The following is a 230,686-nucleotide window of genomic DNA, read 5'->3' as shown; positions in this document are numbered from 1 at the left end:
TGCGTCGGGGAGTGAAACGATATGCGTGTGATCATGGATGTCGCGGCGCTCCGCTCCGTGCACACCGGCCAGCGGAAAGTGGTAAGGACTGGCGAGCGTATCCAGCTCGGCCATTGAGCGCCCTGATATCAATGCCAGTGCTCCCTCGTTCATGAGCGAGAGCTGATGCAAATCCTGTAACACCGCATCCGGAATAGACACCTGGTCAGGGTGCGGTTTTATCCCGGCGAGCGTGCCGTCGAGATCGAAAAAGAAAGCATAGTGTCCGGGCAGTACAGGCGGTGCGGTTAACATGTCAGCCACCCTTTTCCTCCTTACGGTTTACGAGAGGTAAACGCCTTTACCTCTTTCATAGCCATGTAAGTATAGACAGTGTGACGTCGCTCGCCATTTGACAACCGCCCCGCCAGTTTTACTGGCGGGGCGGTTAAGGGGTCAACTATGGTTATAAGTTGAGCAATAAAAGTCGGGAAAACGGGTTACAGGGTACGCTTCGCTTTTTGCTTGTAACGGTCGAAAATCACGGCTGCCAGCAGGATCAGACCACGCACGACGTACTGCGAGAACGGCGAAATATTCAGCAGGTTCATGGCGTTCTCCACCGTGCCTAAAATCAGGATACCGGCCACCACATATGAGATTTTTCCGATGCCGCCCTTGAGGGAAACGCCCCCTAAAACGCAGGCAGAAATGACGATCAGCTCGTAACCAATAGAGGTCATCGGCTGGCCGCTGGTCATACGCGAAGCCAGGATAATCCCCGCGGCGGCAGAAACCAGCCCTGAGAGCACGAAGATAATAATCTTGGTTCGAACCACCGGCACCCCGGCCAGACGGGCGGCCTCTTCGTTACCGCCAATCGCCAGCGTATTGCGGCCAAAGGTGGTCCGGTTGAGCAGGAAGCCGAACAGGATCAGGCAGGCCACGGTCAGCCAGATTGGCGCAGGCAGCCCCAGCCAGTTGGCGTAACCCAGGGTAAAGAAGCGCTCGTCTTCAATCCCCACCGCTTTACCGTCGGAGATGATATAGGCCAGCCCGCGGACAATTTGCATCGTCGCAAGCGTGGTGATCAGAGCGTTAATCTTCAGGCGTGCGATAACAAAACCGTTCACCAGACCGCTGATGACGCCGAGTAGCAGACCGGCGAGAACGCCAATCCACAGGCTCTCCGTCATGTTGATTACCACTGCCGTCGTGACGCCCGCACAGGCAATCACCGACGCCACCGACAGGTCAAAATCGCCGGAGGCCAGGCAGAACAGCATCCCGCAGGCCACCATCCCGGACATGGAAATGGCCAGCCCCAGCCCCTTCATATTAATGAAGGTGGCAAAATTAGGAACAAAGATCGCGCAGGCGAGGAACAGTGCGGCAAAGACCACCAGCATGCCGTACTGATCCCAGATACGTCCAAAACTCAGCGCCGACTTCGACTTCGGCGCTCCGGATGTAGTAACAGAGGACATCATTAACTCCTTACTCAGGCGACAGCCTGGCTGACTTTAGGCATGGCGAGGTTCAACGCCTGTTGTTCATTCGCCTGTTCATGAAGCAATTCACCGGCAATTTCGCCTTCACGCATCACCACAATGCGGTCGGCCACGCCAAGCACCTCCGGCAGATCGCTGGAGGCGAAGAGCACCGCCACGCCGCGTTTTGCCAGCTCATAGATCACGTTATAAATCTCGTGTTTTGCCCCCACATCGATACCGCGCGTCGGCTCATCCAGCAAAATGACCTTCATATCTTCCGACAGCCAGCGGCCTAAAATCGCCTTCTGCTGGTTTCCGCCTGACAGATTCATGATCAGCTGTTCCGGACCCGGCGTTTTAATATTCAGCGAGCGAATATGGTGGTCGGCGTTGCTCGACTCCCAGCCATCGTTTATCAGGCAGCCTGCGCGAATAAACTTGCGGCGAGCGGAAATATTGATGTTGTCGCGTACCGAATGCACCGGAATAATCCCCTCGGCTTTACGGTCTTCCGGGCAGAGCATCATGCCCGCCCTGATCGCGTGGGCCGGTTTCTGGATATCGACCCGTTCGCCATCAATAGAAACCTGCCCATCGGTAATTCGGGTCCCCCCGAACAGGCCTTTCATTAATTCACTGCGCCCCGCCCCCACCAGACCAAACAGGCCGACAATTTCGCCGCTGCGAACGGATAACGAAATCGGCGTGCGCACGCCCGGCGCTTTGACGCTGTCCAGACGCAGACGTTCAGGGCCGTACTGACGCGGCTGCCAGTGATAAATATCACCCAGCTCGCGTCCAACCATCGCCTGAACAAGCTGGTCATGGTTAACCTGCTGCATGTCGGTAAAGGTGCGCACATAGCGCCCGTCTTTAAAGACGGTGATGGCGTCGCTCAGGGCAAATATCTCTTCCATGCGGTGCGAGACATACAAAATCGTACGGCCTTCCTGACGCAATTCGCGGATCACGCGGAACAGATTTTCAATTTCACGCGCAGAGAGCGAACTGGTGGGCTCATCGAAGGCGATAATTCTGGCGTTACGCGCCAGCGCCTTGGCAATTTCAACCATCTGCCACTGGCCGATGGAGAGATATTTCAGCGGCGTCTGGGGATCGACGTCCAGACCCAGGTGTTTAAGCTGCAGCCCCGCTTCATAATTAAGTAGCGAACGATTTACCACACCGCCTTTGTGCGGGAGCTGTCCTAAATAGATGTTTTCCGCCACGGTCATCTCGGGAATGAGGTGCAGCTCCTGATAGATGATCGCCACCCCGGCATTGAGCGCCGCCGTGGTATCGGCAAACGCCACCTCTTCGCCGCGAATGGCCAGCGTGCCGGTCGTAGGCGCGTAGTTGCCGCTGAGGATCTTCAACAGCGTGGATTTCCCCGCGCCGTTTTCCCCCATCAGGGCGTGAACCTGGCCGGCATAGCAGTCGAAGCTGATATCGGTCAGCGCGTTAACACCGGGGAAAGTTTTCCCGATGCCGCGAAAAGAGAGATACGGATCAGACTGTCGCATAACGTCTCCGTGATTCCTGTAGTGTGTACGTCTGGCCCCTCACGATGCATGAGGGGCACAATCACAGCGTATTACTTACCGCCCAGCCCTTTTTTCGCCAGCTCCTCTTTGAAGTTGTCGCGGGTAATCAGCACCACGTCGGTCACTTCAGTAAATTTCGGCGGTTCGGCCCCTTTGGTTACCCAGTTGTAGAGCATCTCACTGGATTTGTAGCCGTGAACGTCCGGGCTCGGCAGAAGAGAACCGTAGAAGCCGGTAGCCTGCGCTTTGGACAGCTCGCTGACGGCGTCAACGCCGTTGATGCCAATCCCGATCACGTCAGGCGCTTTGAAGCCCTGGCCTTCCGTCGCGCGCACCCCGCCCAGCACGGTGTTGTCGTTCATGCCGACCACCAGCCAGTGTTTGACCTCCGGATGCTGGACAAGCATAGAGTTCGCGGCGTCGAAAGCGCCCGGGATATCGTTGGATTTGGTTGGGACTTTATAGATCTGTTTTTCCGGGAAGCCAGCCGCTTTCAGCGCATCCATTGAACCGGTAGTACGACGACGGGCGGTGTCCAGCTCGTCAGCCGTGATAGCCATCACCGCGGTCTCTTTGACATCCCAGCCGCGCTTTTGCATCTCTTTATAGAGTTCCTGGCCCTGGCGTTCGCCGATTTTGGTCGCCGCCATCATGACCAGCGGGACGGTGTCCATCGGCTTGCCTTTGGCATTAACGAACTGATCGTCAACCGCGATGACCTTCATATCGTAACCGCGCGCTTTCGCCGCGATTGCCGACCCCAGCTTTGGATCCGGAGTACAGATAACGAAACCTTTTGCACCGCTGGCCGCCAGGCTGTCGATGGCGTTCAGGGTTTTTTCGCCGTCAGGCACGGCGATTTTAATGACTTCAAAACCTAAATCTTTCCCGGCTTTATCTGCGAATTTCCACTCAGTCTGGAACCAGGGCTCTTCGGGCTGTTTTACCAAAAAACCGAGTTTTAAATTCTCAGCGATAGCGGATTGTGACATAACGGCAGCCAGACCGATGGCCGCCAGCGCTTTAGTAAATTTGTGCATGGTAAACTCCAGCTTTAGCAATCTTTTCTGTAGGGAATAAGTGCGTGCTTCTTATTTAATCGGACTTAAAACAAGGCATTAGCGCTTACCTCGTCATAAGCGTTATTGCTGGTGATAGTTTTAGCGGGAAATTAATCATCCATAAGAGAGCCCCATCACACCGCAGAATTACAGTAATTGCGTACATAAATTCAGCGAAAAATGACATAAAAAAGGCAGGATTTGTCAGACAAATGGAAGGGGGTTAAGCAGAATTATCCATAAGATTAGCCAAGATATCCCTGATGCCTTTCAGCGGGCAAAACGGCACCTGGCGTTAAGGGGTTCAACATGTTTTTCATCACGAATGTACAACGCACCTGAAAAAACGTTATTCCGCAGAATTTGATTTAGCGCAATTTTATTGACACATCATATATTAGAAATGATTAATCCGTATTTTTCCTTTTCCCGGAGTAATATTCCAACTTAATATTTTCGAAAGAGTAACAGTGTGTCATCACGATAAAAATCGTTAATTATTAGTCCATTAAGTCACATTCAATTCATGGCGAGCTAATTGTATTTCTGTACTATATTAAACTTTGTAATGTATGGTAAATATAGTCTGATTAAGAGTTTTCTTAGACCCAATACAAGGGTATGCTTATTTATATCGAACACAGGAAGTGAATTTCGGTCGACTTCGGTCACGGCAGAATGTCTATTTCTGCTCTTCTCTTCGTATTTGCCTGGCGCTCAGGTTACGCAACGGACATCACGTCCCACAGTCAATAAGGATATGAGTATGGCTACCCAAACGATGATGCAAAAACTTAACGCGCAGATGAACCTTGAGTTCTACGCCTCTAACCTGCACCTTCACTTAAGCGCGTGGTGTGCCGAGAATAGTCTTACGGGGTCTGCCACATTCTTTCGCTCTCAGGCGCAAAGTAACGTCACCCATATGATGCGTGTCTTTAACTTTCTGAAAGCCGCAGGGGCAAATCCTGTCGTTAAAGCCCTTGATGGGATCAACGAAAACTACTCTTGCCTGGAAGAACTGTTTCAGAAAACGCTTGAAGAGTACGAGCAACGCTGCAGCACGCTCAGCAAACTTGCCGATGAAGCCAAAGCGCAGCAGGATATTACAACCCTCAAATTCTTACGTGATATGGACAAAGAGCAGCAGCAGGATGGAATGCTGCTGAAGACGCTGGCGGATGAGATCCATAATGCGCAACAGGCGGGTTTATGTCCTGAGCAAACCGACCGTCATCTGCTCGACATTGTGGCGGTGCAGCACCACTGAGTTTTTGGCCTGCTTCCGTCCCAGGGAGCAGGCCCCCATCCTATCTCCAACCTTCTGCTTTTGCTGAAATTTAACAAATCAGATCTGGCTCCCAATGATTAACCACACAACGTGTGATGATTTATTTAGTTACATAATCATTGACGAGGGAGCATCATGATCACCATTGAGTTTGTTGTCATTCTCCTCTGCCTGCTGACGGGTACGCGTTTCGGCGGTATGGGGCTTGGGTTAATCAGCGGTATTGGTCTTTTTATTTTATGTTTTGTCTTTGGTCTGCAACCGGGTAAACCGCCGGTTGACGTTATGCTGACCATCCTTGCGGTGATTGGCTGTGCGGCTACGCTGCAGACTGCGGGCGGCCTCAACGTCATGATGCAGTTTGCCGAACGTCTGCTGCGCAAACACCCGCAGCACATCACCCTGCTCGCCCCTTTCACCACCTGGATGCTGACCTTTCTGTGCGGCACTGGGCATGTGGTCTACACCATGTTCCCCATCATTGCGGATATCGCCCTGAAAAAAGGGATCCGCCCCGAGCGCCCCATGGCCGTGGCATCGGTCGCGTCACAGATGGCGATCACGGCTTCCCCCGTTTCCGTTGCCGTTGTGTCGCTGGTGTCTATCCTGGCGGCCCAGCATGGGATCGGCCACGCGTGGGGGATCCTGGAAATTCTCGCCGTGTCGGTTCCCGCTTCGCTCTTCGGCGTAGCCATCGCGGCCCTGTGGAGTTTACGCCGTGGGAAAGATTTGGTTGACGACATAGAGTTTCAGGAAAAGCTGAAAGATCCTAAGCAGCGCGAGTTTATCTACGGCGGAACGGAGACGTTAATGAATCAGCGTTTCCCTAAACAGGCCTACTGGTCCACGTGGATTTTCTTTGCCGGTATTGCCGTGGTCGTTTTGCTGGGGGCATTCCCTGACCTGCGCCCCTCCTTTGAGGTGAAAGGCAAAATGACGGCGCTGTCGATGAACCTTGTCATTCAGATGATGATGTTAATTGCGGGCGCCGTGATGCTGATGGCCTGTAAGGTTAATGCGTCGGCCATTTCCAACGGCGCGGTGTTTAAGGCCGGTATGGTCGCGATCTTCTCGGTGTTCGGCGTGGCGTGGATGAGCGATACCTTTTTTCAGGCGCATCTCGACGAGTTAAAGCTTGCGCTGGAAGGCGTGGTGAAGAGCCACCCGTGGACGTATGCCATTGTGCTGTTTCTGGTATCAAAACTGGTGAACAGCCAGGCGGCTGCGCTGACGGCCGTTGCGCCTATGGGCCTCATGCTGGGCATCGACCCGAAAATGCTGATCGCCTTTTTCCCGGCGTCCTACGGCTATTTTGTCCTGCCGACCTATCCAAGTGATTTGGCCTGCATCGGCTTTGACCGTTCAGGCACCACCCGCATCGGCAAATTTATCATCAACCACAGCTTTATTCTGCCGGGGCTGATTGGGGTAAGCTGCGCGTGCGCGGCGAGCTACCTGCTGGTCCAGACGTTCTTTTAACCGCTTCAAAGGGCGACACGTGCCGTCGCCCCTACCCCTGCTTTAGTGGGACTCACCCTGCGGCGTGAATCGCAGCTCAATCAGCGCGATAGCTTTCTGGATCGCACGAAGCGTAACCGGGTCAGCGGCAGCAGGATGGCTAGCGAAATCGATCTTTTTCAGCTGCGTAGACATCTTCTCGCGCACTTCAACCGGCGCAATCACGTCCAGAACATCAAGGATTTGTTTGATAACCAGCTGACAGGCGACAACGTCAGAGACCAGTTCCTGATCGGCGCTCAGGTTTTGTGACATGGGCTTTCTCCTTATTTAAAGGCCGCCATAGTAGCAAAACACGCCCCCTGACATCTTCCCTTCATCACCTGCAGGTACAAAAAAACCCGCCGAAGCAGGTTTTTTTATCAGAACATGGCGCCTGGCGGCACGTCTTTGAACGTGCGGCAGTAATTGGCCCACATGCTTTTCAGGATTTTGCGCAGTTTCACGATGATGCTCCATTAACTTGTTATACAACTTTATTGTCAACGTGCTTATAATATGACCATTATCACAAAAATCAATCATTTTGTGATTCTCATCACATTTTTATAAGAGGTTGTCCTGATAGCACTCCCCTCTGACCCGTTGCGAAGAGTGAGGGCAGATTGTCCGGCTATTCCAGGCATTGCAGCGGGCATCTGCGGGTACGATAAGGTATTTCCATCCACTCAGAGCGAACCATGAAAAGAGTCATTGTAGCCGGCACAATCCTGCTGCTCGCGGGGTGTAGTATCAACCGCCAGGCTGAAGTCAGCAGCCTCGACGCGCCGAACGGCATCGTCCGCCTCGATTACGGCCAGGCAGCGCTGCAAAATGCGTATTCCGATGAGTATGTGAATAACGGCACGGCGGCAAAAGCGTGTCAGAGCATGGGGTATGCCACCGCCTCAGCCTATGGTCAGCCCATCAAAACCTGCACCCTGACGAGCGGCTCTTTGTGCCTGAACGAGAGCGTGACTATCCAGTATAAATGTATGGGTTACGCCGTTAACCCTAAGTCAAATAACCCCTGGTATTAATCAACCCTGCCAGCGTTTGCTGGCAGTATATTTCATTACGAACAAAAACAATTCTCATTAATAAATTATAAAAATCGCCAATGCGTTTTATTCCCATTCGTATTTTAAATAAATAAAATAAAAATTTTACGTTTTGCAAATAATTAAATAACAAATTATAGTGTCGCTCATTGTGAACCAGAAATAATAATCCGGAGCGTCACCATGCTGAAAACTGAAATGATCGACAAGCTCAACGCACAAATGAACCTTGAGCTTTTTTCATCCCTGCTCTACCAGCAGATGAGCGCCTGGTGCAGCTACCACAGCTTCGAAGGTGCAGCCGCGTTTCTGCGTCGTCACGCTCAGGAAGAGATGACCCACATGCAGCGTCTGTTTGATTATCTTACGGATACGGGCAGCCTGCCGCGCATTGAAACCGTGACGTCCCCCTTTGCCGAGTATAATTCTCTCGATGAACTTTTCCGCGCCACCTACGAGCACGAGCAGCTGATCACGCAGAAAATTAACGAACTGGTTCATGCCGCAATGACCAGCCAGGATTACCCAACCTTTAATTTCCTGCAGTGGTACGTCGCTGAGCAACACGAAGAAGAGAAGCTGTTTAAATCCGTACTGGATAAATTATCTCTGGTGGGGAAATCCGGCGAAGGTCTTTACTTTATTGATAAAGAACTTTCCACTCTCGATACGCAGAATTAATTTCAGCGCGGTGCCGGTTTCCGGCACCGCGTTAATTTACATACACCCGGCGCAGCTGGTGCAGCGCCAGTCATGGGGATTCACCGCCTTGTAAAAATAGCGGTAGCTGGACGTCTCCAGCGGAATCCCCACCTCGAAGAACATATCCGTTAACCAGTCGACATTCTCAACGATCCACTCATCTTCCTGTAAGCCTTGCGCAAAGGTTTCGTCTTCAGGATCGATAACCGAGTAGATTGCCCAGGTGCCCATATCCTTTTCGCGGCGGGACTCGGGAAGTATCAGGGGCTGGTTCTGCCAGCTAATTATCCAGTGGCCATGGCACAACAGGTTGCCTCCCCGGCTCCATGCCGCGGTGAAGGGATTCTCCTCAGCCATAAAACCCTCACTTAATTTGATAATTTATATTTATTGTTTACGTTACGCCGGAATGTCGCCTGGCAACATTGCCCTTATGAAGTAGGCCTGCGCCTAAAAAGGGTCAGAGCTCCAGTACTTCGTAAATAATTCATTACACTACTTGTAACGGTGATTTGACGAATTACGGCTTTTCCCTTACTCTGCGCCGCAGATTTTGTCGCGGTTAAGCATCTTTGTAGAGGAAAGCGTGAGAAACAGAACCCTGGGAAGTATTTTTATCGTCGCCGGAACGACGATTGGCGCAGGAATGCTGGCAATGCCCCTGGCAGCCGCGGGCGTGGGATTTGGCATGACCCTGCTGCTGCTGGGTACGCTCTGGGCGCTGATGTGCTACACCGCCCTGCTGCTGCTTGAGGTTTACCAGCACGTGCCCGCCGACACCGGTCTGGGTTCGCTTGCGGCGCGCTATCTGGGACGCTACGGCCAGTGGATAACCGGCTTTAGCATGATGTTCCTGATGTACGCCCTGACCGCCGCCTATATCAGCGGCGCCGGGGAACTCATCGCCTCCAGCGTCAACGACTGGTTTGGCTCTGACATTACTCCGGCGACGGGGGCTATCTTCTTTGCGCTCATCGGCGGCGGCGTGGTCTGCGTGGGGACATCGCTGGTCGATCTGTTTAACCGCTTTCTGTTCAGCGCCAAAATTCTCTTCCTGATCGTCATGCTGGTGCTGCTGGCGCCGCACGTGCACAAGGTCAACCTGCTGACGCTGCCGCTGGAAAAAGGGCTGGCGCTCTCCGCGATCCCGGTCATTTTCACCTCGTTTGGCTTCCACGGCAGCGTGCCGAGCATCGTCAGCTATATGAACGGCGATATCCGCAAGCTGCGTCGCGTCTTTGTAATCGGCAGCGCGATCCCGCTGATCGCCTATATTTTCTGGCAGCTGGTGACGCTGGGCAGCATTGACTCTTCGACCTTTATTGGGCTGATGGCGCAACACGCTGGCCTGAACGGTTTTCTGCTGGCACTGCGCGAGGTTGTTACCTCCCCGCACGTGGAGCTGGCGGTACACCTGTTTGCCGACCTGGCGCTGGCAACCTCGTTCCTGGGCGTGGCGCTCGGCCTGTTTGATTATCTGGCCGACCTGTTCCAGCGTCGCAATACCGCGGCTGGACGGTTGCAGACGGGTGCCATCACCTTCCTGCCGCCGCTCGCTTTTGCGCTGTTTTACCCACGCGGGTTTGTGATGGCGCTGGGCTACGCAGGGGTGGCGCTCTCAATCCTGGCCCTGCTGCTCCCTTCCCTGCTGGCGTGGAAGAGCCGCCAGCAGCATCCTCAGCAGGGATATCGCGTGGCGGGAGGAAAACCGCTGCTGTGCGTTGTGTTTGGCTGTGGGGTGGTGATTATTCTGGTGCAGGTATTGATTGCAGCCGGGATACTGCCGGAAGTGGGTTAAATAAAAAAGGGGCTATCATCAGCCCCTTTTTTTATCAGTGCAAACAGCAGCTCTTAAACTTCTTCCCGCTGCCGCAAGGACACGGATCGTTACGCCCGACCTTCGTGCCGTTCACCGTCGGCTTCTTCACTTCCGGCTGCTGCGGGTTGTTAACCCAGTACTGATATAAACGCAGTGCCGCAGGCTGGATGCTTTCGATGCTGGCGATATACTCCTCTTCGGACAGTTCATCCAGCTTTTCGCTGTTCTCTTCCGTCCCGTGCAGGGCAATCACGTCAAGATCGGCCTTCAGGGCTTCCGGCAGGGCTGACCAGTCCGTCAGCGCCACGCCGCGCATATAGCCATAGCACCACTCTTCCACCACGGTATAGCTCTCACCATCCACGTCGTTATAACCAAACATCGGTTCAAACTGATCCGGGTACTCGCTCAGGCGCTCGGCAATATCGTTCATATGCTTAAAGCAGAGATCGATAAAACGGTTCATCTCACGATCGTTTTTCCAGCGCGGAATGTACTTCTCGCCACCCCACACCGCCACCAGCCAGGCATCTGGCTCAACGACAACAGGACCGGAAAGCACTGCGGTAAGCATGCCGTCCAGTTCGGACACGTCAATCACGGACGCGTCATCATGACCGTAAGACATTAACGTCTCTTCAAGCCACGCCATTTCGCTTTCATTCAATGGGCCTTCAGTCATCGCTGACACTCCTGCAAAAGGAAACGATCCTAACACATAACTCACGCCTCTCCGGGCTGAAGTTTAGGTCTTTATTGCTGCAAAAACGTGCAAATCGTGACCTTTGCACAACTTATGGGCTTTATTGTTAACGATATGTGATCTCCGCTGTAATTTCTTCTCCTCCCGCAAGGCGGCATAATGCGGCGCTCTATACTCAAACATGTCGCATGCCCGTCAATGGGTTAACCATTCTGGCAACGTTTTTGCTTAACGTTCTTCGCGCGCCTCTGCGCAGGGAAATCTCGCCGTAATATGCAGGATGCCGTCTGTATCTTGTTCGTTTAGTGCATTTTGTTCTTGCTCGTGTTTCGGATTGGCTGCGCCGTCGGGCGTTCGGGTTTACGCCGTGGTGCAAAAACCTCTTTGCTAAGGAACATAATAATGTCGCTGAAATTAATCAGAAGTCCTCTTTCTCTTGTGTTGGCCGGTTGCCTGGTGACGGCGTTTTCCGCCCGGGCAGATATTGTGATTGGCGTGGCCGGGCCGTTCACGGGTCCGAATGCCACCTATGGCGATCAGTACTGGCACGGCGCAACGCAGGCCGCTGAAGACATTAATGCCGCAGGCGGCATTAACGGCGAGAAGATCAAACTGGTTCAGGGGGATGATGCCTGCGAGCCCAAGCAGGCCGTGGCCGTCGCCAACCGTTTAGTTGACCAGGATAAAGTCAACGCCGTGGTCGGCCATTTCTGCTCCTCTTCCACAATGCCCGCCTCCGAGGTGTATAGCGATGCGGGCATTATTGCGATTACCCCCGGCTCAACTAACCCGTTGATCACCGAACGCGGCATGAGCGACATGTTCCGCATGTGCGGACGCGACGATCAGCAGGGTCAGGTTGCCAGCGACTTCATCATCGACAAGCTGAAAGCCAAGCGCGTGGTGATTATTCACGATAAAGACACCTATGGTCAGGGTCTGGCTGACGCCACCAAAGCGGCGCTGGCGAAACGCGGGGTTCAGGATGTGATGTATGAGGGGTTATCCCGCGGTGAAAAAGACTTTAACGCGCTGGTGACCAAGATCGGCGCGCAAAAACCGGACGTCGTGTTCTTCGGTGGCTGTCACCCGGAAGCCGGTCCGCTGGTTCGCCAGATGCGTGAACAGGGCGTGCAGGCGAAATTCTTCTCCGGCGACTGCATTGTCAACGAAGAGATGGTGACCGCCGCGGGGGGCCCGCAATACACGAACGGCATTTACATGACCTTCGGTAAAGATCCGCGCCTGATCCCGGACGGTAAAGCGGTTATTGAGAAATTCCGCGCCGGTAAATTCGAGCCGGAAGGTTACACCCTTTACTCCTATGCCTCCGTACAGGCCATTGCCGCAGCCTTCAAGGCCACCGGCGGCAAGGACTCCGCCAAAGCCAGCGAGTGGCTGAAAGCCAATTCCGTCGACACGGTGATGGGCAAAAAAGCCTGGGACAGCAAAGGCGATCTGAAAGTGTCTGACTATGTGGTGTACCAGTGGGACGACAAAGGCAAATATAAGGAAGTGCAGTAACGGGACGGAGTCACGCTCAACGTCGGCGGGCCTGCCCGTCGGCGCGTAATAAACATCAGGCTGCGCGCATCGCGCAGCCTATAAAACGAGCGCGCTAAGATGAGTACATTCTTCCTGCAACAGTTAATCAATGGCTTAACGCTGGGCTCCGTCTACGGTTTAATCGCCATCGGCTACACCATGGTGTACGGCATTATCGGGATGATCAATTTCGCCCACGGCGAAGTGTATATGATTTCCGCCTATCTCTGCGCCATTGGTCTGGCGCTGCTCTCGTTCTTCGGTCTGCAGTCGTTCCCGCTGCTGATTCTGGGTACGCTGGTGTTCACCATTGTGGTTACCGGGGTGTACGGCTGGACCATCGAGCGTATCGCCTACAAGCCGCTGCGCAACTCCACGCGCCTGGCGCCGCTGATCTCCGCCATCGGGATGTCGCTTATCCTGCAAAACTACGCGCAGCTGAGCCAGGGTCCGCGTCAGCAAGGGGTGCCGACCATGCTGGACGGCGTGATTCGCCTGCATCTGGGCGACGGCTTCGTGCAGATAACCTACACCAAAGTGTTTATTTTGGTTGCATCGTTTGCCGGCATGCTGGTGCTCACCTGGATTATCAACCATACCCGGCTGGGCCGGATGTGCCGCGCGGTACAGCAGGATCGTAAGATGGCCTCCATTCTGGGCATTAACACCGACCGGATTATTTCGCTGGTCTTTGTCATCGGCGCGGCGATGGCCGGTCTGGCGGGGGTGTTGATCACCATGAATTACGGCACCTTTGATTTCTACGTCGGGTTCGTGATCGGCATTAAAGCCTTTACCGCGGCGGTACTCGGCGGCATCGGCTCCCTCCCCGGCGCCATGCTCGGTGGCCTTATCCTGGGCGTGGCGGAAGCCCAGTTCTCGGGCATGGTGAACTCGGACTATAAAGATGTCTTTTCGTTCGGCCTGCTGGTCATGATCCTGATTTTCCGTCCCCAGGGCCTTCTTGGGCGCCCGTTTGTGGCCAAAGTGTGAGGGAGAGAATGATGACATCACACGGTTTTTCACTTAAACGCTGCATTCTGGACGCGATTTTTTCCGGGCTGATTGCGCTGATTATTTTCGGCCCCATTGCGGGCGTGGTGCTGGACGGTTACAGCTTTAACTTCGCCGGGCAGCGGCTGGCCTGGATGGTCGGCATCGTCATGCTCGGGCGTTTTCTGCTGAGCGCCTTTTTAGGTACCGCCGCGGGCGCCCGTTTCCAGGCACGCTTCGAAGCCGATAGCGCGGGCGTATATGTCCGGCCACCGGAATACAAAAGCCGCATGCGCTGGATTATTCCTCTGGTAATTGCTCTTGCGATTTGCTTTCCGTTTGTCGCCACGAAATATGTGCTGACCGTCGCCATTCTCGGGCTGATCTACGTGCTTCTCGGTCTGGGGCTGAACATCGTCGTGGGTCTGGCCGGCCTGCTGGATCTGGGATATGTCGCGTTCTACGCAATTGGGGCGTACGGTCTGGCGCTGGGATACCAGTATCTCGGCTTAGGTTTCTGGAGCATGCTGCCGCTGGCGGCAATCATGGCCGCCGCCGCAGGCGCCCTGCTCGGTTTCCCGGTACTGCGCATGCACGGTGACTATCTGGCCATCGTCACACTCGGGTTCGGGGAGATCATTCGTCTGATACTGAACAACTGGCTGACCTTCACCGGCGGACCAAACGGCGTGTCGGCCCCTCCCCCCACCTTTTTCGGTCTGGAATTTGGGCGACGCGCGAAAGAAGGCGGCGTGCCCTTCCACGAATTTTTCCACCTGACCTACAACCCGAACATGAAGTTTATTTTTATCTACGCGGTGCTGTTCCTGGTGGTGATGCTGGTGCTCTATATCAAGCACCGCCTGACGCGGATGCCGATTGGTCGGGCGTGGGAAGCCCTGCGTGAAGACGAAATTGCCTGCCGCTCGATGGGGTTAAATCATGTTCTGGTTAAGCTGTCGGCCTTTACGCTGGGCGCATCGACCGCAGGGATTGCCGGGGTGTTCTTCGCCACCTATCAGGGGTTCGTGAACCCGACCTCCTTCACGTTCTTTGAATCGGCGCTGATCCTCGCCATCGTGGTCCTGGGCGGTATGGGCTCGACGCTTGGCGTAGTGCTGGCCGCTTTTGTGCTCACCGTAACGCCGGAACTGCTGCGCAGTTTTGCCGAGTACCGCGTCCTGCTGTTTGGCATGCTCATGGTGGTGATGATGATCTGGCGTCCGCGCGGTTTGATCCGCATTAACCGCAGCGGGTTCGCCGTGCGTAAGGGTGTCGCACCATGAACGGAACGATATTACGCGTTGAACATCTGATGATGCACTTCGGCGGAATTAAGGCGCTAAACGACGTCAACCTGGACGTACAGCGTGGCTCAATTACCGCCCTTATTGGGCCAAACGGGGCGGGAAAAACAACCGTGTTTAACTGCCTGACGGGCTTCTACAGGGCCTCCGGCGGCAACATTTTATTTAATACCCGCCATAGAACGACCAACGTTATTCAGGTGCTTGGACAAAAATTCCAGCCGGGTGACTGGATTAACCCCGCGCAGTTCGGGCAGCGTCTGTTCTACAAAATGTTTGGCGGAACGCATCTGGTCAACCGCGCAGGGCTGGCCCGCACGTTTCAAAATATCCGTCTTTTTCGCGAGATGTCTGTCGTGGAAAACCTGCTGGTTGCGCAGCATATGCGCGTTAACCGCAATCTGCTCGCCGGGATCTTAAATACGCCGGCATACCGGCGGGCGGAAAACGACGCCCTGGACAGGGCCTTCTACTGGCTGGAAGTGGTGGATCTGGTGGAGTGCGCCAATCGCCTGGCGGGAGAGATGTCGTACGGCCAGCAGCGGCGTCTGGAAATTGCGCGAGCAATGTGCACCGGGCCGGAAATGATCTGTCTGGATGAACCCGCCGCCGGGCTTAACCCGGTTGAAACGCATAAGCTCAGCAGCATTATTCGTTTTCTGCGGGATCATCATGACATCACGGTATTACTGATTGAGCATGATATGGGGATGGTGATGGAGATTTCGGACGACATTATCGTGCTCGACCACGGGGATGTTATTGCCAGGGGAAAACCCGAGCAGATCCAGCATGATGAAAAGGTCATTGCCGCCTACCTGGGTACGGATGAAAGCGAGGTCAACCTATGAGCGAACCGCTGCTGGCATTTCGCGAGGTGGATGTGTTTTATGGCGCCATTCAGGCGCTTAAACAGGTTTCCCTCGAAGTCAATAAAGGTGAAACCGTGGCGCTGATTGGCGCAAACGGCGCGGGTAAATCGACATTGCTGATGTCCATCTTTGGCCAGCCCCGCATTCGCAGCGGACAGATCCTTTTCGGCGGTGAAGATATCAGCCATAAATCCACCCACTACGTCGCGTCCGGCGGCATCGCGCAGGCGCCGGAAGGCAGACGAATTTTCCCGGATATGACCGTTGAAGAGAACCTGCTGATGGGGACCATCCCCATCGGCAGCCAGTTTGCCGCTGAGGATATGCAAACCATGTTCGACCTCTTCCCTCGCCTCAAGGAGCGACGCAAGCAGCGCGCGATGACCATGTCCGGCGGAGAGCAGCAGATGCTGGCGATCGCCCGGGCGCTGATGAGCCGTCCGAAGCTGCTGCTGCTGGATGAACCGAGCCTCGGTCTGGCGCCGATTGTGGTGAAACAGATCTTCCAGACGCTGCGCGAGCTGGCCCGCAACGGCATGACCATCTTTCTGGTGGAGCAGAATGCGCATCACGCGCTGAAGCTTTCCGACCGCGGGTATGTGATGGTTAACGGGCAGATCCGGCTGAGCGGCAGCGGCGAGGAGCTGCTGGGAAATCAGGAGGTGAGGAAGGCGTATTTGGGCGGGGTTTGACTACACGATGTTCATGCGCCATCGAATCACCTTTATACTGTTTAACATCGGCGATTCAGCTGCCTTTCATGACGTGTGTCGCTGCGCTTCTTCTCCTCTAAGCCAAAACTATATCAATAAATCGCACTATTTATTGTAGGCCCGAGCAAGCGTAGCTCCAGCGGGAGGAACGCAAAAAGATACTTTGTCAGCAGTCTTAAGCTCCCCTTTTTGGGATATCACAACAATGCTTTCCTTGAAAAAGGATAAAATAATTTACTCGCGTAAATCCTTTTTATAGGCAATAAGCATCCTTATGCGATAAAGTAATAAGGTGAAAACCTCACATTACTTACACAGCAAAACTATTAGCTAACAGGTGATTACATGAAGAAATTTATTAAATGGATTTTCTATATTTTTATTGCTTTGATGGTTCTGGGATATATCGTCGGTAAAAACGACAAATCTGAAGCAGGCGCGACTTCGTCTTCTGCATCAGTTGCGGATACGCAAGAGTCAGTACCGCAAAAAGAAGTGTTTACAACCTCCGCAAGGCAGCTTTTTAAAGCTTATGAAGAAAATGAAGTTGCAACCGATGAAAACATGAAAGGTAAGCTCATCGCAGTCAAGGGAGTTGTTCAGTCGATTGATAAAGATTTTACAGACTCAATTATCATCGGCTTACAAACAGACAACCAGTTCATGCCTGCACGAATGGAGATGGAAAACTCAGAAAAGGCTACTGCTGCAGCAATGAAAAAAGGACAGCAGGTCACTGTTATTTGTAAAAAAATGATCCGAGTAATGGGTGCTCCTTCTGGACGAGATTGTTTATTCGCAAAATAACGAATCGGGAGGGTTGCCCTCCCATTCCATTCTCCCGATCCATCCTGTCGCCAACATCATGCCACTTATCCATACCTGATATGCTTATATAATACCCTTATTCCACACGCCAATCGCGTTGCAGTATCGGGGTAACATAAAGATATGTAGACGCGATGATGTAATCGCCTGGCTGTACTTGCGAAAAGCTGGAATAATAATCGGAGAGCGAAATCAGAAAATAAAAAAACCACCTTTCGGTGGTTTATACGACACTGCTTATTGCTTTGATTATTCTTTGTTTCCCATGGTAGCCGGAGTGGGACTTGAACCCACACAGCGCGAACGCCGAGGGATTTTAAATCCCTTGTGTCTACCGATTCCACCATCCGGCCAGGGAAGAAAGTGGAGGCGCGTTCCGGAGTCGAACCGGACTAGACGGATTTGCAATCCGCTACATAACCGCTTTGCTAACGCGCCGTAAAACTTTTCAAACTGACACCCGCTACTGCGCATGTCTTTAATCTGGAGCGGGAAACGAGACTCGAACTCGCGACCCCGACCTTGGCAAGGTCGTGCTCTACCAACTGAGCTATTCCCGCATGTCATCAAGTAAACTTCTAACCACTTGATTTCATTATCGTCCGGCTTGCTGTGCCGCCGTTCGATGCGTTGCATTCTACTGATATGACGTTATGAGTCAACGTTATTTTTTGCATCCCTGGATCGTTTGCTGAAAATTACGGCGAAACGATCACTGATCAAGCAAATCCCCGCGCGCAGCGTTCAAATATTGCAGCATGGACCACAGCGTCAGCACTACCGCCACCCACAGCAGACCAATTCCCGCCCACTCAACCCAGGCGTTCGGACGCCAGAGCATCCAGACCAGCGCCGCCATCTGCGCCGTCGTTTTGACTTTACCAATCCACGAGACCGCCACGCTGCTGCGTTTGCCCAGTTCCGCCATCCATTCGCGCAGCGCAGAGATAATGATCTCGCGGCCGATCATGGTTGCCGCGGGCAGCGTCACCCACCAGGTATGATAGTGCTCGGCTACCAGCACCATGGCGATAGCGACCATCACTTTGTCTGCCACCGGATCGAGGAAGGCACCGAAACGGGTGCTTTGATTCCAGCGGCGCGCCAGATAGCCATCAAACCAGTCGGTGACCGCTGCGATCAGGAAGATCAATGCGCAGGCGAAAGGTGCCCAGACGACCGGCAGGTAAAACGCCAGTACAAAGAAAGGGATGAGTACAACACGAAAGAGAGTGAGCAACGTAGGGATATTAAATTGCATAATGACGGTAACTGTTTGTTGTCAGTAAAATTTAGCTCTATGTTGCTACAGAGCCCTCAATGTTTCAACGAGTAGTAGATCTTTTCTGCCAGCCCTTGCGAAATACCCGGCACTTTTGCAATTTCCTCCATGCTGGCGTTGAGTAATCCTTGCAATCCGCCCATATATTTCAGCAGCATCTGGCGACGTTTTGGCCCCACGCCTTCGATCGTTTCCAGGCTACTGGTATTTTTCACCTTCGCCCGTTTTTTGCGGTGACCGCTGATGGCATGATCGTGTGATTCATCGCGAATATGCTGGATGACGTGCAGCGCCGGGGAGTCCGGCGGCAGGCTGAAGCCCTCGCCTTCCGGCTCGAAGAACAATGTCTCCAGACCGGCCTTACGATCGGCCCCTTTTGCAACACCCAGCAGCAGCGGATGGTTTTTATCCCAGCTGACATCAAGCGATTCAAATACCGCTTTCGCCTGGCCGAGCTGCCCTTTCCCGCCGTCAATCAGGATCACATCCGGAATTTTGCTCTCTTCTATGGCTTTACCATAACGACGACGCAGCACCTGATTCATGGCCGCATAGTCATCGCCCGGCGTGATCCCGGTGATGTTGTAGCGGCGATACTCGGCGCGCAGTGGGCCATTCGCATCAAACACCACGCAGGAGGCCACCGTCTGTTCTCCCATCGTGTGACTGATGTCGAAACACTCCATCCGTTTCACTTCCGGAAGCTTCAGCAGCGTCGCCAGGGCCGTTAAACGCTGGTTGACCGTCGACTGCTGCGACAGCTTAGTGGTGAGTGCCGTCGCCGCGTTGGTTCGCGCCAGCTTAAGATAACGTGCACGATCGCCGCGCGGTTTGGTTTGTACATTCACCCGGCGGCCCGCCAGTTCAGAGAGCGAATCGGCCAGCAGGGTTTTATCGTCAAGATTAAAATCGAGCAGGATCTCAGAAGGCAGCGTGCGCATCTGGCTCCCCTGCAGATAGAACTGGCCGACAAAGGTTTCCACCACTTCACCCAGTTCAGTACCGCCGGGCACTTTCGGGAAATAGCTGCGGCTGCCGAGCACTTTGCCCTGGCGAATAAACAGCACGTGCACGCAGGCCATCCCGGCGTCAAAGGCTACGCCGATGACGTCGAGATCGTCACCGGTATTCGAGACAAACTGTTTCTCAGTGACTCTGCGCACCGCCTGGATTTGGTCGCGGATACGCGCGGCCTCTTCGAACTCGAGTGCGGCGCTGGCTTTTTCCATCCGCGCGATCAGCTGCGTTAAGACCTGATCGTCTTTTCCGGCTAAGAACAGGCGCACGTAATCCACCTGCTGGGCATACTCTTCTTCACTTACCAGCCCTTCCACGCAGGGCCCCAGGCAGCGTCCAATCTGGTACTGCAGGCACGGGCGAGAGCGGTTACGGTAAACGCTGTTTTCACACTGGCGGATAGGGAAGATTTTTTGCAGCAGCGCCAGCGTTTCACGCACGGCATAGCCGTTAGGGAACGGCCCGAAGTATTCTCCCTTAGCGTGTTTTGCACCGCGGTGCATCGCGAGGCGCGGGTGGGTGTCGCCGCTCAGAAAAATAAACGGGTAGGACTTATCATCACGCAGCAGGACGTTATAGCGTGGCTGGTAGAGCTTAATATAGTTGTGCTCAAGCAGCAGCGCTTCTGTCTCGGTGTGCGTGACGGTGACATCAATATTCTGAATGAGTGAGACCAGCGCTTCGGTCTTTCGGGAGGCCAGGTTACTGCGAAAATAGCTGGAGAGGCGTTTTTTAAGATCTTTTGCCTTCCCCACGTAGATAACCGTACCGCCAGCGTCATACATGCGATAGACGCCAGGCTGGCTGGTTACGGTTTTCAGAAATGCTTTTGAATCGAACACATCACTCACTGACTTAACAACGTCTCCGCATTACACAAACCGTGCCGGATGGCCAGGTGCGTCAGTTCAACGTCACCATGAATGTTCAGTTTACTGAACATCCGGTAACGATAGCTGTTCACCGTTTTCGGGCTGAGATTCAGCTGCTCCGAGATCTCATTCACCTTCTGACCTTTGGTGATCATCAGCATAATCTGCAATTCACGCTCGGACAAACTGGCAAACGGTGATTCGGTTTTTTCGGGCTCAATCTGACTCAGCGCCATCTGCTGGGCAATGTCGGACGCTATGTAGCGCTGTCCGGCAAACACGGAACGGATTGCATTGACGACTTCCTGCGGCGCAGCACCTTTACTCAGGTAGCCCGCTGCGCCCGCCTGCATCACTTTCGCGGGCAGTGGGTTTTCGGTATGCACGGTCAGCATGATGACTTTGGTATCAACAAAGGTACGCGCGATTTTGCGTGTTGCTTCAAGGCCACCGATACCGGGCATGTTCATATCCATCAGTACCACATCGGCCGAGTTTGTGCGGCACCATTTTACCGCATCTTCGCCGCAGCACGCTTCACCGGCAACTTTAATACCTTTAATATCTTCAAGAATGCGTCGTATCCCTGCGCGCACCAGTTCGTGGTCATCAACAAGAAGGACGTTGATCAAAGGAAATGTCTCCAGAATAGGGATAACGCTACTGAGTGATAATTTGGTTTATATTAACGGTTTTCCTCGCAAGATTAAAACGTTAAAAAACCGGCTATTCGATTTTGCTCTCGTTTTTGGAAATTAGGCTGTACAGTACGTGGAAAGAGAGACCATGCATTCAGGGCTTTTGCAGCTTTTTTTAAGCATCTGTATTCAAAAAGTTACAAAAAACTTTCAGGCTTTTCCTGCAAAAAAACAGATCTCAAATTTTTGTAACAATAATTAACGGCAAGCGAACCGGGCATAAACAATTAATAGCCTTTCACGGCGGTTTAGTTTACCGGTGCGTTCTGTTTACGCAATTAAACATCCACGTAAAAGTACGAAAAACAACCGCTGCATTTTTTGCTTCAGCTTGTGGTATACTCCGCCGCCTTGACTTTCGTCGTCGCGCTTTAGCGCCGTTAAATAATGAGGAAAATAAATGAGCACACCTGAATTTGCCACTGCGGAGAATAACCAGGAACTGGCACAGGAAGTAAACTGCCTGAAAGCACTGCTGACGCTGATGCTGCAGGCGATGGGCCAGGCGGATGCCGGTCGTGTGATCATTAAAATGGAAAAACAAATCGCGGAGATGGAAGACCAGGCTGAATCTGCGGTATTTGCTAACACCGTTAAGCAAATCAAACAAGCCTACCGCCAGTAACAAAAAACGGCTGGATGCAGTGCATTCAGCCGTTTGCTCGTCTGTCACGCAGAACGTATTATCCCGTCAGATCAGTCCCGTTGCCGCCGCGTAGCACGCAATCTGGGTTTTGTTAGGCGCGTTGAATTTCTTCTGCATATTTTTCTGATGGAAGTTAACGGTATTCTCTGAGATAGAGAGAATGATCGCTATTTCCGCTGATGTCTTCCCTTCCGCAGTCCATTTCAGAATTTCGCGCTCGCGTTTGCTGAATTTCATTTCAGGTGGCATGACCATCTCATCTTCAAAACGCACCAGAGAAGTTAAGGCCATTTGCACCAGCATTTGCAACCGCAGTTCTATTTCCTCACGGGCAAACGGCCCTTCCAGTACACTAGTACGGGAAACAGACAGGAAGCCGAGCGCATGATTAGGCAACATCAGACACTGCGTTATTCCCTCGCGTAAACCGTGGTCCTGCGCGCTGTGCCATAATTCCTGCGCGTCAGCGAATAATGCGTCTGTCCAGGGTAAATGACCCTGAATGAAATTCTCCGGCTTTAAGACGGGATCAATAGCGAAATAGTTCGCGGATTGATATTGCGCCATCCACTGCTTTGGGTAAGTGGTATGCACAGAGATCTTAGGCCGGGTAAACGGCACGGGATGGCGCACGCAGAGCGAGTAACAATCGAATTCAAGCGTCTGAGTTTGTCGCTGTAATTCCTGATATACCTCGTCGACACAGGTCAATTCCTGAAACCGGAGGGAGCAATCCCGTCGCCAGGTGAAAAAGTCTGAATCCTTCATACTTACTAAATGAAGCCTCTGAAAAGATAATCATTATTATGGTGAATATAACCTAACACATAAAACTTTTTTCTAACTACAAAATATCGGCATTAGCACAATTAACTTTACTATTGATAAGGTTTATCCGGGCCGGATGGAATAAAAAAACAAACGACTGCCCCCGAAGGGAGAATAATTTGCTCCAGCCTAAATTTCTGGAGCAAATTAGTGCAAAAATGCTACTGCATCAGGAATTTTTCAAGGAACTGACGGGTTCGCGGCTGCTGAGGATTAGCGAACAGGCTTTTCGCTGGCCCTTGCTCCACAATCCGCCCCTGATCCATGAAGATGGCTCTGTCAGCCACATCGCGTGCAAAGCTCATTTCATGCGTCACGATCACCATCGTCCGTTTTTCCTGCGCCAGCTGGCGAATGGTGTTAAGCACCTCACCCACCAGTTCCGGATCGAGCGCAGAGGTCGGTTCATCAAAAAGGATCACGTCAGGGCGCATAGCCAGCGCGCGCGCTATCGCCACGCGCTGCTGTTGCCCGCCCGACAGACGGCGCGGATAGCTGGTCTCTTTCCCCGCCAGCCCGACTTTAGCGAGCAGTTCGCGCGCGCGCGCCGTCGCGTCCTCTTTCGATTCACCTTTTACAATGACCGGTCCTTCAATAATGTTCTCCAGCACCGTACGGTGCGGGAAGAGATTAAAGCTCTGGAAAACGAAGCCGACATGCTGGCGCAGGCGGCGAATTAACCCTTTCTGCTGGCTAATGGATTTCCCGGTATCAATCGTTATCTCCCCTACCCGAATAGTGCCGCCTTCCGGCTGTTCAAGCAGGTTAATACTGCGCAGCAGCGTCGTTTTTCCCGAACCGCTTGGTCCGATAATCGCCACCACTTCACCCTGCCCGACTTCAAGATCGATTCCGTGGAGCACCGTTTGACCGTGGAATTTTTTCACCAGGTTTTTGACGTCGATAGCACTCATTTTGGATCACGCTCCTGGCGGTTAAGCTGGTTTTCGAAGTAGTTTTGCAGAGCAGACAGCACCGTCGCCATCACCCAGTAAATCAGCGAGGCGGCCAGATACATGGTAAAGACTTCAAGCGTGCGCGAAGTAATGAGCTGCGCCTGACGGAACAGTTCCGGTACCTGAATCGTTGCCGCCAGGGACGTATCTTTCACCAGGCTAATGAAGCTGTTGCTGAGCGGTGGAAGCGCCACGCGCGCAGCCTGCGGCAGAATGGCCCGACGCAGCGTCTGCCATGGCGTCATCCCGATACTGGCCGCCGCCTCCCACTGCCCTTTGTCAATGGAGGAGATCGCCGCTCGCAGGGTTTCAGAGGTGTACGCCGCGGTATTGAGCGACAGACCAATCATCGCTGCGGGGATCGGGTCCAGCTCGATACCAAACTGCGGCAAGCCGTAGTAAATCATAAAGAGCTGGGCGATAAGCGGCGTGCCGCGAAATACGGAGATATAAAAGCGCGCCAGCCAGCGTACCGGCAGGATGGGTGACATGCGCATTAATGCCAGCACAAATCCCAGCACCAGCCCGAAGAACATCCCGCCGATACTGAGCTGTAACGTAAATACCGCACCTTTCAGCAGATACGGCAGAGAATCAATAACCAGTTGAATACTTTCTTGCATTATTATTTTTCGACCTGATTTTTAGACATGAGGATGGTAGGCAAACAGCGCAGGCGCCCCGCCGGTATGGACAAATAAAATCGGCCCTTCATCCTTAAAGCGTTTCTGCGCAATGCCGTCAATCAGTCCGGCCATCGCTTTGCCGGTATAGACCGGATCGAGCAGTATCCCCTCGAGGCGCGCCAGCAGCTTCACCGCCTCCATGCCCTCTTCGTTAGGCGTGCCGTAACCCGGCGCAAAATAGTCGTCCCAGAGCAGAATATCGGCCTTTGCCTTCAGCTCCAGCTGCGCGGCTACCGCCTGTTGTAAAGTGACCACTTTCGGCTTCTGATCCGCGACGCTGCGGGACACCGTCACACCAATCAGTTCGACGTCCGGCAGCAATTGTTCCAGCCCCACCGCCAGCCCGGCATGCGTGCCCGCACTGCCGGACGCAACAACCACGGAGGAGAGGCTTACCGCGCCCTCGCACTGCTGCGCGATTTCCAGCGCACTCTCCACATACCCCAGCGCGCCCAGCGCGTTCGAACCGCCGACGGGGACAACGTAGGGGCGGAACCCCTGCGCTTCCAGACGCGTCGCCAGCTCGTCGAGCTGGGCGGTCGGGTCGGTCAACGCATCCACCATTTCGACCTGCACGTTAAACAGATCCAGCAGCAGGCGGTTACCGTTGGTAAGATAGTTTTCTGCCCGCGTGCCAATCGGGTTTTCCAGCAATGCCACGCAGTGGAGCCCGAGCTTTGCCGCCACTGCCGCCGTCTGACGAACGTGGTTGGACTGGATAGCACCGGCAGTAATGAGCGTATCCGCGCCTTCGCGCAGTGCATCAGCCGCCAGAAACTCCAGCTTGCGCAGCTTATTGCCCCCCATCGCCATCGGCGTCACGTCGTCACGCTTAATAAAAATATCGCGCCCTAAATAATCAGAAAATCGCGGCAGGTACTCCAGCGGCGTCGGCGCGCCGATGAACTCCAGGCGGGGAAAGCGCGTTAAATTCTGTAGTGACATGGGTTCTCCGGTAACTCTGACAAAATGCGATATTTTTCATTATGCACGCAGACGCGAAAGAAATAAAAAAGGCGCTTTTAAAAGCGCCTTTTTTTACGTCAAAGACTTATTTGGTGACGTCTGCACCGAACCACTTCTCGGAGAGCGCCTTCAGGCTGCCGTCTTTTTGCATGTCAGCAATCGCGGAATCAATCGCTTTGACCAGGTCTTCGTTACCTTTACGAACGGCAACGCCTGATTCCTGACGAGAGAACGCATCACCCGCTACCGCCAGGGTATTGTTGGTTTTCTTCACCAGATCCAGCGCTGCCAGGCGGTCAACCAGAATGGCGTCGATACGGCCCACGCGCAAATCCTGGTATTTCGTCGGGTCATCATCATAGGTGCGGATATCCACGCCCTGCACGTTCTGGCGCAGCCACTCTTCGTAGTTGGTACCCAGACCGACACCGACTTTCTTCCCTTTCAGGTCCGCGGCAGTTTTAATTCCGCCTTCGTTGCCTTTCTTCACCAGCGCCTGAATACCGGACACGGTGTACGGCGTAGAGAAGTCATATTTCTTCTTACGCTCGTCAGAAATGGTCACCTGATTAATCACCACATCAATACGTTTGGAATCCAGCGAGGCCAGCATACCGTCCCATTTGGTCGGTTTCAGTGACGCTTTAACGCCGAGGTGCTTCGCCAGCTCTTCAGCAAACTCCACTTCAAAACCGGTCAGCTTACCGTCATCGCCCTGGAAGCTGAACGGAGGATAGGTTCCTTCCAGCCCGACCAGCAGCGTACCGCGCTCTTTTACTTTATTCAGCAGGTTTTCAGCGGCGAACGTTTTCACGCTCATGCCCGCAACCAGCGCAACGGCCATAACACCCATCAGCGCCTGACGACCCAGAAGTGCAAATTTCATAAATACCCCGATATAGTGGAATTTTTACGTAGTGTAGAGAAATCGCCTGTAACGTCAAAGGCGACTGCGCTACATCTTATTCTTTTTTAATATATATCAGAAGTTGTTCCGGCGTGGGCTTTCTGCTTTATGGCACCGGGCATTTGTACCTTGTATTGCGCATACTTGCGCAGCGCAATTCGGTAGTTGTTGGTGCTGGTCGCAGGCAGCCACGGCTCCAGATTTTCATCCAGATAACCGGTTTTCAGCAGATCGCGAGAGATATTGTTTACGGTCAGATGTTGCCCAAGGCGGCGCAGGCGAACCACATATTCGCGAACGGTGCCGTGGCTCATCTCCGTTTGTTCAAACAGGAACTGCTTGAAGCCGATAATGTCGAAGAAGTCGCTTTGCTCTTTGCAGTGGAGATCCCCACAGAAACGGCAAAGCGCCACCCACTCTTTTTGCTCTTCGAGCCATGCTGCTTCGTCCATCAACGTGTCGAGACGCGAAATCGCAATCTTATTGACGATTTCGCCCCGGCGAACCAGCGTGATACGATCGAGTAACTTGTTACAGTGGGCGCAATGCGTCTGGCTGTGTTTAAAGTCTTTCAGGTAGCGGCTTAAAGGCCGTCTTTTAGATTGCTGCACCGTCATGATAACTCCTGGTTGTCAATACGTTGTGCGGCATTTTTCAGGTGAATCAATCACCTATAACTTACCCAGCTTGGTTCGTAAGCGTTTAATGGCCTGGCTGTGCAGCTGGCTCACCCGCGACTCTCCCACCTCCAGAACAGCGCCAATCTCTTTGAGGTTAAGCTCTTCCTGGTAATAAAGGGTCAATACCAGCTGTTCGCGTTCAGGCAGAGCTTCAATAGCCTCCATGACGCGCTGGCGTAAATTCCCTTCCATTAAATGGTGTAACGGGTTTTCATGCTGGTGCTCGTCCGTCACCAGCTCGATGCTATCGCCATGCTCTTCGCGCCACTCGTCATAAGAGAAGAGTTGGCTATTATTGGTATCGAGCAACATCTGACGATACTCTTCAACAGCAATGCCAAGACGCTCCGCCACTTCGGTTTCCGTTGCGTTACGTCCCAGTTCCTGTTCCAGCTGCCCCATCGCATGCGCCACTTCGCGCGCGTTGCGGCGAACACTGCGCGGCACCCAGTCGCGGCTGCGCAGCTCGTCCAGCATCGCACCACGAATACGCTGAACTGCGTAAGTCGTAAATGCCGTTCCTTGCAGAGCGTCGTATCGGTCAACTGCATTCAATAACCCGATACCGCCCGCCTGTAGCAGATCGTCGAGTTCCACGCTCGCCGGCAAGCGCACCTGGAGGCGCAATGCTTCGTGACGCACCAGCGGGACATAACGCTGCCACAGCGAGTGTTTATCCATTACACCTTCAGCGGTATAGAGTGAATTCACGATAAACAGCCCTGCGTTAGTTGAGTTATCGGCATGATTATCCGATTCTGCAGGGCGTTCAATTGGATGAAAAAGGGGGATAAAGTGAGGTTATTCTGAGGTTGCCCACAACAGGGGCAACTTTTCTGGCTAAATTAACAGTTGTAACAATGAAAGATCGTCGCCCAGTTTGACGCTATCTATATGTTGATGAAAGAGCTTTCCCGCTTCCTGATTATGCTGGCTAAGGGAGTGGAAGCTGTAAATAACATCAATAATATTATCTTGTTCAATTTTCCCCGCCACGATCGCCTGACCGGCAAGTAACGTTTTAAGGAAATAGAACTCCGCAACGATTAAATAAAGGTTATTCAACATGCTGCGGCCATTGTTCTGCGGGAAGCCCTGCTCCCAGAGTTTGTATTTAAAAAAGTTCTTGAATAAATGGTCATGGGTCGCCAGGTAACTGCCCGCCACATCGCGCCAGACGGACTCGATGTTCTCCATGACCTTCTCTGCCGGCACGGTGTCACCCGCAGTCTCAAATTGTTGATAAAGCTGAGTAAAATAACGGTTTAATACCGCACCACCGCGGGCTGTCACTTTCTTCGTGAAGTAGCTCTGGATGAGCGAAATTAACGCGAATTTCAGGCTGTAGTTCTGATTAAATCCGCCTAATTCCGTTTTGATTTTACCGCTCACCAGTTCGTTAACCAGCGAGAAATAGACCGTTTCGAGCGTGCTAATATTCTCTTCGAGATTATCGAGTTTTTCCGCCACCATGAGGAATTTCACCACGGCGTAAACCTGTTCTTCAACGCTGACGCCCTCAACGCTGAAAATATTCTGGCAGAAGAGATTGATGACCTTTGCCTTTAAATCAATCATCGGCGCATTATTGACGTCCTGCTGAACAATGACAGATTCCATCAACGACATAGACTCCCGATCGTTCAACAGAAGTCGGGTCACTTCCGGACACGAGAGGTTCAGCGATTTTTCGATTTCATTTTTATAGACCCGGTTTGTCCGCGGAAACGACGTACAGGTTGGGCTTAAGGCCTGGATGCCCATGGCGCTATGAACAGAACAGAGTTTTTCCGTATCCATAAACGGGCAGTTTTTACTTTCCGTATGGAAAATCACTTCACCCCAGTGGTCATAGTTTTTTTTGGTGACTTTTATCGCCGTTTTCGCCGTCTGACGAATAGCGGCATTTTTACTGTTCAGATAGCGATTAACGGAGGATTTATCAAACGCGATGGTCCAGCCCTGACAACAATGTTCACGGCATTCCCCACCGACACATGAAAAATCTGCGACCAGCTTTGGTTGAGTGACACTGATTTGTTTCACAGGCGGATTCTCAAATAGCAGAGATAAAAAAACCCCGCCGAAGCGGGGTTTCACGCGTAAAATTAACGCAGCAGAGACAGAACGGTCTGTGGAACCTGGTTTGCCTGAGACAGAACAGAAGTACCAGCCTGCTGCAGGATCTGCGCGCGGGACATATTGGAAACTTCAGTTGCGTAGTCAGCGTCCTGGATACGGGACTGAGCAGCAGACAGGTTAGTTGAGGTGTTGTTCAGGTTGTTGATTGCAGAAGTGAAACGGTTCTGCACAGCACCCAGACCAGAACGTGCTTTATCAACTTTAGCGATAGCTGCGTCGATGGTGCCCAGGTCGGTAGCGGTCATAGTTTTCAGGTCGATAGCAGCAACACCCAGAGTCGTGGTGTCAGCTTTTGCACCGCTCAGGTCCAGATCGATGGTGTCGCCGTCGTTCACGCCAACCTGAATTTTAACCACACCAGCAGTACCTGCAGTGCCGTCCAGCAGTTTGATGCCGTTGAAATCAGTTTTGCCTGCAACGCGGTTGATTTCATTCAGACGCGCGGTAACTTCATCCTGCAGAGAGGCCAGGTCAGAGGTGCTGTTGGTGCCGTTGCTTGCCTGAACAGCCAGTTCACGAACGCGCTGCAAGTTGTTGTTGATTTCGTTCAGAGAACCTTCAGCAGTCTGCGCCATGGAGATACCGTCGTTGGCGTTACGCGCAGCCTGGTTCATGCCTTTAATCTGAGCGGTCATGCGGTTTGCAATCGCCTGGCCAGCAGCATCGTCTTTCGCGCTGTTAATACGCAGACCGGAGGACAGACGCTCGATAGCAGTGCCCAGAGAAGACTGAGATTTGTTCAGGTTGTTCTGAGTGGTCAGGGACAACAGGTTAGTATTGATAACTGCCATAATTTTGTTTCCTTCAAAAATTGGGTTTTAGGTCCGGTGCCTAACACTCACAGCGTCTCTCACCGTCAACAAGGTTATCGACGGGTCCCCAAAAGACTTTAGAATCAATTTTGAAAAAATTACAACACGCTGATTTTTAATCATTTTATTTTTAAAAAATCAATTAAGGTCCATCAGAGCGTTATTATTTATGCTTTTTTAACGCGCAAAGAGATGACAAAAAAGGCACACACTTATTCGTGTTTTCAATGCACGGATAATGACCCTAAAGTGCAATCCTTTCATTTACCCCGCCAGGACGTGCCTATTCTTTGGATTATTTTTTTCTCACCATCGTAAACTTTTACGTTGAGAGGCCGATAAGAGTCCTGAACTACTTTCGTATTTTAAGGAAAATATGCATGGCTACTATCAGTAACCTCGGGATAGGTTCTGCAGGACTCGGGGATTTATATAATCAGTTGGATGCAGCAGAAAGAACCAAGCTGACGACGATTACTTCCCAGCAATCAACGTATAACGCACAGTTAAGCGCTTACGGCAAACTGCAGAGCGCCATGACATCGCTGCAGACTGCGACCGCTGCGCTGGGTAAAGCAACCACCTGGAACTCAACGTCCGTTAGCAGCACCAACACGGCCTTTACCGCCACGACAACGGCAGACGCGTCCGTGGGTTCCTTTGTTGTCAACGTCAACCAGGTTGCAAAGGCGCAGGCACTGACTACCGGCTCCTATGCAAACAACACGGATTTGCTGGGCGATACGACAGGTACGACGCGTAAAATCACCATCACCCAGCCGGGCACGAAAACGCCTTTAGAGGTCACCCTGGCGGATGGCGATACGTCTCTGGCCGGGATTGCGAGCGCCATTAATAAAGCGAACGGCAACGTCACCGCCAGCGTCATTAAAGCGAAAGACGGTGATTACCGCCTGATGCTGTCATCTAAAACCACCGGTACGGATGGTGAAATGACGATCAGCGTCACTGGCGACGATAAGCTGCAAAACGCAATTGGTTACAACTCCACCACAAAAACGGGCGCACTGACGGTTAACACCGGAGCTCAAAACGCAATTGTGGTAGTGAACAGCATTTCGATTGAGCGCCAGACGAATACCATTACCGATGCCCTGCCTGGCGTGACTTTCTCGCTGAAAGCAGAAAGCAAGGCAGATGAAACATTAGAGGTGACTCGCGCAACGGATGCTAACCAGAAGGCGATCACCGACTGGGTCACGGCGTATAACTCGCTGCAGTCCACCATTAACAGCCTGACGAAGTATGTTCCGGTTGATGCAGGCGCCGGCAGCCAGTCAGCCAGCAACGGGGCACTTGTTGGTGATGCAAACGTGCGCGGGATCCAGTCTCAGCTGCGCGGCCTGCTGACCGAAGTGCAGAGCGGCTCGGTACAGATCATGGCCCAACTGGGAATTACCCAGGACCCGGTAAAAGGTTCTGACGGTACCGTCGGTAACCTGAAAGTCGATACCGATAAGCTGAAAAAAGCGCTGACCGAGAACCCGAACGCCGTACAGCAGTATTTTGTCGGTGACGGCAAGAAAACCGGTATGGCCACTCAGATGAACAACACGCTGACCACCATGCTCAGCACCAGTACCGGCAGCGCCGGGGTGATCCAGAACGCGAAAGACGGGATCAACAAAACGCTAAAAACTCTGGGTGAGCGTTACGATGCTATGGAAGCCACTATTGATGCCACCATGGCGCGTTACAAAACCCAGTTCACCAGTCTGGACGTATTAGTCACCAAAATGACCAATACAGCCAACTACCTGACCCAACAGTTCTCACAAAAATAGTCGTAGCCTTCAGGAGTGGATATGTATAAGACCTCTGGTGTTCAATCCTATCAGCAGATAGGAGTCGAAAGCGCAGTCATGAATGCCAGTCCACACCAGCTGATTGTCATGTTATTCGACGGGGCGCATAGCGCCCTTGTTCGCGCGCGTTTGTTCATGGAAGCCGGACAAATTCGTGAGAAAGGCGAAGCGTTAACGAAAGCCATCAATATCATCGACAACGGTTTAAAAGCAGGACTGAACATGGAGGTTGAGAGCGAGTTGTCCGGTAATCTTGCCTCCTTGTACGAATATATGGTTCGACGTTTGTTGCTGGCGAATGTCAGTAACGACGTAGACGCAATTGTTGAAGTCGAGGGTTTATTAAACAACATTGCGGATGCGTGGAAGCAAATCGGCCCCAATGCGTCCTCTATTTCAGGATAATTTTGATGAATAATCCCAGCGCAGCGCTTAGCCACTGGCAGGCGTTACATGCTCAGAGCATTGCTATGCTAAATCTCGCACATTCTGGTCAATGGGATGCGCTTATCGAGCAGGAAATGCATTATGTTCAACTGGTGGAAAAGATATCTCAAACGCCCATCATGTCATGCCCTCCGGCTCAGGTTGAGCAAGCGCGTGCGCTGCTGGAAATGATCCTTGAAAACGAGAATGCGCTAAAGGCACTGCTGAAGGTCCGCATGGACGAACTGCGTAATCTGATTGATCAAACCGGCAAACAGCAATCCATCACGTCTACCTATGGAAAGCTGTCAGGGAATATTCTTTATCCAGAAAGTTTGACCCGCGACACACAACTATGATTTCTTCATCCATACTCCAGAAGTCTGCCAATGGCTTCTGGAGCAAGGATGATGAAAAACCCCACCCTGTTACAATGTTTTCACTGGTACTACCCTGCTGGCGGTGAATTGTGGCGAGAGGTCACGGCGTTAGCTCCCAATCTTAACGAAATCGGCATCAACATGATCTGGCTGCCGCCCGCCTGTAAAGGGGCATCCGGCGGGTATTCTGTCGGCTATGACACCTATGACCTGTTCGATCTTGGCGAGTTTGACCAGAAAGGCAGTATCGCCACGAAATACGGCGACAAGGCGCAGCTGCTGGAGGCTATTGATGCCCTTAAAAGCAACGACATTGCCGTGCTGCTGGACGTGGTGGTCAACCACAAAATGGGCGCCGATGAAAAAGAGCCCGTGCGCGTTCAGCGCGTGAACGAACAGGACCGCACGCAAATCGATGACGAGGTCATTGAATGCGAAGCCTGGACTCGCTACACCTTCCCAGCCCGGGCCGGGCAGTACTCTCAGTTTATCTGGGACTACAAATGCTTCAGCGGCGTCGACCATATTGAAAACCCCGATGAAGATGGCATCTTTAAAATCGTCAACGACTACACCGGCGAAGGCTGGAACGATCAGGTTGATGATGAGATGGGCAACTTCGACTACCTGATGGGCGAAAATATCGACTTTCGCAATCACGCCGTGACCGAGGAGATCAAATACTGGGCCCGCTGGGTCATGGAACAGACGCGCTGCGACGGTTTTCGTCTGGACGCCGTCAAGCATATTCCCGCCTGGTTTTACAAAGAGTGGATTGAGCACGTCCAGGAAGTCGCCGACCAGCCGCTGTTTATCGTGGCGGAATACTGGTCCCATGAGGTGGATAAACTTCAGGCCTATATTGACCAGGTCGAAGGCAAAACCATGCTCTTTGATGCCCCTCTGCAGATGAAATTCCACGAGGCGTCACGTCAGGGCCGGGATTACGACATGAGCCAAATCTTCACCGGTACCCTGGTGGAAGCCGATCCGTTTCATGCGGTCACCCTCGTCGCGAACCACGACACCCAGCCTTTGCAGGCGCTGGAAGCACCGGTCGAAGCCTGGTTTAAACCGCTGGCGTACGCGCTGATCCTGCTGCGGGAAAATGGCGTGCCGAGCGTCTTTTATCCGGATCTCTTCGGCGCCAGCTATGACGACGCGGGAGGCGACGGTGAAACGTACCATATTGATATGCCGGTCATTGTGCAGCTTCACGAGCTGATCCTCGCGCGCCAGCGTTTTGCCCATGGCGTGCAAACGCTGTTTTTCGACCATCCTAACTGCATCGCTTTCAGCCGCAGCGGCACCGATGACGATCCCGGCTGCGTGGTGGTGATGTCGAACGGGGATGATGGTGAAAAAGTGATTTGTCTTGGGGAAAACTACGGCAACAAAACGTGGCGGGATTTTCTCGGCAATCGCGAAGAAACCATCACCACGGCGGCGGATGGCGAAGGGACGTTTACCTGTAATGGGGGAAGCGTCAGCGTTTGGGTGATAGAGGATGCGCTGTAGAACGGGAAACGTGCGGCCTGATGCCCTCACCCCGTCCCTCTCCCACAGGGAGAGGGCGCAAACACCAAAAACGGCAACGAGGTTGCCGTTTTGCGTTTACCCTTAGGGTAGTTTACTCTCGAGCGGATTCTTGCTCAGGTAATCAGCACACTCAGCCGTTGGACGGTCGACTTTCTGCAGCTCCAGCCCGTCATACTTCAGCGTCGAGCCATCGCGCTCCAGCGGATAGATATCCAGCTTACGCGTCACGTTGTAATAACTGTCTGAATGCAGCATGATTTTACCCGGCACGGCAATCACGCGCTGCCACTGACGGCAGTCCAGCGTATCGCCCTCTTCCGTCACCACCAGCGTGGCAATCGCCTTCGGGCTGACCATGTTGCTCTGCGGCCCTTTCGACTGCCAGTATCCCGCCAGATGCGCCGGGACAGGATGCTTGATCACGTCGTTATAGTTATCGACCTGAACGCACCCGGTCAGTGCCAGCAGCGCGCCAGCAATTGCTATTTTTTTCATCATCTTTCCTGCATTCGAAGAAAAAAATATTGTGGCATTAAAGCGCTGCGGCTGCCAGCGAAGATCGACAGGTATTAAACCTGCATCCCCATGACTTCCTGATACGCAGACACCAGCTTGTTACGCACCTGGATCCCCATCTGCAGGGAAACCGAGGCTTTTTGCAAATCGGTCATCACATCATTCAGCGCCACGCCCGGCTCACCGAGGGTGAACTTTTCTGCCTGAGTGCGTGCTGCGGTCTGGGTATCACTGATACGGTCAAGAGCGGCATGCAGTTGCCCCGCGAAGCTGATGCTCGGCTGCTGATCTGCCACATTCTGATTACGGGCCGTCATCGCCGTTGCCTGCAACTGACTGATTACCCCTTCAATGCCCTGTATAGCCATGACTCTCCCCTGGATGGTTTTTTACGCGGTCAAGACTAACAGCTTGTCAATAAGATAATGGCGGTAAATAGCATGAAAAAACCAGGTTATTTGACGCATAGAAAATCACGAATCATCAAATAATGGCAGGGCCATCAATATGGAACTTTTGTCGTGTTTGCCGACCCGGGAGTCAGTTTTGTTTCTCTACACGAATAACGTAAACCACCAGGATTTAAGAGGTGCGCAATGAGTGCAACAGCATCGACAGCGCCGCAGAATAAATCACTCGAGTGGATGAACCGCCTTCGCGCGAATCCTAAAATCCCGTTGATCGTGGCAGGCGCTGCCGCAATTGCGATCCTTGTAGCGATGGTCCTGTGGGCGAAAAGCCCTGATTACCGGACGCTCTACAGCAACCTTTCCGATCAGGATGGCGGCGCCATCGTCACCCAGCTTACCCAGATGAACATCCCTTATCGCTTTGCCGATAATGGCGGTGCGCTGGAGGTCCCGGCTGATAAGGTGCACGAGCTGCGTCTGCGTCTGGCTCAGCAGGGGCTGCCGAAAGGCGGTGCCGTTGGCTTTGAGCTGCTGGATCAGGAAAAATTCGGTATCAGCCAGTTCAGCGAGCAGGTGAACTACCAGCGTGCGCTGGAAGGTGAACTGGCCCGCACCATTGAAACATTAGGCCCGGTGAAAAGTGCCCGCGTGCACCTGGCGATGCCTAAACCTTCTTTATTTGTCCGCGAACAGAAATCACCTTCAGCTTCCGTTACCGTGAACCTTGAACCCGGCCGCGCGCTGGACGAAGGGCAAATCAGCGCGGTGACGCACCTCGTTTCCAGCGCCGTTGCCGGTCTGCCGCCGGGTAACGTGACGCTGGTTGACCAAAGCGGTCACCTGCTGACGCAGTCCAATACCGCCGGTCGCGATCTGAATGATGCGCAGCTGAAGTATGCCGCCGATGTCGAAAGCCGACTCCAGCGCCGTATTGAAGCCATCCTCGGCCCGGTCGTGGGTAACAGCAACGTGCACGCGCAGGTAACCGCACAGATCGACTTCGCGAACAAAGAACAAACTGAAGAGCAGTACAGCCCGAACGGCGATGCGGCTCAGGCGGTGATGCGTTCACGCCAGATCAATTCGAACGAGCAGGTCGGCGGTGCCTACCCGGGCGGCGTGCCGGGCGCGCTGTCTAACCAGCCTGCCCCGGCTAACGCGGCACCGATTTCTACGCCGCCGGCCAATCAGCAGAACGGTCAGCAAAATAATCAGCAGACCACCTCAACGACCAATAACGCCGGTCCGCGCACCAGCAGCCGTAACGAAACCACGAACTACGAAGTGGATCGGACGATTCGCCACACTAAACTGAACGTGGGCGATATTCAGCGTCTTTCCGTTGCGGTAGTGGTGAACTACAAAACGCTGGCGGACGGCAAACCGCTGCCGTTGACTGCCGAGCAGATGAAGCAGATTGAAAACCTGACCCGTGAAGCGATGGGTTACTCCGAGAAGCGCGGCGATACCCTCAACGTGGTGAACTCACCGTTCAACTCGGTTGATGAGACCGGCGGTGAACTGCCGTTCTGGCAACAGCAGGCGTTTATCGACCAGCTGATGTCCGCAGGACGCTGGCTGCTGGTGCTGATTGTCGCGTGGCTGCTGTGGCGTAAGGGCGTTCGTCCGCAGCTCCAGCGCCGTGCTGAAGCCGAAAAAGCGGCTCGCGAGCAGATGAACACGCGTCAGGAAACGGAAGAAGCGGTTGAAGTGCGCCTCAGCAAAGATGAACAGATACAGCAGCGTCGTGCTAACCAGCGCATGGGCGCTGAGGTCATGAGCCAGCGCATTCGCGAAATGTCAGATAACGATCCGCGCGTCGTGGCGCTGGTCATCCGCCAGTGGATGGGTAACGAACATGAGTAATACGCTTACGGGCACCGATAAAAGCGTCATCCTGCTGATGACCATTGGCGAAGATCGTGCGGCAGAGGTGTTTAAACACCTCTCCCAGCGAGAAGTGCAAATTCTCAGTGCGGCCATGGCCAACGTGCGTCAGATCTCCAACAAGCAGCTGACCGAAGTGCTGGCAGAGTTTGAACAGGAAGCGGAACAGTTTGCCGCGCTTAACATCAACGCCAACGACTACCTGCGCTCCGTGCTGGTCAAGGCGCTGGGCGAAGAGCGTGCCTCCAGCCTGCTGGAAGACATTCTGGAAACGCGCGATACCGCCAGCGGTATCGAAACGCTCAACTTTATGGAGCCGCAGAGTGCCGCCGACCTTATTCGCGACGAGCACCCGCAGATTATCGCCACCATCCTTGTCCACCTCAAACGTGGTCAGGCTGCCGATATTCTGGCGCTGTTCGAAGAGCGCCTGCGTCACGATGTGATGCTGCGTATCGCGACCTTCGGCGGCGTCCAGCCGGCCGCGCTGGCGGAGCTGACCGAAGTGCTGAACAACCTGCTCGACGGTCAGAACCTCAAGCGCAGCAAAATGGGCGGCGTGAGAACGGCGGCGGAAATCATCAACCTGATGAAAACGCAGCAGGAAGAGGCCGTCATTACGGCGGTTCGCGAATTCGACGGCGAGCTGGCACAGAAAATCATCGACGAGATGTTCCTGTTCGAAAACCTCGTGGAAGTGGACGACCGCAGCATCCAGCGCCTGCTCCAGGAAGTGGATTCCGAGTCGCTGCTTATCGCCCTCAAAGGCGCCGAGCAGCCGCTGCGCGAGAAGTTCCTGCGCAACATGTCTCAGCGTGCGGCCGATATCCTGCGCGACGACCTTGCCAACCGCGGCCCGGTTCGTCTGTCTCAGGTGGAAAACGAACAGAAAGCCATTCTGCTTATTGTTCGTCGTCTGGCGGAAACCGGCGAGATGGTGATTGGCAGCGGAGACGACACCTATGTCTAATGAGCTGCCCTGGAAGCGCTGGACGCCGGACGATCTGGCGCCTCCCCTCTCCGAGTTCACGCCGGCCGTCATCGCAACCGAAGAGCTTGACCCGGACGTCGAGCAGCCCGAGCTGACCGAAGAGGAGCAGCAGGCCCAGATGCTGGCGCAGCTGCAAATGCAGGCGCACGAGCAGGGCTATAACGCCGGTCTGAACGAAGGCCGCCAGAAAGGCCACGAGCAGGGGTATCAGGAAGGTCTGGCGAAAGGGTTAGAGCACGGTATCGATCAGGCGCGCCAGCAGCAGGCGCCGATCCATGCCCGCATGCAGCAGCTGGTCAGCGAGTTCCAGCACACCCTGGACGCGCTGGACAGCGTGATTGCCTCGCGACTGATGCAGATGGCGCTGGAAGCCGCGCGTCAGGTCATCGGCCAGACGCCCGTGGTGGATAACACCGCGCTGATCAAACAAATTCAGGGTCTGCTTCAGCAGGAGCCGCTGTTCAGCGGGAAACCTCAGCTGCGCGTCCATCCGGACGACCTGCAGCGCGTTGAAGAGAGCCTGGGCGCGACGCTTAACCTGCACGGCTGGCGTCTGCGCGGCGACCCGTCGCTACATCACGGCGGCTGCAAAGTCTCTGCCGATGAAGGCGATCTGGATGCCAGCGTCGCCACCCGCTGGCAGGAACTGTGCCGCCTGGCGGCACCGGGAGTCGTCTGATGACCGCGCGCCTCACCCGCTGGCTCACCACGCTCGACAACTTTGAGACGAAGATGGCGCAACTGCCATCTGTTCGTCGTTATGGGCGACTGACGCGCGCCACCGGCCTGGTTCTCGAAGCCACCGGCCTGCAGCTTCCGCTGGGCGCGACCTGCGTCATTGAGCGTCAGGATGGTCTGGAAACGCGTGAAGTTGAAAGCGAAGTGGTCGGATTTAACGGCCAGCGCCTGTTCCTGATGCCGCTTGAAGAGGTGGAAGGCATTCTGCCCGGCGCGCGCGTGTATGCCAAAAATATTTCTGGCGATGGGCTGCAAAGCGGGAAACAGCTGCCGCTCGGTCCTGCCCTGCTGGGCCGCGTGCTGGACGGCAGCGGGAAACCGCTCGACGGACTGCCCTCCCCGGACACAACCGAAACCGGCGCGCTGATCACCCAACCGTTCAACCCCCTGCAGCGTACCCCTATCGAGCATGTGCTGGATACCGGCGTGCGCCCGATTAACGCCCTGCTGACCGTGGGACGTGGACAACGTATGGGCCTGTTCGCCGGCTCAGGCGTAGGTAAATCCGTCCTGCTCGGCATGATGGCGCGCTATACCCAGGCCGACGTGATCGTCGTGGGGCTGATCGGCGAACGTGGTCGTGAAGTAAAAGACTTTATTGAAAACATTCTGGGTGCGGAAGGCCGCGCCCGCTCGGTGGTGATCGCCGCACCGGCAGACGTGTCGCCGCTGCTGCGCATGCAGGGTGCCGCATATGCCACCCGTATCGCCGAAGATTTTCGTGACCGCGGCAAGCACGTGCTGCTGATCATGGATTCCCTGACCCGTTACGCGATGGCGCAGCGTGAAATCGCCTTGGCCATCGGTGAGCCACCGGCGACCAAAGGCTACCCGCCTTCGGTATTCGCCAAACTCCCTGCGCTGGTGGAACGCGCGGGGAACGGCATCAGCGGCGGCGGCTCCATCACCGCGTTCTATACGGTACTGACGGAAGGCGATGACCAGCAGGACCCGATTGCCGACTCCGCGCGCGCGATCCTTGACGGTCATATTGTGCTGTCGCGCCGTCTGGCCGAAGCCGGGCACTACCCGGCCATCGATATTGAAGCCTCTATCAGCCGCGCAATGACGGCGCTGATAACCGAGAAGCACTACGCCCGCGTGCGTAACTTCAAACAACTGCTTTCCAGCTTCCAGCGCAACCGCGATCTGGTCAGCGTGGGGGCGTATGCCAAAGGCAGCGACCCGATGCTCGACAAGGCGATTAGCCTGTGGCCGCAGCTGGAGGCATTTTTGCAACAAGGCATTTTTGAACGCGCCGACTGGGAAGATTCAATTCAGGCACTGGAGCTGATTTTCCCGCAGGTGTAACACAGGTGGAGGGCGAAGGTCATGGCGCAAAACAGCGCGTTATCAACGCTGAAAGATCTGGCTGAAAAAGAAGTTGATGATGCCGCATTGCAGCTAGGCGCAATGCGACGCGGGTGCCAGCAGGCTGAAGAACAGTTGAAGATGTTGATCGACTATCAGCATGAATATCGCACCAACCTCAATACCGATATGACACAGGGCATTGGCAGCCAGCGCTGGATTAACTATCAGCAGTTTATCCAGACGCTGGAGAAGGCGATAGATCAGCATCGCCAGCAGCTTAACCAGTGGACCCAGAAAGTCGATACCGCGCTGAATTTCTGGCGCGAGAAGAAGCAGCGACTGCAGGCCTGGCAGACTTTACAGGACAGACAGATCGCGGCAACGACCCTGGCGGAAAACCGTCTGGATCAGAAGAAAATGGATGAGTTTGCCCAGCGCGCATCAATGAGGAAACCGGAATGATCACACTGCAACAACTGCTGATGAGCGACAGCGACCTGTCAGGCGGCACGCAAACGGGGAAAGGCACCGACGGTGCACAGGACTTTCTCTCTCTGCTGGCGGGCGCCCTCTCGGACGCAACGGGCAAGGGCAAAGATGCGCCGCTGACCCTGGCTGACCTGAAAGCCGCCGGCAGTAAGCTGTCAAAAGTGGCTCAGGACGCCAAAGGGGATACCACCCTGCAGGCCAAAATCGCCGACCTGCTCTCGCGCCAGACCGCGCTGAACGGCGATGAAACGTTGCCCGTCACGTCGCTTGATACGCTGGTTTCCGGGCTGGTGCCGCTGTCCAAGGGCGACGCGCTGAAGACGCTCAATGCGGCGAACAGCAAAGATGACGGTAAAAGCGAGCTGAGCGAAGAAGAGCTGGCCGGATTAAGCGCCCTGATGGCGATGCTGCCGCACCAGCAGCAAACTACCGCCTCTCGCGCGGCAGGCAGTGAGGGCGTTTCCGCCACCTCAACGCTGAATTCCGCGATGCTTTCAAACGGCGCGGGCCAACCGTCCCTGAACGCGTCTGCGGGAAGCCACGATAAAGCGCAGAGTGCTACGCCTTATCAGAACCAGGTGAAAAATCACGAGCCGGCCCTGCAGGGCAACGCGCCTGCTACACCGGCCGTAGCCGCGGCGGCAGAGAAGCAGGAGCTCGCCAGTTCGTCTTCATCATCATCACCAACAGCTACTCTGGCACCGATTATGTCCAGCCATGCGACCAGTCAGACGGCCGCCACCGTCGCCAGCGCGCCGGTATTAAGCCAGCCTCTGGGGACCCACGAATGGCAGCAGTCCCTGAGCCAGCACATCACCCTGTTCACTAAGCAGGGCCAGCAGACGGCAGAGCTGCGCCTGCACCCGGAAGATCTGGGTCAGGTGCAAATTTCGCTTAAGCTGGATGATAACCAGGCCCAGCTGCAGATGGTCTCTGCGCACAGCCATGTTCGTGCGGCACTGGAAGCCGCGCTGCCGGTACTGCGGACCTCACTGGCGGAAAACGGCATTCAGCTTGCGCAGAGCAGCGTCAGCAGCGAGAGCTTCGCCGGGCAGCAGCAGTCCTCGTCCCAGCAGCAGCACCAGGCTTCGCGTTCCGGCAACACCGGCGGTTTTAATGAAGAGACCGATGAGTTACTGCCTGTTCCTGCCGCCCTGCAGTCCGCAGCGCGCGGTAATAGTGCCGTAGACATCTTCGCCTAAACGCCAGAGGTAGCGTGATTATCCCCGTCTTTTCCACGCTTTGACGACAGCAGGACACGGGATAATCACCTTATTAAGCTGTACCGAAACAGGAAGCTCGTATCAGATGACTGACTCCGCTATCACCAAAAAAAGTAAGCGTTCCATCTGGATCCCGCTGCTGGTGTTGATCACGCTCGCCGCCTGCGCTACCGCGGGCTATAGTTACTGGCGTATGCAGCAGGAACCGACCACCGCTGCAGCCAAAGCTGAAGCACCGCCTCCGCCGGCTCCAGTGTTCTTCCCGCTGGATACCTTCACCGTCAATCTGGGTGATGCGGATCGCGTGCTTTATGTTGGCATTACGCTGCGCCTGAAAGATGAAGCCACCCGTTCACGTCTGAACGATTACCTTCCTGAAGTGCGTAGCCGCCTTCTGCTGCTGTTCTCTCGTCAGGACGCTTCGGCGCTGGCTACCGATGTGGGTAAGCAAAAGCTGGTCGACGCCATTAAACAAACGCTGGCGACCCCGCTGGTAAACGGCCAACCTAAGCAGGAAGTCACTGACGTTCTGTATACAGCATTCATTCTGCGGTAACGACATGGGCGACAGTATTCTTTCTCAGGCAGAAATCGATGCGCTGCTCAACGGCGACAGCGATAACAATGATGATCCTAAACCGGGTATTGGCGGCGATAGCGATATTCGTCCCTATGACCCGAATACCCAGCGTCGCGTGGTACGTGAACGTCTGCAGGCGCTGGAGATCATTAACGAACGTTTTGCACGTCAGTTCCGTATGGGGCTGTTTAACCTGCTGCGTCGTAGCCCGGATATTACGGTCGGTGCGATCCGCATTCAGCCTTATCATGAGTTTGCCCGCAACCTGCCGGTGCCAACCAACCTTAACCTGATTCATCTGAAGCCGCTGCGCGGCACCGGTCTGGTGGTGTTTTCGCCAAGCCTGGTGTTCATCGCGGTGGATAACCTGTTCGGCGGCGACGGGCGTTTCCCGACCAAAGTAGAAGGTCGTGAATTCACCCACACCGAACAGCGCGTCATTAACCGCATGCTGAAGCTGGCGCTGGAATCTTACAGCGACGCGTGGAAAGCGATTAACCCGCTGGAAGTGGAGTACGTCCGTTCTGAGATGCAGGTGAAATTTACCAATATCACCACCTCCCCGAACGATATCGTCGTTAACACGCCGTTCCACGTGGAGATCGGTAACCTGACCGGCGAGTTCAACATCTGCCTGCCGTTCAGCATGATCGAACCGCTGCGCGAGCTGCTGGTGAACCCGCCGCTGGAGAACTCCCGCAACGAAGATCAGAACTGGCGTGAAAACCTGGTCCGCCAGGTCCAGCATTCGCAGCTTGAGCTGGTGGCGAGCTTCGCCGATATCCCGCTGCGGTTATCTCAGATCCTGAAATTACAACCCGGCGATGTTTTGCCGATAGAAAAACCCGACCGCATTATTGCCCATGTGGATGGTGTCCCCGTGCTGACAAGCCAGTACGGCACGATTAACGGTCAGTATGCGTTACGCGTTGAGCACTTGATCAACCCGATTTTGAATTCGCTGAATGAGGAACAGCCCAAATGAGTGACATGAACAATCCGTCCGATGAGAACAGCGGAGCACTGGACGATCTGTGGGCTGACGCGTTAAACGAGCAAAAAGCACCCCCGGCCAAAAGTGCAGCGGATGCCGTATTCCAGCAGCTCGGCGGCGGTGACGTCAGCGGCACGCTGCAGGACATCGACCTGATTATGGATATCCCGGTTAAGCTGACCGTTGAGCTGGGACGCACCCGCATGACCATTAAAGAGCTGCTGCGCCTGACGCAGGGTTCCGTGGTGGCCCTTGACGGTCTGGCCGGCGAGCCGCTGGATATTCTGATCAACGGTTATCTGATTGCCCAGGGTGAAGTGGTGGTGGTTGCCGATAAATACGGCGTACGCATCACCGACATCATTACCCCGTCTGAACGTATGCGTCGTCTGAGCCGTTAAGCATGAAAACCCAGGCAACAATATCACAGCCTTCTGCCGTTCCCGGCTCGCCTCTGCTCCAGGTGAGCGGGGCATTGTTCGGTATTATTGCCTTTATTCTTATCGCCGCCTGGCTGGCGAAACGCTTTGGCCTGGCGGGTAAAACCGCCGGTGCCCGCGGCCTGAAGGTCAGCGCCAGCACCACGCTGGGTCCACGCGAGCGCGTGGTCATCGTCGAGGTAGACGATGCGCGTCTGGTCCTGGGCGTCACGGCCTCAAACATCAGCGTATTACATAAGCTGCCGCCCGCCCCTGTTGTGGTGGACGAGCGCGCAGACGCCCCTGCGGATTTTCAGTCCGTCATGAAGAGTTTGCTTAAGCGTTCCGGGAGATCCTGATGCGCCGTTTGTTATCCCTGACGCTTGCGGGCGTTGGCCTGTTTGCTCCCGCGGTCTATGCACAGCTGCCCGGTCTGGTCTCCACCCCTCTCGCGGGCGGCGGACAAAGCTGGTCGCTTCCGGTGCAGACGCTGGTCTTCATCACCTCGCTGACGTTTATTCCGGCCATCCTGCTGATGATGACCAGCTTTACCCGCATCATCATCGTCTTTGGTCTGCTGCGAAACGCGCTGGGAACCCCTTCCGCGCCGCCAAACCAGGTTCTGCTGGGGCTGGCGCTGTTTTTGACCTTTTTCATTATGTCGCCGGTGATCGATAAGATTTATACCGACGCCTATCAGCCGTTCAGCGAAGACAAAATCTCCATGCAGGAGGCGCTGGATAAAGGCGCGCAGCCGCTGCGGGAATTTATGCTGCGCCAGACGCGCGAAGCCGACCTGGCCCTCTTTGCCCGCCTGTCCAACACCGGCGAGATGCAGGGACCGGAAGCGGTGCCAATGCGTATTCTTCTGCCTGCCTATGTCACCAGCGAGCTGAAAACCGCGTTCCAGATTGGCTTTACCATCTTTATTCCGTTCCTGATTATCGACCTGGTGATCGCCAGCGTCCTGATGGCGCTCGGGATGATGATGGTGCCGCCCGCGACCATTGCCCTGCCCTTTAAGATCATGCTCTTTGTACTGGTCGACGGCTGGCAGCTGCTGGTCAGTTCGCTGGCGCAGAGTTTCTACAGTTAAGGAACGGCAATGACACCCGAATCGGTCATGATGATGGGCACGGAAGCGATGAAAATCGCGATTGCCGTTGCCGCGCCGCTGCTGCTTGTCGCGCTGGTTACCGGTCTGATTATCAGTATCCTGCAGGCCGCCACGCAGATTAACGAAATGACGCTGTCGTTCATCCCGAAAATCATCGCCGTGTTCGTGGCGATTATCGTGGCCGGGCCGTGGATGCTGAACCTGTTGCTGGACTATATGCGCAACCTGTTTACCAATCTGCCGTACATCATCGGCTGACCTGACGATGCTGCACTTCACCAGCGACCAGTGGGTTCAGTGGCTCGGCGTCTATTTTTGGCCGATGCTGCGCATCATGGCGCTGATATCCACCGCCCCGATTCTCAGTGAGAAATCGATACCCAAGCGCGTCAAGGTGGGGCTGGGTATTATCATCTCCATTATCGTCGCGCCCTCTCTTCCCCCCGTGGATATTCCGATCTTCTCGGCGAACGCGGTGTGGGTGGCCCTGCAGCAGGTGATGATTGGCGTCGCCGTCGGCTTTACCATGCAGCTCGCCTTTGCCGCGGTGCGTACCGCAGGGGAACTGATCGGCCTGCAGATGGGGCTATCGTTCGCCACGTTTGTTGACCCTGGCAGTCATCTCAACATGCCCGTGCTGGCGCGTATTATCGATCTGCTCGCCATGCTGCTGTTCCTGTCGTTCAACGGCCATCTCTGGCTTATCTCCATGCTGGTGGATACGTTCCATACGCTGCCGATTGGCGAAAATCCGGTGAACAGCAACGCTTTCCTCGCGCTTACCCGCGCTGCGGGGCTGATTTTCCTCAACGGGCTGATGCTGGCGCTGCCGATCATCACCCTGCTGCTGACCGTCAACCTGGCGTTAGGTTTACTCAACCGAATGGCGCCGCAGCTTTCGGTGTTTGTCATTGGTTTTCCGCTGACGCTGACGGTTGGGATTTTATTAATGTCATTACTGATGCCACTTATCGCTCCCTTCTGTGAACATTTATTCGGCGAGATATTCAACCTGTTAGCGGATATTGTCAGCGAGCTGCCACGTAAATAATAGCCCTCACTGTTGCTATTGTCTTTCTGAGGATATTCCTAAAATAAAACGCGTAAAACATCTTCCAGGATATATCTGACGCGGTTTAATTGTTTCTAACCATCTCACAATACTTAATATTTACTTTACTTTAAGAAGATTCCTGGCAAATTATACGTAACTTTACGGGATAGTGAGTCCGCCTGAAAGTCTTTGTCATGCTCACAGGTTTATTATTTTTTTCCATCCCGTATGGCTGTTTTGAGCTCTCAGGCAGATGGTGAATTATCGTTACGCATTGAGTGAGGGTATGCCATGTCAACGATCATTATGGATTTATGCAGCTACACCCGGCTAGGGTTAACCGGGTACCTGGCAAGCAGAGGGGTAAGAAAGAGAGACATCAACGATGCACACACCGTTGACGAACTCGCAGCCGCTTGTGACGAACTAAAACCAGGCGTGGTGTTTATTAATGAGGACTGTTTCATTCACGATCCAGCCAACAGTCAGCACATTAAGCAAATCATTAATCAGCATCCAAAAACCCTGTTTATTGTTTTTATGGCGATCGCGAATATCCATTTCGATGAGTATTTGTTGGTCCGTAAAAATTTATTGATCAGTTCTAAATCGATTAAACCCGAGTCGCTGGATGACATTCTGGGTGATTATTTGAATAAAGAAGTTAAAAATGTAGGAGCGGTTAACTTACCCACCCTATCATTAAGCAGGACTGAATCAAGTATGCTGCGAATGTGGATGGCGGGACAAGGAACTATTCAGATCTCTGACCAGATGAATATTAAAGCGAAAACCGTTTCGTCACACAAAGGAAATATTAAAAGGAAAATTAAAACGCATAATAAGCAAGTGATCTACCACGTGGTACGCCTGACCGATAATGTGACGAACGGGATTTTCGTCAACATGCGTTAGTCGCTTAAGACCTGTGCACCCTACCTTTGATCTCTGGCCTGGCCAGAGATTTTTGCTTCTGGAAAGGTTGTCGGGCACGCGATGTGCTACCCGACGCCGTGCTACTCCGCCTTCTCGACAAAAATACCGTCCGGATGTCCCAGTTCGTTAAAAAACCAGATGCCGAGCGGGTAGTCTTCAAGCGATACCAGGTACATTGTGCCTTCGCTAAACTCTTCAATTGCCAACACCACACCCGGGCGGCGCGGCCCACCGTCCGTTTTAACGGTTACCCGATCGTTGACCTTCATACATTCCTCCTCTGGTTTTGAGCCAGTGTAGAACAAAACGCAAAAACGCACATCGCCGCCCGGCGTGATTGGCGTTTTTATACACAGTCTATACTTACCGTTGGACACGGCTGAAAGAGGAACCCCGTAATGAAGACCGATAAAGAGTACAGCGACACCATCAAGCGCGAAGTCGAGGTGGATGTCGATGCCCTGCTGGCCGCCATCAATGAGATCAGTGAGTCAGAAGTCCGCCGGTCGGACGACAATTCGGACCGCGTCATTGTCAACGGAAGGGATTATCACACCTATCGCGAGCTGGCGGAGGCCTTCGAGCTTGATATTCACGACTTTAGCGTGTCTGAAGCCAATCGGTAGGGCGAAAAAAATCCCGGCCATGGGGATGACCGGGATCAAAACTTGCTTATGCAAGAAGCACTTGAAAATTCGTTACACCAGGAAATCTGATGTACATGCCACACTATCCCCAACGAATTTGGCTGACAAGCATATATTCTTACGATGAATATAATATTTTTAACATAATGCTTTTTGTTATGAGCAATAACACACGCCGAATGCGGGTTTGCCAGGAGCATTCCTCTTTTCTCCGGTTTTCGCCTTCATTATTTTTTAGGAATTTTCTTAGAGCGAGACGCATCTGTTACCAGGAGTCGCTATGCCTTCACTGCGGGATACATTGCTGATTTTCTCTGACCTGGATGGTTCACTGCTGGATATTCACACCTATGAGTGGCAACCCGCCATGCCCTGGCTGGACAGGCTGCTGGATAATCAGGTTCCGGTTATTCTTTGCAGCAGCAAGACCGCGGCAGAGATGCTCGATCTCCAGCTGGATCTGGGGCTGGAAGGCTTGCCTTTTATTGCCGAGAACGGCGCGGTGATTCAGCCTGACGTGCGCTGGGATAAGGTTCAGCGCCAGATAAGGGGGATGACGCACCGGGATATTCGCCCGCGAATCGAACAAATTCGCCTGCAGACGGGCTATAAATTCACTACCTTTGACGACGTGGATGAGCACGTTATCAGCGAGTGGACCGGCCTGACGCGCTACCGTTCGGCGCTTGCCCGCAAGCATGAAGCGTCCGTCACGCTCATCTGGCGCGATACCGACGAGAAACTGGTCCAGTTTGAAGAGGAGCTGGCGAATGTCGGCCTGAAATGCCTGCAGGGCGCACGCTTCTGGCATGTTCTGGACGCCCGCTGCGGCAAAGACGTTGCGGTGAACTGGCTGATTGAGCAATACCGCGAGCTGGAAGAGATTGAACCCACCACGCTGGGGCTCGGCGACGGTCCCAATGATGCGCCGCTGCTCGACAGCGTTGACTTCGCGGTGGTGATTAAGGGCATTAACCGCCAGGGCATCACGCTACGGGACGATAACCCTGCCCGGGTTTATCACACCCGGCAGCCCGGCCCGGCGGGCTGGCAGGAGGGGCTGGATCACTTCCTCTCCTAATCCCGCCAGACGACCCGGTTACGCCCGCTCTGTTTGGCCTGATACAGCCGGACGTCCGCCACGGACTGCAGCTGTTCAAACTCGTAGTTACCCGCTTCATCCGCGCTGCTGACCCCCAGCGACGCGCTGACGCGCAGGGTCGTGCTCTTCTTCACCAGGATCTCCTTACTGTTGATCCGGCAACGTATACGGTCCGCGACGCTTCTCGCCTCCTCCAGACCGATCCCCGGCAGGACGACGCAAAACTCTTCCCCGCCTACGCGCCCTGCCACATCATTCTTGCGTAACGCGCTGGCAATCAGCCCTGCCGTGTGGGAGAGCACTTTATCTCCGGCCTGATGGCCGAAGCGGTCGTTGATATTTTTAAAATGGTCGAGATCGATCTGAATCACCGAGAACGGCAGCGACTGCTGGCGACAGGTTTCCGCCAGCAATTTTGCGCGGTCGAACAGCGCGCCGCGATTATTCAGCCGGGTAAGCGGATCATGCCAGGCCTGCCACTGGAGCGAGTGCTGAAGCGTGTACATGTTACTCACCATGCGGCGGATCACCAGCCACGAGATCAACAGCATGGCGGTAAAGAGCGCCCACATCAGCGCCAGCACGATACTGATGCTGCCGAAGTCGTCCTGTACCCCTTCGTGCAGGGTGTGGATCCGCAGGACAACGCCGTCGAAGTGATCGAGTCGTTCCCAGCTCACAAAACGGCTTCCGAGGCGGATCCCGCCGCCGGTGGCGTGCTCAATCGCCTGCGCAATCTGCGCCGTTTCGCGTTCGTCAAAATGGTTAACCGCGTTTTCCGTATGGGCAGAGGTGGCGATCATATTGAGCCGGGTATCGTACAGCTGATACTCCCCTTCCGTTCGGTCTTCCGTCGCATCGGCCAGCAGGCGCTGCATGGTGCCCAACGTAAAATCCATCGCCACGACGCCATACCAGTAATGATCGAAATAGATGGGGACGCTGGCGGTGATCATTCGTTCATCATTGGTCCAGGATGAGGGGGTGGAGATGAACCAGCGCACCGCGCGAGCGCGATTGTTCCGCTCTGACTGCTGGGTAAACCAGGACTGCGTGACAAGATGGTAATAGCGGGAGGTAATGTCGCCCGCCTGGTCCGGCGTATCGGTGGAAATGAAAAACCCGGCGCGGGAGACGTAGATCACGCGCGCTTCCGTTTGTGCTCTGGACGACGCCAGCCTGAGCAGATACCCCACTTCGAGCGTGGCAGAAATCTCGTGGCTGAGGCGTTCGGCGTCACGATTCAGAAACGTGGTTTTCTCGACGAAGGCATCCGAGACACCGTTAATGGGAAGGGTGCGTTTTTTATCAACGGCAAGCTGCCAGGTGGGGAGCATGCGGACTGAGCTAAAGCGTGACACCGCATTCTGGAGTACATCAAATGCCAGCGGCGTCTGGATCGCATCATGCATGCCCTGACGGAACAACAGCATCCTGTCGACGCTGTTCTGCAGCTGCCTGTCCAGCGAACTGGCCACCGTATCCAGATGGTTACGCTGGCTGGAGATGTACGCTTCTTCCAGTACCACCACTTCACGCCAGGTCAGTAGAGTCGAAAATACCAGAACAACCAGGAAACAGAGATTAACAATCAACCCCGGATTGCTACGCTTATGCAGCCATTGCAAAAAAGATTGTCTTACAACAAAGGTATCGCGCTGCACACACACTCCCTGATCGCTGCCTTACACCCGGTACTGGAGATAAAAACGCCCGGCAAAGCCGGGCGTTATGTGATTAAGCCTTGTCCCGCTGGTGCTGCCCGTCCCCCGGCTGAAGCTCATCTTCACGAAATGCTTCCCGCTTGATGCCATAGCCATCGTGCCACCGACATTCCACCATTCCGCTGGAATACCCGGTGACAATCATACGTGGGCCGCCCTTCTTAGGCTTAACTTCATCACTGACCAAAAAGACCATACCTGCCTCCTGTATCAGGGTGAAACTGTTTCAATTTAGACGAGGAATGGTCTTTTTGCACCCCATAACGGGTAACAATTAGTGCGACGTGCCGCGAATTTTTTCAACCAGCTTCACCGCCGCGACCACGATAGCGCCAATGATGAAGCCCAGCACCAGATTCAGCAGCGTGGGCAGAATCGCCGCGACAACGGCCCCCTGCGCCGAGGAAAAATGTTCGATAGCATGGTGCAGCGGCGCGATACCGTGCACCACGATCCCGCCGCCCACGAGGAACATCGCCAGCGTGCCCACCACCGACAAACTCTTCATCAGCCACGGAGCCAGCACCAGCAGGCTTTTGCCGATGCCTCTTGCCACCGCGCTCGATTTCTCCTCCAGCCAGTAGCCGATATCATCCAGCTTGACGATCAGACCCACCAGGCCGTAGACGCCGACCGTGACCAGAATGGCGATGCCGGAGAGGATCAGAACCTGATTCAGGAGCGGCGCGTCAGACACGATACCCAGCGTAATGGCGACAATCTCTGCGGACAGGATAAAGTCGGTCCGAATAGCGCCTTTGACCTTATCGCGCTCGAAGGTTTTCGGATCCTGAGCGGCCAGCGCTTCAAGACGCTGCTGGCGCATCTCCGGCGTATCGCTCTGCTTGCGCGCGCTAAAGGAGTGCAGGACCTTCTCTACGCCCTCGAAGCAGAGAAACGCCCCGCCAATCATCAGCAGCGGCGTGATGGCCCAGGGAATAAACGCGCTGATCAGCAGCGCCAGCGGGACCAGAATCACCTTATTCAGGAAGGAGCCTTTTGCAACGCCCCACACCACCGGCAGTTCACGGTTAGCCCTTACCCCACTCACCTGTTGGGCGTTAAGCGATAAATCATCTCCCAGCACGCCTGCGGTTTTTTTCGCCGCCAGTTTCCCCATCACTGAAATGTCATCCAGTAAGGTCGCAATATCATCCAGCAATGTTAATAAGCTACTTCCTGCCAAAATCTTAATCCTTCATTTTTTGGTAATTAGGTGAATAGTATGGAGCAAAAGCGCAAACCCGGAAACACCCACCTCACGTCAACAAAAAATTCACATCTGCCATACAATTAAAGGGCTCGCCAGCGAGATAGTTTTCGCGTTTACTATCAGCGACCTTTTTATTTCGTCGTGAGGGATTATGCGTTTCCGGCAATTGCTACCGCTCATTGGGGCACTCTTTTCGCTGTATATCATCTGGGGCTCAACCTACTTTGTCATTCGCATCGGCGTGGAAAGCTGGCCGCCACTGATGATGGCGGGCGTCCGCTTTCTCTCGGCTGGCGTGCTGCTGCTGGCCTTCCTGCTGCTGCGCGGGCATAAGCTTCCCCCGCTGCGCCCGATGCTGAATGCCGCCCTGATCGGCCTGCTGCTGCTGGCGGTGGGGAATGGGTTTGTAACGATTGCCGAGCACCAGAACGTACCGTCCGGGATCGCCGCCGTGGTCGTTGCCACCGTACCGCTGTTTACACTCTGCTTTAGCCGTCTTTTTGGTATCCGCACCCGCAAGCTGGAATGGCTGGGGATTGGTATTGGCCTTGCCGGCATCATTCTGCTGAACAGCGGCGGTAACCTGAGCGGGAATCCGTGGGGCGCAATCATCATTCTGATTGGCTCGATGAGCTGGGCGTTTGGTTCCGTCTACGGTTCGCGTATCGAACTGCCGACCGGCATGATGGCGGGCGCGATTGAGATGCTCGCCGCCGGGATTGTACTGCTGCTCGCCTCCACGCTGACGGGAGAAAAGTTGACGACCCTGCCGCCGCTGTCGGGCTTTCTGGCGGTAGGCTACCTGGCGCTGTTTGGTTCCATCATCGCCATTAACGCCTATATGTTCCTGATCCGCAATGTCTCCCCGGCAGTCGCCACCAGCTATGCCTACGTCAACCCGGTCGTGGCCGTGCTGCTCGGGACGGGATTGGGGGGAGAAACGCTCTCTTCCGTTGAATGGCTGGCATTAGGAGTGATTGTTTTTGCCGTCGTGCTGGTCACCCTGGGCAAATATTTACTGCCCGCAAAACCGGTGCTCACGCCTTGCGAGGTGGAGAAACCGTAAGCAGGTGAATACCCTGCGTGTCGATCTGCGCGGTCTGGCCGCCGCCGCAGATCCACTCCTCCAGCCGCTCGGTCAGATCGGTATCGTTCAGTTTTAATCTGCCTCTCAGCGCACACTCCCAGACGATCAGCACCCGCCAGCCCTGCGCAATCAGCGCGGTGAGATCCCGTCTGTCGCGCTCGACGTTCTTGCCAATTTTATCCAGCCAGAAATCGGTGCGCGTCGCGGGGACTTTAAACAGATAGCAGTCGTGGTGATGCCAGAAACAGCCGTGGGTAAAGATGATGCACTGCCAGGCGTCGATGACGAAATCCGGGCGACCCGCAAGCGCGGGATCCTGCAAGCGGAAATCAAACCCCGCCTGCGTCAGCAGCCCGGCCAGGCGCTTTTCGATGGCGGTGTCACGGGTGCCGATGGCACGCATATTTTTGCTGCGCGTGGCCTTATCGTGAACATCCGTCATTGACGGCCTCACCCTGACGGAGTGCCACCGCCTGTCTGATGCGCGAGGCCAGCAGTTTTGCCACGGCGGCGAACGCGGGAACCACCACCGAGTTACCAAACTGGCGGTACGCCTGGGTATCCGAAACCGGAATGCGGAAGCGGTAACCCTGCGGGGTCTCAAATCCCATCAACCGGGCGCATTCCCGCGGCGTTAAGCGTCGCGGCCGGTGACGCTGGTTGTGCGGATCGTCGAAATCTTTTTCACCCAGCGCCTTGTCCCAGCCTCTGTCGATCAGGATCTCTGCCCCATCCTTATAGTAGCGAGCGGACAACGTACGGGTCACGCTGTGCGGATCGTTGGGGTTTACCATCCCAAAACCGAAGCCGTTGCCCTTCGCCTGATGTTTCTTGGCATAGCGGTAGAGGTATTTCCACAGCACCGGGGTAAGGATAAATTTCGCGTCAACGACAGGTTCCAGCAGATCGGCAACGGTAGGACGACGCTCGGGATACAAAGACGGAATATCACGAAGGGTGAAATTCCCCTTGAGATTGAGGTCGCGGCGGAAACCCACCAGCACGATACGTTCGCGATGCTGGGGCAGAAAATGTTTCCCATCAATGATTTTAGGATCGTCCGCGCCCATGTCCTGCGAGTCGGCCACGTCATAACCCAGCTCATCCAGGGTCTGCATAATAATGCGGAAGGTTTTTCCGCCGTCGTGGCTCTTTAGATTTTTGACGTTTTCCAGCACAAAGATGGCCGGGCGACGGGCGTCAATAATGCGCGCCACATCAAAAAACAGCGTTCCCTGGGTATCGCAGGCAAAGCCGTGGGCACGTCCAAAGGCATTCTTTTTGGAGACACCGGCCAGCGAGAAGGGCTGACACGGGAAGCCGGCCAGCAGCACGTCATGCGCCGGGATCGTCTGGCGGATGTGCTCGGCGGCCTGTTCATCGCTCACGCCGCTTTTATGGCTCAGGGTGACATCGCGGATATCCGCGTTGAACTGGTGCTCGTGCGGATCGCAGTACCAGTTGGCCTTGTAGGTCCGGACGGCATGCTTGTTCCACTCGCTGGTAAACACGCACTGTCCGCCGATAGCTTCAAAACCGTGTCGGATACCGCCGATACCGGCAAACAGATCGATAAAGCGGAAGGCATAGTTCGGATGCGCGGCAGGAGGACGCGGAAGCAGGTTTTGCAGATAACGAAACTCGCCTTCACTCAGGCGACGCCCTGCGCGTTCGCTGGTCAGCAGACGCTTAAGGATCGCCGGGCTCCAGTGGCTCTCGCCGTGCGCCACCAGCATATTGGCCAGCGTTTTAGCATCATAGATATCCAACAGCTGGTGCAGCAACGCCTGCACCGTTGCCGTTGATTTCTCAGCCAGCTCGGGCGCGGGCTCTGTCACTGATAGATTTTCCTGCATTCTTTTAACCGGAGAGTAAAGACTGGGAACAGATTACCACAGTTCAGTTGCGCAAACTGCGACGGAAGCGGCTCAACACCTGGCTATCCAGCCCGATGCAGTCGCCGTGTAATTCGGCACTGAGTTTCGCCATAAACTGGATCAGGAAATCGGCATTGTGGCGTGCCAGCTCGCGGCCCATTTCCGTTTGCATTGTATCAGGCAATCGCAGCAGCTTGGTCTGAAAATGGTCGAGGGCAAACGCACGGTCATCAAGGATACGCGCATCGGCAAAGGGATCGTCTGCATCAAAAAGCGGCACGCCCAGCGCGCCCGAGACGGCAAAGACGCGCGCCAGGCCGATCGCGCCTAACGCTTCCAGCCGGTCTGCGTCCTGCACAATTTTAGCTTCCATGCTCTGTGGCGCAATCCCGGCGCTGAAGCTGTGCGCCTCAATCGCGTGCGCAACGGCGGCTGCGTGCTCTGGCGGAAACTCAGGGAAGTCGCGGCGCAGAATGTCACACGTCCTGCGCGCTGCCATCTGGGATGACCGGCCGCGTTCGGGATGGTTTTTCGGCAGGCTGACAATATCGTGGAAATAGCATGCGGTCAGGATCACCAGCGGCTCCACCGCCTGATCAGCCATGATTTTTTGCGCCGTCATCCAGACCCGACGAAAATGCGAAATATCATGTGCGGTATCGTCGGTGCTGTGGTTTTCCTCAAGCCAGCGCTCAAATCGCTGCTGCCACCGGGCAAGTTCCATCGTCATATCCTGTTGTTTAAAAGTGCATGAATTATAACATAGACGAATTAAATCAATTTAAAAATAGAGCCACGAAATACTTAATAATAATTACACCGTATAAATTCAATGAATTAATTCAGCAGAAAAATAAAGAGATTAATAGAAATGTTTGGCAATATTTCATAGGATTTAATTACATTTATTTTTGAAACTAAATAACACTTCCTGGAATAGTATCAAGCCTGTAATTGCGGAGGGTGATTACATATATTCATATAAATTATGTTTGAAGGGAATATATAATGAAAAGAAAAGTTCTGGCAATTGTGGTACCCGCGTTATTAATGGCAGGCGCAGCCAATGCGGCTGAAATGTACAACAAAAACGGCAACAAAGTTGATTTCTACGGCAAGATGGTAGGTGAACGTATCTGGTCGGACACTGACACAAGCAACAGTGAAAATGAAGATACTTCATATGCCCGTTTTGGTGTGAAAGGCGAAACACAGATCAATAACGAACTGACCGGTTACGGCCAGTTTGAATATAACATTGACGCCAGCACACCTGAAGGTGAGCAGGACGAAAGTACACGTCTGGCCTTCGCGGGTCTGAAATTCGCAGACTACGGCTCATTCGATTATGGCCGCAATTACGGCGTGGCTTATGACGGCGCGGCGTATACCGATATGCTGGTTGAATGGGGCGGAGACTCATGGGCTGCCACTGATAACTTTATGACACAGCGTACCAACGGCGTTGCGACTTACCGTAACACCGATTTCTTCGGCATGGTTGAAGGTCTTAACTTTGCTGTACAGTACCAGGGTAAAAACGATAACCGCAATGAATTCAAAGCGAATGGTGATGGTTACAGCATGTCTTTGAATTATAACATTGATGGCTTTGGTTTCGTTGGCGTGTACGGTAAATCCGACCGTACCGATGAGCAGACTGCTGACGGTTATGGCGATACAGCGGAAGTTTGGTCTCTGTCTGCAAAATATGATGCAAACAACGTTTATGCTGCGGTGATGTACGGTGAAACCCGTAATATGACTAAAGTTGGATACAATGCCTTCGCCAATAAAACCCAAAACGTGGAAGCCGTTGTTCAGTATCAATTCGACTTTGGTCTGCGTCCATCCCTGGGCTACGTATACTCACAGGGTAAAGACCTGTATGCCCGCAATGGTTATAAAGGCGTTGACGCTGACCGCGTAAATTATATTGAAATGGGTACTTGGTACTACTTCAATAAAAATATGAACGTTTATACTGCCTATAAATTTAACCTGCTGGACGAAGAAGACGGTGCCATCACTGGCAACGCAACTGACGATCAGTTTGCTATGGGTATTGTTTACCAGTTCTAATCCCCAAAATACCAAAGGCCGCAATTGCGGCCTTTTTTATTTCTTCACTATCTCTATTACGGCGCTTCCTGCAGCGCCACGCGGATAAACCCGTTATTCTGCGCCAGCAGCTCATGGGCTTTCCATGCATCCAGCCCCGTCAGCACCATCAGTACCGCCGTTTTACAGTTATGGTTACAGCTCTCCAGCGCGGCTTTTGCCTCGGCCCGTGTGCATCCCCCCGCTTCCATCACAATGGCGATTTGCCGTTCAGCCCATTTGGTCGTGCTTGCCTCAAGATCCACGCGCAGGTTGCTGTAAACCCGTCCGGTTCGGACGGCCAGCCCGGTGGCAATCATCGAGAGGATCATTTTTTGCGCGATCCCCGCTTTGGTGTTGATATAGCCTGCGACGACGTCGGCCCCCAGCTCCGGAGCGATAACCATGCTCGCCAGCTGCGCGGCTTCGCTTTGCGCATCACCGGTAACAATAGCGACCGCTGAACCCAGCGACCACGCATGTCGCATTGCCCCCCAGACCCACGGCGTTTTTCCGCTGCCGGTCACGGCCAGCATCATATCGTGTTCACCAAACTTGATGGCCTGCAGATCGGCAACGCCGCGCTCGTAGCTCCCTTCCCCTTCTTGTGCCGTAACGGCCATTACAGGGGTTTTGCCCGGCGCATATTCATCGGCAATCTGTTGCGCTACGCGCCCTGACGGCCCCGCGCCAACGACGATCAGGCGACCGCCGTGGCTGAGCGTCGCGGCGGCGTTGTCCACCACGCGGGCAATAATATTTAAACAGGGGGTAATCGCAGCAGAAATGAGTGCATCATCCTGGTGAATGACTTTCAGCATGTCCAGCGTGGACAATCTATCAATATTCATCGTGCTGGCGTGCCGTCTTTCCTTGACCGAACCGGTAAGCATAACGCTCATAAACAGCCTCCTTATTATGAGTACCCACACACTATAAAGTGTTTTATATAGATGACCTGCGAGGAGGGTCACGAAAAGAGGACCAAATCCACGCCTTTACATGGCTTTAAGAAAAGCGCGTCATCGGCGATAATTACCCCTTTCTTAATCATCGCGGAGTGTTGATGAGCGATTTGCAGCCTTTCCTTCCGACGCGCAAGCGCCCCATGAAGCTGAACACCCTGGTCACGCTGATGGTGTGCGCGATTATTGCCTCTGTGCTGCTGGTGGTTTTTGCGCTCTACTCCGTGCAAATCACCCGGGCGACCCGCGATGATGTAAAAGATACGGCTCTGGGTATTGCCAGAACGCTGGCAAACAGCCCGGAGATCCAGCGCGGCCTGATGCAGGCACCGCAGGAGAATATTATTCAGCCCATCGCCCAGGCGGTGACGAAACGAAACGATCTGCTGTTCACCGTGGTAACCGATATGCGCGGGATCCGCTACTCTCACCCGAACGAGGCGCTGCTGGGGCTGCATTTTATCGGTGACGATTTAACTCCCGCGCTTGAAGGCAAAGAGAACGTATCGGTAAACCGGGGTGCGCTCGCCGAAGCGCTTCGCGTCTTCACCCCAGTCTACGACGGCCAGCACGAGCAGATCGGCGTGGTGGCGGTAGGTATCTCCCTGAAAAAGGTTGAAGAGCAGATCGCTCGCGGGCGGCTAAACGCCGTCTGGACCATTTTATTCAGTATTTTTATGAGCTCCATGGCGATTTGGGGTCTGGTGCGGGTACTGAAACGCATCCTGTTCGGGCTCGAACCTTACGAAATTTCCGCCTTGTTCGAACAGCGTCAGGCGATGCTGCAGTCGCTTCGCGAGGGGGTGCTGGCCGTCGATATTCACGGGCGCGTGACGATGATCAACCAGACCGCCAGAGAAATATTGCTTCTCCCTTCCGGCAAGCAGACCGAAAATGCCAGCGCCCCCCTGCTGGCCAGCCTGCGCGAAGTCTCAAAGACGGGCGTCGCGCGCCAGGATCAGGAGATCAGCTGTAACGGGCGTCTATTGCTGTGCAACATGGTGCCCGTTAAAAGTCAGGATCGGGTGATCGGCGCCATCACCACCTTCCGTGATAAAACGGAAATCAGCCAGCTGATGCAGCGTATTGATGGCATGGTCAACTACGTCGACGCCCTGCGCAGCCACACGCACGAGTTTATGAATAAACTGCACGTGATCCTGGGCCTGCTGCACATGAAGCGCTACGACAAGCTGGAAGAGTACATCATTCAGACGGCACATAATTACCAGACGGATATCGGTACGATACAGAGCAAGGTAAAATCCCCGGTGATTGCCGGGTTCCTGCTGGGTAAAATCAATCGGGCGAAAGAAGCGGGCGTCACCCTGACGCTGGCGGATGAATGCCAGATACCGGATACCGCGAGCGAAGAGCAGGTCGCGGTGCTGATCACCGTGCTGGGTAACCTCATTGAAAACGCGCTCGACGCGATGGAAGGACAGCAGGAAGGTGAGATCGGCCTGCTGCTGCATTATCAGAATGGCTGGCTCAGCTGCGAAGTCAGCGACGATGGCCCCGGCATTGAACCCGCTCAGCTGGAGGCTATTTTTACAAAGGGCTTCTCAACAAAAGGTGAAAACCGCGGCGTTGGGCTGTTCCTTGCTCGCCAGCAAATCCAGAACCTCGGCGGCGATATCAGCGTCGAGTCTGAGCCAGGCGTATTTACCCAATTTTTTGTTCACATCCCCTGGGATAGCGAGAGGAATATCGCGTGATAAATGTATTAATTGTCGATGATGACGCCATGGTAGCCGACCTCAACCGTCTGTATGTCAACCGTGTTGAAGGTTTTAGCTGCTGCGGCATCGCCTCCACGCTAAACCAGGCCGAGGCCATCATTAATAACCCCGGGCAGCCTGTCGACCTGGTGCTGCTGGATGTCTATATGCAGCAGGATAACGGGCTGGATCTGCTGCCCGTTATTCGCGCATCCGGTCGCCCAATCGATGTGATTATGATCTCGTCGGCTGCAGATGCCGCCACGATCCAGACCTCCATCCACTACGGCGTGGTGGATTATCTGATCAAGCCGTTCCAGTTCCCACGCTTTGAAGAGGCGCTGAACGGCTGGAAGGCAAAGCATAGCCTGATGGGTTCGCACCAGTATTATGAGCAGGCCGACGTCGACCGGCTGATCCACGGCGGGGCGCCGGAACTGGCGGACAGTAAAAAGCTGCCAAAGGGGTTAACGCCGCAAACGCTGCGCACGATTTGCCAGTGGATTGACGCTCACCCGGAGACGGAATTTTCTACCGATGACCTTGCAAGCGCGGTCAATATCTCGCGCGTGTCCTGCCGCAAGTACCTGATTTGGCTCGCGCAAATCAACATTCTGTTCACCAGCATTCACTACGGTGCCACCGGCCGTCCGGTGTATCGCTACCGTCTCCAGCCGGAGCAGACCGGCCTGCTCAAGCAATACTGTCAGTAACGCGGTAGTCGTTATCCAGCAGAGTAAAGCGGAAGTGGTGTGCTGAAGAGAACACCACTTCTTTTGTTTTGGTCACAAAGATAGCTTCAATATCGGGGCGCGCGCGCAGGGCGGCACAGCCCTTCTCTACGCCCATGCCGTACATCAGCGTGGTCCAGATATCGCCGTCGATGGAGTCCTTCGAAACAATCGTTACGCTGTCCAGCTCGTTGTCCAGCGGATACCCGGTGCGCGGATCGAGAATATGGTGATAGCGCTTGCCGTTTTGCTCAAAGTAGCGCTCGTACGTTCCCGACGTCACGACGGAGAGGTTCTCTACGGTCATCGTGCCGATCAGCGCATCACCGGCGAACGGTTTTTTCAGCCCCACGCTCCAGCCCCCTTCCGGCGAGCCTAACGTCTGAATGTTTCCGCCGAGGTTGATCAGCCCCAGCTCAGCGCCCTCTTTATGCAGGTAATCACGCACCCTGTCGGCGATATAGCCTTTGGCAATGGCCCCCAGATCGATCTCCATCCCCGCTCTGGTCAAGAACACGCTGCTGCTGGCCTCATCAAGAATGACATCTTCAGGACGGGTTATCGCCAGCAGCGACGCGATTTCATCGGCAGGCGGAACGCTGTCCCCCTGAAAGCCAATTTTCCAGCGCTTCACCAGCGGACCTATCGCCAGGTTAAAGGCGCTGTCCCCGAACAGGCTTGCCGCTTTTGCACAGCGGATCAGCTCAAATACCGGCCGGCTGACGGTAACCGGATGCTGGCCAGCCGCATGGTTGATGTCCATCACCTGCGAGTGCGCGCGGTTAACGGTGAGCAGATCTTCGTACTGTTTGATCAGGCGAAACACGCGGGACGCGAGGGCTTCGTCGTGGGAGAAGAGTTTCAGGAGAATGGGTGAGCCCATCAGGACGGCGGAGTAGCTGTAAACGCGATGGCTATCAGGCATGGCTGGAGTCCTCAGATGTAGCCCCGGCCAGCACCGCGCCGCCGGGGAAAATGCCGGATAGCGCTGGGCGTATCCGGCCTGGGAAACAGGTGCCTTACCTCTTTTTCGAACGCATAGCCGCCTGATGTCCTGCAAGCGTACCAAAAATAATGATATCTGCCACTGCGTTACCGCCGATACGGTTACCGCCGTGGATCCCGCCGACCACTTCACCGGCCGCAAACGCCCCTGGCAGCACGTTGTGGTTGCTGTCCAGCACGCAGGTTTCGGTGTTGATGGTCACGCCGCCCATGGTGTGGTGCACGCCCGGTGCAATCTGAATGGCGTAGAACGGCCCTTCGTTGATAGGCGCACGCAGCGCGGTAGTACGGCCAAAATCGTCATCGTGCTGTTTTTCAACGAAGCCGTTGTAACGTTCCAGCGTCGCGAGGAAAGCGTGGTGATCCATCCCCAGCGCTTCAGCCAGGGCTTTTGGCGAGCTGGCGCTGGTCACGAAACCTTTCGCGATGTACTCATCCGCGGCTTTGTTTTTGGCACGCACGTGCTCATCAAAGACGATGTATGCGTATTTCTCCGGCAGCGCGATGATTGACGCCGAGACCTTATCGCGGGTCGACATTTCGTTGTAGAAGCGCTCCCCTTTCTGATTAACCAGAATCGCCCCGCCGCCGCGAATAGATTCGGAAATCAGGTACGAGGTTTTCTGCTCAACGGTTGGGTGAATTTGGATTTCGCCCATATCCACGGTGCCAGCACCGATGCGCTCCAGCAGCGCGATGCCGCCGCCGGTTGCCCCTTTGTGGTTGGTGGTAACGAACCCTTCCAGATCAGGACGGTATTTCACCACCATCTGGCTGTTAGCGCTGAAGCCGCCGGTGGCGACAATCACGCTTTTGGTTGCCACGGTGACGGTTTCGTTCTCTTCGGTAGTCAGGCGTACGCCGGTCACTTCACCGTTCTCAAAGATAATGTCGCTGACGGAGGTATCCAGCATCACCTCGATGTTGCGTTTGTTGACGTTACGCACCAGGCCGCTGATCAGGTAGCCGCCTACTGCTGAACCGTCTTTTGGACGGTGAGTACGGTCGATGCTCATCCCGCCGGTAGTGGTGATGTCGTTCAGCATGATGCCGCGCGTGGCCAGCCACTCAATTGCCTGCGGCGCGTTTTCGACGAAGCGACGCAGCAGTTCCGGGTTGTTCTTGTTGCCGCCGCCTTTCAGGCTTTCCTGATAGAACAGCTCTTTGCTGTCCTGAATGCCCTTCACGCGCTGGAAGCGGGTTTCGGCGGCGTTCATACCGGCAGAGGCTTTAATGGTGTTCCCGCCGATGGTCGGCATTTTCTCGACAATCAGCACGCTCGCGCCTTCGTCGTGAGCCTGGATCGCCGCCGCCAGACCGGCGCCACCGCTGCCGACAACGACCACGTCCACGCTGCGGGTTTCGTTCGGGTCAACGCCCTCTTCCGCGGCCAGCGCTTTGCTGGATTTCAGCATCGCTTTAGAGACCGCTTTCTTCACCGCTTCACTCTGGCTGGTTGCGCCGGTGATGGCATCCACGTGCGGGGTATTGGCGTCCAGAATGCGGGTACGGATCTCTTCAAAGCTGGTCACAAACTCAACGTCTTCGCTCGGGCCGGAGGCCAGCTCGATGTCCGCAATGCGGTCAGTTTCCAGACTGACGTTAATCACCAGTTCGTTAGCGTCATCCTGCACCTTCTCAGCAAAGGTACCCGGTTTGAATTTGGATTCGCCCATGCTCATGTCGCGGATCATCGCTTCCACCAGCGAGAAGCGCCACAGCGGTTCAGGAATACTCAACGCCTCGCGCTGGGTACTGTCCATAAACAGCTCCAGGCTTTCCCCGGCCGCAATGCGGTCTGTCCAGTCCGGATAAGCGATGGTGGCGCGGCCAACGGCAATCAGGTCGTAACCGTGGTCCAGCGCTTCATTCACATCAGAAGCATTCACCACGCCGCCCACGCCCATGACCGGAACCTGCGCCAGCGTTTCAGAACGCATCGCGCAGTATTTTTCGATAAGCGGGGTGGGATCCTGGGTGTCGACGATGGAAGGACGCAGGGTCGCGCCGACGGAGAAGTGCAGATAGTCCACGCCGCGCGCCGCCAGTTTTTCCAGCAGATACATGGTGTCGTCAAAGCGGATGCCCGGAACTTCCATCTCTTCAGGGGAGAAGCGGTAGCCGATAATAAACGCGTCGTCCGCGTACTGGCGCACCATTTTGTGGGTAATGTCCAGCACCGCCAGCGGGAACTTCGCGCGGTTATCGCGGCTGCCGCCCCACTCGTCGTCGCGCTGGTTTGAATTCGGGGAGTAGAACTGCTGAATCAGATAGGTGTTCGCCCCGTGGATTTCCACACCGTCGAAACCGGCCTGGATGGCGCGGCGCACCGCCTCACCAAACTTGCCGATCATGCCTTCCACTTCTTCAGCGGTCAGAGCAACCGGCGTTGCGGCACCTTCACGCGGCGCGGCTACGGCGCTCGGGCCAACCGGGGTACGGCCACCAATCAGTTTTGGATCGACCATGCGGCCGCCGTGGTAGATCTGCAGCAGCGCCTTAGATCCTTTGGATTTGATGGCCTCCGCGATTTTCGCCAGCCCGGCAATTTTCTCGTCATTATCAATACCGATGGCACCCGGGAAGGCGAGACCGAGATCGTCGACGAAGCAACACTCCACAATGATGGTGCCAATGCTGCCGGAACGGGCCCGATAGTACTCCACCAGCTCTCTGGTGACGGTGCCGTCAAAATAGCCGGTACAGGTTGTCATAGGGGCCATTAACAAACGGTTTTTCAGTTCAGTGCCATTCGGTAATGTGAAGGGGCTAAGAATGCGTTCGTTAGTGCTCATAATAGAAACTCCAAACTTTTAAAAATTAAGAATTCGTTATCGGATTGATTTTTTATTTCGTCGTTATTTGCCGATGTCATGATATTAATATAATGATTTTTTTAGTTTCTAAAGTTATTACGTTAGTTAAAAAACTATTTAATCCCTGCGATAACACAAATAACACATTGGTGTTAGCGATTGTAATTCAGCCATTCACAATAATTTAAAATTCGTTAAATGATTAATGGTAAAACCAATTCACCTTAACACATACAAAATCAATAAAAACAATATATTACAATGACACCAAAATCTATATTGTTAAAGAAATGATAAAAAACACGCAAAAAACAGGCAATAACCACATACGCCAGAGTGGTTATTAATAAAAGCATAAAAATAACGCTGCAATTCTATTTTTTTGATCGCGATCAATAGTTATGGCATTCAAAAGCGCAATATAAAAACATCATCATTTTTTAATTTAACGCACACGAAAACGCGTTAAATCGCTATTACTGAAAATACAGGAAAGCACCTTTAATAACTAAAAAAAGCAAAGAAACTTAAGAAAGTGCTTTTTCAGTGCGACCGAATTTTTGACAACTTAAGACGTGAAACTATGAATACAAAAACTGCTGTAACGCCCCCTGTGGCGAACCAGGCATCAAATGGAAACGCAAAACGATTGCTGATGATGGCGCTACCCGTCATCGTCGCCGTACTGCTGCTGTTTGTTCCCGTTCCTGAAGGCTTGCCGCCTTACGCATGGCACTACTTCGCCATCTTTGTCGGCGTGATCGTCGGTCTGATCTTCGAACCGCTGCCGGGTGCGGTGATCGGCCTGACCGGCGTGGTTGCCATCGCCCTGTGCAGCCAGTGGGTGCTGTTCAGCCCCGATCAGCTGGCTGACCCGAAATTCAAGCTGGCGGGCGCCTCCTTTAAGTGGGCGGTGAGCGGGTTTGGTAACTCTACCGTCTGGCTGATTTTCGGTGCCTTTATGTTCGCCGCTGGCTATGACAAAACCCGCTTCGGCCGCCGTCTGGCGCTGATTCTGGTGAAGTATCTCGGCCGTCGCAGCCTGACGCTCGGTTACGCCATCACGTTTGCTGACCTGCTGCTGGCACCGTTCACCCCGTCCAACACCGCGCGCAGCGGCGGGACCATCTACCCGATTATCGCTAACCTGCCGCCGCTGTACGGTTCAAAACCTAATGACCCAAGCGCGCGTAAGATTGGTTCATACCTGATGTGGGTGGCGATCACCGCAGCCTGTATCACTAGCTCAATGTTCCTCTCCGCCCTCGCGCCAAACCTGCTGGCCCTGGCGCTGGTGAAAAGTACGGTTGGGATTGATATCTCCTGGGGCACCTGGTTCCTCGCCTTCCTGCCGCTGGGTATCCTGCTGATTCTGGCCATGCCGCTGCTGGCCTACTGGTTCTACCCACCTGAAGTCAAAGTGAATAACGAAGTGCCGCTGTGGGCGACCCGTGAGCTGGAAAAACTCGGCAAACTGTCCCGCAATGAAATTCTGCTGCTGGTGTTCGTGTGCTGTGCGCTGCTGATGTGGATCTTCGCCGCCGCGTGGATTGAGCCTGCCATGGCAGCCCTGCTCATCGTCGGTCTGATGCTGTGGACCGGCGTGCTGGAATGGAACGATATCACCGGTAACAAGGCCGCATGGAACACCTTCGTCTGGTTCGCCACCCTGGTGGCACTGGCGGATGGCCTCTCCTCTACCGGCTTTATCAGCTGGTTAGGTAAAGAAGGCGGTCTGTTGATGAGCGGTATCTCTCCGGGCGTGGCGACCGTCGTCCTGCTGCTGGCGTTCTACCTGCTGCACTACCTGTTTGCCAGCACCACCGCGCACACCACGGCGCTGCTGCCAGCGATGCTGACCATCGCCTCCACCATCCCGGGCATGAATATGGAAGTGTTCGTTCTGCTGATGGTGACCTCGCTGGGCGTCATGGGGATCATCACCCCGTACGGTACTGGCCCAAGCCCGATTTACTATGGTAGCGGCTACCTGCCAACCAAAGACTACTGGCGCCTCGGCACCATCTTCGGTGCCATCTTCCTGGCGGCCCTGCTGCTGATTGGTTATCCGTGGATGTCCATGATGTTCTGATTCCTGACCGCCGGACTTCTCCTCCGGCGGTTTTATTTTTGTGGAGCAATACGCTATGTCAAACAAACCGTTTATCTACCAGAACCCCTTCCCTCTTTCCCATGACGACACCGAATACTACCTGCTGACCAAAGAGCACGTTTCCGTTGCCGAATTCGACGGTCAGGAAGTGCTGAAAGTGGAGCCGGAAGCCCTGACCCTGCTGGCGCAGCAGGCCTTCCACGATGCCGCGTTTATGCTGCGTCCTTCCCACCAGAAGCAGGTTGCCGCCATTCTCAACGATCCGGAAGCCAGCCAGAACGACAAATACGTTGCCCTGCAGTTCCTGCGTAACTCTGAAATTGCCGCAAAAGGCGTGCTGCCAACCTGCCAGGATACCGGCACCGCGATCATCATGGGTAAAAAAGGCCAGCGCGTCTGGACCGGCGGCGGTGACGAAGCGGCGCTGAGCCAGGGCGTGTACAACACCTACATTGAAGATAACCTGCGCTACTCGCAGAATGCGGCGCTGGACATGTATAAAGAGGTGAATACCGGCACCAACCTGCCCGCGCAGATCGATCTCTACAGCGTGGACGGGGACGAATACAAATTCCTGTGCATGGCAAAAGGCGGCGGTTCTGCCAACAAAACCTACCTCTATCAGGAAACCAAAGCGCTGATCACCCCGGCGAAGCTGAAAAACTACCTGGTTGAGAAGATGCGCACCCTGGGCACTGCGGCCTGCCCGCCTTACCATATCGCGTTTGTGATTGGCGGAACGTCAGCGGAAGCCACGCTGAAAACCGTGAAGCTCGCTTCCACGCGCTACTACGACGCGCTGCCGACGGAAGGTAACGAACACGGCCAGGCGTTCCGCGACGTTCAGCTCGAACAGGAACTGCTCCAGGAAGCGCAGAACCTCGGCCTCGGCGCGCAGTTCGGCGGTAAATACTTCGCCCACGATATCCGCGTGATCCGCCTGCCGCGCCACGGCGCCTCCTGCCCAATCGGCATGGGTGTCTCCTGCTCCGCAGACCGCAACATTAAAGCGAAGATCAACCGCGACGGGATCTGGATTGAGAAGCTGGAACACAATCCGGGTCAGTATATTCCTGAATCACTGCGTCAGCAGGGTGAAGGCGACGTGGTGAGCATCAATCTGAACAAGCCGATGAATGAGATCCTGGCGCAGCTTTCCGCGCACCCGGTCTCTACCCGCCTGTCGCTGAACGGTACCATCATCGTGGCGCGCGATATTGCCCACGCGAAGCTGAAAGAGCTGCTCGACAACGGTGAAGAACTGCCGCAGTACGTTAAAGACCATCCGATCTACTACGCAGGCCCGGCCAAAACGCCGGAAGGCTACGCCTCTGGCTCACTCGGCCCGACCACGGCTGGCCGTATGGACTCGTATGTGGACTTACTGCAATCCCACGGCGCGAGCATGATCATGCTGGCGAAAGGCAACCGCAGCCAGCAGGTAACCGACGCCTGCCATAAACACGGCGGCTTCTACCTGGGGAGCATTGGCGGCCCGGCAGCGGTGCTGGCGCAAAACAGCATTAAGAGCCTGGAATGCGTCGCGTATCCGGAGCTGGGAATGGAAGCCATCTGGAAAATTGAAGTCGAGAACTTCCCGGCGTTTATCCTGGTGGATGACAAAGGCAACGATTTCTTCCAGCAGATCCAGAACAAACAGTGCGCGGGTTGTTCACAGCGCTAGGTTGAGACAGGCCGGGTGGCGCAACGCTGCCCGGCAGTCGCAGACAGACATGCGCCTGCGTCATGTCACAAAACCGTGATATCAGCCACTTAGCAAAAAGTGGTGAATAAAAAATCAATTAATTGTTAAGTTATTGTTGTCATTAATTGTATTGATCCCGCGAAGGCTATTCATGCAAAACGTGCATCAGCCGATGCGGCATTTGCGCTTATCTATTTCCTCATCCTGATCCAGTTTTCAAAAACAGACGCGTAAAACGTCAACAATAAACTGGAGATAACCATGTTTTCCTCAACCTCACCTGCAACCGTACGCTCGAAAGCGGGCGCCATACTCCGCGTGACGTCCGGCAACTTTCTTGAGCAGTTTGATTTCTTTCTGTTCGGCTTCTATGCCACCTACATCGCCCACACGTTCTTCCCGGCGAGCAGTGAATTTGCGTCGCTGATGATGACCTTCGCCGTCTTCGGCGCGGGCTTTTTGATGCGCCCCATCGGTGCCATTGTGCTTGGCGCATATATCGACAAGGTAGGTCGCAGAAAGGGGCTAATCGTCACGCTTTCCATCATGGCGGCGGGGACGTTCCTGATCGTGCTTATCCCCTCTTATCAAAGCATCGGTCTGTGGGCGCCGATGCTGGTGCTGACGGGCCGTCTGCTGCAGGGCTTTTCCGCCGGTGCGGAACTTGGAGGCGTCTCGGTTTATCTGGCTGAAATCGCCACGCCGGGCCGCAAAGGGTTTTACACCAGCTGGCAGTCCGGCAGCCAGCAGGTCGCCATTATGGTCGCCGCGGCGATGGGCTTTGCCCTGAATGCCCTGATGGAGGAGAGCGCCATTCGCGAATGGGGCTGGCGCATCCCCTTCCTGTTCGGCTGCTTAATCGTGCCGTTTATCTTTTTCCTGCGCCGCAAGCTGGAGGAGACGGAAGAGTTCAGCGCGCGCCGCCAGCATCTGGAGATGCGTCAGGTCTTTAAAACGCTCCTTGGCAACTGGCAGGTTGTGGTCGCAGGCATGCTGATGGTGGCGATGACCACCACCGCGTTCTACCTGATCACCGTCTACGCCCCCACCTTTGGCAAAAAGGTGCTGATGCTCAGCGCCTCGGACAGCCTGCTGGTCACGCTCCTGGTGGCGATTTCTAACTTCATCTGGCTGCCGGTGGGCGGCGCGCTGTCGGATCGCTTCGGGCGCAAGCCGGTGCTGATTGCCATGGCACTGCTGGCGCTGGCGACCAGCTACCCTGCCCTGACGCTGCTGGCGAGCGCGCCCAGCTTCTCCATGATGCTGAGCGTGCTGCTGTGGCTCTCCTTCCTTTACGGCCTGTACAACGGCGCGATGATCCCGGCCCTGACGGAGATTATGCCTGCTGAAGTGCGCGTGGCGGGGTTCTCTCTGGCTTACAGCCTGGCAACGGCGGTCTTTGGCGGCTTTACCCCGGTCATGTCCACCGCGCTGATTGAATACACCGGTGACAAAGCCTCGCCTGGCTACTGGATGAGTTTCGCTGCCGTGTGCGCCCTGCTGGCCACGCTCTACCTCTACCGCCGCCGCGCGGTATCGCTGCAAAATACCGTCAAGTCACAGGGGGCAGTATGAAACGCACTTATCGCTATACCGCCAGCGCGCTGGTGCTGACGCTCCTGAGCGTTAATGCCTGTGCCCAGGACGTAAAGGTCATGATTTCAGGCGGCTTCAAGGCTGCCCTGGAAAAGCTGGCCCCGGACTATGAACGCCGGACCGGGGATAAAATCGTGATTATCCCCGGCCCCTCAATGGGCGCTACGCCGCAGGCGATCCCAAACCGACTGGCGCGCGGCGAGAAAGCCGACGTGGTGATTATGGTGGGCGATGCGCTGGAGAAGCTCGAAAAAGCCGGCCAGACCCAGCCGGGTTCGCGAACCGAACTTGCGGACTCCCCCGTTGGCATGGTGGTAAAAAAAGGGGCGGATGTCCCTGATATCAGCAGCGAGGCGGCTCTGCGCAAAACGCTGCTGCAGGCCAGCTCCATCGCCTACTCTGACAGCGCCAGCGGCAGGTACGTCAGCCAGACGTTGTTCAAAAAAATGGGGATCGAAAAAGAAGTGGCGGGTAAAGCGACAATGGTCGAGCGTATCCCGGTCGCCTCAGAAGTGGCGAAAGGAAAATACGCCGTCGGTTTCCAGCAGGTCAGCGAGCTGCTGCCGGTTCAGGGCGTCACCTTTATCGGGAAAATCCCGGATAATCTGCAGTACATCACGCGCTTCGCGGGTGCGGTCACCCGTCACGCAGAACATCCCGCGGAGGGGAAAGCGCTGCTGACCTATCTCGCCTCACCGCCCTCCAGGGCCGTCATCCAGAAGACCGGGATGATCCCCGTTACGTCCGGCGATACTGCTCGGTGATCTGCTTTTCCAGTTCAGCCGCAATGTAGGACTGGATGCGCCCCCGGCGCCGGATAAGCCCCACGGTGCGTTTCACTTCCGGCGCCACCAGCGGCAGATGCGTCAACAGCGTGTGCTCTGACGTCGGCATCGACATGGCGGGAACGGCAGCAATGCCGATCCCCGCCTCTACCATACCGAGCATCGTGGTAACGTGGCGCGTTTCGCAGACGCTGGGGCGTTCGGGAACGATATCCCCCAGCATCCGATCGAGCAGGTTACGGTTGCCTGACGTTTTATCGAGGGAGATATAATCCTGCTGGTAAAAGGCCTGCCACGTCAGATGACTCTTCTGCGCCAGGGGGTGATCCTTTCGGCACGCCGCGACATAGACATCCTCCACCAGCGGGAAAAATTCGATGTCAGACGGCAGGTTTCCTGCGAAGCAGATACCAAAATCCGCCTGGCTTCGGGCCACGGCGTCAATCACATTCCCCGCGCTGCTGTCGATGAGCTTAATGCGAACCCGCGGATAGCGAGACTGAAAACGACGGATCACATCGGGCATAAAGTAACAGGCGGCGGACGGCACCGTGGCAACCGTGATCAGCCCCGTCCGCTCTTCACTGACCTTATCGACATCCGCCAGCATTGACTCAACGTTGTCGAGCAGCTGCGCGGAGCGTTCAGCAAAGTTTTGCCCGTATAACGTTAAGGACACGCGGCGGGTGGTACGGTCAAACAGCCGGTTTCCCAGCGCGGCTTCCAGCTTTTCAATCTTGCGGCTCAGCGCCGACTGGGATAAGCAGATAGATTCAGCAGCGACACGGAAGTTACCGTATTCCACTAACGCTCTGAAAGCATAAAGATCGTTAAGGTCAAAATTCACGGGCATAGCGTCTGGATGTCCTGTCAGGGAATACGCAACAAAGTCAAAAATAATAGCGTCTTATTAACCCGCCGCAACCGGCGCGGTGGTGAAATACGTCAGAGCTCGTTGAGATGCAGGCGAATATACCCGGCGCGATCGGCAATGGCCTGCCGCTCCTCTTCCTTCATGTCCGCAAGCTGTTTAAAGACAATGCCCAGGCGGGGATTGTTACCCAGACGCGCCTGGTTGCGCGCAAAGAAATCCCAGTAAAGGGCATTGAAGGGGCACGCCAGCTCTCCGGTACGCTGGCTGTGTTGATACCGGCACCCCTGACAGTAATTACTCATCTTATGAATATACGACGCGCTCGAGACGTAGGGTTTACTGGCCAGCAACCCGCCATCGCCAAACTGGCTCATGCCAAGGGTATTGGGCAGCTCCACCCATTCAAAGGCATCAATATAGACCCCCAGATACCATTCATGAACCGCCTGCGGCGACAGGCCGCTGAGCAGGCTAAAGTTCCCGATGACCATCAGGCGCTGGATATGGTGGGCGTAAGCCTCGGTGAGCGACTGTCCAACGGCATGCGCCAGGCAGCGCATCTGCGTCCTGCCGGTCCAGAACCAGTCCGGCAGCGGGGCGTGCTGGTCTAAGGCATTCAGCTTCCGATAGCCCGGCATCTGCGACCAGTAGATCCCACGCACGTACTCCCGCCAGCCGAGAATTTGTCGGATAAACCCTTCGACGGCAGGCAGCGGCGCATGGCCCGAACGCCATGCCTGCTGGGCGGCAGCCACCACATCCCGGGGATTAAGCATTTTGGTGTTCAGCGCGAATGAAATTAACGAGTGGAACAGAAAAGGCTCCTCAGCGTGCATCGCGTCCTGCCAGGCGCCGAACTGCGGGAGCACGCGAGCGATAAATTCATCCAGCCTGGCTTTAGCTTCCGAACGGTTGAGCGGCCAGCGAAAATTCCCGGCCTGCGGTTCGCCGAAGGTGTTTACGCCGCAGAACTGGATCTCCGCCCATAAGGCTGAATAATCGTGGCGCGGACGCGAATCCTCCGGCGCGGGCGGCTCGCCGGACCAGCGCTTGCGATTTTCAGCATCATAATTCCATTTTCCCCCTTCCGGCTCGCCTTCTGAGGTTAACAGTACGCCGTGCTGACGACGAATTTCCCGGTAAAAGTACTCCATTCGCCAGCTTTTGCGCGTCGCAAAGAACGCGCTCACCTGTTCACGGGTGGTGAAGAAATGCTCGCTGCTGACGCAGGCCGTTTCGACGGACGCCGCTTTCGCCCACGCCTGCAGCTGCGTGTCCAGGCGCCATTCGTCGGGCTCCTGCCATATCACCCTGTCGGCGCCGTAATGCGCGACAAGCGCGTTGAGATTGTCTTCCAGCGCGCCGCGGTTTGAGTCGTCAGAGAGCCGGACATACCTCACCCGATGCCCCTTCTCTTTTAACGCAGAGGCAAACGCGCGCATGGCCGCAAAAATGGCGATCACTTTCTGAGCGTGGTGAAGCACGTACGCGGTTTCGGCCCGCAGCTCCAGCATCACGTAAATGATATTTGGATTACAGGCATCAAACCAGCTGTGGTGCGGATTAAGCTGATCGCCCAGGATCAGACGCAGTTCGGTCAACGGTGGCTCCTGCGACAACGTTCAGAACAGTATTTGACCTCATCCCAGCATTTCGCCCATTTCTTGCGCCACGTCATGGGCCGCTGGCAGTGCGCGCACGCCCGGCTGGGCAGGTCCTGCTTGTTACCTTTGAAATCGCTCATCTTTTCAATACCGTACTGATTTCTTCACCAGACCGGTGGATGCAGGCTACGACAGACTTCACAAAATGAAGGTGATGCCCGTAAACCGCTACCCACCGCTACGTACGAATGATAGTTTATTCAGGCTGGAATTGTCGCAATGAGCGATTTTCTGGCATCTTAACCAAACCTGACTTTCCCATTTTTGTTCAAGTGACGAGTTTGCGAGCAAAGCGATGATAAAGTGGCCCTGGAAAACGAATGAAGCTGGCCGGGATATGGCGCTGCCATGGGATGACGCGCTGACGATCCCTGTTCTGGCTAATCTTAAGCCGGATGAACAAGCGAAACTGGTTCAGCTGGCGGATCGTTTTTTACAGCAAAAACGCCTGGTTCCACTGCAGGGTTTCGAACTCGATCCCCTGAAAAACGCGCGCATCGCCCTGCTTTTCTGTCTGCCGGTGCTGGAATTGGGTATCGAGTGGCTGGACGGTTTCCACGAAGTGCTGATCTATCCGGCCCCCTTTATCGTCGATGACGAGTGGGAAGATGACATTGGGCTGGTGCACAACCAGCGCGTGGTGCAGTCCGGACAAAGCTGGCAGCAGGGGCCGATTATCCTCAACTGGCTCGACATTCAGGACTCGTTCGATGCGTCCGGTTTTAATCTGGTTATCCATGAAGTGGCGCATAAGCTCGATACCCGCAACGGCGATCGCGCCAGCGGAGTTCCGCTGATCCCGCTTCGCGAAGTGGCGGGCTGGGAGCACGATCTGCACGCGGCGATGGATAACATCCAGGATGAAATAGACCTGGTGGGCGAAAGCGCGGCCAGCATTGACGCCTATGCGGCAACCGACCCGGCCGAGTGCTTTGCGGTGCTCTCGGAATATTTCTTCAGCGCGCCCGAGCTCTTCGCGCCCCGCTTCCCGGCGCTGTGGCAGCGTTTCTGCCAGTTTTATCAGCAGGATCCGCTCCAGCGTCTGCGGCAAAATGAGGAGTCTGGCGGCCATTCCTCCCGCCAGATCCATTAAGGCTTTTCAGAAGGGGTCCGCTCGGTTGACCGTACCCCTATGCTCAACGCTAAAAACAACACTGCCATTCCCCATGCGGCCACCGTCAAAGACTGCTCGCCGTAAAAGCGCGTCACCACAGGCACCAGCAGCGCGCTGACGCCGTAGCCTAACGTGTGGCTGGTGGCGATGACGCCCGCCCCTTTCCCGGTGGTCAGCCTGTCGTTCAGCAGAAGCTGGTAGCCCGGCGTGGCCATCGCCGCCCCGAGTGAAGTGATAACAATCCCCACGTAGAACAGCGTTAAACCGGCGACGGTCATCAGCCCAAGCCCTGCAACCATTAACACCGCCGCGATGCAGAGCAACGTCACCGGAGTGAAATGCTGCGGGCGGACCACCAGAAACTGCGCCGCGAGCGTGGCCAGCGCGGCCAGGCTCAGCAGAAGCGCAACATGATGGCTGATTTCCCGGGCGTTGCCCTCCAGCAGAGGGCTAAGATGCGGTGACAGGCCAAGCTGCATCAGGCTGACCAGCGCCGCCAGCAGCAGCGCCAGCAGCAGGAACGGCAGCATCGAGGCCTGCAGGCGGGTCGCCTGGTGCGCCACCGGCGGCAGCGGCGGGTCTGCGGCTTCGCGAAGCACCAGCAGCAGCGCGATTAACGGCGCGATCGCCATCAGCCAGAGCGGCGCGACCGGGCTGACGCTAAGCATTAGCGCCGCCAGCGGCGGGCCGAGCAGACGTCCGCAGCTGAGGCCGGAGCTTATCGTCGCCAGCGCCGCCATTCTTTTCTCCAGCCCCGCACGCTGAATAGCCCACGTCTGGGCCGCAGGCACCAGCCCCGAGACCGTTAGTCCGTAAAGCAGACGTGAAAGAATCAGTCCCGCCAGTCCCCAGACGGTATCCAGCCTTCCGGCCGCCATCGCCCAGACCACCAGCGCCATGACGGCGAAACTGGCCAGATAGCCGCTCAGCGAGGCCACCATCACGGCCTTACATCCCCGCCGCTCGCTCTGGCGTCCCCACCAGGGCGAGGCCGGTAAAAAGAGCATGGATCCGAACATCAGCAGACCGGCCCAGACCGAAAGCGACAGCCCGGTCAGGGTCACCAGCTGCGGGAGCATCACCAGCAGGCCGTTTTGCCCGATACCTAATAAACCCGCACATAGCGCCAGGGGCCAGTTGGCTTTTGAGGTGACCTTTTCGGTCAATGTTTCTGAGTCAGCGCGCATGAGAATGTGAACATAGTGTCAATAAATGTGTGGAAATCATGAAGTTTATGAAAACAAATATTGCAAAAATGGTTGCGACTGTAAACAGAATGAATATCATAACGAGAATTATTATCAATCATGGAATGAGGTACATATATGCGTGCTCTGCCCCGCTCTGCCGGTACAGACGTTGCAGCCCAGTGTTTTTTGAACGCCCTGTTGCGCGAAACGAAGGACTGGCGCTATCTCCCCGCTACCGCTGCGGATGCGTTACCGAACATTCATATCCCGCTGTCCCAAACCCAGGCGCTTCGGGTTCCGGTACGCTATTTCTCTCCCACCCAGCATCATCAGTACCGTTTCCCGGCCACGCTTCTTCAGAGCAACAGTGATGACGGTGACGCCGTCACATTTGATCAACTGGTTGATTTAATTCTTGAAAAACCGTCAGTAAAAGGCTCGCTGGATGCCGATACGCTGGCGCGTTTTAAGCAGCGCGTTCTCGAAAGCCATGCCCACACCTGGCAGGCGATCGATCTCCGCCACGGCTGGGTAAACCTGCGCGATAAGCCACTGACGTTTGCTGAAGCGGAACAGGCGCTGCTGGTCGGCCACGCGTTTCACCCGGCGCCGAAGTCGCACGAGCCGTTCAACGAAACAGAGGCGCGTCGCTATCTTCCTGATTTCGCCTCCCGCTTCCCGCTGCGCTGGTTTGCCGTTGAGAGCGCGCTCGTTGCCGGCGACAGCCTGAACGTCTCCCTGCGTGAGCGCCTGCTGCGCTTCGCGGCCCAGAGCGCGCCTGAGCTGCTCGGCCACTTCACCGACACCCGCTGGCTGCTGCCGATGCATCCGTGGCAGGCCGACTTTCTGCTGGAGCAGGACTGGTGCCAGCGTCTGGCGGAAAACGGTGCATTGCAGGATCTGGGCGAAGCGGGCGCGCAGTGGCTGCCCACCAGCTCGTCCCGCTCGCTGTACAGCGAAACCAACAGCGACATGATTAAGTTCTCCCTCAGCGTGCGCCTGACCAACTCCGTGCGCACGCTGTCGGTCAAAGAAGTTAAGCGCGGAATGCGCCTGGCGCGCCTGGCGAAAACGGAACGCTGGCAAGAATTACAGGCCCGCTACCCGACCATGCGCGTGATGCAGGAGGACGGCTGGGCGGGGCTGCGTGACGAAAGCGGCGTTATTCAGGATGAGAGCCTGATGGCCCTGCGCGTCAATCTGCTGTTCGATACGCCAGACACCCAGACCAACGTGCTGGTGAGCCTGACCCAGGCCGCGCCGGACGGCGGCGACAGCCTGCTGGCCTCCGCGGTGCGCCGTCTGAGCCAGCGTCTGGATTTACCCCTCGCCAAGGCCGCCCGCTGCTGGCTGGACGCCTATTGCGACCGCGTGTTGCTCCCGCTGTTCAGCGCCGAGGCGGACTACGGCCTGGTCCTGCTGGCGCACCAGCAAAATATCCTCGTTGAGATGCAGCAGGATTTCCCCGTCGGGCTGATCTACCGCGACTGCCAGGGCAGCGCGTGGACCGAAGGGGCCGACGCGTGGCTGAATTCAGCGGGCGAAACCGAGGTGGAAAACCGCTTCGGTGAGAGCCAGCTGCTGCGCTACTTCCCTTATTACCTGCTGCTGAACTCTACCCTTGCCGTCACCGCCGCCCTCGCCGCCGCCGGTTTCGACAGCGAGGAGAACCTGATGTCCCGCGTGCGCCACGCGCTGGCCGAACTGCGCCGCACGGCGAAGCAGACCCGCTGCCTCGACTACGTGCTCGACAGCCCGACCTGGAACTGCAAAGGCAACTTCTTCTGCTACCTGCACGATCGCAATGAAAACACCATCGTCGATCCGGCGGTGATCTATTTCGACTTTAGCAACCCGTTTTACAAGGAGAAGGCGTAATGGCAATCGCGAATATCGTCCATTCCGGCTACGGCTTTCGCTGCACCGCAACGGATCGCGCGCTGCCGCTGACGTTGGGTCTCGACGGCAGCGCGGTGCTCGAGCGTCTGAATGGGATCCCGGACGGCTGGCTGGTCGAAGCACTCGATCAGCTGTTTGTTGCCGCGCCCGCGCTGACCGGCGTTACCCTGACCTGGGCAACCTGGCAGGATGAACCCCAGGCGCAGGCGCTGTTTAGCCTGGCCCACGGGGACTATCTGGCACGCGAAACCTTCTGGCAGCTGCCGCTGTGGCTGAAAGGCGAACGGCCGCAGGCCAGCGGCGGGATGCAGTTTGATGAGAGCCGTCAGCTGTACTTCCCGCTGCGTCCTCACCGCCCGCAGGGCGAAGTATACCGTCGCTACGATCCGCAAATTAAGCGCACCCTCAGCTTCCGCGTGGTCGACGTGGCGCTGGACGGCGAGCGCTTTACGCGCTGGATGAACAACCCGCGCGTGAACGCCTTCTGGGAGATGGCGGGCCCGCAGGCCGAGCAGGAAAGCTACCTGCGCCGTCAGCTTGACTCGACCTACTGCTACCCGGTTATCGGCTGCTTCGACGACCAGCCGTTCGGCTATTTTGAGCTCTACTGGGCGCCAGAAGACCGCATTGGCCGCCACTACCGCTGGCAGCCATTTGACCGCGGGCTGCACATGCTGGTGGGCGAAGAGAACTGGCGCGGCGCGCAGTACATCCGCAGCTGGCTGCGCGGCCTGAGCCATTATCTTTATCTCGATGAACCGCGCACCGCGCGTATCGTCGCCGAGCCGCGCTTCGACAACCAGCGCCTGTTCCGCCATCTGGCCTCCGCCGGTTTCGACACGGTGAAAGAGTTCGACTTCCCGCACAAGCGCTCGCGCCTCATCATGAGCCAGCGCCACCGCTTCTTCAGCGAGGTGGAACTGTGAACGCGCTCTGGCAGAAAGTGAACCGCGAGATGGTGGCGAAGATCCTCGCCGAGCTTGAGTACGAACGCACCCTGCGCGCTGAGCCGGTTTCGTCGGACGGCTGGCGCATCGCCATGGGCAGCGAAACATGGCAGTTTTGCGCCATGCGCGGGATCTGGGGCTGGCTGCATATCGACCCGGACAGCCTGATCGCCGCCAGCGGCGATGCCGTGGAAGCGGAACGCGCGCTGCTGCAGCTGGCGAAAGTGCTGGAGATGAGCGACGCGCAAACGGCAGAGCATATGGAAGATCTCTACGCCACGCTGCGCGGCGACATGCAGCTGCTGCAGGCCCGTGAAGCGCTGGACGCGGACGCGCTGATCCACCTCGACCCGGACGAATTACAGTGTCTGATGAGCGGTCACCCGAAGTTTATTTTCAACAAAGGTCGCCGCGGCTGGGGCCTGGACGCGCTGCGTCAGTACGCGCCTGAGTATCGCGGACGTTTTCGCCTGCACTGGGTCGCCGTTCAGCGGGAGCATCTGGTCTGGAGCAGCGACGCCGATTGCGATATCAGCGCCCTGCTGGCCAGCGCCATGGACAACGCCGAGCGCGCCCGCTTTGACGCCCGCTGGCACGCGCTGGGTCTCAACGACGGCTGGCTGCCGGTGCCGCTGCACCCGTGGCAGTGGCAGCAGAAGATCGCCGTTCATTTCCTGGCGCAGCTGGCGCGCGGTGAGATGGTTGAGCTGGGCGAATTTGGCGACGAGTATCAGGCGCAGCAGTCCCTGCGCACGCTCACTAACGCCAGCCGTCGCGCGCCGTATGACATCAAGCTTCCGCTGACCATCTACAACACCTCCTGCTATCGCGGCATCCCGGGCAAGTACATTGCCGCCGGGCCGCTGGCTTCGCGCTGGCTGCAGCAGCAGTTCGCTACCGACGCCACGCTGATCCGCTCCGGTGCTCAGGTGCTTGGCGAACCCGCCGCCGGTTATCTGTCGCATCAGGGCTATGCCGCATTGCCGAAAGCGCCCTACCGCTATCAGGAGATGCTGGGGGTGATCTGGCGCGAGAATCCGTCCTGTTATGTAGAAGACGGTGAACAGGCGGTGCTGATGGCGGCGCTGATGGAAACCGACAATGCCGGGCGCCCGCTGATCGACGCGTGGATTAAACGCTCGGGGCTAAGCGCCGACGCGTGGCTTGAAAAGCTGTTTGAGGCAACGGTGATCCCGTTCTATCACCTGCTCTGCCGCTACGGCGTGGCGCTGATCGCCCACGGCCAGAACGTGACGCTGGTGATGAAGGATTACGTCCCGCAGCGCATTCTGCTGAAAGATTTCCAGGGCGATATGCGCCTGGTGGATGAGGATTTCCCGCAGGCCCGGAGCCTGCCGGAGCAGGTGAAGGCCGTCACGGCGCGCCTGAGCGCGGATTACATTATTCACGACCTGCAAACCGGTAATTTTGTGACGGTGCTGCGCTTTATCTCGCGCCTCACGCTGCAATGCGGCGTGAGCGAAACGCGTTTCTACCAGATTCTGGCCGGGGTCTTACGGGGTTATATGGCGGCGCACCCGGATCTGGCAGAACGCTTCGCCAAATTCGATCTCTTCAAGCCGCAGATTATTCGCGTGATCCTCAACCCGGTCAAACTGACCTTCTCCGAACACGACGGCGGCAGCCGCATGCTGCCGAACTATGTCACCGACCTTGATAACCCTCTTTTTCTCGCCTCCCGGGAGTCAGCGCAATGAAAACCTATGATTTCATCGGCATTGGTATTGGCCCGTTTAACCTCAGCATCGCCGCTCTGGCCGAAGGGCTGGACGGCTTTAGCTCGCTGTTCCTTGAGCGTAAACCGCACTTCTCCTGGCACCCGGGAATGATGGTGCCGGACTGCCACATGCAGACCAGCTTCCTGAAGGATCTGGTCAGCGCCGTGGAGCCAACCAACCGCCACAGCTTCCTGAACTACCTGGTGCAGCGCAAAAAGTTCTACCGCTTCCTGACTACCGAGCAGCGCACCGTCTCCCGCGAAGAGTTTGCGGACTACCTGTGCTGGGCGGCGGAAAACCTTACCAACCTCGCCTTCAGCCAGCAGGTACAGCAGGTGAGCTTTGATGAGAAAAGCGGCCTGTTTGAGGTGGTGACCCAGCGCGACCGTTTCCTGGCGCGCCACGTCTGCGTGGGGATTGGCAAACAGATCAACCTGCCTGACTGCGTTACCGCGCAGGACGATACCTGCTTCCACGCCAGCGAGATGATGCTGCGCACGCCGGATCTCGCGGGCAAGCGCGTCACCGTCGTCGGCGGCGGCCAGAGCGGCGCCGACCTGTTTTTGAATATCTTCCGCGGCGAATGGGGCCAGCCGCTGAGCCTGAACTGGGTATCACGCCGCAATAACTATAATGCGCTGGATGAAGCCGCCTTTGCCAACGAGTATTTCACGCCGGAGTACGTGGACAGCTTCTCCACGCTGGGTGAAGAGGCCCGTCGGCAGATGCTGCACGAGCAGAAGATGACGTCCGACGGGATCACCACCGAGTCCCTGCTGGCGATTTACCGCGCCATGTACCACCGCTTCGAAGTGCTGCGTGAAAAACCCTGGGCGCATCTCCTGCCGTCCCGCTCGGTGACGGCGCTGACGCGCCAGGAAAACGGCCATCGCCTGAGCATTCAGCATCACCTCGACGGCGGCCGCGAGCAGCTGGAGAGCGACGTGGTGATTTTCGCCACCGGCTACCGCGCCGTGCAGCCCGCGTTCCTCGCGCCGCTGTCTCACCGCCTGCATCTGGATACGGACGAAGCCTTCTGCATTAACAACGATTTCACCCTCGAATGGGACGGCCCGCAGAGCAACCGCCTGTTCGCCGTGAATGCCGGGATGCACCGTCTCGGCATTGCCGAACCCCAGCTCAGCCTGATGGCCTGGCGCGCGGCGCGAATTCTTAATCGCGCGCACGCCGACGAGCCGTTTGAGCTGGCTACCACACCCGGCGTTATCCACTGGCGCAGCACCACCAGCCCGGAGAACAGCCCGGTTTTTAAATCGTTAGCAAAAACCACCGAGTACTGACACACACAATCAGGATCAACATAACAATGAAACGTTCTCATCTTTGGGTTTTAAATCCTTGCTTGCTTGCAATGCTTTCTACCTCTGCGTGGGCGGAAGAACAAAAGGAAGAAAATATCGTGGTCTCCGCCAGCCGCGCGCACCGCAGCGTGGCGGAGATGGCGCAGACCACCTGGGTCATTGAACGGGCTGAAATTGAGCAGCAGGTTCAGGGCGGGAAAGAGATTAAAGAAGTGCTGGCACAGCTGATCCCAGGTATGGACGTCAGCAGCCAGGGCCGTACCAACTACGGCATGAACCTGCGCGGCCGCTCCATGATGGTGATGGTGGACGGCGTTCGCCTGAACTCGTCCCGCAGCGACAGCCGCCAGCTGGACTCTATCGATCCGTTCAACATTGACCGTATCGAAGTGATCTCCGGCGCCACCTCGCTCTACGGCGGCGGCAGCACCGGCGGCCTGGTGAACATCGTCACCAAAAAGGGCCAGCCGGAGACCGAAGTGGAGTTCCAGACCGGGGCAAAGAGCGGGTTTAACAGCCACAACGATCGCGATGAGAACGTGTCGGCAGCCGTAAGCGGCGGTAACGACAACGCCTCCGGTCGTCTGTCGGTGTCGTATCAGCGCTACGGCGGCTGGTATGACGGCAAAGGCAACGAGGTGATTATCGATAACACCCAGACCGGCCTCCAGTATTCCGACCGTATAGATGTGATGGGCACAGGCACCATCAACATTGACGATCGTCAGCAGCTGCAGCTGACGACCCAGTACTACAAGAGCGAGTCCGACGGCAAGCATGGGCTGTATCTCGGGAAAAACTTCTCGGCGGTAACAGGCGATGCGACCGCGTACAACAAAGATAATCTTGATTCTGACCGCGTACCGGGCACCGAGCGCCATCTGATTAACCTGCAGTACTCCAATACCGATTTCTGGGGCCAGGATCTGGTCGCACAGATTTACTATCGCGACGAGAGCCTGACCTATTATCCGTTCCCGACCCTGACCAAAGGCGTGGTGAGCAGCATCGGCGCGTCCCAGCAGAAAACCGATTTTTACGGCGGCAAGCTGACGCTGAACAGCAAGCCGGTGGACGATTTAACGCTGACCTGGGGTGTGGATGCCGACCACGAAACCTTCGATGCCAACCAGCAGTTCTTTAACCTGAGCAAGGCCGCGGCGAGCGGCGGCATGGAGCTGGATAACGCCTACAACGTGGGCCGTTACCCGGGCTACAGCATCACCAACCTCGCCCCGTTCCTGCAGGCCAGCTACGACATTGACGCCATCACCCTGAGCGGCGGCGTGCGTTATCAGTACACCGAAAACAAGGTGGACGACTTTGTCGGTTATACCCAGCAGCAGGCCATCGCCACCGGGAAAGCCACCTCCGCCGACGCGGTGCCGGGCGGGAAAACCGATTACAACAACTTCCTGTTTAACGCCGGGATCCTCGGTCGCCTGACCGAACAGCAGCAGCTGTGGTTTAACTTCTCCCAGGGCTTCGAAATTCCGGACCTGGCGAAGTACTACGGCTCCGGCACCTATCAGCTCAGCAACGGTCACTATCGCCTGCTGAACAGCGTCAACGTGAACGACTCGACGCTGGACGGTATCAAGGTCAACGCTTATGAGCTGGGCTGGCGCTATACCGGCGATAACCTGCGCACGCAGGTCGCGGCGTATTACTCGCTCTCGAATAAAACCATCACCATCAACAAGACGGATATGACCATCAACCTGGAAGACGACAAGCGTCGTATCTACGGGGTGGAAGGTCAGGTGGACTATTTCTTCACCGACAGCGACTGGAGCACCGGTGCGAACTTTAACGCCATCAAGTCTGAAACGCGCGAAAACGGGAAATGGGAGAAGCTGACGGTTGACAGCGCCAGCCCGTCGAAAGCCAGCGCATGGGTCAACTGGGCGCCGGGCGACTGGACCCTGCGCGTACAGAGCACGCAGACCTTTGACGTGTCAGACTCCGACGGCAAGAAGATCGATGGCTATAACACGGTCGACTTCCTGGGCAGCTACGCCCTGCCGGTGGGCAAGGTCAGCTTCAGCGTGGAAAACCTGCTGGACAAAGACTACACCACCGCCTGGGGCCAGCGCGCACCGGGGCTGTATAGCCCAACCTACGGCGCACCGGGGCTGTATACCTATAAAGGCCGCGGACGTACGTTTGGTCTGAACTACTCCGTACTGTTCTGATCCTGCGCGCCGCCTGCGGGCGGCGCATTTTGCTGTGTAATTTCAACGCGAATTTGCTATAAAATCAGCGATTTGCTGAAATTGTCGGCAAACGAACGAAAAGTTTAATTTCCCCCTTTGACAAGGTGAACGCAGGTCGATAATATTCGCCCCGTTCACACGATTCCTCTGTAGTTCAGTCGGTAGAACGGCGGACTGTTAATCCGTATGTCACTGGTTCGAGTCCAGTCAGAGGAGCCAAATTTGAAAAGCCTGCTTTTGAAGCAGGCTTTTTGCTTTTCTGCGTCACTGATGTTAATTCAGAATCGCATCCAGCCTGGCAAGCACTTCATTTACAACGGCGTCAGGTATGCGTTCCAGCCGCATGCCGTTCCGGGCAGCCATATCAATGGTTCTGGGCTGGTCGCAGCGAATAACGCCCGTTGTTGTTGTTCCCGCCCCTTCCAGTGAAACGGTGAAACCTGCCGTACGTGCAAAGTTTCCGCCGCTGGTGACGGGAACCACTACCGGTAACCGGGTCAGCTTGTTAAACGATGCCTTCGATACGATAAGAACCGGACGTTTTCCACTTTGCTCGTGGCCAGCAATCGGATCCAGTGAAACAAGCCAGATTTCCCCTCTGTCCATTTACAGGATCTCCCTGCCCACCGCAGGCGCATCGATCCATTCCCGCTCCTCTTCGCTCATTTCAGCGTGCGGATCGCACTGCGCCAGCAGTTCCTCAAGCGAATAGTGAGGCCGCTTCTGGGGTTCAATAATCAGGCAGCCATTATTAATGGTCATGCCGACTTCGCTGTCCGTCGACAGTTCCAGCGTTTTCAGCACGGCGGGAGGAACCGCCAGCATGATGGATCCGCCGACCTTTTTCAGACGAGTTGTATACATAGCGCACCTCCGGATATTATATTTTAATATAACATTCATGGCGGGAAGTGCACAATTATTCATCAGATTCATGGTGATTTCCTTTTCGTATTTAGGTGTCCATAAAGCCGTTATCCATCGAAGGGCAGTGCAGGCGGGAACGAAGCGCGGAACTAAGAAGGCTGATAATAGAAAACTGTTTTTGCGGTTCAAAGGATTATGGCGAATCGGATAAACGAAATGCGAGGCGGCTTCCGGATCGGAGCTGCGCCCGCTGTATTGTCTTTTGACCGTCGGAAAGACCCGTAACGCTCAGGGCAGCCTGGCAATCACCTTAATCTCAAACTGGAATCCGTACAGCCACGTCACGCCGATCCCGGTCAACGTAGGGTAAGGCGCTTCCCCCCAATATTCTGGCAGGATACTCCAGATAGCGTCGAGGTTTGACTCGGGATCGACGACAAAGAGGGTAACGTCAACCACGTCATCGAACGTGCAGCCCGCAGCCGCAAGAACAGCATTAAGGTTATCGAATGCCAGCCGGATCTGCGCGTTGAGATCCTCTTCAGGCGAACCATCCTCCCGGCTACCAACCTGTCCCGAAACAAACAGGAAGCCGTTAGATTTGATGGCGGGTGAATACCGGTTGCGCTCGTAGAGCGCCTGCCGACCGAAGGGAAAAACGGCTTCGCGTGTTGTCATGTTTGTGCCTCTGTAATGGGGCGAAATCTGCCCGGTGAACATAAAGACACTTTACAGGTGTCGGATCGGGCGGATAAACAAGCGACTTTGTCCATCATTGTTTGTAATATCCAAACAATCGGTGAAAAGAGAGGACTTGGGATGGATCGTTTCGATGCGATGCGCGCCTTTGCTCGCGTGGTGGAGGCAGGCAGTTTCACCAAGGCTGCCCAAACGCTTCATATGAGTAAAACCACGGTGACGCAGCTTATTCAGCAGCTGGAAGCGCGCCTGCGCGTCAAGCTGCTCCACCGCACCACCCGCAGGCTCGGTGTGACTCCTGATGGCGCGGTCTACTACGAGCGCGTCATCCGCCTGCTGGCGGACATGGAAGATGCTGAAAACAGCCTGTCCAGTGCAACGATGATGCCCCGGGGGCGACTACGGGTGGACGTGCCCACTCCTCTCGCCCGCCTGGTGCTGGTGCCCGCGCTACCGGCTTTTCACGCGCGCTACCCTGATATCCAGTTCGACATGGGCGTGAGTGACCGGGTGGTGGATCTGATCGGCGACAACGTGGATTGCGTCGTGCGCGGCGGTGAAATCAACGACCAGTCCCTGATCGCACGCCATGTCGGCGATTTGCAAATCGGTGTTTACGTCGCACCGAGCTATGTGGAACGCCTCGGCGCACCTGCGCATCCGCGAGAGCTGGAAAACACGGACCATCGCATAGTGGGATTCTTGTCCTCACGCACCGGCAAGGTTGATCCTCTGGTACTGCACGGTGAGAGCGAACATATTGAAATCACGGGCAGCTACGTGCTTGCAGTGGATGATGGTAATGCCTACCTCGAAGCCGGGCTCGCGGGATTAGGCGTGATTGCACTACCCGTTTATATGGCGGCAGCACATCAGGCTTGTGGCTCCTTGATTCCGCTATTTGAAGACTGGCGTATTAACCCAATGCCTCTGTACCTGGCCTTTCCGCCGAACCGCCACGTTAACGCCAAACTGCGCGTTTTTATTGATTGGATCGTTGAATTGATGCAGCAGCATGTCCCCACTTCTACAAATAAGTAACTGCATCTATTCGCTCATCACCGCCGAGTGACGGTCATGCTGGCGGTTTTGAAGCAGGCTTTATGCTTTTCTGCCCTACAGCACAAACTCATAGTGCGAGCCGTCCGGCAGCTCCACATCAAGCCGCAGCTTTCCGCCCGCCGCCTCAACGTAGCGCTTGAGAGAAGAGAGTTTCAAATCGCGCCCGGGCTTTTCCATTACCGCAACGGTAGGTTGCCTGATACCCAACGCCTGCGCCATTTCTACCTGCGTTTTTTGTACTTTCTCGCGTAACTCAGCAAGATGAATGTTGAGCAAAATATCCGTTGCTATCGCCTGAGCGCTGGCGACAACCTCCTGCTTTTCATCCGCTATAAGCTGCTCAAGGGTTCTTCCCATCGCGCTATTCCCTCTCTTTTAATCTATTCAGCCAGTGAGTGAATTCCCGGTCAGCAACGAGAAGCATCTCATCGTAGAATAGCCTTTCATTGCCGACCTTATTGCCCGCACAAAGCACGATACCCGTGCGGTTTGGATCAAAGGCGAAAAATGCCCGCAAGGGATCGCCCTTACTCTGAATACGTAGCTCTTTCATGTTGCTGTGACGAGAGCCTTTAAGCGTATCAGCGTAGGGTCTCGATAAACCCGGCCCCTTCTCTCGCAAAACAAGCAGTGCTGCAAGTACGCTGGCGCGTTCGGTATCGTCAAGCGAAGTGAACCAGCGATCAAACCTGTCCGTCGTGTTAATTGCCCACACAAGACCTCCCATCCAATATAGATCAAAAGCTATATACATGCAAAGCTATAGCGATGATTATGCTGAGATGGAAAAGCAGAATCTTGTGGGGTTACGGAAATACTGAATGCGTGCCGGAGTAATTCTATGTATCCCTTGTTGGATATTCATTTTGTTACGAGCAGAATCGGAAAAAGTTCAGCAGCCCAGCAACTGCCGCCAGGCCGCCACTTCCTCATCCAGCCACGCGACAAAAAGAGCCACCTCGGGCTTCGTCTCCGTTGACTGCGCTTTCACCAGCCAGTAAGGCCAGGGATACGGCGCGGTAATTGAGGTTAGCTGGACCAGCTCGCCCCGGGTGATGGCATCCTGAACCAGAGAGCGGCGCTCCAGCGCGATGCCTTTCCCGAGCCGAACGGCTTCGATAATTAAATTCGAGTCGTTAATGCATAAACCGCCAGGCACGATCTCTTTCTCCAGCCCCGCATTTACGCACCACGTTTTCCACGACTCCATGGAAAAAATAATATGACTTTTTGCAATCTCAGCCGGCGTAGCGGGCAGCACACCGTCGTTATAGCCGGGTGCGGCCACCACAATAAGCTCATCGGAAAAAAGGTACTGGCTTTCACTCCCTTCCCAGTTTCCCTTCCCCATCCGTATCGCGATGTCTGTTCCTTCCTGCTGCAGGCTGGTGACCGTCAGGCTGGCCTGGATCCGAAGAGTGATAAGTGGATATTTCGCCCGAAAGCGTTCCAGACGCGGCAACAGCCAGTGGCATCCAAAAGACGGCACCATCGCCAGCGTCAGCTCCTGCTTTCTCGGCTTCACCTGTACAAGCCGGGTGGCATCTGCGATATGGTTCAACGCCTCGCGTACCTGTAAGGCATAGAGCCGCCCTTCTTCGTTAATCTGCACCCCGCGTCCCTGACGGATAAAGAGCTTTACGCCCACCATCTCCTCCAGCACTTTGATCTGCTGGCTGATTGCGGAATGGGTAACGTGGAGCTCTTTCGCCGCCAGCGTCACGCTGCCAAGACGGGCGACGGCTTCAAAGCTTCGCAAACTGGCAATGGGTGGAAAATCCGACATGAAAGCACTTCCTTATCCGCGCTGGATGTATAACGGCAACTTGCCCACATGTCAGTAATACTAACCTTTACGGTAAGATACTGAAGATATTCGCCAGGAAGTTTGTATTGTACTGTTTGTTCATCCTCTTCAATGACGCGTTATTTCACAGAGACAGGAAAACGGCAACGATGATTAAGCTTGTTGGCATTATGGATTCACCTTATGTACGGCGCGTGGCGATTTCCCTTGAACTTTATGGCGTTGAGTTTGAAAGTCAGCCGCTGTCGGTATTCAGCACCTTCGACGCGTTCTCCCGAATCAACCCCGCGGTAAAAGCGCCCACGCTGATTCTGGATAACGGAATACGTTTGATGGACTCGTCGCTGATACTGAATTATTTCGAGGCTCAGGCCACACCCGAGCGGAGACTTCTGCCCGTCGCGCCGGATGCGCTGGCAAACGATATTCAGACGCTGGGTTTTATCCTCGCCGCCGCGGAGAAAGCCGTGCAAAATGTGTATGAGCACAACCAGCGCCCGGTGGAAAAGCAGCACGCTTTATGGGTCGATCGCATTACCACCCAGCTGCTGGCGGCCTGCAGGGAATGGAATGCCTTGCTGGAGACGCGTCCGGCCTCCGCCGTTCCCGATCAGGTTGCCGTCACGAGCACGGTTGTCTGGACGTTTATTCAGTCGATGATCCCGCACGTCGTTAACGCAGCGGATTTTAGAGAGATTCAGGCGGTTACCGAATCATTCGAATCACAGGCGGTCTTTAAAAAATATCCGTTCAGCTAAGCGATGAGCCCGGTCAGCGCAGCGCTACCGGACAAACCAGCACCTAAATCTGATAATCAATCGCCACTTCTTCCGGCTCCATCACCTGGCGTTTAATCTCATCCACCGACAGCCCGGCGTTACAGAGTTCGATAAAGCGCCACACGTAGTTGCGCTGCAGCTGCCCGCGCTTCAGGCCAAGCCATACGGTGTTTGCGTCGAACAGATGACGCGTATCAAGACGCACCAGGTTCCCGTCCTCGCGTTCTCCGCTGGACTGTTCCGCCACCAGACCAATGCCCAGACCCAGCTCGACGTAGGTTTTGATCACGTCAGAATCCTGCGCGCTCAGCACCACGTCCGGCGTTAGCCCTTTGCGGTTGAAGGCCTCGTCTATGCGCGAGCGTCCGGTGATCCCCTGGCGGTAGGTGATCAGCGGCCATTTCGCAACGTCTTCCAGCGTCAGAGGGGAAACCTGATTCAGCGGATGATCGACCGGGAGTAACAGGCTGTGGTACCAGCGGAACCAGGGAAAGGCCACCAGCAGCGGGTCGTTGCTCAGGCGTTCGCTGGCAATGCCGATATCCGCCCCACCGTTTTGCAGCAGCACTTCAATTTCCTGCGGCGTGCCCTGGATGAGCTCCAGACGGACGTCGGGGAAAAGTTCGCGGAACGCTTTAATCACCGGCGGCAGGCTGTAGCGCGCCTGGGTGTGGGTGGTGGCGATGGTGAGTACGCCCGAGGCGTCATTGGTAAAGAGATCCGCCAGACGACGCACGTTGCTTGCCTCGTTGAGGATCCGCTCAGCGATGGTGAGCAAAGCCTTACCCGGCTCCGTCATGCCGAGCAGCCGCTTGCCGCGACGGATAAAGATCTCTATGCCCAGCTCCTCTTCCAGCTCGCGGATGTGGCGGCTGACGCCGGACTGAGAGGTATAAAGCATATTGGCGACCTCGGTCAGGTTGTAGTCCCGCCTGGCCGCCTCACGGATAATTTTAAGTTGCTGGAAATTCACGATTCACTCCGGCGCATCTGACATAGCTCTATTGTTAGAGTCAGCCGCGCTGCAGAACAAATAATAAAAACCAGCATCTTATGCTTTTATGGAATATCAGCTCACGAGCTGGAGTTCACGGTTCTCAAGCGACGGCTTGCTGACCAGCGACATCAAAATCTCTTTTACCGCCTGCGCCTGCGGCGACAGCGAACCGCGTGCAGACATGTTCAGCGACAGCGGCAGGCTCATCGAAGGCGTGGTGATCCGCGCCATCCAGCCGTTCGCCGCGCTGCACAGCGAGCGTGCTGCGGATTCCGGCAGAACCGTCACCCCCATTCCGCTGGCAATGGCCGCGGTGAGCGTGGAGATTGAGTCAATTTCGCCGATGATTTTGGCCGTCAGGCGGCGCAGGGAGAACGCTTCGTCCACGCGCACGCGCACGGCGCTGTAGTCGCGCGGCAGATAAAGGTTCATCTCTGCCACGGCGGTAAGGTCTACGCTCTGGCCCGGACAGTCGCGGGTGCCCACGAGATAGAGATCTTCTTTCAGCAGCGGCTGGCTGGTGATGCCGGCGACCGGGGAGCGATCGTAAAGGACCGCCATATCCAGCTGGCCGTTGAGCAGTTTGTCATTCAGCACGGAACCGCTGTTTTCGTGCAGGTACACCAGCACTTCAGGCAGCTCGGCGCGAACGGCCTGCAGCAGCGGCATGGTAATAGAGGACGCGGCCGTTCCCGGCGCCAGGCCGATAGACACGTGCCCGCTCAGGGTCTGGCCCACGTTATTTACCGCCAGCTGCGCCTGTTCACACTGGCGAAGGATGGTGCGCGCATGGGTATACAGGATCTTGCCTGCTTCCGTTGGCGTGACGCCGCGTTTGGTGCGGATCAACAGCTGCTGATCCATCTCGCCTTCCAGAGTAGCCACCTGCTGGCTCAGCGCGGGCTGCGCGATATGCAGCACTTCTGCCGCTTGAGTCAGGCTGCCGATATCGACGATTTTTACGAAGTATTTCAGTCGTCTTAAGTTCATTTTGCCCCCTGTTCGAAATGCTGTGCCGGAACCGGCTGTCGTTGTTGAACAGGTTTTGCAATATGAATGCCACTTTTACCAGGCGGTCTAAATTGTTCGCTAAGCGCCTGAAAATAAGGAAACCTAATCATGGAGGGGGGTTTTATTACCGAAACAGCAGTTTATGATCTGCCCCATTAGGGGTATACCCGCACCATGACGGTGCATTCCGCTGCCAAAAACATCACTTTGCCGATTTTGTCAGCAAACGATCAAAAGGCGTTGATCCACCCTTTGACAAGGCGAACGCAGGTCGATAATATGCGCCCCGTTCACACGATTCCTCTGTAGTTCAGTCGGTAGAACGGCGGACTGTTAATCCGTATGTCACTGGTTCGAGTCCAGTCAGAGGAGCCAAATTTGAAAAGCCTGCTTTTAAAGCAGGCTTTTTGCTTTTCTGCGCAAGGTAAATGCAAAACGGCAACCGGGTTGCCGTTTTTAGTGTTTGCACCCTCTCCCGCGGGAGAGGGCTGGGGTGAGGGCACCAGCCCGCGCTATCCCTTCACATGCCAATCTTAACCGGCATTCCCGACCGCCGTTCCAGTTCAGCGCCCGCGCCCTCGTTTATCAACTGCGTTCGCTGCGCGGCTGAAATAGGCAGCGGCACTTTCCGGGTTGACTCAAATTCCGCACGGTTACGTGATAATGGCTCGTGAACTTCCACCCAGCGGCTGCCGTCCGGCTCCGTGGTCATCTTTACGGGCCGATCGATAAGCTGCACGCGGGTGCCTACGGGAACATTATCGAAAAGATACTTGATGTCGTTATTACGCAGACGGATACAGCCCTGGCTCACCCGCAGCCCGATGCCGAAATTCGAGTTTGTGCCGTGAATGGCATACAGCCTGCCGATATAAATCGCATACAGCCCCATCGGGTTATCCGGCCCGGCGGGCACGAATGCCGGCAGCGTTTTCCCTTCTGCCGCATAGGCACGGCGCGTATTCGGCGTTGGAGACCAGGTTGGCCCCTCCTGCTTACGCTCAACGGCCGTCACCCAGTTACGCGGGGTTTCACGCCCGGCCTGACCGATGCCGATGGGCAGCACTTCAACGGTGTTACCGCCTGGCGGGTAATAGTAAAGGCGCATTTCTGCCGCATTGACGATAATGCCCTCGCGGACGGTGTCAGGCAAAATCAGCTGCTGGGGTATCACCAGCCGGGTGCCGGGTTTGGGCAAAAAAGGATCCACGCCCGGGTTTGCTTCCAGCAGGTTGCTCAGCCCCTGCCCGTGCTGCGCGGCAAAGGCTTCCAGAGGCAGCGTGTTGCCTTCGGGAACGGTGATGATAATCGGGGTACCCACCAGACGACTGCCTTCCGGCGGAAGCGTATAGGTTACGGCAAACGCACCGGGTACAGCGGCACACAGCGTAAGGACGAACCAGGTAAGTCGAATCATAGTTTTCTGCGCTCAAAAAAGAGAAAGCCCGGACTCAGGCAGGCTTTCTCAGTTTACGCTATCACGCCTCGGTTTTGCGCCACCTGCGCGTCAGCACTTTCTCCGCCTCGACAATAAGGAACATCACAAAACCAATCAGGAAGGTGATGACCCAGTAGCGGAACGGCAGCGCTTCGGTGCCAAACAGCATCTGCATGAACGGTGCGTAAATGATAAGAAGCTGTAGCGCCAGCAGTACGCCGCTCACGATCCAAATCCCTTTGTTCGCCAGCAGGCCTTTGCTCAGCGAGAAGCCGTCATTAACGCGGCAGTTGAGCATGTAGAACCACTGCGCAGTGACCAGGGTTTGCAGCAGCACGGTGCGGATAAATTCTGCCGAATAGCCGCGCGGCTGTAGCCAGGCTTCCAGCACGAAGGCGCTGATGGCAATCATCAGACCGACAAACACCACGCGCCAGATGGCATAGCCGTCCATCACATGGAGATTCGCCTTGCGCGGTGGCCGGTTCATGATGTCCTTCTCACCCGCTTCAAACGCCAGGCCAAACGACAGCGTTGCCGACGTCGCCATGTTCATCCACAGGATCAGGACCGGCGTCAGCGGGATCAGGTTCCCCGCCAGCAGCGCGATGATAATCAGCAGGGCCTGCGCGATGTTGCTGGGGATAACGAACAGAATGGTCTTTTTCAGGTTATCGTAAACCCGGCGTCCCTCGTGCACCGCGCTGGCAATGGTGGCAAAGTTGTCATCCGTTAACACCATGTCGGCGGCTTCCTTGGTCACTTCAGTCCCCTTAATCCCCATGGCGATACCCACATCCGCCCGCTTGAGCGCGGGGGCATCATTTACGCCATCCCCGGTCATGCCCACGACTTCCTGTTTACTTTGCAGAGCCTGCACAAGGCGGAATTTATCCTCCGGGCTGGTTCGGGCGAAAATATCGTACTGCTGTGCGGCGTCGCTCAGCTGACGATCGTCCATCGCCTCCAGCTCACGTCCGGTGATAGCGCTTGCGGCGTTACCAATCCCCAACATTTGCCCAATGCTCATGGCCGTTTGCGGGTGGTCACCGGTGATCATTTTCACGCGGATCCCGGCCTGCAGACAGTCGGCAATGGCGGTAATGGCCTCCGGACGCGGCGGATCCATCATTCCTGCGATACCCAGCAGGATCACGCCGTCATGCAGGTCCGGGTGATCCAGCTCGCGTTGCCCCTCGCGGGCAGGTTTCCAGGCCGCGGCCACCATGCGCAGACCTTCCCGGGCATACTCTTCAATCTTCCCTTCCCAGTAAGGCTGATCGAACGGCTGCAGTCCGTCATTCGTCTGCTGGTACTGGCAGAGGCGGAACAGGACGTCCGGCGCGCCGGTGATTAAAATCACCTCTTCATCGCCCAGCCGGTACAGCGTGGACATGTATTTATACTGCGAATCAAACGGGATTTTACTGCGCATTTCGGTGTCGACCGGTGGGAGCGGGATTTTCGCCGCCAGCACCTTCAGCGCGCCCTCGGTTGGCCCCCCGGTGATTTTCCACAGCCCCTGCTCGTCTTTGATCAGCTGGCTGTCATTACAGAGGTCAATGGTGCGCAGGTAGCGTTCCAGCAGGGAACCCTGCGTCACGCTGACGGGCGTCGGGTCATCTACGGGGTGAATATTCCCCACCGGTTCGTAGCTGTCGCCCTCTACGCGATAGGTCGTGTCAGCGGTAATCACCGCTTTGACCGTCATTTCATTCATCGTCAGGGTGCCGGTTTTATCCGAGCAGATGACCGTCATCGCCCCCAGCGTTTCCACCGTAGGCAGCTTGCGAATGATAGCCTTGCGACGCGCCATGGCCTGTACGCCAAGCGAAAGGATGATGGAAATGATGGCCGGCAGGCCTTCCGGCACGGCGGCAACGGCGAGGCTAATAAGCGACAGCACCAGTTCTGAAACTGGCATATCCCGGAACAGGAGGCTAAAGACAAACAGCGCCACCATCATCACCAGGATAGTGATGAAGATGGTCTTACCGAGCTTATCCATCTGCACCATCAGCGGCGTGCGGTGTTTTTCAATGTCGGACATCATCTGATTGATGTGGCCCAGCTCGGTCTCGCCCCCGGTTGCCACCACCACGCCTTTACCGCCGCCGGAGCTAACGGTAGTGCCTGAGTAGAGCAGATTATACCGGTCACCTAAGGGCAGTTCCCCGCTTAACGCATCGCTGTTTTTCTCAACAACGGTGGATTCGCCGGTCAGGATGGCCTCCTCCACGCGAAGGTTATGCGCTTCAATCACGCGCAGGTCCGCAGGGATACGATCCCCGGCGCGGATCACCACGATATCTCCCGGGACCAGCGCCGTGGTGGGGATCGTTTCATGATTCCCCTGTCGTACCACCACGGCTTCGCTGGAGAGCATATTGCGAATGCTCTGCAGCGATTTTTCAGCATTGCTCTCCTGGATATGGCCAATCAGCGCGTTAATGATGGCAACCCCAAGGATCACAAACATGTCTACCCAGTGGCCCATGAAGAGCTTAAGCAACGCGGCCACCAGCAGAACGTAAATCAATACGTCGTTAAAATGCGCCAGGAAGCGCAGCCAGGCAGGTTTGCCCTTTTTTTGCGGTAACGCATTCTCACCGTGCTGCTGAAGTCGGGCTGATGCCTCTGTGCCGCTAAGGCCTTCCAGTGTGGAGTGAATATTCGACAGGGTTTCATCAACGGTTTGTTGATAATACGGACGTTCAGGTTTTCCTGTTTTCATCGTTCCTTCCTCAGGTTCTATTCAGAAATCACCTTGCTTCTCTGTAATTAACGAATAACGAAAACAGGAACATGTGCGTAACGAACAATACTTGCCGCCTCCGATCCTAACAAATGGGTTTGAATATTTGGATTTCGCGAGCCGACAATAATCGCGCCGACGGTAAGTTCATCCGCCAGCTTAATAACCTCATCACGAACATTCCCGCTACGGACGTGGAGATGAACACGCTCTTCTGGCAAATTTACTTTTTTGACCAGGTCAGACAGCTTTTCTTTCGAATTATTAATCATATATTCATCCATTTTGCGCGCATCTGAAATAAAACCACGCGTCAGTTCGGCTGAAAATTTGGGCATGACGTGCAGCAAATGAATGTCACCCGATGCGCTTTGCGCCAGAAACTGTGCATGCTGCAACGCTTTATCCGCCAGGCTTGTCTCGTAGACATCCACCGGAACGAGAATGTTTTTATACATATCGAGCATCCTTTTTATAACCAACACGAGAGTGAATGAAGCAAAAAAACGCATTAAATGCAGGGGGTTGCCCTTAATGCCAGTTACGGAAAAAAAAGATGATTAACATTAAACGTAGCACAGGAATATCAGGTTTAGCGCTTCCCCACTGATAATGGTTATTTAACATTTATCTTTTCGCCGACTATGCTCATAGTCAGCTACCGCTTCCGGCTCATGGAGGAATGTATGTATGGTTTAAGCCTGATCCGTCTGGGTATGTTTATTGCGCTTGCCATTATCGCCAGCACGGCGATTGGTTTATTTACCTATATGGTCGTCACTGTTCTGGCAGAATAGTGTCACCCCTGTCCAGGTTATGGAATAAATAAAACAGTTATTTATTAGGGGAATACAGTGAACCGCTACCTCTCTCTTTTACCGTTCGTTTTGTTAACGCTCACGGCGTGCGACCCGAAACCGAAGCAAGACTCTCCCCTTCCCAGGATGGTAAAAGTGGCGGAGGTGACGGTTCCCGGTCACGCCCAGCAGCGCGTTTTCCCCGCCCGCATTGAATCGGGCGATGCCACAGACCTTTCCTTCAAGCGCGCAGGTCAAATTGAAGCGCTGGATGTGCGTCAGGGCGCAGCCATCAAGCAGGGGCAACAGCTTGCCAGACTGAACGCCCGTGAAGCCCAGCAGCGGGTTAACGACAGACAAACGGCGGCGACGCTGGCCCAGAGGCAGTTCGATCGCTTCCAGACGCTGGCGGGCCGGCAGGCGATTTCGAAAGCGGAAATGGACGTGCAGCGTGCGAACCGAGATTCGGCGAATGCGGCGCTGCAGATTGCCCGGGAAGAGCTGAATCAGATGACGCTCGTCGCCCCCTTCAGCGGGACGGCGGCCAGCGTACATGTCCGAAACCATCAGGTGGTGTCCCCCGGACAGCCCATTGCCACGTTAACCCGCACCGACCTGCTTGACGTGGTGTTCAGTATCCCCGAAAACCTGTTTAAGACCTTTGATATCCGCAACGCGCAGTATCGCCCCGTGGTGCGAATTAACGCCATTCCGGATCGTGAATTTACCGCCGTCTACAAAGAGCACTCGGGCAGCAGCGACAGCAATACCCTGACCTGGCAGGTGATACTCACCATGCCGCGGCCAGATGATTTTCCCGCCGTCGGTGGCGTAAGCGGTACGGTGACCATCAATTTAACCAACCTCCCGGCGGGCGCGGGCGCTCAGGCGCTGGTCGTACCGGTTGAGGCAGTCTTTAACCCGGACAACAGCCCGCGCAATGAGCCGCACGTCTGGGTCGTAACGGGCGAAGGCGACGCGCTCCATCTTGAAGACCGCAAGGTCAGCGTGGGACAAGTGAGTACTGAAGGCGTGGTGATCACCAGCGGGCTTAAGGCGGGCGAACGCGTGGTGGCCGCAGGCGTTGGGGAGCTGCATGCTAATCAGCCGGTGCGTATCTGGACGCGTGAACGGGGACTGTAATGGATATCTCTCGTCAATTTATCAATAACCCCGTTCGCGTCTGGCTAACGATCCTGCTGCTGGGCATCGGGGGGATTTTCGCCCTGTTGAATATCGGCAGGCTGGAAGATCCCGCCTTTACCATCAAAACCGCAGTGGTGGTCACCCACTACCCCGGCGCATCCGCTCAGCAGGTGGAAGAAGAGGTGACGCTTCCGCTGGAGAATGCCCTTCAGCAGCTGCCTTATCTGGATAACGTCAGCTCTATCTCGTCAAACGGTCTGTCGCAAATCACCGTTAACATCGCGTCACGCTATCACTCGAACGAGCTGCCGCAGATTTGGGATGAACTGCGCCGCCGCGTGGGTGATGCCTCGCGTCAGTTCCCGCCCGGCGTCGTCACGCCCTTTGTGAATGACGATTTCGGCGACGTGTTCGGCTTCTTCTTCGCCATTTCCGGGGATGAATTCAGTAACCCTGAACTGGTGAGATACGCGGAGCAGCTTCGCCGCGAGTTAATTCTGGTCCCCGGGGTTGCGAAGGTCGCCATCGGTGGGGCGATTAGCCAGCAGGTCAACATTGATATCTCCCTGAGCAAAATGGCCGCGCGCGGCATTACGCTGAACCAGCTTTCCGCCCTGCTCAGCAGACTTAACGTTGTTTCCAGCGCAGGAGAAATCACCTCCGGCACCGAATCCATTCGCCTGCACCCGACCGGCGAGTTCGGGAATCTTGATGAACTGGCGGATCTCATCATCACGCCTTCCGGCACCGGGGCGGCGACGCGTCTGCGGGATATCGCCACGCTGTCGCGCGGGCTGAACGAATCGCCAGCCAGTATCTACCATGCCAACGGCAAAAAAGCCGTCACGATGGGCGTCTCGTTTATTCCCGGGGTAAACGTGATCGACGTGGGCCACGCGCTGGAGGCGAAGCTAAACCAGATGTCGGCGGAAAAACCGGCCGGCATACGGATAGACCTGTTTTACGATCAGGCAGCCGAAGTGGGCCACTCTGTTAACGGTTTTATTATTAACTTCCTGATGGCGCTGGCGATTGTCATCGGCGTGCTGCTGATTTTTATGGGCGTACGCAGCGGGATCATCATTGCGGTTTCTCTCGCCCTTAACGTGCTGGGCACGCTGCTGATTATGTATCTGTGTGGCATTGAGCTACAGCGCATCTCGCTTGGGGCGCTGATTATCGCCCTCAGCATGCTGGTGGATAACGCCATCGTGATTGTCGAAGGGGTATTGATTGCCCGACAGCAGGGCTCCCCGCTGTTAACCGCCGTAAACTACATCATCCGCCGCTCCGCCCTGCCGCTGCTGGGGGCGACGGTGATTGCCATCCTGGCGTTTGCCCCTATCGGGCTGTCGCAGGATTCCACCGGGGAATACTGTAAATCCCTGTTCCAGGTGCTGCTGATTTCCCTGATGCTGAGCTGGTTTTCGGCGCTCACCCTCACCCCGGTGCTGATTAAGTGGTGGTTGTTTAAAAACGACAGCGCGCCCGATAAAACCGACGAATCAGACCCTTACGATAAACGACTCTACCGCGCCTACCAGCGCCTGCTTAACACGCTGTTGCATCATAAGGCACCGACGCTCATTGTGATGGCTGCGCTGCTGGCAGCGTCTGTCTGGGGCTTCGGCGCCGTACGGCAAAACTTTTTCCCGTCGTCTAATACGCCCATTTTCTTTGTCGACCTGTGGTTACCCTACGGTACCGATATCAAGTGGACTGAGAAAATGACCGGCGATATCGAAAAAACCATTAACGGCCAGCCTGGCGTGGAGACCACCGTCTCAACCATTGGTCAGGGAAGTATGCGCTTTATTCTGACCTACAGCGGACAGCGCCAGTACAGCAACTATGCGCAGATCATGGTGCGCATGGACGACCAGCGCAACATCTCCGCCCTGACGCGCCACGTGGACGAGTACATCGCGCGAAACTATCCGCAGGTCAACGCCAGCACCAAACGCGTGATGTTTGGCCCCTCCGGCGATAGCGCCATTGAGGTGCGCATTAAAGGCCCCGACCCTGACCGGCTGCGCCTGATTGCCAGCCAGGTGGACGATATCCTCACGCGCGACCCGGCCACGGGCAGCGTCAGGAACGACTGGCAAAACCGCAGCAAGGTGATCCGCCCACAGTACGTTGCCGCCCTGGGCCGCGAGCTTGGCGTAGATAAGCAGGACGTTGACAACGCGCTGGAGATGAACTTTTCCGGCAGCCGGGCGGGGCTGTATCGGGAAGGCAGCGACCTGCTCCCGGTCGTGGTGCGCCCGCCTGAGAGCGAACGGCTGGACGCCAGTCACCTGAACAACGTGCTGGTCTGGAGCCAGACGCGGCAGCAGTATATCCCGCTGAGTAACGTCGTCAGCCGCTTCTCGCTGGAGTGGGAAGATCCGCTCATCCTTCGACGCGACCGCTCGCGGGTGCTGACGGTGCAGACGGACCCGGACCCGCTGAGCCAGCAAACCTCCGGGGACATTCTCGCCCGGGTGAAGCCGCAAGTAGATGCCCTTCCCCTGCCACACGGCTACAGCATCGAGTGGGGGGGCGACGCGGAAAACTCCAGCGAAGCGCAGCAGGGGCTATTCACTACGCTACCTCTCGGGTATCTGGTGATGTTTGTCATTACGGTGCTGATGTTCAGCTCGGTAAAAAATGCGGTCGCTATCTGGCTGACCGTACCGCTGGCGCTGATTGGCGTGACGCCGGGATTTTTACTTACCGGCATTCCCTTTGGCTTTATGGCGCTGATTGGTCTGCTGAGCCTGAGCGGAATGCTCATCCGCAACGGCATCGTGCTGGTGGAAGAGATCGAACAGCAGAAAACGCAACAGGATCAGCACAGCGCGATCGTGTACGCCGCGACCTCACGTCTGCGCCCCATCCTGCTCACCGCGTTCACGACCGTACTTGGCCTGGCTCCGCTGCTGCTGGACGTTTTCTTCCAGAGCATGGCCGTTGTGATTATGTTTGGACTGGGGTTTGCTACAATCCTGACGCTGCTGGTACTCCCCGTGATCTATGCGTGTTTCCATCGTAAGGACGAAGCCAAACAACAATGAATGCGACAGGGCTGAACATTATCAAGACGCTGGGCTGTATGACGGCGGTGACCTTCTTTACCATCTACAACACCTGGGATCATTATGATTATGACTATCACTGGATCCTGGGATTTTTAACCTTTATTTCGACGATCGCCACACCGCTGTTTTTTGTCGTTGCGGGCTATCTCGACGGACAATCACGGCACGGCACCCGCTGGCAGCTGGGTAAAATTAAAAGTCTGGTGATTGTTTTTCTGTTCTGGATAACGATCTACTACCTGTGGGAGCCCTATCAGCGCGGGTATTTAATCCAGCCCTGGTTCGTGTTCGCCTTTGTGGTGATTTACACCTTCCACCCGGTGGTGGAGTGGCTTAGCCAGCGGCGAGCGCTGTTCTGCGGCGCGATTGCCGCCCTGCTGCTCTTTTCCTACGGATACGATCTGCTGTCGGCGCTCTATCCTGGAACGCACGTCCTTTCTCTTTCACCGCAGTATCGGCTGTGGACGTGGCTGCTGTTTTATCTGACGGGGCAACTCTTTTGCGACCCGAAAATTGCCGAGTGGATTAGCCGTAAAAATGTCGTCAGGGCGGCGGTCGTCGCCATCCCGTTTATCTACCTCTTCACCTGGTTTTACGAGCGCCATTTCTTCTTCGCGCTGTTCAAGGCGGACAGAAACGCCTTTATTCTCACCGGCTCGCAGATTTACATTTTAATCATCGCGCTGGTGATTGCGGCGAACGGCGTGCGATTTCGCCGCAATGCTGAATTTAAGGAGTCCATTCTGGCCGCCATCAGCAAAACGATGACCGGCGTGTATATTGTGCACTACTCGGTGTTTCATCTGCTGACGGCGCTGATACCGGTGACCTCTCTCGGTATGAAGCTGGCGCTGATTGTGCTCACCTTCGTCACCTCAGTTCTGTTCTCCATGCTGGTATTGTCTAACGCCGTGGCAAAAAAGGTGATCACCCTTTAAAAGCCCAAGCGCAGCCAGGCAAAGAGCACGTTGCCGTTGTTATAGGTTCCTGGAATATAGGTGAACTGGACGGTAACGCGCTTATACCCGGCCGAAAACAGCGGGAAGATGAACGGTAGCGGGACATAGTTTGCAAAATCATCTCGCGCCGTGATGCCCGCCGCGGCACCGAGCCCAAGACGGAAATCTTTGGCATCATCCAGATACCAGCCCTTCTCCCAGCCATAGCCCATCGCGGGCTGCCATTCGTTATGCGAGTCCTTGAACATCATCGCGAACAGCGCGCTCCAGTTGCCCTCTTCGTTATAGCGGGAAACGCCCAGCCCGCCGCCCCACGGCATTTCATTGTAATTGTCGGTTTTTTCTTTGTCGTACATAAAGCGAGCGTGCCAGCTCAGAAACGGCAGGTACAGGTCGTAACGTTGGGGCTCTTCCCAGGTTTGCGAAATATCATCCGTCAGCGCATTCCACCAGCCGCTGATACGCTGTTCACCATAGACGTTGGGCTCCGCATGAAGCGGTGCGACGAATAAAAACAGGACCATCCAGAATGCCGAAAAGGTGCGTTGCATCGTTATTCCCTCAGCTTAACTTACGCAGCGGTCACTATTACTGTAAACCATTCAGCCTTTAACGGAGCCAGAAGACACAATTATCTCGCTGCAGGCGGGGATGAAATTTATTTATTCAGCACCATCCGGAAAGATAAAAACGTTTTCTCAGGCGTTCTGTCGCGTTAGTCTCATAGGTTCCGTTTATATGACGGGCGCAACGTGAGTGACCTTTTCTTATACCAATAATTAAAAAATCAGTACGGACAGGACAACTATGGACTCCACCCTCATCTCCGATCGTCCCAACGAGGAGACACCTTCGCTCAATCGTGCCCGCCGCGCAGCCTTAGGCAGCTTCGCGGGTGCCGTCGTCGACTGGTATGATTTTCTGCTTTACGGCATCACTGCCGCCCTGGTGTTTAACCGCGAGTTTTTTCCCCAGGTCAGCCCTGCGATGGGCACGCTTGCCGCGTTTGCCACTTTCGGCGTCGGCTTTCTGTTTCGCCCGCTGGGCGGTGTGATCTTCGGCCACTTCGGCGACCGCCTGGGCCGCAAGCGCATGCTGATGCTCACCGTCTGGATGATGGGGATCGCCACCGCGCTGATTGGTATTCTCCCTTCGTTTTCCATCATTGGCTGGTGGGCACCGGTACTGCTGGTCACCCTGCGCGCCATCCAGGGCTTCGCCGTAGGCGGCGAATGGGGCGGTGCGGCGCTGCTGTCCGTAGAGAGCGCGCCGAAAAATAAGAAATCGTTTTACAGCAGCGGCGTACAGGTCGGGTACGGCGTGGGCCTTCTGCTTTCCACCGGGCTGGTATCGCTAATCAGCCAGCTCACCACCGACGAGCAGTTCCTGAGCTGGGGCTGGCGCATTCCGTTCATCTTCAGCATCGTGCTGGTCATCGCCGCGCTGTGGATCCGCAACGGGATGGAGGAGTCGGCTGAGTTTGAAAAACAACAGCTGGAAAAACCGCTCGCCAAAAAGCGTCTGCCTGTGATGGAAGCGCTGGTTCAGCACCCTGGCGCTTTTCTGAAAATTATCGCCCTGCGCCTGTGCGAGCTGCTGACGATGTATATCGTCACCGCGTTTGCCCTGAACTACTCGACGCAGAACCTCGGTCTGCCGCGCGAGCTGTTCCTGAATATTGGCCTGCTGGTCGGCGGGATCAGCTGTCTGACTATCCCCTGCTTCGCCTGGCTGGCGGACAGGTTTGGCCGCCGTCGCGTCTACATCACCGGGGCGCTGATTGGTACCCTCAGCGCCTGGCCGTTCTTTATGGCGCTCGAGGCGCAGTCGATCTTCTGGATTGTCTTCTTCGCCATCATGCTCGCCAACATCGCTCACGATATGGTGGTCTGCGTGCAGCAGCCGATGTTCACCGAACTGTTTGGCGCAAGCTACCGCTACAGCGGCGCGGGCGTGGGCTACCAGGTGGCAAGCGTGGTCGGTGGCGGATTTACGCCGTTTATTGCCGCCGCGCTGGTGACCTTCTCCGGCGGCAACTGGCACAGCGTGGCGATTTATCTGCTGGCCGGCTGCCTGCTGTCGGCGGCGACGGCGCTGCTGATGAAAGAGACAAGCCACGGCTGATCTCCCTTTTGTTTCACGGGCGTGTGACATACTATCGGGTAGAGTCGCACACCTGTGGAACAAGGAGACAGAGATGAATAATAAGGGCTCCAGCCTGACCCCGGCTCAGGCGCTGGAAAAACTCGACGCGCTGTATGAACAGTCCGTCAACGCGCTGCGCGGCGCCATCAGCGAATATATCGAAACAGGGAAACTTCCCGACCAAAAGGCCAGAACCGAGGGCCTTTTTGTTTATCCATCGCTCTCTGTGACCTGGGACGGCAGCGCCAGCAGTAATCCCAAAACCCGCGCCTACGCGCGCTTTACCCACTCCGGCTGCTACAGCACCACCGTCACCCGCCCTGCGCTGTTCCGCCCGTATCTGGAAGAACAGCTTACGCTGCTGTACCAGGATTACGGCGCGCACATTGCCGTTGAGCCCTCGCAGCATGAGATCCCGTATCCGTACGTGATTGACGGTTCGGCGTTAACCCTTGACCGCTCCATGAGCGCGGGGCTGACCCGCCACTTCCCGACGACGGAACTTTCCCAGATTGGCGATGAGACGGCCGACGGGATTTATCACCCGGCAGAATTTTCTCCCCTGTCGCACTTTGATGCCCGACGGGTCGATTTCTCTCTGGCGCGCCTGCGCCACTACACCGGTACGCCAGTCGAACATTTCCAGCCGTTCGTGCTCTTTACCAACTATACCCGCTACGTCGACGAGTTTGTCCGCTGGGGCTGCAGCCAGATCCTCGACCCGGAGAGCCCGTATATCGCGCTGTCCTGCGCGGGCGGGATCTGGATCACCGCTGAAACCGAAGCGCCCGAGCAGGCGATCTCCGACCTGGCGTGGAAAAAGCACCAGATGCCCGCCTGGCACCTGATCACCGCCGACGGCCAGGGCATCACGCTGATTAACATCGGCGTTGGCCCGTCAAATGCCAAGACCATCTGCGACCATCTGGCGGTACTGCGCCCGGACGTGTGGCTGATGATTGGCCACTGCGGCGGCCTGCGCGAAAGCCAGCTGATTGGCGACTACGTGCTGGCCCACGCCTATCTGCGCGATGACCACGTGCTTGATGCGGTCCTGCCGCCGGATATCCCAATCCCGAGCATCGCCGAAGTACAGCGCGCGCTTTATGACGCCACCAAAGAGGTCAGCGGTATGCCGGGGGAAGAGGTTAAACAGCGCCTGCGCACCGGCACGGTCGTCACAACGGATGACCGCAACTGGGAGCTGCGCTACTCCGCCTCCGCGCTGCGGTTCAACCTGAGTCGCGCGGTGGCGATCGATATGGAGAGCGCCACCATTGCCGCGCAGGGGTATCGCTTCCGCGTTCCTTACGGCACGCTGCTGTGCGTCTCCGATAAGCCGCTGCACGGTGAAATTAAGCTGCCGGGCCAGGCCAACCGTTTCTACGAAGGGGCAATCTCCGAGCATCTGCAGATTGGTATTCGCGCCATTGATTTGCTGCGGGCTGAAGGTGACAGGCTCCATTCCCGCAAGCTGCGCACCTTCAACGAGCCGCCGTTCCGCTAATCACGATAAGGAAAAACAATGTCCAGCACATCACCGCTCTCTGCCCTGCGCCACTGGCTTGAGGCCAGCCATCTCGACGGGATGATCGTCCCGCGCGCGGATGCCTGGCAGAGCGAATACTGCGCGCCTTACGACGAAAAGCTGGCCTGGCTGACGGGCTTTGACGGTTCGGCCGGCGTGGCGCTGGTGCTGAAAAACAAAGCGCTGCTGTTCGTCGACGGGCGCTATCAGGTTCAGGCGCGCGTTCAGGTCAATACGGATGAGGTTGAGATCCACCACCTGCACAACGAGCCGCTGGCAGAATGGCTGGCAGAAAACGTTGAGGCAGGAACGCGCATCGGTTTTGACGCGCTGCTGATGACCAACGCGGAGTTTGAGCAACTGTCTGCCACGCCGTGCGAGCTGGTGCCGCTGAAGGCCTCGCCGTTTGACACGCTATGGACCGATCGCCCTGCCGCACCGGCGGGGCTTATCCGTGAGATGCCGGTTGAACACAGCGGCGAACGCAGCGCGGACAAACGTCAGCGCGTCGCCGCCGTGCTGGCCACAAACAATGCCGATTATCTCGCCGTCACCCTGCCGGATAACATCGCCTGGCTGTTAAACGTCCGCGGTGCGGATATCCCTTACAGCCCTGTACCGCTCTCCTTTGCCCTTCTCGGTCGTGACGGTCACGTTGAGTGGTTTGTTAACGACAATAAGCCCAGCGCCCTGCCTGACGATGTGCGCAATGCGTTCACCATTGCGCCGCAGGATACCTTTATTGAACGCTGCCAGCAGATTGCCGTAGGCAAACGGGTGATGATTGATGCCGATTCCGCGCCGGTTGCCCTGCGCTTCGCCATTGAGCCACGGGGAGAAATTGTCTGGCGGACCGATCCCATCACCCTGATGAAAGCGACTAAAAACCCGGTCGAGCTGGCAGGCTATCGCGAGTGCCATCACCGGGACGGGGCCGCGTGGGTCAACTTCCTCGCCTGGCTGAGCCGCGAAGTGCCGCTGCGCGAGGCGGCAGGACAACCGCTCACCGAGCTGGACGCGCAGGCGCAGCAGCTTGCGTTCCGTCAGCAGCAGCCCGGGTTCATCGAGCAGAGTTTTGCAACCATCTCCGCCTCTTCGAGCAATGCGGCGATGTGCCACTACCATTCGAGCGAGGCCAGCAATAAGCCCATCGGTCATGACCATTTTTACCTGAACGATTCCGGCGGCCAGTATGCTAACGGCACCACCGATGCCACGCGCACGCTGGCGTGGGGTAACGTCGATCCGCAGCAGCGCCTGCACTACACTGCCGTGCTGAGAGGCTTCCTGTCGCTCATTACCCTGCAGTTCCCTTCTGGGACTCAGGGGCATCAGTTGGATGCGTTTGCGCGTCGCCCGCTGTGGGAGATGGGGCTGGATTACGATCACGGCACGGGACACGGCGTGGGGCACCAGCTGCTGATCCACGAGAACCCGCATCGCATCGCCAAAAAGGTTAACCCGTGGCCGCTGGTGGCGGGCAATATCATGACTATCGAGCCAGGCTACTATCTGGGCGATAGCCACGGTATTCGTATTGAAAACCAGGTGGAGATTGTGGAGAGCCGTCCGGGTTTCTGCAAATTTGCCTCGCTGACGCTGATCCCGATCGACTTAAGTCAGGTTGAGCTGCATCTGCTGAGCGAGCAGGAAAAGCAGTGGCTGGATGCGTATCACCGGCAGGTACGCGAGGCGCTCTCACCTCTGGTGAATAGCGAAGCGCGTGAGTGGCTGGTTGAGGCGACGGCGCCGATTGGTTTGGATCGATAGTGCATTGTGCGGGCTGGTGCCCTCACCCCAACCCTCTCCCACGGGAGAGGGTGCACACACTAAAAACGGCAACAAGGTTGCCGTTTTGCATTTACCTTGCGCAGAAAAGCAAAAAGCCTGCTTTAAAAGCAGGCTTTTCAAATTTGGCTCCTCTGACTGGACTCGAACCAGTGACATACGGATTAACAGTCCGCCGTTCTACCGACTGAACTACAGAGGAATCGTGTGAACGGGGCGCATATTATCGATGCTCCCCCGGGATGTCAAAGGCAGAATGCACATTTCCGATCGTTTGCCGAATTATTCTCCACTTCGCGCAATTGTCAGGCATTTTTTCGCGGATATTTCCACAGCCAGCGTCCGCTGACCATCCGCCAGTAGAACAGCGCACCCCGCACGGCCCAGTCGAGGAACATCCCCAGCCAGACGCCGACCACACCCCATCCAAGCATCACCCCGAGCGTATACCCCGCGACAACGCGACATCCCCACATGCCGAGCATCGATACCCACATCGCAAAGCGGGCATCGCGCGCCCCTTTCAGCCCGGCGGGTAATACCCATGAGGCCGCCCAGATGGGCATAAAGGCCGCGTTGAGCCAGATGAGGATCTTAACGACCTCTTTAACGTCATCTTCGTGGGTATAGAACGAGGCCATCAGCCCGGCAAACGGCGCGGTTCCCCAGGCGATCAGCGTCAACCCAATGGTCGACAGCCAGAACACGTGCCGCAGCTGCCTCTCCGCCTGGCCTATCTGCCCTTTCCCGAGCCGTTTACCCGTAATAATGGTCGATGCTGAACCCAGCGCGTTACCCGGCAGGTTAATCAGCGAGGCAATAGAGAAGGCGATAAAGTTACCGGCGATAACGTCGGTGCCCATCCCGGCGACAAACATCTGCGTGAGCAGCTTCCCGCCGTTGAACAAGACCGATTCAATGCTCGCGGGAATGCCGATGCCCATCACTTCCCAGATAATGGCGAAATTAAAGGGGCGGAAATAGCTTTTTAGCGTCAGACGCAGCGAGGGAGTAATCCCCGCCATCAGCACCCCGATGATGGCTGCCGCACCGATATAACGTGAAATGGTTAACCCCAGTCCGGCACCGACGAACCCCAGCCCCTCCCACGAGAACACGCCGTAGATCAGCACGCTGCTGATAATGATATTCAGGATATTCATCCCGCCGTTGATCAGCAGCGGAATTTTGGTGTTGCCCGCCCCGCGCAGCGCACCGCTGCCAATCAGCGCAATGGCCGCCGCCGGATAGCTTAAGACGGTCATTTCCAGATAGGTCAGCGCCAGGTCTTTAACCTCGTTCGTCGCCTCCCCGGCGACAAAATCGATAATCTCTTTACCGAAATAGTGGATCACCGCCGCCAGAACGATCGAAAAAATGGTCATGATCATCAGCGACTGGCGGGCCGCCTCGCGTGCACGTTTGGGATCAAGCTTGCCGAGGCTAAAGGCCACCACCACCGTCGTCCCGAGGTCTATGGCGGCAAAGAACGAGATCACCACCATGTTAAAACTGTCCGCCAGCCCAACCCCAGCCATCGCCTCTTTACCCAGCCAGCTCACCAGGAAGGTGCTCAAAACCCCCATCAGCAGAACGCAGGTATTTTCCAGGAAGATAGGCACGGCAAGGGGGGTGATTTCACGCCAGAACAGGACACGATAGCTTTTACGTTTTGCATACCATGGCGTGCGCATTATCGCCTGGCGTAAGGAGGCAGTGACGTTCAAAATGGACCTTAGCGAGAAAAGTTGAAACTCCATTTCAAATGATGGGGGACAAATGCTAATCCTGCAAAGTATTTTCCAGAAAAAGATGTGTGGATTTACAACAAACTGACGACAGAATCAGCAATCAGTCGATTTTCCCTAAGATCAGGTTTGACAAAAGTTTTTTCGCCGCTAAGATAAGCCTCCACAACGATTCCTCTGTAGTTCAGTCGGTAGAACGGCGGACTGTTAATCCGTATGTCACTGGTTCGAGTCCAGTCAGAGGAGCCAAATTTAAAAAGCCTGCTTTTAAAGCAGGCTTTTTGCTTTGCGGATGAGGGAAAATGAACGCTCTGTTTGTCTACGGCACGCTGCGCCCGGGCCACTCTAATGCGCATATTCTTGAAGACATCGGCGGCGAATGGCTGGCCGGTTCCGTATCCGGCACGTTTTACGAACGCGGCTGGGGCGCCGCGGCGGACTTCCCGGGAATTGTGCTCCACCCTGACGGCCCCCGCGTCGAAGGCTATCTGTTTATCTCGGATAACCTTGCCGCACACTGGCAAATGCTGGACGAATTTGAAGACGGCTACGATCGGGTTGAGGTCACGGTGACCACCCTTGAAGGCAAGCAGGTTCAGGCCTGGATTTATCAGCTACAGCCGCGTTCTGAGTCATAAAAAAAGGCTCTCTGTCACCAGGGAGCCTTTTTCACTATTCGCTGCGATTACTCGCTTTTTGCTTCGCCGTTTTTGATTTCGCCCATCACTTTCAGCTTTTTAGAGATGTCGCGACGCTCTTTGGACAGCTCAGCGTTTTTGATGATGTAGTCATCAACGCGGTCTTCATAGTCGCTCTTCATGCTGGCGATGATGCCCTGAATAGCTTCAACGCTCATACCTGGCTTGATGTAGTCGCTCAGGTTGTCGAGCAGCAGAACACGTTTCTGGTTGTCACGGATCTTCTTCTCAACGTCCTGGATTTCACGCTGCAGCTTGTTTTTGCGGCGGAACAGGCGGACGAATTCCAGAACATCCTGGAACGAAGGCTTGGTAGTTTCCATTTTTACACCCCTGATAATGTGAGATTCGGATTCGTTAAGGCAACCGTTGTAACAATAACCTTACTGACAGCGGCTGCGAATGACAATGAGTATATCGTTTAAAGCTATCATAACCCCAATTGCTGCTGAATCGAAGCAGCAGCCGTCACATACGCCTTTTATTTGCGCAGCGCCCGGCAAATAAGGTGCGATAACAGCTCAAGCTGCCGCGCCAGTTCCATGCTCAGCCAGACGTAGCCATGAATAGGCGTTTCCGCAACGTTATCGCTCTGGCGTTCATTGATTAACTGCTTCAGCTCCGCGACGATCTCATTCAGCCGCTCGCTGTTGGCCAGTATCGGCTGCGGGTTCCCTTCATAGAGCGCATGGGCGATGGTCAACAGCGTTTGCTGCGTCATCTGCTGGGTCTCTTTGAGAGTCTGCGCGTTAAGCATCAACAGATGGCTGGGACGCGAGGCCCAGTGGGCGTTGATTTGCAGTTCAAGCATGCAGACCAGATTGCGGCTTACCGTCTGGATGGCTTCGAAAATCGATTTCTGAATACGGGTTTCTTTGCTGGCGGGCGTGATCAGGCCGCGCATTTTGACCACGTCGCTGAGGATCGTTTGCAGATGCTTTTCCAGCCGGGGACGCTCGACCAGATTCGGAGAAAAACCGGCCTGATAGACGCGGTTAAAGGCGGTGACGTAGTTCGCCATCTGAATACGCCAGTGCAGAAAAGCGCGCTGCGGCCAGATACCGGTGAAGAGCATGGCCAGCAGTGACCCCAGGATGACATCCCCGCTTCGCCACAGCGCGGTGGTCATATCCCCGGCGGGCGCACCGACAACCACCGCGAGAGTAATCCCAATCAGCAAGGCCTGATACGGTCTTTTGCCCAACGCCAGCCAGCCGCACAGGAACATGGCGGCCCCGCACCATGCCAGCATCACGGGAAATGAGATGAGCTCCAGCTTCAGGGCAATAAGCCCAAGGGCCGAGCCTAAAACCGTCCCGCCAATTCGCTCAAAGGCGCGCGGAACAACGTTCCCCCAAAACGAGATGGGCCCCATCACCACCACCAGGGTGATCAGCGGCCACGTCCCTTCCGGAACATCAAGCAAACGGACCAGTACAAACGTCAATACGAACGCCAGCGCGATGCGACACCCGTGCACCACGCGGTAATGTTTGTACAACCGAATTTCAAAAGGGGTTAATGATTTGTCGGGACGCACACCCGCTCTCCAGCTACACGGCAAATCACAATTGTACTGTGTTTTCAGCCGGTCGGATCGCCCCCGGCTGAAAAACCCTTCATTTAGCAGGCTTAAGCCGTTTTATGCTCTACCGCGATATACATTTCGATATCCCAGTAGCCGTCTGCATTGCCGTCATTGAGATAGCGTTCGAAGCAGGGTTTAAGCGCCATCTGGTACTTATTGTCCTGCAGCAGAGAGTTGAAGAACTGATACCACGGCGTGGCGAAGTCGTAGTTTTCCACGCGCGCCGTCGCCACGGCATAATCCCCGGCCGCGATTTCCGTCATCATGACGCCTTCGCTGTTTTCCGGGATAACGAAATCGTCCGGCACCGTAACGGCCGTATCGCAGCGCAGTTTTTCTGCCGGGACCTCATCGGGGTTATCGTAGTAGACCGCAACCCACTCCAGCGGCTCAATGTGGCGCCCGTCCACCCACATCACCAGCTGTTCAAAGCCCTGTTTAACCGTTTGTTCCCACGGTCCGACCAAATGAAAACCGGCAATCTTACGTTTCTGTTGCTGCTTGATGCTGTAGTCCATGCTGCCTCCATTTATTACTGTATATTTATACACTATAAAGCTGGATTACTATTATCGGCAAACGAGGAGTGTTTATTATGTGAGCAGACTCGCAACCCTGCCAGTCTGCCCATCAGCGGTTAAAGCGTGTGGTGGAGATAATCGCTCACGCGAGAGAACAGTCCGCCCTTATCAACGGCTTCCAGCGTCACCAGCGGCCAGTGCGCCACCACCTTGTCACGGTCATAGAGCTGGATCTCCCCGACCCGCTGATGCGCAGCAATCGGCGCTTCCAGCTCTTTTTTATCCAGCACGTATTTGGCTTTGATGTTCGGCACTTCCGCTTTCGGCAAGGCCAGCCAGAAGTCCTGGTCGGTGCCCAGTTTCACCTGCTCCTTATCGCCGTACCAGATACGCTCTGTCCCCACTTTTTTACCGCTATGCAGGATTTGCACCGTATCGAAGTTCTGCTGCCCCCAGTGCAACAGTTTTCGGGCCTGGTCCTCACGGCCTTTCGGGCTGTCCGCCCCCATCACCACCGCGATTAAACGGCGCTGGCCGTCAACGGCGGACGCAATCAGGTTAAAGCCCGCCCCCGAGGTGTGCCCCGTTTTAAGCCCGTCCACGTTCATGGTTTTATCCCACAGCAGGCCGTTACGGTTTTGCTGGGTGATCCCGTTCCAGGTCAGGCTCTTTTCGCTGTACATATGATAAAACTCAGGCTCGCCGTGAATGATGGCCCGGGAGAGTACGGCCAGGTCATAGGCCGAGCTGTGCTGGCCCGGCGCGTCCAGCCCGTGGACGGTTTCAAAGTGCGTATCGCGCAGGTTCAGCTTCTGCACGTAGTCGTTCATCATCTTCACAAACTGCGGCTGACCGCCCGCCACGTGATCGGCCAGCGCCACGCAGGCGTCGTTGCCGGAATCGACAATCAGACCGCGGCTTAAATCACGCACGGAGACGCGATCGCCCTCTTTCAGGAACATCAGCGATGAGCCGTCAAAAACCGGGTTGCCTTTTGCCCACGCGTCACGCCCGACGGTAACAATGTCGTCCGGCGTAATGCGATGGCTATCAATGGCCCGATCAACCACATACCCCGTCATCAGCTTGGTCAGGCTCGCCGGATTACGTTGTTGATGTTCGTTGCCCGCCGTTAAGATCTGACCAGTCGTGTAGTCCATCAGCACCCAGGAGCCAGCCTGAATGGCCGGAGGCTGCGGCGAAAAATCCAGTGGTTCGGCCGCAAAAGCAGATGAGACACTCGAAGCGAGTAAAGAAACAGCAATAAACAGACGGCGTTTCAACGGTATATCCTCAGGTCATTAAAAATCGATGACCTTTTTACGGGAGTTCTGATGTCGTTACCTGGCTTAATTGCAAAAAAATGTGACAGAGCACAGGTTTTTCTCTGAAGCTGGCGCGCAAATTTGCGTCACGGCGGTGCTTTTTATTCGGTCTGAACCGCACGATCGTTTACCATAGTGACGTCATTTTTTAACAGGATGGTATTACTGGTGTCTGACTCTGCCGCTCGCCCGACTTTTTTATTCCATGACTACGAAACCTTTGGCACACACCCGGCGCTGGACCGACCGGCGCAGTTTGCCGCCATCCGTACCGACGACGAATTCAACATTATTGGCGAGCCTGAGGTCTTTTACTGCAAGCCGGCTGATGACTACCTGCCGCAGCCCGGGGCGGTCATGGTCACCGGGATCACGCCTCAGGAAGCGCGCGAGAAAGGCGTTAACGAGGCAGAATTCGCCCGACGCATCCACGATCTGTTTACCGTCCCCAATACCTGCGTGGTCGGTTACAACAACATCCGCTTCGATGACGAAGTAACGCGCAACATCTTCTATCGCAACTTCTACGATCCCTATGCCTGGAGCTGGCAGAACCGCAATTCACGCTGGGATTTGCTCGACATCATGCGCGCCTGTTATGCCCTGCGTCCTGAGGGCATTAACTGGCCGGAAAATGAGGAAGGGCTGACCAGCTTCCGGCTGGAACACCTGACGCGCGCCAACGGCATCGAGCACAGCAATGCCCACGACGCGATGGCGGACGTCTATGCCACCATTGCCATGGCGAAGCTGGTGAAAAACGCGCAGCCCCGGCTGTTTGAGTATCTGCTGAGCCACCGCAGCAAGCAGAAGCTGATGACCCTTATCGACGTGCCGCAGATGAAACCCCTGGTGCATATTTCCGGCATGTTTGGTGCCTGGCGCGGTAATACCAGCTGGGTCGCCCCGCTGGCCTGGCATCCGGACAACCGTAATGCGGTCATCATGGTGGATTTAGCCGGCGATATTTCGCCGCTGCTGGAGCTCGACAGCGATAGCCTGCGCGAACGGCTTTATACTCCGAAAAATGAACTCGGCGATCTGCCCGCGGTGCCGGTCAAACTGGTGCATATCAATAAATGTCCGGTACTCGCGCAGGCGAATACGCTGCGCCCGGAAGATGCGGACAGACTGGGCATTAACCGTCAGCGCTGCCTAGATAACCTGAAAGTGCTGCGCGATAACCCGCAGGTGCGCGAGAAAGTGGTCGCCATCTTTGCCGAGGCGGAGCCGTTCGTGCCGTCTGAAAACGTGGATGCCCAGCTCTACAACGGCTTCTTCAGCGATGCCGACCGCGCGGCGATGAATATCGTTCTGCAAACCGAGCCGCGTAACTTACCGGCGCTGGATATTACTTTCGCCGATAAACGCATCGAAAAGCTGATGTTTAACTACCGCGCGCGTAATTTCCCCGGCACGCTGGACGAGGCAGAGCAGGATCGCTGGCTGCAGCATCGTCGCAATGTCTTTACCCCTGAGTTCCTTAATAGCTATGCCCAGGAGCTGGAAATGCTTTATGGCCAGTATGAGGGGAATGCTGAGAAACAGGCGCTGTTGAAATCCCTGTTCCAGTACGCTCAAGAGATTGTCTGAGCGAGGGGTATAAAAAAAGCCGGAGGCGATGTCTCCGGCTTTTTTTGCCCGCTGGCACAGGCCAACGGGTGTGTCGTTTTGTAGGCCGGGCAAGCGCTAGCGCCACCCGGCGAGTCATTACGCGACGTCTTCGTACTGAGGAACCGGGTTACGGAAGCTCTTCGTGACGCAGGCCAGGTAAATCAGGCCGATACCCGCCCAAATCAGGCCAAGCACCATAGAGCTCTCTTCCAGGTTAACCCACAGCGCGCCCACGGTCAGGGCACCGCACATCGGCAGGAACAGATACTGGAAGTGATCTTTCAGCGTCTTGTTGCGCTTTTCACGGATCCAGAACTGAGAGATAACCGACAGGTTAACAAAGGTGAACGCCACCAGCGCACCGAAGTTAATCAGCGCCGTTGCCATCACCAGGTCAAAGTTAATCGCCAGAAGCGCAATGGCACCGACCAGGATGATGTTCATCGCCGGGGTACGCCAGGTTGGATGAACGTAGCCGAAGAAGCTTTTCGGGAATACGCCATCGCGGCCCATCACGTACATCAGACGCGCAACGCCTGCATGCGCGGCCATACCGGACGCCAGTACGGTAATGGTGGAGAAGATCAGCGCGCCAACCTGGAACGCTTTACCCGCCACATAGAGCATGATTTCCGGCTGAGACGCATCCGGATCCTTGAAGCGGGAGATATCCGGGAAGTACAGCTGCAGGAAATAGGTCGAGAAAATAAAGATCAGACCGCCAATCAGCGCCGTCAGGAAGATGGCGCGAGGGATCACGCGCTCTGCGTCTTTCGTTTCTTCAGACAGGTTGCTGATGCCGTCAAAACCGGTAAAGGAGAAGCACAGAATGGTTGCCCCGGTAATCATCGGGATCACATGGGCATCACCAGACCAGAACGGCTTGCTGCTCGCCAGAGTGCCGGCGCCTTCGCCGTGGAACACACCGTAAATCACCATGCCAAGAATAACGGCAATCAGGACAACCTGAAGCACAACGATAACGGAGTTAAAGTTGGCAACGGACTTAATGCTGCGCAGGTTAAAGGCGGTCATAAAGGCCACCAGCGCCACGACGAACATCCAGGATGGAATCGACGGCACCAGCGCTTCAAAATAAATTTTTGCCAGCAGAATGTTGATCATCGGCGCGAACAGGTAGTCGAGCAGCGAAGACCAGCCCACCATAAAGCCAACAGTCGGGCTGATGGATTTCTGGGCATAGGTGTAGGCGGAACCAGCAGACGGATAGCGACGCACCAGTTTACCGTAGCTCAGCGCGGTAAAGAGGATCGCAATCAGCGCGAAGCCATAAGCCGTCGGCACATGACCGTCTGTGAGGCCTGATACGATACCGAATGTATCGAACAGCGTCATCGGTTGCATATAGGCAAGGCCCATCATAACAACCGGAATCAACGTAAGCGTTTTACGTAATTCCACGCGAGAGGTGTTTGGAGTTGCGTTATGCGACATAGTTATTCTCCTTTACGGTGATAACCGCCACGTAAGCGAAAAATTGCCCCATTTCTTTCTTCCTCAGCGACAACAACTGTCGGATTTTAGTAAATATCTATCCGGTACGAAGCCCGGCCTCTTGGTTTTTAGTTTCGTTTCGTACATGCAAAAAAAAATAACCGACGCCTTTTATATCGTCGATTATTCATTTGGTTGCAGCGGCGGCATTTTGCCCCACATCGGATACAAAAGGCAATACTTTGCAAAGCATGGGACAATTTTCTTTTTACTAACTGGCTGATTTCTGGACGCTGGGCTGAGAGTAAACGGCGGCGATAGCACTATTTGCTAAAATCTCGTCTCGCCACCAGGCGCTTGCAAGCCCGGCAGTTTGTTCATTCCAGCCTACCCACACCGATTCATTACTGCTTTGAGCAAGTACCTGTTTTTCAACAAGCGCGCCGCTGTCAATAAACCGCTGCGCCAGATAGCGCGGTAAATAGCCGCAGCCCAGGCCGCTTATTTGCAGTTCCAGCTTGGTTTTAAAGTCGAAAACGGTAATGGCCTCCTGCTCATCAAGCAGCTGCGAGGAGACCGAGCATTCCGGACGAGAGCTGTCCCCGACCACGATGGCGCGATAGCCTTTAATCACGCGACGGTTAAGCGGCTCGGGTTCCTGAGCCAGCGGGTGATGGGGCGCCACGGCAAATACCTGCTCCAGCACGCCCAGCCGGACAAAACCAAAATCACTCAGCTGGGGAGGCTCATGGAGTGCACCGACAAAGATATCCGCCCTGCCCTGCGTTAAGGCATCCCAGGAGCCACCCAGCACGCCGTTGATAAAGATAAGCCGGGTCACGCTGTGGTGTTGATAGAAGGCTTCAATCAGCGGCGTCAGGAGAGAAAACGGAAAGGTATCATCCACGCCAATAACCAGCTCGTTTTCCCAACCCTGATGAAGTTTTACGGCCTGTTTTTCGAGTTCACGAACGGTATGGAGGACTTCACGACCTTTTTCCAGCAGCATCTGTCCTGTTCGGGTAAAACGTGCGCGGTGCCCGGAGCGATCGAGGATCTGGATATTGAGATCGCTTTCCAGTTTTTGAACGGTATAGCTCAACGCAGATGGGGTTTTGTAGAGCTTTGCTGACGCAGCGGCAAAGCTCCCCTCTTTTTCCAGAGCATCCAGAATAATAAGAACATCCAGCAGCGGTTTCATGCTCGCCCCCTTCTGGTGCGCGATCGTCTCCGCTGCGGGTCTTATTCCATGGGCATCACCAGCGGATCGGGATACTGATACTCAAACCCCAGCTCATGACAAATGCGATTGCCATCAACAATTTTGCCTTTGCTGTCATCCTTTGCCTCACCAAAAACCGGCGGAGCCAGACCCAGCTGACGTGCCATCAGCGGGTAAAACGTGCTGCGTGCCGGATGAGAAGGTGCACATATATTATAGATGTGTCCACCTTTCGGAGCCTGTAAGAGTAGCTCAATCGCAGCAACAACATCGTCAAGATGCACAAGATTGACGACATGCTGGCCGTCTGGCGCAGACTTACCGGCAAAAAAGCGTCCCGGATGGCGGCCAGGGCCCACCAGCCCCGCCAGACGTACGATATCGACCTGCGTGCCGGGAAGATTATGCAGCCAGTCTTCCAGCTCTTTCAGAACCTGACCGCTCGCCGTCACGGGACGGCGCTCGGAACTCTCTTTCACCACGCCCTCAACTTCGCCATACACCGACGTCGAGCTGGTAAAAATGATGCGCGGAACATGGTGCGCCAGCGCGCTGTCGACGATCTCCTGCATCGCCTGCAGATAAAACGACTCGCCCGGGCCACTGCGCCGCGCGGGGAGCGTGATCACCAGCGCATCGACGTTCATCAGCGTGTCCAGATCGTCAGCATCACACACCAGCTCCGGTTCAAGGCGCAGCTCAACGCCATCAATACCGCACATGCGCGCTGCCTCTACCCCATCCGCCGTGGTTTTGCTCCCGGTCACCTGCCAGCCTTTCGCGGCTAATGACATCGCCAGCGGCATTCCCAGCCACCCTAAACCGACAATCGCGACCTTTTTCATGCGAATTCTCCTGACTCTCACTCGTCTTTTATAAGGCTACGCCAGCCCGGCAGAACACACAATTCATAGCATCAATATGAAATGAATTAATGATCAAAAAAAGCCCTTGCAATATGTCGTACAACTGGTTTAGGTTAAAAGACATCAAATGAATAAGCATTCATCGAGAATTTATATGACACGCGTTCAATTTAAACACCACCATCATCACCATCATCCTGACTAGTCTTTCAGGCGATGTGTGCTGGAAGACGTTTGGATCTTCCAGTGGTGCATGAACGCATGAAAAAGCCCCCGGAAGATCTTCTTCCGGGGGCTTTTTTTTGGACCAAATTCAGGCAGGTTAAAACAGGTTAACGAGGAATAAAGAATGTTAGATAACTCACGCTTACGCATAGCTATTCAAAAATCAGGCCGTTTGAGCGATGACTCACGCGAACTGCTGGCCCGCTGCGGGATTAAAATTAACCTGCACACCCAGCGCCTGATTGCTCTGGCTGAAAACATGCCCATCGACATTCTGCGCGTGCGTGATGACGATATTCCCGGCCTGGTCATGGATGGCGTCGTTGACCTCGGCATTATCGGGGAAAACGTGCTGGAAGAAGAGCTGCTGACCCGCCGCGCGCAGGGTGAAGATCCGCGTTACTTCACCCTCCGTCGTCTGGACTTCGGCGGCTGCCGCCTGTCCCTGGCTACGCCGGTTGACGAAGCGTGGGACGGCCCGGCCGCGCTGAACGGCAAACGTATCGCCACCTCTTACCCTCACCTGTTAAAGCGTTATCTCGACCAGAAAGGCGTGCAGTTTAAATCCTGTCTGCTGAACGGCTCCGTTGAAGTGGCGCCGCGTGCGGGTCTGGCGGACGCCATCTGTGACCTCGTCTCTACCGGCGCGACGCTGGAAGCCAACGGTCTGCGCGAAGTAGAAGTGATCTACCGCTCTAAAGCGTGCCTGATTCAGCGCGACGGCGACATGGCCGACGCCAAGCAGCAGCTGATCGACAAGCTGCTGACCCGCATTCAGGGCGTGATTCAGGCTCGTGAGTCCAAATACATCATGATGCACGCCCCAACCGAGCGTCTGGATGAAGTGATTGCCCTGCTGCCGGGCGCTGAGCGTCCAACCATCCTGCCTCTGGCGGGCGATCAGCAGCGCGTGGCGATGCACATGGTGAGCAGCGAAACCCTGTTCTGGGAAACCATGGAAAAACTGAAGGCGCTGGGCGCAAGCTCCATCCTGGTGCTGCCTATTGAGAAGATGATGGAGTAATGGCCATGAGCTTTAACACAATCATCGACTGGAATACCTGTAGCGACGCACAGCAGCGCGAGCTACTGATGCGCCCGGCGATTTCCGCCTCTGAGAGCATCTCACGCACCGTGGCGGAGATCCTGGATAACGTCAAAGCCCGTGGCGATGACGCGCTGCGTGAATACAGCGCGAAGTTTGACAAGACGGAAGTCGGTGCATTACAGGTTACCGAGCAGGAAATCATTGATGCCAGCAATCGTCTGGGTGACGATATCAAGCAGGCGATGGCCATCGCGGTGAAAAACATTGATACCTTCCACACCGCGCAAAAGCTGCAGACCGTGGATGTCGAAACCCTGCCCGGCGTGCGTTGCCAGCAGGTCACGCGCCCGGTTGCGTCCGTTGGCCTCTATATCCCTGGCGGCTCTGCCCCGCTTTTCTCCACCGTACTGATGCTGGCGACACCCGCGCGAATTGCCGGGTGTCAGAAAGTGGTGCTGTGCTCACCGCCACCGATTGCCGACGAGATCCTCTATGCGGCGAAGCTCTGCGGCGTGCAGGCGGTCTATAAAGTGGGCGGCGCGCAGGCGATTTCGGCACTGGCGTTCGGCACGGAATCCATTCCGAAGGTCGACAAAATTTTTGGCCCGGGCAATGCGTACGTGACCGAAGCCAAGCGACAGGTCAGCCAGCGTCTGGACGGCGCGGCCATCGATATGCCTGCCGGCCCGTCTGAAGTGCTGGTGATTGCCGACAGCGGCGCAACGCCGGACTTCGTGGCCTCCGACCTGCTTTCTCAGGCGGAACACGGCCCGGACTCGCAGGTCATCCTGCTAACGCCGGACGCCGATATGGCGAAACGCGTGGGCGAAGCCGTTGAGCGCCAGCTTGCCGACCTGCCCCGCGCCGACACGGCACGTCAGGCGCTAGCGGCCAGCCGCCTCATTGTGGCGCGCGACCTGGACCAGTGTATTACCATCTCCAACCAGTACGGCCCGGAGCACCTGATCATTCAGACCCGCAACGCGCGCGATCTGGTTGACAGCATTACCAGCGCGGGCTCGGTGTTCCTCGGCGACTGGTCACCGGAGTCCGCGGGCGATTACGCCTCCGGCACCAACCACGTGCTGCCCACGTATGGCTACACCTCAACCTGTTCGAGCCTGGGCCTGGCGGATTTCCAGAAACGCATGACCGTGCAGGAGCTCTCCCGCGAAGGGTTTGCGTCACTGGCGTCTACTATTGAAACCCTGGCTGCCGCCGAGCGGCTGACCGCCCACAAAAATGCCGTTACGCTGCGCGTTGCAGCCCTGAAGGAGCAAGCATGAACATTGAAGAGTTAGCCCGCGAAAATGTCCGTCGCCTGACGCCTTACCAGTCGGCGCGTCGTCTGGGCGGTAAAGGGGATGTCTGGCTGAACGCCAACGAATTCCCGACGGCGGTGCAGTTCGAACTGTCGCAGCAAACGCTGAACCGCTATCCGGAATGTCAGCCGAAAGCGGTGATTGAAAACTACGCGCAGTACGCGGGCGTGAAGCCGGAGCAGGTGCTGGTCAGCCGCGGCGCGGATGAGGGCATTGAACTGCTGATCCGCGCCTTCTGCGAGCCGGGCAAAGATGCGGTGATGTACTGCCAGCCTACCTACGGCATGTACAGCGTCAGCGCGGAAACCTTCGGCGTAGCGTGTCGCAACGTGCAGGCGCTGGAGAACTGGCAGCTGGATCTTCAGGGGATCGCCGACAATCTCGATGGGGTAAAAGTGGTGTTCGTCTGTAGCCCGAACAATCCGACCGGACAGATTATCAACCCGCAGGATATCCGCACCCTGCTGGAGATGACGCGCGGTAAAGCGCTGGTGGTTGCCGACGAAGCCTACATCGAGTTCTGCCCACAGGCGACGCTGGCAGGCTGGCTGGAAGAGTATCCGCACCTGGTGGTGCTGCGCACGCTGTCGAAAGCCTTTGCCCTTGCGGGTCTGCGCTGCGGCTTTACGCTGGCGAATAAAGAGGTCATCGACCTGCTGCTGAAAGTGATCGCCCCGTACCCGCTCTCAACGCCGGTTGCCGATATTGCGGCACAGGCGCTAACGCCTCAGGGGATCAACGCGATGCGCGAGCGCGTGGCGCAAATTCTGGAGGAACGTCAGTATCTGGTGACCGCCCTGAAGGATATCCCTTGCGTGGAGCAGGTATTCGACTCGGAAACTAACTACATCCTGGTGCGCTTCACCGCATCGAGTGCCGTATTTAAATCTTTATGGGATCAGGGCATTATCTTACGAGACCAGAATAAACAACCTTCTCTGAGCGGCTGCCTGCGCATTACCGTAGGCACCCATGCAGAGAGCCAGCGCGTGATTGACGCCCTGAAAGCGGAGAAAGTATGACCCAGAAGATCCTTTTCATCGATCGTGACGGCACCCTTATTTCGGAGCCACCAGCCGATTTTCAGGTCGACCGATTCGACAAGCTGGCTTTTGAACCGGACGTGATCCCGGTGCTGCTTAAGCTGCAAAAAGCAGGCTTTAAGCTGGTGATGATCACCAACCAGGATGGTCTGGGTACCGACAGCTTCCCGCAGGCGGACTTTGACGGCCCGCATAATCTGATGATGCAGGTGCTGACCTCTCAGGGCGTGGTATTTGATGAAGTGCTGATTTGCCCGCACATGCCGGCCGACGAGTGTGACTGCCGTAAGCCAAAGGTGAAGCTGGTAGAGCACTACCTGGCTGAAGATGCGCTGGATAAAACCAACAGCTATGTCATCGGCGATCGCATCACCGATATCACGCTGGCGGAAAACATGGGCATCGCGGGGCTGCGCTACGATCGCAACAACCTTAACTGGGCGAAGATTGGCGAGCAGCTGACAAAGCGCGACCGCTATTCCCACGTAGAGCGCAACACCAAAGAGACGCAGATTGATGTGAAGGTCTGGCTGGACCGTGAAGGCGGCAGCAAGATCCACACCGGCGTCGGTTTCTTCGATCACATGCTGGACCAGATTGCCACCCACGGCGGTTTCCGCATGGAAATTACGGTAAAAGGCGATCTCTACATAGACGATCACCACACCGTGGAAGATACCGGCCTGGCGCTGGGTGAAGCCCTGAAGCTGGCGCTCGGCGACAAGCGCGGCATTAACCGTTTCGGCTTTGTCCTGCCGATGGACGAGTGTCTGGCGCGCTGCGCGATGGACATCTCCGGCCGTCCGCACCTGGAATACAAAGCTGATTTCACCTACCAGCGCGTGGGCGATCTGAGCACCGAAATGGTGGAGCACTTCTTCCGCTCCTTGTCCTACACCATGGGCCTGACGCTGCACCTGAAGACCAAGGGCAAGAACGACCACCACCGCGTGGAGAGTCTCTTTAAAGCCTTTGGCCGTACCCTGCGCCAGGCAATTCGCGTGGAAGGTGACGCCCTGCCTTCATCGAAAGGAGTGCTGTAATGAACGTGGTCATTCTGGATACCGGATGCGCCAACCTGAACTCCGTCAAATCGGCGATTGCGCGCCACGGCTATGAGCCGGTGGTAAGCCGTGACCCGGACGTGGTGCTGCGCGCCGACAAACTCTTTTTACCGGGCGTGGGCACCGCGCAGGCGGCGATGGATCAGATTCGCGAACGCGAGCTGGTCGACCTGATCAAAGCCTGTACCCAACCGGTACTGGGCATTTGTCTGGGCATGCAGATCCTGGGCCGCCGCAGCGAAGAGAGCAACGGCGTTGACCTGCTGGGCATTATTGATGAAGACGTGCCGAAAATGACCGATCGCGGCCTGCCTCTGCCGCATATGGGCTGGAACCGCGTCTACGCCAAAGCGGGCGACAGGCTATTTCGCGGCATCGAAGACGGCGCGTATTTTTACTTCGTGCACAGCTACGCCATGCCGGTGAACGTGAATACGATCGCCCAGTGCACCTACGGCGAGGCGTTTACGGCGGCCGTACAGAAAGACAATTTCTTCGGCGTACAGTTTCACCCGGAGCGCTCTGGCGCCGCGGGCGCGCAGCTGCTGAAAAACTTCCTGGAGATGTGATGATTATTCCCGCGTTAGATTTAATTGACGGTACGGTTGTCCGTCTGCATCAGGGCGATTACGGCCAGCAGCGCGACTACGGAAACGACCCGCTGCCGCGTCTGCAGGGTTATGCCGCTCAGGGTGCGCAGGTACTGCACCTGGTGGATTTGACGGGCGCGAAAGATCCGGCGAAGCGCCAGATCCCACTGCTAAAACAACTTGTTGCGGGCGTTGATGTGCCCGTCCAGGTCGGCGGCGGCGTGCGTACGGAAGATGACGTCGCGGCGCTGCTGGACGCTGGCGTGGCCCGCGTGGTGGTGGGTTCAACCGCCGTGAAAGATCCTGAGACAGTGAAAGGCTGGTTCCGCCGCTTTGGTGCCGATGCCCTGGTGCTGGCGCTGGACGTGCGTATTGACGAACAGGGTAATAAGCAGGTTGCCGTGAGCGGCTGGCAGGAAAACTCCGGCGTGACGCTGGAAGAATTGGTCGATATCTATCTCCCCGTTGGCCTGAAGCACGTGTTGTGTACGGACATCTCCCGGGACGGAACGCTGGCGGGCTCTAACGTCTCGCTGTATGAAGAGGTCTGCGCACGGTATCCGCAGGTAGCGTTCCAGTCTTCGGGCGGAATTGGTGATATAGGCGACGTGGCCGCGCTGCGCGGTACCGGTGTGAAGGGTGTGATTGTGGGTCGGGCCCTGCTGGAAGGTAAATTTACTGTGACGGAGGCGATTCAATGCTGGCAAAACGGATAATCCCTTGCCTGGACGTACGTGACGGCCAGGTCGTGAAAGGCGTGCAGTTCCGCAACCACGAGATCATTGGCGACATCGTTCCGCTGGCAAAACGCTATGCTGATGAAGGCGCAGACGAGCTGGTGTTCTACGATATTACCGCGTCCAGCGATGGCCGCGTGGTCGACAAAAGCTGGGTGGCACGCGTGGCGGAAGTGATCGACATTCCGTTCTGCGTGGCGGGCGGGATTAAGTCCGCAGACGACGCGGCCAAAATTCTCTCGTTTGGCGCCGACAAGATTTCGATTAACTCCCCTGCCCTGGCCGACCCGGAGCTGATCACCCGCCTCGCCGATCGTTTTGGCGTGCAGTGTATTGTGGTTGGGATCGACACCTGGTATGACGCCGCAACGGGCAAGTACCACGTGAACCAGTACACCGGAGATGAAAGCCGCACGCGCGTGACGCAGTGGGAAACGCTCGACTGGGTGCAGGAAGTGCAGAAGCGTGGCGCGGGCGAAATTGTCCTCAACATGATGAACCAGGACGGCGTGCGTAACGGGTATGACCTCGAGCAGCTGAAAAAAGTCCGTGCGGTCTGCCACGTTCCGCTGATCGCCTCCGGCGGCGCGGGCACCATGGAACACTTTCTTGAAGCCTTCCGCGATGCGAACGTGGACGGCGCGCTGGCCGCGTCCGTGTTCCACAAACAGATTATTAATATTGGTGAGTTAAAAACGTACCTGGCCGACCAGGGCGTGGAGATCAGGGTATGTTAACAGAGCAACAACAGGCGCAGCTGGACTGGGAAAAAACTGACGGGTTACTGCCGGTGGTTGTCCAGCATGCCGTCTCAGGCGAAGTGTTGATGCTGGGGTATATGAACCAGGACGCGCTGGCGAAAACGATCGACAGCGGCAAAGTGACCTTCTACTCGCGCACGAAACAGCGCCTGTGGACCAAAGGCGAAACCTCGGGTCATTTCCTGAATGCAGTGAGCATAACGCCTGACTGCGATAACGACACCCTGCTGGTGCTGGCAAACCCAATCGGCCCAACCTGCCATAAGGGCACCAGCAGCTGCTTCGGCGAGGCGAGCCACCAGTGGTTGTTCCTGTATCAACTGGAACAGCTGCTGGCAGAGCGTAAAACGGCGGATCCTGAAAGTTCCTACACCGCGAAGCTGTACGCCAGCGGAACAAAGCGCATCGCACAGAAGGTTGGAGAAGAAGGCGTTGAGACGGCGCTGGCCGCAACCGTGCATGACCGCGAGGAGCTGACGAATGAAGCGTCTGATTTGATGTATCACCTGCTGGTGCTGCTGCAGGATCAGGAGCTGGATTTGACGGCGGTGATAGAGAATCTTCGCAAACGTCACAAATAAAAAAACCGGGGAATATCCCCGGTTTTTTTTATCTGCAAATCAGACTTTTGGTTTGTAGTTGCGCAATGCGCTGCGGCCAAGCACAAAACCGGAACCAAGCAACCCGCCCAGCAGTACAGCAAGAATAAGAGTAATTGCTTTTTTCGGGCTGTCACGACGCACAGGGAGTTCCGGCTTCATGACATAACGGTAAACGTGGATCGAGTCTGGGTTAACGCTCAGATTCTGGATGTCCAGCAGATTTCGCCTGGTCTGGTAATAAGCTCTGGGAAAGACCAACGGGAGAGAAGCTTCGTTGTCAATCATTGATTTCAGCCCCTCACTTCCCAGAAGGAACAATGTTTCCTGAGTCACCTCCTGGGTTTGCTGAAGCTGAGGCGAGGTAATTTTCGCCGCTTCAGCGTTCTTGAGTGCCTCAGCAATCTGTTTGATACGCAGATCTTTTTGCTCCTGAGCGACCTTCTCCTGGTTTTTCAGAGAATCGTTCAGGGTCTTTATCTGCTCCTTAATATTGTCATTAAGGTCAGCGGCGAGTTCTTTAGCCGTTTGCTCATCAACCTGCTGAATGTACTGCGCTAGCTGCTTTTGCGCGGCTTCTGCCGATGAACTGGTATACGATACAATTAACGGGAATGGCTGGTCTTTAACCTTGGGCTCAATCGTCAGTTTTTCAGGTACAGCCTGGTTTTCAAGCGCCTGCGACAACGCCGAGAATGAGGCGCTAAAACGGCCGATAGCACGCGTTTGGTTGTCATTCATTGTAGGTGCGGCGGTACCATACAGGATATTCAACGCATTAGAATAGCTGGCAATCTGAGCTGCGTCAGGTTGTGCAATAATTGCGCTAGAGGTCCACTTTTCTTTTGCAACGGATAAATATCCAATTGCCAGGGCGATACAAACAACAACAAAGGCTGCTATCACCCACTTCCCACGCCACAGCTGCAGCATTAAATCAAGTAAATCAATTTGCTCCGGGTCATTGCCTCGGCTGACCTGGCTATTGTTATTTTGCGTCATACAATCCCTAACTGATAAAAAAGGGCAAACATAATTTTGTTTGTATAGTTTATCCATTACTGGCGATTTTTCTATAAGAATCCGATGAGTAATATCGGAAAGATGGGTTATGTAACTTACACCCTTCGCGCTATCATAGACGCCATGTGATGCGTTACGGCATCTATAGAATAGGGTTTATGAGGGAAGCTATGAAATTTTTAGTCACGGGCGCTGCAGGTTTTATCGGTGCGAATGTCAGTAAACGCCTCCTTGAGGCGGGTCATCAGGTTGTTGGTATCGATAACCTCAATGAATACTACGATGTCAACCTGAAGCTGGCGCGCCTGGAACTGTTAAAATCTGAGAGTTTCACCTTCCACAAGCTGGAATTAGCTGACCGGGAAGGTATGGCCACGCTTTTCGCCAGTGAGAAGTTTGATCGTGTGATTCATCTGGCCGCGCAGGCGGGTGTACGCTACTCTCTTGAAAACCCTCACGCGTATGCAGATGCCAACCTTATCGGCCATCTCAACGTGCTGGAAGGCTGCCGCCATAATAACGTGCAGCATCTGCTTTATGCCTCGTCCAGCTCCGTATACGGCCTCAACCGCAAGATGCCCTTCTCCACTGACGATTCCGTGGATCACCCGGTCTCACTCTATGCCGCGACCAAAAAAGCCAATGAGCTGATGTCGCACACCTATTCGCATCTGTACAACTTGCCGACCACCGGCCTGCGCTTCTTCACCGTATACGGTCCGTGGGGACGTCCGGACATGGCGCTATTTAAGTTTACTAAGGCGATCATTGAGGGCAAAAGCATCGATGTCTATAACTACGGTAAAATGAAGCGCGACTTCACGTACATTGATGACATCGCTGAAGCAATTATTCGTCTGCAGGATGTTATTCCTCAGTCAGACACAAACTGGACCGTTGAGACCGGCTCCCCGGCAACCAGTTCCGCGCCTTACCGGGTCTACAACATCGGTAACAGCTCGCCAGTCGAACTGATGGATTACATTACCGCCCTGGAAGACGCGCTGGGTAAAAAAGCAGAGAAAAACATGCTGCCTCTTCAGCCAGGCGATGTTCTGGAAACCAGTGCCGATACCCAGGCGCTTTATGAGGTGATCGGATTTAAACCGCAAACCTCGGTTAAAGATGGGGTGAAGAACTTCGTCGGCTGGTACCGCGATTTCTACAAGGTTTGAAAATAAAAAACCCGGCAATTCAGCCGGGTTTTTTACAAAATAACGCAGAGAATCAGTCGCTACCAAACAGATCGCGGGTGTAAACCTTATCCGCCACGTCAGCCAGCTCTTCCGCCATGCGGTTTGAAATGATGACATCGGCTTCTTTCTTAAAGGCATCCAGATCGCGGATCACCCGGGAATTGAAGAACTGATCGTCCGGCATGGCAGGCTCATAGATTACAACCTCAACCCCTTTCGCCTTAATGCGCTTCATGATCCCCTGAATGGAAGAGGCGCGGAAATTATCGGAGCCACTCTTCATTATCAGACGGTATACGCCGACCACTTTCGGTTGACGCGCAAGGATGGAATCGGAGATGAAATCTTTACGTGTACGGTTAGCGTCAACAATCGCCGAAATGAGGTTGTTCGGCACAGCCTGATAGTTTGCCAGCAATTGTTTAGTATCTTTTGGCAGGCAATAGCCGCCGTAGCCAAATGACGGGTTGTTGTAGTGGTTGCCAATACGCGGGTCGAGACACACACCTTCAATAATCTGGCGGGTATTCAGGCCAAGACTCTCTGCGTAGCTGTCCAGCTCATTGAAATAAGCTACCCGCATTGCCAGGTAGGTATTCGCGAATAGCTTAATCGCCTCAGCTTCGGTGGAGTCGGTGAACAGCACCTGAATATCTTTCTTCACTGCGCCTTCCTGAAGCAGCGCAGCAAAACGTTCAGCACGCTCAGAACGTTCGCCAATGACGATTCGCGAAGGATGGAGGTTATCGTAAAGCGCTCTGCCCTCACGCAGGAATTCCGGCGAGAAGAAGATATTATCAATACCAAACTTTTCTTTAATGGATTTGGTAAAACCGACAGGAATGGTCGATTTAATGACCATCACCGCGTCAGGGTTGATCGCGATAACGTCTTTAATCACCGCTTCTACAGTTGAGGTGTTGAAGTAATTAGTTTTAGGATCGTAGTCAGTAGGCGTCGCAATGATGACGTAATCCGCATCGCGGTATGCATCTTCTTTATCTGTCGTGGCGCGGAAATTCAGCGATTTATTGCTGAGATAGTCCTGGATTTCTTTATCCACAATCGGCGATTTTTTCTGATTGAGCATATCCACTTTGGCCTGCACGATATCCAGCGCAACCACTTCATGATTCTGGGCAATCAGAATGCCGTTAGAAAGACCGACATACCCTGTTCCGGAGATTGTTATTTTCATTCGCTAATGACTTCTGTGAGTTAACTGTACTGATGGCCGCCAGACCATCGCGATAAACATAACTGTTGGGCTTTGTACCTCCTGGCAAACTGAACTGTCAAGGCAAACCAGGAGTAATCACTACGAGCGGGGCGAGATTCAGACTACTTCGAATAACAGGCGACACTTTTTGCATAAAAAAACCCGGAGACAAGCTCCGGGTTTTGATTACAGCGAGTGAGTTAACTTATTCCATCCATTCGGTATGGAACACGCCTTCTTTATCGGTACGTTTGTAAGTATGCGCACCGAAGTAGTCACGCTGTGCCTGAATCAGGTTAGCTGGCAGCACAGCAGCACGGTAGCTGTCATAGTAGGCTACTGCAGCAGAGAAGGTCGGAACCGGGATACCGTTCTGGACAGCGTAGGCAACCACGTCACGCAGCGCCTGCTGATATTCATCCGCAATTTTCTTGAAGTACGGTGCCAGCAGCAGGTTGGCGATACCGGCGTTTTCAGCATAGGCATCGGTGATTTTCTGCAGGAACTGCGCACGAATGATGCAACCCGCGCGGAAGATCTTCGCGATCTCACCGTAGTTCAGATCCCAGTTGTTCTCGTCTGACGCCGCACGCAGCTGAGAGAAGCCCTGGGCGTAAGAAACGATTTTACCCAGGTACAGTGCACGACGCACTTTTTCAACGAATTCGGCTTTATCACCCGCTGGTTTAGCCTGCGGACCAGACAGCACTTTAGATGCCGCGACGCGCTGCTCTTTCAGGGAAGAGATGTAACGCGCGAAGACGGATTCGGTGATCAGAGACAGCGGTTCGCCCAGATCCAGAGAGCTCTGGCTGGTCCATTTACCGGTACCTTTGTTCGCAGCTTCATCCAGAATCACATCAACCAGGTATTTACCCTCTTCATCTTTCTTCGTGAAGATATCTTTGGTGATGTCGATCAGATAGCTGTTCAGCTCGCCTTTGTTCCACTCGGTGAAAGTTTCCGCGAGTTCTTCATTGGAAAGGTTCAGACCGCCTTTCAGCAGGGAATAAGCCTCAGCAATCAGCTGCATGTCGCCGTATTCGATGCCGTTGTGCACCATTTTGACATAGTGACCAGCACCGTCCGGACCGATATAAGTCACACACGGCTCGCCATCTTCGGCAACGGCAGCGATTTTAGTCAGAATAGGCGCAACCAGTTCGTATGCTTCTTTCTGTCCACCAGGCATGATGGATGGGCCCTTCAGTGCGCCCTCTTCACCACCAGATACACCGGTACCGATGAAATTGAAGCCTTCAGCAGACAGCTCACGGTTACGACGAATGGTGTCCTGGAAGAAGGTGTTACCGCCATCAATGATGATGTCACCTTTTTCAAGGTAAGGCTTCAGGGAGTCGATAGCTGCATCGGTACCTGCGCCTGCTTTCACCATTAACAGGATACGACGAGGCGTTTCCAGAGATTCAACGAACTCTTTCACCGTATAGAAAGGAACCAGTTTCTTGCCTGGGTTCTCGGCAATCACTTCTTCGGTCTTATCACGGGAGCGGTTGAAAACGGAGACGGTATAACCACGGCTTTCGATGTTGAGCGCCAGGTTGCGCCCCATCACTGCCATACCGACGACGCCGATCTGTTGTTTGGACATTACATACTCCTGTCAGGTGTGGTAGCTGCGAATCATCACGCAGTTCAATGTTGGACTTATGTTAACTCAGGATGCAGAAATCCAATAATATTTACTGGTGGCGTAAGATGCTCTTTTACTATCAATTATTTTTGAAGCCGTTAGGGTTCTTTTGCTGCCAGTTCCATGCATCCCGGACCATATCCTCGAGATCCCGTTGAGCCGTCCAGCCGAGCTCATCACGTGCTTTAGAAGGATCTGACCAACATTCAGCAATATCGCCCTGACGTCTTGAGGCAAACACATAGGGTACTGAAAGTGTTGTCACTCGTTTGAACGCATCCAAAAGTTCGAGCACAGAATAACCTTTTCCTGTTCCGAGATTATAAATATTGAGATTAGATGCATCGTTTCGGCGTTTTAATGCAGCCACATGACCTTCGGCAAGATCCATAACGTGAATAAAGTCACGAACACCGGTACCATCTTTCGTCTGATAATCATTACCATAAATCGAAAGCCGTTCGCGTTTACCAATGGCGACCTGGCAGATATAAGGCATAAGATTGTTAGGAATACCGTTAGGATCTTCACCAATAAGACCTGATGGATGCGCGCCAACAGGATTGAAATATCTCAGAATAGTGATATTAAATGACGGATGGGCAATTGCTAAATCGATAAGAATTTTTTCGACCATCAATTTTGATGTGCCGTAAGGATTCGTTGTTCCTCCGGTCCGACAAGATTCTGTTAATGGAATGGTTTCTGGTTCACCGTAAACCGTAGCGGACGAACTAAAAATGAAATTTTTAACTCCTGCCTTGAGCATTTCACCCAATAAGCACAGACTTCCTAAAATATTTACCTCATAATATTTAAGGGGCTGTGATACAGATTCGCCAACTGACTTAAGACCAGCAAAGTGAATGACATCAGTTATGCTATGCTTAGAAAATATTTTTTGCAAAAGTGTACTATCTAAAATATCACCCTGATAAAAAACAGGTTCAATGCCTGTGATAGATTTTATTCTGTTCAATGATTCTAAAGAAGAGTTTGATAAGTTATCCAGTATTATAACTTTTTCACTATTTTCAAGCAGTGTTAACACAGTATGAGAACCTATGTAACCAACTCCGCCTGTAACAAGAATAGCCATATAATTTCTGACCTTAATTATCAGTTAATAATCATTAGTATAAGAACAGCAATAATGCAGAGCTTATTTAGTGCCAGATTAATATATTACAAGATTTAATCATGCGCAATTAAGATATTAATTAATTTCTCTGTAGCAGCTTTATCATCAAATTTCGCTTCCGCAATGCGGCGACTTTCTATACCCATTGATACTATCTGATCTGAATTATTAATGACAGAAGTCATTGCACTTGCAAGTGCTTCAACGTCCCAAGGTGGAACCATCAACCCATTTATACCGTGGACGATCGTTTCACGACAGCCGGGAACGTCAGTAGTAATAATCGCACGGCCAATAGACATGGCCTCTTGAGTACTACGTGGAATGCCTTCACGATAAGAAGGTAACACAAAAACACTTAGATCATTGAGATAGCTTTTTACATCTGATATCTGGCCTAAAAACTCAACATGACCTTCGTTTTCCCAACTGTTAAGTTGGTCTCGAGTAATACCACCTGGATTGTCATCTATAGCGCCAGCGATACTAAATCTCACTTGAGGAAATTTAGATTTAACGATTTTTGCGGCCTGAACAAACTCTCTGACGCCTTTTTCAACCAATAAGCGGGATACCATTCCAAAATGTATAGTATCCGTTTTTGGTTTATTATAAGAATAATCATTAAGATCGACACCAATGCCGCCAATTACCTCAAAATCAGAAATTTCGATATTATTTTGTACTACTAAGTCTTGATAATCGTCGTGATTTAGGAAAAGCACTTTTTTAGCTCGGGGCAAAGTTAACTTATATAAAAAAGTCTGTATTGCCTTTAGCAACCTCTTTTTAAACGAATCCTTTTTGAAATGAGCGGTATAGCAGAAGCCTAACCCTTCAAGAAGATTATAGATATTTTTGACACCAGCAAGTTTTGCTGCCAGAGTGCCAAAAATTACCGGCTTTGGAAAAAAACAAAAAACAACATCAGGATTAATATGTCGGATCTTTTTTGACAATGCAACCGTGTTAATTAGATCTGAAAGTGGATTCATTCCTGACCGTGAAAAATCATATTGCTCAGGCATAGCACCAAACATTGATATCGTTTGAAAATTTCCTCTGTCATTATCCATAACAAGGACGTGAACCTTAATTCCTCTGGTCACAAGTTGTTCAATCAATTTTTTTCTAAAAAGAATAATGGTGCTAGATTGATTCCCTATGAGCAAAATTTTCATTTATCAACCTGTTGTGTTTTGTAAATACTTAACCAACGATCCACCACAGATGTAATGGAAAAATTCTTTACAATATGGTTACGGTTTTGATTTCTAATAATCTTTTTTTGCTCAGTATTTAATTCACATATCTCAATTATTTTATCAGACAAAGCCTGGAAATTTGAAACAGGTACAACGTACTGAGGATTACCTATCACCTCTTTCACTCCGCCAGCATCTGTACATACAGCAATGCATTTACAGGCCATCGCTTCTGCAACAACTAATCCGAATCCTTCCCATTCAGATGACAGTACAAATAAATCACATGCAGAATAATAATCATTGACTGAATCAATGCTACCAAGCAAGGTTACTCGCGATGTTAAGTTTAAACGATTAATATGTCGCTCAATATCATTACGCAACTCCCCCTCGCCGATGATAATTAACCTAAAATCATCCGGCAGTATATTAAAAGCGTTAATGAGATTAGGGTAATCTTTTGCTGGGGTTAGTCGTCCAACTGCAAGAATGACTTTTTCTTTGTCATCAATATTTAGCTGATGTCTGATAGATGTCCTGCTCTCGGCGTTATAATCAAATTTATCTACGTCAATACCGTTGTATACTACCTCGGACTTCGATTTTGAAAAAGCCTTATTACGAATAAATTCATCCAGAGCCTCTCTACTCACATTAGTATTTACATCTGCAAATTTATCAGTAAGACGATAAATGAACATTCGTAATGCGCCGCCTTCATTTTTACTGTGAGCGGTACAAACAAGTTTATAACTCTTTTTAAATAAAAAACCGACTAATCTCATTAAGAGATTTGCATGAAACATATGGCTATGAACAACAGAAGGCTGATATTCTTTGAGTATTTTTCGACAGTGGAATATCACTTTAAAAAACGAGAGCGGGCTCTTCTTTAAATTCAAATTAAGGATTTTGATGTTTTTTTCTTCGGGGCGTACGACTGTCTCTCCATTTAAGGAGACAATCATGACATCATACCCACGTTGATAAAACTTATCAGCCAGGATGCACAATTGCCGTTCCGCACCACCAAGACCCAGTCCAGTGATAACGAATAGCAGTTTATTTTTGCACATTATTTGATTCTCCATTAAGCGCATCGCCCAGAACACCGTTGGCTATTCTTCCTATTTCTCTTTCATCAAATAATGTCGCGATATGATAATTCATATTGCCAAAAGATACTGGAGCGGAAGGGTTACGGAAATATGACAAGAAGCAAAACGTTAAAAAGACAAAGAAATATAAATTAAGGAACAGCGTGTTATAGCTTTTAACCTCAAAAATCCGTCTATAATTTTCTCTTGCACACAGTGAAAAGATAAAAATTGCCACAAAGATAAAATAGAAGGTAACCCTGGTTAAGAACGTTATCGCCCCGCTATAAAGATAAATAACAGCGCCAACAAAAATAAATCGATTTAATAATCTCAAGCTTTCATTCTTCTCAATCTGATAAGAATAGGAAACATAAAAAACAACGAAGAGCAGAACTAGTAGATTTAACCATCCAAACTGTATCGAGATAGGATTCTGCTCAATATAAAAAAGTATCTTTCTAAATGCGAAATTCACTTGAGCAAGTAAAATTATTATTTTCACACCAAAGATAAGCAAGAAGGCAAATAAAGAGATAGATGCAACTGTTACCGAAATGAATAGTTTTCTACTCTTTAATTTGCATAAAAAAATCGCTGGTATAATTATCAATGCTGAGACATGCATTGTAGCAGCGATGATTACACCTACAATTAGCCGCAACAATGATTTATTAAGTGAATAGTTTATTATTGCCGCAAAGACTATGATGCAGGCAATAAATTGGCGTAGTTGTTCTAATATTAATGTATACCCAAAAACAATCAACAAAGCGGCAATAAAAAGAGGTTCATTTATTTTAATTTTTTTTAAATTATATCCTAGCAATGCAAACGCCAGAGCGTAAAATAGCATTATTGCATACCCAAAGTTATTGTTTGCAATAAACAGCAAGGTTTTAAGGTAAATAACAAACCCTGGCTCAAATGCTAAATACAGTTCTTCATCATTTATGAACCGCGTATAATAAATACTCCAGTCTACGCCATTAATATAAAAAGTTGTAAAAGAGAAAACTAAAACAATCCAAATAATCATTCTAAGAATGTTTTTAGAGCCTGTATTAAACCTTCCCCATATTAGCGAAAGAATTAACAAAGGGATAACGTTCATTAGTATAAACATTATCTACGAACCTTTTCATAAAGAGTTATTATAACCTGAACAGGGTTCATTGCTTTGATATATTTGAAAGCACGCACATTATTAAAGGAAATGTATAAATTTAATTTATTATGCAAATAGCCAATATAATGTTTATCTTTTAACCTGGTCTCATTTACTAACAGTAAATCATTATAAAGATGAACATTTATAGTTGAGTTTCTGGATGTGGCTTGCGCATCATGCACCCGATACTTAACGCTTGTAAAATCAAAGAAACCTGTCTGTATATCATTATTTATAAGTTTTAACCAAAAAGGTAAATCCTCAAGTAATCGATACCGCTCATCAAACGTGATCAGGTATTTATGATTTATAAATGCACCAGGTGCCAAATTATTAAAGTGGATGTTTGCTAGATTTTTTTTGATGTTAGAAGGTGCCATCTTACAAACATCTCTTGTCCAAGGTAGCGGGTACTTATCTGGTGTAGTGACATCTGTTCCAAAGGTTTCAAAATAAGTAAAGAATGCACCATAATTTTCATTAGAAGGTACCCGTTGTACTCTTTCAATAAATTCACTGATAGAGGTAGCAATCAAAATATCATCTGATCCTATACATTTAATCCACTGCCCTTTAACGTGTTTAATCGCGCTGTTAAAGTTAGCCGTTGTACCTTTATTGGTCTCATTTTTGATCAACAGGCACTCAATATGAGGGTGTGATATTCTTTTTTCATTGAGCCAATTTTCAATAATCTGGACGCTGTTATCCTTTGAGTTGTCATCTGCTATAATTATCTGAATTGATTTGTAAGTTTGATTAATGCAGGAATCCAAGGTTTCAACAATATATTTTTCTGCATTATAACTTGCAACGATTATCGTAACTAAAATAGCATCCATATTAAAATATAATACCTAATAAAATTAATTGTAATTTGTTTTTTTTCGTGACGACCATATTTCTAACTTTCAGATCGCGAATAACAGATTTTACTGAATGGCTTATCATTGAGTGCCATTCTGCTCTCTTACTCGATGTAAGCGACTTATACCACTTAAAATATCTAACCGACACGCCCCATATAGTACTGATAATTAAAGCATACGCATCGTTAATTAGTATACTTTTGTTTTGCGAATTAGTTTTATGTTCAATATAATTTAATAGAAAGAAAGCATTATGCATTACTTTATAATAATTATGGTTGATTCTGCGCGTTGTTGAGTTAGTATTGTTTACAAAAAAATAATCACCATCGGATAAAAAGATAGTATTAGCTAAATCAAAAGAGATGCGTGAAATCACCTCATCATTATTAAGGTAATTAACGCACTCTTTATTCAAAGTATTATATGATTCGTATGCTGTTAAAATTATATTTCTATTATAAATACCAAACGCATGCACTCCCCATGACCTAATACAATTTGAAAAAACTTCCGAGCCTTTCAATTTTTTGTTAGGAGTATAACAAATAAACTTAGTTGTGACGTTTTTATCTATAGAGTCAACATAATTCAAATTAAATAAGGAAATATCATGGGAGGGTTCAGAGACTAAAGGTTTAAATGCTTTTTCCAGAGAATCCTCAGCTAAGCTGTCATCACTATCGATTACTGCAATATATTTCGATTTGGAATAGCGAATAGCAGTTTCCCTAGCCTGTGCGGCACCCTTATTGTCTTGCTTGAGTAATTGAAGGCTAAACTGCTTCGGTTCATACATTTCTACGAGAGCAGCTGTATTGTCCAGTGAACCATCGTCAACGACAATGACGCTAAACCCCTCCAAAGACTGCTTATCAAGGGTTTTCAGAATAGTTAGAATATTTGCTTCTTCATTGTATGCCGGAATAATAACGCTCAAGTCTTCGGGTGTAATCCTCATTCCATTAACTCACTTTATATTTTATATGCCACAAATAAATTATTGCAGTAGCAATGAGATAAATAAAATACGTTGAACAATATGCCAGGGTTACCCCTTCAAACCCATAAATGGAGATAAGCAATTTAACTAATAAAGGATACAGAAGGGCGAATGATACTTCTAACGTCGCATTTATCACAAAGTATCCTTTCGCCAGTAGAATAGTTGCGAAGAGCCAACTACAAATCCTGAAAAAATCGCCTATATTCTGATACAAAAAAAGAACGCCAGCACGTTGAAAATCCTTTGTGAATAAAAAACTTATAATAAAGTCTTTTAAATAGAAAATACCTAACGCCATCACAAGAGAAAGAGGTACAACAAGTCGTGCACCTGTTTTCAATATGCTTAAATGGTCAGAGAGTGTTTTCGCTGCAGCCGTTTTAGGAAAATAATAAACCGTCATAGCAGTGGTTAACACCGCAAGATAGGCTTCTGATATTTTACTAACGGCCTGCCAATACCCTGAATATTCTAACGAAAAATTATTTGTCAACAGAGTTCTGACAACAATCAGGGAAATCGGACCTGTTAAGGCACCAATTATGCCCATTGCAAAGTACTTACCCATCTCATTAACTTGCTCTCGAGGGGTCGTACCATACCAATACTTGAATTTAAACCATGGTTTTTTAAATATAAAAACTATTAACCAAAAGCCGGCAACTGCATTATTTAAAGCGGCTGAAATAAGTGCACCTTTAAGCCCCAAAAAATAGACAAGGCCGGTCATGGATATAACGGATGAAGCAATGGAAAAAATATTTGCCAGGAAAAATTTATTGTGATCACCTAGCCCATTCAATACACCTAAAAAAATACTATTTATAATATTTAGCGGTAATACCATCAATGCTAAAATTATAAGCCAGTAAAACTCTTTATTATGGAAAAGATACTCAGCCAAATGACCTGAGGAAAGAATCCCCAGGCACATTATAAAACAACAGGCTATCGTTGAAAGCTTTATTGCAGCCCGCCAGTAGGGCTTAGCATTTTCATAATTGTCCTTATGCTCAGCCGAATAGCGATTAACACCCTGTGAAACCTGGGATGAGATAAACCCATTAATAAAGGTTACAAAGTTCTGTAACTGTCCCAGATTCGAAATACCTGCCGGGCCTGTATAAATAGCAACAACTTTTGATATTATTAGACCACATGCAAGCCTAAAACAGGTAATTACACCACTTAGTATCGTTACTTTTGCAAAACTCAAAGCAACCATCCATTTATTGTTTTAATCACATACTCAATATCTGCCTCTGTCATTGTCGGATCCATCGGCAAAGATAATACGCTGTTATGAAGTGATTCTGAAACAGGTAAATCCAAATGTTTCAGTTCCTCATATGCAATCTGGTGATGTGGCGGCAGAGGATAATGAACAAGGGTTTGAACATTATTACTATCCAAATATTTCTTCAACGAGTCTCTGTGATTTGTTTTAATGACAAACAAATGCCAGACGTGCTCTTGCTGAGCATCAAGAGCTGGAAGAATGACATCAGGATGGTTAATAGATGTTAAATATTTTTCAGCAATATATCTACGGCGTGAAATATCATCATCCAGATATTTTAATTTAACCGAAAGCATTGCAGCCTGGATTTCATCTAATCGGCTATTAATACCTTTATATTTATTCTGATATTTTACATGCGAACCATAATTACGTAGTGCAACAAGAACCTGCGCTAAGTTATCATCGTTAGTTGTTATCGCACCTGCATCACCGAGCGCGCCCAGATTTTTTCCCGGATAGAAACTGAAACCTGCTGCATGCCCCCAGGAGCCACATTTTTGCCCGTCAATTATCGCACCATGAGACTGAGCACAGTCTTCAAGCACGAGTAAATCATATTCAAAAGCAATCTCCATAATCCCTTTCATTGGCGAGATTCTTCCATATAAATGCACAGGTAAAATCGCTTTTGTTTTACCAGTAATCGCTTTTCTAACCCCTTCCACACTCAGATTAAATGTTGAAGGATCGGGTTCTACAAGAATCGGTGTCAGTTGGTTTTGGGTGATGGCTAAGATAGAGGCAATATATGTATTAGCAGGAACTATAACCTCATCACCATCATTCAGTTTTCCCAACTCTTTCCAGGCACGAAGTACTAAAATCAGCGCATCTAAACCATTAGCAACGCCAATAGCGTGTTTTACACCACACCATTTTGCATATTCTTTTTCAAAATTGACAAGTTCCGCACCCATTATATACCAGCCGGAGTCAATAACCCGTGAACATGCCTCTTTAAGTTCGCTTTCATATCGATTATTGATTTTTTTTAAGTTCAGAAAGTCAACCATTATTACTTCTCCAATAATATTCTTGCAGGATTGCCAACAACTGTCGTATTTGCCGGTACATCCTTCGTTACTACAGCCCCTGCGCCAACCATCGCACCTTCACCTATCACGATTCCCGGAAGAATAGTGGCATTAGCACCAATAGAAGCCCCTTTTTTTACCAGGATACTCGAAAATTTTTCGGGGTAAACTTTTGAACGCGGCTTTTTATCATTTGTAAATGCAACACAGGGGCCAATAAATACATCGTCCTCAATTGTTATACCATCCCAAATATACACACCAGATTTGATGGTCACTCGATCGCCTATTATGACATCATTTTCGATCAAGGTATGAGCACAAATATTACAATCATTACCAATGACTGCATCTTTTAAAATTACCGAGAATTGCCATACTCGCGTATTCTCACCAATATTAGCGGACTGCACATCGCTTAATTTATGTATGAACATTTATTTTGCCATCGACCGGAACTGATCATAATCCCTGATATAATCAGACTCATCATATTCATTGTCTGCTAATATCATCAGTACACAATCGGGAGTGAAGTTTTTCATTTCTCGCCAAATGAACGAGTTAATCAGTAAACCTTGAGCAGGATTATTTAAAGTGATAGAAATTCTTTCATTTCCGTCATCTAAAATAAAATCGCAGGATCCTTTCAGAACGATGGCCATTTGCATGAGTTTTTTATGCGCATGATATCCACGCGTAACCCCATTTTCAGTGTCGAAAATGTAATATACGCGTCTGATATCAAAGGGTATATTAGAATTCCTTTCTAACGATACTAATGAACCCCGTTCATCACCATGAATTTGTAAAGGGATAAGTTCGACTTTCATATACGGCTCGCTAATTTGATTAAATATTGCCCATAAGAATTTTTACTTAGCTTTGTTCCTAGCGCTAAAAGTTCATCATCACTTAACCAACCATTACGCCATGCGATCTCTTCTGGACAGGCAACCATCATCCCCTGGCGCTTTTGAACCGTTTCGACAAAACTGCCCGCTTCAATCAAGCTATCGTGTGTTCCGGTATCAAGCCATGCAAAACCACGTCCCAATAACTCAACGGTTAATAAGTTATTATTGAGATAGACTTCATTTACTGAGGTGATTTCAATCTCACCTCGCGCGGATGGTTTGATTGTTTTAGCAATGTCTACAACATTATTATCATAGAAATATAACCCGGTAACTGCCCAGTTTGATTTCGGATGTGAGGGTTTTTCTTCAATACTTAGTGCTTTGAAATTGCTGTCAAATTCAACAACGCCAAAACGTTCGGGGTCCATAACTTGATAACCAAAAACTGTCGCCCCCGAGTTACGCTCTGCTGCGCTTCTTAATTTTGGTGTAAAGCCCTGGCCAAAGAAGATGTTATCCCCCAGAACAAGGCATACCGGGTCTTTACCAATAAACTTCTCGCCAATTATAAATGCTTGCGCTAACCCATCCGGCGAAGGCTGTACAGTAAAGGATAGATTAACACCAAATTGACTGCCATCGCCTAACAGTCTGACAAATCCTTGCTGATCTTCAGGGGTAGTAATAATTAAAATATCCTTGATACCAGCTAGCATAAGCACTGATAGTGGATAATAAATCATTGGCTTGTCGTAAACAGGGAGTAACTGCTTAGATATGCCCATCGTTATAGGATAAAGTCGAGTACCTGATCCACCTGCAAGAATGATACCTTTCATATTATTCTAATCCTAAACGTTCACGTTGATAGCTACCATCCTGAACACGACGGCACCACTCAGTATTATTTAAGTACCACTCCACCGTTTTACGGATCCCGCTCTCGAAAGTTTCCTCAGGCTTCCAGCCTAACGTCTGGCTAATCTTATCGGCATCAATCGCATAGCGACGGTCATGGCCCGGACGGTCAGCAACATACATAATCTGATCGCGATAAGACTCTTCTTTAGGCACAATCTCATCAAGCAGATCGCAAATCGTATGGACTACGTCCAGGTTCTGCTTCTCGTTATGCCCACCGATATTGTATGTCTCGCCCGGTTTCCCCTGAGTAACAACGGTATAGAGTGCGCGCGCGTGATCTTCTACATACAGCCAGTCACGAATCTGGTCACCCTTGCCGTAAATAGGCAGAGCTTTTCCGTCCAGCGCATTTAGGATAACCAGTGGGATCAGTTTTTCCGGGAAATGGTACGGGCCATAGTTATTCGAACAGTTGGTGACGATAGTCGGGAAACCGTAAGTACGCAGCCAGGCACGAACCAAATGGTCGCTGGAGGCTTTCGACGCCGAATACGGGCTGCTAGGAGCATACGCGGTAGTTTCAGTGAAGAGTGGCAGCTCAGCTGATGCCGGATGCTCATCAGGATGCGGCAAATCACCATACACTTCATCGGTTGAGATGTGGTGGAAACGAAACGCTTTCTTCGCCTGCTCATCCAACGTTGACCAGTAAGCACGAGCGGCTTCCAGCAGTACATAAGTGCCGACGATATTGGTTTCGATAAACGCAGCCGGGCCGGTAATAGAACGATCGACGTGACTTTCGGCGGCCAGGTGCATCACCGCATCAGGCTTATGTTTTGCGAAAATGCGATCCATGGCGTCTTTATCGCAAATATCCGCATGCTCAAAAGCATATCGATCGCTGTCGCTGACTTCACTAAGCGACTCAAGGTTGCCGGCATAGGTCAGCTTATCCACGTTGACGACGTCGTCCTGGGTATTTTTAATAATATGTCGTACAACCGCTGAGCCGATAAAGCCGGCCCCGCCCGTCACAAGAATTTTCACGTTATCTGTTCCGTCTTATATATGTCTGGATACTGGCGTTCTGAAACCTGAGCATTTATTGACGGTTTCAGAAATTGAGCACGCTACCGCCCCTGGCTTAACAGCTACCAGTGCACTGAGCGATCTCCGATTAAATGATTTTTTTGTCTGGATCCAGACAAAAAACTGGCGTTAATTGTCGTCCTAAACGACCTCAGAAACAAGCACAAATCGCTACAAAGCGATCCAGATTTAAACCCTGTAACTCTATGTAATCATAGGATTAATAATAAAAAACGGCAGTCATCATTTTGGCTATATCTCAATACACCAAAATAATGACTGCCGCTTGTTCAAGACGTTGCAGGAATATCAGCCGTTTGCGAGCAACTTCTCAATACGGGTTCTGAACTTCGCCCCTTCCTTCAAGTTACGCAGCCCATAGTTCACGAACGCCTGCATATACCCCATTTTCTTACCGCAGTCATAGCTGTCGCCGGTCATCAGCATCGCGTCAACAGACTGTTTTTTCGCCAGTTCGGCAATCGCGTCAGTCAGCTGAATACGATCCCAGGCGCCTGGCTCAGTTTTTTCCAGCTCTGCCCAGATATCAGCGTTCAGAACATAACGGCCAACCGCCATCAGGTCTGAGTCCAGCGTCTGTGGTTGATCCGGTTTTTCGATGAACTCAACGATGCGGCTCACCTGCCCTTCCGTTTCCAGCGGTTCTTTAGTCTGGATAACGGAGTACTCGGAGAGATCGCCCTTCATGCGTTTCGCCAGCACCTGGCTACGGCCGGTTTCATTGAAACGCGCCACCATTGCCGCCAGGTTGTAACGCAGCGGATCGGCAGAAGCGGTATCGATGATGATGTCCGGAAGAACAACAATGAATGGGTTATCACCCACAACCGGACGAGCACACAGGATAGAGTGGCCCAGGCCCAGCGGCTGCGCCTGACGCACGTTCATGATGGTCACGCCCGGCGGGCAAATAGACTGCACTTCCGCCAGCAGCTGGCGTTTGACGCGCTGCTCAAGCAGCGCTTCGAGTTCGTAAGAGGTGTCGAAGTGGTTTTCTACCGCATTCTTGGAGGAGTGCGTAACCAGGACGATTTCTTTGATCCCTGCAGCAACAATCTCATCGACAATGTACTGAATCATTGGCTTGTCGACGATCGGCAGCATCTCTTTAGGAATGGCTTTTGTGGCTGGCAGCATATGCATGCCCAAGCCTGCTACCGGAATGACTGCTTTCAAATTAATCATTATTTCTTCCACCTTAAAATGGTTGACGAATTATAGCTCTTAAACCTGTTTTCGCCAGCATGATTTGCCGTAATCCTTGGGCAATGTTACGCCTTAGCATCACAAATTTCTGTAGTTGTAATCTGATTAGATCGCGCTTTTATGCCAGGAATAGTCTCAAAACTGATGATTGTCGATTATCTGTGCGGAAGCGCAAAGTTAAGCCTTTCCACATTCACTACCTGCTGGTCGACCCGGTCAATATCGACCGAGCTTTGCCCCTTCTCATTCACTGCTTTTATGTTCGCCAGCGACAGCAACGTCTCGTCTTTCGCCATGAATTTACCCCGCACATCCTTGCGCAGGTCGAAGTTGATCTTCAGGGCGGGCCCCACAGCGGCTTCCTGCATCACATTGATGTTGCGTAAAAAAAGATGCTGCGGCTTGTTGTGCAGTTCAAGCGTCGCCCGCTGCATCTCCACGTTGGTTATCGCCACAAACGAGGTGGCGTTACCGGATGAAATCTGTATTCCGCGCAATTTATACGCAAGCTGACGATTATCGAGATGAATATTGTTGAGCTTGAAGTTCTGCGGGATGGACAAATAATCGCCTTTTATCACCCCATAGCCGATTAACATTCCGGCACTGTTCACCATGTCGACATTATCAATAATGAAATTATCACAGCCATAAATGGCCACCGTGGCGTTGTCTATTCCCGCCTTTTTACTGAAGTCGGGAGTTATATTTTTGGCCTTAATATTGCGGATAACAAAATGTTTACCGTTTTCAACGTGCACCAGCTGGCGACAGTTGCTGCCGGTGATGTTTGCCACCACGAAGTTCTTGACGGTTTGCTTCTCCGGATAGTCGTTATCGTAGGTGCTGCCGGCGAGGCCAATGCCGATGCCCCAGTTGATCTTGCCGTTGGTGCAGTTGATGTTGTCGATGACATGGTCAGAGATCAGGATATTGCGATCGTTGATGGCAACGTTCCACTCGATCGCATCCCCCTGGAGATGGCTAAATTTGCTGTTGGTGATGCGGGCACCGTCCACCTGGTTGTGGAAACCCTGGCGCAGGATGGCGTAGTTGGCCTGGCTTACGCTGATGTTATCAATCAGCAAATTGCGCATTACGCTCGGTTTCTTGCCGCCGATGTAGATCTGCGTCACCGGGCCAAAACCGCTCATGGCCAGCCCTTTGATAACGCAGTCAGAGCCGCGAACGTCGAGCGTAATGTTCTCCGTGCGGCCAGCACCTTCGCCTATCACTTTGCTGCCTTCCTGCAAAACAAAGCGGCCGCGCCCGTTGCCGGTTAACGCCCCGCGGATCAGCAGGGTTTTACCGTCGGGAATGAAAATACCGGTATTGATGTTTTCGCAGGTAAGCCCGGCAGGGACCACGACGGTGTCGCCGTCATTGAACGCCTGCTTAAAGGCGGCAATCCAGTCGTTGTTATTGTACTGATTAACAGAGACCGTTCTGCCGCTTGCCGCCCGCGCGATGCGTGACGACAGCAGCGGCGTGGCCGCCAGAACGGAGAGAGAAGAAACAAAGGTGCGTCGGGTAATCTTTTTCAGCATACATCCTCGGCGTTACAACGTTTGCAGCAGGCTCGCTAACTGGCGGTTAATCACCTGCTGGTTAAAATCGGTTTCCACTTTTTGTCGGGCGTTCTGGAGCACGGGCTCCAGTGCCTGCTGGTCAATATCGCTGAAGGCTGCTAATCGGTCCGCAAGGGCCATCGCGTTATTCTCCGGCACCAGCCAGCCGGAATGGTCAGACTTAATCAGCTCCGGGATCCCGCTGTGCAGGGTTGATACCACCGGAATACCTACGGCCATCGCCTCCATCAGCGCCACCGGAATGCCTTCCATATCGCCATCTGCGCCCGTTACGGAAGGCAGCAGAAAGACATCAGCCTCGTCGAGCATGGCCTTGACCTCGTGGCTCGGCTTGAAGCCCGGCATTTCTACGACATCCTCCAGCTGATACTGTTCGATAAGCGTGCGCAGACGACGCTCCCACGGCCCAATGCCGAGAATGCGATAGTGGAAATCCACCCCGCGCGCTTTCAGCTGGCGGCAGGCTTCAATGGCCACATGCAGGCCTTTCTTCTCGGTCAGGCGAGCAACGGAGATGATCTGCAGCGGTTTTCCCGGCACCTTGACAGGACGGCGAGTGAAGCGCGTTAAGTCCACGCCCATACGCGAAACGGCAATTTTCTCTCCCGGGCAGCCCATGTTTTTCAGGCGTCCGGCCCACAGGTCGCTGATAGGCAGCATCATGTCGCCGCGCCTGAACAGCTGCTGATACTCCGGCGTGTAGTGGTTCAGCACTTCGCGGCTGGAGATATCGATACCGTGGAAGATGGTCGCAATTTTGCCGTCAATCACGCCCAGCTCGCGCAGCTTCGCGGCGGTGACGCCCGCCGGGCCAAAGTGGGCGATAAACACGTCGGCACGATACGGCTGCGCGGTTTGCCCGCAGATGGCCGAGAGGATCAGATTGCGGGATTCGGAACCATAGCGGGAAACATTCAGCGCTCGCCACGTCGACGCGCGGTGGATCCCGCGCAAGGTCTGGCTGGCCCGGTGGCGCAGCTTACTCAGTCTCCCGGAAGGCTCATCCTGCAGCCAGCGGGTTTTCGCCTCCAGCCCATACTGGGCATACGCCGCATGGGTATTTTTGGTATCGCCCTTTTGCAGGGCGATAATCTCCACGTCATATCCCATATCGATAAACGCGGTGATTTGGTTCAGGACAAACGTTTCAGACGACAGCGGAAATTTCAGTAAGAAGAAACCAACCTTCATTTCCCCTCCCGTACGCGGTCAAGTACCGATTTCACCATCCCAATGCCCTTCTCGCGCTCGGCTTTCACCGCCACCGCCAGGCGTTCATTGATCGCAGGCAGCTGGCCGAGCGTGTCGCCCACCATCGCACCGAGCGAACCATCGAGCAGATGACGGATATCCACGGCCATTTCCGGCATACCGAGCTGCTGCATGATGCCTGCTGATTTGTGTTCGTAGTTGATGGCAATGGCCGGCGTGCCAAAGTTCATGGAGATAATGGCGGAGTGCAGGCGCGTGCCGACGGTCAGGTCGCAGGCGGAGAGCAGCTTGCCCATCTCCAGATCGTTAAGTTCGTCCATCACCACGTGATAGCGGGACGGATCGTTCACCAGATTGCGCAGGTTCAGCGCCACCATACGGTCGTCTTTGTTGTAGCTGTCGATGCCGGTGCAGGTGGAGAGCGCCAGCACCTGGTACCCGCTGTCCAGCACGCGGTTCACCACGTCGGCGAAGGCTTTCTCATACGCCGCCTGGGTCGTACCTAAACGCTTATCGAAGGGCGCCAGCTCGCGCAGGGTAATCGCGACGGTTTTCTGTTTCGCCGCCACGTCGAGCCAGTGCTGCACCGCGTAGCTCGGCTGGAAGCTGTCGTCCTGGTGATCCACCAGCCACGCGGTGTCCACGCCGTGCTCAACTTTTGAGGTGTCAATTTCGCTGCGCTTCATCATGTCGAGGCTGACCGACTCGCGCAGGATCAGCGCGTCGCAGTGGCCGAACACGTAGTTTGCGAGCTGGTTAAACTGCGGATCCTGGAATGGCCCGACGCTGTGGCCAATCATAAACAGCGGCTTTTTCGCCATAAAGGTGCAGAGCGCATGCTCAAACTGCGGCACGCCGTAGAGATCGACGAAGAACGAACCGCCGACCTGGATAATGGCGTCGTAGCCGGACAGCAGACGGACAAAATCGGTAAAGCCCTGCGCGATAGCGATATTGCGCAGCTTGCCGGTATCGGTCACGCGGGAAAGCAGCACCTGGTGCTGGTAGCGACGGCGCAGCACTTTCTTCACGCGGCCCATCACGCCCGCGGCGTTGTTATGCTGTTTCATCTGGCTATAGAGCGGGTCGCCCATCACCGGGCGGTTCAGTAACCAGGATGAGCTGACCGGATAACGGCTCATCACGTCCACTTCAGTCTCAGGCTTAAGGGTGTTAATTGCATCCAGTAAACCGCGCAGGATGGCGCTGTCGCCACGGTTGCCGCAGGTATGGTTGCCAAGAATTAATAATTTCATAATGGCCTCTTAAATAACTAGCCTGCGCGAAGCAGCGTTTTCATTTTTTCGTTACGGCAAAACTGGCGCTTCATCTCCACCACCAGCGCATTGCGTGACAGCACAATCATCACGCCAAATGCCAGCGCGCCCGCGGCAACCTGTACCGCCAGCAGCGCGGCCAGCGGCAGGTGACCGCTGAGGATGATGCCCAGGCCGTAGCTCACCGCCAGGGTCGGCAACGAGAGATAGAACGGCAGCCACAGGCTCAGGATGTACTGACGGTAGCTGGAGCCCAGCACCGGCTTGATCATGATGAAGTAGCTCAGAACGGTATTGATTATCTGCACCAGCAGGAAGCCCAGCGTGACGCCGATGGCGCCCGCCATATGCCCGCCGACGATAATCGCCGGAATAAACAGGAAGGTTTTGAACACGTTGAACTTAAAGCTAATGTCGACGCGCGCTTTTGCCATCAGCAGGGAACCAATCGGATTCCCCACGGAGCGCAGCAGCCCCACCACGCACAGCAGCTGCAGGATCGGGATGATGCCGTTCCACTTCTCGCCAAACACTAGCGGCACGAAGTTGCTGGAAACCACCATCAGCCCCAGCAGCACCGGGAAGTTAATGATCCCCACCACGGAAAGCAGCTTGTAGAAGTTAACGCGCAGCTTCTCGGTGTCGTCCTGGATCTTGGCGAAGGCCGGGAACAGCACGCGGGTGATTATCGGGTTCAGCTTCATCGGCGGCACCACCGCGACGTTGTAGGCCAGGTTGTAGCCCCCCGCCACGCTCGCGCCAAGAATACGCGCCAGCACCAGCGTCGACAGGTTGGTATTCACATAGTTGATAATGCTGTCCGCCGTCAGCCACGCGCCAAAGCGCAGGTTGGACGAGACGGATGCGAGAGAGAAATGCAGCCCGGGACGGTAGATCTTGCGGCCAAAGTAGCCGAACAGCAGCGTACGCACGGCAGAGTTAACCAGGTATCCGAGGATAGCGGTCATCGCCAGCGGCCAGAAATGGGCGCTCACCACGGTGAAGGTAAAGCCCGCCAGCACCGCGCTGGTCTCGATCATGCCGATCTTGTTGAACTCCAGCTCTTTCTGCATCAGCGCGCGGAACTGCTGCCCGTGCGGGATCACCACGAAAGCAAACGACAGCGTGCGCATCAGCGGAGCCAGATCCGGGTTGTGCAGCACGCTGGCGATGGTGTCGCTCAGCAGGAACACCAGCACGAACACGAAAATACCCAGCCCCACGTTCAGCCAGTAGAGCGTGGTCAGCTCAAGATGGCTGATCTCTTTGCGCTGGATAATCGAGTTGGCGATACCAAAATCAGACAGCGTATCGGCCAGCGCGATAATCACCAGCGAGACGGTCAAAAGGCCGAACTGGTGATTATCAATAATGCGCGCCAGCACGGTCATCTGCACCAGACCGAGGCCAATGATGACGATGGTCGCCATCGCTGACCACTTCGCCCCGCTGATGGTTTTTTCACGTAAGCTCATCTTAGTACGCCGCTTTGTTCACGAAACCTTTGAAGATGGTCAGAAAAACAATCTTGATATCGAACCAGATACTCCATTCACGGATGTACTCCAGATCGAATTCGATACGTTTTTCCATTTTTTCCAGCGTGTCGGTTTCGCCGCGCCAGCCGTTGATCTGCGCCCAGCCGGTAATGCCCGGCTTCACCTTATGGCGCAGCATGTAGCCTTCAATCAGCGAGCGGTACTGCTCGTTGTGCGCCACCGCGTGCGGACGCGGGCCAACAATCGACATGCCGCCGGTGAAGACGTTGATAAACTGCGGCAGCTCGTCCAGCGAGGTGCGGCGCAGGAAGTTCCCCACGCGGGTGACGCGCGGATCGTTCTGCGTTGCCTGGGTCACCACCTTGTCGTTTTCCATCACCTTCATGGAGCGGAATTTCCACACCATAATCGGCTTACCGTCCATACCGTAGCGGGTCTGGCGGAAGATAACCGGGCCGGGAGAGCTCAGCTTCACCGCGAGGGCAATGCAGCACAGCACCGGGGAGATGAGCAGTAAAATCAGCGAAGAGAGCACGATATCTTCCGCGCGCTTCAGCACGCGGTTAATGCCCGACAGCGGGGTGTCGTACAGCGGTACCACCGGCACGCCGTTCACTTCTTCAATGCGTGAATGGAGGATGTTGAAGGTAAAGACGTCCGGGATCAGGATCACCGAACAGGTGGTGTCCGCCAGCTCGCGCATCAGTTGCTTAATGCGGGATTCGTCTCTCATCTGCATAGCGATGTAAACGTTGTGAATTTTACCGGCTTTCGCGTCTTCAATAAGCTGTTCGTAATTGCCCGCCCAGTCCGACGGCACGCCGCCCGGCTTCGCGTCGTGGTAAATCCCGACCACTTCAAACCCTAACCACGGCTCTTTGCGGAAGCTGTCGAGCAGAACCTTACCAACCGGAAGATCGCCCGCTACCGCAACGAAGCGACGGTTATAACCGCGGTTACGCAGCCAGCCCGCGCCGAAGCGGATCAGGGAACGGCACACCACCATGCCGACGCTGGTGATCAAATACCAGCAGAGATAGGTGACGAGGCGATTATCAAAATCATGGCTGAAGGCCACCAGGCCTGCGCTGAAGATCAGACTCAGGGTCCAGTTCTGCAGCAACAGCATCAGTTCGGTGGTCATTTTCACGCCGCGCCACGAGCGGTAGAAATCGGTCATCCCGCCGATCATCTGAAACACGACCAGCGCAATGAGAGCCATCAGCAGATGCATATATAAGAACGGCAGCCCGCCGATCCGACACACCGCCCACAATCCACCGACCATGATGGTGATATCAGAAAAACGCTGCACCATAGAGATTAACGATGCATTCGTTCTCGCTCGTTCGCGTTTTTTTAGATTCGTCATCGTTGTTCCTGTATTCGGTTCCCCCTCCCGCCGGGAGGGGCAATTATTACTGATTCAACAGCGCCAGAATGTCCTTCGTTCGGGCTTCCATCAGCGCCGTGTCAGCACGGGACTCCACGTTCAGGCGCACCACCGGCTCGGTGTTGGACGAGCGCAGGTTAAAGCGCCACTGCGGGAACGCCATGCTGATGCCGTCCGTACGGTCAATTTCCAGCGCGTGGATCGCAAAGTGCTGCTCCACGCGGGCAATGGCCTCGGCCGGCTGCGCCAGCTTGCTGTTGATCTCCCCGCTCGCCGGGAACGCCGCCATGCGGTCGCGCACCAGCTCGCCCAGCGTCTGTCCCTTCAGGCACAGCAGCTCGGTCACCAGCAGCCACGGGATCATCCCGCTGTCGCAGTAGGCAAAATCACGGAAGTAGTGGTGGGCGCTCATCTCGCCGCCGTAGATGGCGTCTTCTTCGCGCATACGCTCTTTGATGAAGGCGTGGCCGGTTTTGGACATCACCGGCGTGCCGCCCGCCGCGGAGACCACGTCGACGGTGTTCCAGGAAAGTCGCGGGTCATGGATGATTTTCGCGCCCGGGTTTTTCTCGAGGAACGCTTCCGCCAGCAGGCCGACAATGTAGTAGCCCTCGATGAACTGCCCTTTCTCGTCGAACAGGAAGCAGCGGTCGAAGTCACCGTCAAAGGCGATGCCCATGTCCGCGCCGTGCTCAATCACCGCGTTGCGGGTGTCGTCGCGGCACTCCGGCAGCAGCGGGTTAGGAATACCGTTCGGGAAGTTGCCGTCCGGGGTGTTGTGCACCTTGACGAAGGTGACCGGCACGTTCAGCGCCTTAAAACGGGCTTCCAGCGCGTCCACCACCGGGCCGGCCGCGCCGTTACCGGAGTTGATGACCAGCTTCAGCGGCTTGAGGTTCGCCACGTTGATGTAGCCCAGCAGGTGGTCGATGTACTCTTTCTGCAGGTTGATTTTTTTGTAGCTGCCGCGCTTCGCGTCGTTCACCGGCGGGAAGTCGTTGGCTTCCGCCAGGCGCTGCACGTCGCGCAGGCCGGTGTCGCCGCTGATAGGACGGGCGCCCTTGCGCACCAGCTTCATCCCGTTGTAGTCCATCGGGTTGTGGCTGGCCGTCACTTCGATACCGCCGTCCACGCCCAGGTGGAAGGTGGCAAAGTAAATCTCCTCGGTCCCGGAAAGGCCGATATCCAGCACGTCCACGCCCGCGTCCTGCAGCCCTTTCGCCAGGGCCAGCTTGAGGGATTCACTGGTCAGACGCACGTCGCCGCCCAGCACAATGGTCTGCGGTTTTAAATATTCGCCGTACGCGCGGCCAATGCGCCACGCGATATCTTCATTCAGCTCTTCGCCCAGCTTGCCGCGAATATCGTAGGCTTTAAAACAGGTTAATTTTTCCATGATGACCCCTTTTTCAGGCAACAGTCGGCCCTGACCACGTAATGGCCAAATTGATTTTTTTGTCATTCGCAGGCCCGGTAAGCGCAGCGCCACCGGGCATAATGCAGAGTGCTACACCCGCCCGTAGCGGTCCTGAAAGCGCACGATATCGTCCTCTTCCAGATACGAGCCGGAGCGCACCTCAATTAAGTCGAGAGGAATTTTCCCCGGGTTCTCCAGGCAGTGCGTCGCCCCCAGCGGAATATAAATGGACTCATTTTCACCCAGCAATTTGACTTCACCGTCGATGGTGACTTTAGCGGTACCCGCAACCACCACCCAGTGCTCGGCGCGGTGATGGTGCATCTGCACCGACAGCCCCTCGCCCGGCTTCACGGTGATGCGTTTCACCTGATAGCGGTCACCGGAGTCGATGGAGTCATATTTCCCCCACGGACGGTACACTTCGCGGTGAATATGGTGCTCGTGGCGGCCATCGGCCTTGATCTGCTCCACCACTTTTTTAACGTCCTGCACGGCGTTACGGTCGGCAATCAGCACGGCGTCCTTGGTCTGGACAACCACCAGATCCTTCACCCCGACCGTGGTCACCAGGCCGGATTCGGCGTAGACGTAGCTGTTTTCCGTTTTGTGGCTAATAACATCGCCGTGGTGGACGTTACCCTCCGGGGTATGGGCGCTGATCTCCCACAGGGAGGACCAGGAGCCGACATCGCTCCAGCCCGCATCCATCGGTACCACGACGGCATCCGCCGTGCGTTCCATCACCGCATAGTCAATGGACTCTTCCGGGCAGGCGAGGAACGCCTCTTCATCCACGCGGATGAAGTCGAGATCCGGGTCCACCACCGCCATCGCTTTCTCGCAGGCATCCAGAATATCCGGGCGGTATTTGCGCAGCTCTTCCAGATAGCGTCCGGCGCGGAACAGGAACATCCCGCTGTTCCAGTAATACTCTCCGCTGGCGACATACGCCTGCGCGGTTTCCAGATTCGGTTTTTCAACAAACTGCGCCACGTCAAACGCCACGCTGTCGCCTTCACCCGGCGTCACGCTGCCGCGACGAATATAGCCATAGCCGGTTTCCGGCAGATCCGGCACGATGCCGAAGGTCACCAGCTTGCCGCTCTCGGCGTAAGGGATCGCCGCACGCACCGCGTCGCGGAACGCGTCTTCCTGCTGGATAACGTGGTCTGCCGCCAGGACCAGCATCAGCGGGTCACAGTCCGGGCTGCTGCGTTTTGCCGCCAGCGCCGCCAGGGCGATCGCAGGCGCGGTGTTGCGTCCGGCAGGCTCCAGGATGATATTTTCGGTGAGCTTATTCAGCTGGCGCAGCTGCTCGGCAACAATAAAGCGGTGCTGTTCGTTACAAATCACCACCGGGCTTTCACACTCCACGCCGTGCAGACGGTTTACCGTCGTCTGCAGCATGGTGAGATCCCCTTTCAGGCAGAGGAACTGTTTTGGATAGAGCACGCGGGACAGCGGCCACAACCGGCTACCAGAGCCACCAGCCATCACAACCGGATACAAAGTGGTTTGACTCATGATTTATCCCCGTATATCTGCAATAAATTGGCTCAGCACGTTCTCTTTCTCGAGCGTGCGTTCGGCATATTCACGTGCCACCGTGTTCACTTTTGGCATGGCAAGTGCCTTCTCAATTCCGGTTACCAGCGCCGGGACCGATTCCGGCTCCACGCACACGGCAATACCCGGATAGCTGTCGCACAGCTGGCCTAATTCTGTTTCGGCTTCTGCCGTGATCACCGCGTTACCGCCCACTGCCAGAATGTTGGTCAGCTTGGACGGCAGCACCGCGTCCGCGGCGCCGCGTTTTTGGACCACCAGATGGCAGTCGCCCATCTTCAGCAGCGCAGGCAATGTCTCGTAAGACTGAAGCGGGAAAAATTTCACGTTGGTCAGGCCGCGTTCCCCGGCCATTTTTTCCAGCCGCGCCTTTCCACCGCCCTGCCCGACAATCACAAACGTCCACGGATGTTCACTCAGCAGCTGGGCCGCTTCAATCACGCTTTCCAGCCCCTGCTTTTCGCCGATGTTGCCTGAGTAAAGAATGATTTTTTGATCTTCAGGCAAACCGAGCTGCGCGCGCAGGGCCTGAGCGTCTTGCTCAGTTACATCGCGAAAACGCGCCACTTCGGACCAGTTCGGGAAGAAGATCACCTTCTCTGCCGGAACGCCCTTCTCCTGCGCCTTATTCATCATCGAGCGCGAGATAGTCGAGACGTAATCCACGTTGTGCAGGCCGCTGCGCTCAAACGCGCTGGCGAGCTTCGCCACCTTGCCGCCCTTGCTTTTGCCTGCCATCCCCAGGCCCAGCATGGCGTCAACTTCATAATCCTGAATGTGCAGCAGAGTGCGCGCGCCGGAGAGTTTGCCCAGCAGGCGCATGCCCGGCGTGCAAAACAGCGTCGGCACCACGCCGATGATGCGATCCGGCTTCCAGCGACGCTGCGCCATCAGCGGGAAGAAACTGCTCAGGGCAAAGCTGCCCAGATGAATTAACCGCTTCAGCGTCGAGGGCTGCTTAGGCACATACAGCGGGCAGCGCCAGACGGTCGCTGCGCCCTCTTCGCGACGGTAGCGCCAGCTTGAGTAGCGCTCCCCGACTTTCCACTCCGGGTAGTACGGCGGCGCGGTAATGACCCGCACGTCATGTCCCTGGCTCGCCATCCACTCGACCATCTCGCCGGTATATTTACCGATGCCGGTTAATTCCGGCGAGTAGTTGATTCCGTATACGAGGATCTTCATATGCCCGGCACCTCGGCCTGACGTTCGGCCAGGAAATAGGCACGACTGTTGTCATGCACATTGTCGCTGGCAAGCAGCGCCTCTGGCGTCTGCCAGCGGTAGTCGTCATGCTGAGAATCAGGCAGACGCAGGTCTGCCTCACTCACCTTCAGGCGGAACCCCAGCACGATGTAGTGCGTGGTGAACCCGGTGCCTGAAAAGTTATCGTCATAGAAGTGCTGCCAGACCCCGTAAAACTGGCCCGCTGCCATCGGCAGCTGCAGGCCCAGTTCCGCCAGAGTGAGACGCTCAAACGCATCGCTGAGCGTCTCATCCTTCTGCACGCGCCCGCCGGGCACGAACCAGAAGCCCTGTGCAGGACGGTTGGTTCGTTTCCCCAGCAAGAACTCGCCGCGTTCGTTCTCCACGATCAAATCAATTGAGATGAGCGGAGTCGAACGCACTACCGTGGCAAAATCTTCCTGACTTAAAAACATCGTTACCCCCGGAAGCGGTGCTGGTTTTCCAGGAACCACTGGTAGGTACTGGCCAGCCCCTGCTCCAGTGACACCTCGTGATACCAGCCCAGCTGATGCAGACGGGTCACGTCCAGCAGCTTGCGCGGCGTGCCGTCCGGTTTCGTCGCGTCAAACACCACGCGGCCTTTGTAGCCCACTACCTGCGCGATGGTTTGCGCCAGCTCGCGAATGGTGCAGTCCACGCCGGTACCGACGTTGATGTGCGACAGCATCGGCTCGGTGTTCTCCTGCCACACCTCGCGATCCAGCTCCATCACGTGAATGCTGGCGGCAGCCATGTCGTCCACGTGCAGGAATTCACGCATCGGCGTACCGCTGCCCCACACCACCACGTCCGGCGCGTTCTCGGCGGTCGCCTCGTGGAAGCGGCGCAGCAGCGCCGGGATCACGTGCGAGTTGCTCGGGTGGAAGTTGTCGTGCGGTCCGTACAGGTTGGTCGGCATCACCGAACGATAGTCGCGGTTGTACTGACGGTTGTAGGACTCGCACAGCTTGATCCCGGCAATCTTGGCAATCGCGTACGGCTCGTTGGTCGCTTCAAGCGTGCCCTGCAGCAGTTCGCTCTCGGCGATCGGCTGTTTCGCCATTTTCGGGTAAATACAGGACGATCCGAGGAACAGCAGCTTATTCACGTTGTGCAGATGCGCCGCGTGAATGATGTTGCTCTCGATCATCATGTTTTCGTAGATGAAATCCGCCGGGTAGGTGTTGTTAGCGACAATGCCGCCCACCTTCGCCGCCGCCAGATACACCTGGTCAATGCGTTCGTTAGCAAAGAAGTCCTGTACCGCACGGCTGTCGAGCAGGTTCAGCTCGTCGCGCGTGCGGACAACCACTTCGACGTCACCGCGCTGCTCCAGCTGGCGAACAATCGCGGAACCCACCATTCCGCGATGACCGGCGACAAAAATACGTTGTTTTGTCATTCTCAGGACTCCAGCGCGATGGCAACCTCGTAGCCATGAGACTTGAGCAGGGAGTGTTTTTTCGCTGCTTCAAGATCTTTGGCTACCATCTCGGAAACCATCTCCTGCAGAGTGATTTCTGGTTTCCAGCCCAGCTTCTCGTGCGCTTTGGTTGGGTCGCCCAGCAGGGTTTCCACTTCAGCAGGACGGAAGTAGCGCGGGTCAACCTGGACAATCACGTCGCCTGGCTTCACGCCCGGAGCGTCGTGGCCGGTCACGGAAACCACGATACCTTTCTCTTCCACGCCGGTACCTTCGAAGCGCAGCTTGATGCCCAGCTGTGCCGCGGCCATTTCAACGAACTGACGAACGGAGTACTGCACGCCGGTCGCAATCACGAAGTCTTCTGGCTGTTCCTGCTGCAGCATCATCCACTGCATTTTCACGTAGTCTTTGGCATGGCCCCAGTCACGCAGGGAATCCATGTTGCCGAGGTGCAGGCAAGACTCCAGACCCTGCGCGATGTTGGCGATAGCGCGGGTGATTTTACGGGTCACGAAGGTTTCGCCGCGACGCGGAGATTCGTGGTTGAACAGGATGCCGTTACAGGCGTACATGCCGTAGGATTCACGGTAGTTAACGGTGATCCAGTAGGCGTACAGTTTTGCTACCGCATACGGAGAGCGCGGGTAGAACGGCGTGGTCTCTTTCTGTGGGATTTCCTGTACCAGACCGTAAAGCTCAGAGGTGGATGCCTGATAGAAGCGAGTTTTCTTCTCGAGGCCGAGGAAGCGGATTGCTTCCAGCAGACGCAGCGTACCCATGGCATCAACGTCAGCGGTGTATTCCGGGGATTCGAAGGAGACCGCTACGTGGCTCATCGCGCCCAGGTTGTAGACTTCATCCGGCTGTACTTCCTGCAGGATACGGGTCAGGTTGGAAGTATCGGTCAGGTCGCCGTAGTGCAGATGGAATTTCGGGTTCGCCGCGTGAGGATCCTGATAAATATGATCCACACGTTCGGTGTTGAAAGAAGACGCACGACGTTTAATACCGTGTACTTCATACCCTTTTTCCAGCAGGAACTCTGCCAGGTAAGAACCATCCTGCCCGGTAACGCCGGTGATGAGAGCGACTTTAGACATGTTTATATTCCTCTACTTATGAATTTAATCAGTTTCAACGCGTTCGCGTATCACCACTGCGGGGTTGCCACGGCAAACTTTATTTGCCGGTAGCGATTTAAAAACGCTGCTGCGGGCACCGACTACCGTGCCATCGCCAACAGAAACACCCGGTGCAACAAAAACATCCGTTGCCAGCCAACATTTTTCACCTATCGCAACAGGCGAAGCGGTAATATCAAAATGCTGACTCATAAAATCGTGGCTGCCGGTGCACAAATAACACTTCTGTGAAACCACCGAATTTGCGCCAATCGTTATTTCGCCAAGGGTATATAACACCGCGTCATCCCCAACCCATGCGTAATCTCCCAGCGTTAATTTCCACGGATAGGTAATTTTCACAGAAGGTCGGATGACTACGTTTTTTCCGATTTTTGCGCCAAACAGGCGCAATAAAAAAGCTCTCCAGCGGTACATTATTTGCGGCGACCAGGCAAATAACGTTGCCTGAACGGCCCACCACAGCTGTACCTTAATACCGTTCCCGCCCCGAAAACCTTTCGGCACGGAGAAACCTTTTAAATCCTGCATTGCGTTTCCTTATATTCAGGCTTTGTTATATAAGGTTTTCGTTTTGCCTGTGGTACGCAGGCGTAATAAATAAGACAATTCCGCCCAGAACCCCGGCACGCGTAATATTTTACGCTGTACGTTTTTGGCATCCTGGCACAATTCCAGATTATTAGACGTTGACACGCCGCCCATGGAGAATTCAGACACCAGCCCTTTAATTCGACGGAACGGGTAACCTGATTTATACAGGCTGGCTGCCAGCGCATAATCGGAAGACACTTTATACTGCAAATCGTAAGGCTGTTTTTTGAGACCTTTTACCGGGAAGAAAATGGCCTGATGGCTGGCCGGCAGGCTGTGGTAGATATACCAGCCTGGCTTCGCGCTGCGGCACACTTTATGTCCGTCGCCAAAATCGAGCAGCGCATCGCCAATATACATGGCGTCCTCTTTCTGGCGAGCCAGCTGACGGGCAAACAGCGCCACGTCTTCATGGAAAATGTCGCCCGAGTTCAGGAAGATGGCATAACGGCCTTGCGCCATGCTGATGCCTTTATTCATCGCATCGTAGATGCCTTTATCTTTCTCGCTGATGTAGCGTAAGTTGAACTCACCGTTGAGTTTTTCCAGAAACTCCGCCGTGCCATCGTTCGAGCCGCCGTCGACCACAATCCACTCAAAGGTGAGGCTTGGATCGCGCGCCAGGTTGCGCAGCGAGCGCCAGGTTTTTACCACCCCTTCGTAATTACGAAAAGCGACAGTAATGACGCTAAGAAACATAAATCACCTCATTTCGTCATACGTTCGTAATATTGAGCGCCTTGCGCAGAATAAACGGACAGACAATCAAGAAAGCATATTCCGGGCTAAATATTGACCCGGTAAAAAAGAGCGACACCGGAGTAAACAGATAAAGCTGAACGCGAAAGTTCTGGTTATCACCAAACGCGTTAATCATCATTTTGAAAACTTTAAACAGATACCACAGGGTCAACAGTACGGCGAACCACGAAAAATAAATAATTAACAGATACAGACCATTGTCTATGGTTTTACCGACATCCGCACCGTTAAAGATTCCGAATGATGCAACATATTCGTAAAGTGAGCCGAATCTTACTACCCCATCAATATGGGTTAAGGAATAACCCACCATCACCAGTGGCCCAATGATGCGATAATAGGACGAAGACCCTTCCGTTCCCAAATCACCCAGACGTTCTGAGATGTACGGGAAGGCAAATACCACGCCTACCATAAATACCGTCAGGGAGATAATCGCCAGCGGCAGTTTTTTCTTAATCGCATCTTTGTTCAGGTACTGGAACGCCCACTCCAGCAGGTAAAACAGGATAAATGTCATTACCCCTGAGAACGATCCAGACAGAACAATTCCTGCAAGAATCATAGCATCGGTCTTAGGCGTTTTGATACCAAACTGTTTGATGCTGAGCCAAATTGAGATTAACGCCAGAGCGAAAAACGCCGGTTCAAAATAGAGGGCCGTAGTACGCTTCCCGCCAAACTTGATGAAGTTCAATACATAGCTGTTACTGTAAATGAGATATTTCGAAATTATCTCCATCAGGCTGCTGCCGCCGGTGAGAATAATTTGCGCCATCTCCAGTGCGGCAAGCATAACAATTAACGCAACGGCAATATAAAAGAACCTAAGGATTTTCCGATAATTGTGCGGGGAAATAGTTTTAAACCGAATACTCCAGACCATTCCGATAATAATAACAATATAAACAAACAGCATGGTCGAGGTGACGTATTTACTCGCATCCAGCGACTGGCCAAAGATGTAGTTAAACAGCGTCAGGCCCGTGCCCAGCCCTAAGGCAATCATCAGCTTCTTGAGGTTGATTTTATCGACATACAGCAGAAGCAGAACGGGCAGGAAGGTCACGATGGTTATCGGGAAGCTTTCGCCGAGCTGGGCAATTTTGACGTTGACCAGCAGGTAGATCAGCGGCAGCAGCAGATAACTACAGATTCTGATAGAACGAGACATATTCCTCCAGCATCTGTTGTCCACTGTAGGCCTTGCGGCTGCGGTTGCGGAACGATTCCAGGTCAGTGCCAAAAACGATCTCAGCAATCTGCGCCTTCGGCAGCTGTACCAGCGGCAGAACCTCCTGCTCCGTGAAGGTTTTCCCGCCGGACTTTTCCAGCACTTCGCGCGCCGCATCGCTGTGGGTGGCAATCACCGGCACGCCGATAGAGAGCGCCTCGCAGAGGATCAGCGGGTAGTTATCCACGCGGGAGCTGAACACCAGGGCGTCCATTTCATTCAGCGCGCTCATCAGCTTGCGCTTGTCAGTCTCAAACCCGTGGTTCACCACGTTGGCCCCTTCGAACGGTGAAAACTTGCCGAAGGTGTGAAGCTCTATCTTGTCACCCAGCGCCATCATGTCGCGTACCAGCTGCTGGTTGGTTTTACCGTCGTAACGCAGATCATGCGCAACGATAGCGATTTTCGGTTTGCCCGCGGTTTCGGCCACCGGGGTTAGCTCGGCAAGAATGGCTTCCGTCGCCACGTCGATGCCGTTGTTGATAATCTGACAGCGCCCTGCCCCGTACAGGCTGTTGAAGGCATCCGCCACGTGCTGGCTCGGAGAGATAAACGTACAGCCGAGCGAGAGCATGTCGCGGAACAGCTGACGCTTTCCGGCCACCAGCTGATGCGCTCGATCCACCTTCACCGGCGGGTAGTTGCTTAACGTCGGGCACTTCTGGCAGTTATCTTTCCAGCCTTCGCAGCCGTCGGTAAACGCGCAGCGTCCGGTCACGCTCCAGTGATCGTGCAGCGTCCACACAAAGCGGGTGTCGGGCTTGTGGGCCTGCACCTTCTGACAAAACGCCACCACCTCTTCCAGATTCAGCCAGTAGCTGTGCAGAACGTGAAAATGCAGCACAACCGGGCCCGCGGTGCGGGTAACCGTGCGGTAAAGATTGTTCAGGTTGCCAAACAGGTCGCGGTTAAACAGACGGAACAGCGCAATGTTGGCCATCGAGGTCAGACGCGGCGTGTGCTTGTGCACCTGAGGGAAGTTATCGTGGCTGACGCTTTTCTTGCCGCCTTTGCCGTAGCCGTAAATAAACCGAGACTGAAGTCCTTTTTGCAGCGCGCGCTGGTGCAGATCCAGGGCCACGCCTGCCGCTCCGCCTTCTGCGAGGCGTACGTTAAATTGCAGAATGTTCATTTAATCACCTTCACGCGGGCTTTTTCTCCCACCACCAGCGCGTTATCCGGAATGCTGTCCAGCACCACGCTGCCAGCACCAATCGTGACGTTATTACCAATCGTAATGTCACCGACGATCACCACGTTCGCGCCCAGCTCGACGTTATTGCCGATGACCGGGCAGGCCAGGCTGTCAGGCCCGCGGTTGCCAATGGTGACCGCATGACGAATGGTGAAATCATCCCCGGCGACCACAAACTTGTTGATCACCACCGCATAGCCGTGATGGATGGTAAAGCGGCGGCCAATGGTGGCAGCGGCCTGAATTTCATAGCCAAAAAAGCATTCGGTGATGATGCGGTACAACACCAGCACGGGTGCCGCCCAGATATTGTTCAGCACGTTTTTCTTACGCCACACCGAGCAAAAGTGCGCGATGCGGTACGCCAGAACCATGCAGCACGGACGCAGGCTCCAGCTGTTAGCGCGGCAATCTTCCAGAAACATTATTTCCCCCGAAGTCCATCAGCCAGGCGCTTGCCGTTACGCACGGACAGTAGCGTCAGCAGCGTGCGCCAGTTCATGCGCTTATTGCGGATCTGATAGAGGGTAAAGAGCTGATATTTACGGCTGGCACGGTCAAACTTGTCCTTGTGCTTGCGGTAAAAATGGAAGTAGCCGGAGAATTTCTTCGGCGAGGAGGTGATTTGCATCTCCCCGTGGTTGATGTGCAGGATCTGCGTGGCCTCTTCCACTTTCCACGGCTCGCCGTATTCCACCACCATGCGCAGGAAGATATCGTAATCCTGCGCGGCCTTGAGTTCGGTATCGAACAGGCACTCTTTGAAACGCCACGCCCAGGTGAAGACCTGGTTACCAATAATGTTGCGCTTGTAGAACAGGCGGCGAGAATACGGCGATTTCGGGTACAGCGGCAGACTCGCGGGCTGCGAGTAAACCTCGCCCTGGCAGACATAGTCGTTGGCATACAGGAAAGCGTGCGTGACCAGCTGTTCTTTATGCGACAGGAAGATAGACAGGCGGTTCGGCGTCCATTCGTCATCGTCGTCGATCCCGGTCAGATACTGCCCTTTGGCCTGCATAATCGCCTGATTACGCACCGCGCATGCGCCGGAGTTAATGGCGTTATGCGTATAGACCACCCGCGGGTCGTTGAGGTCAGTCACAAACTTTTGCAGCTGTTCATACGAGGAAGAGCAGTCATCAACGATGATCAGCTCCCAGTTATCGTAATCCTGTCGCAGGACGGATTTGATTGCGCGGATCGCCAGCTGCTGACGATTCCATGTCGGCATATAGATTGAAACTAAAGGGCGTTGTGTGGTCATCTTTTCCCCTCACCCCGGCCCTCTCCCCAAAGGGGAGAGGGTGAAAGGCAGCCAGTGGTTATCATTACGTTCGTCCCCCACATCCAGCACCGAACAGTCCCCTCTCCCCTTTGGGGAGAGGGTTAGGGTGAGGGGTGTGGGGTGTGTTTTGTTATTTACTGTCAGACTTATATTCGTACTCGTAATAGCCGTAATCCTGGTACCCGGTCGCGCGGCGGAAGATGGAGTTCAGGATCACCCCTTTCACCTCAATCCCGTTCTGCTCGAAGCGGCTCAGGCTGGTTTCCACCTCTTTCAGGGTGTTGACCGCGTAACGCGCCACCATCAGCGTGGTGCCAGCGTGGCGGCCAACAACCGCTGCGTCGGTCACGGCCAGAATTGGCGGCGTATCGATCAGCACCAGGTCGTAATTTTTGCTCGCCCACTCCACCAGCTCGGTAAAGCGTTCGCTCATCAGCAGCTCGGACGGGTTAGGCGGCACCTGACCGCGTGGGATCAGGTCAAATTTCGGCACCGTTGTGGGTTTCGCGCTCTGGCTGATTTCACCTTTGCCGAGCAGGATTTCCGACAGACCGTTCACGTTATTGGTGCCCAGCAGCTCGTGGGTGTAGCCCTTACGCATATCGCAGTCGATCAGCAGCACGCGCTTGTTGGTCTGGCTGACCACCGCCGCCAGGTTGGCGCAGACGAAGGTTTTACCGATTGACGGGCTCACGCCGGTTAACATCAGGACGTTGTTTTTGGCCTGCATCATGGCGAAGTGCAGACTGGTACGCAGGCTACGGATCGCTTCGATGGCGAGGTCGGTCGGGTTACCCACCGCCAGAAGCTGGCTCTGTTTGTAACGCTTGACGCCCTTGATGGTTTTGACGCTGTCGCGGGATTTTTGCCACTCGGACAGCGGAATGCTGGCATAGACGTTGATACCGCTCTCTTCCAGCACCTGCGGGCTTTCGATACCGCGGTTGAACAGGGAACGCAGCAGCACGCCCACGATGGAGAGCATCAGGCCGAGAATAATGCTGCCGAGAATAATCAGCGCTTTCTTCGGCTTCAGCACGCCAGGCTGGGTAATGGCCGGGTCGACGATGCGTACGTCACCGACGGTACTGGCTTCGGTGATTTTCAGCTCCTGCTGCTTGTTCAGCAGCTGCATGTAAACCTGCTGTCCTGACTCCACGTCGCGGGTCAGACGCACGATCTCCTGCTGCGTTTTCGGCATCGCGGTCACGCGGTCATTGAGCTTCGCATTCTCCTCTTCCAGGGTACGGCGTTTCTCCAGCAGCGTGCGGTAGGCCGGGTGACGTTTGGTATAAAGCTTGGAAATCTCCGCCTCTTTGAAGGTCAGCTCGTTGAGCTGCGCATCAATGTTGACCATCGAATCGAGGACCGATTTCGCCTCCAGCGGCAGGTCAACGGAGTCTTTATCCTGACGATAGGCGTTCAGCTTGTTCTCGGCATCATCCAGATGAGCGCGCACTTCCGGGAGCTGTTTCGCGAGGAAGGCCAGGCTTTTCGCCGCTTCCGCCGACTTACGCTCAACGTTCTGCTCAAGATAGTTGCGGGTAATGCTGTTCAGGATGTCGCGGATTTGATCCTTATCTTCACCGGTAAAGGTCATGCTCAGCACGCCGGTGTCCTTACCGTTTTCGGTGACGGTCAGGTTGTTTTGCAGATTGTTGATCATCCCCAGGGTGGAGAATTTGGTGACGGTGAATTCGCCGCCCTCCTGGGCGTTAATCGCGCTGACCATCATGCTGACGCCGTCTTTGGTCAGCATCTGCCCCACTTCGCCGCGGGCGCTAAAACCAGCGTCGCTGGTTAGCTGATACTGTTTAGGGCCAAGCACCGTCAGGGTAAACGTCTGATCGCCTGCCCCTTTTGGCAACACGAAGTCAGTGACTTTCACCGTGTCGTTGTTGCGCCCCATCAGCCGATCCCAGCCGGCACCAAAGACTGGGAAGGTATTTTTGGTGACGGAGATATCGAGCCCGAGGTCGTGAACCGTTTTACCCAGCACCAGGCGTGACTGGATGAGCTGAATTTCGGCGTCGGATGCCGGCGGCTTGTTCGCCAGCGCGGAACCAATGTCCTGCACCAGCGAGTTGCCGGTATTCTGCTCGATCTGCACCAGCGCATCGGCGCTGTAGATAGGGGTGGCGAACAGCGTATAGACGACGGCCGCCGCGGCGAACACGGCGGTAATGCCCAGCACCCACCACTTTGCCTCTACAACAGTGCCGACCAGGCGCCCAATATCAATTTCATCACTGCCCGAAGTCGGGGCGGCAGAAGGTCTTGTTTTTTCTGTCATTGTTATCCCTGCTGAACTTTCAGTGCCTGCGCCCACTGTTGGGCAGACTGGTCAAGTAAGGTGTAAACCGCCTCAAAGGCCTCATGGCTTTTGCGATACGGATCGGGGATTTCACGTTCATTGTCCCAGTGACCAAACAGCATCACCTTGCCGCGCATCTCCGGAGCGATATCGCACAGCGCATGAATATGGCGTTTTTCCATCGTCAGGATCAGGTCATACTCCCGGCACATGCGGCCAGTGACCTGGCGGGCCACGTGGCCGTCGAGAGAGAGGTGATGATCCCGCGCCACGCTCGTTGCGCGCTCATCGGCACCCTTACCGACCAGTGCACCCAGCCCTGCCGAATCAACGGTCAGTTCGGGCTGGTAGTGTTTCAACAACCGTTCAGCCGTAGGGGAACGGCAAATGTTCCCCACGCATACCACCAGAATTTTGTTAAACATCGCGGATTACCAGGTATGAATGTCGCGCGCCGTATCCGTCATGTAGCGAACGCCACTGATGGTTGGCAGCAACTGGTTGATCAGACGGTTCCAGCGGGCAACCGGCGCGGTGGTGACATACACCACATCGTATGGCTGGAGACGGAACTCCGTTGCCATCACCAGAGAGGTCGCATCGGACATATCCAGCTGGTAGATGTTGGCAATCTTGCCTTTCGCACTGCCCTCACCTTTCAGCGGACGGATAACGAAGATACCGGTCGCGTTAGAGGTCGTCAGATCGATACCCTCAGCATTGCCCAGCGCTTCGGTCAGCGTCATACCGCTGAAGTCCATTTTGAGGGTGCTCTGTTTCTTCACTTCACCCATCACGAAGACTTTCAGATCGTCATTGCGCGGCACGTAGAGAATGTCGCCCGGATAGAGCAGGCGGTTCTGGGTCAGATCGCCGTTTTGCATCAGCGCCTGCAGCGAAATGCGCTGCTCCTTCCCGTTGTGGGTGAGCACCACGTTGCGCCAGTCGGCGCCGTCGGTTAACCCGCCCGCGGCGTTGATGGCATCCAGGACGGTCAGAGGAACGTTGGTGATGGCCTGCTGGCCGGATTTGTTCACCTGGCCGGAGATATAGGCTTTTTGCGAGCGGAATGCGGCGATATTAACGTCCACCTGCGGATCGGCGATGTACTGCGCTAAGCGGCCGGTAATATCACTACGGATCTCGGCAAGCGTTTTGCCTGCAACATGGACTTTACCAATGTAGGGATAGAACATGGTGCCATCTGACTGCACCCAGTTACCGGTATCGCTTGAGCTACGGTACTGGCCCGCTGGCGTGGTCAGTTCAGGGTGGTCCCAGACGGTCACGTTGATCACGTCACCCGGCCCCACGCGGTACTGGTAGGACGCAATTTCCTGGTCCAGCGACATATTCGGCTGGGCAACATTCGGACGTGGACGTAATTGTTCGACCAGACGAGGCGTAAGCGGATAAACATTCACCATTTTGTCGAGATCAAAATCGGCATCCTGTTGCTTGATCACATCCTTACCCATTGTTGACATATTGCTGCCGGGAAAGACCGTGCAACCACTCATCAAGGTCACAGACACCAATAATGGCATCAATTTCATTTTGGATTTCATCATTGATTATTTATCACTTTGGCAGAGTAATTATCCTGTGCAATTTAAATAAGCTCGAGTCGTATTGGGTTTCAGCATGCAGTTAATCAAATAGAAATATAACTGGCATCAGTCCTAAAAAAAGCTTATTCATCCATTGGCTATTGACAGAATAATCGAGGCTGATTCACACGCTTTCAGGCACGCTACCGCCCTTGGCTTTCAGTTACCAATCCACTGACTAAACAATGTGTTATGGATAGACACCCTCTTGAGCAAGGTCTTCTGGAAATATATCAGTCGCTTGAGAAACCCGACGGATAATGAATAACCATCCCTGAAGACCGAACATTAATAGCAACACCGAGATTTAACATTTGATGCTGGGAGAATTGTTGCAGCTAACCTAATAGCAGGCAAGGAGACAACTGTCCTAATATCGGTTTTTAAGATTAATATTAAGAGCAAATTTTTGACCTTTTAGGAATTTCTTTATATTGACAAAATGAGAGTAAAAATCATCACCTGCGATATATCCTAAAATGCATTCCTTGTAATTAAATATACGTATTTCGCTTATTTACACCCTATTGAGAATGCTCTCTTTTTTACCCGTCGTATTAAGAGAAATCTCAGCCCGGCATTGCAATTTCCCCCAGCTTTATCCATGATCGAAGTGTGACATTCGTCATATAACAGAAGGTATTGCTATTACTATGGAATGGATTGCCGATCCCTCAATCTGGGCCGGGCTGGTTACGCTGGTCGTCATCGAGCTGGTGCTCGGGATTGATAATCTGGTCTTTATCGCCATCCTCGCTGAAAAACTGCCCCCTTCCCAGCGCGACCGCGCGCGCGTGACGGGTCTGCTGCTGGCGATGGTGATGCGGTTACTGCTGCTGGCCTCTATCTCCTGGCTGGTGACGCTCACTCAGCCTCTGTTCTCCGTTCACGGCCTGAGTTTTAGCGCCCGCGATCTGATCATGCTCTTCGGCGGGTTGTTCCTGCTGTTCAAAGCCACGGTGGAGCTCAACGAGCGGCTGGAGGGTAAAGACAGCGAGAACCCAACCCAGCGCCGCGGAGCGAAATTCTGGCCGGTGGTGGCGCAAATCGTGGTGCTGGATGCGGTCTTCTCCCTCGACTCGGTGATCACCGCCGTCGGGATGGTCGACCACCTTGCGGTGATGATGGCCGCGGTGATCATTGCCATCACGCTGATGGTGATGGCCAGCAAGGCGCTGACCCGCTTTGTGAACAGTCACCCGACTATCGTGATCCTCTGCCTGAGCTTCCTGCTGATGATTGGCTTTAGCCTGGTGGCCGATGGTTTTGGCTTCCATATTCCGAAAGGCTACCTGTACGCCGCCATCGGCTTCTCCGTCATGATTGAAGCGCTCAACCAGCTGGCGATATTTAACCGCCGCCGCTTCCTGTCCGCGAATCAGACCCTGCGTCAGCGCACGGCCGACACGGTTATGCGCCTGCTAAGCGGTAAGAAAGAGGATGCGGAGCTGGATGCCGAATCCTCCGCCATGCTGGCCGATCGCAGCGACGGGCCGATCTTCGACCCGCAGGAACGACGTATGATCGAGCGGGTGCTTAATCTGAATCAGCGGACGGTCAGCAGCATCATGACCTCGCGGCACGACATTGAGCATATCGACCTGACGGCACCGGAAGAGCACATTCGCGCCCTGCTGGATAAAAACCAGCACACCCGCGTGGTGGTGACCGGCGGTGAAGAGGAAGAGGAGCTGCTGGGCGTGGTGCACGTTATTGACCTGCTCCAGCAGCAGCTTCACGGCGAGGCGCTCAACCTGCGCGTTCTGGTGCGCCAGCCGCTGGTCTTCCCTGAGGGGCTACCGCTGCTTTCCGCCCTTGAGCAATTCCGTAACGCGCGCACGCACTTTGCCTTTGTGGTGGATGAGTTTGGTTCGGTGGAAGGGCTGGTCACGCTCAGCGACGTCATGGAAACCATTGCCGGTAATCTGCCTAACGAGGTGGATGAGATTGACGCCCGCCATGACATTCAGAAAAACGCAGACGGGTCGTGGACGGCTAACGGCCACATGCCGCTGGAAGACCTGGTGCAATACGTGCCGCTGCCGCTGGATGAAAAACGGGAATATCACACGATTGCCGGCCTGCTGATGGAGTATTTGCAGCGTATCCCGCAGCCGGGAGAAGAGGTTCAGGTGGGCGACTATCTGCTCAAAACGCTGCAGATTGAAAACCATCGCGTGCAAAAGGTTCAGCTCATTCCGCTGCGGGATGAGGAAGAGCTGGATTTTGAGGTTTAAAAAAGCCCGGTGGCGCTGCGCTTACCGGGCCTACGGTACAGGCTTTTGTAGGCCGGGTAAGGCGAAGCCGCCACCCGGCGCAACGACATCAAAGCTTATCCAGCAGCTTCTTCACGTCCTTACCGTCCTGTGAATCTTTATTACGATCCGCCCAGCCGCTAAGCCGACGTTTCGCTTCATCCTGCAGATGCTTGCGCAGGATCTGATCCACCTGCAGGCTGTAATTCAGGGCCTGCCATTTGCCGTATACGGTCAGCGGGACCGGCGTCTCTTTCAGGAAGTCGATGAGCTTGCTTTCACCCTGCCAGCCGGAAAGTACCCGCACGTTAAAGCGCGTGTCCGCCGTCTCTTTAACCAGATCCAGCTTACCTTCACCGGTCATGGATAACAGTGAAGAGGCGCCCTGCATTCCGTTGAGAGTAAGTTGTCCGTTGTCCAGCGTCAGGTCCGCGGTGAAGCTGTCGAGGCGCGTGGCGCTGTCGTAGTTATCCTGGGCCTTCACATCGCTGCTGCGCTCAACCGCCTGCTGCACCAGCTGCTGGAAGTTAAGCCCTTCCATACGGGAATTCTTCAGATCAAGATGCGCCTGCCCCTGCCACTCGCGGCGGAAAGCATCGGCATCAATTTTCGTGCCTGAGAAGTCACCCGCGAGCGTCAACTGCCCCGTCAGGGATATCGGATAGTTGAACGCGTTCAGGATGGTGCCTATCTCAACGTTGTCGAGACGCGGCTGGAATTCGGCGCTGGCAGCGTCTTTACGGACGTCCAGCGTGCCGGGCAGCGAGAGGTTTCCTGCGCCCATCTTCCCGCTCAGTTCGGAGATCACCAGCAAACCGTTATGGTTAAACATCTGGCTGCTCACGTCGGTAAAATCAATGCCGCGCCAGCGCAGGCTATTGGCTTTCAGCAGAATATCCGCCGTGAATCCGCGCAGAGCGTTATAGTCAGGCTGATCGAGATTAGACGAGATAACCGGACGTGATGCCGGTGCCTGGCTTTGCCCCGTCTGGGTAGCATCGTTGTCCGTGGCGCTGGCCGGCAGAGGCGGCAGCAGGTTTTCCAGATTGAGCTTGTCAAACTGCAGATTCAGCACCCACTTCGGCTTCTCTTCGAGCGTGACGCTCGCCTGCCCCTTCAGGCTACTGTCATTTGCCTGCAGGTTGAGATTATCCAGCTCGAGCTGCTTTTGCTCTTCGCGCCACACGGCCTGCAGCGTTCCCTGCCCGGTTATTCCCTGGGAGGGGAGATCGGCACCCGTCAGCTGCCAGTTCAGCTGCTGGATGTCGGCCGTGAGCTGATGCGGGTAGTCCGAGGCGTTCACATTAGCATTCAGCGACAGGGTCAAATCGCGCTGATCGCGGTTCACGCGCCCGCTAAATTCCAGCGACGCAAGATGGTGAGCATCCTGTTCCATCTGCAGGTTAATGTTGCGAATGGTCACCTGCTCCTGGTGCTCATGCTGGAAAACCAACACGCTGTCGGCAACTTTCAGCTTGCCGATATCAAAGGACCAGCCGGTATCGGACGGTTCATCGGGCAGAGTATTTTCGCGCGGCGCAACCGGCGCACTGGCATCACGCACGGCTTCGGTTTGCGGGGTGAGCTGAATCACCGCGCCTTTCAGCATCACCTGCTTAACCTGCAGCTGATGGGAAATGAGCGGGATCAGCGCCACATCGAGGCGCATGTTGTCTGCGGACACCAGCGGCTGGGACGCCCCCGGTGCCGTGAGCGACATGCGGCCAGAGAGAATGCTGAGCTGCGGCCAGACGTGCCAGCGCAGCGGCCCGTCAAGCTTCAGTTGATAACCACTGCGCGCCTCGACCTGCCGCACCATGTAAGCGCGGAAATCGTTGGGGTTAACCAGCAGAACCAACGCCGAAAGGCCAGCCACCAGCACCACCAGCAAAATCATCAGCGTCGTCAGAACTCTTCTCATGGCATCCTCAATGGGCTAACGATCAGTCTTTATCAATACGGCTGGCAACCGCGCCCTGCTGGTCGCGATATTTTGCGTCCTGCCGACGGTTATAAGGACGATCTGCCGGGCCTGACAGCGGTTCAAAGCTTAACGCGCCGATCATCATGCCCGGACGCAGCGCCAGCGGCAATTTACCGGCATTGAAGAATTCCAGCACGATACGCCCCGACCAGCCTGGATCGATACGGTGCGCGGTCACGTGAACCATCAGCCCCAGTCGCGCCAGCGAAGAACGACCATCAAGCCAGCCGACCAGGTCCGGAGGTAAGGTGACGGATTCAAACGTCACCGCCAGGGCCAGTTCACCCGGATGCAGATAAAAAGCTTCGCCTTCATCAATTACGATTTCGTCACTCATCACGCGATCGAGCGCGGCGCTGACTTCGTCCTTCGGCCCGCTGAGGTCAATGAACGGCGCAGTGTGGCCACTAAAGGTGCGGAATTTATTCCCCAGGCGGACATCAACGGTCACGCCATTGATACGCTCAACGGGTGGGCGCGGGGTAATAGACAAACGGCCTTCATCCAGCCAGGCTTCAATATCGCGATCGCAAAGACGCATGCCACTTTCTCCTTTCATGCATCGTACCCTGAGGCGGTAAGCGCTCAGGGTAAAACCAGGTTATCTCTGAACGGTACACAATTCACGCGGGTTATTCAAAAAACTGGCTGATTTTCGCTTTTAAGATATCAATAGCAATGCGGTTTTTACCCCCGCGCGGCACGATGATATCGGCGTATTGTTTGGATGGCTCAATAAACTGCAGGAACATCGGGCGGACCGTTTTCTGATATTGCGCCATGACGGAGTCCATCGAACGGCCGCGTTCATTCACGTCACGCTTGATGCGGCGCATCAGGCAGATATCCAGCGGGGTATCGACGAAAATCGAGAAGTTCATGGATTCACGCAGGCGGGCGTCGGTCAGCAGCAGGATGCCTTCAAGGATAATGACCTTTTTCGGCTCGATGCGGATGGTTTCCCGGGTGCGGGTGTGTTCTACGTAACTGTAAACGGGCAGCTCAATCGCCTGGCCGCTCTTAAGCGCTTCTAAATGCTGGAACAGCAAGCTGTGATCCATTGCATTTGGGTGGTCATAGTTGGTTTTGACGCGTTCTTCCATCGACAGATGGGATTGATCTTTGTAATAGCTGTCTTCGGGAATGACGCCGATATGCTCATCACCTACTTGTTCACGCAGTTCGCGATAAAGCGTACTGGCAATTAGACTTTTACCTGAAGCCGATGCGCCGGCGATGCCTATAATGACGCATTGATGAGACTTATCAGTCATAAATTTAGCGACCTGATTAACCTGGATGTTAAGGAAGGACGACGCCGGAGCGTCAAACGCGGCAATTATAGGGATTTCGCGGGCGTGATACCAGTCGAAAGCACAGGTTCTGCGAGACTGGCCGAAAAGTGACGTCTTATTCCCTGAGTGAAATTTAAATGAACGTTTTTTCAGCGTTTAACCGTTTTTTTTCACGGAGCCTCTATTTAATAAGTCTGTGGTGTCAAATTCTGAGCGGTCACCATATGAATTGTAAATTGTTTGTACTAGCATAAACCAAATTATCAAATTCACGCGTTCGGACATCTTCCCTGACGGCATGGCGTCTCTGGATAAAGCGGTAATGAATAAACAATACCAGCGGGTTTTGGTTACCACCCCACATCCTTTAATACGACTTGTCTGTCTGGGCCTGGTCACCTTTATCTTTACCTTATTTTCCCTGGAGCTTACCCGGTTCGGCACCCTGCTGGCCCCGCTCTGGTTCCCCACCGCCATTATGATGGTGGCGTTTTACCGCCATGCAGGAAAAATGTGGCCGGGAATTGCCCTGGCCTGTTCGTTTGGCAATATTCTGGCCACCTGGATGCTGTTTTCGTGGGGATCGATAAGCCTCACCTACACCTCGATTAACGTGGTTGAAGCCTTTACCGGTGCGCTATTGCTGCGCAAATTGCTCCCGTGGTACAACCCGCTGCAGAATCTGAATGACTGGATCCGCGTGGCCATCGGCAGCGCGGTGATCCCGCCGCTGGTGGGCGGCTTGCTGGTGTCCCTACTGGCTCCCGGCCCTGAACCCCTGCGTAATTTCTTCGTCTGGGTGCTGTCCGAAGCCATCGGCGCGCTGGCGGTGGTACCGTTGGGGCTGTTGTTTAAACCGCATTATCTGCTGCGCCACCGTGACCCGAGACTGCTGCTGGAAACCCTGACCACGCTGGCCGTAACGCTGGCCCTCAGCTGGGCAGCCATCACCTGGCTGCCGTGGCCTTTCACCTGCGTTATCGTTTTGCTTATGTGGAGCGCCGTGCGCTTGCCGCGAATGGAAGCGTTCCTGGTGTTTCTGGTCACCGTGATGGTTGTGTCGCTGATGATTGCCCGAAATCCTGTGGCGCTCACAACCCAGCACGTCGGGGCGATGCTGAACGCCCCCTGGCTGCCGTTCCTGATGCTGCTCCTGCCTGCCAACGTGATGACCATGGTGATGTACGCCTTCCGCGCCGAGCGCAAACACATCACCGAAAGCGAGGAGCGTTTCCGCAATGCGATGGAGTATTCCGCCATCGGTATGGCGCTGGTCAGCATTGAGGGCAAATGGCTGCAGGCTAACAAGGCGCTGTGCAATTTCCTCGGTTACAGCCAGACGGAGCTCCAGTCGCTGACCTTCCAGCAGCTTACCTGGCCGGAAGATCTGCACACCGACCTGGAACAGCTCGAACAGCTGGTCAACGGCGATATCAATACCTATACCCTTGAGAAGCGCTATTACACTCGCGACGGGGAAGTGGTCTGGGCGCTCCTTGCCGTCTCCGTCGTGCGCCATGCCGACGGCTCGCCGCTCTATTTTATCGCCCAGATTGAAGACATTAACGATCTAAAGCAGACCGAGTGGGTCAACAAACGCCTGATGGAGCGCATTACGCTGGCTAACGAGGCGGGCGGCATCGGCATCTGGGAGTGGGATCTGGAGCCAGACATTATCAGCTGGGACAAGCGGATGTTTGAGCTGTATGAAATCCCGCCGCACATCAAGCCTACCTGGCAGCTCTGGCATGACACGATGCTGCCGGAAGATCGTGCCCACGCTGAGCAGGTACTGCGGGACTCGCTGATTTCCCGTCTGCCGTTTAAGCTGGAATTCCGCATCCGCGTGAAGGAAGGCGTGCGCCACATTCGCTCCCTGGCGAACCGGGTGCTCAATAAGCAGGGTGAAGTCGAACGGCTGCTCGGGATCAACATGGACATGACAGAGGTGAAGCAGCTCAACGAGGCCCTCTTCCAGGAAAAAGAGCGTCTGCACATCACCCTCGATTCTATCGGTGAAGCGGTGCTGTGCACCGATATCAACATGAACGTCACCTTCATGAACCCGGTAGCCGAGAAAATGAGCGGCTGGCTGCAGACCGAGGCTATCGGCCAGCCGATCCTCAAGGTGTTGCACATCACCTTTGGTGAAAAAGGGCCGCTGATGGAGAATATTCACAGCGGCGATATGTCCCGTTCCGATATCGATCAGGACGTGGTGCTGAACTGCCGGACCGGCGGGAATTTTGATATTCACTACAGCATTACGCCGCTCAGCACGCTGGACGGGCAGAATATTGGCTCGGTTATCGTGATTCAGGACGTAACCGAGTCGCGCAAAATGCTGCGTCAGCTGAGCTATAGCGCCTCCCACGATGCCCTGACCCATCTGGCAAACCGGGTCAGCTTCGAAAATCATCTTAAACGCCTCCTGCAGACCGTTCGCGAAACGCGCCAGCGTCACGCTCTGGTCTTTATCGATCTCGATCGCTTCAAAGCCGTCAACGATACGGCAGGCCATGCGGCGGGCGATGCCCTGCTGCGGGAACTCTCTTCCCTGATGTTGACCATGCTCCGCTCCAGCGACGTGCTGGCGCGTCTGGGCGGAGATGAGTTCGGGTTACTGCTGCCGGACTGCAATATTGAAAGCGCGCGCTATATCGCCGGGCGCCTGATCCACACGATCAATGACTATCACTTTATGTGGGAAGGCCGCCTGCACCGGATCGGCGCCAGCGCAGGCATCACGCTGATTGATGAAAATAACCATCAGGCGTCGGAGGTGATGTCGCAGGCCGATATCGCCTGTTATGCCTCGAAAAACAGCGGGCGCGGCATGGTGACGGTTTACGAACCCCAGCAGGAGCGGGATCACAACACGCGCAGCATGATGTCGCTTGATGAACAGTGGCACATGATTAAAGACAATCACCTGATGATGATTGCCCGCAGCGTCGCCTCCCCGCGCATCCCGGAAAGCAGTAATTTCTGGCTGCTCTCGTTACGCCTGTGGACCAGCCAGGGCGAAGTCCAGGAAGAGCATGCCTTCCGCTCGGGTCTGGCCGAGCCTGAGCTTTTGCACGCCCTCGACAGACGTATTTTTAATGAGTTTTTCCGCGCCTCTGCCGCACAGGTCGCCAGTAAAGGCATGGGGGTGGCGCTGCCGCTTTCTGAGGCCGGTTTAGCCAGCGTAACGCTGGTCGATGAGCTTCTCGACCTGCTGGATAAAAGCCCGATGCCGGGTCGTCTCCTGCATCTGGTTATCTCTGCCGACGTGGTGTGTAGCCCGGATAAAAACCTGCAGCGGAGTCTGCAAAAGCTTCGCCAGGCGGGCTGCCGCGTGATCTTCAGCCAGGTAGGCCGCGACATGAACGTCTTCACCCACCTGACCGCCAATATGGCCGACTATCTGATGCTGGACGCAGAGGTGGTAAGCAACGTGTATGGCAACCTGATGGATGAGATGATGGTGACCATTGTGCAGGGCCACGCCCAGCGTCTGGGGATGAAAACCATCGCGGGCCCGTGCAATCAGCCCATCATGATGGATACGCTCTCCGGCATCGGCATTGATTTCATCTATGGCGACACCATCGCCGAGCCGCAGCCGCTGGATCTACTGCTCAACACCAGCTATTTCGCCATCAACTGACGGCGTCCAGCCGTCGGTATACCAGATGTGCAGCAGCGCGTAAGAGCGCCACGGCTGCCAGCGTTCGGCATAACGCCGAATCTGCGCGGGCGTCATCCCGGCAAAGCGTTGCTTAATCAGATAATCATCCGGCAGAAAGACATCTTTCGCCTGCCAGCCGCGCAGGGCCAGGTAGTTTGCCGTCCAGCGCCCTATCCCCGGCCGCTGCTGTAGCGCCTTCATCCCGGCCTCAATATTCTCGGGTGGGAAAAGCGGAAACGTCCCGTCGATGACCGACTGCGCCAGGTGAATTAACGACTCCGCGCGTTTTACCGGCATGCCCAACGCTTTCAGCGCCAGCGGGTCCGCTGCCGCCAGCGCGTCCGGCGTGGGGAAACAGAGATACCCCGGACACTCCGCGATCGGTTCGCCGCACAGCGCCACCACGCGCGACGTCAGTTTCGCCGCCATCGCCACGCTCACCAGCTGCCCGAGGATCGCCCGGACGCCCTGCTCGTACGCGTCCATCGCCCCCGGCAAACGCAAGCCTGGCCGGGCAGCACCGAGATCGCCCAGCGTATCCGCGATATGCTGCGGGTTGCAGGCGAGATCGAACAGGCGTTCGATGCGTTCAAGGCACGTCTGCGCAACCGGGATTAACCCCGGGCTGAGCGTCACGGTCAGCGTATGGGTGGCGATATCCGGCGTGACGCGAAATATCCCCTGATGCCCTTCGCAGGCAAAACTGCGCTCGTAGTAGTCGTGGGTGACGGTTTCGATGCCCGTCACCGCACGCGCGCCGAGAAAGCCAAACATCCACTGCCAGTCGTAAGGGGGTTGCCAGTTCAGGGTGTACATCGTTGCTCCTTTTTCATTCTTATACCCTAAATAATTCGAGTTGCAGGAAGGCGGCAAGAGAGCGAATCCCCAGGAGCATAGATAACTATGTGACTGGGGTGAGCGAGCGCAGCCAACACACCTGCAACTTGAAGTATGACGGGTATATCAGCATAAACGGAAAGACCTTGTATTGCCTTGCTTTCATATTCCTGTTGTCGCCATGCGGACATTTCGTTAAAGTCTCGCCCCTTCTCACTGGCATGGGGATTAATCGTGTTTATTGGATTCGACTACGGTACGGCAAACTGCTCGGTTGCGATTATGCAACACGGGCAGCCACAGCTTCTGAAAATGGAAAAAGAGAGCACGCTGCTGCCGTCAATGCTCTGCGCGCCGACGCGTGAAGCGGTAAGCGAATGGCTGTTCCGCCACCATCAGGTTCCGGCCACGGCGGCGGAGACCCAGGCGCTGCTGCGCCGGGCGGTCAGCTTTAACCGCGAGGAAGACATCGACGTTACGCCGTCCAGCGTGCAGTTCGGCCTCTCTTCGCTCGGGCACTACATTGAAGATCCTGAAGAGGTTTACTTCGTTAAGTCGCCAAAATCCTTCCTCGGCGCCAGCGGCCTGAAGCCGCAGCAGGTGGCGATGTTCGAAGACCTGGTGTGCGCGATGATGCTGCATATTCGCACTCAGGCGCAGACGCAGGTCTCCGATGCGATTACCCAGGCGGTCATTGGCCGCCCGATCAACTTCCAGGGGCTGGGCGGCGACGAGGCCAACCAGCAGGCGCAGGGGATCCTTGAACGCGCGGCGCACCGGGCAGGCTTCCGCAACGTGGTGTTCCAGTACGAGCCGGTTGCGGCGGGGCTGGATTTTGAAGCCACGCTGACGGAAGAGAAGCGCGTGTTAGTCGTGGATATCGGCGGGGGCACCACGGACTGCTCGCTGCTGCTGATGGGGCCGCAGTGGCATAACCGTCGCGATCGTGAAAATAGCCTGCTCGGGCACAGCGGCTGCCGCGTAGGCGGTAACGATCTCGATATCGCGCTGGCATTCAAGAGCCTGATGCCGCTGCTCGGCATGGGCGGGCAAACCGAAAAAGGCATCGCCCTGCCGATCCTGCCGTGGTGGAACGCGATTGCCATCAACGATGTGCCTGCGCAAAGTGATTTTTACAGCACCGCGAACGGCCGCTTCCTGAACGATCTGGTGCGCGACGCGCAGGACGCCGAAAAAGTCGCCCTGCTGTATAAAGTGTGGCGTCAGCGCCTGAGCTATCGCGTGGTGCGGACTGCCGAAGAGAGCAAAATTGCCCTTTCCGATCGCGCTGAGCATGCGGTTTCCTTGCCGTTTATCAGCGACGAACTGGCCACCGCGATTTCGCAGGACGGGCTGGAGGCGGCGCTCGCGCAGCCGCTGCAGCGTATTCTGGAGCAGGTGCAGCTGGCGCTGGAGAACGGCAAAGAGAAGCCGGACGTGATTTACCTGACCGGAGGGAGCGCCCGTTCGCCGCTGATCAAGAAAGCGCTGGCGGAACAGCTGCCGGGCATTCCGATTGCCGGTGGGGATGACTTTGGCTCCGTCACCGCCGGGCTGGCGCGCTGGGCGCAGGTGATGTTTAGCTAGTGCGGTTATGCCGGGTGGCGGCTTCGCCTTACCCGGCCTACAAAATCCTCGAACCGTAGGCCGGGTAAGCGAAGCGCCACCCGGCTAAAAAGATCGCCACACTCAGACCATTCCTGACAGTCTTCCATATTTCCTCCATTTTTCCGCTGTGTTAGCTGACTAAACTAGTATCATTCCCCGAAGTCTTCAGGATGAGAACGTATAACGATGAAAGGCAGTAACAAATCCCGCTGGGCAATCGCCGCTGGCATCATTGTGGTGGTCCTTGCCGCCGCCTGGTACTGGCACAGTCAATCCGCGAACTCCGCCGCCCCCGCTGGTGCCAGTAGTCAGGCACAGCGCCCGGCAGGCGGAGGGCGTCACGGCATGCGCGGCGGCGCGCTGGCGCCGGTACAGGCGGCGACGGCAGTGAATAAAGCCGTTCCTCGCTATCTAACGGGCCTTGGGACCATTACCGCCGCCAACACCGTGACGGTGCGCAGCCGCGTCGACGGTCAACTGATGGCCATTCATTTCCAGGAAGGTCAGCAGGTCAAAGCCGGTGATTTACTGGCGGAAATCGACCCGAGCCAGTTTAAGGTCGCCCTCGCCCAGGCGCAGGGGCAGCTCGCGAAAGACAAAGCCACGCTCGCTAACGCCCGTCGCGATTTGGCCCGCTACCAGCAGCTGGTGAAAACCAACCTCGTGTCTCGTCAGGAGCTGGATACCCAGCAGTCGCTGGTCAGCGAAACGCAGGGCACCATCAAAGCCGACGAAGCCGCCGTGGCCAGCGCACAGCTGCAGCTGGACTGGAGCCGCATCACCGCGCCGATTGACGGGCGCGTGGGCCTGAAGCAGGTCGATATCGGCAACCAGATCTCCAGCGGCGACACCACGGGCATCGTGGTGATCACCCAGACTCACCCGATTGATTTAGTCTTTACCCTGCCGGAAAGCGAAATCGCGACCGTGGTGCAGGCGCAAAAAGCCGGTAAAGGTCTGGTGGTGGAAGCCTGGGACCGCAGCAACAGGCAGAAGCTGAGCGAAGGTTCCCTGCTCAGTCTGGATAACCAGATCGACACCACCACCGGCACCATCAAGCTGAAGGCGCGCTTTAACAATCAGGACGATGCCCTCTTCCCGAACCAGTTCGTCAACGCGCGCATGCTGGTCGCCACCGAAGAGAACGCGGTGGTGATCCCAACGGCTGCCCTGCAGATGGGTAACGAAGGTAACTTCGTCTGGGTACTTAACAGCGACAATAAGGTCAGCAAGCACCTGGTGAAAACCGGTATCCAGGACAGCCAGACGGTGGTCATCGCCGCAGGCCTTTCCGCAGGCGACCGCGTGGTCACCGACGGCATTGACCGTCTGACCGAAGGGGCTAAAGTGGAAGTGGTTGAACCTGCGAAACAGGGAGAGAAATCCTGATGCAGGTTATGCCCCCAGGCTCTACAGGCGGGCCGTCACGCCTGTTTATCCTCCGTCCTGTCGCCACCACGCTGCTGATGGTGGCGATCCTGCTCGCCGGGATTATCGGCTATCGCTTCCTGCCCGTGTCGGCGCTACCGGAGGTGGATTACCCAACGATTCAGGTTGTCACACTCTATCCAGGGGCCAGCCCGGACGTGGTGACGTCCGCCATTACCGCTCCGCTGGAGCGCCAGTTCGGCCAGATGTCCGGGCTAAAACAGATGTCCTCCCAGAGTTCCGGCGGGGCATCCGTCGTGACGCTGCAGTTCCAGCTGACGCTGTCGCTGGACGTCGCCGAGCAGGAGGTGCAGGCCGCCATCAACGCAGCCACCAACCTGCTGCCGTCCGACCTGCCCAACCCGCCGGTCTACAGCAAGGTGAACCCGGCGGATCCGCCGATCATGACGCTGGCCGTCACCTCCTCCGCCATGCCGATGACCCAGGTCGAAGACATGGTCGAAACGCGCGTGGCGCAGAAAATTTCTCAGGTCTCCGGCGTCGGCCTCGTCACCCTGGCGGGCGGCCAACGCCCCGCCGTACGCGTGAAGCTTAACGCGCAGGCGATTGCCGCGCTGGGGCTGACCAGCGAAACCATCCGCACCGCCATCAGCAGCGCCAACGTTAACTCGGCAAAAGGCTCGCTGGACGGCCCTACCCGCGCCGTGACGCTCTCTGCCAACGATCAGATGCAGTCCGCCGATGAATACCGTCAGCTGATTATTGCTTACCAGAACGGCGCCCCGGTGCGTCTGGGCGACGTGGCGACCGTGGAGCAAGGTGCCGAAAACAGCTGGCTCGGCGCCTGGGCCAACAGGCAGCAGGCGATCGTGATGAACGTGCAGCGCCAGCCGGGCGCTAACATCATCGAAACCGCCGACAGCATCCGCACCATGCTGCCGCAGCTGATCGAAAGCCTGCCGAAATCGGTCAGCGTGAAGGTGCTTTCCGACCGGACCACGAACATTCGCGCGTCGGTCACCGACACCCAGTTTGAGCTGATGCTGGCGATTGCGCTGGTGGTCATGATCATCTATCTGTTCCTGCGTAACGTTCCGGCCACCATTATTCCCGCCGTCGCCGTGCCGCTCTCGCTGGTCGGGACCTTTGCGGTGATGGTGTTCCTCGATTTTTCGATTAACAACCTGACGCTGATGGCGCTCACCATCGCCACCGGGTTCGTGGTGGATGACGCCATCGTCGTTATCGAGAACATTTCGCGCTATATCGAGAAAGGCGAAAAGCCGCTGGCGGCGGCGCTGAAGGGCGCGGGCGAAATCGGCTTTACCATTATCTCGCTGACCTTCTCGCTGATTGCGGTGCTGATCCCGCTGCTGTTTATGGGCGATATCGTCGGGCGTCTGTTCCGCGAGTTTGCCGTGACGCTGGCGGTCGCCATTTTGATCTCCGCCGTGGTGTCGCTGACCCTGACGCCGATGATGTGCGCCCGTATGCTGAGCCACGAGTCCCTGCGCAAGCAAAACCGATTCTCGCGCGCCTCCGAGCGCATGTTCGAGCGGATTATTGCCGCCTACGGCCGCGTGCTGGCGAAAGTTCTGAACCATCCGTGGGCCACGCTTGGCGTGGCGCTGGGAACCCTGGCGCTCAGCGTGATGCTGTGGATTTTCATTCCGAAAGGCTTCTTCCCGATTCAGGACAACGGCATTATTCAGGGCACGCTTCAGGCCCCGCAGTCGGTCTCCTTCGCCAGTATGGCCCAGCGCCAGCAGCAGGTGTCTGAGATCGTCATGAAAGATCCGGCGGTGGAGAGCCTGACCTCGTACGTGGGCGTCGACGGCACCAACCCGTCGCTCAACAGCGCGCGTCTGCAGATCAACCTTAAGCCGCTGGATGAACGCGACGATCGCGTCAACGCCGTCATTGAGCGTCTGCAAAACGCCGTTACGCGCGTGCCGGGCGTTGAGCTTTACCTGCAGCCCATTCAGGATTTGACCATTGATACCCAGGTCAGCCGCACGCAGTACCAGTTCACGCTTCAGGCCACCTCGCTGGACGCGCTCAGCACCTGGGTGCCGCAGCTGGTAAATAAGCTTAACACCCTGCCGCAGCTTGCCGACGTCAGCAGCGACTGGCAGGACAAAGGGCTGGCGGCGTACGTGAACGTCAACCGCGATACCGCCAGCCGTCTGGGCATTACCATGTCGGACGTGGACAACGCGCTCTATAACGCCTTTGGTCAGCGCCTGATCTCCACCATCTACACCCAGGCGAACCAGTATCGCGTGGTGCTGGAGCACAACACTGAGAACACGCCCGGACTGGCGGGGCTGGACTCGGTGCGCCTGACCAGCAAAGACGGCGGCATTGTGCCGCTGAGCGCTATCGCCACGGTGGAAGAACGCTATACCCCGCTGTCGATTAACCATCTGGATCAGTTCCCGTCCACCACCATCTCCTTCAACGTGCCGGACAATTATTCTCTCGGCGAAGCGGTGGAGGCCATTCAGGCTGCTGAAAAAGAGCTCAGCTTCCCGTCCGATATTCAGACCCAGTTCCAGGGCAGCACGCTGGCGTTTCAGGCCGCGCTGGGTAACACCATCTGGCTTATCGTCGCGGCGGTCGTGGCGATGTACATCGTGCTCGGCGTGCTGTACGAAAGCTTTATCCACCCGATCACCATCCTCTCTACCCTGCCGACGGCGGGCGTGGGGGCGCTGCTGGCACTGATGCTGGCGGGCAGCGAGCTGGACGTCATTGCCATCATCGGCATTATCCTGCTTATCGGGATCGTGAAGAAAAACGCCATCATGATGATCGACTTCGCCCTGGCCGCCGAGCGCGAGCAGGGCATGTCGCCGCGCGACGCCATCTTCCAGGCCTGTCTGCTGCGTTTTCGTCCAATCCTGATGACCACGCTGGCCGCCCTGCTGGGCGCGCTGCCGCTGATGCTCAGCACCGGCGTTGGCGCGGAGCTGCGCCGTCCGCTGGGTATCGGCATGGTCGGCGGTCTGCTGGTGAGCCAGGTGCTCACGCTCTTCACCACGCCGGTTATCTACCTGCTGTTTGACCGCCTGGCGCTGTGGACCAAAAGCCGCTTCCCGAAACGTGAAGAGGAGGCATAAGTGAAGTTTTTCGCCCTCTTCATTTATCGCCCGGTGGCGACGCTTTTAATCTCGCTCGCCATTACCCTCTGCGGCGTGCTGGGCTTCCGGCTGCTGCCGGTAGCGCCTCTGCCGCAGGTGGATTTCCCGGTGATCATGGTCAGCGCCTCGCTGCCGGGCGCGTCACCGGAGACCATGGCCTCGTCGGTTGCCACGCCGCTGGAGCGCTCGCTCGGGCGGATTGCGGGGGTCAACGAGATGACCTCCAGCAGCTCGCTGGGCAGCACGCGCATCATTCTGGAGTTCAGCTTCGACCGGGATATTAACGGTGCGGCGCGCGACGTGCAGGCGGCCATCAACGCCGCACAAAGCCTGCTGCCGAGCGGGATGCCGAGCCGCCCAACCTACCGCAAGGCCAACCCGTCCGATGCGCCGATCATGATCCTGACGCTGACCTCCGATACGTACTCGCAGGGGCAGCTTTACGACTTTGCGTCTACCCAGCTGGCGCAGACCATCTCACAAATTAACGGCGTCGGTGACGTGAGCGTCGGCGGGAGCTCCCTGCCCGCCGTGCGCGTAGGCCTAAACCCGCAGGCGCTGTTCAACCAGGGCGTGTCGCTGGATGACGTGCGCTCCGCCATCAGCACGGCCAACGTCCGCAAGCCGCAGGGGGCGATTGAGGACGGTAGCCACCGCTGGCAGATCCACACCAACGACGAGCTGAAAACCGCCGCGGAATATCAGCCGCTCATTATTCACTACAACAACGGCGCGGCGGTGCGCTTGAGCGACGTTGCCAGCGTCACCGACTCGGTGCAGGACGTGCGTAACGCCGGGATGACCAACGCGAAGCCGGCCATTCTGCTGATGATCCGCAAGCTGCCGGAAGCGAACATTATTGAGACGGTGAACAGCATTCGCGCCCGTCTTCCGGACCTGCAGGAGACCATCCCGGCAGCAATCGATCTGCAAATTGCCCAGGATCGCTCCCCGACCATTCGCGCCTCGCTTGAAGAGGTGGAGCAAACGCTGATTATCTCCGTCGCGCTGGTGATCCTGGTGGTCTTCCTGTTCCTGCGATCCGGCCGCGCGACGCTTATTCCGGCGGTGGCCGTGCCGGTCTCGCTGATCGGTACCTTTGCCGCCATGTACCTGTGCGGGTTTAGCCTCAACAACCTGTCGCTGATGGCCCTGACGATAGCGACGGGCTTCGTGGTGGATGACGCCATCGTGGTGCTGGAAAACATTTCCCGCCACCTGGAAGCGGGCGTGAAGCCGCTGCAGGCCGCGCTGCAGGGCACGCGCGAGGTGGGCTTTACGGTGCTCTCCATGAGCCTGTCGCTGGTGGCGGTATTCCTGCCGCTGCTGCTGATGGGCGGGCTGCCGGGCCGGCTGCTGCGCGAGTTCGCCGTCACCCTCTCCGTCGCCATCGGCATTTCGCTGGCGATCTCCTTAACGCTGACGCCGATGATGTGCGGCTGGATGCTCAAGCGCAGCAAACCGCATTCGCAGCCGCGCCGCAAAGGCTTTGGTCGCCTCCTGATGGCGATGCAGGAAGGCTACGGCAAATCGCTGAAGTGGGTGCTGAACCATACCCGGCTGGTCGGCCTGGTGCTTATCGCCACCATTGGGCTGAACGTCTGGATGTACATCACCATCCCGAAAACCTTCTTCCCGGAGCAGGACACCGGCGTGCTGATGGGGGGGATTCAGGCGGACCAGAGCATTTCGTTCCAGGCGATGCGCGGCAAGCTGCAGGACTTTATGAAGATCATTCGTGAAGACAAAGCCGTGGATAACGTCACCGGCTTTACCGGCGGGTCACGCGTTAACAGCGGGATGATGTTTATTACCCTGAAACCGCGCGGCGAGCGCAACGAAACCGCCCAGCAGGTGATTGACCGTCTGCGGGTGAAGCTCGCCAAAGAGCCGGGGGCAAACCTGTTTTTGATGGCCGTTCAGGATATCCGCGTCGGCGGCCGTCAGGCGAACGCCAGCTATCAGTACACGTTGCTGTCGGACGATTTAGCCGCCCTGCGCGAGTGGGAGCCGAAGATCCGCAAGGCGCTGGCCGCCCTGCCGGAGCTGGCGGACGTCAACTCCGATCAGCAGGACAACGGCGCCGAGATGGCCCTGACCTACGACCGTGAAACCATGTCGCGTCTGGGCATTAACGTTGAAGCCGCCAACAGCCTGCTGAACAACGCCTTCGGCCAGCGCGAGATCTCCACCATCTACCAGCCGATGAACCAGTACAAGGTGGTAATGGAAGTTGACCCGCGCTACACCCAGGACATCAGCGCTCTGGACAAAATGTTTGTGATTAACAACGACGGCAAGGCGATTCCGCTCTCCTATTTTGCCAGCTGGCAGCCTGCCAACGCGCCGCTGTCGGTGAACCATCAGGGGCTTTCGGCGGCGTCGACCATCTCCTTTAACCTGCCCGCCGGTTCGTCGCTTTCTGAAGCCAGCGACGCAATCAACCGCGCGATGACGCAGCTTGGCGTGCCGTCCACCGTGCGCGGCAGCTTTGCCGGCACCGCGCAGGTGTTCCAGGAGACGATGAACTCGCAGGTGATTTTGATTCTGGCCGCCATCGCCACGGTTTATATTGTGCTGGGCGTGCTGTATGAGAGCTACGTTCACCCGCTGACCATTCTCTCGACGCTGCCCTCGGCGGGCGTTGGGGCGCTGCTGGCGCTGGAGCTGTTCGGCGCGCCGTTCAGCCTGATCGCGCTCATTGGGATCATGCTGTTGATCGGCATCGTGAAGAAAAACGCGATCATGATGGTGGATTTCGCCCTGGACGCCCAGCGCAACGGCAATCTGTCGCCGGAAGAGGCCATCTTCCAGGCCTGCCTGCTGCGTTTTAGGCCGATCATGATGACCACCCTGGCGGCGCTGTTTGGCGCGCTGCCGCTGGTTATCTCGGGCGGCGACGGCTCAGAGCTGCGCCAGCCGCTGGGGATCACCATCGTCGGCGGCCTGGTCATGAGCCAGCTGCTGACGCTGTACACCACGCCGGTGGTCTATCTGTTCTTCGACCGCCTGCGGCTGCGCTTTTCGCGTAAAAACAGAACCACGGTGACCGAGTAAATGACCGATCTCCCCGCTAACGTTCGCTGGCAGCTTTGGATAGTCGCTTTCGGCTTCTTTATGCAGTCGCTGGATACGACCATCGTCAACACCGCCCTCCCCTCAATGGCAAAAAGCCTGGGGGAGAGCCCGCTGCATATGCATATGGTGATTGTCTCCTACGTGCTGACGGTAGCCGTCATGCTGCCAGCCAGCGGCTGGCTGGCGGACAAAGTGGGCGTGCGCAATATCTTCTTTACCGCCATCGTGCTATTTACCACCGGCTCGCTGTTTTGCGCCCAGGCCAACACCCTCGACCAGCTGGTGATGGCACGCGTGCTGCAGGGCGTCGGCGGGGCGATGATGGTGCCCGTCGGGCGGCTAACGGTGATGAAGATCGTGCCGCGCGAGCAGTACATGGCGGCGATGACCTTTGTGACCCTGCCCGGTCAGGTGGGTCCGCTGCTGGGCCCGGCGCTCGGCGGCATTCTGGTGGAGTACGCCTCCTGGCACTGGATCTTCTTAATCAATCTTCCTGTTGGCATCATCGGCGCCATCGCCACCCTGACGCTGATGCCGAACTACAAAATGCAGACGCGGCGCTTTGATTTCTTCGGCTTTATCATGCTGGCGGCGGGCATGGCCACGCTGACCCTGGCGCTCGACGGGCAAAAGGGGCTCGGCATTTCGCCCCTGACGCTGGGGATGCTGGTCGTTATCGGCATCACCGCCATTCTGTGGTATCTGCGGCATGCCAGAGGTAACGATAAGGCGCTGTTCAACCTGAGCTTGTTTAAAAACCCCACCTATCGCCTTGGCCTGTTTGGCAGCTTCGCCGGGCGCGTCGGCAGCGGCATGCTGCCGTTTATGACGCCCGTTTTCCTGCAAATCGGAATGGGATTTTCGCCGTTCCACGCGGGCCTGATGATGATCCCGATGGTGCTCGGCAGCATGGGAATGAAGCGCATCGTGGTGCAGGTGGTGAACCGCTTTGGCTATCGTCACGTGCTGGTGACCGCCACGCTGGGGCTTGCGCTGGTGAGCCTGCTGTTTATGGCCGTGGCGCTGATGGGCTGGTACTACGTTCTGCCGCTGGTGCTGTTCTGCCAGGGGATCGTCAACTCCATGCGCTTCTCGTCGATGAATACCCTGACGCTGAAGGATCTGCCGGACGATCTGGCGAGCAGCGGCAATAGCCTGCTGTCGATGATCATGCAGCTCTCGATGAGCGTCGGGGTGACCATCGCGGGTTTACTGCTCGGCATGTACGGCCAGCACCACCTCAGCGTCGACACGCCGGTGGCGCATCAGGTCTTTTTGTATACCTATTTAAGCATGGCGGTCATCATCGCCCTGCCCGCTTTCATCTTCGCCAGAGTGCCGGATGATACCAGCAAGAACGTCGTGATTAGGCGCGGCAAAAGGAGTGGCTCATGAAATTCTGGCGTCCGGGCATTACCGGCAAGCTCTTCGTGGCGATATTTGCCACCTGTATCGTCCTGCTGATCACCATGCACTGGGCGGTGCGGATCAGCTTTGAGCGCGGTTTTATTGATTACATCAAGCATGGCAATGAACAGCGTTTACAGGGCTTAAGCGATGCGCTGAGTGAACAGTACGCCCAGCACGGCAACTGGCGTTTTCTGCGCAATAACGACCGCTTTATTTTCCAGATCCTGCGCTCGCTGGAGCACGATACCGGTGACGATCGCCCGGGGCCGGGCATGCCGCCGCACGGCTGGCGCACCCAGTTCTGGGTGATTGACCAGGACATGCGCACGCTGGTGGGTCCGCGTGCGCCGATCCCGCCGGACGGCACCCGTCGTGCGATCAAAGTCAACAACGCGACGGTCGGCTGGGTTATCGCCTCTCCGGTGGAGCGCCTGACGCGCAACACCGACATCAACTTTGACCGTCAGCAGCGCCGGACAAGCTGGCTGATTGTCGCCCTCTCCACCCTGCTCGCCGCGCTCGCCACCTTCCCGCTGGCGCGCGGTCTGCTCGCCCCGGTGAAAAGACTGGTGGAAGGCACGCACAAGCTGGCCGCCGGGGATTTTACCACCCGCGTCGATACCCGCAGCCAGGACGAACTGGGCAAGCTGGCGCAGGATTTTAACCAGCTTGCCAGCACGCTGGAGAAGAACCAGCAGATGCGCCGCGACTTTATGGCCGATATCTCCCACGAGCTGCGCACGCCGCTGGCGGTGCTGCGCGGCGAGCTAGAGGCCATCCAGGACGGCGTGCGCCAGTTTACGCCTGATTCGGTGGCCTCTCTGCAGGCGGAGGTGGGCACGCTCACCAAGCTGGTGGACGATCTCCACCAGCTCTCCATGTCCGACGAAGGCGCGCTGGCCTACCAGAAGGCGCCGGTGGACGTGATTAATATTCTGGAAGTGATCAGCGGCGCCTTCCGCGAGCGGTTTGCCAGCCGCAACCTGAAAATCGATCTCTCCCTGCCGGACAGCGCGGTGGTGTTTGGCGACAAAGACCGGCTGATGCAGCTGTTCAATAACCTGCTGGAAAACAGCCTGCGCTACACCGACAGCGGCGGCGGGCTGCATATCTCCGGCAGGCAGGAAAACGGGCGCTTTGCCCTTACCTTCGCGGATTCCGCCCCCGGCGTGCAGGACGCGCAGCTGGAAAAACTGTTTGAACGTTTCTACCGTACCGAAGGCTCCCGTAACCGCGCCAGCGGCGGTTCCGGACTGGGGCTGGCGATTTGCGTTAACATCGTCGAGGCGCATAATGGCACGATCCGCGCCGCCCATTCGCCTTTTGGCGGGGTTAGCATTACAGTAGAGTTACCTCTGGAACGGGATTTATCGAGAGAAGTATGACCGAGTTACCGATTGACGAAAACACGCCGCGCATTTTGATTGTGGAAGACGAGCCGAAGCTTGGGCAGCTGCTGATCGACTATTTACGTGCGGCCAGCTACGCCCCTTCGCTGATCAGTCACGGCGATAAAGTGCTGGCATACGTGCGCCAGACCCCGCCGGATCTGATCCTGCTGGATTTGATGCTGCCGGGCGTTGACGGTCTGACCCTGTGCCGGGAAATTCGTCGCTTCTCCGACGTGCCGATCGTCATGGTCACCGCCAAAATTGAAGAGATTGACCGCCTGCTGGGGCTCGAAATTGGCGCGGACGATTACATCTGCAAGCCCTACAGCCCGCGTGAAGTGGTCGCCCGCGTGAAAACCATTCTCCGCCGCTGCAGGCCGCAGCGCGAGCTTCAGGTGCTCGATGCCGAAAGCCCGCTAATTGTCGACGAAAGCCGCTTCCAGGCGAGCTGGCGCAGCAAGCTGCTGGACCTGACGCCTGCGGAGTTCCGCCTGCTGAAAACCCTCTCCCACGAGCCGGGAAAAGTGTTCTCCCGCGAGCAGCTGCTGAACCACCTGTATGACGATTACCGCGTCGTGACCGACCGCACCATCGACAGCCACATCAAAAACCTGCGCCGCAAGCTGGAGGCGCTAGACGCCGAGCAGTCGTTTATCCGCGCGGTGTATGGCGTGGGGTATCGCTGGGAAGCGGATGCGTGCAGGATAATGTGAGAATATTGCCCCGCAGCACTGCGGGGCAGAGACTCCAGACATTAAAACTGTGGCCTTACCAGGAACGAAAAGGTGTAGCATAAGCAAAAAGTCGCGCTAATACATCGCGACGCTCGGTGCCAGTTATCATCGCCAGGAAAGCGAAGCTAATAACGTTCAAATCTTGCTGAGAAGGATGTTTATGCATTTTCTTCAAAATAGCATTAACCTTTTTATCATCAAAAAAACTCCAGATAGCCAAAAGTGCCCATCGTTTCCCGGCGGATAAATTTATTATATCGTCTGAAGTATCCCAGTCCGGTGGTAATTCATTAATATTGCTTACACTGTTAATACCGGCAGCAGGGATAATGAAATAATCTGAAAACATATGAACGGCATCTTTCCATGCCTGCAAGAACATAGGTTCATGGATATCATTCATCGCCTTCTCATTTGCATACTGTGCAGCTAAATTAGCATTACAGGCGTAGACACGTGGCTCGTAGTCACTATAAAAATCCGGGACTATCCAACCTGAAGAATGACGCACTGCGTCACAGGATGTGAAGGTGGGCAGTAGAGCAATAAATTGTGGTAATATATTTTGTACTGAACGAGGAAAAAAACGCTTTGCTAACTGAAAGCCCGCATGATTTTCCAGTAATAAGGTTTCAATATCCTCTGAATTATAAATCTGGTACAAAATCCCTTTTTTAGCTTTCAGTCGCTCCAGTTTTTGCTCAAGTCCGGACGATGCAATTGTGGAATAAAATCCAACAAACTCATCACATTCAAATTCAGCAAGTCTGTCCTGAATGTCCTCTTCATCACTGCGACCAACGGACTTTTTAGAAGGAGCGTAGTGTTTGCAGCTAACAAGTTTGGCAATTCGACATCCGGCAATATCAAACTCAACCCGTATATCTATGCCACCATCCGCCCCCCGGCTTGGGCCTTTAGTTACAATCCCTCCCAAAATTTTTTCCATGAATATTTTTGCGAACTTCTCAAATTGGTCGCTATCTGCAGTATCTGCGCTTGCAGAAGCAAGTTCACAGAAATCCAGCCTCGCCATACTCTTCCCCTGACAAATGGTAACGGTTCATAAACAGATTCCGTCTTTTTCTCTTCATTAATCAAGCTACGTATTCAGATAGGTTCCTGAACAGACGACTTGATGACGCTCAAAAGTTATACACGATCTCAATATCAGTTAGTTTTCCTGTATCTGGTTGATTCGAATTAAGCAAAAGCAATGACGTTCAGTCCACGCTTGTACTGAAAGCGGGAAACGGCATTGCCTCGGTCTTTCAAGCCAGATGGTAAAGACAATACCTAAAAATATGCGTACACGCCGGATGGGCGGTGATACGACTCGACGCTTTACCTCCCTGCCCCGCGGCGCTACAATGCCCGCCCTTAAAGTGGGGGATCTCCCCTTACCGCTGCACCTGGTGCACGCGGATCTGACCTGTCATCAGAACGAGAACAAACATGTTTAAACCGGAACTCCTTTCCCCGGCGGGAACGCTGCAAAATATGCGTTACGCTTTCGCCTATGGTGCCGACGCCGTTTATGCGGGCCAGCCGCGCTACTCGCTGCGCGTGCGCAACAACGAATTCAACCACGAGAACCTGCAGCTCGGCATCAACGAAGCGCATGCCCTGGGCAAAAAATTCTACGTGGTCGTGAACATCGCGCCGCACAACGCCAAGCTGAAAACGTTTATCCGCGACCTGAAGCCGGTGGTGGATATGGGGCCGGACGCGCTGATCATGTCGGACCCGGGTTTAATCATGCTGGTTCGGGAGAATTTCCCGGAGATGGATATTCACCTCTCCGTACAGGCTAACGCCGTCAACTGGGCAACGGTGAAATTCTGGAAGCAGATGGGGCTGACCCGCGTCATCCTGTCCCGCGAGCTTTCTTTGGAAGAGATCGAAGAGATCCGCACCCAGGTGCCGGATATGGAAATCGAAATCTTCGTTCACGGCGCGCTGTGCATGGCCTACTCCGGCCGCTGCCTGCTCTCCGGCTATATCAACAAGCGCGACCCGAACCAGGGCACCTGCACCAACGCCTGCCGCTGGGAATATAACGTCCAGGAAGGCAAAGAGGATGACGTCGGTAATATCGTGCACAAGCACGAGCCTATTCCGGTAACCAACGTTGAGCCGACGCTGGGCATCGGCGCGCCAACCGACAGCGTGTTTATGATTGAAGAAGCCAAACGTCCGGGCGAGTACATGACCGCCTTTGAAGACGAGCACGGCACCTACATCATGAACTCGAAAGATCTGCGCGCCATCGCCCACGTCGAGCGTCTGACGCAGATGGGCGTGCACTCCCTGAAGATCGAAGGCCGCACCAAATCCTATTACTACTGCGCGCGTACCGCACAGGTGTACCGCAAAGCCATCGACGATGCGGCGGCCGGTAAACCGTTCGATACCAGCCTGCTGAAAACCCTGGAAGGCCTGGCGCACCGCGGCTATACCGAGGGCTTCCTGCGTCGTCATACTCACGATGACTACCAGAACTACGAGCACGGCTACTCCGTTTCCGAGCGCCAGCAGTTTGTCGGTGACTTTACCGGCGAGCGCAAAGGCGCGCTGGCGGCCGTCGCGGTGAAAAACAAGTTCACCAAAGGCGACAGCCTGGAGCTGATGACCCCGCAGGGCAACATGAACTTTACGCTGGAGCATCTGGAAAACGGCAAAGGCGAGGCGATTGACGTGGCGCCGGGCGACGGGCATACCGTATGGCTGCCGGTTCCGGAAGAGGTGGAGCTGAAGTTTGCGCTGCTGATGCGTAACTTCAACGGTGAAAGCACCCGAAACCCGCACGGCAAATAGTTAATCAGGGAAATTTTTTCGCGCTGGGATAATTCTTAGAATCGGATCACATACCGCTTCGTTCAATACGGGTATTATCCCCCCGCTGAAAAACATAACCCATAAATGCTAGCTGTACCAGGAACCACCTCCTTAGCCTGCGTAATCTCCCTTACGCGGGCTTATTTTTTGCCTTCTCTCTCCTCAATCCAGGCAATAAGCTCGTCGATTTGCCCCTCAGAGAACACGGTTATCCCATGCTCTGCGAGCAACGATGCAGCCACACCCCTCCCCGCTTTATGGATCCCGCGAAAAGATCCGTCATAAATAAACTGACTGCCGCACGTGGGGCTGCCATCGGTTAATAGCGCTGCGCTACACCCCGACTCCTGAGCAGCGCGTAGCGCGAGCCAGGCTGCAAGCTGATACTGCTCAGTCACATCCTGCCCTGTATTTTCACTAATTCTGGCTTGCCCGTGCATTACGTCTTTGCCATCAGCGGACATAATCTCTGCCGGAGGACGAGGGACAGGCATCCCGGCCGCAAGTTCAGGGCAGTGGATCACCAGACGCTTTTCCTGCTGCCAGCGAGCGAGCAGCTCGTTCATTCGCGCTTTTTCACTTCCGTTATAACGAACCTTAAAGCCCATCAGGCACGCGCTTACCAAAATTTTATTCATCATCACTTTCCTGTGATTACGTTACTATCATCGCTGGAGTGTAACGCGCTTTCGGGCATATTTTGTTCCTTTCATCCTGTTCTTACCCGCTTTTTTCCTCTCTGCTATACACTCTTACTAACGCTAAAAAAGGGAGCAGCGCGGATGGCAACCTATCCAGACAGTTTATTGATTCTCAATGGCAAAAGCGCGGGCAACGATCTGTTGCGTCAGGCAATTCAGGGTTTGCGCGATGACGGCGCGCGCATTCACGTCAGGGTGACGTGGGAAAAAGGCGACGCGGCACGCTATATCAATGAAGCCCTCGGGCTTGGCGTCAGCACCATCATTTCCGGCGGCGGCGATGGCACCATCAATGAGATTGCGTCAGCGCTTATCGACCTGCCCCCGGCAAACCGGCCGGTGATGGGTATTTTACCGCTCGGCACCGCCAATGATTTTGCCACCAGCGCCGGGATCCCGGAAGAGCTGGAGAAAGCGCTCCAGCTGGCGATCCTCGGCAAGGCCACCGCTGTGGATATTGCGCAGGTGAATGATAAAACCTGCTTTATCAATATGGCGACGGGCGGGTTTGGCACGCGCATCACCAGCGAAACGCCGGAAAAGCTGAAGGCGGCGCTGGGCGGCGTGTCATACCTGATCCACGGCCTGATGCGCATGGACACCCTCAAGCCTGACCGCTGCGAAATTCGCGGCGAGGATTTTCAGTGGCAGGGTGATGCGCTGGTGATTGGGATTGGCAACGGGCGTCAGGCGGGCGGCGGACAGCAGCTCTGCCCGGAGGCGCTGATCAATGACGGTCAGCTCCAGCTGCGTATTTTCACGGGCGACGGCCTGCTGCCCGCGCTGTTTACCACGCTGACGCAGCCGGAAGAGAGTCCAAATATCATCGCCGGGAAATCGGCGTGGTTTGAAGTGAATGCGCCGCACGGGATGACCTTTAACCTCGACGGAGAGCCGCTGAGCGGAACGCAGTTCCGCATTGAGGTGTTGCCCGGCGCGCTGCAGTGCCGGCTACCGCCGGACTGCGTGCTTTTGCGCTGATGTATCACACGGTGAGCAATGATGCCCTCACCCAACCCTCTCTTATCGGGGAGAGGGAGATGGAGCCGTCAGGCAATCGTGACTTTGCTGTCCAGATAGACGTCCTGAACCGCATTGATCAGCTTCACGCCGTCGGCCATCGATTTCTTAAACGCCTTACGGCCAAGGATCAGCCCCATGCCGCCCGCGCGTTTGTTGATCACCGCCGTACGCACCGCGTCTGACAGGTCGGTATCACCGCCCGCCGCGCCGCCGGAGTTGATCAGCCCCGCGCGGCCCATGTAGCAGTTCGCCAGCTGGTAGCGCACCAGGTCGATCGGGTTATCGCTGGTCAGCTTGCTGTAAACGCGGTCATCGGTGTAGCCAAAGTTCACCGCTTTGTAGCCGCCATTATTCTCGGCCATTTTCTGCTTCACGATATCCGCGCCGATGGTCGCCGCCAGGTGGTTCGCCTGCCCGGTCAGGTCGGCGGATACATGGTAATCCACGCCGTCTTTCTTGAACGCGTTGTTGCGCAGATATGCCCACAGCACGGTGACCATGCCCAGCTCGTGCGCGCGCTCAAACGCCGCGGAGATCTCTTCAATCTGACGACGGGACTGTTCGGAGCCGAAGTAAATCGTCGCCCCTACCGCCACCGCGCCCATGTTGAACGCCTGCTCGACGCTGGCGTAGAGGGTCTGGTCATATTCGGTTGGGTAGCTAAGAGTTTCGTTATGGTTCAGCTTCACAAGGAACGGAATGCGGTGGGCATAGCGACGCGAAACCGAGGCCAGCACGCCGTAGGTAGACGCCACGCAGTTACAGCCCGCTTCAATCGCCAGCTCAACAATGTTCTTCGGATCGAAGTAGAGCGGGTTTGCCGCAAAAGAGGCGCCCGCAGAGTGTTCCACGCCCTGGTCCACCGGCAGAATAGAGAGATACCCGGTGCCGCCGAGCCGCCCGGTGTTGTAGAGCGTCTGCATATTTCGCAGGACCGCAGGCGGACGGTTGTTATCGATCATCACGCGGTCAACGTAGTCGTGACCAGGCAGATACAGCTGGTCGGCTGGAATGGTCATACAACGATGCTGTAAAAGGCTGTCGGCGTCTTTGCCAAGCAACTGCGCAATATCAGTCATGTGATACTCCCGTAAGTCCGACGTCGTGTCGGTGTGTGTTTATCCAGTCCCATCTTTTATGGGCAGACTAAGCCTGGTACCGACTTAACAGATTTTCCACTCTTTGCTTTTTTTTTCAGCACAATCTGCTGGCTCGATTCGTGTACAACAAAACTGTTACATTGATCAAACAATCGCCACAAAGGTATTTAAAAGGTATTATTGAGTGGTATGTTAAAGGCGTACCCTCTCTGACATGCAGGATTAAAAAATGAAAACGAAAGTCCAACTGTCATTCATGATGTTTGTTGAATGGTTTATCTGGGGCGCGTGGTTTGTGCCGCTGTGGCTGTGGCTGAGCAAAAGCGGTTTTACCGCCGGGGAAATCGGCTGGTCTTACGCCTGTACCGCTATTGCCGCGATCCTCTCCCCGATTCTGGTCGGCTCGCTGACGGACCGCTTCTTCGCCGCGCAGAAAGTGCTGTCAGTGCTGATGTTCGCCGGAGCCATTCTGATGTACTTAGCCGCGCAGCAAACCCAGTTCAGCACCTTCTTCCCGCTGCTGCTGGTTTACTCCCTGACCTATATGCCGACCATCGCGCTGACCAACAGTATCGCCTTTGCCAACGTGGACGACGTTGAGGCCGATTTCCCGCGCATCCGCGTGATGGGTACCATCGGCTGGATCGCCTCCGGGCTGGCGTGCGGTTTCCTGCCGCAGATGCTGGGCTACAGCGATATTTCCGACACCAACATCCCGCTGCTGATGACGGCAGCCAGCTCCGCCCTGCTCGGCGTCTTTGCCCTGTTCCTGCCGAATACGCCGCCGAAAAGCACCGGCAAGCTGGATTTCAAAGTGATGCTCGGGCTGGACGCGCTGATCCTGCTGCGCGACAGAAACTTCCTGGTGTTCTTCTTCTGCTCGTTCCTGTTCGCCATGCCGCTGGCCTTCTATTACATCTTCGCCAACGGCTATCTCACCGAAGTGGGGATGAAAAACGCCACCGGCTGGATGACGCTCGGCCAATTCTCCGAAATCTTCTTTATGCTCGCCCTGCCGTTCTTTACCAAACGCTTTGGTATTAAGAAGGTCTTACTGCTGGGCCTGATTACCGCCGCCATCCGCTACGGGTTCTTTGTTTACGGCGGAGCGGAACAGTACTTCACCTACGCCCTGCTGTTCCTCGGCATTCTGCTGCACGGCGTGAGCTACGACTTCTATTACGTCACCGCGTACATCTACGTGGACAAAAAAGCGCCGGTGCACATGCGCACCGCCGCGCAGGGCCTGATTACGCTGTGCTGTCAGGGCTTTGGTAGCCTGCTGGGTTACCGCCTGGGCGGCGTGATGATGGAAAAAATGTTCGCATACAAAGAGCCGGTGAATGGGCTGACCTTCAACTGGGCCGGAATGTGGACGTTTGGTGCAATCATGATTGCCGTGATTGCCGTGCTGTTTATGCTGTTTTTCCGCGAATCGGATAAAGAGATCGCCGCCATTGCGGTGGTTGATGGCGATGCCGCGCTGACACAAGGGGAAGTTAAATGAAACAAGAACGTATTCTCGGTGCCCTTTACGGGCAGGCGTTAGGGGATGCGATGGGTATGCCGTCGGAGCTGTGGCCGAGAAAGCGCGTCAAGGCGCATTTCGGCTGGATCGACCGCTTTTTACCCGGCCCGGCAGAGAATAATGCGGCCTGCTATTTCAAACAGGCAGAGTTCACCGACGATACCTCAATGGCGCTGTGCCTGGCGGATGCGATCGTCGAGTGCGACGGGGAGATTAACGCGGACGTTATCGGCAAGCATATTCTGCGCTGGGCGCTCGATTTTGACGCGTTTAATAAGAACGTGCTCGGCCCGACCTCCAAAATCGCGCTTAACGCGATTCGCGACGGCAAGCCGGTTAGCGAACTGGACAACAACGGCGTGACTAACGGGGCAGCGATGCGCGCCTCCCCGCTGGGCTGCCTGCTCCCGGCCACGCGTCTGGAACACTTTGTTGAGCAGGTGGCGCTGGCCTCCAGCCCGACCCATAAATCGGACCTCGCCATTGCCGGCGCGGTGGTGATTGCCTGGGCGGTTTCCCGCGCTATCGACGGCGAAAGCTGGCAGAACATCGTCGATGCGCTGCCGGGTATCGCCCGCTATGCGCAGGAGGCGAAAACCACCACCTTCAGCGCATCGCTGGCGGCACGTATTGAGCTGGCGCTTAAGACCGTGCGGGAAGCCAACGGGGTTGAGTCCGCCAGCGAGCAGGTTTACCAGCTCGTGGGGGCCGGAACCAGCACCATTGAGTCCGTTCCGGCGGCCATTGCGATGGTCGAACTGGCGGGAACCGACCCAAACCGCTGCGCCATTTTATGCGCCAACCTGGGCGGCGATACCGACACCATTGGCGCGATGGCGACGGCCATCTGCGGCGCGCTCCACGGCGTGCAGGCGATTGACCCGGCGCTCAAAGCCGAGCTCGACGCCGTCAACCGGCTCGATTTCGGCCACTATTGCGAGAAACTGCTGCACTACCGGGAGCAAAGGGAGGGCGTATGAATTCGTTTGCCCAACGTCTCGACACCCTGCACGCCGCGCGGCCGGTGACGGTGCTGGGCGCGGCGGTGATTGACGTCATCGCCGACGCCTACGCCCTGCCCTGGCGCGGGTGCGATATCGAACTCAAACAGCAGGGCGTGAATATTGGCGGCTGCGCGCTAAACATTGCCATCGCTCTGAAACGGCTCGGCATTGCGTCGCAAAACGCCCTGCCCGTCGGTCACGGCGTCTGGGCGGATATTATTCGCAACGCCATGGCGAAGCAGGATCTGCACAGCGCCATTGCGGCCGAAACCGGCGATAACGGCTGGTGCCTGGCGCTGGTGGAGCCAGACGGAGAGCGCACCTTCATGTCCTTTAGCGGCGTGGAGAACCAGTGGCAGCAGAGCTGGCTTGATGTGCTTAACATCCCGTCGAACAGCCTGGTCTACTTATCCGGCTATCAGCTGGCCTCGCCGTGCGGCGAGCTGCTGACGCGCTGGCTGGAGGGGTTGCAGGACGTGACGGCATTTATCGATTTCGGTCCCCGCATCGCGGATATCCCCGACGCGCTGATGGCGCGGATTATGGCCTGCAGGCCGATCGTGTCGCTTAATCGTCAGGAAGCAGAGATCGCAGCCGAACGACTGGGCGTAGCGGCTGACAACCTGGGTGCGGAGTGGCAGCAGCGCTTCGGCGCCGCGCTGATTGTGCGTCATGATAAAGACGGTGCCGCGTGGTATGACGGCGACGATGCGGGCGTTGTTCCGGCGTTCCCGGCGACGGTTGTGGACACCATTGGCGCTGGCGACAGCCACGCGGGCGGCACGCTTGCCGGGCTGGCGGCGGGATGGCCACTGGCAGACGCCGTTCTGCTGGGGAATGCCGTGGCGTCCTGGGTAGTCAGCCACCGCGGCGGGGACTGCGCCCCGACTCGCGAGGCGCTACTCCTCGCACACAAAGACGTATAGATCGCTGCGACAGTAGCTGATGCTGTACTCAATCGGCCGGTGCTGTTGGTCAAGCGCGACCTGCTTGATCACCAGCACCGGTATTTTTTCGTCCATCTTAATGTGCGCCTGAAACTCGCTGTCCGGCATGCGGGCGCTAACCCGTGAACGGGTGCGCTGCGGGAAAATATTCTGACTACGGAAGTAATCGTACAGCGAAATGCCAATCGCATCCGGATCGGGAATGAGGCCAACCGGCACCCAGGACTCTTCAATCGACACCGCATCGTCATCCACATAGCGAATGCGCTTGAGCAAAAAGACCTCGCTGTCCGGAGGGACCGACAGATGGTTTGCGACCTCTTCCGGGCACTTCACCACCCGCTTGTTGACCCACAGCGTATTAGGCTTTTGGCCGCGCAGCACTACCTGCTGGGAAAAACCGCGCGCCTCTTTCAGCGAATATTCAAAGATATTGTTGATTTGCGTGCCGTAGCCACGAGAGCGCGTAACTACGCCCTCTTCCTCCAGCGCCTGCATCGCCTTTCGTACGGTGATGCGCGACACACCGGTTAACTGGCTCAGATCGCGCTCGCCGGGCAAAATATTCCCGTGCTCCAGCACCCCGCTGCGCACCGCGTTTTTTACCGTTTCGGCAAATTTCAGGTACAGCGGCGTGTTGTCAGGCGCGGCGATCCGTTCATTCAGTTGAGCGATTAACCGGGTATGCGCTTGTTCCATCTCTGTTTTCTCAGGCGTGGTGTTTCTTGCCAGTATACTGGGTTACCACCATGCATGAAAATGATGAACCGGCCCAATACCGTGACCCACTTCCAGAGTATCGGCTTTTGCCAGCGCCGCCGAGAGCCAGTTTTTCGCTTCGCGCACCGTATCGGCCCAGCCTTCATGCCGCGGGCGCAGCGCCGCCAGCGCGGCGGAGAGCGTACAGCCCGTGCCGTGGGTGTTTTTGGTCTGCACGCGCGGCGCGGTAAAGCGTACTTCGCCGTCGCGGGTAAAGAGCCAGTCCGGGCTTTCAGCATCATCCAGATGACCGCCCTTCATCAGCACCGCCCCGCAGCCCATCGCCAGCAGCGCGTTTCCCTGCGCTTTCATCTCGCGTTCAGTTTGCGCATGCGATGTGCCTAACAGCGCGGCGGCTTCCGGCAGATTGGGCGTGATAAGCGCCACCTGCGGCAGTAACTTTGTACGCAGCGTCTCCACGGCGGAGGTGGAGAGCAGCGGGTCGCCGCTTTTTGCCAGCATGACGGTATCCAGCACCACGTTTTGCACCTGATAGCGTTTAAGCCGCTCGGCCACCGCCTCCACAATATCCGTCTCCGCCAGCATGCCGATCTTGGTGGTATCGATGCGCACATCGCTGAACACTGAATCCAGCTGCGCGGCAACAAAATCCGGCTCGATACGGTAGACCGACTGCACGCCGCGCGTGTTTTGCGCCACCAGCGCGGTAATGACCGAGCAGCCGTACGCGCCAAGGGCCGAGAAGGTTTTGAGATCGGCCTGGATACCCGCGCCACCGCTGGGATCGGTGCCGGCAATGGTCAGGGCGTTAATCCGCTTCATGCCTGCTCCTCCAGCGTATAGAGCGCATCCAGAAACGCGCTGGCAAAACTGCCAGGCCCGCGTGACTGCGCAACGGCCACCGTTCCGGCCCGCTTCATCCATCCGCAGGCGGCAGCGACATTATCCATCCGGTCGCCCGGTAGCGAGCAGCTCGCCGCCACAACGGCAGAAAGCGCGCATCCCGTTCCCACTACGCGCGTCATCAACGGATCGCCGCCCGTTACCGTGCGTGTGCGTTGTCCGTCGGTGATGTAATCCACCTCGCCGGTGACGACCACAACGGCATTGGTCTGGCGAGCCAGCGCCTGCGCAGCAGGCACCGCGCTGGCTGCGGTATCGGTTGTATCGACGCCGCGCCCGCCCGCGCTCATTCCGGCAAGGGCCAGAATCTCGGAGGCATTGCCGCGAATGGCGGCTGGTTTCAGAGCAAGGATTTGATGGCAAAAACGGGTGCGGAACGTCAGGGCGCCCGCAGCAACCGGGTCCAGCGTCCAGGGCTTGCCTGCCGCCACCGCGCTTTCTATTGCCCGACGCATCGACTGGGCGCGCGGCGAGGTCAGCGTGCCAACGTTAATCAGCAGCGCATCGGCAATCGCGGCAAACTGTTCAGCCTCTTCGGCCTCAATCACCATCGCGGGTGAGGCGCCAAGCGCCAGCAAAACGTTGGCCGTAAAGGTCTGTACGACATCGTTGGTCATACAGTGGGTCAGCGGAGAACGGGTTCGGAAGTGGTGTAAAACGTGTAAATCAAGCAGGTCAGGCTGCATGGTTTCGCTCCTGCCTTGCGTGAAGAAGCGATGACCTGGAAGGCATCTGACTTCCCTACGCTGGCATTATCCAGATCAGGTAATACGGGTATTTCTCAGCCTTCACAAAGAAGGGCACCCCGAGTCAAATAAAACAAAATCAAAAGCTTGCGATTAACGTCCCGTTAATCCCTGTTCTGGATCATGCCAGCGGAAAGCCAAAGACTCAACCATAAAAAATGCTCTGTGTCCCAGTTTGTGTCCCACGTTGTGTCCCACATTCAAACGACAAAAAGGCCGGGTTTCCCCAGCCTCGTTTAGTTGTGATCTTTCGTCGTTTTCGAATCCGTAGATATGAATGTGATGAAAAAGACCTGCTCTTGTTTCTCAACACAAGATTAATCTTAAAAATAAATTATCATTACATTTCAAAAAGATACATCTATCGTTTTTATCGATCATTATTTGATTATTGATCGCTATTATTGATCAATAATTTTTAAAGGTGCATTATCAGGCAGTTATCACTCAACTGGAACGTAACATGCACTCTGAATTCATTGCTGAACCCATCATGAACCTTGAAGGTAAGTTGTTAGGAGTCGAACTTCTTACGCGGTTTGTCTCAGAGTCCAAACGACCCCTTCACCCAGCGTTTGTCATTTCAGGATGGGATTTCGATCAGAAACGCCTTTTTCTCTACAAACAGTTTGGGGTCATAGCCAGTAAGCAGGACTGGTTCGAACATCACGGGTTGTTCTGCTCGCTCAATGTTGACTACGATATGGCGACACTCTTAAGGCATGACGGTTTGTTACAGCTAACAGTCAGTTCCATGCCATTTATCAAACTTGAAGTTTCAGAAGAGTTTCCCGGTATTGAACAAGGGCTTAAAAGTCCGATTCTGAAATCATTATGTCAGGGTGTTAACTCACTGTGGCTGGATGATCTGGGAGCCGGAAATGCAAATGTTGCCAGCCTGCTTGAGGGTTACTTCGAAGCGGTGAAGATTGACCGTCATTTCTTTAATGAACAAATTGATAAACCCACATTTCCTCTATTGATAAAAAATATAAAGCGGTACTGCGATAAGATAGTGGTGGAAGGCGTAGAAAGCAGACAGTATCTCGACCTTCTACAGGAGGTTGGTATTTGGGGAGTTCAAGGATACCTTTTCAAATCAGTCCCGTTTCACAAGGTTGAAAAATTGTTATAAAAAAGCCGGGATTAACCCGGTGGTTATGTTTGCTCTTGAGTCTCCTCCAACCGAGGCTATACATGGGCAGAAAATGAGGTGAATGCTGTCCTTTTTTGGGGAAAAATATCTTCTTTGTTTGGGCAGACCAGCCAGGCACCCAAACACCCCGCCCCCCGGGGCCTATCCGATGTTTTGAAAATATCAGGACACCCCGCCGGAATGGCTATCTGTAAGCGCCGCTATGGCGTTATCTCCCGTCTCCCTATACCACCCTACATGTCAGCACTTACGACTCCTTAGAGGCCAGCATATGAGCTTACAAGAGATTTTTGAAAAAACGCCTTGCCCATCTGTTCAATTTTCATACGTAATTTAGGACCTATTTAACATAATGACCGTTACACGCATCTTTTTAACATATGCGAAACAGGTTAGACCTGTACCCTTTCAATGGGTCCGCCTCCCGGGCGCTGTGTACGCCCCATAACTGTGGCTCTTCTGTACCCATCCGGGAGCCATTCCACAGAGTAAACTGTAAAACTGATCTGCCTGTGAGTAACGCCCTTTTCCTGTGGATAACTTCCACGCACTAACCCCATAAACTCCCCTTTTGAGGCGTCCGCCTCTTCAGGCCCTTTCTTGTGGCAAAAACACAAAAAGGGTTTAGGGCGGTGGCTACCGCCCCTGTAGATGGGAATGAGTCGCACTCGAAAGAGGGATTGAGAATCAATTCTCAAGTGATAATCGATCTCATTTGTGTTCGAAGTTTTCCCCAGAAAAATAATTTTGGGGTTAAGCATGTAAAATGCTACACACTTGCACTTTGTAATGATAATTAATTAACCACAAAAACAAGTAGTTAGAGGCGCTGGGGGAGTCCCACTAGTTACAGAATTGATTGCTTTTTGAGCTAAAACTGATTCTTTTACCGGGTATACAATCCATTTGATCGCCCTTTACCACATATTTAAACGGATTTAAAGCCATTTATTTAGGGGGTTAGCAAAGTGTTGATTTCATGGTTACAGATAACAAAAAGGCCCGCCGGGGGTTAGCCGGGGGCCTGTGGTTGGGGGTGTCAAACGTGGTTAGTTCGGCCCGCCCTGCATTAGCATGTTGAAAGCCTGCTGATTATTGCTCTCAACTTCAGAGCGTACCAGATCCTTAACCTGTCCATCCTGCACTTTCACATTAACGTTCACGTTTAGCGGCTGGTTTAGCCACGCTGGCGGCGTCATCAGTGGATTACCTGCCATATCAACTTTAAGCTGTGGCGCTGTAATCGTCGGCGTAGGAGGTACATAAGTTGGATTGGAGTAAGAGCTTACCCACCCTGTTTTATCTGCTGGTTTGGCAAAGTCTGGATTAGTCGGAAGGTCTGGACTATGGAGGAAATCCCACAGTTTACCCAGCGGGCTATCTTTCTTCAGATTGCCCCCGGCGGTGGTGTCCTGTCCATACATGGCGTCGTTAGCGTCCATGACTTTATCCCAGGCATAATCCCCACCTACCGAACCGATCGCAATGCCCCAGCCAACAGGACCGCCAAAGAGAGCCGCAAGGCCCCCGGCCTTACCAACTTTTGGACCCCGGCCCGGTTTGTTTGGCTTCTCTTTACCTTCCCCACCAGATCCGCCAGTTGTAGCGGCTTCAATGCCACCAATAGCGGCGATCCCTTTCATGACCCCCAGTAATTTGGTTAGTGGGTTAAGCATGGTCAACAACCATTTAAAGGCCCCGCCCAACTTCCAGATAGACCCGGCGAACATAGCCACCCCGGCGGCGTATGCTGCCATTTCGCCCCAGGCTTTAAGCTGCTCACCAGTGATCCCCATCTTGCTGGCGTAATACTCAATAATGCGGAAGGTCAGGATCACAGTGTCATGCAACTCTGTAAACGCATCTGTGGCACCCTCAACGATTTTCCCGGCAATATGCCCGAACATCTCAAAGGCCCCACCAGAGCCGTTAACAGCGGCGCTGATAGCGTCGAAAGCGCTGGTTAATTCGTTGCCGAAGCCAGAAGCAAAGAAGATGTTCATCGCGTTCTGCATACTGGTTTGCAGGCGCTGCCAGCTTGCCCGGTTGGACTTCATAGCCTTATCCAGAGCGCCGCCGTTACGAGCTGCGGCTTTCATCTGTTTAGCCACTTCCGGGAGGATGTCCTTAGAGAACAGCTTCCCTTGTTGCATCAGGTCAAACAGATCCTTTTCTGTAAGGTTGGTTGTCCCTTTCATCTGGTTGAGAGCCTTAACGAACAGACCCACAGCACCCGGGAGAGCTTCGGACAACTGGCCTTTGAGTTCTTCACTCATTACCGTTCCCTTAGACATCATCTGATTCAAACTTTTCAAAGCGCGGCTGGCTTCATCGGCTGAAGCACCTGTAACAAGGCCCCATTCACTGGCACCCTCAAAGATGGATCGCATCTGGTCTTTAGGGAGCTTGTCACCAACAGCGGCGGCAAACTGAGTGTAATCACGGGAAGTCTTGAGGAGATCCAGCCCCAAACGGTTGGATTGATCACGGAGATAATCAAACTCTTTAGCGGCCTTATCTGTGGAACCGGTGATCGCTGTCAGACCAGAAAGCGCGGATTCAAAATCCTGTCCGGTGGTCATGATCTTGCCGCTCAGCGCCACAGTTGCGGCAATGGTGATCGCCCCGCCTGCACCCTCGATCATGGAGGTGTCCAGTTTGTTAACTTTGGCGGTTACTGGAATTGTGGCTCCCCTCATGCCTACCCGGCCTTGTTGGCGCATGGTTTGCTGAAGTTTTGACACACGGGCGTTATATTCCTGCAATGCCATAGCCCCGGCGTGATACTGGCGGGTAAGCTGTCCAAACTCCTGGAGGTGTCCAGCACGTTGGGCCGGGGTAACGTTGGCGTTAGCGGCTGAAGTGCTGAAGCGGATAGCTTTAGCGCGGATTGTCTGGATCTTACGCTCCGCTGCGATCTGTGCTTTGGCTGCTTTGGCGTCTGCTGCCGCTTTGGCTTTGGCTTCTGCCAGTGCTGCTTTTGCGGCGGCGTCCTGCTGTTTGCGGCGGATCTTGGTGTAGGCGTTTTCCTCAAACTTGAGGCGTAGCGGTTTCATCTTGGACGCTACTTTGTCCCACTCTTTCCCCACCTGTTTGATACGGTCAACGGTGCGCTGATAGCTTCCACGGTCGGTCTCAAAAGTTACCCGGTTCGTCGTTTTCGTAACAATCACGTTTCCACCTGCCATTATTCATCCCCTTCCAGTTTGGTGGCCTTCAGGGTGCGCCCTGCTGCCTTGTTAATGATTACCCGGCGGTGACCTGCTGGCAGGTCTGCGGATTTGGTCAGGAGAGAGACCGGGCGACCGTTGGCGCTGAATCCCTGATCCTTGTGACACAGAGCAATTCCCCGGCTCTTAATGGCGCGGCCCTTCTGGGCGCTGTCTGCGGCCCCGGTGGAGGCTACCAACTGTGTGGAGTACAGAGCGATAGCCTCATCCAGTGACAGATCGGCCTGTGCCTTGCGGAGTTCGTTCTGTTTGGTTGCCTCTTGGGCTTCCCGCTGGCGCTGTTCTGCCTTCTGAATTTCCAACTGATTGAGGAGGTTCTTAAATGCTTCCATGTGAGAGGGTCCTTACAAGTAAAGTGATTACCACACCCCACAGGAAGAGGGAGGCGGGCTTAAAGGGGATGTAGAGGAGTGAGGCGAGAAAGTTAGAGAGTCTTGTCTGACGCTTAACCAGTTTGGAGCCTAAATAATCCTTAAGACCCCATTCCGTTGGGTTGGGCATAATTACCGGGATTTAATGATTGCCTGGCGGGCCTGCTGACGAGCTTCAGAAACGATCAGTCGCACACGGCGCATACTCGTCCCTTTTTTGTATACAGGGCTTTCCACGTAGCGGGCGCTGCGGAGGTTCTGTAACACTTGGTCATACGGGAGCATTTGCTCCACCAGGTAACGGGGTGAAGGTTGGGTAAGAAGTAGGGAAACCATCTTACTGTTGATCCCCAGAAGTTCCGCCATTTTATCCACGCTCAAATTATCGGCGTCCATCTGCTGGGCCAACACTGCCTTTTCTGGCAAGGTGAGCGGGGTCTTCTGGTACTTCATAGGGTTGTGGGAGCGCTTTACTCTCAGGACGTAAGCCAGCGACACGTTAAAGGCCGCTTGGATGGCTTTAGCGCTGTGGCCCTGAATACAGGCCCGCTTGATCTTCAGGATTTGATCCGGGGTTAAGTGGCTCTCATCCATGATCCTGCGGGGCTTGTTTGCTGCCAATTTCTCAGCCAGTGCGTTAACTGTGGCCTCTTCCTCAGAGGATAAGCCTTTGAATTTGGTTGTAATAAATTCATTCATGCGAGAGTCTCCAGAGGGTTGTAAAGCGCGGGGGTTTTGTGTAGAGTGTTATTTGTGGGAAATCAATCGCAGATTTTTAGAAAGCATCACCAAACTGGTCAACGGCGCTTTCTTCTGGCTCCAGATATTCAACAGGCAAGCCATTGACCATCATCACATTAGAGCCAGCCACATAATTAATAACAGGGTTGCGTAAATCATCATTTGCGGCCCCCTGCTCTACTGGCACAGGGACAGGAGCGGGACGAACAGCGCCCCCGCTGTGGTCCACAGGAGAAGCTCCAGACGACGCCGGGCGGCTTCTATGTACGCTGTCAGATCCACACTTAACAATTCCAGGCTGGTTACTTCCTGCATTCTCTACGGTCTCCTTCGGTTGGGGTGCTGCGGTTGGTTTGGTTACTTCAGGTTTGGCGGCTTCAGGGGTTCCCGCCATTTCCGGGGTGATCGGGTTAACTGTGTAACGGCAAGTCTTGCCGCCGATCTGCCCGGTCTTGTTAATCAGGCCCATCTCTATCATGTCTTTTAGCAATTTGATTACGGTTTGACGGGTAACGCCTAATTGACGTTTTAGAGCCTCCTGTGAGAAGTAGGCGATCTTGCCGCTCTTCTCATAACCCTGGATCAGGCTATAGGTGATCTTCATGTTTCCGGTGAAAGTCTTCCCGGCGACCTTCTCCAGGTTGAGGAGGTCATTAGCCAACATTACAAATCCGTTACTTACTGCGTTCATCTTGCTGTTTTCCTTCTGCGGAAGCGACTAAAAGAGGGTGGTTTTCAAGGTAGGCGGCTAACGCCTGTTTAACGATGGTATGGGGAGCGCCTCCGCCCGCCCTTACCAGTGCATATAACTGATCGGCTTGTTCTTTCGGGAAGTCGATTTTCATAAAACCCCCTTATTTGCTGTAACCATGCCCATATTGCCGAATAGGTAATGTCTTGTAATTCAGGATATCATTGCCCGCTACCTGTTCAGATTTCGCCAACAAGCCCATTTCTTTTAGACTCTTAATCACCTTTCCTATTGTTGGGCGAGTGACGCCAACCATATTCGCGAGATCCGTTTGGGAAATATGAATAACTCCGTCCAGATCCTTATTGGCATCAAGAAAGAAATAAACAAGTTTCATCACAGGAGTGAAATTTACCCCGGCGATCTTGTTGGTCTGGAAATGTTCAAACGGGATAGTTAGACCGTTCATAATTAAACCTCCTGTAATTCTGCGATATGCACAGCGGTGAGGTTGAGGCCGAACCAATCACCCCACCATGACGCCGGGGCGATGATCGCCGGGTTGCCAATCGTCACCAACTTGGAGGGGCTAACCTGCGTCAACATTTCGTAAATGTCATCGTACAGGGTGGGGTCCAACTGGTTAATCGTCTGTTGTGCATACGCTGACAACACAGGGGAATCACTCAAATCTGCATAAGGCTGATATTTGCTCATTGTTTCCTCTCCAAAAAGTAAATGAATAATTAGTGAACGATAACGGGAAGCTCTCCGGTGATACGCTCAAACTGATCCGCCGCTTGCAGCATGATAAAGACCATCACTTCGTCGTATTCCATCGGGACGCCTTTAGCCTCAAAGAGGGATTGGAACGCCAGCACAATGGAGGCTTGCATGTCTGTAGACTTGGAAGCGAACAGCGAAACAGTTGCTTTAAGCTCTATTGCCTTCTCTGTGTCCATCTCTGTAATTTTCCCTGCGAGGCGCTGAGACTGGCGGAGGACGCTAGAGGCGCTGGATCTGGTCATCTCCAGAGCCTTGCCGATTGCTTCCGCTTCAGCGGTACGCCCGGCGGCTTTGAATCGGCTACGTTGTCCCTGAAGAGTTGAGCGACTCAAATCACGCTGATCGATACGTTCAACCATTTTTTCAACATCAAGGTAAATACTCATTGCACTCTCCGGTTAGGTGTGTTATATTATGATGGGAATTTGTGTATCAAACTAACTGCCACATCACAGTATTTATTTTACACTATTTTGCATGAAAATGCAAGAATATTTTTACATTCGCTTGCATTCGGTTGTTTATTGTGCTAAATGCTCACCCCCCCTGTAAGGCTCTCAGAGCGCCGGAGGGCGTTTATAGGGTGTTTCTTTGTCTACGTATGGGAGAGCGCCACAGCGGCGCGTTTAGGTGGGTTCCTGTAGATTGTGGTTCTGTACGCTGTACCGGGCCGGGGACCCCACCCCGCCGCCCAGATGTCACTATCCCAAAGGCAGAAAAGAAAGGCGCTTTGCGCTTTCTATTCTGCATTGCCCAAAAGGAGGCTAACCCGTTGGGCGTAGCCTGCCCAAAGAGACAAATCACTTAACCTTTAATCAATCTCTAACACTCCCTTAAAGATCTTGACCTTGCCCTGGGTGTTAGTGTTATGGATTAGTTTTATAATTAATCTTATTGTGTCAAGAATTCAGACATCTGCTGTCAAAATCCTTTACACCCGCTGTCAAGAAATCAGACACCGCCCCCGGGAGTGAGCCACGCAGGCGAGACTCCACATTGTGGGAAAACAGGCCAACGGCCTAAAACCTGGTAAGCCCGGAGGGGCGAGAAGGTTTCAAGAGCATATAATAACTAGTGAAATGATTAATTGTGTAAACAATTAGTTATTGAATGAAGTTATTATATAAGATCAATAAGACAGACCCGAAGGGCGAGCGTAGCGAGGTCTTATATATCTATTATTGTTTAGTGTGCCTTTCAGGGCTACATGGTCATATTGTCAAAGAGCCAACACAACCCCTGTTCCACCTGTTCAATAATCAATCAACAACCCCTCCACCCTCTACAACCTCCTTTGAAGCTCTCCAGCGCGTCCGCCACTATAGCAAGGTCATTTATCATCTTACCCCAAGAAAACGCCGCAGCGTTGATTCTGTGCTCCTGTGGCCCTCTCCTGTGGGACTACTCCAACCCTGTGGAATCTCCCCGGGAATCTGCCGGGATCTCCCCTGTAATTATCGTTTCCACGTACAACCTGTGGGAGTGCCCGCAACGCGCCATTAACACATCGAACCACGAAATGCAATTAACTTTTATTGCAAATGATAATCATTCGTGTTAAACTATTATACATGGTATGGGATGTGGTGAGCATATCGAAATTACCGTTTTGCAGCTTACCGCCCCGCACCTGTACAGAACTTTCATTAACGTGTGCTTTAGCCAGCCCCTGTGGGTCTGTACTGAGTGAGCCGGGCGGACTTCTCCCCCGCCCCGGCCCTCACCCAAAGTGTTCTTTCAACTCCACTTGCCAGAATGCTTTGTGTGCGGTCCTCTCCTCAAGTTCCGCCGATTGTAGTTTCTCCTACGATTCAAAACGCCTCTAATCATAGGGCTTGCGCCACAGGCCCTATTCTAAAGCGTCGCTAACTGCGGCTCTTCAGAATACAAGCGATCTCCTCGATTGTAGCGACCCTCCACGGGGTCACAGTTGGGCCGGGCTGGTTACCTGGTCTCAACGATAAACTGTTGATTTGTGTCGATGGTTTCCGGGCGTATTCAGGTCGCCCGTTTTCCTCTGTGGCTTCTTTGCTGAACCATGAAAGCAAATCATGTAAGGCTCTGAGGCTACACAGGAAAAAAGTGATCAGGCAGTAAGTTACATTTCCTTCATCCCGGTTTCTCCTTCCGGGTTCTTTTTTGTGGTTATTTGTCCAACGGCTGGCGGTTGCTCCCGTGACGCTGGCGGATGAGTAACCACAAAAAAGAGGTTACACCTCCCCCCACCCTGAGAGGGTGAGAGAGAGCCAGATTAGAAAGGGCGGCATGATGCCGCCCTCTTCTATTCACCCCGCGGCCTCCCATCTTCCAACCCATTCCGGCCCGCCGTTCTGGCTGTCCTGATATCCGGTGCAACGCCGGATCACCTGTGGTCTCTCCCACGTCTAAAACCCTCCATAAGGAAAACCTTTATGAAAACTTCCGAGCGCTACCCGGTAACGCAAGGCGACGTAATCGTGAATTACGCCTCCAGCCTGTTTGACCGTACCGAAGTCACCGCCCCGTCACTGCCTGCTGACGTTTTTTGCGGTGACATTCTGGACAGCAAAACTTTTGCCCTATTCGACTCCTCAGCCGCTGACGCTGGCAAGCCGATCATCAACCTTTCTAATATGTCCGCCGATGGCAAGCCTAAAACGCTGGTTATCGTGGATCGCCATGTTGTGATTACCGATTTTGCCCTACGTGCTAAAGACGCCGCGAGCAAAAAAGCCGCACTGGAAGCGCTGACAGCCTCCGGTGATATTCGCCTGGCAGTTAACGCCGATTACTTCAAAGCATAAGGAAATCACACAATGGCTATTGATTTTAAACAGTTTGAAGCGCTGGATACTGTTACAGCTATTAAAAACATGCCAGCAGGCAATTACCTGATCACTGATCTGGGTATCTTCTCCGGTGTTAACTCCACCACTCCAAACGCTCAAGTTCTGGACATCGTAGAGAGTCAAGTCTCCGAACTGGAACAGGTAGCCCGCTACGGCACCGAAGTTAACTCCATCAAAATGGATAAGCCTCTGTTGCGTGACCAGGAGATCCCACACTACGCCACCGAAGCGGACGTAAAAACCGCTGATTGGCAAGGTCTGATCAGCCCGGCTAACCCGGATCAGGTTGCGGCTATTTCTGAAGTGATCGCGTCTAAAGCTATCCGTATGCGTAACCATCACCTAGAAACGGTTGAAAGTACGCTGGCCCGCGCCCTGTTCAAACAGGAAGCGAAAGCGGCTAAGACTGACGACGGCGACGTAGATTTTAACGCTGTGTTTGGTACTGCCCCGCTGGATTTTGAGCTGGACGGATCAGCAGGCGCTAACGTCTATGCACAGCTTGCGAAGATTCGCCGCATGTTGGTTAAAGAGTACGGCGCGAGCCGATCCTATCTGGATCGCTTCTATTGCTTCTGCTCCCCGGATCTATATGACGTCCTGGCGAGCCACCCGGAAGTAACCAGCCTGATTACCAACAAAGTGGCGGAAGCTGCAAAAGGCGCTCTGATCCCGGTTAACACGGCGGGTTATGACTCCTTCAGCATTGGCAACATTACTTTCATTCTGGCGGACGATGACCGCTACGAAATCGCGGAAGGTTCCGGCCTGTTCGTTCCTAAGTTTAACGGCGCTGACCGTAACCCGTTCAAACTGGTTCACGGCCCGGCTTCCCGCAATCAGGACATTGCCGCGAAAGGCGTGATCAGTCCGTTCTACCAGAAAGTAATGACTGACCGTTACGGCATGGTGACCATTCACCAGGAGGCGAGCTTCATCCCTCTGAACCTGCGCCCGAACTACACGCTGAACGTCAAGCTGAAGTAATGCAGAATGCTCCCGGTCGCGCCCTTTGGGTATCGGCTGGGGGTTATCTCATCCGGTTATATTCATTTTTACTTTTACACTGAGGTAACACATGAAAGTTTCAATCAATATCCCCGGCGCTGGTCAAGTCTATGTATCTGGCGCGGCGGAGGTAATTAACAGAAAGGCGCTGTGTAAGGAGTTGGGGATCTGTAATATCACCCTATGCCGTCTAGAGGCGCAACACGGATTTGAATATGCTTTAAGCGTACTATTATCTAAAAAGCGCAAGTTATTAAATTAATATTAAAAGGCGAGCCAAACGGCTCGCCTTTTTCTTTATAGAAGCCCAACCATTTGTTGGATTGAAGTTAGTAATTCTTGTTGTGTATAGCGATGAGATTGCATTGTAACATTCTCTGGGTGGTGTATATGATTACGGATGAATGTTTGTAATGTAGTATCCGCTGGCGGTTGTGCCGCACCTTTAAACTCTTTAACCCATTCTTTATCAAACGCAATTCCCTTTGAATTTAGCCATTGCTCCATTGTTTTTTCGCTTGGACAGGAGTTTTTCTCCTGCAAATAACCATATAATTCATTATGCAATTCAACGGTTGCTAAATTGTATGCTTTGAAATTAATCTCCCCCCACGATGGAGACCAAGGGAACCATGGAGAAGTATCAGCCCTTTCGACAACATTTTTGTTATTCTCTTTTTTGAAAACAAACAGACCGATGTTTTTAAGATAAGGGGAGGATAAAAGGAAAGGAGAATGCGTTGTAACAAAAACCTGTCTACTTTTGGAGATAATCATTAAAGCTTCTAAAAGCTTTTGCTGCCCTGAAGGATGAAGACATATTTCAGGTTCGTCAATGAAAAGATAAAATGGTTTACTAATTCCCGCACCATGTGCATTACACGTTATCTCAGCGTACACCTGAAGTAATGATAAGGCTAGAGCCCTTTGCATACCATGCCCCTTTTCTCCCATTGGGACATTAACTCCATCATCAATCATGATGGAAATAGTTTTGAAGAAATTCTCTACCTGCAACTCTTCAAAAATGAAAGAAATATCTGCCATACCAAACTGAGATGAGAAAACTTCTTTAACTTGATTTTCGACTAATAATATTTTCTGTCTCAACTCTGATTCAGGATGATTGAATACGCGATGGTATTGCTCAGAAAACGCTCTATACTCATCCGTTTCAATATGGCCTAAAGCTATTTCTTTTAGAAGCGAACCACATATAGTTGTAGAGCCAAACTTTGCTTCATTGCTTGGGTTTGTATCAGCCCAAATGAAGTTATTATCATAAAACTTCTTAAATGGGGCATCTATACCACTTGGGTTAACAAATTCATTTCCGTTCCAAAATAATATTTTCTTCTCCCCTATCTCACTGCACCTCTTCACTCTGAAATAATTAACACCCTCGTCCTCAAAAACATGCGAGGTGAATGCTGCAACTTTATTAGCTTGTACATGAGCGGCAATTACTTCTGATAAATTTCCAGTGAAGGTTAGCTCGGCTGAAAGCTTCTCAGCTATATTAGCCGGGTCTGATTTACATATAAGATCCTCAATGTTCTTTTTGGTTCCATCCTTAATAAAGTCTATGATTTCAAATATAGTGGATTTTCCGGCGTTGTTTTCACCCACAAATATATTAAGTCCACTACCTTCCGTTTCTCCATCAGGGATATTGAATTCCAACTCATTATCTTCTCCGTGATACCCTTTAAAATTTTCTATCTTCAGTTTTTTAATAAACATTATTAATCCTTTATGCTAGCTGTGTATAGAAAAATAACCTTACGTAGAACACCTTATTTTTACATGATTTATATCACTGAAAATTCAGTAAAACTATGACATCACCCAAATTATTAGCCATTCCAACACAATCCATCAATGACGTAACACACAGTTTTCAGAGGAAAAATATGTAAGTATCTTCTAGTGATCCCTACCCCGCTTTTCTCATGCCCTACAACCTGCTGCAAGTGCGCTAAGTTGCCAACCCAGCCAGCTAAACAGGTTGAAATCATGGTATGCCGGAAACTGTGAACTAGACGCCGTTGTCCATAGTCATCAAGATACGGGATGCCAAGTTGATCGCGGACATCCGCTAAAACTTTGCCTATCTTCGGCATGTTCTTACCCGACACAGGCGAGAAGATTTTCTCTTTCCATTGGCGGTTAACAAAATCAAGGAAACCCCACTCGATCAGTTTGGGATGGATCGCCACCTGCCTTGTAGCGTTTTCGGTTTTCCCCTGCCCTCCTTCCGCGATCAGGAGATAGTGCCGCTGGCTATCTTCATCAAATTTGATCTGTGATTTCTCCAGCTTGGCGATCTCCCCTCTTCTGGCTCCCGTATACGCCAACAAAAGAGTGATCCACTTCTGCCACCCGTCAGGCTGCTTGAGCGCCCACCCCACAAACTTTCTCATTTCTGCTGCGCTATATGCACCAAACCTTGCTTTAGATGGTGAGGCGACCACTCCATCAGTCGGAGACTTCTCCAAAATATCTTTATTGTCAGTCAGGAAGGTTTTGAACAGCGATTTGTAAATCTTCAAATGTTTGTGGATAGACTCAGCGCCAACCAAATCTTCAGGTGGCACATCATCACACTCGATCAATTGCTGAACCGTCATTGACCGATAAGGCTGCACAACACGCTTTGGCAAGTTTTCAACAACTTCCATCACCTGCTTGATGTCCTGCTTGGTTATCGTCGTTACGTCTGTTGATGCACCGAGGACAATGAACATGACTTCCATAAAGCGCTCATTAGCCTGTGAAATTGCCTTCGTCCAGTTTTGGGCTTTTTCCTTTTTGTACATATTCCAAGCGCCAGCCAGTGTTAACACATCCTTTGACTGTGCTTCTGTTTGTTCTTCCTCATCTTCTGAAGGCGCAACAACCTCGTGGTATTCCTGAACAACTATCGGCTGAAGATTGCGCCGTTCTTCACTGAGAAATTGTTGTGCCAGCCATTGTTCATTCTGCTGCTTCAGGCTATTGCCATACTCAGAAAGACGCTTACCGAAGTGATCCGGTTGGATGGTTCCACGTTGAACCAGTGGAATTACAGGAGAAGCAAAAGACATGAGCAACTGCGCCTGGGTGTGGCTGTCAGTCTCTAACGACTTACGGAAAAACTTATTATCAGGCAGGCGAAAACGAACGTAATAAACCCCGTTACGTTTAATGGTGTGGCGTATGGTCTGGTGTCCCATTTCGTGAGCCTCGATGTGATCGGCTAAACAAAACGGTTCGAAAATCGCAGATAAGTCTTTGATTTATATCTTGGATAATTGCCAGGACTACGCTGGCATTATCCAGATCAGGTAATACGGGTATTTCTCAGCCTTCACAAAGAAGGGCACCCCGAGTCAAAATACTTTTAAAACAGTGAGTTATAAAAATCATTAACGTTATGTAGTGTAACCGCGCCCCCAGGCCAGGCGCAAGGAGTTTCGATTTATCACGCCGTTGTCACCGCGGAAATCTCCAGGCGCTCTTTCCCGTTATTTGCCAACATTTATTACGCTTTAGTTAATTCTGGTTCAGTAATTGTTAATACGTTATTGAAAAACTTTATTACGTACTTTTACTGAGACTATTATTTTTATTTTTTATTACGTGCTCATTACGCTTTTATAAGATAGGGAAACTTCTTTCGCATGAAAGAATAAGACAGTATTAATTTATTTAACTCTATTAAACATTTGTACTTTGATCAATAGCTTAACGCTCCCCTGGATTTATCGCATAATCCATAAGTTAATGTATACATTAAATAAACCTCCTCGATACCGCACCCTGCCCTTTCATTTATTCATATCATTTATGATTTAGATCAAAATCATCAATTTGGGTTTAATCGATAGTTTATTCACGCTACTAAAAAAGGTCCGGGCATTGAATATCCTGTATTGAGATATGGAAATACAGATATCCACATGCCACTAAAGCCAAAACTGTTCTGATTAATTTTGTTTTTTAATACGTTAATGATGTGAGTCCTTCGAATGAAAATTTTCAATAAATCTGTTATTTCTGTTTTTATATTTGGGGTGGTCGCCGGTAGCGCCATGAATATTACCAACGCTGCTGCTGCCGTTTGGGATGACGCATCAATCACAGATATTGTGAATGACCATCAAGACCAAATTACGCAAAACAGGGTCGATAGCATTGCTCGCGATCTCTCAACTGAAAATCGCTTAACGCAGGTGGATAGCGACCTTCAATCCACTAAATTAGGTGTTTTGGTTATTGAGCAAGCCACAAATGACGCTTACCAAAAAGCCTTGCTTGCTGGCGCGCTTGCAGATACCGCCAATCAAAAAAGCGATGCGGCTTTACAGGGCGTCATGACGAACGGCACAGAAATTATCAATATGGAAAACGTTAACAAAGTGCAAGATAACCGTCTTGATAGCCTGGAAAGTGCTCCTAAACCCACTAACGGCGTAGATGGCAAAGATGGCGTGACGACCACCGTGACGCACATGCAGGTAGACGCAGCAACACAAACTAAAGTGGCTAATAATACCCAGGCGGTTACCGCTACCGCTCAGGATCTGCTGGCAACGAAACAGACGTTACAGGCAATGAATAATAATACCAACCAGCAATTTAAATCACTGCACGATGAAGTAGATAATAATAAGAAGCAAGCTAATGCCGGCATTTCAGGTGCCATGGCGATGGCAGGATTACCGCAGGTACAAACGAATCAGCATGTTATGTTCTCTGCTGGCGGAGCCACATACAATAGTGAAAGCGCCCTTGCCGTTGGGGCATCCGTTAACTTTAGTTCACATGTGATCGCGAAAGTGAGCTTCTCTGATGATACCGCCAATAATATGGGAGCGTCAGTTGGCGTCGGAATGGGCTTTTAACGAAATACAACTTAAGCATTATTAACTTACGCCATTAAGTTAATACCCTGATTGCCTCCGGCAAGAATAGCGATGACAGAAAAAACATGCTCAGACATATCATTATTTCAGCGACCCTGTATCTGATGCTCATTGGCGTCGGTATTTGGATCGGCATGATGTACGTCTCCTATTATCTGTGCGTTTTATAAGGTGGACAAAAGTTTAGCCATGAAAACTCAATTAATATGGATTGCACTGATGTTGACGGTAGCGACAACACCGGCTCATGCGATTAACGCGCACTATCGTGCTCAATTAGAACGTTCAGGATGTACTGAGATGAACGCGAATGACGGCTCTTGTGATATCCACAAAACAAAAGCCCAAAATGCGGCGCAGCACGCAACAGCTGCGGGCCACGACCCTTTGCGTGAAACCACTTTTACATCGGATGCGGTTAACGCCACGATTTCAAATGGCTTTTTTAACGCCACCATTAACGGCAAAAAGGCCACCGTTCAGCGTCTGAATGCTCATTTCTATGAGATTCACGGTAATGGTTTTGTTATATCGCTAAGCATTGATGAGAACGGCATTACGGCGGCGTCCTGGAATAAGACGACGGGGCGTAACCACGGCATTTTGCAGGTGTCGCAGAAATAAAGCGAACAAGGAGGCAGTCTGCCTCCTTTTCGGTCAGCGAATGGCACGATTTGTCACACTCTTTTTTATGAATTTACAGTCAGGGCAGAACACACGTAACAGTCTGTTTTTCTTTACCATAAAGTGCAATTTTCTTTCTTAAAAAGGGGATATCCCCTCCCCTGAGCGCCATGTCACAAAACAGTAAACAAATTAACCATTGAGCCCCGTGGCAAAAGGCTCTATATTGGCGGCGTTTTTTTCAGGCCCCCATCTGTTTTTTAACTTTTTATTCAATCGTGGCTCATAACGAAGCGGCGGTTGTAGGAGTGATATGATGACGGATAAAGTCCGTATTGACACCGTAGATGCCCACAAAAGCAACGAAACCTATCTGGCCCGTCAGGCCGAGTTTGAATCTAACGTCAGGAGTTATCCGCGCAAACTGCCTTTAGCCATCACTAAAGCAGAAGGCGTGTGGATCACCGATGCAGATAATAAAGAATACCTTGACTGTTTAGCAGGCGCAGGGACCCTTGCGCTTGGCCATAACCATCCTGATGTGCTGAAAAGCATCCAAAATGTCATTACCAGCGGCTTGCCGTTACATACCCTGGATCTGACTACGCCTCTGAAAGACGCGTTTTCTGAATACCTGCTCTCTCTGCTGCCTGGTCAGGGCAAAGAGTACTGCCTGCAGTTCACCGGTCCATCCGGTGCTGACGCCGTTGAAGCGGCGCTGAAGCTGGCGAAAAAAGTGACCGGTCGTAGCGGTATCATCAGCTTCTCTGGTGGTTACCACGGTATGACCCACGGCGCGCTGTCTGTGACCGGCAACCTGTCTCCGAAAGAAGCGGTAGACGGTATGATGCCAGAAGTGCAGTTCATGCCTTACCCGCACGAGTACCGTTGCCCGCTGGGTATCGGTGGTGAAGCGGGCGTGAAAGCGCTGACGTACTACTTCGATAACCTGATCAACGACGTTGAAAGCGGCGTGCGTAAACCTGCTGCGGTGATTCTGGAAGCCGTTCAGGGCGAAGGCGGCGTGAACCCGGCTCCGGCTGAGTGGCTGCAGCGCATCCGTAAAGTGACTCAGGAACACGGCATTCTGCTGATCCTCGACGAAGTTCAGGCTGGCTTTGCCCGTACCGGTAAATTCTTCGCCTTCGAGCATGCGGGCATTGAGCCAGACATCATCGTGATGTCTAAAGCCGTAGGTGGCGGTCTGCCGCTGGCCGTTCTCGGTATTAAAAAGCAGTTTGACGCATGGGCACCAGGTCACCACACCGGTACCTTCCGCGGCAACCAGCTGGCGATGGCGACCGGCCTGACGACGCTGAAAATCCTGAAAGATCAGAACATCGCGGGCAAAGTTGCCGCTCAGGGCGAATGGCTGAAAGGCCAGCTGAAAGAGATGGCGAAACGCTATCCTGTTATCGGCCACGTGCGCGGTCTGGGCATGATGATCGGTATTGAGATCGTTAAGCCACACGAAGCCGCTGACCACATGGGCTGCTTCCCGGGCGACGGCGAGCTGTCTGCACTGATTCAGAAGAAGTGCTTCGAAGCCGGTCTGATTCTGGAGCGCGGCGGCCGTAACGGTATCGTTCTGCGTCTGCTGCCGTCTCTGCTGATCAGCGACGAAGAGCTGAAAATCTTCCTGGATAAATTTGAGCAGGCACTGCTTGCTGCGGGCGTTCGCCCGGCGTAACCGGAGTTATTGATTACGATGTCTGATTCAAACCCAATTTTGTTCTCCTCTGCGCAGAGCATTGAAGCTTACCAGCAGGCGATCGAACAAAGCACTCAGGCTGTGATGCAGTGGCTGAAACAGCCTGAGATGTACCAGGGCAAAACGGTCGCAGAGCTGCGCGACCGTATTAAGCTGGATTTCAACCCGAAAGGGCTGGGCAACGAAGCGGCGATTGAACGCGCCGTGGAGTTCTTCCTGAAAGACAGCTTGTCCGTTCATCACCCGCAGTGTGTGGCGCACCTGCACTGCCCAAGCCTGGTGGTAAGCCAGGCGGCGGAAGTGCTGATCAACGCTACTAACCAGAGTATGGACTCCTGGGATCAAAGCCCGTCCGCAACCATTATCGAGATCAAACTGATCGAGTGGCTGCGTACCCGCGTGGGTTATCAGGCCGGCGACGCAGGTGTCTTCACCAGCGGCGGCACCCAGAGCAACCTGATGGGCCTGATGCTGGCTCGCGATGCGTTCTTCGCGCGTCAGGGTCACTCCGTTCAGCAGGACGGCCTGGTCGGCGATCTGCGCAAAATTCGCGTACTGTGCTCTGAAAACGCACACTTCTCCGTGCAGAAAAACATGGCGCTGATGGGTCTGGGCTACCAGTCCGTCGTGCAGGTGAAAACGGACGAATTCTCCCGCATGGATCTGACCGATCTGGCGGCGAAAATCGAACAGTGCAACGCGAACGGCGAGCAGATTCTGGCGATCGTCGCAACGGCAGGTACCACCGATGCCGGTGCTATCGACCCGCTGCGTGCGATTGCAGAGCTGGCCGCGAAGCAGAACATCTGGGTACACGTTGATGCGGCCTGGGGCGGCGCGCTGCTGATGTCTGAGCAGTATCGTCACTACCTGGACGGCATCGAGCTGGTGGATTCCGTCACTCTGGACTTCCACAAGCAGTTCTTCCAGACCATCAGCTGCGGCGCGTTCCTGCTGAAAGAAGCGCGTCACTATGAGCTGATGCGCTATCAGGCGGCCTACCTGAACTCCGAGTTCGACGAAGAAGCCGGCGTGCCTAACCTGGTGTCAAAATCTCTGCAGACCACCCGTCGTTTTGACGCGCTGAAGCTGTGGATGAGCCTGGAAGCGCTGGGGCAGGAGCAATACGCGGCGATCATCGATCACGGCGTGACCCTGGCGCAGCAGGTTGCGGCCTACGTGAAAGAGCAGCCTGCTCTGGAACTGGTTATGCAGCCACAGCTGGCAAGCGTTCTGTTCCGCTTCCGCGGACAGGTGCAGATGGATGACGCGGGCATCGCCCTGCTGAACCAGAAAATTGGTGATGCGCTGCTGGAATCCGGCCGTGCGAACGTTGGTGTGACCGAGCACAACGGCGTCACCTGCCTGAAGCTGACGCTGCTGAACCCAACCGTGACGCTGGAAGATATTAAAATCCTGCTGTCTCTGGTTGAGCGCACCGCGCAGGAAGTTCTGGCTAAGTAATACAGCACCCCTCTTCCGCCGGGAGAGGGGTTATTTTTAAACGCCTGCCCACCACATCCTTAATTTTAAACCCCAGTAGCTCGTCCAGCCCGTCGTGGTGCTGACCACATTACCCTTCGACACAATGACCAGCGTCGGCGTTACGCTCACCTGCCACTGCTGCGACAACGCACCGTTTTCATCGTTGATCACCAGCATTTTCAGCTGTTTCTTTTCAACCCAGCGCGCAAGCTTTGCGTTATCGCCGGAACGCATGGCAATACTCACCACGTTCCCGCCTTCTTCTGCCAGCTGATTAACGGAAGGCGTCGTGTAACGGCATATGCTGCACCAGGTGGCCCAGACGTAAATCAGCAGCGGGCGTTCCTGGCTCAGCGCCGCGATATCGTGAATATTGCCGTCGATGCTCTGCATCGGTGTTGCACTAAAACTGGCGGGGAGTGTCGGTTTTCGGTACCGATCAACACCCCACACTACGGCCAGCGTCAGCAGAACGAATATGATCCCTTCCCGCACCCAGCGGCGCAGTCGACTGATTTTGCGGTTATCCATTGTGACCTCATGTTTTAACGAAGGTCATCTTAACGGGCAATACGCCATCACGCTGTAAAGAAATGTCGCGTCAGGTTTACTCCTGGGTATAACCGTAGTCGTAATGGCTATATCCCGAGTTGTAATAGAGCGCAGCCGATTTCACGATATCATTGAGGATCGCGCCATTCACCTGCACACCCATCTGCTGCAGACGCTTCAGGCAGTTCTCGATCTCCTTGACGCTGGTTTTACCAAAGCGGGCGACCAGAAGCGTGGTCGCCGCTGCTCTGGCTATCAGCAAGGCATCCGTTACGGCAAGCACGGGTGGGGTGTCGACAATCACGATGTCATACAGTTTGTCTATCTGCGACATTACGGCCTGGAAGCGTTCACTCATGAGCAGCTCAACGGGATGTGAAGGTTGGGGTCCGCAGGTCAATACATCAAAACCGCCTTTTTCAACGCGTTGAACCGCCTCCTGCCACTCAACGGCTCCTCCGAGCACGCAGGATAATCCCCGATGATTGCGCAGTTGGAAAACACTGTGGACATATCCCTTGCGCATATCAGCGTCAATAAACAGCACTCGCTGTCCGGCCTGAGCGGCAATCGACGCCAGTGAAGTACTGACCAGCGTCTTTCCGCAGTCCTGCGTGGGGCCAGACACTACGACGATCCGGTTTGTGGCATCCATCATGGTAAAATGCAGACTGGTGCGCAGCCCGCGCACCGCCTCGACAAACATATCTGCCGGGCGGTCAACGGGCAAAAAAGGAACATTCGACGTCCTGTGCTTCCATCGGGAAGCAAACAGGGTTTTCCTGCGCAGGTGCGTTTTTTTCCAGAGCCACACCGAGCGCGGAAGCGTCGCCAGAAGCGGTATCCCCTGCACTTCCAGTTGTTCAGACGAGGTAATGCCCCGATTAAAGGCTGAGCGCATTAAAACCATGCCGGCAGAGAGCATCAACCCCATCAGCATACCCAGTACGATAATTAGCGCTTTGCGCGGTTTGATCGGCTCTGGCTGCGTCATGGCGGGGTCAATGATCCGCACGTTCCCGATAGCGCTGGAGCGCGATATACTCAGCTCTTGCTGACGCGTCAGCAGCTGCAGATATATGGTACGCCCGGATTCAACGTCACGACTCAGGCGCAAGATTTCCTGCTGCGTGGAAGGCATGGATGAGACGCGGTTATTCAGGCGCGCACGCTCCCGCTCAAGCGTTTGTTTCTTCTCCCGCAAGGCACGGTAGGTGGGATGGTCCTTTTTGAAAAGCTGGGAAACCTCTGCTTCGCGAAACGTCAGTTCGTTAAGCTGGTTTTCCACGTTAACCACCTGATCAAGCACTGACTTTGCCTCCAGAGATAAGTCGACAGAATCGCGTTGCTCTCTGTAGGCATTCAGTCTCGCTTCGGATTCATCCAGCTCCCGGCTGATCTTAGGTAATTGCTCCTGTAAGAACGTGAGGCTGCGGGAATCTTTCGCTTCCTGGCGCGCAATATTCTGGCTGAGAAAATTTTCAGTAATGGTATTAAGTACCGTGGCGATCCTGGCGGGGTCTTCACCCATTAACGTTAATGCGATCATGCCGCTCTGTTTCGCCGACTCAACAACCGTAAGCCTGTTCTGAATGGCGTTGATGGCGTCAAGCCTTGAGACGGTTTCGAGGGTAAATTGGGTGCCTGGTTCCGCGCTGAGGGATGTCACCAGAAGCGATAATCCATTTTTAACCAGCGTTTTCCCCACGATGCCGTCTGCTTCAAGCGTTTTTCCCTCAAGACGATATCGCCCTTTTTCCCGTACGGTGAGTAAAAGCGTTTGTGGCTTACCTTCCAGAAGGGGAATAGTCAGCGCGCCGATCGTTATTTCAGCGGATTTACGTCCCTGCACGTATTCTAACAAAGGCCCGATGACGGGAAACACGCGCCGCCTGACGTAGTACGTCAACCCTAATTGATCGATGGTTTCTCCCAGGATCATCCGTGATTTAAGGAGTAAAAGTTCCGGCGCGACGTCAGGTGAGAGATCGGGCCCGAACGGAGTCAGGTTCTTGAGCAGTGAGTTATTCTGCTTCGCTTCAACCTGTATCAGGGCATCAGCCTGATAAACTGGCGTGGCGCTGAACGCATATATCCCCGCACATACCGTGAGCAGGAGCGTGACACACGCGATCGTCATCCGGTGATCAAACATCTCAGCAAGCAACTGAAGAAGATCGATCTCATTATTCTGCGGTGTCGCAGCCTTATATTTCTCTGATTTAGAAGACGACATAACGGCATCATTCCTTATTGACTCAAACGACGAGCCCATTCCTGACTGGCTTTTCCCAATTGCTCGAAAACATATTCATAGGCTTCACGACTTTTGTTGTAAGGGTCGGGAATGTCCCTGATGTCCAGCCATTGTCCAAAGAGCAGCGATTTTCCCCGGTTCTCCGGGGCCATTGTGGCAATGAAACGGAGGTGTTCCGGCCCCATCACCAGGATCAAATCGGCTTGTTGCAACAGGTTACGCGTCACCTTGCGGGCAATATGCCCCTCCAGCGAAACGCCATGACGCCGGGCCACAGCCTGCGCAGCCGCATCCGCCGGATGCCCCTCAAGCCCCAAAATACCTGCCGAGTTCACCTGCTTGCCGGGTAATTGCTGTCGCAACAGCCGCTCACCAATCGGTGAACGGCAAATATTGCCGGTGCAGACCACTAAGATTGACTGGAACATTACTGCGGCCACGATCTGATGTAACGAACGGTTTCGGTCAGGTCATGGACGCCGCTGATGGTAGGCACCAGCTGGGAGATCACGCGATTCCAGCGTGATAACGGTGCCGTGGTGACGTAGACAATGTCATACGGTTCCAGCTGGAATTCCGTACCCAGCACCATGGCTGAGGCATCTTCCGCATTGAGTTGATAGATGTTGGCAATTTTGCCCGTGTCGCCTTTTTCCGTTACCTGCCTGATAACAAAAATGCCGGTTGCATCAGCCATATTTTGGTTAAGCCCACCGGCATTGCCCAGGGCTTCGGCCAGCGTCATGCCGCTACGATCCATCTTAAGCGTGCTCTGTTTAACCACCTCGCCCATCACGAACACTTTCAGCGCGTCGTTTCGGGGAATAAACAGGATATCGCCCGAATAAAGCAGCTTATTTTGCATCAAATCGCCATGCTGCATCAGTGCATAGAGCGAAAGGCGGGAGTCCTTGCCATCATGCGTCAGCACGACGTTACGCCAGTCGGCATCCGCAGAAAGACCGCCAGCGGCGTTAACCGCATCCATCACCGTCAGCGGAATATTGGTTATGGGTTGCTGGCCTGATTTTTCGACCTCTCCGGTGACATAGGCTTTTTGGGAACGGAAGGCGGCAACGCTGACGTCCACCTGCGGGCTCTCAATGACTTTATCCAGTCGAGATGTAATCTCTTCACGTACCTGTGAAACCGTTTTTCCCGCCACCCGCAGCTTACCGACGTAGGGATAAAAGAGCGTACCATCGGCGTTGACCCAGTTGCCGGCATCGCTCGCACTACGATATTGTCCCGCGGGCGTCGTTAATTCAGGGTGATCCCAGACGGTGACCGTCAGGATGTCGCCTGTGCCAATACGGTATTCCCAGTTTTTGATCTGCTCATCCAGATTAGGATTTGCCTGAGATTTCGACACGGTCGGAAGTAGTTTTTCAATTAATCCCGGCGTCAGTGGAAAAATCTCCACGCGCTTATCAAGCTGATAATTGTTCTCTTCCACAGAAATGACTTTTTTCCCGGATACGCTTAAGTTCTGACCTGAGGAAAAAACACACCCTGCCAACTGACTAACAGTAAGAAATAAAAGAGAAAATGCAGTTATATTTTTCATTTATATAAATATTAGTTTTTTAACGTTATGTTTATTGTTAAACCTGCAAAGAGATTCGAGCTAACACCATGAAATTTAATTATTTATTTTCCTTAACATGAGTTTATGGCATAATTAACCGCAACCCATCAGCTCTCTAGTAAAAACAATGAGAATACTCAGTCTTCTAAAAAGTAAGTGAGTACGTTTCACCCGACGACGATATTAAATCTTGTTGAGTGAGAAAGCATTCGTATAGAAGTCCAATTTTGACTTAGAAAGTTATTTTTAGAATTGATGAATGAAATAATAAATATTAAAAATACATTACACAGAAAATATTCACCACAATGATAAACATCATCCAGTTTGACTACACAAAACCGTCCACTTTTGTTACATTTTTTCTCAAACATACCCTGCGTTGATACTTAAAATGGACTGTCTGCTCCGCTTTGCACGACCTGCAGACGAAAAGTATCTGTAACGATATCACTGGAGAAAAAATGGCTAAGCGTAAATTGCTGCTTCTGGGTGTATTACTGTCTCTGGCGGGATCCGCATTCGCTGCCCCGCAAACGGCCGCTGCGCCATCGGGCATCAAGGCCTATGAAGAACAAGAGTTCATCGCTGACTTTACGAAATTCAAGATTGGCGACACGGCGCCGGCGCAGTACCAAACGCCGGAGTACACCATCAAACAGTATCAGCTGCGTAACCTGCCGGCTCCGGATGCCGGAACCCACTGGACCTACATGGGTGAGAACTACGTGCTGATCGGCGATGCTGATGGCAAGATCTACAAAGCCTACAATGGAGATATTTTCTATCACCGCTAACGCAATTCTGATTCGCCCCTGGCAGGAAAGCGACCGCCCTTTCCTGCGCACGCTCTACCTCCACGCCCGGCGTGAAGCCTGGCCATGGCTGGACAGCGCGGACTGGCAGCTTGAAGACTTTGACGCGGCAACCTGCGACGAAGTGATTTGGGTTGCTGTTCAGAACGGTCATCGCCTGGGTTTTGCCTCCGTCTGGACGAACGATAATTTCCTGCACAACCTGTTTGTCGATCCGCAATATCAGAGCATGGGCGTCGGGCATGAGTTGCTTGAACACGTACAGAAGACTTTTACCAGTACGGGTTCGCTTAAGTGTCTGGTGAAGAATGCGCAGGCTATTGCGTTTTACCAGCGACACGGCTGGCACATAGAGGCGACGGGTAATTCTCCGGACGGAGAGTATTATTTGATGCACTATCGGTTGAGTTAAAGTCGGGTGGCGGCTTCGCCTTACCCGACCTACGTGATGGTGCCATTTGTAGGCCGGGTAAGCGAAGCGCCACCCGGCAATTAGGAGCTGAGGAATTACACCGCGCGGAACGCGATTTCCCCCGGGATGATTTCGCCCTGCCAGTAGAGCTGCGCCGCAACGCGTCCCGCCAGCTGGCGATACATTTCCGCAAATTCGCTGTCCGGACGGCTGACAACCGTGGGCTTTCCGCTGTCCAGATCTTCACGCAGGGTAATGTGCAGCGGCATCTGCCCCAGCAGCTGGGTGTGATACTTCGCGGCCAGTTTTTCTGCACCACCCGTACCGAAGATAGGTTCGTGGTGACCGCAGTTGCTGCAGATGTGCACGCTCATGTTCTCGACGATACCGAGCACCGGCACTTCCACCTTCTCGAACATCACGATGCCTTTTTTGGCGTCAATCAGCGCGATATCCTGCGGCGTAGTCACGACGACCGCCCCCGTGACCGGAATGTTCTGCGCCAGCGTCAGCTGAATGTCACCGGTGCCCGGCGGCATGTCCAGCACCAGATAATCCAGATCCGGCCACATCGTCTCCTGCAGCATCTGCAGCAGCGCTTTGCTGGCCATCGGGCCGCGCCAGACCATGGCGTTATCGTCAGTCACCAGGTAACCGATGGAGTTGGTCGCCAGACCGTGCGCCATAATTGGCGCCATGTGGGTCCCGTCCGGCGAGGTGGGGCGCTGGTTTTCCGCGCCCAGCATGTTAGGAATAGACGGACCGTAGATATCCGCATCCAGAATACCGACCTTTGCCCCTTCCGCTGCCAGCGCGAGCGCCAGGTTAACGGCGGTAGAAGATTTCCCTACCCCGCCCTTGCCCGAGCTGACGGCAATGATATTTTTCACGCCGTTCACGCCAGGCTGGTTTTTCACGCGCTTCAGCGTGGCGATGCTGTGGCTCAGCTTCCAGTCGATCGCCTTCGCACCGGTAATACGCAGCAGCTCAGAGCTGGTCTGCTCTTTCAGCGCGTCAAAAGCGCTGGTCCAGACGAACGGCATCTGCAGCTCAATGTGCAGGGTATCGTCCAGCCAGGCAACGTGGTGTAACGCTTTCAGCGTAGTGAGATTGTGCTTCAGGGTTGGATGCTGAAAGTTAGCCAGCGTCCCGGCGACCATTGCTCGTAAGGCTTCCGGTGATTTGGCCTGGGATTGAGAACTCATCCCGACTCCTTTGTAGTTGTTCTGAAAAAAGACGTGTAATTACCAAGTTTACCCCAGAGGTAACAATTATTCATTTATGGATTAATGCCCTTATCACTTGGCGTAGTTATTACCTTTCGGGTAACATCAAAAACCCTTTTCACAGTTAAAAGAAGTAATGCCTACTATGACTCAAGTCGCGAAGAAAATTCTGGTAACGTGCGCACTCCCGTACGCCAACGGCTCAATCCACCTCGGCCACATGCTGGAGCATATCCAGGCTGATGTCTGGGTCCGTTACCAGCGAATGCGCGGCCACGAGGTTAACTTCATCTGTGCGGACGATGCTCACGGCACGCCGATCATGCTGAAAGCGCAGCAGCTGGGGATCTCCCCGGAGCAGATGATTGCCGAAATGAGTCAGGAGCATCAGACTGATTTTGCTGGCTTTGACATCAGCTATGACAACTATCACTCCACGCACAGCGACGAAAACCGCGAACTGTCGGAGCTGATCTACACCCGTCTGAAAGAGAACGGTTTTATCAAAAACCGCACCATCTCTCAGCTGTACGATCCGGAAAAAGGCATGTTCCTGCCGGACCGTTTCGTCAAAGGCACCTGCCCGAAATGTAAATCCCCGGACCAGTACGGCGATAACTGCGAAGTGTGCGGCGCGACCTACAGCCCGACCGAGCTTATCGAGCCGAAATCCGTGGTTTCCGGCGCAACGCCCGTCATGCGTGACTCCGAGCACTTCTTCTTCGACCTGCCGTCCTTCAGCGAAATGCTGCAGGCGTGGACCCGCAGCGGCGCGCTGCAGGAACAGGTGGCGAACAAAATGCAGGAGTGGTTCGAATCCGGCCTGCAGCAGTGGGATATCTCCCGCGATGCGCCGTACTTCGGCTTTGAAATCCCGAACGCGCCGGGCAAATATTTCTACGTCTGGCTGGACGCGCCAATCGGCTACATGGGCTCCTTCAAAAACCTGTGCGACAAGCGTGGCGACACCGTCAGCTTCGACGAATACTGGAAGAAAGATTCCACGGCCGAGCTGTATCACTTCATCGGTAAAGACATCGTTTACTTCCACAGCCTGTTCTGGCCGGCGATGCTGGAAGGCAGCAACTTCCGCAAGCCAACCAACCTGTTCGTTCACGGCTACGTGACGGTGAACGGCGCGAAGATGTCCAAGTCTCGCGGGACGTTCATTAAGGCCAGCACCTGGCTGAACCACTTCGACGCGGACAGCCTGCGCTACTACTACACCGCGAAGCTCTCTTCCCGCATCGACGATATCGACCTGAACCTGGAAGATTTCGTGCAGCGCGTGAACGCGGACATCGTCAACAAGGTGGTAAACCTGGCCTCCCGTAACGCGGGCTTTATCGCCAAGCGTTTTGACGGCGTGATGGCGGCTGAACTGGCTGACCCTGCCCTGTACAAAACCTTTACCGACGCGGCAGCCACCATTGGCGAAGCCTGGGAAACCCGTGAGTTCGGTAAAGCCGTGCGCGAAATCATGGCCCTGGCCGACCTGGCAAACCGCTATGTGGACGAACAGGCACCGTGGGTTGTCGCCAAACAGGAAGGTCGCGATGCCGATCTGCAGGCCATCTGCTCCATGGGCATCAACCTGTTCCGCGTGCTGATGACGTACCTGAAGCCGGTTCTGCCGCAGCTGGCATCCCGCGCTGAAGCGTTCCTGAACACCGAACTGACCTGGGATGCCATGGCGCAGCCGCTGCTCGGCCACAAGGTGAACACCTTCAAGGCGCTGTACAACCGCATCGAGATGAAGCAGGTTGAAGCCCTGGTGGAAGCGTCTAAAGAAGAGGTTAAAGCGGCTGCGGCACCGGTGACCGGCCCGCTGGCAGACGATCCGATTCAGGAGACCATTACCTTTGACGATTTCGCCAAAGTCGACCTGCGCGTGGCGCTGATCGAAAACGCGGAATTCGTGGAAGGTTCTGACAAGCTGCTGCGCCTGACGCTGGATCTGGGCGGCGAGAAGCGTAACGTCTTCTCCGGCATCCGTTCAGCCTACCCGGATCCGCAGGTGCTGATCGGTCGTCAGACCGTGATGGTGGCGAACCTGGCGCCGCGCAAAATGCGCTTCGGCATCTCTGAAGGGATGGTGATGGCCGCAGGCCCCGGCGGGAAAGATATCTTCCTGTTAAGCCCTGACGAAGGCGCGAAGCCTGGCCAGCAGGTGAAATAACAAAAAAGCCGGAGATAATCTCCGGCTTTTTTTATGGCGTTTTGTTTTCTCCCTCTCCCCGTGGGAGAGGGTCGGGGTGAGGGCATCAGGCCGCCCCCTACCGCCTTTACACCTTCGGGTGATGCACCCGGTGGGTCAGCCCGCGCAGGAAGTTACGCAGAAACTGATCGCCGCACTCGCGGTAGTTTTTATGATCCGGCGCGCGCATCATGGCGGTCACTTCCGGTACGGATACGCGGTATTTTTGCTCCGTCATGATCGCCACAATATCGTCCGTTTTCAGCGAGAACGCGATGCGCAGCTTTTTCAGCACCGTGTTGTTGTTCACGCGACGCTCCAGCGCCAGCTCCGGCGCGGCCGGATCTTTGCCACGCTTATCGTAAATCAGACCGTTCAGGAAACCCGACAGAATGATGTCCGGGCAGCGAACGAAGCCCTCTTCATCTTCTTTGGTCATCCAGGTATCGAAACCGGCAGAAGTGGATTCCATGTCCGACAGCGCAAGAATGCGCACCATGTCGTTATTGGTTGCTTTCAGGGTGTAGCGCAGGCTACGAAGAATATCGTTACTTAGCATAGAGCCTTCGAATGTCGATGATGCAATGGCGCGCAGTGTACCAGCTTTACAGGCCAATCGCCTCTTTCAAACTCTTGAGATAGCGACGGCTGACGGGTACCGTTTGCCCGGCACGCAGCACCAGCTCGGCCTGGCCGTTATCTTCCAGGCGGATCTCCTTCAGGTGCGCCATGTTCACCAGATACTGGCGGTGGCAGCGGATCAGCGGCGTGCGGCTCTCCAGCGTGCGCAGGGTCAGCTCGGTAAACCCTTCGTTCCCTTCCGCGCTGGTGACAAATACCCCGCTCAGGCGGCTGCTGACAAACGCCACATCATCCATCTGCAGAAGATAAATCCGGCTGTGCCCGGTGCAGGGGATAAACTTCAGCGGCTGCTGGTTTTCCGGCAGCAGCGTGACGTCCTGTACGGTTCGCTCCTGGCGTAAACGGGTGAGCGTTTTTTCCAGACGCTTCTCTTCGATCGGCTTGAGCAAATAGTCAAACGCGTGCTCCTCAAAGGCCTTAACGGCATATTCGTCGAACGCCGTCAGAAACACGATATAGGGGCGATGCGCCGGGTCGAGCATGCCGACCATCTCCAGCCCGCTGATGCGGGGCATCTGAATATCGAGGAACAGCACGTCCGGGCGCAGCTTGTGCACCGCGCCGATGGCCTCAATGGCGTTCGCGCACTCCCCCACAATCTCAATATCGGGCTGCTCCTGCAGCAGAACGCGCAGGTTTTCTCGTGCCAGCGGCTCGTCATCCACAATCAGCACTCTTAACATGCGTTTTCCTCCAGCGGCAGTCGTACGGTAATACGGGTAAATCGGTCTGGCTCACAGGCGACGGTAATGCCGCAGTCGTCGCCAAAATGGGCGCGCAGGCGTTTATCCACCAGGCTCATCCCTAAACCGCCCGAGGCGGAAGGCTGGTAAAGCCCGGCATTATCTTCAATATCCAGCACCAGATGGTGGTTGAAACGGCTGGCGGCAATGGTTATCTCCCCCGTTCCCAGAAGCTGTGACGTGCCGTGTTTAATGGCGTTTTCGACAATAGGCTGCAGGGTAAAGGCCGGGAGATGCTGATACGCCAGCTCGTCCGGAACGGAGAGCGACACCTGCAGGCGCGACTGGAAACGCGCCTGCTCGATCTGTAGATAGGCATTCACGTGCTCAATCTCATCGGCGAGGGTCACGATCTCAGACGGCCGTTTCAGGTTCTTACGGAAAAAGGTCGACAGAAACTGCACCAGCTGCGCGGCCTGATCGCTGTCGCGGCGGATCACCGCTTTGAGCGTGTTGAGGGCATTAAACAGGAAATGCGGGTTGACCTGAGCGTGCAGCAGCTTAATTTCGGACTGCGTCAGCAGGGCTTTCTGCCGCTCATACTGCCCGGCGAGGATTTGCGCGGACAGCAGCTGGGCTATCCCCTCCCCCAGCGTGCGGTTGATGGAGCTGAACAGACGGTTTTTGGCCTCATACAGCTTGATAGTCCCCATCACCCGCTGATTTTCCCCGCGCAGCGGAATCACCAGCGTGGAGCCCAGCTTGCACTGCGGATGCAGCGAACAGCGGTAAGGCACTTCGTTACCGTCGGCATACACCACCTCACCGGTTTCAATGGCGCGCAGCGTATAGGCTGAGGAGATCGGTCTACCCGGCAGATGGTGATCGTCCCCTGTGCCGGTAAAGGCCAGCAGCCGCTCGCGGTCGGTTATGGCCACCGCGCCGATATCCAGCTCCTTGTAAAGCACCTGCGCGACCTTCATGCTGTTCTCTTCGTTAAACCCCTGGCGCAGGATCCCTTCGGTCGAGGCGGCGACCTTTAGCGCCGTGGCGGAAAACGCCGAGGTGTACTTCTCAAACATGGCGCGCTTGTCGAGCAGAATGCGCATAAACAGCGCCGCACCCACGGTGTTGGTGACCATCATTGGGGCGGCAATGCTGCTGACCAGGTGCAGCGCATCTTCAAACGGACGGGCAATGAGCAGAATGATCGCCATCTGCGCCACTTCGGCCACAAAGGTAATGGCACCGGCGGTAAGCGGGCTAAAGACTTTATCCGGGCGGCCGCGTTTGATCATGTAGCTGTGCACCAGGCCGCCGAGCAGCCCTTCCACGATCGTCGAGATCATACAGCTCAGCGCCGTCATTCCGCCCATGGAATAGCGATGCAGACCCCCGGTTAAGCCGACAAGCCCACCGACGACGGGACCGCCCAGCAGCCCGCCCATCACCGCGCCGATAGCGCGCGTGTTGGCAATAGAGTCTTCGATATGGAGGCCAAAATAGGTCCCCATAATGCAGAAAATAGAGAAGGTAACGTAGCAGAGCAGCTTATGCGGCAGACGTACGGTAACCTGCA

The 230,686-nt window shown here is 54.5% G+C and carries 210 protein-coding genes, 7 tRNA genes, 1 pseudogene, 2 riboswitches and 1 other annotated feature (1 of these 221 cut by a window edge); of the genes and pseudogenes, 93 read left to right on the top strand and 125 right to left on the bottom strand.

The window, feature by feature from the left end; translation table 11 throughout:
* The 4 genes from otsB to araF all read right to left on the bottom strand — a co-directional run.
* Nucleotides 1-303, bottom strand: the 5' portion of a protein-coding gene (otsB, locus tag M2422_RS01090) for a trehalose-phosphatase (protein WP_064672735.1). 501 nt of this gene lie to the left of the window's left edge; 303 of the gene's 804 nt are visible here — the first part of the coding sequence; it begins with the start codon at nt 301-303; the stop codon falls past the left edge of the window.
* 176 nt (nt 304-479) lie between these two features.
* Nucleotides 480-1,466, bottom strand: coding sequence for an L-arabinose ABC transporter permease AraH (gene araH, locus M2422_RS01085; RefSeq protein ID WP_029742191.1), 987 nt, complete (start codon nt 1,464-1,466; stop codon nt 480-482).
* Between the two features lie 14 nt (nt 1,467-1,480).
* The gene (araG, locus tag M2422_RS01080; protein WP_029742192.1) at nt 1,481-2,995 is read right to left on the bottom strand and encodes an L-arabinose ABC transporter ATP-binding protein AraG; all 1,515 of its coding nucleotides are present in this window, start codon (nt 2,993-2,995) and stop codon (nt 1,481-1,483) included.
* Nucleotides 2,996-3,066: 71 nt separating this feature from the next.
* Entirely contained in the window at nt 3,067-4,056 is a 990-nt protein-coding gene (gene araF, locus M2422_RS01075; protein ID WP_003859687.1) for an arabinose ABC transporter substrate-binding protein AraF, read from the bottom strand.
* Between the two features lie 787 nt (nt 4,057-4,843).
* Between araF and M2422_RS01070 the strand changes: the two genes are divergently transcribed.
* Together M2422_RS01070 and M2422_RS01065 are read left to right on the top strand one after the other, a co-directional pair.
* Entirely contained in the window at nt 4,844-5,347 is a 504-nt protein-coding gene (locus tag M2422_RS01070; RefSeq protein WP_023312270.1) for a non-heme ferritin-like protein, read from the top strand.
* 156 nt (nt 5,348-5,503) lie between these two features.
* Nucleotides 5,504-6,847: an anaerobic C4-dicarboxylate transporter gene (locus M2422_RS01065; RefSeq protein ID WP_064672736.1), complete on the top strand. Its 1,344-nt coding sequence runs from the start codon at nt 5,504-5,506 to the stop codon at nt 6,845-6,847.
* Between the two features lie 42 nt (nt 6,848-6,889).
* On the opposite strand, the gene M2422_RS01060 is transcribed toward M2422_RS01065, so the two are convergent.
* Together M2422_RS01060 and azuC are read right to left on the bottom strand one after the other, a co-directional pair.
* A complete protein-coding gene (locus tag M2422_RS01060; protein ID WP_064672737.1) occupies nt 6,890-7,141 on the bottom strand; it encodes a DUF2766 family protein in 252 nt (83 codons plus the stop codon).
* Between the two features lie 107 nt (nt 7,142-7,248).
* Nucleotides 7,249-7,332 (bottom strand): stress response protein AzuC, encoded by an 84-nt coding sequence (gene azuC / locus M2422_RS01055; RefSeq protein WP_014884364.1) that lies wholly within the window; start codon nt 7,330-7,332, stop codon nt 7,249-7,251.
* A gap of 234 nt (nt 7,333-7,566) precedes the next feature.
* Here azuC and yecR point away from each other — a divergent pair, with 234 nt between their 5' ends.
* Together yecR and ftnA are read left to right on the top strand one after the other, a co-directional pair.
* Nucleotides 7,567-7,905 (top strand): YecR family lipoprotein, encoded by a 339-nt coding sequence (yecR, locus tag M2422_RS01050; RefSeq protein ID WP_023336145.1) that lies wholly within the window; start codon nt 7,567-7,569, stop codon nt 7,903-7,905.
* Nucleotides 7,906-8,109: 204 nt separating this feature from the next.
* Complete coding sequence (gene ftnA, locus M2422_RS01045) at nt 8,110-8,607, top strand: non-heme ferritin (RefSeq protein ID WP_023336146.1); 498 nt, start codon at nt 8,110-8,112, stop codon at nt 8,605-8,607.
* 36 nt (nt 8,608-8,643) lie between these two features.
* Here the strand turns inward: ftnA and M2422_RS01040 are convergent, their stop codons facing one another.
* Entirely contained in the window at nt 8,644-8,985 is a 342-nt protein-coding gene (locus M2422_RS01040; protein ID WP_064672738.1) for a hypothetical protein, read from the bottom strand.
* A 229-nt stretch (nt 8,986-9,214) separates the two neighbouring features.
* On the opposite strand from M2422_RS01040, the gene tyrP reads away from it, so the two are divergent.
* Nucleotides 9,215-10,426 carry a tyrosine transporter TyrP gene (gene tyrP, locus M2422_RS01035; RefSeq protein ID WP_064672739.1) on the top strand — a complete coding sequence of 404 codons (1,212 nt, stop codon included), beginning with the start codon at nt 9,215-9,217 and terminating at the stop codon, nt 10,424-10,426.
* A gap of 34 nt (nt 10,427-10,460) precedes the next feature.
* Here the strand turns inward: tyrP and M2422_RS01030 are convergent, their stop codons facing one another.
* Nucleotides 10,461-11,129, bottom strand: coding sequence for a YecA family protein (locus M2422_RS01030; RefSeq protein WP_029741940.1), 669 nt, complete (start codon nt 11,127-11,129; stop codon nt 10,461-10,463).
* A 423-nt stretch (nt 11,130-11,552) separates the two neighbouring features.
* On the opposite strand from M2422_RS01030, the gene M2422_RS01025 reads away from it, so the two are divergent.
* The 6 genes from M2422_RS01025 (at nt 11,553) to M2422_RS01000 (ending at nt 17,387) form a co-directional block, all read left to right on the top strand.
* Nucleotides 11,553-12,674: a branched-chain amino acid ABC transporter substrate-binding protein gene (locus M2422_RS01025; protein ID WP_064672740.1), complete on the top strand. Its 1,122-nt coding sequence runs from the start codon at nt 11,553-11,555 to the stop codon at nt 12,672-12,674.
* A gap of 99 nt (nt 12,675-12,773) precedes the next feature.
* On the top strand, nt 12,774-13,688 hold the full coding sequence (locus M2422_RS01020) for an ABC transporter permease subunit (protein ID WP_033145886.1): 915 nt from the start codon (nt 12,774-12,776) through the stop codon (nt 13,686-13,688).
* Nucleotides 13,689-13,699: 11 nt separating this feature from the next.
* The gene (gene livM / locus M2422_RS01015) at nt 13,700-14,974 is read left to right on the top strand and encodes a high-affinity branched-chain amino acid ABC transporter permease LivM (protein WP_064672741.1); all 1,275 of its coding nucleotides are present in this window, start codon (nt 13,700-13,702) and stop codon (nt 14,972-14,974) included.
* The gene (locus tag M2422_RS01010) at nt 14,971-15,846 is read left to right on the top strand and encodes an ATP-binding cassette domain-containing protein (RefSeq protein ID WP_064672742.1); all 876 of its coding nucleotides are present in this window, start codon (nt 14,971-14,973) and stop codon (nt 15,844-15,846) included. Before livM ends, M2422_RS01010 begins: the two co-directional genes overlap by 4 nt.
* Nucleotides 15,843-16,559, top strand: a complete 717-nt coding sequence (locus M2422_RS01005; protein ID WP_094935629.1) for an ABC transporter ATP-binding protein — start codon at nt 15,843-15,845, stop codon at nt 16,557-16,559. The genes M2422_RS01010 and M2422_RS01005 overlap by 4 nt, the downstream gene beginning before the upstream one ends.
* Nucleotides 16,560-16,925: 366 nt before the next feature.
* Nucleotides 16,926-17,387 (top strand): OB-fold protein, encoded by a 462-nt coding sequence (locus tag M2422_RS01000; protein WP_064672744.1) that lies wholly within the window; start codon nt 16,926-16,928, stop codon nt 17,385-17,387.
* Between the two features lie 287 nt (nt 17,388-17,674).
* Here M2422_RS01000 and M2422_RS00995 read toward each other — a convergent pair.
* The 6 genes from M2422_RS00995 to uvrY all read right to left on the bottom strand — a co-directional run bounded on the left by M2422_RS00995 (nt 17,675) and on the right by uvrY (nt 21,211).
* Nucleotides 17,675-17,761: transfer RNA gene (locus M2422_RS00995), tRNA-Leu, on the bottom strand.
* Between the two features lie 11 nt (nt 17,762-17,772).
* Nucleotides 17,773-17,846 (bottom strand) — tRNA-Cys (locus tag M2422_RS00990).
* A 46-nt stretch (nt 17,847-17,892) separates the two neighbouring features.
* A tRNA-Gly gene (locus tag M2422_RS00985) sits at nt 17,893-17,968 on the bottom strand.
* A gap of 152 nt (nt 17,969-18,120) precedes the next feature.
* The gene (pgsA, locus tag M2422_RS00980) at nt 18,121-18,669 is read right to left on the bottom strand and encodes a CDP-diacylglycerol--glycerol-3-phosphate 3-phosphatidyltransferase (protein WP_259139523.1); all 549 of its coding nucleotides are present in this window, start codon (nt 18,667-18,669) and stop codon (nt 18,121-18,123) included.
* 56 nt (nt 18,670-18,725) lie between these two features.
* Nucleotides 18,726-20,558: an excinuclease ABC subunit UvrC gene (gene uvrC / locus M2422_RS00975; RefSeq protein WP_032658637.1), complete on the bottom strand. Its 1,833-nt coding sequence runs from the start codon at nt 20,556-20,558 to the stop codon at nt 18,726-18,728.
* Nucleotides 20,555-21,211: a UvrY/SirA/GacA family response regulator transcription factor gene (uvrY, locus tag M2422_RS00970; RefSeq protein ID WP_013096026.1), complete on the bottom strand. Its 657-nt coding sequence runs from the start codon at nt 21,209-21,211 to the stop codon at nt 20,555-20,557. Before uvrY ends, uvrC begins: the two co-directional genes overlap by 4 nt.
* Before the next feature lie 466 nt (nt 21,212-21,677).
* Here uvrY and M2422_RS00965 point away from each other — a divergent pair, with 466 nt between their 5' ends.
* Nucleotides 21,678-21,902, top strand: a complete 225-nt coding sequence (locus M2422_RS00965; RefSeq protein ID WP_008500345.1) for a DUF2594 family protein — start codon at nt 21,678-21,680, stop codon at nt 21,900-21,902.
* Between the two features lie 66 nt (nt 21,903-21,968).
* Here M2422_RS00965 and sdiA read toward each other — a convergent pair whose 3' ends face one another.
* From sdiA to M2422_RS00920, 9 genes are all read right to left on the bottom strand, one after another.
* Nucleotides 21,969-22,691, bottom strand: coding sequence for a transcriptional regulator SdiA (gene sdiA, locus M2422_RS00960; protein ID WP_033145891.1), 723 nt, complete (start codon nt 22,689-22,691; stop codon nt 21,969-21,971).
* Between the two features lie 221 nt (nt 22,692-22,912).
* Nucleotides 22,913-23,665 (bottom strand): L-cystine ABC transporter ATP-binding protein TcyN, encoded by a 753-nt coding sequence (tcyN, locus tag M2422_RS00955; RefSeq protein WP_033145892.1) that lies wholly within the window; start codon nt 23,663-23,665, stop codon nt 22,913-22,915.
* On the bottom strand, nt 23,662-24,330 hold the full coding sequence (gene tcyL / locus M2422_RS00950; RefSeq protein ID WP_014884380.1) for a cystine ABC transporter permease: 669 nt from the start codon (nt 24,328-24,330) through the stop codon (nt 23,662-23,664). Before tcyL ends, tcyN begins: the two co-directional genes overlap by 4 nt.
* Nucleotides 24,331-24,351: 21 nt before the next feature.
* Nucleotides 24,352-25,338 carry a D-cysteine desulfhydrase gene (gene dcyD / locus M2422_RS00945; RefSeq protein WP_064672745.1) on the bottom strand — a complete coding sequence of 329 codons (987 nt, stop codon included), beginning with the start codon at nt 25,336-25,338 and terminating at the stop codon, nt 24,352-24,354.
* Between the two features lie 106 nt (nt 25,339-25,444).
* On the bottom strand, nt 25,445-26,245 hold the full coding sequence (tcyJ, locus tag M2422_RS00940) for a cystine ABC transporter substrate-binding protein (protein WP_023336163.1): 801 nt from the start codon (nt 26,243-26,245) through the stop codon (nt 25,445-25,447).
* Nucleotides 26,246-26,331: 86 nt separating this feature from the next.
* Nucleotides 26,332-26,883 carry a flagella biosynthesis regulatory protein FliZ gene (gene fliZ / locus M2422_RS00935; protein ID WP_008500339.1) on the bottom strand — a complete coding sequence of 184 codons (552 nt, stop codon included), beginning with the start codon at nt 26,881-26,883 and terminating at the stop codon, nt 26,332-26,334.
* Between the two features lie 54 nt (nt 26,884-26,937).
* Entirely contained in the window at nt 26,938-27,657 is a 720-nt protein-coding gene (locus tag M2422_RS00930; RefSeq protein ID WP_039263779.1) for an RNA polymerase sigma factor FliA, read from the bottom strand.
* 129 nt (nt 27,658-27,786) lie between these two features.
* Nucleotides 27,787-28,992 carry a flagellin lysine-N-methylase gene (gene fliB, locus M2422_RS00925; RefSeq protein WP_064672746.1) on the bottom strand — a complete coding sequence of 402 codons (1,206 nt, stop codon included), beginning with the start codon at nt 28,990-28,992 and terminating at the stop codon, nt 27,787-27,789.
* Nucleotides 28,993-29,054: 62 nt separating this feature from the next.
* Nucleotides 29,055-29,879, bottom strand: a complete 825-nt coding sequence (locus tag M2422_RS00920; RefSeq protein WP_033145896.1) for a flagellin — start codon at nt 29,877-29,879, stop codon at nt 29,055-29,057.
* 401 nt (nt 29,880-30,280) lie between these two features.
* On the opposite strand from M2422_RS00920, the gene fliD reads away from it, so the two are divergent.
* The 4 genes from fliD to amyA are packed head-to-tail and all read left to right on the top strand — an operon-like array spanning nt 30,281 to nt 34,050.
* On the top strand, nt 30,281-31,705 hold the full coding sequence (fliD, locus tag M2422_RS00915; RefSeq protein ID WP_033145897.1) for a flagellar filament capping protein FliD: 1,425 nt from the start codon (nt 30,281-30,283) through the stop codon (nt 31,703-31,705).
* Nucleotides 31,706-31,726: 21 nt separating this feature from the next.
* The gene (gene fliS / locus M2422_RS00910; protein WP_033145898.1) at nt 31,727-32,131 is read left to right on the top strand and encodes a flagellar export chaperone FliS; all 405 of its coding nucleotides are present in this window, start codon (nt 31,727-31,729) and stop codon (nt 32,129-32,131) included.
* Between the two features lie 5 nt (nt 32,132-32,136).
* Nucleotides 32,137-32,511 (top strand): flagella biosynthesis regulatory protein FliT, encoded by a 375-nt coding sequence (gene fliT, locus M2422_RS00905; RefSeq protein WP_033145899.1) that lies wholly within the window; start codon nt 32,137-32,139, stop codon nt 32,509-32,511.
* Between the two features lie 51 nt (nt 32,512-32,562).
* Nucleotides 32,563-34,050 (top strand): alpha-amylase, encoded by a 1,488-nt coding sequence (amyA, locus tag M2422_RS00900; protein WP_064672953.1) that lies wholly within the window; start codon nt 32,563-32,565, stop codon nt 34,048-34,050.
* A 102-nt stretch (nt 34,051-34,152) separates the two neighbouring features.
* Here the strand turns inward: amyA and yedD are convergent, their stop codons facing one another.
* Both yedD and fliE read right to left on the bottom strand, forming a co-directional pair.
* Entirely contained in the window at nt 34,153-34,566 is a 414-nt protein-coding gene (gene yedD, locus M2422_RS00895) for a lipoprotein YedD (protein WP_064672747.1), read from the bottom strand.
* Between the two features lie 74 nt (nt 34,567-34,640).
* Nucleotides 34,641-34,955, bottom strand: coding sequence for a flagellar hook-basal body complex protein FliE (gene fliE, locus M2422_RS00890; protein WP_008500329.1), 315 nt, complete (start codon nt 34,953-34,955; stop codon nt 34,641-34,643).
* A 228-nt stretch (nt 34,956-35,183) separates the two neighbouring features.
* Here fliE and fliF point away from each other — a divergent pair, with 228 nt between their 5' ends.
* The 14 genes and pseudogenes from fliF (at nt 35,184) to rcsA (ending at nt 46,718) form a co-directional block, all read left to right on the top strand.
* Complete coding sequence (gene fliF, locus M2422_RS00885; protein WP_033145901.1) at nt 35,184-36,863, top strand: flagellar basal-body MS-ring/collar protein FliF; 1,680 nt, start codon at nt 35,184-35,186, stop codon at nt 36,861-36,863.
* On the top strand, nt 36,856-37,854 hold the full coding sequence (gene fliG, locus M2422_RS00880) for a flagellar motor switch protein FliG (RefSeq protein WP_023312301.1): 999 nt from the start codon (nt 36,856-36,858) through the stop codon (nt 37,852-37,854). The genes fliF and fliG overlap by 8 nt, the downstream gene beginning before the upstream one ends.
* On the top strand, nt 37,847-38,554 hold the full coding sequence (fliH, locus tag M2422_RS00875; RefSeq protein ID WP_023312302.1) for a flagellar assembly protein FliH: 708 nt from the start codon (nt 37,847-37,849) through the stop codon (nt 38,552-38,554). Before fliG ends, fliH begins: the two co-directional genes overlap by 8 nt.
* Complete coding sequence (gene fliI, locus M2422_RS00870; RefSeq protein WP_023336182.1) at nt 38,554-39,924, top strand: flagellar protein export ATPase FliI; 1,371 nt, start codon at nt 38,554-38,556, stop codon at nt 39,922-39,924. Before fliH ends, fliI begins: the two co-directional genes overlap by 1 nt.
* A 21-nt stretch (nt 39,925-39,945) precedes the next feature.
* Entirely contained in the window at nt 39,946-40,389 is a 444-nt protein-coding gene (gene fliJ, locus M2422_RS00865) for a flagellar export protein FliJ (RefSeq protein ID WP_023312304.1), read from the top strand.
* Entirely contained in the window at nt 40,386-41,618 is a 1,233-nt protein-coding gene (gene fliK, locus M2422_RS00860; protein ID WP_064672748.1) for a flagellar hook length control protein FliK, read from the top strand. Before fliJ ends, fliK begins: the two co-directional genes overlap by 4 nt.
* Nucleotides 41,619-41,724: 106 nt before the next feature.
* Nucleotides 41,725-42,195 carry a flagellar basal body-associated protein FliL gene (gene fliL, locus M2422_RS00855; RefSeq protein WP_023312306.1) on the top strand — a complete coding sequence of 157 codons (471 nt, stop codon included), beginning with the start codon at nt 41,725-41,727 and terminating at the stop codon, nt 42,193-42,195.
* Between the two features lie 4 nt (nt 42,196-42,199).
* On the top strand, nt 42,200-43,204 hold the full coding sequence (gene fliM / locus M2422_RS00850; RefSeq protein WP_023336184.1) for a flagellar motor switch protein FliM: 1,005 nt from the start codon (nt 42,200-42,202) through the stop codon (nt 43,202-43,204).
* Nucleotides 43,201-43,614, top strand: a complete 414-nt coding sequence (fliN, locus tag M2422_RS00845; RefSeq protein ID WP_023312308.1) for a flagellar motor switch protein FliN — start codon at nt 43,201-43,203, stop codon at nt 43,612-43,614. The genes fliM and fliN overlap by 4 nt, the downstream gene beginning before the upstream one ends.
* A 2-nt stretch (nt 43,615-43,616) precedes the next feature.
* Nucleotides 43,617-43,991, top strand: a complete 375-nt coding sequence (fliO, locus tag M2422_RS00840; protein WP_023312309.1) for a flagellar biosynthetic protein FliO — start codon at nt 43,617-43,619, stop codon at nt 43,989-43,991.
* Nucleotides 43,991-44,728, top strand: a complete 738-nt coding sequence (gene fliP / locus M2422_RS00835) for a flagellar type III secretion system pore protein FliP (RefSeq protein ID WP_033145903.1) — start codon at nt 43,991-43,993, stop codon at nt 44,726-44,728. Before fliO ends, fliP begins: the two co-directional genes overlap by 1 nt.
* Before the next feature lie 9 nt (nt 44,729-44,737).
* Entirely contained in the window at nt 44,738-45,007 is a 270-nt protein-coding gene (gene fliQ, locus M2422_RS00830) for a flagellar biosynthesis protein FliQ (RefSeq protein ID WP_008500315.1), read from the top strand.
* Nucleotides 45,008-45,014: 7 nt separating this feature from the next.
* Nucleotides 45,015-45,807: pseudogene (gene fliR / locus M2422_RS00825) on the top strand (flagellar biosynthetic protein FliR); the annotation flags it as partial.
* Nucleotides 45,808-46,094: 287 nt separating this feature from the next.
* The gene (gene rcsA / locus M2422_RS00820; RefSeq protein WP_008500313.1) at nt 46,095-46,718 is read left to right on the top strand and encodes a transcriptional regulator RcsA; all 624 of its coding nucleotides are present in this window, start codon (nt 46,095-46,097) and stop codon (nt 46,716-46,718) included.
* A 101-nt stretch (nt 46,719-46,819) separates the two neighbouring features.
* On the opposite strand, the gene dsrB is transcribed toward rcsA, so the two are convergent.
* Complete coding sequence (gene dsrB, locus M2422_RS00815) at nt 46,820-47,008, bottom strand: protein DsrB (protein ID WP_013097741.1); 189 nt, start codon at nt 47,006-47,008, stop codon at nt 46,820-46,822.
* Nucleotides 47,009-47,137: 129 nt separating this feature from the next.
* Between dsrB and yodD the strand changes: the two genes are divergently transcribed.
* On the top strand, nt 47,138-47,365 hold the full coding sequence (yodD, locus tag M2422_RS00810; RefSeq protein ID WP_008500310.1) for a YodD family peroxide/acid resistance protein: 228 nt from the start codon (nt 47,138-47,140) through the stop codon (nt 47,363-47,365).
* 301 nt (nt 47,366-47,666) lie between these two features.
* Nucleotides 47,667-48,467, top strand: coding sequence for a mannosyl-3-phosphoglycerate phosphatase-related protein (locus M2422_RS00805; RefSeq protein ID WP_033145905.1), 801 nt, complete (start codon nt 47,667-47,669; stop codon nt 48,465-48,467).
* Here M2422_RS00805 and dgcQ read toward each other — a convergent pair.
* The 3 genes from dgcQ to M2422_RS00790 all read right to left on the bottom strand — a co-directional run bounded on the left by dgcQ (nt 48,464) and on the right by M2422_RS00790 (nt 51,398).
* Nucleotides 48,464-50,152 (bottom strand): cellulose biosynthesis regulator diguanylate cyclase DgcQ, encoded by a 1,689-nt coding sequence (gene dgcQ, locus M2422_RS00800; protein WP_064672749.1) that lies wholly within the window; start codon nt 50,150-50,152, stop codon nt 48,464-48,466. The two genes, M2422_RS00805 and dgcQ, sit on opposite strands and share 4 nt — an antisense overlap.
* 73 nt (nt 50,153-50,225) lie before the next feature.
* Nucleotides 50,226-50,408: a YodC family protein gene (locus M2422_RS00795; RefSeq protein WP_023312315.1), complete on the bottom strand. Its 183-nt coding sequence runs from the start codon at nt 50,406-50,408 to the stop codon at nt 50,226-50,228.
* Between the two features lie 78 nt (nt 50,409-50,486).
* Nucleotides 50,487-51,398: a DUF808 domain-containing protein gene (locus tag M2422_RS00790; protein ID WP_032658668.1), complete on the bottom strand. Its 912-nt coding sequence runs from the start codon at nt 51,396-51,398 to the stop codon at nt 50,487-50,489.
* A gap of 178 nt (nt 51,399-51,576) precedes the next feature.
* On the opposite strand from M2422_RS00790, the gene yedA reads away from it, so the two are divergent.
* Nucleotides 51,577-52,491, top strand: coding sequence for a drug/metabolite exporter YedA (yedA, locus tag M2422_RS00785; protein WP_064672750.1), 915 nt, complete (start codon nt 51,577-51,579; stop codon nt 52,489-52,491).
* On the opposite strand, the gene M2422_RS00780 is transcribed toward yedA, so the two are convergent.
* The 3 genes from M2422_RS00780 to M2422_RS00770 form a co-directional block, all read right to left on the bottom strand.
* Nucleotides 52,463-52,954, bottom strand: coding sequence for a very short patch repair endonuclease (locus M2422_RS00780; protein ID WP_064672751.1), 492 nt, complete (start codon nt 52,952-52,954; stop codon nt 52,463-52,465). The genes yedA and M2422_RS00780 overlap by 29 nt on opposite strands.
* Nucleotides 52,935-54,350 (bottom strand): DNA cytosine methyltransferase, encoded by a 1,416-nt coding sequence (locus M2422_RS00775; RefSeq protein ID WP_310590833.1) that lies wholly within the window; start codon nt 54,348-54,350, stop codon nt 52,935-52,937. Before M2422_RS00775 ends, M2422_RS00780 begins: the two co-directional genes overlap by 20 nt.
* Before the next feature lie 61 nt (nt 54,351-54,411).
* Nucleotides 54,412-55,113, bottom strand: coding sequence for a phosphohydrolase (locus tag M2422_RS00770; protein WP_064672753.1), 702 nt, complete (start codon nt 55,111-55,113; stop codon nt 54,412-54,414).
* Between the two features lie 284 nt (nt 55,114-55,397).
* On the opposite strand from M2422_RS00770, the gene M2422_RS00765 reads away from it, so the two are divergent.
* Nucleotides 55,398-56,471: a porin gene (locus M2422_RS00765; RefSeq protein WP_064672754.1), complete on the top strand. Its 1,074-nt coding sequence runs from the start codon at nt 55,398-55,400 to the stop codon at nt 56,469-56,471.
* Nucleotides 56,472-56,527: 56 nt separating this feature from the next.
* On the opposite strand, the gene M2422_RS00760 is transcribed toward M2422_RS00765, so the two are convergent.
* Nucleotides 56,528-57,391 (bottom strand): N-acetylmuramic acid 6-phosphate etherase, encoded by an 864-nt coding sequence (locus M2422_RS00760; RefSeq protein ID WP_064672755.1) that lies wholly within the window; start codon nt 57,389-57,391, stop codon nt 56,528-56,530.
* Nucleotides 57,392-57,555: 164 nt separating this feature from the next.
* Between M2422_RS00760 and M2422_RS00755 the strand changes: the two genes are divergently transcribed.
* On the top strand, nt 57,556-59,172 hold the full coding sequence (locus tag M2422_RS00755) for a sensor histidine kinase (protein WP_064672756.1): 1,617 nt from the start codon (nt 57,556-57,558) through the stop codon (nt 59,170-59,172).
* Nucleotides 59,169-59,888, top strand: coding sequence for a two-component system response regulator DcuR (gene dcuR / locus M2422_RS00750; RefSeq protein WP_064672757.1), 720 nt, complete (start codon nt 59,169-59,171; stop codon nt 59,886-59,888). Before M2422_RS00755 ends, dcuR begins: the two co-directional genes overlap by 4 nt.
* Here dcuR and M2422_RS00745 read toward each other — a convergent pair.
* Both M2422_RS00745 and M2422_RS00740 read right to left on the bottom strand, forming a co-directional pair.
* The gene (locus M2422_RS00745; RefSeq protein ID WP_064672758.1) at nt 59,869-60,831 is read right to left on the bottom strand and encodes an FAD:protein FMN transferase; all 963 of its coding nucleotides are present in this window, start codon (nt 60,829-60,831) and stop codon (nt 59,869-59,871) included. The genes dcuR and M2422_RS00745 overlap by 20 nt on opposite strands.
* Before the next feature lie 94 nt (nt 60,832-60,925).
* The gene (locus tag M2422_RS00740; protein WP_064672759.1) at nt 60,926-63,706 is read right to left on the bottom strand and encodes a flavocytochrome c; all 2,781 of its coding nucleotides are present in this window, start codon (nt 63,704-63,706) and stop codon (nt 60,926-60,928) included.
* Nucleotides 63,707-64,310: 604 nt separating this feature from the next.
* Here M2422_RS00740 and M2422_RS00735 point away from each other — a divergent pair.
* The 4 genes from M2422_RS00735 to M2422_RS00720 all read left to right on the top strand — a co-directional run bounded on the left by M2422_RS00735 (nt 64,311) and on the right by M2422_RS00720 (nt 69,905).
* Nucleotides 64,311-65,819 (top strand): anion permease, encoded by a 1,509-nt coding sequence (locus M2422_RS00735; RefSeq protein ID WP_072210827.1) that lies wholly within the window; start codon nt 64,311-64,313, stop codon nt 65,817-65,819.
* A 55-nt stretch (nt 65,820-65,874) separates the two neighbouring features.
* Nucleotides 65,875-67,524: a class I fumarate hydratase FumA gene (gene fumA, locus M2422_RS00730; protein WP_064672760.1), complete on the top strand. Its 1,650-nt coding sequence runs from the start codon at nt 65,875-65,877 to the stop codon at nt 67,522-67,524.
* 282 nt (nt 67,525-67,806) lie between these two features.
* Nucleotides 67,807-69,120, top strand: a complete 1,314-nt coding sequence (locus M2422_RS00725) for an MFS transporter (RefSeq protein WP_064672761.1) — start codon at nt 67,807-67,809, stop codon at nt 69,118-69,120.
* Nucleotides 69,117-69,905 (top strand): substrate-binding domain-containing protein, encoded by a 789-nt coding sequence (locus M2422_RS00720; RefSeq protein WP_064672762.1) that lies wholly within the window; start codon nt 69,117-69,119, stop codon nt 69,903-69,905. Before M2422_RS00725 ends, M2422_RS00720 begins: the two co-directional genes overlap by 4 nt.
* On the opposite strand, the gene M2422_RS00715 is transcribed toward M2422_RS00720, so the two are convergent.
* The 3 genes from M2422_RS00715 to M2422_RS00705 form a co-directional block, all read right to left on the bottom strand.
* Nucleotides 69,880-70,779 carry a LysR family transcriptional regulator gene (locus M2422_RS00715; RefSeq protein WP_259139483.1) on the bottom strand — a complete coding sequence of 300 codons (900 nt, stop codon included), beginning with the start codon at nt 70,777-70,779 and terminating at the stop codon, nt 69,880-69,882. The genes M2422_RS00720 and M2422_RS00715 overlap by 26 nt on opposite strands.
* A gap of 92 nt (nt 70,780-70,871) precedes the next feature.
* Nucleotides 70,872-72,401, bottom strand: a complete 1,530-nt coding sequence (locus M2422_RS00710; protein ID WP_155739942.1) for a cryptochrome/photolyase family protein — start codon at nt 72,399-72,401, stop codon at nt 70,872-70,874.
* Nucleotides 72,398-72,544 carry a DUF2256 domain-containing protein gene (locus M2422_RS00705; RefSeq protein ID WP_071891562.1) on the bottom strand — a complete coding sequence of 49 codons (147 nt, stop codon included), beginning with the start codon at nt 72,542-72,544 and terminating at the stop codon, nt 72,398-72,400. The genes M2422_RS00710 and M2422_RS00705 overlap by 4 nt, the downstream gene beginning before the upstream one ends.
* 215 nt (nt 72,545-72,759) lie before the next feature.
* Between M2422_RS00705 and mtfA the strand changes: the two genes are divergently transcribed.
* Nucleotides 72,760-73,557 (top strand): DgsA anti-repressor MtfA, encoded by a 798-nt coding sequence (gene mtfA, locus M2422_RS00700; protein WP_033145920.1) that lies wholly within the window; start codon nt 72,760-72,762, stop codon nt 73,555-73,557.
* Here mtfA and M2422_RS00695 read toward each other — a convergent pair.
* On the bottom strand, nt 73,554-74,765 hold the full coding sequence (locus M2422_RS00695; protein ID WP_045142986.1) for an MFS transporter: 1,212 nt from the start codon (nt 74,763-74,765) through the stop codon (nt 73,554-73,556). The two genes, mtfA and M2422_RS00695, sit on opposite strands and share 4 nt — an antisense overlap.
* Before the next feature lie 138 nt (nt 74,766-74,903).
* Between M2422_RS00695 and M2422_RS00690 the strand changes: the two genes are divergently transcribed.
* From M2422_RS00690 to M2422_RS00665, 6 genes are all read left to right on the top strand, one after another.
* Nucleotides 74,904-76,646: an IucA/IucC family siderophore biosynthesis protein gene (locus M2422_RS00690; protein ID WP_064672764.1), complete on the top strand. Its 1,743-nt coding sequence runs from the start codon at nt 74,904-74,906 to the stop codon at nt 76,644-76,646.
* Nucleotides 76,646-77,593, top strand: a complete 948-nt coding sequence (locus M2422_RS00685) for a GNAT family N-acetyltransferase (RefSeq protein ID WP_064672765.1) — start codon at nt 76,646-76,648, stop codon at nt 77,591-77,593. The genes M2422_RS00690 and M2422_RS00685 overlap by 1 nt, the downstream gene beginning before the upstream one ends.
* Complete coding sequence (gene iucC / locus M2422_RS00680) at nt 77,590-79,332, top strand: IucA/IucC family siderophore biosynthesis protein (protein ID WP_074399136.1); 1,743 nt, start codon at nt 77,590-77,592, stop codon at nt 79,330-79,332. The genes M2422_RS00685 and iucC overlap by 4 nt, the downstream gene beginning before the upstream one ends.
* A complete protein-coding gene (locus M2422_RS00675; protein WP_064672766.1) occupies nt 79,329-80,654 on the top strand; it encodes a lysine N(6)-hydroxylase/L-ornithine N(5)-oxygenase family protein in 1,326 nt (441 codons plus the stop codon). Before iucC ends, M2422_RS00675 begins: the two co-directional genes overlap by 4 nt.
* A 26-nt stretch (nt 80,655-80,680) precedes the next feature.
* Nucleotides 80,681-82,870, top strand: coding sequence for a TonB-dependent siderophore receptor (locus M2422_RS00670; protein WP_259139475.1), 2,190 nt, complete (start codon nt 80,681-80,683; stop codon nt 82,868-82,870).
* Nucleotides 82,871-83,034: 164 nt separating this feature from the next.
* Nucleotides 83,035-83,110 (top strand) — tRNA-Asn (locus tag M2422_RS00665).
* 54 nt (nt 83,111-83,164) lie between these two features.
* On the opposite strand, the gene M2422_RS00660 is transcribed toward M2422_RS00665, so the two are convergent.
* From M2422_RS00660 to M2422_RS00650, 3 genes are all read right to left on the bottom strand, one after another.
* Entirely contained in the window at nt 83,165-83,497 is a 333-nt protein-coding gene (locus M2422_RS00660) for a type II toxin-antitoxin system PemK/MazF family toxin (protein WP_064672767.1), read from the bottom strand.
* Nucleotides 83,498-83,755, bottom strand: coding sequence for an antitoxin (locus tag M2422_RS00655; protein WP_033145928.1), 258 nt, complete (start codon nt 83,753-83,755; stop codon nt 83,498-83,500).
* A gap of 291 nt (nt 83,756-84,046) precedes the next feature.
* Complete coding sequence (locus M2422_RS00650) at nt 84,047-84,436, bottom strand: RidA family protein (protein ID WP_059445031.1); 390 nt, start codon at nt 84,434-84,436, stop codon at nt 84,047-84,049.
* Between the two features lie 141 nt (nt 84,437-84,577).
* On the opposite strand from M2422_RS00650, the gene M2422_RS00645 reads away from it, so the two are divergent.
* Nucleotides 84,578-85,498, top strand: coding sequence for a LysR family transcriptional regulator (locus M2422_RS00645; RefSeq protein ID WP_064672768.1), 921 nt, complete (start codon nt 84,578-84,580; stop codon nt 85,496-85,498).
* A gap of 75 nt (nt 85,499-85,573) precedes the next feature.
* On the opposite strand, the gene M2422_RS00640 is transcribed toward M2422_RS00645, so the two are convergent.
* The 3 genes from M2422_RS00640 to M2422_RS00630 form a co-directional block, all read right to left on the bottom strand.
* Nucleotides 85,574-85,876 (bottom strand): XRE family transcriptional regulator, encoded by a 303-nt coding sequence (locus M2422_RS00640; protein ID WP_064672769.1) that lies wholly within the window; start codon nt 85,874-85,876, stop codon nt 85,574-85,576.
* 4 nt (nt 85,877-85,880) lie between these two features.
* Nucleotides 85,881-86,234, bottom strand: coding sequence for a type II toxin-antitoxin system RelE/ParE family toxin (locus tag M2422_RS00635; protein ID WP_064672955.1), 354 nt, complete (start codon nt 86,232-86,234; stop codon nt 85,881-85,883).
* A gap of 177 nt (nt 86,235-86,411) precedes the next feature.
* Nucleotides 86,412-87,305 (bottom strand): LysR substrate-binding domain-containing protein, encoded by an 894-nt coding sequence (locus tag M2422_RS00630; protein WP_064672770.1) that lies wholly within the window; start codon nt 87,303-87,305, stop codon nt 86,412-86,414.
* A gap of 170 nt (nt 87,306-87,475) precedes the next feature.
* Between M2422_RS00630 and M2422_RS00625 the strand changes: the two genes are divergently transcribed.
* Nucleotides 87,476-88,084 (top strand): glutathione S-transferase, encoded by a 609-nt coding sequence (locus tag M2422_RS00625; RefSeq protein ID WP_081273707.1) that lies wholly within the window; start codon nt 87,476-87,478, stop codon nt 88,082-88,084.
* A 43-nt stretch (nt 88,085-88,127) separates the two neighbouring features.
* On the opposite strand, the gene cbl is transcribed toward M2422_RS00625, so the two are convergent.
* Both cbl and nac read right to left on the bottom strand, forming a co-directional pair.
* Nucleotides 88,128-89,078: an HTH-type transcriptional regulator Cbl gene (gene cbl, locus M2422_RS00620; RefSeq protein ID WP_023336219.1), complete on the bottom strand. Its 951-nt coding sequence runs from the start codon at nt 89,076-89,078 to the stop codon at nt 88,128-88,130.
* 96 nt (nt 89,079-89,174) lie between these two features.
* Nucleotides 89,175-90,092 (bottom strand): nitrogen assimilation transcriptional regulator NAC, encoded by a 918-nt coding sequence (nac, locus tag M2422_RS00615; protein WP_008499475.1) that lies wholly within the window; start codon nt 90,090-90,092, stop codon nt 89,175-89,177.
* A gap of 320 nt (nt 90,093-90,412) precedes the next feature.
* Between nac and M2422_RS00610 the strand changes: the two genes are divergently transcribed.
* A tRNA-Asn gene (locus tag M2422_RS00610) sits at nt 90,413-90,488 on the top strand.
* A 145-nt stretch (nt 90,489-90,633) separates the two neighbouring features.
* On the opposite strand, the gene ldtA is transcribed toward M2422_RS00610, so the two are convergent.
* From ldtA to M2422_RS00595, 3 genes are all read right to left on the bottom strand, one after another.
* Entirely contained in the window at nt 90,634-91,530 is an 897-nt protein-coding gene (gene ldtA / locus M2422_RS00605) for a L,D-transpeptidase (RefSeq protein ID WP_047061146.1), read from the bottom strand.
* Between the two features lie 61 nt (nt 91,531-91,591).
* Nucleotides 91,592-94,285 carry a cation-transporting P-type ATPase gene (locus tag M2422_RS00600; RefSeq protein WP_143346792.1) on the bottom strand — a complete coding sequence of 898 codons (2,694 nt, stop codon included), beginning with the start codon at nt 94,283-94,285 and terminating at the stop codon, nt 91,592-91,594.
* 47 nt (nt 94,286-94,332) lie between these two features.
* Nucleotides 94,333-94,764, bottom strand: coding sequence for a universal stress protein (locus M2422_RS00595; protein WP_023312348.1), 432 nt, complete (start codon nt 94,762-94,764; stop codon nt 94,333-94,335).
* Between the two features lie 396 nt (nt 94,765-95,160).
* Here M2422_RS00595 and M2422_RS00590 point away from each other — a divergent pair, with 396 nt between their 5' ends.
* The 3 genes from M2422_RS00590 to M2422_RS00580 are packed head-to-tail and all read left to right on the top strand — an operon-like array spanning nt 95,161 to nt 100,270.
* On the top strand, nt 95,161-96,246 hold the full coding sequence (locus tag M2422_RS00590; RefSeq protein WP_064672772.1) for an efflux RND transporter periplasmic adaptor subunit: 1,086 nt from the start codon (nt 95,161-95,163) through the stop codon (nt 96,244-96,246).
* Nucleotides 96,246-99,308 (top strand): efflux RND transporter permease subunit, encoded by a 3,063-nt coding sequence (locus M2422_RS00585; protein WP_064672773.1) that lies wholly within the window; start codon nt 96,246-96,248, stop codon nt 99,306-99,308. The genes M2422_RS00590 and M2422_RS00585 overlap by 1 nt, the downstream gene beginning before the upstream one ends.
* On the top strand, nt 99,305-100,270 hold the full coding sequence (locus M2422_RS00580; protein ID WP_064672774.1) for an acyltransferase: 966 nt from the start codon (nt 99,305-99,307) through the stop codon (nt 100,268-100,270). Before M2422_RS00585 ends, M2422_RS00580 begins: the two co-directional genes overlap by 4 nt.
* On the opposite strand, the gene pagP is transcribed toward M2422_RS00580, so the two are convergent.
* Nucleotides 100,267-100,842, bottom strand: coding sequence for a lipid IV(A) palmitoyltransferase PagP (gene pagP, locus M2422_RS00575; protein WP_033145939.1), 576 nt, complete (start codon nt 100,840-100,842; stop codon nt 100,267-100,269). The two genes, M2422_RS00580 and pagP, sit on opposite strands and share 4 nt — an antisense overlap.
* Nucleotides 100,843-101,098: 256 nt before the next feature.
* Here pagP and shiA point away from each other — a divergent pair, with 256 nt between their 5' ends.
* From shiA to M2422_RS00560, 3 genes are all read left to right on the top strand, one after another.
* Nucleotides 101,099-102,415, top strand: a complete 1,317-nt coding sequence (gene shiA / locus M2422_RS00570) for a shikimate transporter (RefSeq protein WP_064672775.1) — start codon at nt 101,099-101,101, stop codon at nt 102,413-102,415.
* Nucleotides 102,416-102,488: 73 nt separating this feature from the next.
* Nucleotides 102,489-103,943, top strand: coding sequence for an AMP nucleosidase (locus M2422_RS00565; protein WP_048976440.1), 1,455 nt, complete (start codon nt 102,489-102,491; stop codon nt 103,941-103,943).
* Nucleotides 103,944-103,961: 18 nt separating this feature from the next.
* Nucleotides 103,962-105,734: an aminopeptidase P family protein gene (locus M2422_RS00560; RefSeq protein WP_064672776.1), complete on the top strand. Its 1,773-nt coding sequence runs from the start codon at nt 103,962-103,964 to the stop codon at nt 105,732-105,734.
* Nucleotides 105,735-105,878: 144 nt separating this feature from the next.
* Here M2422_RS00560 and M2422_RS00555 read toward each other — a convergent pair.
* Both M2422_RS00555 and emmdR read right to left on the bottom strand, forming a co-directional pair.
* Nucleotides 105,879-105,954, bottom strand: a tRNA-Asn gene (locus tag M2422_RS00555).
* A 103-nt stretch (nt 105,955-106,057) separates the two neighbouring features.
* A complete protein-coding gene (gene emmdR, locus M2422_RS00550; protein WP_123282383.1) occupies nt 106,058-107,512 on the bottom strand; it encodes a multidrug efflux MATE transporter EmmdR in 1,455 nt (484 codons plus the stop codon).
* A gap of 161 nt (nt 107,513-107,673) precedes the next feature.
* Here emmdR and M2422_RS00545 point away from each other — a divergent pair.
* Both M2422_RS00545 and M2422_RS00540 read left to right on the top strand, forming a co-directional pair.
* A tRNA-Asn gene (locus M2422_RS00545) sits at nt 107,674-107,749 on the top strand.
* A 53-nt stretch (nt 107,750-107,802) separates the two neighbouring features.
* The gene (locus M2422_RS00540) at nt 107,803-108,138 is read left to right on the top strand and encodes a gamma-glutamylcyclotransferase family protein (protein WP_033145944.1); all 336 of its coding nucleotides are present in this window, start codon (nt 107,803-107,805) and stop codon (nt 108,136-108,138) included.
* A 47-nt stretch (nt 108,139-108,185) separates the two neighbouring features.
* On the opposite strand, the gene M2422_RS00535 is transcribed toward M2422_RS00540, so the two are convergent.
* From M2422_RS00535 to dacD, 4 genes are all read right to left on the bottom strand, one after another.
* Entirely contained in the window at nt 108,186-108,521 is a 336-nt protein-coding gene (locus M2422_RS00535; protein WP_008499467.1) for a DUF496 family protein, read from the bottom strand.
* Between the two features lie 158 nt (nt 108,522-108,679).
* Nucleotides 108,680-109,738: an FUSC family protein gene (locus M2422_RS00530; RefSeq protein WP_064672778.1), complete on the bottom strand. Its 1,059-nt coding sequence runs from the start codon at nt 109,736-109,738 to the stop codon at nt 108,680-108,682.
* 92 nt (nt 109,739-109,830) lie between these two features.
* Nucleotides 109,831-110,304 carry a DNA gyrase inhibitor SbmC gene (gene sbmC, locus M2422_RS00525; protein ID WP_033145946.1) on the bottom strand — a complete coding sequence of 158 codons (474 nt, stop codon included), beginning with the start codon at nt 110,302-110,304 and terminating at the stop codon, nt 109,831-109,833.
* A gap of 119 nt (nt 110,305-110,423) precedes the next feature.
* Nucleotides 110,424-111,590 (bottom strand): serine-type D-Ala-D-Ala carboxypeptidase DacD, encoded by a 1,167-nt coding sequence (dacD, locus tag M2422_RS00520; protein WP_064672779.1) that lies wholly within the window; start codon nt 111,588-111,590, stop codon nt 110,424-110,426.
* A gap of 198 nt (nt 111,591-111,788) precedes the next feature.
* Here dacD and sbcB point away from each other — a divergent pair, with 198 nt between their 5' ends.
* The gene (gene sbcB / locus M2422_RS00515; RefSeq protein ID WP_375379103.1) at nt 111,789-113,225 is read left to right on the top strand and encodes an exodeoxyribonuclease I; all 1,437 of its coding nucleotides are present in this window, start codon (nt 111,789-111,791) and stop codon (nt 113,223-113,225) included.
* 117 nt (nt 113,226-113,342) lie between these two features.
* Here the strand turns inward: sbcB and plaP are convergent, their stop codons facing one another.
* The 4 genes from plaP to M2422_RS00495 form a co-directional block, all read right to left on the bottom strand.
* The gene (gene plaP / locus M2422_RS00510) at nt 113,343-114,701 is read right to left on the bottom strand and encodes a putrescine/proton symporter PlaP (protein WP_023312362.1); all 1,359 of its coding nucleotides are present in this window, start codon (nt 114,699-114,701) and stop codon (nt 113,343-113,345) included.
* Nucleotides 114,691-114,753 (bottom strand): membrane protein YoeI, encoded by a 63-nt coding sequence (yoeI, locus tag M2422_RS00505; protein ID WP_099458931.1) that lies wholly within the window; start codon nt 114,751-114,753, stop codon nt 114,691-114,693. The genes plaP and yoeI overlap by 11 nt, the downstream gene beginning before the upstream one ends.
* 219 nt (nt 114,754-114,972) lie before the next feature.
* Entirely contained in the window at nt 114,973-115,902 is a 930-nt protein-coding gene (locus tag M2422_RS00500) for a LysR substrate-binding domain-containing protein (RefSeq protein WP_259139452.1), read from the bottom strand.
* 41 nt (nt 115,903-115,943) lie between these two features.
* Nucleotides 115,944-116,768 (bottom strand): SDR family oxidoreductase, encoded by an 825-nt coding sequence (locus M2422_RS00495; protein ID WP_024908072.1) that lies wholly within the window; start codon nt 116,766-116,768, stop codon nt 115,944-115,946.
* A 175-nt stretch (nt 116,769-116,943) separates the two neighbouring features.
* Between M2422_RS00495 and hisL the strand changes: the two genes are divergently transcribed.
* The 9 genes from hisL to hisIE all read left to right on the top strand — a co-directional run bounded on the left by hisL (nt 116,944) and on the right by hisIE (nt 124,160).
* Complete coding sequence (gene hisL, locus M2422_RS00490; protein ID WP_001364200.1) at nt 116,944-116,994, top strand: his operon leader peptide; 51 nt, start codon at nt 116,944-116,946, stop codon at nt 116,992-116,994.
* Nucleotides 116,970-117,093 (top strand) — a sequence feature (His leader region). Its footprint overlaps the gene before it by 25 nt.
* A gap of 45 nt (nt 117,094-117,138) precedes the next feature.
* The gene (gene hisG / locus M2422_RS00485) at nt 117,139-118,038 is read left to right on the top strand and encodes an ATP phosphoribosyltransferase (RefSeq protein WP_028018500.1); all 900 of its coding nucleotides are present in this window, start codon (nt 117,139-117,141) and stop codon (nt 118,036-118,038) included.
* Between the two features lie 5 nt (nt 118,039-118,043).
* Complete coding sequence (gene hisD, locus M2422_RS00480; RefSeq protein ID WP_064672957.1) at nt 118,044-119,348, top strand: histidinol dehydrogenase; 1,305 nt, start codon at nt 118,044-118,046, stop codon at nt 119,346-119,348.
* A complete protein-coding gene (gene hisC / locus M2422_RS00475; RefSeq protein WP_045356756.1) occupies nt 119,345-120,406 on the top strand; it encodes a histidinol-phosphate transaminase in 1,062 nt (353 codons plus the stop codon). Before hisD ends, hisC begins: the two co-directional genes overlap by 4 nt.
* Complete coding sequence (gene hisB, locus M2422_RS00470) at nt 120,403-121,470, top strand: bifunctional histidinol-phosphatase/imidazoleglycerol-phosphate dehydratase HisB (RefSeq protein ID WP_064672781.1); 1,068 nt, start codon at nt 120,403-120,405, stop codon at nt 121,468-121,470. Before hisC ends, hisB begins: the two co-directional genes overlap by 4 nt.
* Nucleotides 121,470-122,060, top strand: a complete 591-nt coding sequence (gene hisH / locus M2422_RS00465; protein WP_032636077.1) for an imidazole glycerol phosphate synthase subunit HisH — start codon at nt 121,470-121,472, stop codon at nt 122,058-122,060. Before hisB ends, hisH begins: the two co-directional genes overlap by 1 nt.
* Nucleotides 122,060-122,797 carry a 1-(5-phosphoribosyl)-5-[(5-phosphoribosylamino)methylideneamino]imidazole-4-carboxamide isomerase gene (gene hisA / locus M2422_RS00460; RefSeq protein ID WP_064672782.1) on the top strand — a complete coding sequence of 246 codons (738 nt, stop codon included), beginning with the start codon at nt 122,060-122,062 and terminating at the stop codon, nt 122,795-122,797. The genes hisH and hisA overlap by 1 nt, the downstream gene beginning before the upstream one ends.
* Nucleotides 122,779-123,555 carry an imidazole glycerol phosphate synthase subunit HisF gene (gene hisF, locus M2422_RS00455; RefSeq protein ID WP_023330862.1) on the top strand — a complete coding sequence of 259 codons (777 nt, stop codon included), beginning with the start codon at nt 122,779-122,781 and terminating at the stop codon, nt 123,553-123,555. Before hisA ends, hisF begins: the two co-directional genes overlap by 19 nt.
* Nucleotides 123,549-124,160 carry a bifunctional phosphoribosyl-AMP cyclohydrolase/phosphoribosyl-ATP diphosphatase HisIE gene (gene hisIE / locus M2422_RS00450; RefSeq protein ID WP_039263829.1) on the top strand — a complete coding sequence of 204 codons (612 nt, stop codon included), beginning with the start codon at nt 123,549-123,551 and terminating at the stop codon, nt 124,158-124,160. The genes hisF and hisIE overlap by 7 nt, the downstream gene beginning before the upstream one ends.
* A 39-nt stretch (nt 124,161-124,199) precedes the next feature.
* On the opposite strand, the gene wzzB is transcribed toward hisIE, so the two are convergent.
* Complete coding sequence (wzzB, locus tag M2422_RS00445; protein WP_064672783.1) at nt 124,200-125,180, bottom strand: LPS O-antigen chain length determinant protein WzzB; 981 nt, start codon at nt 125,178-125,180, stop codon at nt 124,200-124,202.
* Nucleotides 125,181-125,371: 191 nt separating this feature from the next.
* On the opposite strand from wzzB, the gene M2422_RS00440 reads away from it, so the two are divergent.
* Nucleotides 125,372-126,376, top strand: a complete 1,005-nt coding sequence (locus tag M2422_RS00440; protein WP_064672784.1) for an NAD-dependent epimerase — start codon at nt 125,372-125,374, stop codon at nt 126,374-126,376.
* 52 nt (nt 126,377-126,428) lie between these two features.
* On the opposite strand, the gene ugd is transcribed toward M2422_RS00440, so the two are convergent.
* The 35 genes from ugd to M2422_RS00265 form a co-directional block, all read right to left on the bottom strand.
* Entirely contained in the window at nt 126,429-127,595 is a 1,167-nt protein-coding gene (gene ugd, locus M2422_RS00435) for a UDP-glucose 6-dehydrogenase (RefSeq protein WP_033145958.1), read from the bottom strand.
* A 226-nt stretch (nt 127,596-127,821) separates the two neighbouring features.
* A complete protein-coding gene (gene gndA / locus M2422_RS00430; RefSeq protein ID WP_028013772.1) occupies nt 127,822-129,228 on the bottom strand; it encodes an NADP-dependent phosphogluconate dehydrogenase in 1,407 nt (468 codons plus the stop codon).
* Between the two features lie 121 nt (nt 129,229-129,349).
* A complete protein-coding gene (galE, locus tag M2422_RS00425; RefSeq protein WP_064672786.1) occupies nt 129,350-130,369 on the bottom strand; it encodes a UDP-glucose 4-epimerase GalE in 1,020 nt (339 codons plus the stop codon).
* A 95-nt stretch (nt 130,370-130,464) separates the two neighbouring features.
* Nucleotides 130,465-131,592 carry a glycosyltransferase family 4 protein gene (locus M2422_RS00420; RefSeq protein WP_064672787.1) on the bottom strand — a complete coding sequence of 376 codons (1,128 nt, stop codon included), beginning with the start codon at nt 131,590-131,592 and terminating at the stop codon, nt 130,465-130,467.
* A complete protein-coding gene (locus M2422_RS00415; protein WP_064672788.1) occupies nt 131,589-132,695 on the bottom strand; it encodes a glycosyltransferase in 1,107 nt (368 codons plus the stop codon). The genes M2422_RS00420 and M2422_RS00415 overlap by 4 nt, the downstream gene beginning before the upstream one ends.
* A complete protein-coding gene (locus M2422_RS00410) occupies nt 132,682-133,842 on the bottom strand; it encodes an EpsG family protein (RefSeq protein ID WP_064672789.1) in 1,161 nt (386 codons plus the stop codon). The genes M2422_RS00415 and M2422_RS00410 overlap by 14 nt, the downstream gene beginning before the upstream one ends.
* Nucleotides 133,842-134,729 carry a glycosyltransferase family 2 protein gene (locus M2422_RS00405; RefSeq protein WP_064672790.1) on the bottom strand — a complete coding sequence of 296 codons (888 nt, stop codon included), beginning with the start codon at nt 134,727-134,729 and terminating at the stop codon, nt 133,842-133,844. Before M2422_RS00405 ends, M2422_RS00410 begins: the two co-directional genes overlap by 1 nt.
* A 1-nt stretch (nt 134,730) precedes the next feature.
* Nucleotides 134,731-135,696, bottom strand: coding sequence for a glycosyltransferase (locus M2422_RS00400; RefSeq protein WP_166670504.1), 966 nt, complete (start codon nt 135,694-135,696; stop codon nt 134,731-134,733).
* Nucleotides 135,697-135,721: 25 nt separating this feature from the next.
* Nucleotides 135,722-136,987, bottom strand: a complete 1,266-nt coding sequence (locus tag M2422_RS00395) for an O-antigen translocase (protein WP_064672792.1) — start codon at nt 136,985-136,987, stop codon at nt 135,722-135,724.
* The gene (locus M2422_RS00390) at nt 136,975-138,078 is read right to left on the bottom strand and encodes a DegT/DnrJ/EryC1/StrS aminotransferase family protein (RefSeq protein WP_064672793.1); all 1,104 of its coding nucleotides are present in this window, start codon (nt 138,076-138,078) and stop codon (nt 136,975-136,977) included. Before M2422_RS00390 ends, M2422_RS00395 begins: the two co-directional genes overlap by 13 nt.
* Nucleotides 138,079-138,080: 2 nt before the next feature.
* The gene (locus tag M2422_RS00385; RefSeq protein WP_064672794.1) at nt 138,081-138,536 is read right to left on the bottom strand and encodes an acyltransferase; all 456 of its coding nucleotides are present in this window, start codon (nt 138,534-138,536) and stop codon (nt 138,081-138,083) included.
* On the bottom strand, nt 138,537-138,932 hold the full coding sequence (locus M2422_RS00380; RefSeq protein WP_064672795.1) for an FdtA/QdtA family cupin domain-containing protein: 396 nt from the start codon (nt 138,930-138,932) through the stop codon (nt 138,537-138,539).
* Nucleotides 138,929-139,798, bottom strand: coding sequence for a glucose-1-phosphate thymidylyltransferase RfbA (rfbA, locus tag M2422_RS00375; protein WP_064672796.1), 870 nt, complete (start codon nt 139,796-139,798; stop codon nt 138,929-138,931). The genes M2422_RS00380 and rfbA overlap by 4 nt, the downstream gene beginning before the upstream one ends.
* A gap of 1 nt (nt 139,799) precedes the next feature.
* Nucleotides 139,800-140,873, bottom strand: a complete 1,074-nt coding sequence (gene rfbB / locus M2422_RS00370) for a dTDP-glucose 4,6-dehydratase (RefSeq protein WP_064672797.1) — start codon at nt 140,871-140,873, stop codon at nt 139,800-139,802.
* A gap of 351 nt (nt 140,874-141,224) precedes the next feature.
* Nucleotides 141,225-142,121 carry a GalU regulator GalF gene (gene galF / locus M2422_RS00365; RefSeq protein ID WP_064672798.1) on the bottom strand — a complete coding sequence of 299 codons (897 nt, stop codon included), beginning with the start codon at nt 142,119-142,121 and terminating at the stop codon, nt 141,225-141,227.
* Between the two features lie 176 nt (nt 142,122-142,297).
* The gene (gene wcaM, locus M2422_RS00360) at nt 142,298-143,689 is read right to left on the bottom strand and encodes a colanic acid biosynthesis protein WcaM (protein WP_047741609.1); all 1,392 of its coding nucleotides are present in this window, start codon (nt 143,687-143,689) and stop codon (nt 142,298-142,300) included.
* 12 nt (nt 143,690-143,701) lie between these two features.
* A complete protein-coding gene (gene wcaL / locus M2422_RS00355; RefSeq protein ID WP_064672799.1) occupies nt 143,702-144,922 on the bottom strand; it encodes a colanic acid biosynthesis glycosyltransferase WcaL in 1,221 nt (406 codons plus the stop codon).
* Nucleotides 144,919-146,199: a colanic acid biosynthesis pyruvyl transferase WcaK gene (gene wcaK / locus M2422_RS00350; RefSeq protein WP_032658813.1), complete on the bottom strand. Its 1,281-nt coding sequence runs from the start codon at nt 146,197-146,199 to the stop codon at nt 144,919-144,921. Before wcaK ends, wcaL begins: the two co-directional genes overlap by 4 nt.
* A gap of 17 nt (nt 146,200-146,216) precedes the next feature.
* Complete coding sequence (wzxC, locus tag M2422_RS00345) at nt 146,217-147,695, bottom strand: colanic acid undecaprenyl disphosphate flippase WzxC (RefSeq protein WP_039262643.1); 1,479 nt, start codon at nt 147,693-147,695, stop codon at nt 146,217-146,219.
* Between the two features lies 1 nt (nt 147,696).
* The gene (wcaJ, locus tag M2422_RS00340) at nt 147,697-149,091 is read right to left on the bottom strand and encodes an undecaprenyl-phosphate glucose phosphotransferase (RefSeq protein WP_033145973.1); all 1,395 of its coding nucleotides are present in this window, start codon (nt 149,089-149,091) and stop codon (nt 147,697-147,699) included.
* Nucleotides 149,092-149,137: 46 nt separating this feature from the next.
* Nucleotides 149,138-150,508 (bottom strand): colanic acid biosynthesis phosphomannomutase CpsG, encoded by a 1,371-nt coding sequence (gene cpsG / locus M2422_RS00335; protein WP_023312395.1) that lies wholly within the window; start codon nt 150,506-150,508, stop codon nt 149,138-149,140.
* Between the two features lie 111 nt (nt 150,509-150,619).
* Nucleotides 150,620-152,056 carry a mannose-1-phosphate guanyltransferase gene (gene cpsB / locus M2422_RS00330; protein ID WP_033145975.1) on the bottom strand — a complete coding sequence of 479 codons (1,437 nt, stop codon included), beginning with the start codon at nt 152,054-152,056 and terminating at the stop codon, nt 150,620-150,622.
* A gap of 3 nt (nt 152,057-152,059) precedes the next feature.
* Nucleotides 152,060-153,283, bottom strand: a complete 1,224-nt coding sequence (gene wcaI, locus M2422_RS00325; RefSeq protein ID WP_064672800.1) for a colanic acid biosynthesis fucosyltransferase WcaI — start codon at nt 153,281-153,283, stop codon at nt 152,060-152,062.
* Nucleotides 153,280-153,759: a GDP-mannose mannosyl hydrolase gene (locus M2422_RS00320; protein ID WP_029742031.1), complete on the bottom strand. Its 480-nt coding sequence runs from the start codon at nt 153,757-153,759 to the stop codon at nt 153,280-153,282. Before M2422_RS00320 ends, wcaI begins: the two co-directional genes overlap by 4 nt.
* A gap of 2 nt (nt 153,760-153,761) precedes the next feature.
* The gene (locus tag M2422_RS00315) at nt 153,762-154,727 is read right to left on the bottom strand and encodes a GDP-L-fucose synthase (protein WP_013097874.1); all 966 of its coding nucleotides are present in this window, start codon (nt 154,725-154,727) and stop codon (nt 153,762-153,764) included.
* Nucleotides 154,728-154,729: 2 nt separating this feature from the next.
* Nucleotides 154,730-155,851 (bottom strand): GDP-mannose 4,6-dehydratase, encoded by a 1,122-nt coding sequence (gmd, locus tag M2422_RS00310; RefSeq protein ID WP_014884502.1) that lies wholly within the window; start codon nt 155,849-155,851, stop codon nt 154,730-154,732.
* Between the two features lie 24 nt (nt 155,852-155,875).
* Nucleotides 155,876-156,424: a colanic acid biosynthesis acetyltransferase WcaF gene (gene wcaF / locus M2422_RS00305; RefSeq protein ID WP_064672801.1), complete on the bottom strand. Its 549-nt coding sequence runs from the start codon at nt 156,422-156,424 to the stop codon at nt 155,876-155,878.
* Nucleotides 156,425-156,439: 15 nt separating this feature from the next.
* Nucleotides 156,440-157,186, bottom strand: a complete 747-nt coding sequence (gene wcaE, locus M2422_RS00300) for a colanic acid biosynthesis glycosyltransferase WcaE (RefSeq protein WP_023312400.1) — start codon at nt 157,184-157,186, stop codon at nt 156,440-156,442.
* Between the two features lie 16 nt (nt 157,187-157,202).
* Nucleotides 157,203-158,423: a colanic acid polymerase WcaD gene (wcaD, locus tag M2422_RS00295; RefSeq protein WP_064672802.1), complete on the bottom strand. Its 1,221-nt coding sequence runs from the start codon at nt 158,421-158,423 to the stop codon at nt 157,203-157,205.
* Nucleotides 158,398-159,615, bottom strand: a complete 1,218-nt coding sequence (gene wcaC, locus M2422_RS00290) for a colanic acid biosynthesis glycosyltransferase WcaC (RefSeq protein ID WP_039263106.1) — start codon at nt 159,613-159,615, stop codon at nt 158,398-158,400. Before wcaC ends, wcaD begins: the two co-directional genes overlap by 26 nt.
* Nucleotides 159,612-160,103, bottom strand: a complete 492-nt coding sequence (gene wcaB, locus M2422_RS00285) for a colanic acid biosynthesis acetyltransferase WcaB (protein WP_032642828.1) — start codon at nt 160,101-160,103, stop codon at nt 159,612-159,614. The genes wcaC and wcaB overlap by 4 nt, the downstream gene beginning before the upstream one ends.
* On the bottom strand, nt 160,103-160,945 hold the full coding sequence (wcaA, locus tag M2422_RS00280) for a colanic acid biosynthesis glycosyltransferase WcaA (protein ID WP_023312403.1): 843 nt from the start codon (nt 160,943-160,945) through the stop codon (nt 160,103-160,105). The genes wcaB and wcaA overlap by 1 nt, the downstream gene beginning before the upstream one ends.
* A 151-nt stretch (nt 160,946-161,096) precedes the next feature.
* On the bottom strand, nt 161,097-163,259 hold the full coding sequence (wzc, locus tag M2422_RS00275) for a tyrosine-protein kinase Wzc (RefSeq protein ID WP_259139374.1): 2,163 nt from the start codon (nt 163,257-163,259) through the stop codon (nt 161,097-161,099).
* Between the two features lie 2 nt (nt 163,260-163,261).
* Complete coding sequence (wzb, locus tag M2422_RS00270) at nt 163,262-163,705, bottom strand: low molecular weight protein-tyrosine-phosphatase Wzb (protein WP_023312405.1); 444 nt, start codon at nt 163,703-163,705, stop codon at nt 163,262-163,264.
* 6 nt (nt 163,706-163,711) lie between these two features.
* Entirely contained in the window at nt 163,712-164,851 is a 1,140-nt protein-coding gene (locus tag M2422_RS00265; RefSeq protein ID WP_014170829.1) for a polysaccharide export protein, read from the bottom strand.
* Between the two features lie 692 nt (nt 164,852-165,543).
* Between M2422_RS00265 and M2422_RS00260 the strand changes: the two genes are divergently transcribed.
* The gene (locus M2422_RS00260; RefSeq protein ID WP_048976160.1) at nt 165,544-167,127 is read left to right on the top strand and encodes a TerC family protein; all 1,584 of its coding nucleotides are present in this window, start codon (nt 165,544-165,546) and stop codon (nt 167,125-167,127) included.
* An 88-nt stretch (nt 167,128-167,215) separates the two neighbouring features.
* Here M2422_RS00260 and asmA read toward each other — a convergent pair whose 3' ends face one another.
* The 3 genes from asmA to udk form a co-directional block, all read right to left on the bottom strand.
* Nucleotides 167,216-169,066, bottom strand: a complete 1,851-nt coding sequence (gene asmA, locus M2422_RS00255) for an outer membrane assembly protein AsmA (protein ID WP_064672804.1) — start codon at nt 169,064-169,066, stop codon at nt 167,216-167,218.
* A gap of 22 nt (nt 169,067-169,088) precedes the next feature.
* On the bottom strand, nt 169,089-169,670 hold the full coding sequence (dcd, locus tag M2422_RS00250) for a dCTP deaminase (RefSeq protein WP_023312408.1): 582 nt from the start codon (nt 169,668-169,670) through the stop codon (nt 169,089-169,091).
* A 91-nt stretch (nt 169,671-169,761) separates the two neighbouring features.
* A complete protein-coding gene (gene udk / locus M2422_RS00245; protein ID WP_033145985.1) occupies nt 169,762-170,403 on the bottom strand; it encodes a uridine kinase in 642 nt (213 codons plus the stop codon).
* A 343-nt stretch (nt 170,404-170,746) separates the two neighbouring features.
* Here udk and M2422_RS00240 point away from each other — a divergent pair, with 343 nt between their 5' ends.
* The gene (locus M2422_RS00240; RefSeq protein WP_039263258.1) at nt 170,747-174,076 is read left to right on the top strand and encodes a diguanylate cyclase; all 3,330 of its coding nucleotides are present in this window, start codon (nt 170,747-170,749) and stop codon (nt 174,074-174,076) included.
* Here M2422_RS00240 and alkA read toward each other — a convergent pair.
* The gene (gene alkA / locus M2422_RS00235) at nt 174,041-174,913 is read right to left on the bottom strand and encodes a DNA-3-methyladenine glycosylase 2 (protein ID WP_064672805.1); all 873 of its coding nucleotides are present in this window, start codon (nt 174,911-174,913) and stop codon (nt 174,041-174,043) included. The genes M2422_RS00240 and alkA overlap by 36 nt on opposite strands.
* Before the next feature lie 255 nt (nt 174,914-175,168).
* Between alkA and yegD the strand changes: the two genes are divergently transcribed.
* From yegD to baeR, 7 genes are all read left to right on the top strand, one after another.
* Nucleotides 175,169-176,521, top strand: coding sequence for a molecular chaperone (gene yegD, locus M2422_RS00230; protein ID WP_064672806.1), 1,353 nt, complete (start codon nt 175,169-175,171; stop codon nt 176,519-176,521).
* Between the two features lie 207 nt (nt 176,522-176,728).
* Nucleotides 176,729-177,931 (top strand): MdtA/MuxA family multidrug efflux RND transporter periplasmic adaptor subunit, encoded by a 1,203-nt coding sequence (locus M2422_RS00225; protein ID WP_064672807.1) that lies wholly within the window; start codon nt 176,729-176,731, stop codon nt 177,929-177,931.
* On the top strand, nt 177,931-181,053 hold the full coding sequence (locus tag M2422_RS00220; RefSeq protein WP_064672808.1) for an MdtB/MuxB family multidrug efflux RND transporter permease subunit: 3,123 nt from the start codon (nt 177,931-177,933) through the stop codon (nt 181,051-181,053). Before M2422_RS00225 ends, M2422_RS00220 begins: the two co-directional genes overlap by 1 nt.
* Nucleotides 181,054-184,131, top strand: a complete 3,078-nt coding sequence (gene mdtC, locus M2422_RS00215) for a multidrug efflux RND transporter permease subunit MdtC (protein ID WP_064672809.1) — start codon at nt 181,054-181,056, stop codon at nt 184,129-184,131.
* Nucleotides 184,132-185,547: an MFS transporter gene (locus tag M2422_RS00210; RefSeq protein ID WP_064672810.1), complete on the top strand. Its 1,416-nt coding sequence runs from the start codon at nt 184,132-184,134 to the stop codon at nt 185,545-185,547.
* Entirely contained in the window at nt 185,544-186,947 is a 1,404-nt protein-coding gene (baeS, locus tag M2422_RS00205) for a two-component system sensor histidine kinase BaeS (protein WP_064672811.1), read from the top strand. Before M2422_RS00210 ends, baeS begins: the two co-directional genes overlap by 4 nt.
* Complete coding sequence (gene baeR, locus M2422_RS00200; RefSeq protein WP_047060489.1) at nt 186,944-187,666, top strand: two-component system response regulator BaeR; 723 nt, start codon at nt 186,944-186,946, stop codon at nt 187,664-187,666. The genes baeS and baeR overlap by 4 nt, the downstream gene beginning before the upstream one ends.
* 55 nt (nt 187,667-187,721) lie before the next feature.
* Here baeR and M2422_RS00195 read toward each other — a convergent pair whose 3' ends face one another.
* Nucleotides 187,722-188,723: a hypothetical protein gene (locus tag M2422_RS00195; RefSeq protein ID WP_064672812.1), complete on the bottom strand. Its 1,002-nt coding sequence runs from the start codon at nt 188,721-188,723 to the stop codon at nt 187,722-187,724.
* A 419-nt stretch (nt 188,724-189,142) separates the two neighbouring features.
* Here M2422_RS00195 and yegQ point away from each other — a divergent pair, with 419 nt between their 5' ends.
* Nucleotides 189,143-190,504: a tRNA 5-hydroxyuridine modification protein YegQ gene (gene yegQ / locus M2422_RS00190; RefSeq protein ID WP_064672813.1), complete on the top strand. Its 1,362-nt coding sequence runs from the start codon at nt 189,143-189,145 to the stop codon at nt 190,502-190,504.
* 161 nt (nt 190,505-190,665) lie between these two features.
* Here yegQ and M2422_RS00185 read toward each other — a convergent pair whose 3' ends face one another.
* Nucleotides 190,666-191,166 (bottom strand): DUF523 domain-containing protein, encoded by a 501-nt coding sequence (locus M2422_RS00185; RefSeq protein ID WP_064672814.1) that lies wholly within the window; start codon nt 191,164-191,166, stop codon nt 190,666-190,668.
* A 141-nt stretch (nt 191,167-191,307) separates the two neighbouring features.
* Between M2422_RS00185 and yegS the strand changes: the two genes are divergently transcribed.
* Nucleotides 191,308-192,207 carry a lipid kinase YegS gene (gene yegS, locus M2422_RS00180; protein ID WP_033145995.1) on the top strand — a complete coding sequence of 300 codons (900 nt, stop codon included), beginning with the start codon at nt 191,308-191,310 and terminating at the stop codon, nt 192,205-192,207.
* A 68-nt stretch (nt 192,208-192,275) separates the two neighbouring features.
* On the opposite strand, the gene fbaB is transcribed toward yegS, so the two are convergent.
* Complete coding sequence (gene fbaB, locus M2422_RS00175; protein ID WP_023312424.1) at nt 192,276-193,328, bottom strand: class I fructose-bisphosphate aldolase; 1,053 nt, start codon at nt 193,326-193,328, stop codon at nt 192,276-192,278.
* Between the two features lie 250 nt (nt 193,329-193,578).
* On the opposite strand from fbaB, the gene M2422_RS00170 reads away from it, so the two are divergent.
* From M2422_RS00170 to M2422_RS00160, 3 genes are read left to right on the top strand one after another with little or no spacing between them, the layout of a single operon-like run.
* Nucleotides 193,579-194,856, top strand: coding sequence for a nucleoside permease (locus M2422_RS00170; RefSeq protein WP_064672816.1), 1,278 nt, complete (start codon nt 193,579-193,581; stop codon nt 194,854-194,856).
* Nucleotides 194,853-195,857, top strand: a complete 1,005-nt coding sequence (locus M2422_RS00165) for an ADP-ribosylglycohydrolase family protein (protein ID WP_064672817.1) — start codon at nt 194,853-194,855, stop codon at nt 195,855-195,857. Before M2422_RS00170 ends, M2422_RS00165 begins: the two co-directional genes overlap by 4 nt.
* Complete coding sequence (locus M2422_RS00160; protein WP_064672818.1) at nt 195,854-196,807, top strand: PfkB family carbohydrate kinase; 954 nt, start codon at nt 195,854-195,856, stop codon at nt 196,805-196,807. Before M2422_RS00165 ends, M2422_RS00160 begins: the two co-directional genes overlap by 4 nt.
* On the opposite strand, the gene M2422_RS00155 is transcribed toward M2422_RS00160, so the two are convergent.
* Genes M2422_RS00155 through thiM form a run of 3 tightly spaced genes read right to left on the bottom strand, consistent with a single transcriptional unit; the run spans nt 196,781 to nt 199,137 of the window.
* The gene (locus tag M2422_RS00155) at nt 196,781-197,527 is read right to left on the bottom strand and encodes a GntR family transcriptional regulator (RefSeq protein WP_033146000.1); all 747 of its coding nucleotides are present in this window, start codon (nt 197,525-197,527) and stop codon (nt 196,781-196,783) included. The genes M2422_RS00160 and M2422_RS00155 overlap by 27 nt on opposite strands.
* A 42-nt stretch (nt 197,528-197,569) precedes the next feature.
* The gene (gene thiD / locus M2422_RS00150; protein WP_064672819.1) at nt 197,570-198,370 is read right to left on the bottom strand and encodes a bifunctional hydroxymethylpyrimidine kinase/phosphomethylpyrimidine kinase; all 801 of its coding nucleotides are present in this window, start codon (nt 198,368-198,370) and stop codon (nt 197,570-197,572) included.
* Nucleotides 198,367-199,137 carry a hydroxyethylthiazole kinase gene (gene thiM, locus M2422_RS00145; protein ID WP_045887884.1) on the bottom strand — a complete coding sequence of 257 codons (771 nt, stop codon included), beginning with the start codon at nt 199,135-199,137 and terminating at the stop codon, nt 198,367-198,369. Before thiM ends, thiD begins: the two co-directional genes overlap by 4 nt.
* 35 nt (nt 199,138-199,172) lie before the next feature.
* Nucleotides 199,173-199,269, bottom strand: a riboswitch (TPP riboswitch).
* Nucleotides 199,270-199,660: 391 nt separating this feature from the next.
* Here thiM and M2422_RS00140 point away from each other — a divergent pair.
* Nucleotides 199,661-200,332 (top strand): EAL domain-containing protein, encoded by a 672-nt coding sequence (locus M2422_RS00140; RefSeq protein ID WP_171846481.1) that lies wholly within the window; start codon nt 199,661-199,663, stop codon nt 200,330-200,332.
* Between the two features lie 1,070 nt (nt 200,333-201,402).
* Here the strand turns inward: M2422_RS00140 and M2422_RS00135 are convergent.
* The 8 genes from M2422_RS00135 to M2422_RS00100 form a co-directional block, all read right to left on the bottom strand.
* Complete coding sequence (locus M2422_RS00135; RefSeq protein WP_259139310.1) at nt 201,403-203,541, bottom strand: tape measure protein; 2,139 nt, start codon at nt 203,539-203,541, stop codon at nt 201,403-201,405.
* The gene (locus M2422_RS00130) at nt 203,541-203,915 is read right to left on the bottom strand and encodes a hypothetical protein (protein ID WP_000387091.1); all 375 of its coding nucleotides are present in this window, start codon (nt 203,913-203,915) and stop codon (nt 203,541-203,543) included. The genes M2422_RS00135 and M2422_RS00130 overlap by 1 nt, the downstream gene beginning before the upstream one ends.
* Before the next feature lie 171 nt (nt 203,916-204,086).
* Entirely contained in the window at nt 204,087-204,653 is a 567-nt protein-coding gene (locus tag M2422_RS00125; protein WP_097437037.1) for a hypothetical protein, read from the bottom strand.
* Between the two features lie 76 nt (nt 204,654-204,729).
* Nucleotides 204,730-205,386 (bottom strand): helix-turn-helix domain-containing protein, encoded by a 657-nt coding sequence (locus M2422_RS00120; protein WP_097437036.1) that lies wholly within the window; start codon nt 205,384-205,386, stop codon nt 204,730-204,732.
* Nucleotides 205,370-205,540, bottom strand: coding sequence for a hypothetical protein (locus M2422_RS00115; RefSeq protein WP_172626166.1), 171 nt, complete (start codon nt 205,538-205,540; stop codon nt 205,370-205,372). Before M2422_RS00115 ends, M2422_RS00120 begins: the two co-directional genes overlap by 17 nt.
* A 9-nt stretch (nt 205,541-205,549) precedes the next feature.
* Nucleotides 205,550-205,855, bottom strand: a complete 306-nt coding sequence (locus tag M2422_RS00110; RefSeq protein WP_097731791.1) for a helix-turn-helix domain-containing protein — start codon at nt 205,853-205,855, stop codon at nt 205,550-205,552.
* A gap of 2 nt (nt 205,856-205,857) precedes the next feature.
* Nucleotides 205,858-206,103 carry a hypothetical protein gene (locus M2422_RS00105; RefSeq protein WP_097731792.1) on the bottom strand — a complete coding sequence of 82 codons (246 nt, stop codon included), beginning with the start codon at nt 206,101-206,103 and terminating at the stop codon, nt 205,858-205,860.
* Nucleotides 206,104-206,132: 29 nt separating this feature from the next.
* On the bottom strand, nt 206,133-206,558 hold the full coding sequence (locus M2422_RS00100) for a hypothetical protein (protein WP_259139302.1): 426 nt from the start codon (nt 206,556-206,558) through the stop codon (nt 206,133-206,135).
* 2,025 nt (nt 206,559-208,583) lie between these two features.
* On the opposite strand from M2422_RS00100, the gene M2422_RS00095 reads away from it, so the two are divergent.
* Both M2422_RS00095 and M2422_RS00090 read left to right on the top strand, forming a co-directional pair.
* Nucleotides 208,584-208,955, top strand: a complete 372-nt coding sequence (locus M2422_RS00095; RefSeq protein ID WP_097731774.1) for a hypothetical protein — start codon at nt 208,584-208,586, stop codon at nt 208,953-208,955.
* A gap of 12 nt (nt 208,956-208,967) precedes the next feature.
* Entirely contained in the window at nt 208,968-209,987 is a 1,020-nt protein-coding gene (locus M2422_RS00090) for a major capsid protein (RefSeq protein WP_039274138.1), read from the top strand.
* A gap of 318 nt (nt 209,988-210,305) precedes the next feature.
* Here the strand turns inward: M2422_RS00090 and M2422_RS00085 are convergent, their stop codons facing one another.
* Both M2422_RS00085 and M2422_RS00080 read right to left on the bottom strand, forming a co-directional pair.
* Nucleotides 210,306-211,751, bottom strand: coding sequence for an ATP-binding protein (locus M2422_RS00085; RefSeq protein WP_259139294.1), 1,446 nt, complete (start codon nt 211,749-211,751; stop codon nt 210,306-210,308).
* Between the two features lie 113 nt (nt 211,752-211,864).
* Nucleotides 211,865-213,223, bottom strand: coding sequence for an integrase (locus M2422_RS00080; protein ID WP_259139292.1), 1,359 nt, complete (start codon nt 213,221-213,223; stop codon nt 211,865-211,867).
* 67 nt (nt 213,224-213,290) lie between these two features.
* A riboswitch (TPP riboswitch) is annotated at nt 213,291-213,387 on the bottom strand.
* Nucleotides 213,388-214,018: 631 nt separating this feature from the next.
* Here M2422_RS00080 and M2422_RS00075 point away from each other — a divergent pair.
* From M2422_RS00075 to M2422_RS00060, 4 genes are all read left to right on the top strand, one after another.
* Complete coding sequence (locus M2422_RS00075; protein WP_228467094.1) at nt 214,019-214,894, top strand: YadA C-terminal domain-containing protein; 876 nt, start codon at nt 214,019-214,021, stop codon at nt 214,892-214,894.
* 210 nt (nt 214,895-215,104) lie between these two features.
* Nucleotides 215,105-215,539 (top strand): hypothetical protein, encoded by a 435-nt coding sequence (locus M2422_RS00070; RefSeq protein WP_259139289.1) that lies wholly within the window; start codon nt 215,105-215,107, stop codon nt 215,537-215,539.
* A gap of 313 nt (nt 215,540-215,852) precedes the next feature.
* Nucleotides 215,853-217,229, top strand: a complete 1,377-nt coding sequence (locus M2422_RS00065; protein ID WP_014884533.1) for a diaminobutyrate--2-oxoglutarate transaminase — start codon at nt 215,853-215,855, stop codon at nt 217,227-217,229.
* 18 nt (nt 217,230-217,247) lie between these two features.
* Entirely contained in the window at nt 217,248-218,714 is a 1,467-nt protein-coding gene (locus M2422_RS00060; protein ID WP_023312433.1) for an aspartate aminotransferase family protein, read from the top strand.
* A 36-nt stretch (nt 218,715-218,750) separates the two neighbouring features.
* Here M2422_RS00060 and M2422_RS00055 read toward each other — a convergent pair whose 3' ends face one another.
* The 4 genes from M2422_RS00055 to M2422_RS00040 form a co-directional block, all read right to left on the bottom strand.
* Nucleotides 218,751-219,266: a protein disulfide oxidoreductase gene (locus M2422_RS00055; RefSeq protein WP_064672821.1), complete on the bottom strand. Its 516-nt coding sequence runs from the start codon at nt 219,264-219,266 to the stop codon at nt 218,751-218,753.
* A 76-nt stretch (nt 219,267-219,342) separates the two neighbouring features.
* Nucleotides 219,343-221,523 (bottom strand): polysaccharide biosynthesis tyrosine autokinase, encoded by a 2,181-nt coding sequence (locus tag M2422_RS00050; protein WP_064672822.1) that lies wholly within the window; start codon nt 221,521-221,523, stop codon nt 219,343-219,345.
* 14 nt (nt 221,524-221,537) lie between these two features.
* Nucleotides 221,538-221,972 carry a protein-tyrosine-phosphatase gene (locus M2422_RS00045; protein WP_033146006.1) on the bottom strand — a complete coding sequence of 145 codons (435 nt, stop codon included), beginning with the start codon at nt 221,970-221,972 and terminating at the stop codon, nt 221,538-221,540.
* On the bottom strand, nt 221,972-223,111 hold the full coding sequence (locus tag M2422_RS00040) for a polysaccharide export protein (protein WP_033146007.1): 1,140 nt from the start codon (nt 223,109-223,111) through the stop codon (nt 221,972-221,974). Before M2422_RS00040 ends, M2422_RS00045 begins: the two co-directional genes overlap by 1 nt.
* Nucleotides 223,112-223,596: 485 nt before the next feature.
* Here M2422_RS00040 and M2422_RS00035 point away from each other — a divergent pair, with 485 nt between their 5' ends.
* Together M2422_RS00035 and M2422_RS00030 are read left to right on the top strand one after the other, a co-directional pair.
* A complete protein-coding gene (locus tag M2422_RS00035; protein ID WP_023336316.1) occupies nt 223,597-223,929 on the top strand; it encodes an RcnB family protein in 333 nt (110 codons plus the stop codon).
* On the top strand, nt 223,904-224,359 hold the full coding sequence (locus tag M2422_RS00030) for a GNAT family N-acetyltransferase (RefSeq protein ID WP_231113495.1): 456 nt from the start codon (nt 223,904-223,906) through the stop codon (nt 224,357-224,359). Before M2422_RS00035 ends, M2422_RS00030 begins: the two co-directional genes overlap by 26 nt.
* A gap of 95 nt (nt 224,360-224,454) precedes the next feature.
* On the opposite strand, the gene apbC is transcribed toward M2422_RS00030, so the two are convergent.
* Nucleotides 224,455-225,564, bottom strand: coding sequence for an iron-sulfur cluster carrier protein ApbC (gene apbC / locus M2422_RS00025; RefSeq protein WP_033146008.1), 1,110 nt, complete (start codon nt 225,562-225,564; stop codon nt 224,455-224,457).
* 166 nt (nt 225,565-225,730) lie between these two features.
* Between apbC and metG the strand changes: the two genes are divergently transcribed.
* Complete coding sequence (gene metG / locus M2422_RS00020; RefSeq protein WP_064672824.1) at nt 225,731-227,764, top strand: methionine--tRNA ligase; 2,034 nt, start codon at nt 225,731-225,733, stop codon at nt 227,762-227,764.
* 106 nt (nt 227,765-227,870) lie between these two features.
* Here metG and M2422_RS00015 read toward each other — a convergent pair whose 3' ends face one another.
* The 3 genes from M2422_RS00015 to M2422_RS00005 all read right to left on the bottom strand — a co-directional run.
* The gene (locus M2422_RS00015) at nt 227,871-228,341 is read right to left on the bottom strand and encodes a DUF1456 family protein (protein ID WP_064672825.1); all 471 of its coding nucleotides are present in this window, start codon (nt 228,339-228,341) and stop codon (nt 227,871-227,873) included.
* A 46-nt stretch (nt 228,342-228,387) separates the two neighbouring features.
* Nucleotides 228,388-229,107, bottom strand: coding sequence for a two-component system response regulator BtsR (btsR, locus tag M2422_RS00010; RefSeq protein ID WP_023312443.1), 720 nt, complete (start codon nt 229,105-229,107; stop codon nt 228,388-228,390).
* On the bottom strand, nt 229,101-230,686 hold a 1,586-nt coding region (locus M2422_RS00005), incomplete at its 5' end, for a sensor histidine kinase (RefSeq protein WP_259139229.1). The genes M2422_RS00005 and btsR, both read right to left, overlap by 7 nt.

This window comes from Enterobacter sp. SLBN-59, assembly GCF_024807915.1.
GTDB lineage: Bacteria > Pseudomonadota > Gammaproteobacteria > Enterobacterales > Enterobacteriaceae > Enterobacter > Enterobacter asburiae_B.
Note: the sequence above shows the minus strand (reverse complement) of the source record. Positions and strands in the feature narration are given on the sequence as shown.

What these genes read in the sequence shown, in the direction of transcription:
- fliT (WP_033145899.1), top strand. Translation starts at nt 32,137, where the DNA reads ATGAATAATCCCAGCGCAGCGCTTAGCCACTGGCAGGCGTTACATGCT.
- M2422_RS00065 (WP_014884533.1), top strand. Translation starts at nt 215,853, where the DNA reads ATGATGACGGATAAAGTCCGTATTGACACCGTAGATGCCCACAAAAGC.
- M2422_RS00780 (WP_064672751.1), bottom strand. Translation starts at nt 52,954, where the DNA reads ATGACGGATGTTCACGATAAGGCCACGCGCAGCAAAAATATGCGTGCC.
- M2422_RS00120 (WP_097437036.1), bottom strand. Translation starts at nt 205,386, where the DNA reads ATGAACGCAGTAAGTAACGGATTTGTAATGTTGGCTAATGACCTCCTC.
- M2422_RS00740 (WP_064672759.1), bottom strand. Translation starts at nt 63,706, where the DNA reads ATGAGCACTAACGAACGCATTCTTAGCCCCTTCACATTACCGAATGGC.
- hisG (WP_028018500.1), top strand. Translation starts at nt 117,139, where the DNA reads ATGTTAGATAACTCACGCTTACGCATAGCTATTCAAAAATCAGGCCGT.
- wcaK (WP_032658813.1), bottom strand. Translation starts at nt 146,199, where the DNA reads ATGAAATTATTAATTCTTGGCAACCATACCTGCGGCAACCGTGGCGAC.
- fliO (WP_023312309.1), top strand. Translation starts at nt 43,617, where the DNA reads ATGAAAACCCAGGCAACAATATCACAGCCTTCTGCCGTTCCCGGCTCG.
- M2422_RS00060 (WP_023312433.1), top strand. Translation starts at nt 217,248, where the DNA reads ATGTCTGATTCAAACCCAATTTTGTTCTCCTCTGCGCAGAGCATTGAA.
- M2422_RS00580 (WP_064672774.1), top strand. Translation starts at nt 99,305, where the DNA reads ATGAATGCGACAGGGCTGAACATTATCAAGACGCTGGGCTGTATGACG.
- araF (WP_003859687.1), bottom strand. Translation starts at nt 4,056, where the DNA reads ATGCACAAATTTACTAAAGCGCTGGCGGCCATCGGTCTGGCTGCCGTT.
- tcyJ (WP_023336163.1), bottom strand. Translation starts at nt 26,245, where the DNA reads ATGAAATTTGCACTTCTGGGTCGTCAGGCGCTGATGGGTGTTATGGCC.
- M2422_RS00395 (WP_064672792.1), bottom strand. Translation starts at nt 136,987, where the DNA reads ATGGTTGCTTTGAGTTTTGCAAAAGTAACGATACTAAGTGGTGTAATT.
- hisF (WP_023330862.1), top strand. Translation starts at nt 122,779, where the DNA reads ATGCTGGCAAAACGGATAATCCCTTGCCTGGACGTACGTGACGGCCAG.
- M2422_RS00630 (WP_064672770.1), bottom strand. Translation starts at nt 87,305, where the DNA reads ATGTCGGATTTTCCACCCATTGCCAGTTTGCGAAGCTTTGAAGCCGTC.
- M2422_RS00050 (WP_064672822.1), bottom strand. Translation starts at nt 221,523, where the DNA reads ATGTCGTCTTCTAAATCAGAGAAATATAAGGCTGCGACACCGCAGAAT.
- fliE (WP_008500329.1), bottom strand. Translation starts at nt 34,955, where the DNA reads ATGGCTATACAGGGCATTGAAGGGGTAATCAGTCAGTTGCAGGCAACG.
- M2422_RS00625 (WP_081273707.1), top strand. Translation starts at nt 87,476, where the DNA reads ATGATTAAGCTTGTTGGCATTATGGATTCACCTTATGTACGGCGCGTG.
- thiM (WP_045887884.1), bottom strand. Translation starts at nt 199,137, where the DNA reads ATGCAGCCTGACCTGCTTGATTTACACGTTTTACACCACTTCCGAACC.
- fliZ (WP_008500339.1), bottom strand. Translation starts at nt 26,883, where the DNA reads ATGACGGTGCAGCAATCTAAAAGACGGCCTTTAAGCCGCTACCTGAAA.
- M2422_RS00500 (WP_259139452.1), bottom strand. Translation starts at nt 115,902, where the DNA reads ATGAAACCGCTGCTGGATGTTCTTATTATTCTGGATGCTCTGGAAAAA.
- M2422_RS00645 (WP_064672768.1), top strand. Translation starts at nt 84,578, where the DNA reads ATGGATCGTTTCGATGCGATGCGCGCCTTTGCTCGCGTGGTGGAGGCA.
- M2422_RS00535 (WP_008499467.1), bottom strand. Translation starts at nt 108,521, where the DNA reads ATGGAAACTACCAAGCCTTCGTTCCAGGATGTTCTGGAATTCGTCCGC.
- fliJ (WP_023312304.1), top strand. Translation starts at nt 39,946, where the DNA reads ATGGCGCAAAACAGCGCGTTATCAACGCTGAAAGATCTGGCTGAAAAA.
- alkA (WP_064672805.1), bottom strand. Translation starts at nt 174,913, where the DNA reads ATGTACACCCTGAACTGGCAACCCCCTTACGACTGGCAGTGGATGTTT.
- pgsA (WP_259139523.1), bottom strand. Translation starts at nt 18,669, where the DNA reads ATGCAATTTAATATCCCTACGTTGCTCACTCTCTTTCGTGTTGTACTC.
- M2422_RS00755 (WP_064672756.1), top strand. Translation starts at nt 57,556, where the DNA reads ATGAGCGATTTGCAGCCTTTCCTTCCGACGCGCAAGCGCCCCATGAAG.
- M2422_RS01000 (WP_064672744.1), top strand. Translation starts at nt 16,926, where the DNA reads ATGAAGAAATTTATTAAATGGATTTTCTATATTTTTATTGCTTTGATG.
- M2422_RS00210 (WP_064672810.1), top strand. Translation starts at nt 184,132, where the DNA reads ATGACCGATCTCCCCGCTAACGTTCGCTGGCAGCTTTGGATAGTCGCT.
- M2422_RS00155 (WP_033146000.1), bottom strand. Translation starts at nt 197,527, where the DNA reads ATGGAACAAGCGCATACCCGGTTAATCGCTCAACTGAATGAACGGATC.
- wcaM (WP_047741609.1), bottom strand. Translation starts at nt 143,689, where the DNA reads ATGCTGAAAAAGATTACCCGACGCACCTTTGTTTCTTCTCTCTCCGTT.
- M2422_RS01005 (WP_094935629.1), top strand. Translation starts at nt 15,843, where the DNA reads ATGAGCGAACCGCTGCTGGCATTTCGCGAGGTGGATGTGTTTTATGGC.
- tcyN (WP_033145892.1), bottom strand. Translation starts at nt 23,665, where the DNA reads ATGAGTGCTATCGACGTCAAAAACCTGGTGAAAAAATTCCACGGTCAA.
- yegS (WP_033145995.1), top strand. Translation starts at nt 191,308, where the DNA reads ATGGCAACCTATCCAGACAGTTTATTGATTCTCAATGGCAAAAGCGCG.
- baeR (WP_047060489.1), top strand. Translation starts at nt 186,944, where the DNA reads ATGACCGAGTTACCGATTGACGAAAACACGCCGCGCATTTTGATTGTG.
- fliS (WP_033145898.1), top strand. Translation starts at nt 31,727, where the DNA reads ATGTATAAGACCTCTGGTGTTCAATCCTATCAGCAGATAGGAGTCGAA.
- M2422_RS00760 (WP_064672755.1), bottom strand. Translation starts at nt 57,391, where the DNA reads ATGAGCGTTATGCTTACCGGTTCGGTCAAGGAAAGACGGCACGCCAGC.
- M2422_RS00920 (WP_033145896.1), bottom strand. Translation starts at nt 29,879, where the DNA reads ATGGCAGTTATCAATACTAACCTGTTGTCCCTGACCACTCAGAACAAC.
- gmd (WP_014884502.1), bottom strand. Translation starts at nt 155,851, where the DNA reads ATGTCTAAAGTCGCTCTCATCACCGGCGTTACCGGGCAGGATGGTTCT.
- wzzB (WP_064672783.1), bottom strand. Translation starts at nt 125,180, where the DNA reads ATGACGCAAAATAACAATAGCCAGGTCAGCCGAGGCAATGACCCGGAG.
- M2422_RS00035 (WP_023336316.1), top strand. Translation starts at nt 223,597, where the DNA reads ATGGCTAAGCGTAAATTGCTGCTTCTGGGTGTATTACTGTCTCTGGCG.
- M2422_RS00410 (WP_064672789.1), bottom strand. Translation starts at nt 133,842, where the DNA reads ATGTTTATACTAATGAACGTTATCCCTTTGTTAATTCTTTCGCTAATA.
- M2422_RS00075 (WP_228467094.1), top strand. Translation starts at nt 214,019, where the DNA reads ATGAAAATTTTCAATAAATCTGTTATTTCTGTTTTTATATTTGGGGTG.
- amyA (WP_064672953.1), top strand. Translation starts at nt 32,563, where the DNA reads ATGAAAAACCCCACCCTGTTACAATGTTTTCACTGGTACTACCCTGCT.
- M2422_RS00085 (WP_259139294.1), bottom strand. Translation starts at nt 211,751, where the DNA reads ATGTTTATTAAAAAACTGAAGATAGAAAATTTTAAAGGGTATCACGGA.
- M2422_RS00195 (WP_064672812.1), bottom strand. Translation starts at nt 188,723, where the DNA reads ATGGCGAGGCTGGATTTCTGTGAACTTGCTTCTGCAAGCGCAGATACT.
- wcaD (WP_064672802.1), bottom strand. Translation starts at nt 158,423, where the DNA reads ATGTCTCGTTCTATCAGAATCTGTAGTTATCTGCTGCTGCCGCTGATC.
- fliQ (WP_008500315.1), top strand. Translation starts at nt 44,738, where the DNA reads ATGACACCCGAATCGGTCATGATGATGGGCACGGAAGCGATGAAAATC.
- M2422_RS00090 (WP_039274138.1), top strand. Translation starts at nt 208,968, where the DNA reads ATGGCTATTGATTTTAAACAGTTTGAAGCGCTGGATACTGTTACAGCT.
- fbaB (WP_023312424.1), bottom strand. Translation starts at nt 193,328, where the DNA reads ATGACTGATATTGCGCAGTTGCTTGGCAAAGACGCCGACAGCCTTTTA.
- fliF (WP_033145901.1), top strand. Translation starts at nt 35,184, where the DNA reads ATGAGTGCAACAGCATCGACAGCGCCGCAGAATAAATCACTCGAGTGG.
- dcyD (WP_064672745.1), bottom strand. Translation starts at nt 25,338, where the DNA reads ATGTCACTACAGAATTTAACGCGCTTTCCCCGCCTGGAGTTCATCGGC.
- M2422_RS01065 (WP_064672736.1), top strand. Translation starts at nt 5,504, where the DNA reads ATGATCACCATTGAGTTTGTTGTCATTCTCCTCTGCCTGCTGACGGGT.
- wcaB (WP_032642828.1), bottom strand. Translation starts at nt 160,103, where the DNA reads ATGTTTCTGGAAGATTGCCGCGCTAACAGCTGGAGCCTGCGTCCGTGC.
- M2422_RS00655 (WP_033145928.1), bottom strand. Translation starts at nt 83,755, where the DNA reads ATGTATACAACTCGTCTGAAAAAGGTCGGCGGATCCATCATGCTGGCG.
- M2422_RS00675 (WP_064672766.1), top strand. Translation starts at nt 79,329, where the DNA reads ATGAAAACCTATGATTTCATCGGCATTGGTATTGGCCCGTTTAACCTC.
- yedA (WP_064672750.1), top strand. Translation starts at nt 51,577, where the DNA reads ATGCGTTTCCGGCAATTGCTACCGCTCATTGGGGCACTCTTTTCGCTG.
- M2422_RS01070 (WP_023312270.1), top strand. Translation starts at nt 4,844, where the DNA reads ATGGCTACCCAAACGATGATGCAAAAACTTAACGCGCAGATGAACCTT.
- M2422_RS00405 (WP_064672790.1), bottom strand. Translation starts at nt 134,729, where the DNA reads ATGGATGCTATTTTAGTTACGATAATCGTTGCAAGTTATAATGCAGAA.
- yodD (WP_008500310.1), top strand. Translation starts at nt 47,138, where the DNA reads ATGAAGACCGATAAAGAGTACAGCGACACCATCAAGCGCGAAGTCGAG.
- M2422_RS00795 (WP_023312315.1), bottom strand. Translation starts at nt 50,408, where the DNA reads ATGGTCTTTTTGGTCAGTGATGAAGTTAAGCCTAAGAAGGGCGGCCCA.
- M2422_RS00115 (WP_172626166.1), bottom strand. Translation starts at nt 205,540, where the DNA reads ATGAAAATCGACTTCCCGAAAGAACAAGCCGATCAGTTATATGCACTG.
- sbmC (WP_033145946.1), bottom strand. Translation starts at nt 110,304, where the DNA reads ATGGACTACAGCATCAAGCAGCAACAGAAACGTAAGATTGCCGGTTTT.
- galE (WP_064672786.1), bottom strand. Translation starts at nt 130,369, where the DNA reads ATGGCTATTCTTGTTACAGGCGGAGTTGGTTACATAGGTTCTCATACT.
- M2422_RS00185 (WP_064672814.1), bottom strand. Translation starts at nt 191,166, where the DNA reads ATGATGAATAAAATTTTGGTAAGCGCGTGCCTGATGGGCTTTAAGGTT.
- emmdR (WP_123282383.1), bottom strand. Translation starts at nt 107,512, where the DNA reads ATGGAGTTTCAACTTTTCTCGCTAAGGTCCATTTTGAACGTCACTGCC.
- M2422_RS00320 (WP_029742031.1), bottom strand. Translation starts at nt 153,759, where the DNA reads ATGTTTTTAAGTCAGGAAGATTTTGCCACGGTAGTGCGTTCGACTCCG.
- ugd (WP_033145958.1), bottom strand. Translation starts at nt 127,595, where the DNA reads ATGAAAATAACAATCTCCGGAACAGGGTATGTCGGTCTTTCTAACGGC.
- M2422_RS00495 (WP_024908072.1), bottom strand. Translation starts at nt 116,768, where the DNA reads ATGAAAAAGGTCGCGATTGTCGGTTTAGGGTGGCTGGGAATGCCGCTG.
- wcaA (WP_023312403.1), bottom strand. Translation starts at nt 160,945, where the DNA reads ATGACCACACAACGCCCTTTAGTTTCAATCTATATGCCGACATGGAAT.
- M2422_RS00770 (WP_064672753.1), bottom strand. Translation starts at nt 55,113, where the DNA reads ATGGAACTTGCCCGGTGGCAGCAGCGATTTGAGCGCTGGCTTGAGGAA.
- wcaL (WP_064672799.1), bottom strand. Translation starts at nt 144,922, where the DNA reads ATGAAGGTTGGTTTCTTCTTACTGAAATTTCCGCTGTCGTCTGAAACG.
- pagP (WP_033145939.1), bottom strand. Translation starts at nt 100,842, where the DNA reads ATGCAACGCACCTTTTCGGCATTCTGGATGGTCCTGTTTTTATTCGTC.
- M2422_RS00745 (WP_064672758.1), bottom strand. Translation starts at nt 60,831, where the DNA reads ATGCCTGATAGCCATCGCGTTTACAGCTACTCCGCCGTCCTGATGGGC.
- M2422_RS00420 (WP_064672787.1), bottom strand. Translation starts at nt 131,592, where the DNA reads ATGAAAATTTTGCTCATAGGGAATCAATCTAGCACCATTATTCTTTTT.
- hisC (WP_045356756.1), top strand. Translation starts at nt 119,345, where the DNA reads ATGAACATTGAAGAGTTAGCCCGCGAAAATGTCCGTCGCCTGACGCCT.
- ldtA (WP_047061146.1), bottom strand. Translation starts at nt 91,530, where the DNA reads ATGATTCGACTTACCTGGTTCGTCCTTACGCTGTGTGCCGCTGTACCC.
- hisD (WP_064672957.1), top strand. Translation starts at nt 118,044, where the DNA reads ATGAGCTTTAACACAATCATCGACTGGAATACCTGTAGCGACGCACAG.
- udk (WP_033145985.1), bottom strand. Translation starts at nt 170,403, where the DNA reads ATGACTGATAAGTCTCATCAATGCGTCATTATAGGCATCGCCGGCGCA.
- plaP (WP_023312362.1), bottom strand. Translation starts at nt 114,701, where the DNA reads ATGTCGCATAACGCAACTCCAAACACCTCTCGCGTGGAATTACGTAAA.
- M2422_RS00965 (WP_008500345.1), top strand. Translation starts at nt 21,678, where the DNA reads ATGAGCACACCTGAATTTGCCACTGCGGAGAATAACCAGGAACTGGCA.
- thiD (WP_064672819.1), bottom strand. Translation starts at nt 198,370, where the DNA reads ATGAAGCGGATTAACGCCCTGACCATTGCCGGCACCGATCCCAGCGGT.
- wzb (WP_023312405.1), bottom strand. Translation starts at nt 163,705, where the DNA reads ATGTTTAACAAAATTCTGGTGGTATGCGTGGGGAACATTTGCCGTTCC.
- sbcB (WP_375379103.1), top strand. Translation starts at nt 111,789, where the DNA reads ATGGTATTACTGGTGTCTGACTCTGCCGCTCGCCCGACTTTTTTATTC.
- M2422_RS00220 (WP_064672808.1), top strand. Translation starts at nt 177,931, where the DNA reads ATGCAGGTTATGCCCCCAGGCTCTACAGGCGGGCCGTCACGCCTGTTT.
- M2422_RS01025 (WP_064672740.1), top strand. Translation starts at nt 11,553, where the DNA reads ATGTCGCTGAAATTAATCAGAAGTCCTCTTTCTCTTGTGTTGGCCGGT.
- btsR (WP_023312443.1), bottom strand. Translation starts at nt 229,107, where the DNA reads ATGTTAAGAGTGCTGATTGTGGATGACGAGCCGCTGGCACGAGAAAAC.
- M2422_RS00380 (WP_064672795.1), bottom strand. Translation starts at nt 138,932, where the DNA reads ATGAAAGTCGAACTTATCCCTTTACAAATTCATGGTGATGAACGGGGT.
- hisH (WP_032636077.1), top strand. Translation starts at nt 121,470, where the DNA reads ATGAACGTGGTCATTCTGGATACCGGATGCGCCAACCTGAACTCCGTC.
- M2422_RS00055 (WP_064672821.1), bottom strand. Translation starts at nt 219,266, where the DNA reads ATGGATAACCGCAAAATCAGTCGACTGCGCCGCTGGGTGCGGGAAGGG.
- M2422_RS00600 (WP_143346792.1), bottom strand. Translation starts at nt 94,285, where the DNA reads ATGAAAACAGGAAAACCTGAACGTCCGTATTATCAACAAACCGTTGAT.
- gndA (WP_028013772.1), bottom strand. Translation starts at nt 129,228, where the DNA reads ATGTCCAAACAACAGATCGGCGTCGTCGGTATGGCAGTGATGGGGCGC.
- M2422_RS00715 (WP_259139483.1), bottom strand. Translation starts at nt 70,779, where the DNA reads ATGCCCGTGAATTTTGACCTTAACGATCTTTATGCTTTCAGAGCGTTA.
- M2422_RS01030 (WP_029741940.1), bottom strand. Translation starts at nt 11,129, where the DNA reads ATGACTGAAGGCCCATTGAATGAAAGCGAAATGGCGTGGCTTGAAGAG.
- M2422_RS00735 (WP_072210827.1), top strand. Translation starts at nt 64,311, where the DNA reads ATGAATACAAAAACTGCTGTAACGCCCCCTGTGGCGAACCAGGCATCA.
- hisIE (WP_039263829.1), top strand. Translation starts at nt 123,549, where the DNA reads ATGTTAACAGAGCAACAACAGGCGCAGCTGGACTGGGAAAAAACTGAC.
- yegQ (WP_064672813.1), top strand. Translation starts at nt 189,143, where the DNA reads ATGTTTAAACCGGAACTCCTTTCCCCGGCGGGAACGCTGCAAAATATG.
- M2422_RS00690 (WP_064672764.1), top strand. Translation starts at nt 74,904, where the DNA reads ATGCGTGCTCTGCCCCGCTCTGCCGGTACAGACGTTGCAGCCCAGTGT.
- fliK (WP_064672748.1), top strand. Translation starts at nt 40,386, where the DNA reads ATGATCACACTGCAACAACTGCTGATGAGCGACAGCGACCTGTCAGGC.
- dsrB (WP_013097741.1), bottom strand. Translation starts at nt 47,008, where the DNA reads ATGAAGGTCAACGATCGGGTAACCGTTAAAACGGACGGTGGGCCGCGC.
- M2422_RS00805 (WP_033145905.1), top strand. Translation starts at nt 47,667, where the DNA reads ATGCCTTCACTGCGGGATACATTGCTGATTTTCTCTGACCTGGATGGT.
- M2422_RS00390 (WP_064672793.1), bottom strand. Translation starts at nt 138,078, where the DNA reads ATGGTTGACTTTCTGAACTTAAAAAAAATCAATAATCGATATGAAAGC.
- M2422_RS00225 (WP_064672807.1), top strand. Translation starts at nt 176,729, where the DNA reads ATGAAAGGCAGTAACAAATCCCGCTGGGCAATCGCCGCTGGCATCATT.
- fumA (WP_064672760.1), top strand. Translation starts at nt 65,875, where the DNA reads ATGTCAAACAAACCGTTTATCTACCAGAACCCCTTCCCTCTTTCCCAT.
- nac (WP_008499475.1), bottom strand. Translation starts at nt 90,092, where the DNA reads ATGAACTTAAGACGACTGAAATACTTCGTAAAAATCGTCGATATCGGC.
- M2422_RS00705 (WP_071891562.1), bottom strand. Translation starts at nt 72,544, where the DNA reads ATGAGCGATTTCAAAGGTAACAAGCAGGACCTGCCCAGCCGGGCGTGC.
- M2422_RS00130 (WP_000387091.1), bottom strand. Translation starts at nt 203,915, where the DNA reads ATGGAAGCATTTAAGAACCTCCTCAATCAGTTGGAAATTCAGAAGGCA.
- M2422_RS00765 (WP_064672754.1), top strand. Translation starts at nt 55,398, where the DNA reads ATGAAAAGAAAAGTTCTGGCAATTGTGGTACCCGCGTTATTAATGGCA.
- yedD (WP_064672747.1), bottom strand. Translation starts at nt 34,566, where the DNA reads ATGAAAAAAATAGCAATTGCTGGCGCGCTGCTGGCACTGACCGGGTGC.
- M2422_RS00725 (WP_064672761.1), top strand. Translation starts at nt 67,807, where the DNA reads ATGTTTTCCTCAACCTCACCTGCAACCGTACGCTCGAAAGCGGGCGCC.
- rcsA (WP_008500313.1), top strand. Translation starts at nt 46,095, where the DNA reads ATGTCAACGATCATTATGGATTTATGCAGCTACACCCGGCTAGGGTTA.
- fliD (WP_033145897.1), top strand. Translation starts at nt 30,281, where the DNA reads ATGGCTACTATCAGTAACCTCGGGATAGGTTCTGCAGGACTCGGGGAT.
- M2422_RS00385 (WP_064672794.1), bottom strand. Translation starts at nt 138,536, where the DNA reads ATGTTCATACATAAATTAAGCGATGTGCAGTCCGCTAATATTGGTGAG.
- yecR (WP_023336145.1), top strand. Translation starts at nt 7,567, where the DNA reads ATGAAAAGAGTCATTGTAGCCGGCACAATCCTGCTGCTCGCGGGGTGT.
- M2422_RS00440 (WP_064672784.1), top strand. Translation starts at nt 125,372, where the DNA reads ATGAAATTTTTAGTCACGGGCGCTGCAGGTTTTATCGGTGCGAATGTC.
- mtfA (WP_033145920.1), top strand. Translation starts at nt 72,760, where the DNA reads ATGATAAAGTGGCCCTGGAAAACGAATGAAGCTGGCCGGGATATGGCG.
- M2422_RS00095 (WP_097731774.1), top strand. Translation starts at nt 208,584, where the DNA reads ATGAAAACTTCCGAGCGCTACCCGGTAACGCAAGGCGACGTAATCGTG.
- M2422_RS00540 (WP_033145944.1), top strand. Translation starts at nt 107,803, where the DNA reads ATGAACGCTCTGTTTGTCTACGGCACGCTGCGCCCGGGCCACTCTAAT.
- livM (WP_064672741.1), top strand. Translation starts at nt 13,700, where the DNA reads ATGACATCACACGGTTTTTCACTTAAACGCTGCATTCTGGACGCGATT.
- metG (WP_064672824.1), top strand. Translation starts at nt 225,731, where the DNA reads ATGACTCAAGTCGCGAAGAAAATTCTGGTAACGTGCGCACTCCCGTAC.
- M2422_RS00685 (WP_064672765.1), top strand. Translation starts at nt 76,646, where the DNA reads ATGGCAATCGCGAATATCGTCCATTCCGGCTACGGCTTTCGCTGCACC.
- shiA (WP_064672775.1), top strand. Translation starts at nt 101,099, where the DNA reads ATGGACTCCACCCTCATCTCCGATCGTCCCAACGAGGAGACACCTTCG.
- rfbA (WP_064672796.1), bottom strand. Translation starts at nt 139,798, where the DNA reads ATGAAAGGTATCATTCTTGCAGGTGGATCAGGTACTCGACTTTATCCT.
- M2422_RS00105 (WP_097731792.1), bottom strand. Translation starts at nt 206,103, where the DNA reads ATGAGCAAATATCAGCCTTATGCAGATTTGAGTGATTCCCCTGTGTTG.
- M2422_RS00260 (WP_048976160.1), top strand. Translation starts at nt 165,544, where the DNA reads ATGGAATGGATTGCCGATCCCTCAATCTGGGCCGGGCTGGTTACGCTG.
- dcd (WP_023312408.1), bottom strand. Translation starts at nt 169,670, where the DNA reads ATGCGTCTTTGCGATCGCGATATTGAAGCCTGGCTGGATGAAGGCCGT.
- fliP (WP_033145903.1), top strand. Translation starts at nt 43,991, where the DNA reads ATGCGCCGTTTGTTATCCCTGACGCTTGCGGGCGTTGGCCTGTTTGCT.
- apbC (WP_033146008.1), bottom strand. Translation starts at nt 225,564, where the DNA reads ATGAGTTCTCAATCCCAGGCCAAATCACCGGAAGCCTTACGAGCAATG.
- M2422_RS00080 (WP_259139292.1), bottom strand. Translation starts at nt 213,223, where the DNA reads ATGGGACACCAGACCATACGCCACACCATTAAACGTAACGGGGTTTAT.
- wcaJ (WP_033145973.1), bottom strand. Translation starts at nt 149,091, where the DNA reads ATGACGAATCTAAAAAAACGCGAACGAGCGAGAACGAATGCATCGTTA.
- M2422_RS00315 (WP_013097874.1), bottom strand. Translation starts at nt 154,727, where the DNA reads ATGACAAAACAACGTATTTTTGTCGCCGGTCATCGCGGAATGGTGGGT.
- M2422_RS00170 (WP_064672816.1), top strand. Translation starts at nt 193,579, where the DNA reads ATGAAAACGAAAGTCCAACTGTCATTCATGATGTTTGTTGAATGGTTT.
- M2422_RS00015 (WP_064672825.1), bottom strand. Translation starts at nt 228,341, where the DNA reads ATGCTAAGTAACGATATTCTTCGTAGCCTGCGCTACACCCTGAAAGCA.
- M2422_RS01020 (WP_033145886.1), top strand. Translation starts at nt 12,774, where the DNA reads ATGAGTACATTCTTCCTGCAACAGTTAATCAATGGCTTAACGCTGGGC.
- wcaI (WP_064672800.1), bottom strand. Translation starts at nt 153,283, where the DNA reads ATGAAGATCCTCGTATACGGAATCAACTACTCGCCGGAATTAACCGGC.
- araH (WP_029742191.1), bottom strand. Translation starts at nt 1,466, where the DNA reads ATGTCCTCTGTTACTACATCCGGAGCGCCGAAGTCGAAGTCGGCGCTG.
- M2422_RS00070 (WP_259139289.1), top strand. Translation starts at nt 215,105, where the DNA reads ATGAAAACTCAATTAATATGGATTGCACTGATGTTGACGGTAGCGACA.
- M2422_RS00695 (WP_045142986.1), bottom strand. Translation starts at nt 74,765, where the DNA reads ATGCGCGCTGACTCAGAAACATTGACCGAAAAGGTCACCTCAAAAGCC.
- M2422_RS00160 (WP_064672818.1), top strand. Translation starts at nt 195,854, where the DNA reads ATGAATTCGTTTGCCCAACGTCTCGACACCCTGCACGCCGCGCGGCCG.
- M2422_RS00240 (WP_039263258.1), top strand. Translation starts at nt 170,747, where the DNA reads ATGAATAAACAATACCAGCGGGTTTTGGTTACCACCCCACATCCTTTA.
- M2422_RS00125 (WP_097437037.1), bottom strand. Translation starts at nt 204,653, where the DNA reads ATGAATGAATTTATTACAACCAAATTCAAAGGCTTATCCTCTGAGGAA.
- M2422_RS00140 (WP_171846481.1), top strand. Translation starts at nt 199,661, where the DNA reads ATGCACTCTGAATTCATTGCTGAACCCATCATGAACCTTGAAGGTAAG.
- fliH (WP_023312302.1), top strand. Translation starts at nt 37,847, where the DNA reads ATGTCTAATGAGCTGCCCTGGAAGCGCTGGACGCCGGACGATCTGGCG.
- M2422_RS00650 (WP_059445031.1), bottom strand. Translation starts at nt 84,436, where the DNA reads ATGACAACACGCGAAGCCGTTTTTCCCTTCGGTCGGCAGGCGCTCTAC.
- M2422_RS00165 (WP_064672817.1), top strand. Translation starts at nt 194,853, where the DNA reads ATGAAACAAGAACGTATTCTCGGTGCCCTTTACGGGCAGGCGTTAGGG.
- wzxC (WP_039262643.1), bottom strand. Translation starts at nt 147,695, where the DNA reads ATGAGCTTACGTGAAAAAACCATCAGCGGGGCGAAGTGGTCAGCGATG.
- fliM (WP_023336184.1), top strand. Translation starts at nt 42,200, where the DNA reads ATGGGCGACAGTATTCTTTCTCAGGCAGAAATCGATGCGCTGCTCAAC.
- asmA (WP_064672804.1), bottom strand. Translation starts at nt 169,066, where the DNA reads ATGAGAAGAGTTCTGACGACGCTGATGATTTTGCTGGTGGTGCTGGTG.
- M2422_RS00045 (WP_033146006.1), bottom strand. Translation starts at nt 221,972, where the DNA reads ATGTTCCAGTCAATCTTAGTGGTCTGCACCGGCAATATTTGCCGTTCA.
- fliN (WP_023312308.1), top strand. Translation starts at nt 43,201, where the DNA reads ATGAGTGACATGAACAATCCGTCCGATGAGAACAGCGGAGCACTGGAC.
- cpsG (WP_023312395.1), bottom strand. Translation starts at nt 150,508, where the DNA reads ATGGAAAAATTAACCTGTTTTAAAGCCTACGATATTCGCGGCAAGCTG.
- M2422_RS00030 (WP_231113495.1), top strand. Translation starts at nt 223,904, where the DNA reads ATGGAGATATTTTCTATCACCGCTAACGCAATTCTGATTCGCCCCTGG.
- baeS (WP_064672811.1), top strand. Translation starts at nt 185,544, where the DNA reads ATGAAATTCTGGCGTCCGGGCATTACCGGCAAGCTCTTCGTGGCGATA.
- fliG (WP_023312301.1), top strand. Translation starts at nt 36,856, where the DNA reads ATGAGTAATACGCTTACGGGCACCGATAAAAGCGTCATCCTGCTGATG.
- M2422_RS00415 (WP_064672788.1), bottom strand. Translation starts at nt 132,695, where the DNA reads ATGTGCAAAAATAAACTGCTATTCGTTATCACTGGACTGGGTCTTGGT.
- M2422_RS00595 (WP_023312348.1), bottom strand. Translation starts at nt 94,764, where the DNA reads ATGTATAAAAACATTCTCGTTCCGGTGGATGTCTACGAGACAAGCCTG.
- M2422_RS00135 (WP_259139310.1), bottom strand. Translation starts at nt 203,541, where the DNA reads ATGGCAGGTGGAAACGTGATTGTTACGAAAACGACGAACCGGGTAACT.
- ftnA (WP_023336146.1), top strand. Translation starts at nt 8,110, where the DNA reads ATGCTGAAAACTGAAATGATCGACAAGCTCAACGCACAAATGAACCTT.
- wcaC (WP_039263106.1), bottom strand. Translation starts at nt 159,615, where the DNA reads ATGAACATTCTGCAATTTAACGTACGCCTCGCAGAAGGCGGAGCGGCA.
- M2422_RS00565 (WP_048976440.1), top strand. Translation starts at nt 102,489, where the DNA reads ATGAATAATAAGGGCTCCAGCCTGACCCCGGCTCAGGCGCTGGAAAAA.
- M2422_RS00560 (WP_064672776.1), top strand. Translation starts at nt 103,962, where the DNA reads ATGTCCAGCACATCACCGCTCTCTGCCCTGCGCCACTGGCTTGAGGCC.
- M2422_RS00670 (WP_259139475.1), top strand. Translation starts at nt 80,681, where the DNA reads ATGAAACGTTCTCATCTTTGGGTTTTAAATCCTTGCTTGCTTGCAATG.
- M2422_RS01060 (WP_064672737.1), bottom strand. Translation starts at nt 7,141, where the DNA reads ATGTCACAAAACCTGAGCGCCGATCAGGAACTGGTCTCTGACGTTGTC.
- araG (WP_029742192.1), bottom strand. Translation starts at nt 2,995, where the DNA reads ATGCGACAGTCTGATCCGTATCTCTCTTTTCGCGGCATCGGGAAAACT.
- fliI (WP_023336182.1), top strand. Translation starts at nt 38,554, where the DNA reads ATGACCGCGCGCCTCACCCGCTGGCTCACCACGCTCGACAACTTTGAG.
- M2422_RS00040 (WP_033146007.1), bottom strand. Translation starts at nt 223,111, where the DNA reads ATGAAAAATATAACTGCATTTTCTCTTTTATTTCTTACTGTTAGTCAG.
- M2422_RS00265 (WP_014170829.1), bottom strand. Translation starts at nt 164,851, where the DNA reads ATGATGAAATCCAAAATGAAATTGATGCCATTATTGGTGTCTGTGACC.
- cpsB (WP_033145975.1), bottom strand. Translation starts at nt 152,056, where the DNA reads ATGAGTCAAACCACTTTGTATCCGGTTGTGATGGCTGGTGGCTCTGGT.
- wcaF (WP_064672801.1), bottom strand. Translation starts at nt 156,424, where the DNA reads ATGCAGGATTTAAAAGGTTTCTCCGTGCCGAAAGGTTTTCGGGGCGGG.
- M2422_RS00660 (WP_064672767.1), bottom strand. Translation starts at nt 83,497, where the DNA reads ATGGACAGAGGGGAAATCTGGCTTGTTTCACTGGATCCGATTGCTGGC.
- sdiA (WP_033145891.1), bottom strand. Translation starts at nt 22,691, where the DNA reads ATGAAGGATTCAGACTTTTTCACCTGGCGACGGGATTGCTCCCTCCGG.
- fliL (WP_023312306.1), top strand. Translation starts at nt 41,725, where the DNA reads ATGACTGACTCCGCTATCACCAAAAAAAGTAAGCGTTCCATCTGGATC.
- galF (WP_064672798.1), bottom strand. Translation starts at nt 142,121, where the DNA reads ATGATTAATTTGAAAGCAGTCATTCCGGTAGCAGGCTTGGGCATGCAT.
- M2422_RS00640 (WP_064672769.1), bottom strand. Translation starts at nt 85,876, where the DNA reads ATGGGAAGAACCCTTGAGCAGCTTATAGCGGATGAAAAGCAGGAGGTT.
- M2422_RS00110 (WP_097731791.1), bottom strand. Translation starts at nt 205,855, where the DNA reads ATGAACGGTCTAACTATCCCGTTTGAACATTTCCAGACCAACAAGATC.
- tcyL (WP_014884380.1), bottom strand. Translation starts at nt 24,330, where the DNA reads ATGCAAGAAAGTATTCAACTGGTTATTGATTCTCTGCCGTATCTGCTG.
- M2422_RS01010 (WP_064672742.1), top strand. Translation starts at nt 14,971, where the DNA reads ATGAACGGAACGATATTACGCGTTGAACATCTGATGATGCACTTCGGC.
- wzc (WP_259139374.1), bottom strand. Translation starts at nt 163,259, where the DNA reads ATGACAGAAAAAACAAGACCTTCTGCCGCCCCGACTTCGGGCAGTGAT.
- M2422_RS00585 (WP_064672773.1), top strand. Translation starts at nt 96,246, where the DNA reads ATGGATATCTCTCGTCAATTTATCAATAACCCCGTTCGCGTCTGGCTA.
- M2422_RS01040 (WP_064672738.1), bottom strand. Translation starts at nt 8,985, where the DNA reads ATGGCTGAGGAGAATCCCTTCACCGCGGCATGGAGCCGGGGAGGCAAC.
- wcaE (WP_023312400.1), bottom strand. Translation starts at nt 157,186, where the DNA reads ATGTTTCTTAGCGTCATTACTGTCGCTTTTCGTAATTACGAAGGGGTG.
- M2422_RS00720 (WP_064672762.1), top strand. Translation starts at nt 69,117, where the DNA reads ATGAAACGCACTTATCGCTATACCGCCAGCGCGCTGGTGCTGACGCTC.
- hisA (WP_064672782.1), top strand. Translation starts at nt 122,060, where the DNA reads ATGATTATTCCCGCGTTAGATTTAATTGACGGTACGGTTGTCCGTCTG.
- M2422_RS00100 (WP_259139302.1), bottom strand. Translation starts at nt 206,558, where the DNA reads ATGAGTATTTACCTTGATGTTGAAAAAATGGTTGAACGTATCGATCAG.
- hisB (WP_064672781.1), top strand. Translation starts at nt 120,403, where the DNA reads ATGACCCAGAAGATCCTTTTCATCGATCGTGACGGCACCCTTATTTCG.